Origin of the sequence: Streptomyces sp. WAC07094 (assembly GCF_036320405.1) — a bacterium.
GTDB classification, from domain to species: Bacteria; Actinomycetota; Actinomycetes; order Streptomycetales; family Streptomycetaceae; genus Streptomyces; species Streptomyces lannensis.
In genome coordinates this window covers 6,695,928-6,922,421 of record NZ_JAVMJZ010000001.1, presented here as the reverse complement: position 1 = coordinate 6,922,421, position 226,494 = coordinate 6,695,928, and the positions used below count along the sequence as shown (strand labels likewise).

Annotated in this window: 211 protein-coding genes, 7 tRNA genes and 2 pseudogenes (2 of these 220 running past the window's edge); 55 read left to right on the top strand and 165 right to left on the bottom strand. The window is 71.2% G+C overall.

The genetic code is table 11. The annotated features are described in order from the left end of the window. On the bottom strand, nt 1-868 hold the 5' portion of the coding sequence (locus RCR19_RS30785) for an ROK family transcriptional regulator (RefSeq protein ID WP_331268079.1). The gene continues 374 nt to the left of window position 1, outside the view; the window shows 868 of its 1,242 coding nt (coding positions 1-868); its start codon is at nt 866-868; the stop codon falls past the left edge of the window. 119 nt (nt 869-987) lie between these two features. Between RCR19_RS30785 and RCR19_RS30780 the strand changes: the two genes are divergently transcribed. Next, nucleotides 988-2,205, top strand: coding sequence for an MFS transporter (locus RCR19_RS30780; protein ID WP_331268078.1), 1,218 nt, complete (start codon nt 988-990; stop codon nt 2,203-2,205). Here RCR19_RS30780 and RCR19_RS30775 read toward each other — a convergent pair. Beyond that, the gene (locus RCR19_RS30775; protein WP_331268077.1) at nt 2,165-2,623 is read right to left on the bottom strand and encodes a hotdog domain-containing protein; all 459 of its coding nucleotides are present in this window, start codon (nt 2,621-2,623) and stop codon (nt 2,165-2,167) included. The two genes, RCR19_RS30780 and RCR19_RS30775, sit on opposite strands and share 41 nt — an antisense overlap. Before the next feature lie 98 nt (nt 2,624-2,721). Beyond that, the gene (locus RCR19_RS30770; protein ID WP_331268076.1) at nt 2,722-3,987 is read right to left on the bottom strand and encodes an alginate lyase family protein; all 1,266 of its coding nucleotides are present in this window, start codon (nt 3,985-3,987) and stop codon (nt 2,722-2,724) included. Between the two features lie 122 nt (nt 3,988-4,109). Between RCR19_RS30770 and RCR19_RS30765 the strand changes: the two genes are divergently transcribed. The 3 genes from RCR19_RS30765 to RCR19_RS30755 all read left to right on the top strand — a co-directional run bounded on the left by RCR19_RS30765 (nt 4,110) and on the right by RCR19_RS30755 (nt 7,473). Further along, complete coding sequence (locus RCR19_RS30765; protein ID WP_331268075.1) at nt 4,110-5,543, top strand: solute carrier family 23 protein; 1,434 nt, start codon at nt 4,110-4,112, stop codon at nt 5,541-5,543. 234 nt (nt 5,544-5,777) lie between these two features. Further along, entirely contained in the window at nt 5,778-6,452 is a 675-nt protein-coding gene (locus RCR19_RS30760; RefSeq protein WP_331268074.1) for a DUF5995 family protein, read from the top strand. A gap of 91 nt (nt 6,453-6,543) precedes the next feature. Next, nucleotides 6,544-7,473 (top strand): LLM class F420-dependent oxidoreductase, encoded by a 930-nt coding sequence (locus RCR19_RS30755; RefSeq protein WP_331268073.1) that lies wholly within the window; start codon nt 6,544-6,546, stop codon nt 7,471-7,473. 58 nt (nt 7,474-7,531) lie between these two features. Here the strand turns inward: RCR19_RS30755 and RCR19_RS30750 are convergent, their stop codons facing one another. The 7 genes from RCR19_RS30750 to RCR19_RS30720 all read right to left on the bottom strand — a co-directional run bounded on the left by RCR19_RS30750 (nt 7,532) and on the right by RCR19_RS30720 (nt 16,713). After that, nucleotides 7,532-9,229 carry an NAD(P)/FAD-dependent oxidoreductase gene (locus tag RCR19_RS30750; protein ID WP_331268072.1) on the bottom strand — a complete coding sequence of 566 codons (1,698 nt, stop codon included), beginning with the start codon at nt 9,227-9,229 and terminating at the stop codon, nt 7,532-7,534. Between the two features lie 45 nt (nt 9,230-9,274). Further along, on the bottom strand, nt 9,275-10,063 hold the full coding sequence (locus tag RCR19_RS30745; protein WP_331268071.1) for a carbon-nitrogen hydrolase family protein: 789 nt from the start codon (nt 10,061-10,063) through the stop codon (nt 9,275-9,277). Between the two features lie 847 nt (nt 10,064-10,910). Beyond that, the gene (locus RCR19_RS30740) at nt 10,911-12,416 is read right to left on the bottom strand and encodes an HAD-IA family hydrolase (RefSeq protein ID WP_331268070.1); all 1,506 of its coding nucleotides are present in this window, start codon (nt 12,414-12,416) and stop codon (nt 10,911-10,913) included. 326 nt (nt 12,417-12,742) lie between these two features. Further along, on the bottom strand, nt 12,743-13,834 hold the full coding sequence (locus RCR19_RS30735) for an ABC transporter ATP-binding protein (RefSeq protein WP_331268069.1): 1,092 nt from the start codon (nt 13,832-13,834) through the stop codon (nt 12,743-12,745). Nucleotides 13,835-13,847: 13 nt separating this feature from the next. Continuing rightward, nucleotides 13,848-14,681 (bottom strand): ABC transporter permease subunit, encoded by an 834-nt coding sequence (locus RCR19_RS30730; RefSeq protein WP_331268068.1) that lies wholly within the window; start codon nt 14,679-14,681, stop codon nt 13,848-13,850. Then, on the bottom strand, nt 14,669-15,565 hold the full coding sequence (locus tag RCR19_RS30725) for an ABC transporter permease subunit (RefSeq protein ID WP_059125520.1): 897 nt from the start codon (nt 15,563-15,565) through the stop codon (nt 14,669-14,671). The genes RCR19_RS30730 and RCR19_RS30725 overlap by 13 nt, the downstream gene beginning before the upstream one ends. Further along, nucleotides 15,562-16,713 carry an ABC transporter substrate-binding protein gene (locus RCR19_RS30720; RefSeq protein ID WP_331268067.1) on the bottom strand — a complete coding sequence of 384 codons (1,152 nt, stop codon included), beginning with the start codon at nt 16,711-16,713 and terminating at the stop codon, nt 15,562-15,564. The genes RCR19_RS30725 and RCR19_RS30720 overlap by 4 nt, the downstream gene beginning before the upstream one ends. Before the next feature lie 203 nt (nt 16,714-16,916). On the opposite strand from RCR19_RS30720, the gene RCR19_RS30715 reads away from it, so the two are divergent. Further along, a complete protein-coding gene (locus tag RCR19_RS30715; RefSeq protein ID WP_331268066.1) occupies nt 16,917-17,657 on the top strand; it encodes a GntR family transcriptional regulator in 741 nt (246 codons plus the stop codon). A gap of 22 nt (nt 17,658-17,679) precedes the next feature. On the opposite strand, the gene RCR19_RS30710 is transcribed toward RCR19_RS30715, so the two are convergent. From RCR19_RS30710 to RCR19_RS30685, 6 genes are all read right to left on the bottom strand, one after another. Then, nucleotides 17,680-18,132, bottom strand: a complete 453-nt coding sequence (locus RCR19_RS30710) for an Lrp/AsnC family transcriptional regulator (RefSeq protein WP_331268065.1) — start codon at nt 18,130-18,132, stop codon at nt 17,680-17,682. A 277-nt stretch (nt 18,133-18,409) separates the two neighbouring features. Further along, nucleotides 18,410-19,852: a GuaB1 family IMP dehydrogenase-related protein gene (locus RCR19_RS30705; RefSeq protein WP_331268064.1), complete on the bottom strand. Its 1,443-nt coding sequence runs from the start codon at nt 19,850-19,852 to the stop codon at nt 18,410-18,412. A gap of 107 nt (nt 19,853-19,959) precedes the next feature. Beyond that, on the bottom strand, nt 19,960-20,313 hold the full coding sequence (locus tag RCR19_RS30700) for a barstar family protein (RefSeq protein WP_331269598.1): 354 nt from the start codon (nt 20,311-20,313) through the stop codon (nt 19,960-19,962). Nucleotides 20,314-20,528: 215 nt separating this feature from the next. Further along, nucleotides 20,529-21,572 carry a sugar-binding domain-containing protein gene (locus tag RCR19_RS30695; protein ID WP_331269597.1) on the bottom strand — a complete coding sequence of 348 codons (1,044 nt, stop codon included), beginning with the start codon at nt 21,570-21,572 and terminating at the stop codon, nt 20,529-20,531. A gap of 78 nt (nt 21,573-21,650) precedes the next feature. Next, nucleotides 21,651-22,337, bottom strand: coding sequence for a ribulose-phosphate 3-epimerase (gene rpe, locus RCR19_RS30690; RefSeq protein WP_220294814.1), 687 nt, complete (start codon nt 22,335-22,337; stop codon nt 21,651-21,653). A gap of 149 nt (nt 22,338-22,486) precedes the next feature. Further along, nucleotides 22,487-23,032 (bottom strand): TetR/AcrR family transcriptional regulator, encoded by a 546-nt coding sequence (locus RCR19_RS30685; protein WP_059125526.1) that lies wholly within the window; start codon nt 23,030-23,032, stop codon nt 22,487-22,489. A gap of 171 nt (nt 23,033-23,203) precedes the next feature. Here RCR19_RS30685 and RCR19_RS30680 point away from each other — a divergent pair, with 171 nt between their 5' ends. Together RCR19_RS30680 and RCR19_RS30675 are read left to right on the top strand one after the other, a co-directional pair. After that, nucleotides 23,204-24,046 (top strand): oxidoreductase, encoded by an 843-nt coding sequence (locus tag RCR19_RS30680; protein WP_331268063.1) that lies wholly within the window; start codon nt 23,204-23,206, stop codon nt 24,044-24,046. Nucleotides 24,047-24,255: 209 nt separating this feature from the next. After that, nucleotides 24,256-25,704 (top strand): aldehyde dehydrogenase, encoded by a 1,449-nt coding sequence (locus tag RCR19_RS30675; protein WP_331268062.1) that lies wholly within the window; start codon nt 24,256-24,258, stop codon nt 25,702-25,704. Nucleotides 25,705-25,958: 254 nt separating this feature from the next. Here RCR19_RS30675 and RCR19_RS30670 read toward each other — a convergent pair whose 3' ends face one another. After that, nucleotides 25,959-27,368, bottom strand: coding sequence for a transcription antitermination factor NusB (locus RCR19_RS30670; protein ID WP_331268061.1), 1,410 nt, complete (start codon nt 27,366-27,368; stop codon nt 25,959-25,961). Nucleotides 27,369-27,443: 75 nt separating this feature from the next. Further along, entirely contained in the window at nt 27,444-28,376 is a 933-nt protein-coding gene (fmt, locus tag RCR19_RS30665) for a methionyl-tRNA formyltransferase (protein WP_331268060.1), read from the bottom strand. 299 nt (nt 28,377-28,675) lie between these two features. Here fmt and RCR19_RS30660 point away from each other — a divergent pair, with 299 nt between their 5' ends. Beyond that, on the top strand, nt 28,676-29,209 hold the full coding sequence (locus RCR19_RS30660) for a hypothetical protein (protein WP_331268059.1): 534 nt from the start codon (nt 28,676-28,678) through the stop codon (nt 29,207-29,209). Nucleotides 29,210-29,382: 173 nt separating this feature from the next. Here the strand turns inward: RCR19_RS30660 and RCR19_RS30655 are convergent, their stop codons facing one another. The 14 genes from RCR19_RS30655 to pyrR all read right to left on the bottom strand — a co-directional run bounded on the left by RCR19_RS30655 (nt 29,383) and on the right by pyrR (nt 46,100). Then, nucleotides 29,383-31,548 carry a primosomal protein N' gene (locus RCR19_RS30655; RefSeq protein WP_331268058.1) on the bottom strand — a complete coding sequence of 722 codons (2,166 nt, stop codon included), beginning with the start codon at nt 31,546-31,548 and terminating at the stop codon, nt 29,383-29,385. Between the two features lie 191 nt (nt 31,549-31,739). Then, nucleotides 31,740-32,948 (bottom strand): methionine adenosyltransferase, encoded by a 1,209-nt coding sequence (gene metK / locus RCR19_RS30650; RefSeq protein ID WP_059125533.1) that lies wholly within the window; start codon nt 32,946-32,948, stop codon nt 31,740-31,742. A 239-nt stretch (nt 32,949-33,187) separates the two neighbouring features. Beyond that, nucleotides 33,188-34,390, bottom strand: coding sequence for a bifunctional phosphopantothenoylcysteine decarboxylase/phosphopantothenate--cysteine ligase CoaBC (coaBC, locus tag RCR19_RS30645; RefSeq protein ID WP_331269596.1), 1,203 nt, complete (start codon nt 34,388-34,390; stop codon nt 33,188-33,190). 147 nt (nt 34,391-34,537) lie between these two features. Further along, nucleotides 34,538-34,810, bottom strand: a complete 273-nt coding sequence (rpoZ, locus tag RCR19_RS30640) for a DNA-directed RNA polymerase subunit omega (RefSeq protein WP_005319902.1) — start codon at nt 34,808-34,810, stop codon at nt 34,538-34,540. Nucleotides 34,811-34,861: 51 nt separating this feature from the next. Further along, nucleotides 34,862-35,419, bottom strand: a complete 558-nt coding sequence (gmk, locus tag RCR19_RS30635) for a guanylate kinase (RefSeq protein ID WP_059125535.1) — start codon at nt 35,417-35,419, stop codon at nt 34,862-34,864. Nucleotides 35,420-35,456: 37 nt separating this feature from the next. After that, nucleotides 35,457-35,780, bottom strand: coding sequence for an integration host factor (locus tag RCR19_RS30630; RefSeq protein ID WP_059125536.1), 324 nt, complete (start codon nt 35,778-35,780; stop codon nt 35,457-35,459). Between the two features lie 277 nt (nt 35,781-36,057). Then, nucleotides 36,058-36,960, bottom strand: coding sequence for an orotidine-5'-phosphate decarboxylase (gene pyrF, locus RCR19_RS30625; protein ID WP_331268057.1), 903 nt, complete (start codon nt 36,958-36,960; stop codon nt 36,058-36,060). Then, complete coding sequence (locus RCR19_RS30620; protein WP_331268056.1) at nt 36,957-38,063, bottom strand: quinone-dependent dihydroorotate dehydrogenase; 1,107 nt, start codon at nt 38,061-38,063, stop codon at nt 36,957-36,959. Before RCR19_RS30620 ends, pyrF begins: the two co-directional genes overlap by 4 nt. Before the next feature lie 55 nt (nt 38,064-38,118). Further along, nucleotides 38,119-41,427, bottom strand: coding sequence for a carbamoyl-phosphate synthase large subunit (gene carB, locus RCR19_RS30615; protein ID WP_331268055.1), 3,309 nt, complete (start codon nt 41,425-41,427; stop codon nt 38,119-38,121). Next, entirely contained in the window at nt 41,420-42,562 is a 1,143-nt protein-coding gene (gene carA, locus RCR19_RS30610; RefSeq protein ID WP_331268054.1) for a glutamine-hydrolyzing carbamoyl-phosphate synthase small subunit, read from the bottom strand. The genes carB and carA overlap by 8 nt, the downstream gene beginning before the upstream one ends. Next, on the bottom strand, nt 42,559-43,119 hold the full coding sequence (locus tag RCR19_RS30605) for a hypothetical protein (RefSeq protein ID WP_331268053.1): 561 nt from the start codon (nt 43,117-43,119) through the stop codon (nt 42,559-42,561). The genes carA and RCR19_RS30605 overlap by 4 nt, the downstream gene beginning before the upstream one ends. Further along, nucleotides 43,116-44,402 (bottom strand): dihydroorotase, encoded by a 1,287-nt coding sequence (locus tag RCR19_RS30600; protein WP_331268052.1) that lies wholly within the window; start codon nt 44,400-44,402, stop codon nt 43,116-43,118. Before RCR19_RS30600 ends, RCR19_RS30605 begins: the two co-directional genes overlap by 4 nt. 5 nt (nt 44,403-44,407) lie before the next feature. Next, the gene (locus RCR19_RS30595; RefSeq protein WP_331268051.1) at nt 44,408-45,439 is read right to left on the bottom strand and encodes an aspartate carbamoyltransferase catalytic subunit; all 1,032 of its coding nucleotides are present in this window, start codon (nt 45,437-45,439) and stop codon (nt 44,408-44,410) included. Between the two features lie 88 nt (nt 45,440-45,527). Continuing rightward, a complete protein-coding gene (gene pyrR, locus RCR19_RS30590; RefSeq protein ID WP_331268050.1) occupies nt 45,528-46,100 on the bottom strand; it encodes a bifunctional pyr operon transcriptional regulator/uracil phosphoribosyltransferase PyrR in 573 nt (190 codons plus the stop codon). Between the two features lie 266 nt (nt 46,101-46,366). Between pyrR and bldD the strand changes: the two genes are divergently transcribed. Next, nucleotides 46,367-46,867 (top strand): transcriptional regulator BldD, encoded by a 501-nt coding sequence (gene bldD, locus RCR19_RS30585; protein ID WP_055492879.1) that lies wholly within the window; start codon nt 46,367-46,369, stop codon nt 46,865-46,867. Nucleotides 46,868-47,023: 156 nt separating this feature from the next. Here bldD and nusB read toward each other — a convergent pair whose 3' ends face one another. From nusB to RCR19_RS30495, 18 genes are all read right to left on the bottom strand, one after another. Then, nucleotides 47,024-47,455, bottom strand: a complete 432-nt coding sequence (gene nusB / locus RCR19_RS30580) for a transcription antitermination factor NusB (protein ID WP_059125544.1) — start codon at nt 47,453-47,455, stop codon at nt 47,024-47,026. 2 nt (nt 47,456-47,457) lie between these two features. Beyond that, on the bottom strand, nt 47,458-48,024 hold the full coding sequence (gene efp / locus RCR19_RS30575) for an elongation factor P (RefSeq protein WP_331268049.1): 567 nt from the start codon (nt 48,022-48,024) through the stop codon (nt 47,458-47,460). A 45-nt stretch (nt 48,025-48,069) separates the two neighbouring features. After that, a complete protein-coding gene (locus RCR19_RS30570; RefSeq protein ID WP_331268048.1) occupies nt 48,070-49,176 on the bottom strand; it encodes an aminopeptidase P family protein in 1,107 nt (368 codons plus the stop codon). Between the two features lie 232 nt (nt 49,177-49,408). Further along, complete coding sequence (locus tag RCR19_RS30565; RefSeq protein WP_331268047.1) at nt 49,409-50,281, bottom strand: Pro-rich N-terminal domain-containing protein; 873 nt, start codon at nt 50,279-50,281, stop codon at nt 49,409-49,411. 257 nt (nt 50,282-50,538) lie between these two features. After that, nucleotides 50,539-51,630, bottom strand: coding sequence for a 3-dehydroquinate synthase (aroB, locus tag RCR19_RS30560; RefSeq protein ID WP_220294801.1), 1,092 nt, complete (start codon nt 51,628-51,630; stop codon nt 50,539-50,541). Beyond that, the gene (locus RCR19_RS30555; RefSeq protein ID WP_107116470.1) at nt 51,627-52,142 is read right to left on the bottom strand and encodes a shikimate kinase; all 516 of its coding nucleotides are present in this window, start codon (nt 52,140-52,142) and stop codon (nt 51,627-51,629) included. Before RCR19_RS30555 ends, aroB begins: the two co-directional genes overlap by 4 nt. Beyond that, nucleotides 52,139-53,323 carry a chorismate synthase gene (aroC, locus tag RCR19_RS30550; protein ID WP_331268046.1) on the bottom strand — a complete coding sequence of 395 codons (1,185 nt, stop codon included), beginning with the start codon at nt 53,321-53,323 and terminating at the stop codon, nt 52,139-52,141. The genes RCR19_RS30555 and aroC overlap by 4 nt, the downstream gene beginning before the upstream one ends. A gap of 182 nt (nt 53,324-53,505) precedes the next feature. Further along, nucleotides 53,506-54,348 (bottom strand): shikimate dehydrogenase, encoded by an 843-nt coding sequence (locus tag RCR19_RS30545; RefSeq protein ID WP_331268045.1) that lies wholly within the window; start codon nt 54,346-54,348, stop codon nt 53,506-53,508. Then, complete coding sequence (gene mltG, locus RCR19_RS30540) at nt 54,345-56,156, bottom strand: endolytic transglycosylase MltG (RefSeq protein ID WP_331268044.1); 1,812 nt, start codon at nt 56,154-56,156, stop codon at nt 54,345-54,347. The genes RCR19_RS30545 and mltG overlap by 4 nt, the downstream gene beginning before the upstream one ends. 123 nt (nt 56,157-56,279) lie before the next feature. After that, the gene (ruvX, locus tag RCR19_RS30535; RefSeq protein WP_059125552.1) at nt 56,280-56,744 is read right to left on the bottom strand and encodes a Holliday junction resolvase RuvX; all 465 of its coding nucleotides are present in this window, start codon (nt 56,742-56,744) and stop codon (nt 56,280-56,282) included. A 14-nt stretch (nt 56,745-56,758) separates the two neighbouring features. Then, on the bottom strand, nt 56,759-59,431 hold the full coding sequence (gene alaS, locus RCR19_RS30530; RefSeq protein ID WP_331268043.1) for an alanine--tRNA ligase: 2,673 nt from the start codon (nt 59,429-59,431) through the stop codon (nt 56,759-56,761). After that, nucleotides 59,431-59,778, bottom strand: a complete 348-nt coding sequence (locus tag RCR19_RS30525) for a hypothetical protein (RefSeq protein WP_331268042.1) — start codon at nt 59,776-59,778, stop codon at nt 59,431-59,433. Before RCR19_RS30525 ends, alaS begins: the two co-directional genes overlap by 1 nt. 7 nt (nt 59,779-59,785) lie before the next feature. Next, nucleotides 59,786-60,241, bottom strand: coding sequence for a DUF948 domain-containing protein (locus RCR19_RS30520; protein WP_059125555.1), 456 nt, complete (start codon nt 60,239-60,241; stop codon nt 59,786-59,788). Between the two features lie 187 nt (nt 60,242-60,428). Further along, complete coding sequence (gene rpsD / locus RCR19_RS30515) at nt 60,429-61,043, bottom strand: 30S ribosomal protein S4 (protein ID WP_059125556.1); 615 nt, start codon at nt 61,041-61,043, stop codon at nt 60,429-60,431. A gap of 340 nt (nt 61,044-61,383) precedes the next feature. Beyond that, nucleotides 61,384-62,739 carry a replication-associated recombination protein A gene (locus tag RCR19_RS30510; RefSeq protein ID WP_331268041.1) on the bottom strand — a complete coding sequence of 452 codons (1,356 nt, stop codon included), beginning with the start codon at nt 62,737-62,739 and terminating at the stop codon, nt 61,384-61,386. Nucleotides 62,740-62,818: 79 nt separating this feature from the next. Continuing rightward, nucleotides 62,819-63,475 carry a vitamin K epoxide reductase family protein gene (locus tag RCR19_RS30505; protein WP_115975001.1) on the bottom strand — a complete coding sequence of 219 codons (657 nt, stop codon included), beginning with the start codon at nt 63,473-63,475 and terminating at the stop codon, nt 62,819-62,821. A 423-nt stretch (nt 63,476-63,898) separates the two neighbouring features. Then, on the bottom strand, nt 63,899-65,161 hold the full coding sequence (gene hisS, locus RCR19_RS30500) for a histidine--tRNA ligase (protein ID WP_331268040.1): 1,263 nt from the start codon (nt 65,159-65,161) through the stop codon (nt 63,899-63,901). An 11-nt stretch (nt 65,162-65,172) separates the two neighbouring features. Further along, nucleotides 65,173-65,886, bottom strand: a complete 714-nt coding sequence (locus RCR19_RS30495; protein WP_331268039.1) for an MBL fold metallo-hydrolase — start codon at nt 65,884-65,886, stop codon at nt 65,173-65,175. A 169-nt stretch (nt 65,887-66,055) separates the two neighbouring features. On the opposite strand from RCR19_RS30495, the gene RCR19_RS30490 reads away from it, so the two are divergent. Next, a complete protein-coding gene (locus RCR19_RS30490; RefSeq protein ID WP_331268038.1) occupies nt 66,056-66,877 on the top strand; it encodes a peptidylprolyl isomerase in 822 nt (273 codons plus the stop codon). 134 nt (nt 66,878-67,011) lie between these two features. Then, nucleotides 67,012-68,241 carry a DUF349 domain-containing protein gene (locus RCR19_RS30485; protein ID WP_331268037.1) on the top strand — a complete coding sequence of 410 codons (1,230 nt, stop codon included), beginning with the start codon at nt 67,012-67,014 and terminating at the stop codon, nt 68,239-68,241. A gap of 89 nt (nt 68,242-68,330) precedes the next feature. On the opposite strand, the gene RCR19_RS30480 is transcribed toward RCR19_RS30485, so the two are convergent. From RCR19_RS30480 to pgsA, 15 genes are all read right to left on the bottom strand, one after another. Continuing rightward, nucleotides 68,331-70,850 (bottom strand): RelA/SpoT family protein, encoded by a 2,520-nt coding sequence (locus tag RCR19_RS30480; RefSeq protein ID WP_331268036.1) that lies wholly within the window; start codon nt 70,848-70,850, stop codon nt 68,331-68,333. Between the two features lie 204 nt (nt 70,851-71,054). After that, entirely contained in the window at nt 71,055-71,594 is a 540-nt protein-coding gene (locus RCR19_RS30475) for an adenine phosphoribosyltransferase (protein ID WP_331268035.1), read from the bottom strand. Further along, nucleotides 71,591-72,706: a protein translocase subunit SecF gene (gene secF / locus RCR19_RS30470; protein ID WP_331268034.1), complete on the bottom strand. Its 1,116-nt coding sequence runs from the start codon at nt 72,704-72,706 to the stop codon at nt 71,591-71,593. Before secF ends, RCR19_RS30475 begins: the two co-directional genes overlap by 4 nt. A 3-nt stretch (nt 72,707-72,709) precedes the next feature. Continuing rightward, entirely contained in the window at nt 72,710-74,473 is a 1,764-nt protein-coding gene (gene secD / locus RCR19_RS30465) for a protein translocase subunit SecD (protein ID WP_331268033.1), read from the bottom strand. 133 nt (nt 74,474-74,606) lie between these two features. After that, entirely contained in the window at nt 74,607-75,098 is a 492-nt protein-coding gene (gene yajC / locus RCR19_RS30460) for a preprotein translocase subunit YajC (protein ID WP_331268032.1), read from the bottom strand. Between the two features lie 163 nt (nt 75,099-75,261). Continuing rightward, on the bottom strand, nt 75,262-76,332 hold the full coding sequence (gene ruvB / locus RCR19_RS30455) for a Holliday junction branch migration DNA helicase RuvB (protein ID WP_220294790.1): 1,071 nt from the start codon (nt 76,330-76,332) through the stop codon (nt 75,262-75,264). Between the two features lie 36 nt (nt 76,333-76,368). Beyond that, nucleotides 76,369-76,974: a Holliday junction branch migration protein RuvA gene (ruvA, locus tag RCR19_RS30450; protein WP_331268031.1), complete on the bottom strand. Its 606-nt coding sequence runs from the start codon at nt 76,972-76,974 to the stop codon at nt 76,369-76,371. Continuing rightward, nucleotides 76,971-77,501, bottom strand: a complete 531-nt coding sequence (gene ruvC / locus RCR19_RS30445) for a crossover junction endodeoxyribonuclease RuvC (RefSeq protein WP_059125570.1) — start codon at nt 77,499-77,501, stop codon at nt 76,971-76,973. Before ruvC ends, ruvA begins: the two co-directional genes overlap by 4 nt. Nucleotides 77,502-77,642: 141 nt before the next feature. Beyond that, entirely contained in the window at nt 77,643-78,395 is a 753-nt protein-coding gene (locus RCR19_RS30440) for a YebC/PmpR family DNA-binding transcriptional regulator (RefSeq protein ID WP_331268030.1), read from the bottom strand. 48 nt (nt 78,396-78,443) lie between these two features. Beyond that, nucleotides 78,444-79,052: a pyridoxal 5'-phosphate synthase glutaminase subunit PdxT gene (pdxT, locus tag RCR19_RS30435; protein ID WP_331268029.1), complete on the bottom strand. Its 609-nt coding sequence runs from the start codon at nt 79,050-79,052 to the stop codon at nt 78,444-78,446. Nucleotides 79,053-79,089: 37 nt separating this feature from the next. Beyond that, nucleotides 79,090-80,001, bottom strand: a complete 912-nt coding sequence (gene pdxS / locus RCR19_RS30430) for a pyridoxal 5'-phosphate synthase lyase subunit PdxS (RefSeq protein WP_220294787.1) — start codon at nt 79,999-80,001, stop codon at nt 79,090-79,092. 152 nt (nt 80,002-80,153) lie between these two features. Next, nucleotides 80,154-80,699: a hypothetical protein gene (locus RCR19_RS30425; RefSeq protein ID WP_331268028.1), complete on the bottom strand. Its 546-nt coding sequence runs from the start codon at nt 80,697-80,699 to the stop codon at nt 80,154-80,156. A 524-nt stretch (nt 80,700-81,223) separates the two neighbouring features. Continuing rightward, entirely contained in the window at nt 81,224-82,384 is a 1,161-nt protein-coding gene (locus RCR19_RS30420; protein WP_331268027.1) for a glycosyltransferase family 4 protein, read from the bottom strand. Further along, entirely contained in the window at nt 82,381-83,313 is a 933-nt protein-coding gene (locus RCR19_RS30415) for a phosphatidylinositol mannoside acyltransferase (protein ID WP_331268026.1), read from the bottom strand. The genes RCR19_RS30420 and RCR19_RS30415 overlap by 4 nt, the downstream gene beginning before the upstream one ends. Before the next feature lie 37 nt (nt 83,314-83,350). Next, nucleotides 83,351-84,037 carry a phosphatidylinositol phosphate synthase gene (gene pgsA, locus RCR19_RS30410; protein WP_059125577.1) on the bottom strand — a complete coding sequence of 229 codons (687 nt, stop codon included), beginning with the start codon at nt 84,035-84,037 and terminating at the stop codon, nt 83,351-83,353. Between the two features lie 303 nt (nt 84,038-84,340). On the opposite strand from pgsA, the gene RCR19_RS30405 reads away from it, so the two are divergent. After that, complete coding sequence (locus tag RCR19_RS30405; RefSeq protein ID WP_331268025.1) at nt 84,341-86,539, top strand: elongation factor G-like protein EF-G2; 2,199 nt, start codon at nt 84,341-84,343, stop codon at nt 86,537-86,539. Nucleotides 86,540-86,825: 286 nt separating this feature from the next. Continuing rightward, a complete protein-coding gene (locus tag RCR19_RS30400) occupies nt 86,826-88,484 on the top strand; it encodes a hypothetical protein (protein WP_331268024.1) in 1,659 nt (552 codons plus the stop codon). Between the two features lie 66 nt (nt 88,485-88,550). Here RCR19_RS30400 and RCR19_RS30395 read toward each other — a convergent pair whose 3' ends face one another. Next, entirely contained in the window at nt 88,551-89,129 is a 579-nt protein-coding gene (locus tag RCR19_RS30395) for an HIT domain-containing protein (RefSeq protein WP_220294785.1), read from the bottom strand. A 67-nt stretch (nt 89,130-89,196) separates the two neighbouring features. Between RCR19_RS30395 and RCR19_RS30390 the strand changes: the two genes are divergently transcribed. Next, nucleotides 89,197-89,859: an ion channel gene (locus RCR19_RS30390; RefSeq protein WP_331268023.1), complete on the top strand. Its 663-nt coding sequence runs from the start codon at nt 89,197-89,199 to the stop codon at nt 89,857-89,859. Nucleotides 89,860-89,889: 30 nt separating this feature from the next. Here RCR19_RS30390 and thrS read toward each other — a convergent pair whose 3' ends face one another. The 3 genes from thrS to RCR19_RS30375 form a co-directional block, all read right to left on the bottom strand. Then, the gene (gene thrS, locus RCR19_RS30385; protein WP_331268022.1) at nt 89,890-91,866 is read right to left on the bottom strand and encodes a threonine--tRNA ligase; all 1,977 of its coding nucleotides are present in this window, start codon (nt 91,864-91,866) and stop codon (nt 89,890-89,892) included. Nucleotides 91,867-91,966: 100 nt separating this feature from the next. Continuing rightward, nucleotides 91,967-93,184: a hypothetical protein gene (locus tag RCR19_RS30380; protein WP_331268021.1), complete on the bottom strand. Its 1,218-nt coding sequence runs from the start codon at nt 93,182-93,184 to the stop codon at nt 91,967-91,969. Further along, a complete protein-coding gene (locus RCR19_RS30375; RefSeq protein WP_059125583.1) occupies nt 93,181-93,750 on the bottom strand; it encodes a DUF4365 domain-containing protein in 570 nt (189 codons plus the stop codon). The genes RCR19_RS30380 and RCR19_RS30375 overlap by 4 nt, the downstream gene beginning before the upstream one ends. A 169-nt stretch (nt 93,751-93,919) precedes the next feature. Between RCR19_RS30375 and RCR19_RS30370 the strand changes: the two genes are divergently transcribed. Continuing rightward, nucleotides 93,920-94,645 carry a 3'-5' exonuclease gene (locus tag RCR19_RS30370; RefSeq protein WP_331268020.1) on the top strand — a complete coding sequence of 242 codons (726 nt, stop codon included), beginning with the start codon at nt 93,920-93,922 and terminating at the stop codon, nt 94,643-94,645. Between the two features lie 45 nt (nt 94,646-94,690). On the opposite strand, the gene RCR19_RS30365 is transcribed toward RCR19_RS30370, so the two are convergent. The 4 genes from RCR19_RS30365 to RCR19_RS30350 all read right to left on the bottom strand — a co-directional run bounded on the left by RCR19_RS30365 (nt 94,691) and on the right by RCR19_RS30350 (nt 96,437). Next, a tRNA-Val gene (locus RCR19_RS30365) sits at nt 94,691-94,762 on the bottom strand. Nucleotides 94,763-94,801: 39 nt separating this feature from the next. Continuing rightward, nucleotides 94,802-95,248: an SRPBCC family protein gene (locus RCR19_RS30360; RefSeq protein WP_331268019.1), complete on the bottom strand. Its 447-nt coding sequence runs from the start codon at nt 95,246-95,248 to the stop codon at nt 94,802-94,804. Nucleotides 95,249-95,865: 617 nt separating this feature from the next. Further along, nucleotides 95,866-95,937 (bottom strand) — tRNA-Val (locus RCR19_RS30355). Between the two features lie 65 nt (nt 95,938-96,002). Next, nucleotides 96,003-96,437, bottom strand: coding sequence for a TIGR02611 family protein (locus RCR19_RS30350; RefSeq protein WP_331268018.1), 435 nt, complete (start codon nt 96,435-96,437; stop codon nt 96,003-96,005). A 191-nt stretch (nt 96,438-96,628) separates the two neighbouring features. Between RCR19_RS30350 and RCR19_RS30345 the strand changes: the two genes are divergently transcribed. Together RCR19_RS30345 and RCR19_RS30340 are read left to right on the top strand one after the other, a co-directional pair. Continuing rightward, nucleotides 96,629-97,042 (top strand): SsgA family sporulation/cell division regulator, encoded by a 414-nt coding sequence (locus RCR19_RS30345; RefSeq protein ID WP_003959770.1) that lies wholly within the window; start codon nt 96,629-96,631, stop codon nt 97,040-97,042. Between the two features lie 308 nt (nt 97,043-97,350). Next, complete coding sequence (locus tag RCR19_RS30340; protein ID WP_331268017.1) at nt 97,351-97,908, top strand: CGNR zinc finger domain-containing protein; 558 nt, start codon at nt 97,351-97,353, stop codon at nt 97,906-97,908. Between the two features lie 99 nt (nt 97,909-98,007). On the opposite strand, the gene RCR19_RS30335 is transcribed toward RCR19_RS30340, so the two are convergent. Beyond that, nucleotides 98,008-98,160: a hypothetical protein gene (locus RCR19_RS30335; RefSeq protein ID WP_331268016.1), complete on the bottom strand. Its 153-nt coding sequence runs from the start codon at nt 98,158-98,160 to the stop codon at nt 98,008-98,010. A gap of 188 nt (nt 98,161-98,348) precedes the next feature. Then, on the bottom strand, nt 98,349-98,795 hold the full coding sequence (locus RCR19_RS30330) for a hypothetical protein (protein ID WP_331268015.1): 447 nt from the start codon (nt 98,793-98,795) through the stop codon (nt 98,349-98,351). Between the two features lie 230 nt (nt 98,796-99,025). On the opposite strand from RCR19_RS30330, the gene RCR19_RS30325 reads away from it, so the two are divergent. Continuing rightward, nucleotides 99,026-99,547, top strand: coding sequence for a DsbA family protein (locus RCR19_RS30325; RefSeq protein ID WP_331268014.1), 522 nt, complete (start codon nt 99,026-99,028; stop codon nt 99,545-99,547). A gap of 3 nt (nt 99,548-99,550) precedes the next feature. On the opposite strand, the gene RCR19_RS30320 is transcribed toward RCR19_RS30325, so the two are convergent. From RCR19_RS30320 to RCR19_RS30310, 3 genes are read right to left on the bottom strand one after another with little or no spacing between them, the layout of a single operon-like run. Further along, a complete protein-coding gene (locus RCR19_RS30320; protein ID WP_331268013.1) occupies nt 99,551-100,375 on the bottom strand; it encodes a GNAT family N-acetyltransferase in 825 nt (274 codons plus the stop codon). Between the two features lie 52 nt (nt 100,376-100,427). Next, nucleotides 100,428-101,249 (bottom strand): aminodeoxychorismate lyase, encoded by an 822-nt coding sequence (locus RCR19_RS30315; RefSeq protein WP_331268012.1) that lies wholly within the window; start codon nt 101,247-101,249, stop codon nt 100,428-100,430. Beyond that, complete coding sequence (locus tag RCR19_RS30310; protein WP_331268011.1) at nt 101,246-102,298, bottom strand: chorismate-binding protein; 1,053 nt, start codon at nt 102,296-102,298, stop codon at nt 101,246-101,248. Before RCR19_RS30310 ends, RCR19_RS30315 begins: the two co-directional genes overlap by 4 nt. Before the next feature lie 176 nt (nt 102,299-102,474). Between RCR19_RS30310 and RCR19_RS30305 the strand changes: the two genes are divergently transcribed. From RCR19_RS30305 to RCR19_RS30285, 5 genes are all read left to right on the top strand, one after another. Continuing rightward, nucleotides 102,475-102,547, top strand: a tRNA-Gly gene (locus RCR19_RS30305). Between the two features lie 39 nt (nt 102,548-102,586). After that, nucleotides 102,587-102,660, top strand: a tRNA-Cys gene (locus RCR19_RS30300). A 1-nt stretch (nt 102,661) separates the two neighbouring features. Then, nucleotides 102,662-102,733, top strand: a tRNA-Val gene (locus tag RCR19_RS30295). Nucleotides 102,734-102,752: 19 nt separating this feature from the next. Further along, nucleotides 102,753-102,824, top strand: a tRNA-Val gene (locus RCR19_RS30290). Nucleotides 102,825-102,866: 42 nt separating this feature from the next. Beyond that, a tRNA-Val gene (locus RCR19_RS30285) sits at nt 102,867-102,938 on the top strand. A gap of 129 nt (nt 102,939-103,067) precedes the next feature. On the opposite strand, the gene RCR19_RS30280 is transcribed toward RCR19_RS30285, so the two are convergent. The 4 genes from RCR19_RS30280 to RCR19_RS30265 all read right to left on the bottom strand — a co-directional run bounded on the left by RCR19_RS30280 (nt 103,068) and on the right by RCR19_RS30265 (nt 105,227). Further along, nucleotides 103,068-103,352 (bottom strand): zf-TFIIB domain-containing protein, encoded by a 285-nt coding sequence (locus RCR19_RS30280; RefSeq protein WP_331268010.1) that lies wholly within the window; start codon nt 103,350-103,352, stop codon nt 103,068-103,070. A 98-nt stretch (nt 103,353-103,450) separates the two neighbouring features. Next, nucleotides 103,451-104,368: an aminoglycoside phosphotransferase family protein gene (locus RCR19_RS30275; protein ID WP_331268009.1), complete on the bottom strand. Its 918-nt coding sequence runs from the start codon at nt 104,366-104,368 to the stop codon at nt 103,451-103,453. A gap of 174 nt (nt 104,369-104,542) precedes the next feature. Beyond that, the gene (locus tag RCR19_RS30270) at nt 104,543-104,752 is read right to left on the bottom strand and encodes a hypothetical protein (protein ID WP_331268008.1); all 210 of its coding nucleotides are present in this window, start codon (nt 104,750-104,752) and stop codon (nt 104,543-104,545) included. A 199-nt stretch (nt 104,753-104,951) separates the two neighbouring features. Further along, nucleotides 104,952-105,227 (bottom strand): hypothetical protein, encoded by a 276-nt coding sequence (locus RCR19_RS30265; protein ID WP_059125595.1) that lies wholly within the window; start codon nt 105,225-105,227, stop codon nt 104,952-104,954. A 196-nt stretch (nt 105,228-105,423) separates the two neighbouring features. Between RCR19_RS30265 and RCR19_RS30260 the strand changes: the two genes are divergently transcribed. Next, nucleotides 105,424-106,731 (top strand): serine/threonine-protein kinase, encoded by a 1,308-nt coding sequence (locus tag RCR19_RS30260; protein ID WP_331269595.1) that lies wholly within the window; start codon nt 105,424-105,426, stop codon nt 106,729-106,731. 63 nt (nt 106,732-106,794) lie between these two features. On the opposite strand, the gene RCR19_RS30255 is transcribed toward RCR19_RS30260, so the two are convergent. From RCR19_RS30255 to RCR19_RS30210, 10 genes are all read right to left on the bottom strand, one after another. Continuing rightward, the gene (locus tag RCR19_RS30255; RefSeq protein WP_331268007.1) at nt 106,795-107,187 is read right to left on the bottom strand and encodes an NUDIX hydrolase; all 393 of its coding nucleotides are present in this window, start codon (nt 107,185-107,187) and stop codon (nt 106,795-106,797) included. Between the two features lie 11 nt (nt 107,188-107,198). Continuing rightward, nucleotides 107,199-108,017 (bottom strand): RNA methyltransferase, encoded by an 819-nt coding sequence (locus RCR19_RS30250; protein WP_331268006.1) that lies wholly within the window; start codon nt 108,015-108,017, stop codon nt 107,199-107,201. Between the two features lie 63 nt (nt 108,018-108,080). Then, a complete protein-coding gene (gene cobA, locus RCR19_RS30245) occupies nt 108,081-109,313 on the bottom strand; it encodes a uroporphyrinogen-III C-methyltransferase (protein ID WP_331268005.1) in 1,233 nt (410 codons plus the stop codon). Between the two features lie 176 nt (nt 109,314-109,489). After that, nucleotides 109,490-113,074 (bottom strand): nicotinate-nucleotide--dimethylbenzimidazole phosphoribosyltransferase, encoded by a 3,585-nt coding sequence (cobT, locus tag RCR19_RS30240; protein ID WP_331268004.1) that lies wholly within the window; start codon nt 113,072-113,074, stop codon nt 109,490-109,492. Nucleotides 113,075-113,419: 345 nt separating this feature from the next. Then, the gene (gene cbiE / locus RCR19_RS30235; RefSeq protein ID WP_331268003.1) at nt 113,420-114,631 is read right to left on the bottom strand and encodes a precorrin-6y C5,15-methyltransferase (decarboxylating) subunit CbiE; all 1,212 of its coding nucleotides are present in this window, start codon (nt 114,629-114,631) and stop codon (nt 113,420-113,422) included. Nucleotides 114,632-114,759: 128 nt separating this feature from the next. Continuing rightward, complete coding sequence (locus RCR19_RS30230) at nt 114,760-115,398, bottom strand: GNAT family N-acetyltransferase (RefSeq protein ID WP_059125602.1); 639 nt, start codon at nt 115,396-115,398, stop codon at nt 114,760-114,762. A gap of 154 nt (nt 115,399-115,552) precedes the next feature. Further along, nucleotides 115,553-116,386, bottom strand: a complete 834-nt coding sequence (locus RCR19_RS30225) for a MetQ/NlpA family ABC transporter substrate-binding protein (RefSeq protein ID WP_331268002.1) — start codon at nt 116,384-116,386, stop codon at nt 115,553-115,555. Nucleotides 116,387-116,450: 64 nt separating this feature from the next. Continuing rightward, nucleotides 116,451-117,200 (bottom strand): methionine ABC transporter permease, encoded by a 750-nt coding sequence (locus tag RCR19_RS30220; protein WP_331268001.1) that lies wholly within the window; start codon nt 117,198-117,200, stop codon nt 116,451-116,453. Next, the gene (locus RCR19_RS30215) at nt 117,197-118,240 is read right to left on the bottom strand and encodes an ATP-binding cassette domain-containing protein (RefSeq protein ID WP_331268000.1); all 1,044 of its coding nucleotides are present in this window, start codon (nt 118,238-118,240) and stop codon (nt 117,197-117,199) included. Before RCR19_RS30215 ends, RCR19_RS30220 begins: the two co-directional genes overlap by 4 nt. Before the next feature lie 402 nt (nt 118,241-118,642). Beyond that, nucleotides 118,643-119,293, bottom strand: a complete 651-nt coding sequence (locus tag RCR19_RS30210; RefSeq protein ID WP_331267999.1) for an HAD-IA family hydrolase — start codon at nt 119,291-119,293, stop codon at nt 118,643-118,645. Between the two features lie 70 nt (nt 119,294-119,363). On the opposite strand from RCR19_RS30210, the gene RCR19_RS30205 reads away from it, so the two are divergent. Continuing rightward, nucleotides 119,364-119,723, top strand: a complete 360-nt coding sequence (locus RCR19_RS30205; protein ID WP_331267998.1) for a hypothetical protein — start codon at nt 119,364-119,366, stop codon at nt 119,721-119,723. A gap of 1 nt (nt 119,724) precedes the next feature. Next, nucleotides 119,725-120,165: a hypothetical protein gene (locus RCR19_RS30200; RefSeq protein ID WP_220294765.1), complete on the top strand. Its 441-nt coding sequence runs from the start codon at nt 119,725-119,727 to the stop codon at nt 120,163-120,165. 103 nt (nt 120,166-120,268) lie between these two features. On the opposite strand, the gene RCR19_RS30195 is transcribed toward RCR19_RS30200, so the two are convergent. The 3 genes from RCR19_RS30195 to RCR19_RS30185 all read right to left on the bottom strand — a co-directional run bounded on the left by RCR19_RS30195 (nt 120,269) and on the right by RCR19_RS30185 (nt 122,584). Then, a complete protein-coding gene (locus RCR19_RS30195) occupies nt 120,269-120,772 on the bottom strand; it encodes a GNAT family N-acetyltransferase (protein WP_331267997.1) in 504 nt (167 codons plus the stop codon). A gap of 45 nt (nt 120,773-120,817) precedes the next feature. Next, the gene (locus RCR19_RS30190; RefSeq protein WP_331267996.1) at nt 120,818-121,324 is read right to left on the bottom strand and encodes a sigma-70 family RNA polymerase sigma factor; all 507 of its coding nucleotides are present in this window, start codon (nt 121,322-121,324) and stop codon (nt 120,818-120,820) included. Between the two features lie 99 nt (nt 121,325-121,423). Further along, nucleotides 121,424-122,584, bottom strand: coding sequence for a glycerophosphodiester phosphodiesterase (locus RCR19_RS30185; protein WP_331267995.1), 1,161 nt, complete (start codon nt 122,582-122,584; stop codon nt 121,424-121,426). A 324-nt stretch (nt 122,585-122,908) separates the two neighbouring features. Between RCR19_RS30185 and RCR19_RS30180 the strand changes: the two genes are divergently transcribed. Further along, nucleotides 122,909-123,598: a lysophospholipid acyltransferase family protein gene (locus RCR19_RS30180; protein WP_331267994.1), complete on the top strand. Its 690-nt coding sequence runs from the start codon at nt 122,909-122,911 to the stop codon at nt 123,596-123,598. 84 nt (nt 123,599-123,682) lie between these two features. Here RCR19_RS30180 and RCR19_RS30175 read toward each other — a convergent pair whose 3' ends face one another. The 5 genes from RCR19_RS30175 to RCR19_RS30155 all read right to left on the bottom strand — a co-directional run bounded on the left by RCR19_RS30175 (nt 123,683) and on the right by RCR19_RS30155 (nt 129,674). Then, nucleotides 123,683-125,248: an MFS transporter gene (locus RCR19_RS30175; protein WP_331267993.1), complete on the bottom strand. Its 1,566-nt coding sequence runs from the start codon at nt 125,246-125,248 to the stop codon at nt 123,683-123,685. Beyond that, entirely contained in the window at nt 125,245-125,796 is a 552-nt protein-coding gene (locus tag RCR19_RS30170; RefSeq protein ID WP_220294759.1) for a TetR/AcrR family transcriptional regulator, read from the bottom strand. Before RCR19_RS30170 ends, RCR19_RS30175 begins: the two co-directional genes overlap by 4 nt. A gap of 80 nt (nt 125,797-125,876) precedes the next feature. Further along, complete coding sequence (locus RCR19_RS30165) at nt 125,877-126,848, bottom strand: aldo/keto reductase (protein WP_331267992.1); 972 nt, start codon at nt 126,846-126,848, stop codon at nt 125,877-125,879. A 74-nt stretch (nt 126,849-126,922) separates the two neighbouring features. Next, a complete protein-coding gene (argH, locus tag RCR19_RS30160) occupies nt 126,923-128,356 on the bottom strand; it encodes an argininosuccinate lyase (RefSeq protein ID WP_331267991.1) in 1,434 nt (477 codons plus the stop codon). Nucleotides 128,357-128,471: 115 nt separating this feature from the next. Further along, nucleotides 128,472-129,674, bottom strand: a complete 1,203-nt coding sequence (locus RCR19_RS30155) for an argininosuccinate synthase (protein ID WP_331267990.1) — start codon at nt 129,672-129,674, stop codon at nt 128,472-128,474. 379 nt (nt 129,675-130,053) lie between these two features. On the opposite strand from RCR19_RS30155, the gene RCR19_RS30150 reads away from it, so the two are divergent. Both RCR19_RS30150 and RCR19_RS30145 read left to right on the top strand, forming a co-directional pair. Continuing rightward, nucleotides 130,054-130,641 (top strand): pyridoxamine 5'-phosphate oxidase family protein, encoded by a 588-nt coding sequence (locus tag RCR19_RS30150; RefSeq protein ID WP_331267989.1) that lies wholly within the window; start codon nt 130,054-130,056, stop codon nt 130,639-130,641. 3 nt (nt 130,642-130,644) lie between these two features. Further along, entirely contained in the window at nt 130,645-131,346 is a 702-nt protein-coding gene (locus RCR19_RS30145) for a L,D-transpeptidase family protein (protein WP_331267988.1), read from the top strand. Here the strand turns inward: RCR19_RS30145 and RCR19_RS30140 are convergent. Both RCR19_RS30140 and RCR19_RS30135 read right to left on the bottom strand, forming a co-directional pair. Beyond that, nucleotides 131,343-132,824, bottom strand: coding sequence for a HAMP domain-containing sensor histidine kinase (locus RCR19_RS30140; protein ID WP_331267987.1), 1,482 nt, complete (start codon nt 132,822-132,824; stop codon nt 131,343-131,345). The two genes, RCR19_RS30145 and RCR19_RS30140, sit on opposite strands and share 4 nt — an antisense overlap. Then, nucleotides 132,821-133,561: a response regulator transcription factor gene (locus RCR19_RS30135; protein ID WP_331267986.1), complete on the bottom strand. Its 741-nt coding sequence runs from the start codon at nt 133,559-133,561 to the stop codon at nt 132,821-132,823. Before RCR19_RS30135 ends, RCR19_RS30140 begins: the two co-directional genes overlap by 4 nt. A 204-nt stretch (nt 133,562-133,765) precedes the next feature. Between RCR19_RS30135 and RCR19_RS30130 the strand changes: the two genes are divergently transcribed. The 5 genes and pseudogenes from RCR19_RS30130 to RCR19_RS30110 all read left to right on the top strand — a co-directional run bounded on the left by RCR19_RS30130 (nt 133,766) and on the right by RCR19_RS30110 (nt 138,362). Continuing rightward, nucleotides 133,766-135,115, top strand: coding sequence for a ferredoxin reductase family protein (locus tag RCR19_RS30130; RefSeq protein WP_331267985.1), 1,350 nt, complete (start codon nt 133,766-133,768; stop codon nt 135,113-135,115). Nucleotides 135,116-135,122: 7 nt separating this feature from the next. Then, nucleotides 135,123-135,608, top strand: coding sequence for an FMN-binding protein (locus RCR19_RS30125; protein ID WP_331267984.1), 486 nt, complete (start codon nt 135,123-135,125; stop codon nt 135,606-135,608). Between the two features lie 124 nt (nt 135,609-135,732). Next, complete coding sequence (locus RCR19_RS30120; protein ID WP_331269594.1) at nt 135,733-137,070, top strand: ferredoxin reductase family protein; 1,338 nt, start codon at nt 135,733-135,735, stop codon at nt 137,068-137,070. Between the two features lie 29 nt (nt 137,071-137,099). Then, nucleotides 137,100-137,552 (top strand): annotated as a pseudogene (locus tag RCR19_RS30115) (FMN-binding protein); the annotation flags it as partial. A 72-nt stretch (nt 137,553-137,624) separates the two neighbouring features. Next, nucleotides 137,625-138,362: an FAD:protein FMN transferase gene (locus RCR19_RS30110; protein ID WP_331269593.1), complete on the top strand. Its 738-nt coding sequence runs from the start codon at nt 137,625-137,627 to the stop codon at nt 138,360-138,362. A 54-nt stretch (nt 138,363-138,416) separates the two neighbouring features. Here the strand turns inward: RCR19_RS30110 and RCR19_RS30105 are convergent, their stop codons facing one another. The 7 genes from RCR19_RS30105 to RCR19_RS30075 all read right to left on the bottom strand — a co-directional run bounded on the left by RCR19_RS30105 (nt 138,417) and on the right by RCR19_RS30075 (nt 147,295). After that, nucleotides 138,417-138,953, bottom strand: coding sequence for an arginine repressor (locus RCR19_RS30105; RefSeq protein WP_331267983.1), 537 nt, complete (start codon nt 138,951-138,953; stop codon nt 138,417-138,419). A gap of 7 nt (nt 138,954-138,960) precedes the next feature. Continuing rightward, nucleotides 138,961-140,169 carry an acetylornithine transaminase gene (locus RCR19_RS30100; protein ID WP_331267982.1) on the bottom strand — a complete coding sequence of 403 codons (1,209 nt, stop codon included), beginning with the start codon at nt 140,167-140,169 and terminating at the stop codon, nt 138,961-138,963. After that, on the bottom strand, nt 140,166-141,080 hold the full coding sequence (argB, locus tag RCR19_RS30095; RefSeq protein ID WP_059125625.1) for an acetylglutamate kinase: 915 nt from the start codon (nt 141,078-141,080) through the stop codon (nt 140,166-140,168). Before argB ends, RCR19_RS30100 begins: the two co-directional genes overlap by 4 nt. Next, complete coding sequence (gene argJ / locus RCR19_RS30090) at nt 141,077-142,228, bottom strand: bifunctional glutamate N-acetyltransferase/amino-acid acetyltransferase ArgJ (RefSeq protein WP_331267981.1); 1,152 nt, start codon at nt 142,226-142,228, stop codon at nt 141,077-141,079. The genes argB and argJ overlap by 4 nt, the downstream gene beginning before the upstream one ends. Next, nucleotides 142,225-143,253: an N-acetyl-gamma-glutamyl-phosphate reductase gene (gene argC, locus RCR19_RS30085; protein WP_331267980.1), complete on the bottom strand. Its 1,029-nt coding sequence runs from the start codon at nt 143,251-143,253 to the stop codon at nt 142,225-142,227. Before argC ends, argJ begins: the two co-directional genes overlap by 4 nt. Before the next feature lie 383 nt (nt 143,254-143,636). Next, a complete protein-coding gene (locus tag RCR19_RS30080; protein ID WP_331269592.1) occupies nt 143,637-146,231 on the bottom strand; it encodes a YfhO family protein in 2,595 nt (864 codons plus the stop codon). A 476-nt stretch (nt 146,232-146,707) separates the two neighbouring features. Further along, nucleotides 146,708-147,295: an ABATE domain-containing protein gene (locus RCR19_RS30075; protein WP_331267979.1), complete on the bottom strand. Its 588-nt coding sequence runs from the start codon at nt 147,293-147,295 to the stop codon at nt 146,708-146,710. An 89-nt stretch (nt 147,296-147,384) separates the two neighbouring features. Here RCR19_RS30075 and RCR19_RS30070 point away from each other — a divergent pair, with 89 nt between their 5' ends. The 5 genes and pseudogenes from RCR19_RS30070 (at nt 147,385) to RCR19_RS30050 (ending at nt 150,054) form a co-directional block, all read left to right on the top strand. Then, nucleotides 147,385-148,617, top strand: a complete 1,233-nt coding sequence (locus RCR19_RS30070) for a cysteine desulfurase (protein ID WP_331267978.1) — start codon at nt 147,385-147,387, stop codon at nt 148,615-148,617. A gap of 67 nt (nt 148,618-148,684) precedes the next feature. Further along, nucleotides 148,685-148,840 (top strand): annotated as a pseudogene (locus RCR19_RS30065) (MerR family transcriptional regulator); the annotation flags it as partial. Between the two features lie 12 nt (nt 148,841-148,852). Next, on the top strand, nt 148,853-149,086 hold the full coding sequence (locus RCR19_RS30060) for a MerR family DNA-binding protein (RefSeq protein ID WP_331267977.1): 234 nt from the start codon (nt 148,853-148,855) through the stop codon (nt 149,084-149,086). Further along, nucleotides 149,083-149,523, top strand: a complete 441-nt coding sequence (locus RCR19_RS30055; protein ID WP_331267976.1) for a carboxymuconolactone decarboxylase family protein — start codon at nt 149,083-149,085, stop codon at nt 149,521-149,523. Before RCR19_RS30060 ends, RCR19_RS30055 begins: the two co-directional genes overlap by 4 nt. Nucleotides 149,524-149,577: 54 nt before the next feature. Beyond that, complete coding sequence (locus RCR19_RS30050; RefSeq protein ID WP_331267975.1) at nt 149,578-150,054, top strand: DUF6314 family protein; 477 nt, start codon at nt 149,578-149,580, stop codon at nt 150,052-150,054. Here RCR19_RS30050 and RCR19_RS30045 read toward each other — a convergent pair. From RCR19_RS30045 to RCR19_RS30035, 3 genes are all read right to left on the bottom strand, one after another. After that, the gene (locus RCR19_RS30045; RefSeq protein ID WP_331267974.1) at nt 150,037-150,624 is read right to left on the bottom strand and encodes a histidine phosphatase family protein; all 588 of its coding nucleotides are present in this window, start codon (nt 150,622-150,624) and stop codon (nt 150,037-150,039) included. The genes RCR19_RS30050 and RCR19_RS30045 overlap by 18 nt on opposite strands. Before the next feature lie 45 nt (nt 150,625-150,669). Next, a complete protein-coding gene (locus RCR19_RS30040) occupies nt 150,670-151,155 on the bottom strand; it encodes a GNAT family N-acetyltransferase (protein WP_331267973.1) in 486 nt (161 codons plus the stop codon). An 82-nt stretch (nt 151,156-151,237) separates the two neighbouring features. Beyond that, the gene (locus RCR19_RS30035; RefSeq protein WP_331267972.1) at nt 151,238-152,704 is read right to left on the bottom strand and encodes a PLP-dependent aminotransferase family protein; all 1,467 of its coding nucleotides are present in this window, start codon (nt 152,702-152,704) and stop codon (nt 151,238-151,240) included. Between RCR19_RS30035 and RCR19_RS30030 the strand changes: the two genes are divergently transcribed. Both RCR19_RS30030 and RCR19_RS30025 read left to right on the top strand, forming a co-directional pair. After that, complete coding sequence (locus RCR19_RS30030) at nt 152,703-153,677, top strand: DMT family transporter (protein WP_331267971.1); 975 nt, start codon at nt 152,703-152,705, stop codon at nt 153,675-153,677. The two genes, RCR19_RS30035 and RCR19_RS30030, sit on opposite strands and share 2 nt — an antisense overlap. A gap of 95 nt (nt 153,678-153,772) precedes the next feature. After that, nucleotides 153,773-153,979 (top strand): DUF1918 domain-containing protein, encoded by a 207-nt coding sequence (locus tag RCR19_RS30025; protein ID WP_059125636.1) that lies wholly within the window; start codon nt 153,773-153,775, stop codon nt 153,977-153,979. Nucleotides 153,980-153,992: 13 nt separating this feature from the next. Here the strand turns inward: RCR19_RS30025 and RCR19_RS30020 are convergent, their stop codons facing one another. Then, the gene (locus RCR19_RS30020; RefSeq protein ID WP_331267970.1) at nt 153,993-155,216 is read right to left on the bottom strand and encodes a family 10 glycosylhydrolase; all 1,224 of its coding nucleotides are present in this window, start codon (nt 155,214-155,216) and stop codon (nt 153,993-153,995) included. A 171-nt stretch (nt 155,217-155,387) separates the two neighbouring features. Here RCR19_RS30020 and RCR19_RS30015 point away from each other — a divergent pair, with 171 nt between their 5' ends. Next, a complete protein-coding gene (locus RCR19_RS30015; protein WP_331267969.1) occupies nt 155,388-156,248 on the top strand; it encodes a 3-hydroxybutyryl-CoA dehydrogenase in 861 nt (286 codons plus the stop codon). 217 nt (nt 156,249-156,465) lie between these two features. Then, nucleotides 156,466-156,723 carry a hypothetical protein gene (locus RCR19_RS30010; protein WP_331267968.1) on the top strand — a complete coding sequence of 86 codons (258 nt, stop codon included), beginning with the start codon at nt 156,466-156,468 and terminating at the stop codon, nt 156,721-156,723. A 77-nt stretch (nt 156,724-156,800) separates the two neighbouring features. Here RCR19_RS30010 and RCR19_RS30005 read toward each other — a convergent pair whose 3' ends face one another. The 10 genes from RCR19_RS30005 to infC form a co-directional block, all read right to left on the bottom strand. After that, on the bottom strand, nt 156,801-157,370 hold the full coding sequence (locus RCR19_RS30005) for an NUDIX hydrolase (RefSeq protein WP_331267967.1): 570 nt from the start codon (nt 157,368-157,370) through the stop codon (nt 156,801-156,803). Between the two features lie 151 nt (nt 157,371-157,521). After that, on the bottom strand, nt 157,522-158,862 hold the full coding sequence (locus RCR19_RS30000) for a transcriptional regulator (RefSeq protein WP_331267966.1): 1,341 nt from the start codon (nt 158,860-158,862) through the stop codon (nt 157,522-157,524). Between the two features lie 296 nt (nt 158,863-159,158). Further along, complete coding sequence (locus RCR19_RS29995) at nt 159,159-160,109, bottom strand: PP2C family protein-serine/threonine phosphatase (protein WP_331269591.1); 951 nt, start codon at nt 160,107-160,109, stop codon at nt 159,159-159,161. A gap of 387 nt (nt 160,110-160,496) precedes the next feature. Beyond that, nucleotides 160,497-163,007, bottom strand: coding sequence for a phenylalanine--tRNA ligase subunit beta (gene pheT, locus RCR19_RS29990; RefSeq protein ID WP_331267965.1), 2,511 nt, complete (start codon nt 163,005-163,007; stop codon nt 160,497-160,499). Continuing rightward, nucleotides 163,007-164,131 (bottom strand): phenylalanine--tRNA ligase subunit alpha, encoded by a 1,125-nt coding sequence (gene pheS / locus RCR19_RS29985; protein ID WP_331267964.1) that lies wholly within the window; start codon nt 164,129-164,131, stop codon nt 163,007-163,009. The genes pheT and pheS overlap by 1 nt, the downstream gene beginning before the upstream one ends. 289 nt (nt 164,132-164,420) lie before the next feature. Then, the gene (locus RCR19_RS29980; protein ID WP_331267963.1) at nt 164,421-165,554 is read right to left on the bottom strand and encodes an ATP-binding protein; all 1,134 of its coding nucleotides are present in this window, start codon (nt 165,552-165,554) and stop codon (nt 164,421-164,423) included. 93 nt (nt 165,555-165,647) lie between these two features. Beyond that, on the bottom strand, nt 165,648-166,505 hold the full coding sequence (locus tag RCR19_RS29975) for an RNA methyltransferase (protein WP_331267962.1): 858 nt from the start codon (nt 166,503-166,505) through the stop codon (nt 165,648-165,650). Nucleotides 166,506-166,713: 208 nt separating this feature from the next. Then, nucleotides 166,714-167,097 (bottom strand): 50S ribosomal protein L20, encoded by a 384-nt coding sequence (rplT, locus tag RCR19_RS29970; protein WP_059125646.1) that lies wholly within the window; start codon nt 167,095-167,097, stop codon nt 166,714-166,716. A gap of 111 nt (nt 167,098-167,208) precedes the next feature. Beyond that, on the bottom strand, nt 167,209-167,403 hold the full coding sequence (gene rpmI, locus RCR19_RS29965) for a 50S ribosomal protein L35 (RefSeq protein WP_059125647.1): 195 nt from the start codon (nt 167,401-167,403) through the stop codon (nt 167,209-167,211). Between the two features lie 108 nt (nt 167,404-167,511). Then, nucleotides 167,512-168,159 (bottom strand): translation initiation factor IF-3, encoded by a 648-nt coding sequence (gene infC / locus RCR19_RS29960; protein WP_079050106.1) that lies wholly within the window; start codon nt 168,157-168,159, stop codon nt 167,512-167,514. A gap of 428 nt (nt 168,160-168,587) precedes the next feature. Between infC and RCR19_RS29955 the strand changes: the two genes are divergently transcribed. Continuing rightward, nucleotides 168,588-168,983 (top strand): DUF1844 domain-containing protein, encoded by a 396-nt coding sequence (locus RCR19_RS29955; protein WP_059125649.1) that lies wholly within the window; start codon nt 168,588-168,590, stop codon nt 168,981-168,983. A 46-nt stretch (nt 168,984-169,029) separates the two neighbouring features. On the opposite strand, the gene RCR19_RS29950 is transcribed toward RCR19_RS29955, so the two are convergent. Beyond that, entirely contained in the window at nt 169,030-169,776 is a 747-nt protein-coding gene (locus RCR19_RS29950) for an SseB family protein (protein WP_331267961.1), read from the bottom strand. A 148-nt stretch (nt 169,777-169,924) separates the two neighbouring features. Between RCR19_RS29950 and RCR19_RS29945 the strand changes: the two genes are divergently transcribed. Beyond that, complete coding sequence (locus RCR19_RS29945; RefSeq protein WP_331267960.1) at nt 169,925-170,866, top strand: serine hydrolase; 942 nt, start codon at nt 169,925-169,927, stop codon at nt 170,864-170,866. A 13-nt stretch (nt 170,867-170,879) separates the two neighbouring features. Here RCR19_RS29945 and mycP read toward each other — a convergent pair whose 3' ends face one another. Next, a complete protein-coding gene (gene mycP, locus RCR19_RS29940) occupies nt 170,880-172,058 on the bottom strand; it encodes a type VII secretion-associated serine protease mycosin (RefSeq protein ID WP_331267959.1) in 1,179 nt (392 codons plus the stop codon). Beyond that, nucleotides 172,055-173,329 (bottom strand): hypothetical protein, encoded by a 1,275-nt coding sequence (locus RCR19_RS29935; RefSeq protein ID WP_331267958.1) that lies wholly within the window; start codon nt 173,327-173,329, stop codon nt 172,055-172,057. Before RCR19_RS29935 ends, mycP begins: the two co-directional genes overlap by 4 nt. Before the next feature lie 426 nt (nt 173,330-173,755). Here RCR19_RS29935 and RCR19_RS29930 point away from each other — a divergent pair, with 426 nt between their 5' ends. Then, nucleotides 173,756-174,958 (top strand): amino acid deaminase/aldolase, encoded by a 1,203-nt coding sequence (locus RCR19_RS29930; RefSeq protein WP_331267957.1) that lies wholly within the window; start codon nt 173,756-173,758, stop codon nt 174,956-174,958. 13 nt (nt 174,959-174,971) lie between these two features. Here the strand turns inward: RCR19_RS29930 and RCR19_RS29925 are convergent, their stop codons facing one another. The 5 genes from RCR19_RS29925 to RCR19_RS29905 are packed head-to-tail and all read right to left on the bottom strand — an operon-like array spanning nt 174,972 to nt 180,769. After that, nucleotides 174,972-175,886 carry a DUF2510 domain-containing protein gene (locus RCR19_RS29925; protein ID WP_331267956.1) on the bottom strand — a complete coding sequence of 305 codons (915 nt, stop codon included), beginning with the start codon at nt 175,884-175,886 and terminating at the stop codon, nt 174,972-174,974. A gap of 54 nt (nt 175,887-175,940) precedes the next feature. Next, a complete protein-coding gene (locus RCR19_RS29920; protein ID WP_331267955.1) occupies nt 175,941-177,194 on the bottom strand; it encodes a haloacid dehalogenase-like hydrolase in 1,254 nt (417 codons plus the stop codon). A 25-nt stretch (nt 177,195-177,219) separates the two neighbouring features. Beyond that, the gene (locus tag RCR19_RS29915) at nt 177,220-178,011 is read right to left on the bottom strand and encodes a 3-oxoacyl-ACP reductase (protein ID WP_331267954.1); all 792 of its coding nucleotides are present in this window, start codon (nt 178,009-178,011) and stop codon (nt 177,220-177,222) included. Then, nucleotides 178,008-179,387 (bottom strand): aldehyde dehydrogenase family protein, encoded by a 1,380-nt coding sequence (locus tag RCR19_RS29910; RefSeq protein ID WP_331267953.1) that lies wholly within the window; start codon nt 179,385-179,387, stop codon nt 178,008-178,010. The genes RCR19_RS29915 and RCR19_RS29910 overlap by 4 nt, the downstream gene beginning before the upstream one ends. Before the next feature lie 11 nt (nt 179,388-179,398). After that, nucleotides 179,399-180,769: a glutamine synthetase family protein gene (locus RCR19_RS29905; RefSeq protein WP_331267952.1), complete on the bottom strand. Its 1,371-nt coding sequence runs from the start codon at nt 180,767-180,769 to the stop codon at nt 179,399-179,401. 75 nt (nt 180,770-180,844) lie between these two features. Here RCR19_RS29905 and RCR19_RS29900 point away from each other — a divergent pair, with 75 nt between their 5' ends. After that, the gene (locus RCR19_RS29900) at nt 180,845-181,585 is read left to right on the top strand and encodes an FCD domain-containing protein (RefSeq protein WP_059125658.1); all 741 of its coding nucleotides are present in this window, start codon (nt 180,845-180,847) and stop codon (nt 181,583-181,585) included. A gap of 49 nt (nt 181,586-181,634) precedes the next feature. Then, a complete protein-coding gene (locus RCR19_RS29895; RefSeq protein ID WP_331267951.1) occupies nt 181,635-182,327 on the top strand; it encodes a gamma-glutamyl-gamma-aminobutyrate hydrolase family protein in 693 nt (230 codons plus the stop codon). Between the two features lie 103 nt (nt 182,328-182,430). Here RCR19_RS29895 and RCR19_RS29890 read toward each other — a convergent pair whose 3' ends face one another. Further along, nucleotides 182,431-183,348, bottom strand: coding sequence for a LysR family transcriptional regulator (locus RCR19_RS29890; RefSeq protein WP_331267950.1), 918 nt, complete (start codon nt 183,346-183,348; stop codon nt 182,431-182,433). A 71-nt stretch (nt 183,349-183,419) separates the two neighbouring features. Between RCR19_RS29890 and RCR19_RS29885 the strand changes: the two genes are divergently transcribed. Beyond that, nucleotides 183,420-184,538: a TDT family transporter gene (locus tag RCR19_RS29885; RefSeq protein WP_331267949.1), complete on the top strand. Its 1,119-nt coding sequence runs from the start codon at nt 183,420-183,422 to the stop codon at nt 184,536-184,538. Here the strand turns inward: RCR19_RS29885 and RCR19_RS29880 are convergent. From RCR19_RS29880 to RCR19_RS29865, 4 genes are all read right to left on the bottom strand, one after another. Next, nucleotides 184,507-185,235 (bottom strand): helical backbone metal receptor, encoded by a 729-nt coding sequence (locus tag RCR19_RS29880; RefSeq protein WP_331267948.1) that lies wholly within the window; start codon nt 185,233-185,235, stop codon nt 184,507-184,509. The genes RCR19_RS29885 and RCR19_RS29880 overlap by 32 nt on opposite strands. A 101-nt stretch (nt 185,236-185,336) precedes the next feature. Then, complete coding sequence (locus tag RCR19_RS29875) at nt 185,337-185,912, bottom strand: XRE family transcriptional regulator (RefSeq protein WP_059125663.1); 576 nt, start codon at nt 185,910-185,912, stop codon at nt 185,337-185,339. A gap of 512 nt (nt 185,913-186,424) precedes the next feature. Continuing rightward, entirely contained in the window at nt 186,425-189,040 is a 2,616-nt protein-coding gene (locus RCR19_RS29870; protein ID WP_331267947.1) for an ABC transporter permease/substrate binding protein, read from the bottom strand. Further along, complete coding sequence (locus tag RCR19_RS29865; RefSeq protein WP_331267946.1) at nt 189,033-190,118, bottom strand: betaine/proline/choline family ABC transporter ATP-binding protein; 1,086 nt, start codon at nt 190,116-190,118, stop codon at nt 189,033-189,035. Before RCR19_RS29865 ends, RCR19_RS29870 begins: the two co-directional genes overlap by 8 nt. Before the next feature lie 178 nt (nt 190,119-190,296). Here RCR19_RS29865 and RCR19_RS29860 point away from each other — a divergent pair, with 178 nt between their 5' ends. Further along, on the top strand, nt 190,297-191,241 hold the full coding sequence (locus tag RCR19_RS29860) for a 5'-3' exonuclease (protein ID WP_331269590.1): 945 nt from the start codon (nt 190,297-190,299) through the stop codon (nt 191,239-191,241). Nucleotides 191,242-191,477: 236 nt separating this feature from the next. Then, nucleotides 191,478-192,350: a siderophore-interacting protein gene (locus RCR19_RS29855; RefSeq protein ID WP_331267945.1), complete on the top strand. Its 873-nt coding sequence runs from the start codon at nt 191,478-191,480 to the stop codon at nt 192,348-192,350. 52 nt (nt 192,351-192,402) lie between these two features. Here RCR19_RS29855 and RCR19_RS29850 read toward each other — a convergent pair whose 3' ends face one another. The 4 genes from RCR19_RS29850 to RCR19_RS29835 all read right to left on the bottom strand — a co-directional run bounded on the left by RCR19_RS29850 (nt 192,403) and on the right by RCR19_RS29835 (nt 195,945). Next, complete coding sequence (locus tag RCR19_RS29850) at nt 192,403-193,179, bottom strand: ABC transporter permease (protein WP_331267944.1); 777 nt, start codon at nt 193,177-193,179, stop codon at nt 192,403-192,405. Further along, on the bottom strand, nt 193,176-194,189 hold the full coding sequence (locus tag RCR19_RS29845) for an ATP-binding cassette domain-containing protein (RefSeq protein ID WP_331267943.1): 1,014 nt from the start codon (nt 194,187-194,189) through the stop codon (nt 193,176-193,178). Before RCR19_RS29845 ends, RCR19_RS29850 begins: the two co-directional genes overlap by 4 nt. Before the next feature lie 227 nt (nt 194,190-194,416). After that, nucleotides 194,417-195,067: a PadR family transcriptional regulator gene (locus RCR19_RS29840; RefSeq protein ID WP_331267942.1), complete on the bottom strand. Its 651-nt coding sequence runs from the start codon at nt 195,065-195,067 to the stop codon at nt 194,417-194,419. Nucleotides 195,068-195,363: 296 nt separating this feature from the next. Continuing rightward, a complete protein-coding gene (locus RCR19_RS29835; protein ID WP_331267941.1) occupies nt 195,364-195,945 on the bottom strand; it encodes a GNAT family N-acetyltransferase in 582 nt (193 codons plus the stop codon). Nucleotides 195,946-196,081: 136 nt separating this feature from the next. Here RCR19_RS29835 and RCR19_RS29830 point away from each other — a divergent pair, with 136 nt between their 5' ends. Then, complete coding sequence (locus RCR19_RS29830; protein ID WP_331267940.1) at nt 196,082-197,023, top strand: RluA family pseudouridine synthase; 942 nt, start codon at nt 196,082-196,084, stop codon at nt 197,021-197,023. Between the two features lie 57 nt (nt 197,024-197,080). On the opposite strand, the gene RCR19_RS29825 is transcribed toward RCR19_RS29830, so the two are convergent. From RCR19_RS29825 to RCR19_RS29750, 16 genes are all read right to left on the bottom strand, one after another. Beyond that, a complete protein-coding gene (locus tag RCR19_RS29825) occupies nt 197,081-198,574 on the bottom strand; it encodes a cytochrome P450 (protein WP_331267939.1) in 1,494 nt (497 codons plus the stop codon). A gap of 94 nt (nt 198,575-198,668) precedes the next feature. Then, complete coding sequence (locus tag RCR19_RS29820) at nt 198,669-199,292, bottom strand: ATP/GTP-binding protein (protein ID WP_331267938.1); 624 nt, start codon at nt 199,290-199,292, stop codon at nt 198,669-198,671. After that, nucleotides 199,273-199,692, bottom strand: a complete 420-nt coding sequence (locus RCR19_RS29815; protein ID WP_331267937.1) for a DUF742 domain-containing protein — start codon at nt 199,690-199,692, stop codon at nt 199,273-199,275. The genes RCR19_RS29820 and RCR19_RS29815 overlap by 20 nt, the downstream gene beginning before the upstream one ends. Further along, nucleotides 199,689-200,096: a roadblock/LC7 domain-containing protein gene (locus tag RCR19_RS29810; protein ID WP_331267936.1), complete on the bottom strand. Its 408-nt coding sequence runs from the start codon at nt 200,094-200,096 to the stop codon at nt 199,689-199,691. Before RCR19_RS29810 ends, RCR19_RS29815 begins: the two co-directional genes overlap by 4 nt. Continuing rightward, nucleotides 200,093-201,712, bottom strand: coding sequence for an ATP-binding protein (locus tag RCR19_RS29805; RefSeq protein ID WP_331267935.1), 1,620 nt, complete (start codon nt 201,710-201,712; stop codon nt 200,093-200,095). Before RCR19_RS29805 ends, RCR19_RS29810 begins: the two co-directional genes overlap by 4 nt. A 528-nt stretch (nt 201,713-202,240) precedes the next feature. Then, nucleotides 202,241-205,093 carry a DEAD/DEAH box helicase gene (locus tag RCR19_RS29800; RefSeq protein ID WP_331267934.1) on the bottom strand — a complete coding sequence of 951 codons (2,853 nt, stop codon included), beginning with the start codon at nt 205,091-205,093 and terminating at the stop codon, nt 202,241-202,243. Nucleotides 205,094-205,201: 108 nt separating this feature from the next. Then, nucleotides 205,202-206,146, bottom strand: a complete 945-nt coding sequence (gene tatC, locus RCR19_RS29795) for a twin-arginine translocase subunit TatC (protein WP_331267933.1) — start codon at nt 206,144-206,146, stop codon at nt 205,202-205,204. Between the two features lie 47 nt (nt 206,147-206,193). Beyond that, a complete protein-coding gene (gene tatA, locus RCR19_RS29790; protein ID WP_059125678.1) occupies nt 206,194-206,472 on the bottom strand; it encodes a Sec-independent protein translocase subunit TatA in 279 nt (92 codons plus the stop codon). Between the two features lie 338 nt (nt 206,473-206,810). Beyond that, nucleotides 206,811-207,005 (bottom strand): hypothetical protein, encoded by a 195-nt coding sequence (locus RCR19_RS29785; protein ID WP_331267932.1) that lies wholly within the window; start codon nt 207,003-207,005, stop codon nt 206,811-206,813. Between the two features lie 10 nt (nt 207,006-207,015). Then, nucleotides 207,016-207,276 (bottom strand): hypothetical protein, encoded by a 261-nt coding sequence (locus tag RCR19_RS29780; protein WP_059125859.1) that lies wholly within the window; start codon nt 207,274-207,276, stop codon nt 207,016-207,018. A gap of 80 nt (nt 207,277-207,356) precedes the next feature. After that, entirely contained in the window at nt 207,357-208,385 is a 1,029-nt protein-coding gene (locus RCR19_RS29775; RefSeq protein WP_331267931.1) for a WYL domain-containing protein, read from the bottom strand. Nucleotides 208,386-208,402: 17 nt separating this feature from the next. Then, nucleotides 208,403-209,380 (bottom strand): WYL domain-containing protein, encoded by a 978-nt coding sequence (locus RCR19_RS29770; RefSeq protein WP_331267930.1) that lies wholly within the window; start codon nt 209,378-209,380, stop codon nt 208,403-208,405. 373 nt (nt 209,381-209,753) lie between these two features. Beyond that, nucleotides 209,754-210,125, bottom strand: coding sequence for an FKBP-type peptidyl-prolyl cis-trans isomerase (locus RCR19_RS29765; RefSeq protein ID WP_331267929.1), 372 nt, complete (start codon nt 210,123-210,125; stop codon nt 209,754-209,756). A 70-nt stretch (nt 210,126-210,195) separates the two neighbouring features. After that, a complete protein-coding gene (locus RCR19_RS29760; protein ID WP_059125683.1) occupies nt 210,196-211,200 on the bottom strand; it encodes an FKBP-type peptidyl-prolyl cis-trans isomerase in 1,005 nt (334 codons plus the stop codon). Nucleotides 211,201-211,327: 127 nt separating this feature from the next. Then, complete coding sequence (gene pafA, locus RCR19_RS29755; protein WP_059125684.1) at nt 211,328-212,689, bottom strand: Pup--protein ligase; 1,362 nt, start codon at nt 212,687-212,689, stop codon at nt 211,328-211,330. 9 nt (nt 212,690-212,698) lie between these two features. Then, nucleotides 212,699-213,958, bottom strand: coding sequence for an MFS transporter (locus tag RCR19_RS29750; protein ID WP_331267928.1), 1,260 nt, complete (start codon nt 213,956-213,958; stop codon nt 212,699-212,701). Between the two features lie 129 nt (nt 213,959-214,087). On the opposite strand from RCR19_RS29750, the gene RCR19_RS29745 reads away from it, so the two are divergent. Then, on the top strand, nt 214,088-215,050 hold the full coding sequence (locus RCR19_RS29745) for a LacI family DNA-binding transcriptional regulator (RefSeq protein ID WP_331267927.1): 963 nt from the start codon (nt 214,088-214,090) through the stop codon (nt 215,048-215,050). A 90-nt stretch (nt 215,051-215,140) separates the two neighbouring features. Here RCR19_RS29745 and prcA read toward each other — a convergent pair whose 3' ends face one another. From prcA to arc, 6 genes are all read right to left on the bottom strand, one after another. Beyond that, nucleotides 215,141-215,896: a proteasome subunit alpha gene (gene prcA, locus RCR19_RS29740; RefSeq protein WP_331267926.1), complete on the bottom strand. Its 756-nt coding sequence runs from the start codon at nt 215,894-215,896 to the stop codon at nt 215,141-215,143. A 61-nt stretch (nt 215,897-215,957) separates the two neighbouring features. After that, nucleotides 215,958-216,803, bottom strand: coding sequence for a proteasome subunit beta (gene prcB / locus RCR19_RS29735; protein ID WP_331267925.1), 846 nt, complete (start codon nt 216,801-216,803; stop codon nt 215,958-215,960). Further along, complete coding sequence (locus RCR19_RS29730; RefSeq protein ID WP_331267924.1) at nt 216,755-217,348, bottom strand: endonuclease VII domain-containing protein; 594 nt, start codon at nt 217,346-217,348, stop codon at nt 216,755-216,757. The genes prcB and RCR19_RS29730 overlap by 49 nt, the downstream gene beginning before the upstream one ends. A 42-nt stretch (nt 217,349-217,390) precedes the next feature. Continuing rightward, on the bottom strand, nt 217,391-217,609 hold the full coding sequence (locus tag RCR19_RS29725) for a ubiquitin-like protein Pup (RefSeq protein WP_031108679.1): 219 nt from the start codon (nt 217,607-217,609) through the stop codon (nt 217,391-217,393). A 183-nt stretch (nt 217,610-217,792) separates the two neighbouring features. After that, entirely contained in the window at nt 217,793-219,304 is a 1,512-nt protein-coding gene (dop, locus tag RCR19_RS29720; protein WP_348541439.1) for a depupylase/deamidase Dop, read from the bottom strand. A gap of 233 nt (nt 219,305-219,537) precedes the next feature. Continuing rightward, nucleotides 219,538-221,304: a proteasome ATPase gene (gene arc / locus RCR19_RS29715; protein ID WP_331267923.1), complete on the bottom strand. Its 1,767-nt coding sequence runs from the start codon at nt 221,302-221,304 to the stop codon at nt 219,538-219,540. A gap of 248 nt (nt 221,305-221,552) precedes the next feature. Between arc and RCR19_RS29710 the strand changes: the two genes are divergently transcribed. Beyond that, nucleotides 221,553-221,855, top strand: coding sequence for a ferredoxin (locus RCR19_RS29710; RefSeq protein ID WP_331267922.1), 303 nt, complete (start codon nt 221,553-221,555; stop codon nt 221,853-221,855). Nucleotides 221,856-221,974: 119 nt separating this feature from the next. Here the strand turns inward: RCR19_RS29710 and RCR19_RS29705 are convergent, their stop codons facing one another. The 3 genes from RCR19_RS29705 to RCR19_RS29695 form a co-directional block, all read right to left on the bottom strand. Further along, a complete protein-coding gene (locus RCR19_RS29705) occupies nt 221,975-222,550 on the bottom strand; it encodes a hypothetical protein (protein WP_331267921.1) in 576 nt (191 codons plus the stop codon). A 216-nt stretch (nt 222,551-222,766) separates the two neighbouring features. After that, nucleotides 222,767-223,669, bottom strand: coding sequence for a tRNA (adenine-N1)-methyltransferase (locus RCR19_RS29700; protein ID WP_059125693.1), 903 nt, complete (start codon nt 223,667-223,669; stop codon nt 222,767-222,769). A gap of 90 nt (nt 223,670-223,759) precedes the next feature. After that, a complete protein-coding gene (locus RCR19_RS29695; protein WP_331267920.1) occupies nt 223,760-225,481 on the bottom strand; it encodes a site-2 protease family protein in 1,722 nt (573 codons plus the stop codon). 260 nt (nt 225,482-225,741) lie between these two features. Here RCR19_RS29695 and RCR19_RS29690 point away from each other — a divergent pair, with 260 nt between their 5' ends. Beyond that, nucleotides 225,742-226,494: the 5' portion of a RecB family exonuclease gene (locus RCR19_RS29690; protein WP_331267919.1), read on the top strand. It continues 213 nt past the right edge of the window; only the first 753 of its 966 coding nucleotides appear in the window; the start codon lies at nt 225,742-225,744; the stop codon falls past the right edge of the window.

Sequence of the window (226,494 nt, the reverse complement as noted above, 5' to 3'; positions counted from 1 at the left end):
CCGCCGCCTGCGGCTCAGCCCCCGTGTCCGCGGTGAACAACCCGTGCTCCCCGGCCAGTCGGGTGATGGCCGCCGACCCCGCCAGGGAGTGGAAGCCGCCATCGCAGTCCGTCGCGGACGGCAGCGTCCTGGTGCCGGGGACCGGCAGGAAGCCGATCTCGCCGGTGCCGCCGGAGGCGCCGCGGCGCAGCGCTCCGTCCAGGACCACGGCCGCGCCCGTGCCGAGTCCCAGCCACAGCAGCACAAAGGTGTCCCGGTCGCGCGCCGCGCCCTCGCGCTGCTCGGCCAGGGCGGCGAGGTTGGTCTCGTTCTCCACGATCACGCGCGCGGGCAGCCGGTCGTGGAGCGCGGTGACCAGCCGGCGGTGCCATTCCGGCAGGCCGCTGGAGTCACGGAGTTCGCCGGTGGCGGGGTCGATCAGGCCAGGTGCTCCGATCCCGACCGTGTGGAGCGGCGTGGCACCCGCCTCCTTCGCCGTGCGCTCCACCAGCGCCACGGCCTGCTCGACCGCGGGGCCCGTCCCCATGTCGCCGCCGATCGGCACCGACGCCTCGGCGAGCACCCCGCCGAGCAGATCCGCGACGAGGACGGCGACACCCTCGGTGCGCACGTCGAGGGCCGCGAGGCGGGCGCGGTCGGCGACGATCCCGTACAGCCGGGCGTTCGGACCGCGCCGCTGTTCGCCCGACTCCCCCACCACCGCGACCAGCCCGGCCTCGGTGAGCCGCTCCACGAGGTCGGCGACCGTGGGCCGGGACAGTCCGGTGAGCTGTTTCAACTGCCCTGCGGTCAGGGGGCCTTCCTCCTGCAGCAGCCGCAGGGCCAGCCGGTCGTTGATGGCCCGGGCGGTGCTAGGAGATGCAGGCATGCCGGGATCCTCCCAGATCGGCGGGGCCGGTCACCGGCCCCCTCCCTCCTATCTATCAGGCAGGGTTCCTGATAGTTTACGGCACGCAGCCAGGCGGACACACCCGGGGAGGGGCGAGAATGGGCGCGGTGGAGAGGGTCTACTCAGTACGTGACGTGAAACGGGCGCGGTACGCCGTGGCGGCGGTCTTCGCCGTGCACGGTGCCGTCACCGGCTCGTTCGCGACCCGTGTGCCGTGGATCCAGGACCACGCGTCGGTCAGCGCGGGGCAACTCGGACTGGCGCTCGCGTTCCCCGCGCTCGGTGCGTCCGTGGCGATGCCGCTCGCCGGCAGCATCAGCCATCGGTTCGGCGCCCGCAACGCCCTGCGCGGTCTGATCGCCCTGTGGACGCTCTCCCTGGTTCTGCCGTCCCTCGCGCCCAACCTCCTCACGCTCTGCCCGGCCCTGTTCGTCTACGGCGCCTCGGCGGGCATGGCGGACGTCGCGATGAACGCCCTCGGTGTGGAGGTCGAGGACCGGCTCGGACGGTCGATCATGTCCGGTCTGCACGGCATGTGGAGTGCCGGCGCACTGATCGGCTCGGCCGCCGGCACGCTCGCCGCCCACCTCGGCTCGGACGCCCGGCTGCACCACACCCTGGCGGCCGCGGTCCTGACCGTGCTGGGGCTGGCCGCCTGCACCTGGGTGCTCGACCTCCAGCCCGCCGAGGACGAGGAGCCGCCGCCCCGGTTCGCCCTGCCGCCGAAGTCGGCGCTGCTGATCGGCGCGATCGGGTTCTGCGCGGTGTTCGCGGAGGGCGCGAGCCTGGACTGGTCCGCCGTGTATCTGCGGCAGGAACTGGAGACCTCGGCGGGACTCGCGGCCGCGTGCACCACGGGCTTCACGCTCACCATGGCCGTCGCCCGGATCGCGGGCGACAAGGTGGTGGACCGGTTCGGTTCGGTACGCACCGTACGGGCCGGCGGCGTCCTGGCCGTCCTCGGCGGACTGCTGATCGTCGGTGCCGGTGATCCGGTCGTGGCGATGACCGGCTTCGCACTGATGGGCCTCGGCATCGCCGTCGTCGTGCCGCTGTGCTTCGCCGCGGCCGGCCGCAGCGGTCCGAACCCCAGCCAGGCCATCGCCGGTGTCGCGACGATCACGTACACCTCGGGGCTCGTCGCGCCGAGTGCGATCGGCGGACTGGCCCAGGCGACCAGCCTCGTGGTCTCGTTCGGGCTGGTCACCGTGCTTGCCTGCGGGCTCGCCCTGTTCGCGGGGGTGCTCCGCGCGGGCGACCGGGAGCGGCCGAAGGTCAGTCCGCCGAGCGCATCAGTTCCCGACCCAAGGCCCTGAACCGCTCGCTCCACGAGGTGGGGCGCAGGGTCGCCGCGTCGAGCCGGACCAGGACCCGGGTGCCGTGCGCGTACGTCACCGCTCCGTCGGCCGAGCAGAACCGGAACCCGTAGGTGAGGCCGGTGTTCCCGAGTCGCTCGAGCCACAGGTGCACGGCGTACGCGCCCGGCTTGCTCACCGGGGCCTCGTAGGTGATCCGCAGCTCCTTGACGGCGTTGCAGAAATCCCCCGCCGCCTCCCAGTCGCCCTCGAAGCCGAAGCCCTGCTCGTGCCACAGGACGGTCCAGGCGCGTTCGACCATGACGGGATAGCGGGCGTTGTGCAGCAGGCCGAGCGCGTCGAGGTCGTCGAAGTGGACGACGACGGGGATCAGCCGTCCGTACGACTGGACGGGCGCGGCCTGGGCTTCGGCGGTCACGGGCGGGGCTCCTCGATGTGGCCTGATGAGGCGCTCGCGACACCGCGGCGCTGTTCAGGGCCATGGTAAGCGCTCGCTCAGGATGCCCGGCCCGCGGGTCAGCCCGCGATCGAGTCCAGCTGCTCGGCGGCGGGCCGCAGCGCCCACAGGTCACCGCCGGGAGGCGCCTCCAGCAGCCGCACCGCCTTCCGGGCGCGTGCGTCGCCGGCGTCCGCCGCCGCGTGCACGACATCGCTCGCCGCGTACCGGTGGAACTCCAGCTCGGGGTAGGGCCAGGCCGCGGCACCCGTCGACGCCGGCAGCAGGAAGTCGACCGCCTTGACCAGGCTCTGGCCCTCCGGTCCCCGGTAGGACCACAGGTCCACGCCGACGTGCCGTCCGATGGCCGCGAGCCGCGTGTACGCCACCAGGTCGAAGGTCGAGTAGTGCCAGCTGCGTGTCCGGGCGAGCTCCTGCGGCTGGCTGCCGTCGGCTGCGATCTGCGGGTCGATGCGCCTGGCGCGTGCGTCGAGCACCGTCCGCCGGGCGAGCGCCTCGTCGCCGGTCGCGTACGCCAGGGCGGCGAGCTGCATGTCGTAGAAGGTGCCGTGGTTGTTCTCGGCGGCACCTTCCTCCTTGCCGAACGACCCGTCGGTCAGCCAGGTACGGAAGGCGACGTTCCAGTCGTGCATCCCCGAGCGGTCGGCCTCGGACCAGCCGGGGGCGCCGGTGTTCAGGACGGCGATCGCGTCCAGGACGCCGGTGTACGACTGGGAGAAGTCGATGATCCCGATGGCCCTCCCGTCGTACCTGCACGGGATGAACTGCCCGTGGTCCAGCTCGGGGTTCATCCTGGTCGCCGGATCCAGGAACCATGTGCGCAGCACCTGGGCCGCCTTCTGCGCGTACTGCTTCCTGCCCGTGTAGTACCAGGCCAGCGCGAGGTCGTAGGTGGAGTCGAAGACCTTCTCCACGTCCTGGCGGTCGGTCCCCGTGTCGACCTCGGGGTTGCGCTGTCCGTCGCGCTGCTCGTAGGGGCACCCCCAGGGGTTGTCGGCCGTCCTCGGCTGCGTGGGCCACCAGTACGGGGCCTGGCTGAGGTAGTCGTGCACGTCTCCGCCGGGTGCGGGCCTGGGCTTGTCGACGACCGTCCAGGGACCCTGGTCGAGCCAGGCGTCGGCGCGTGCGGTCAGATCCCCGAGAGCCGCGCGCAGCCGGGGGTCTCCGTGGCCCAGCCGGATCCTGGTCTGCTGCAACCGGGTGCCGTCGAGGACGGCGGTTCTGGGGACCTTCGGTGCCGTGTGGGCCGATGCGCCGGGCACGAGGACGGCCGCGAAGGCGGTCACGGCGGCGAGCAGAACGGCCAGGCGGGGGCGTGCACTCATCAAGGCTCCGATCATAAATGTGAACGCAGTTCATGAGTGGGACCGTGTGAGCGTAGGACCGCCTGATGACCCTGACAATGGTTCGGACAATTCTTCACGTACAGAGAAAGAGAAGCTTCACCATGGATCTCGGCGTGCGCTGGAAGCTGCACGGAGACGGGCACACGCCCGCGCCCGGAGCGGTCGTCCGTCCCGACGAACGGCTCTCCTGGCCCCGCACGATCGGGCTCGGTGCGCAGCACGTCGTGGCGATGTTCGGGGCGAGTTTTGTGGCGCCCGTGCTCATGGGCCTCGACCCCAACCTCGCGATCATGATGTCCGGCGTCGCGACCGTCATCTTCCTGCTGGCGACCCGCGGACGGGTGCCCAGCTACCTCGGCTGCTCGCTCTCCTTCGTGGGCGTCGCCGCCGTGATCAGGGCACAGGGCGGCACCAGCGCGACCGTCACCGGCGCGGTGCTGGTCGTCGGCGCGGTGCTGTTCCTCGTGGGCCTCACGGTCCAGCGGTTCGGGGCGCGGATCATCCATGCCACGATGCCGCCGATCGTGACCGGCGCGGTCGTCATGCTGATCGGGTTCAACCTCGCCCCGGTGACCGCCTCGACGTACTGGCCGCAGGACCAGTGGACCGCGCTGCTGGTCATGCTGTTCACCGGGCTGGCCGTGGTGTGCCTGCGCGGTTTCTGGTCCCGGATCGCGATCTTCCTCGGGCTGGTCTTCGGCTACGGCCTCTCGTGGGTGTGCGACCGGGTCTTCGGGAAGATCCACTCGGTGGACGCGGGCGGGAAGCTCACCGACCACTGGCGCCTCGACCTGTCGGGCGTCGGCAGGGCGGACTGGATCGGCCTGCCCCATTTCCACGGACCGTCCTTCCAGTGGTCCGCGGTGCTGGTCGCCCTGCCCGTGGTGATCGCCCTGGTCGCCGAGAACGCGGGACATGTCAAGGCGGTCGGCGAGATGACGGGCGACCCGCTGGACGACAAGCTGGGCACGGCCATCTCCGCCGACGGCGTCGCGTCCGTGCTCTCGACCGCGGTCGGCGGCCCGCCCAACACGACGTACTCCGAGAACATTGGCGTGATGGCGGCCACCCGCGTCTACTCGACCGCCGCCTACTGGGCCGCCGCCGGCTTCGCCCTGCTCTTCGGTGTCTGCCCCAAGTTCGGGGCCGTCGTGGCCGCGATCCCCGGCGGGGTGCTCGGCGGGATCACCGTCATCCTGTACGGAATGATCGGCCTGCTCGGTGCGCAGATCTGGATCAACTCCAAGGTGGACCTGCGCAATCCGCTGAACCTGGTACCGGCCGCGGCGGGCATCATCATCGGCGTCGGCAACGTCAGCCTGAAGTTCAGCGACAGCTTCTCGCTGAGCGGTATCGCGCTGGGCACGCTGGTCGTCATCACCGGCTATCACGCGCTGCGGGCGATGGCCCCCGCCCACCTCAAGGGGCAGGAGCCGCTGCTGGACTCGGGAACCTCCTCGTACGACGAGGACGGCGCGGAAGGCCGCCGGGACGCCGCCACCACGCGGGACTCGGACGAGCGCGCCGGCTCGTAGTCGCTCCCGGACCCGGAACCCGTGGCTGCGCAGGCGCGCGGCCGGACCCTCCGGGCCGGAGAGCACCGGTCCGGCCGGAGTGACAGGAGGCGCGCGACCCGGTCCGCGGGCGCACCCGGGTGCCACGCGGCCCACGCCCTGTCCCCCACCTGGACCACCGGCGCGTTCCCCCGTTCCGGCGAAGCCCGCGGGCCGTCGGCCCCTGGACCGGGCGGGGCCTGCGACCCTGCCCCCATGGTCCGGTTGGAGCAGTACACGACCTCGGTGGACACGGTCGTCTCACGTATGCGCGCGCTCGACGAGTCATGGCCCGAGCACGACGGCGTCGCGGTCTTCAACCGCGTCTACCTCGCCGTCACCGAGGAGGTCGACCGCCGTCTGGACGCAGGGGACTTCCCCGACGCACGGGCCGCGAGCACGCTGGACGTCCGGTTCGCCGAGCGGTACCTGTCCGTCGCCGAGGAGGGGCCCCGACCGGCCTGCTGGCGGCCGTTGTTCCAGTTCCGGCGCCATCCGGGCGTGCGTCCGGTGCAGTTCGCGCTCGCCGGCATCAACGCGCACATCGGGCACGACCTCGCCCTCGCCCTCGTCGACGCCTGTCACACCCTCGGCTGTGAACCGGGTGATCTCGAGGACGAGTTCGATCGTGTCGGGGTCGTGCTCCTGTCGCTGGAGGAACGCATCCGCGAGGACCTGATGCCCGGCCCCGATCTGCTCCAGGTCGCCGACCCCCTCACCCATCTGCTCGGCGCCTGGAGCCTGGAGCGGGCGCGCGAGGCCGCCTGGTCCGCGGGGCGCGCCCTGTGGGCGCTGCGGGAACTTCCCGACCTGGCGGACGAGTTCGCCGGCCGGCTGGACGCGGCGGTGGGATTCGCCGGCCGGATCCTGCTCACCCCGCTGCCCGGATGATCCGGCCGGTTCTCGCCTGTCGCACGCGCAACCCCCGCACCGCGGTCGTACGTTGAACAAGCTGCACATCCAAGGCGAAGGAGCGACAGGTATGGCGACCCGGCTCGGACTCGGCCTCCCCCAGAACAAGCAGTACGACATCGGGCGCGATGTACCCGACGTGGCACGCACCGCCGAGGAGATGGGCTACGAGAGTCTGTGGGTGTACGAGCGGGCCCTGTTCCCGCTGGACTCCTCCCAGGGCCTGTACGGCGTCGAGGGACTGCCCTGGCCCGAGTCCTACCGCGGCGTGGCCGAGCCGCTGGTGACGCTCACCCTGGCCGCGGCCGCCACCCACCGCGCCCGGCTCGGGACGAGTGTGCTGGTGGCCCCCCTGCACGTGCCCTTCCAGCTCGCGAAGGCGTTCGCCACCCTGGACGCGGCGTCCGGCGGCCGGGTCGTGGCGGGCTTCGGCACGGGCTGGTCCCTGGACGAGTACGCGGCGGCGGCGGTACGCCCCTTCGAACAGCGCGGAAAGGCACTGGACGAGGTGATCGACGTCTGCCGGGCGGTATGGGGGGCGGACCCGGTCTCCTACGAGGGCACGGTCACGAAGCTCTCGTCCGTGGCCGTCGCACCCAAGCCCGCCCGGCCGATCCCGATCCTGCTGGCCGCGAGCAACAGCAGGGCCTTGCGGCGGCTCGTCGACAAGGCCGACGGCTGGCTCCCGGTCTCCGTGGGCGCCGAGCGCATCGCCGCGCAGTGGCGCGAGCTGCAGGACCTGGCCGCCGAGCGGGGCCGGGTCACACCGCTCCAGTCGGTGCTGCGCGTCAACGCCTCGTACTCCGCCAAGGCCTACGACGGCGCGGACCGCGCTCTCTTCCAGGGCGACGTCGACCAGATCGTGGAGGACCTGGTCGCCCATGCGGCGGTCGGCCTGGACGAGATCCTGATCGACCTGCAGACCTCCACGCGGGACGCCGAGGAGCTCAAGGACGTGGCCGCGGCGGTGTACACGGCGGCCCGGGCGGCCGGCGTCTGACCCCGGCGGGCGGCCGGGATCCGGCCGCCTGCCCCTGTGGGCCCGATGCCGGGGCGTCTCAGTCCTCCGGCAGCTCCACCGGCGCGATCTCGTCGTACACGTCACCGGGGCCGGGGTTGGACGGGTCGGTTCCGCCACCGAAGTGGTGCATGACGCCCCACACGGCGTTGAGCGCGGTCTGCACCGCGCCCTCCGCCCAGCCGGCCGTCCAGGAGATGTCGTCGCCGGCGAGGAAGATGCCCCGCTTCCCGTCGGGCAGCCGGTCCTGCATGAAGTGCGTGAACAGGCGCCGCTGGTAGCGGTAGTGACCGGGCAGGTTCGCCTTGAACGCACCCATGAAGTAGGGCTCGTTCTCCCAGGAGACCGTCACCGGGTTGCCGATGATGTGCTTCCTGATGTCGACCTTCGGGTAGATCTCGCCGAGCGACTTCAGCATCACCTCCATCCGCTCGTTCGCGGACAGCGGCAGCCACTTCAGGCTGTCGTCGCACCAGGTGTACGACAGGCAGATCACGGCCGGCCGGTCCGGGCCGTCGTCCAGCAGATAGGTCCCGCGGGTCATCCGGTCGGTGAGTGTCATCGACATCACGTCACGGCCGGTCTCCTCGTCCTTGTCCAGCCAGAACGGCCGGTCCACGGGCACGAAGAGCTTGCTGGACTCCATGTAGTGCGTGCGCTCGATAGCCGTCCAGTGGTCGATCGGGAACAGGGCGTCGTCGCAGGCGATCTTGGACAGCAGCATCCAGGACTGGGCCGTGAAGACCGCCGCCCGGTAGGTGCGAATGTGGCCCTGCGCGTCGGTGACCGTGATCCGGTCCCCTGCGGTGCGGTGCAGCCGGGTCACGGCGGGGCGCGGTTCGCCCCCCTCGTGCAGGGATCGCAGGGACGTCCCGTAGGGCCAGTGCACGATCTTCTGCGGCTCACGCTCCCACAGGCGCAGCGGCAGCTGCTGGGAGCCGCCGACGATCCCGCGGTGGTGGTCGTCGGCCTCGGTGTAGACGACGCGCAGGATCTCCAGGATGGAGTTGGGGAAGTCGGTGTCCCAGCCTCCGGTACCGAAGCCGACCTGCCCGAAGATCTCCCGGTGCCGGAAGGACTTGAAGGCCTCGGAGTCGCAGAGGAAGCCGTAGAAGGTCTGGTTGTCGAGCCTCTCGACGAGCGCGGACCAGATCTCCCGGATGCGCCGCACGTCGCGCTCGCGCATGGCCCGGTTCATGTCGGAGAAGTCGGCGCCCTCTTCCAGGCAGGCGTTCCACGCGTCGGCCACGTCGCGGTACACCTGCGGGAGGTCGTCGAGCGTCTCCGCGTAGTGGCTCTCGCCCTTCAGGTCGACGACGGTCGACGGGGTCGCCTCGGCGAGCGGGTTGGGGAACGGCGCGGTCTCGAGCCCGGCCAGGTCGATGTAGTGCTGCAGGGCCGTGGAGGACGGCGGGAAGCGCATGGCGCCCATCTCCGCGGTCAGCGAGGGGTCGCAGCCTTCGAAGCCGACGGTGCGCAGCCTGCCGCCGATCCGGTCGGCCTCGTACACGACGGGCTTGAGGCCCATCTTCATCAGCTCGTAGGCGGCGACGATGCCGGACAGGCCGCCGCCGATGACCGCCACCTCGGTTCCGTGCTCGGTCGCCGGTATCTGGCCGAGGCCCGCCGGGTGGGCGAGGAAGTCGTCGTACGCGAAGGGGAAGTCCGGGCCGAACATGGTGATCGGCGGCTGCTGCCCGTCGGTGTGCTGGGCGGCGTTGGGCACCGTGGACGTCATGGGGTGGGGACTCCTTGCGCGGAAGGTACTCGGTGGGACCGAGGGTCAGACGAGGGACCCGTAGAGGCCGGGGCGCCGGTCCTCGAGGTAGGGGTTCGCCGCACGGGACTCGGCCACACAGGCGGGGTCGACGTCGGCGAGGACGAGCTCCTCGACGCGGCCGGCGCGGACCCGGGCGATCCCGTCGGGGCCGGCGAGCGTGGAGAGTCCGACGAACTCGAACTCCCCCTCCTGGCCGACGCGGTTGACGTACGCCACGTACATCTGGTTCTCGAAGGCCCGCACCGGGACGAGGGACTCGGCGACGAACTGGAAGGGGTGCATCTGGGCCGTCGGGACCAGGAGGAGGTCGGTGCCGGCCAGAGCGTGGGCGCGGACGTTCTCCGGGAACTCCACGTCGTAGCAGATCATCAGCCCGACCCGCAGGCCGTGCAGCTGGGCCTGGACGACCGGCACGTCGCCCGGCGTGAAGTGGTCGCGCTCGAAGCAGCCGAACAGGTGGGTCTTGCGGTAGTTCGCCAGACGGTCGCCGTCGGCGGACAGCAGCTGGGCGGAGTTGAAGAGGCTCTCGCCGTCGCGCTCGGGGTAGCCGTAGGCGATCGCCAGACCGTGCGTGGAGGCGATCTCCGCGACGGCGTCGGCGGAGTCCCCGTCGGCGGGCTCGGCGAGGCGCACGATGTCGCCGCCGATCGCGTAACCGGTGAGGAACAGCTCCGGCGCGACGAGCAGTCCCGCACCCGCGGCGGCCGCCCGGCCCGCGGCCTCGTCGAGGACCTTGAGGTTCTCGAGGACCGAGCCGGGGCGTCCGGAGCTCTGGAGCAGGGCGGTGCGCATGCGTGGTCTCCACCGGTACCGAAGAGTGTTGGGGGGTCGCATAGACCGTACGGTCGGCTCCCTTGACCGGACAAGGAGGAGCCGTTGCGCGCCGGTGCGCGGATCATTGCGTCCGCAGGGGGCACGGCGGCGATTCGTTGCGCACCCCGCCGGGCGTCTTTCGGAGCGCTGAGGCGCAGGTCACAGCGGTGTTCCTACGGCTCCCACCACCGCTCCGCGATCTCCAGCGGCTCCGTGCCTGCCGCCGGTCCGTTCCGCGACATCCGCCGAGGAGGGATCGATGTGCACCGGGCCCGCTTCCGCCGGGTCACGGAGCCGTACGCGTACGACGGTGCGGGGCGATCCGCGTCCACGGCGAGCTCGGCGACCGGCCGCGCCCCACGGCTGAGGAGGCCGAGCAGACCGTGGACGCACCATCGGCCCCGTCGACCCGTTCGTGTCCTCGTACCGGTGCTCGTCGCTCGCCGGTGGACAGGGGCCCTCCGGGCCGGCGGCCGAACGGAAGGCCGCGTCCGGGTGGCGGCCGATGCGGCGGACGGGCGGCGCCGTCGCGTGGGCGAGCCGCCCGACGCCGGTCTGCGCCGCCCTCGGCACGGGCGGACGGCTGCCGTCGCCGGCCGGGGTGAGAAGGAGCGTCCCCGCCGGGGTACCGAAGAGGCGGGCGTCGTCGGGCAGCACCATCGCCTGCCGCACCTCCCCCGCCTCGCTCCGGGGCCCCACGTCCCCGGCCCGGCGACCGCGACGGCGAGCCACCCTCGTGCTGCCGTGCGGGAACCCGGCACGACGCGACCTCGATGCCGTACCCGGCCGTCGGCCGTTCGACGACGTGGAGCCCCGAGCCGGAGGATCAGTCGCCGTGGGACACGGTGAACGTCGTGATCACCGCCGCGTGGTCGGAGGGCCAGGCGTTGCCGGACACGTCGGGCCAGGGCCGCGGATCGCCGCTGACGAAGGTGCGTGAGTCGAGCACCTCGAGACCCCGGTGCAGGACGTAGTCGATCCGGTCCTGCGGTTCGGGGCGTCCGCTGCCGTCCTCGTGCACCGGGTGGATCGGCGACCAGGTGTGACCGGGGTCGGCGGCCGGGTCCGGACGCGCCTCGCGATAGGAGTCGCCGAAGCCCGCCTCCTCGGCCGCCCTCGTCACCGGCCACGCGACGTCGGGCCAGTCCAGATGGGAGGGGCAGTTGAAGTCGCCCATGAGCACCACCGGCACTCCGTCGTCGGACGACTCCTCGATCCACCGCAGGGCCTCGCGCATCTGCGCGAGTCGAACCTCTTCGTGGGCGACGAGCCGGTCCGCCGGGAGCCCGTCGAAGACGGACTCGTAGGGGCCGTAGGGCGTGTAGTGCAGGTGGGCCGTCCAGATGTCGACCTCCCGACCGGGGGCGATCCGGATCCGGACCCCCGCCGCACCGTAGAAGCCCACGTCCGGGTCGCCGAAGCGGTGGGTGATCGGATGACGGCTGATGATGCCGAGGTTCTCGCCGGCCCGGTGGTGGTACCAGCCGAGGGCGTCGGCGAGCTCCTGGGCCGCGATGCCCCCGGTCTCCTGAAGGCCGACGACGTCCGCGCCGCTCTCCGCGATCGCCTTGAGCTGCTTGGCCCGGTGGTCGTCGACCGGGGTGCCGCCGAGCCAGAGGTTCCAGCTCATCACGGGGAGCACGTGCCCGGTCGTTCGATCGGCCGCCTCCGCGGCGGCCATGGCGCGCAGGTCATCCGGCGTGATCCCGGCGAGGCTCGCCCGCACCGTACGGCCGGGCGCCGCGTCGATCGGAGCGAGCGAGGGCACCGCGAGCACCACGCACCCGGCCGCCTCGGCCGACCAGACGCCGGTGTGGGTGTCCTCCACGGCCACGCAGGCCGCAGGGTCGACGCCGAGGGCGCGGCAGGCCGCGAGATAGGGGGCGGGGTCGGGCTTGGTGCGGTCGGTGTCGTCGGCGGTGACGGAGACCGCGAAGCGCCCGGCGCCGAGCGCCTCGAGCACCGTGTCGGCGACGGTCCGGGGAGAGGCGGTGACCAGCGCGGTGGGCACGCCGTCGCGGGCGAGGGCGTCCAGCAGGTCGAGGGCGCCGGGGCGCGGGACGATGCCGGCCCGGACGCGGCCGACGAACTCCTGGTGCAGCCGCTCGGCGAGCTCGGCGGCCGAGGCGCCCGTGGTCGCGGCGAGCCACTCGGCGGTGTGCTCCACCGGACGGCCGAGCACCTCGGGCTGGTCCGCCTCGGTGAGAGGCCGCTCGGCGACGTGTTCCACCGCCTCCCACCACTGCAGCTCGGTGTCGACGAGCGTGCCGTCCATATCGAACAGGACCGCCTGCAGCGGGGCGCCGGAAACGTGGCCGACAAGGCTCTTCACCAAGACATTCTCTTTCTTCTCACCGGACCCGGACGTACGCGGGCACGGTCATGGATCGGTTGTCACCCCACCGTTCGGCACGTGTGGGGCGGACGGGCGGACGGCCCCACCGAATCGCGGGGTCGTGCGTGCCCTCTCGTTCCCGATCCCGCATTCGGCCGCCGGGCCTACGAGCGGATGGACGATGTGTTCACGGACGGGACGTCAGGAAAACCGGAGGATCACCCACCGGTGCATCTGTGACGACCCGGATTCGGGTGCCGGGCCGAAGGGCCGGCCCGGCACTGGCCGAAGGCCGTCCCGGCCGCAGACGGCCGGGACGGTCCTCACCCCTTGGTGCGCTCCGCCACCACGACCGGCAGCTCGGGCAGCGTGACCGCCACTCGCGCCCCGGCCGGGAAGTCGGCGGCCCGCCGGGTGGGCACGTCGGCCTTGACGTCGTACCCCTCGGGCAGTCGCACGGTGATGCGGGTGGTCGCCCCGAGGAAGGCTCCGGACGTCACCAGTCCGTCGCCCTGGGGATCCGGCGCCAGCTCCACCGCCTCCGGACGGACCAGCACGTCCACGCTCGCGCCCACGGCGGCGGCCCCGCCCGTCACCGGCACCCGGCTTCCCAGCGCCTCGGCGACGTCCGCCGCGGCCATCCGGCCCGGGATCCGGCTCACCGTTCCGACGAACTCGGCGACGAAGGCGGTCGCCGGGCGGGAGTAGAGCTCCGTGGGCGAGGAACACTGCTCGACCCGGCCGGCCCGCATCACGGCGACCCGGTCGGCCATCGACAGGGCCTCTTCCTGATCGTGCGTCACGAACAGGGTGGTGATGCCCAGTTCCTGCTGCAGTCGGCGGATCTCCTCGCGCAGGGTGGTGCGCACCTTGGCGTCCAGCGCCGACAGCGGCTCGTCGAGCAGCAGCACCCGCGGGCGCAGTGCGAGCGCACGGGCCAGCGCGATGCGCTGCTGCTGACCGCCGGAGAGCTGGTGCGGGAAGCGCTCGCCCTTGTCGGCCAGGCCCACCAGGTCGAGCAGCTCCGCGGCCCTGGCGCGCCGCTGAGCGGTGCCGACCTTGCGCATGCGCAGGCCGAAGGCCACGTTGTCGAGGGCGCTGAGGTGCGGGAAGAGGCTGTACGACTGGAAGACCATGCCGGCGTCGCGCCGGTGGGCCGGGACGCCCGAGACGTCCACGCCGTCGACCAGCACCTCCCCGGAATCGGGGTGCTCGAACCCGGCGAGCATGCGCAGCGCGGTGGTCTTGCCGCAGCCGGACGGGCCGAGCAGGGCGAGGAGTTCGCCCGGCCGGACCGTCAGGTCGAGCCCGTCGAGGGCGACCGAGCTCCCGAACTGGCGTCGCAGGCCGCGGAATTCTACGGTGGCGGCGCCGGCCTTGGCTGTCTTCTCGTTCTCTGGGGCGGTGAGGGTCATGGCGGTGTCATCCCTAAGGGGCGGTACGGGAAGGGGTGCGGCGCCCGCCGACGGCGGCGAGGGCGAGCAGCAGCACCCAGGTCACGAGCAGGCTGAGCACGGAGACGGCGACGGACATCTGGGCCTGGGCGCCGGAGATGTCCACGATCCACACCGCGAAGGGCTGGTAGCCCAGCAGATGGGAGACGGTGAACTCACCGAGCACCAGCGCGAGGGTCAGGAACGAGGCGTTCAGCAGGGCCCCGCGCAGGTTCGGCAGCACGGCCCGCACCAGTGCCTGCGGCCAGCTCGCGCCGCAGCTGCGGGCGGCCTCGACGAGGGTGCGCACGTCGACGGCCCGCAGTCCGGCGTCCAGGGCCTGGTAGACGAACGGCAGCGCCATCACGACGTACGCGAGGACGAGGACGAACGGGTAGTTCTCGTTCTGGATCGCCACGATCGTCTGGAAGAGCGGAGTGCGCGATAGGTATTCCGGCCCCCACTTCAGCACCGTGCTGATCCCGGCGACGAACGCGATGGGCGGCACGACGAGCGGCAGCGAGCAGACGACCGCGACGACGGACCTCAGCTTCGGCGCACCGAGTCGCAGCGCGACCATGGCGGGGACCATCAGCAGCAGGACCAGGACGATGGTGGTCACCGCCAGCTCCAGGGAGAGCAGCAGGCTGTCGGTGAAGCCCTCGGTGCCGACGATCTGGCTGTAGGCACCGAACGTGACATGGTCGCCGGAGTCGACCGAGAAGACCACGGACGCGGCCAGCGGGACGAGGAAGTACACCGCGGCCGCGGCCAGGACGAGACCTCGCCCGGGCCGGAAGCGCGTGCGGGAGAAGGTCAGGCGAGCCATCGCGAGCTCCGTCGTTGCAGGGGCAGGTACACGGCCATCACCAGACCTGCGACCACGACCATGTCGAGGCTGAGGGCCAGTGCCACGTTCTCCTGTCCGACGAGAACGTTTCCGGAGAGGGCGTCGGCTATCTGCAGCGTGACCAGCGGGACGGTGCTGCCGACCATCGCGGCCGCGGTGGCGTACGCGGCGAACGCGCTGCCGAAGAGCAGCACGAAACCGCCGAGCAGAGACGGGGTGAGCACCGGCAGCGCGACGTGACGCCAGTACTGTCCGTGGGTGGCGCCGTTGTTCTGCGCGGCCTCCCGCCACTGGGCGCGCAGCCCCTCGAGGGCCGGCGTGATGGTGAGGACCATCAGCGGTACGAGGAAGTACAGGTAGACCAGGGTCAGACCCCAGAAGCTGTACAGGTCGAAGCCCGCGTCCTTCAGGCCCAGGCGCCCGGTGAGGACGCCGGAGTTGCCGAGGGTGGCGACGAAGGCGAAGGCCAGCGGCACACCGCCGAAGTTGGCGAGCACGCCCGAGGCCGTCAGCACCGCCTCACGCAGGAAACGGAAGCGCGAGGTCACCACTGCCTGGGCGAGAAGCAACCCGAACAACGTGGCGATGGCGGCGGACACCGCGGACAGCTTCACGCTGCCGAGCAGTGCCGTCAGATACGCGCCCTGCAAGGAGCTGCTCAGGTTCTCGCCACTGTACGAAGTGGCACCCGTCGCCTGGTCCTTGACGGTGAAGGCGCCGTTCAGCATGGCCAGGGCGGGCAGCCCGAAGGTGATCGCGGTGAAGGCCAGCAGCGGAACGACCGCGAGCCAGCCGGGGGCGCGGCGCCGTCGCTTCGCCGAAGCGACGGGCGCCACGTCCACGCGCGGGAGGGCGGTGGTCATCCGGAGACGGCCTTACCCCAGCCCTGCGCGATGACCGTCTTGGCCTTGTTCTGCTGGTCCTCGGACGGGAAGGAAGGCGTGCCCGTGACCGCGGGCAGCTTGGCCGCGGCGTCCTTGTCCAGCGTGCCGGCCTTGTCCATCGCGGTCATGAGGGCCGGACGGGCGTAACCCTTGAGCCAGAGGTTCTGGCCCTCGGTGCTGTAGAGGTACTCCTGCCACAGGCGGGCGGCCGCCGGGTGCGGGGCGTCCTTGTTGATGGCCTGCGAGTAGTACTGGGCGTACTGGCCGTCGCTCGGGACGGAGACCTTCCAGTCCAGGCCCTTGGACTTGAACTCGTCGGCGTAGCCGGCGTTCAGGTAGTCCCAGTCGATGCTGATCGGGGTCTCACCCTTCTCGACGGTGGCCGGGGTGGACTCGACGGGCGTGTAGTTGCCGTTCTTCTTCAGCTTGGCGAAGAAGTCGAGGCCCGCCTGGACGTCGTCGAAGGAGCCGCCGTTCGCGAGCGCGGCCGCGTAGACACCACCGAAGGCCGAACCGGACTTGGTGGGGTTGCCGTTGAGCGCGACCTGGCCCTTGTACTGCGGCTTCAGCAGGTCGGCGAAGGTGGTCGGGCACGTCTTGACCCGCTTGGCGTCGCAGCCGATGGAGACGTAGCCGCCGTAGTCGTTGTACCAGCGGGCCTGCGGGTCCTTCTGCGCGGACGGGAGGTCACCGAAGGAGGCGACCTTGTACGGCGCGAGCAGCCCCTGCTGGGCGGCGCTCAGGGCGAAGGAGCTGCCGAGGTCGAGGACGTCGGGAGCGCGGTCCTGGCCCTTGCGCGTGGTGACGGCGTTGATCTCGTCCTGGCTGCTGGCGTCCGGGCTCTCGTCCTCGATCTTGATGCCGTACTTCTTCTGGAAGCCGTCGATGAGGGCGCCGTAGTTGGCCCAGTCGCGCGGCAGCGCGATGGCGTGCAGCGTGCCTTCCTTCTTGGCCGCCGCGACCAGGGCGTCCATGCCACCCATGTCGGCGGCGGAGGTGGCGGTCGCGGCGCTCTTGCCGTCGGTGGTGGTCGATGCGTTGTCGGTCGCGGCGCCGCAGGCGCTCAGGGCGAGCGCGGCAACAACGGCGAGGCTGCCGCTGAGGACGGTGGTTCTCGACAGGGACACTGGTTCTCCAGGGGAGGCACGAGGAGTACGGAGCACTTGTCTGAACAAGTTGGCCCCAGTACGCCCGGCGCCGATGTCCTGTCAGTGAACAGAGGCGAAACCCTGAACCTTTGTTGCCTGCACATTCGCGACCGGCGTAGATCACGCTCAGGTCTCGTTTAGTCTGTTCGAGCTGTGCACAGCAGTCGACCAAGAGGGGAAGCATGACGGCCCGACATGAGGAGATCGCGGACGAATTGCGTCGCGCGATCGACCGCGAGGAGTACACCGTCGGCAGTCTGCTGCCCACGGAGACCGACCTCGCGGCCCACTACGGCGTCTCCCGCGGCACGGTCCGCCAGGCCGTCGCGGCCCTCACCGCCGAGGGACTCATCGGGTCACGGCAGGGCGCCCGCCGGGTGGTCCTGGCCAGCCGGCGCAGCCAGAGCTTCGCGGAGCTGCGCAGCTTCGCCGAGTGGGCGCGGGCGATGGGCCGGGAGGCCACCGGGCGCGTCGTGGCGCAGACCTACCGTCCGGCGACCAAGGAGGACGCGGTACGCCTCCACCTGCCCGAGCAGACCCCGGTGCTGCACGTCCTGCGCGTACGCGGACTGGACGGGGAGCCCGTGCTGCTGGAGCGAACCGTGTACGCGGACTGGATCTCCCCGGCGGTCGAGGCCATAGAGCCCGACTGCCCCTCCGTCACCCAGCGCCTCTTCGAGGACCGGGGCCTGGTCTTCGCGTACGGCGAGCACGTCATCGACGCGGTCGCGGCGGGGGCCCAGGACGCCGAACTGCTCGGCATCCGGCGCACCAGCCCGCTGCTGCGGGTCCGCCGCGTCACGACCACACGCGAAGGGCGCCCGGTGGAGTGGTCCGACGACCGCTACCGCTCGGACGCCGTGAGCTTCAGCGTGCACAACTCGATAGGAAACAACGCGCTGGCCCGCAAGACGGCCGAGTGACCCGGCCGCACCCCCGGGGGTGTCAGGTGGGCGAGCCCGAGGAGAACCGGCGCAGCAACGGCGAGAGGACGAGCACCGATTTGGTGCGCTCCACGAAGGGCTCCCCGGCGATCCGCTCCAGCACGCGCTCGAAGTGGCGCATGTCGGCGGCGAAGACCTGGGCGATCGCGTCGGCCTCACCGGTGACGGTGGAGGCGGCCACGACCTCCTGGTAGCGCTCCAGGCCCCGCCGGATGGTCTCCGGTGAGGTGTGGCGCCGGCAGTAGAGCTCGACGAACCCCTCCGTCTCCCAGCCGAGCGCCCTCGGGTCCACCCGGACGGTGAACCCGGTGATGGCGCCGGTCGCGCGCAGTCTGTCCACGCGCCGCTTGACGGCGGGCGCGGACAGGCCGACGAGCTGGCCGATGTCCGCGTAGGAGCGGCGGGCGTCCTCGGCCAGGGCGTGGACGATGCGTTCGTCGAGGTCGTTCAGCAAGGCGGGTGGTTCACTTCTCTGCGGTGAGTGCGGTCGGCGCGGGCTCCACGGCGGCCGACCGGGAACGGCGGTGGCCCTACAGGAAGTAGAACACGAGCCCTAGGGCCGTCCGGCACCCGAAGTCGGCCGGGGCGCGGGCGGTCGCACGGACGCCGTCGGGGCCGCCTGCCCCTTGCACCACGTGCGGCACGCAGGCACCCCGCGGCGGTTCCCGCGGGGAAAGGGCCCCTGACGCCCCGGCGACGGGACAACAGGGGCCGGGCGAAAGCGAGTTGTCTCAGTTCCAGCTGGCGTGCAGCGGCTTGCCCTCCGCATAGCCCGCCGCGCTCTGGATGCCCACGACGGCCCGCTCGGCGAACTCCTCCAGGGAGCCGGCACCCGCGTAGGTGCAGGACGAGCGCACACCCGCGATGATCGAGTCGATCAGGTCCTCGACGCCCGGGCGCGCCGGGTCCAGGAACATGCGGGAGGTCGAGATGCCCTCCTCGAACAGGGTCTTGCGGGCACGGTCGTACGCCGACTCCTCCGACGTGCGGTTGCGTACCGCACGCGACGACGCCATGCCGAAGGACTCCTTGTAGAGGCGTCCGTTGGCGTCCTGCTGCAGGTCGCCCGGGGACTCGTAGGTGCCGGCGAACCAGGAGCCGATCATCACGTTGGACGCGCCGGCGGCCAGCGCCATCGCCACGTCGCGCGGGTGGCGGACGCCGCCGTCGGCCCACACGTGCTTGCCGTACTTCTTCGCCTCGGCGGCGCACTCGAGGACGGCCGAGAACTGCGGCCGGCCGACACCGGTCATCATGCGCGTGGTGCACATGGCGCCCGGGCCGACACCGACCTTGACGATGTCCGCGCCCGCCTCGATCAGATCGCGCACGCCCTCGGCGGCGACGACGTTGCCCGCCACGATCGGCACCTGCGGGTCCAGCGCCCGCACGGTCCTGACGGCGCTGATCATCGACTCCTGGTGGCCGTGCGCGGTGTCGATGACGAGCGTGTCGACGCCCGCGTCGAGCAGCTGCTTGGCCTTGCCCGCGACATCGCCGTTGATGCCCACGGCGGCGGCGATGCGCAGCCTGCCGTCGGCGTCGGTGGCCGGCGTGTACAGCGTGGCGCGCAGGGCGCCCTTGCGGGTCAGGATGCCGGCGAGCCGGCCGTCCTCGTCGACGGCGGGCGCGTAGCGGCGGTTCGCGGCGTCGAGGACGTCGAAGGCCTCGCCCGGGTCGATGCCGGCGTCGACGAGCAGCAGGTCCTTGGACATGACGACTTCGAGCTGGGTGAAGCGGTCCACGCCCGAGAGATCCGCGTCGGTGACGACGCCGATCGGCCGCTGCTCCTCGTCCACGACCACACCGGCGTTGTGCGCCCGCTTCGGCAGCAGCGCGAGGGCGTCGGCGACGGTCTGGTGCGGGGCCAGCACGATCGGGGTGTCGAGCACGAGATGGCGGCTCTTGACCCAGGAGACGACCTCGGTGACCACGTCGATCGGGATGTCCTGCGGGATGACCACCAGACCACCGCGACGGGCCATCGTCTCCGCCATCCGGCGCCCGGCGATCGCCGTCATGTTGGCGACGACCAGCGGGATGGTGGTGCCCGTGCCGTCCGGGGAGGTGAGGTCCACGCCCTGGCGGGAGCCGACCGCGGACCGGCGCGGCACCATGAAGACGTCGTCGTACGTCAGGTCGTACGAGGGCTGGATGTCATTGAGGAAACGCACGTGCTGCACATCCCAGTCGATCAGAGGCGGCCCCCTGCCAGGTCAGTCAGGGGGATGAGCACGTACTTCATTGTCCCATGTCGATGGGTATGCGGTCGTTGGACAGATCATCCAGGCAGGTCAAGAGGCCCTTCGTGCGATCCTCCAAGGGCGAGGGCGACGGTCAGCCCGGGCGTGCGCCGCTCCACCGTGGAGAACACCTCCAGGGCGACGTCCCACTCCTCGGGCCGTGCCGTCGCGTAGCGCCGCCACCCCCGTACGACGAGGAGCAGACCCCTGCCGACGGCGGCCGGCGGCCAGACGGTGCGATCGGTGAGCGAGTCGGCGAGCGCGTCCCAGTTCCGGCCGAACCAGTCGGGCAGGCCGAGGGCCACGGCGATCCGCTCCATGAACGCCGCCTTGTCGTCCACTGTGTCGAGATCCAGCGTGACCACGAGCCGGTCCGCCAGGTCGTCGGTCATTCCGGTACCGCCCTGGTCGAGTTGTGGTGTTCGTCGATACGGCAGCCGTGCGGGCACGGAGCATCATCGTGGCACGGACATGCCAGACTCGGGGCACCGGGATCCGAGGCCGCACGTCCGCCCGCGCCCGACCCGTCCGGCGCACCACCGGCGTCTCGCAACGCCGGCACGGCCCCTCGGCCGACCGCCGGAGTCGGGACCCGGGCGTCCGGTCGTCAGGGCCCGTCGGGGTCCGACCGGTTCAGCGCCGGCTTCGGCGTCGGTCCCGCCGCCATGAGGTAGTCCGCCGCCGACGTGTCCGTCACCAGACTGGTGACGAGCCCGGACCGCAGCACCGCGTCGATCGCCGCCGCCTTTCGCTGTCCACCGGCGATCGCGACCACCTCGGGGATACGGCGCAACTGGTCCGCCTTGACGGTGATGCACCGTTCCCCGAGATCGCGCCCGACCCGGCGGCCGTCGGCGTCGAAGAGATGGGCGGACATCTCGGCGGCGACACCGAGGGACGCGTAGTGCGCACGCTCCTCGTCGCTCAGCATGTCGTGCACCGTCGAGATGCCCGGCTCCCAGGAGCCGATGGAGACACAGGCGACCGTGACCTTGTCGAAGTACTCGAAGGCGCGGGCGATCCCCGTCTGGTTGCGCAGCGCCGCCGCGGTCGCGGCGTCCGGCAGCAGCATCGGCGCGTAGATGGGGTGGGCGTCACCGCCCGAGACCTGCGCGGCACGACGCACGGCCTCCACCGAGCCGCGCTCGGCGGTTCCGGCGTCGTACACGCCCGTCAACTGCACCACCGTGCACGGCGGCAGCCGGTCGAGCGCGGCCGCCATGTGGATGGTGGAGCGGCCCCAGGCAAGACCCAGGACATCTCCCTCGGTCACCAGTTCGCCGAGCAGGTCGGCGGCCACCTCACCGAGGTTCTCGGGGTCGGTCGACTCCTCGGCCTCGACCGGGGACTCGACCACGACGGCATGCCTGAGGCCGTACCGGGCGCGCAGCGCGTCGGAGCGCTCGGCGTCCAGCTCGGCCGGAACTCTGATCTCGATCCGCACGAGATCCCGTTCGAGGGCGGTCTCCAGAACCCGGGCCACCTTGAAGCGGCTGACGCCGAACTCCTCCGCGATCTGGATCTTGGACTTGCCCTCGAGATAGAAGCGACGGGCCATGGCCGCCGCCTGCACCAGCTCAGCGGGTCCCATCCGCATGGCTGACCGGCCCGCCGACATACCCGACACGGCCATCTCCTCACTGCTGTTCACACTCTGCATTCGCCGTTCATCCTTGCAGATCCGGCGTACTTGATCAGCCGGGACGGACGGCGTTCAGGTTCCGTTGTCTCAGTCGTCGCACGCCCAGGACGCACGGGCGGTCGCCCGTTCCGCCTGGGTGCGCAATGCACGTACCGCGGCGGCCGGGTCGGACGCCCCGTACACGGCCGAACCGGCCACGAAGACGTCCGCTCCGGCCTCCGCGCACTGTTCGATGGTGGAGGCCGAGACACCGCCGTCGACCTGCAGCCAGAGCTCGAGGCCGTGCTTGCTGATGAGCTCTCGGGTGCGGCGGATCTTCGGCAGCATGATGTCCAGGAACGCCTGCCCGCCGAAACCGGGCTCGACCGTCATGATCAGCAACATGTCCAGCTCGGGCAGCAGATCCTCGTACGGCTCGATCGGGGTCGCGGGCTTGAGTGCCATGGAGGCGCGGGCGCCCTTGGCCCTGATCTCGCGGGCGAGCCGCACGGGAGCGGCGGCCGCTTCGACGTGGAAGGTGACCGAACCGGCCCCCGCTTCGACGTACTGAGGCGCCCAGCGATCGGCGTCCTCGATCATCAGGTGGCAGTCCAGCGGTGTGTCCGTCGCCCGCGCCAGGGCCTCCACGATCGGCGCGCCGAGCGTGAGGTTGGGGACGAAGTGGTTGTCCATCACGTCGACGTGGAGCCAGTCGGCCCCTTCCACGGCCTTCGCCTCCTCAGCGAGGCGGGCGAAGTCGGCGGACAGGATGCTGGGGTTGATCTGCACGGCCATGACCCAAGCCTGCCATGTCCGGCGCCGCTTGTTGCGGCCGGTCCGCCTGGCGGACCTCCGGCCCCGAGGACGCTCGATCGGACCGTGCGGGCCCGAGTGAGCCGGGAGCGGCACGGGACATCGGGCGGGCCTTGCCGGGCGAAGGCGGCTCAGGAGGCTCCGACACCCCTGAGGAACGTGTCCACGACCAGGTCGGCCGCCTGCGGGGGCTGAAGTTCGGGGAACCGGTGGGCGGCGCTGTCCACCAGCTCGTCGAAGACGGCCCGCGTCCAGCCGAGCGGGACACCGGGGCGCAGGAGGCCTTCGTCGGCCGCACGACGGAGAAAGGCGTCCAGCCGTGCGCTCAGCTCCTGACGCCGGATGTCCGCGTCGGGGTCCTCGCGCATCATGCGGCGCGTGTCGACGGGCCACTCCCGGCTGACCGGGACGATCCCCTCCACATAGCGGTGCAGCGCCACGGCGACGGGGGCCTCGGTGAGCCGCGCCTCGTCGAGGACGTGTTCGGCGGCGTCCAGTTTCGCCTGGAAGACCGCGGCGAGCAGGGCCTCGCGCGTGGCGAAGCGCCGATGCGCGGTGGTGCGGTCGACGCCGGCCTCCTGGGCGATGGCCGACAGCGAGGTGCTCGGATTCTCGGCCAGCAACCGGGCTCCGGTGCGCAGAAGTGCGGCGAGGTTGCGTGCGGCGTCGGCTCTCATGATGCGCCCACCCTATCAACGAGTCGCACTTGAGCCCCTTTCTTCAGCTGGTCCGCTTCCATAGAAATTATTACTGCTACAGTCGTGTTGCAGATAGCCGTAAAGCTTCCACATGAGCTGCGAAACCACTGACTCGGGTCGGCGGGCTCGCAAGGAGAGGAGAGATGGACCATGACACGGACTTGGCTGATCACCGGTGGTTCGCAAGGGCTCGGCAGGGCCTTGGCCGTCGCGGCGCTGGAGGCGGGTGACCGCGTAGTGGTCACCTCCCGCCGTCCGGAGGCGCTGGCCGATCTGTCGACGGCGCACGCCGAACGCGTGCTCGCACTGCCCCTGGACGTGACCTCGCCGTCCTCCGCCCGGGACGTGGTCGCGGCAGCCGTCGACCGCTTCGGGTCGCTGGACGTCGTGGTCAACAACGCGGGATACGCGACCAGCGGTTCGATCGAGGACTTCCCGGAGGACGAGTTCAGGGCGCAGATCGAGGCGAACCTCTTCGGCGTGATCAATGTGACCAGGGCGGCACTGCCCGTCCTGCGCGGCCGGCGCTCCGGACACTTCGTGCAGGTGTCCTCCATCGGCGGGCGCGTGGGCGGCACCCCGGGCCTGAGCGCCTACCAGACCGCGAAGTTCGGCGTCGAGGGCTTCTCCGAGGTCCTGGCCAACGAGGTGGCACCGCTCGGCATCAAGGTGACCATCGTCGAGCCGGGCGGCATCCGGACCGGCTGGGCCGCCGGCGCCGCGCTGGAGTCCGGTCGCGTCGGCGCCGACTACGAGCAGACCGTCGGTCGGTGGCTGAAGCGCTTCGCCGAGTACAGCGGCCACGAGCCCGGTGACCCCGCACGCATGGCCCGGGCCATCGTCGACGTCGTCGGCGCACCCGAGCCCCCGCGCCGGCTGGTCCTGGGCGGCGACGCCCTGGACATCGCCCTGGCCGCCGAGGAAGGACGCTTGTCCGAGGCCCGCGCCTGGGCCCACGTCAGCCGGTCCACCGACCACGCACCGGCTTCCTGACGGTGCTCACTGCATCCGGGCGGCCCGGAGCGGTCCGCCCGGTGCGGCGCCCAGGACCCCGCCGCGACCGCTCACTCACGCAGGCCGCGGCCACCTCGGGGACGGCCCCCTTTCGCCCCTGAAGCCCGCCGGAGCGCGCGACACGGCCGACCGGCCCCGCGTCTCCCCCGTACCCCCCTCCCTTCCACTTCACGAGAAAGAAGCGGCTGATGATGATCCGCGACAAGCTCTACATCGGCGGTTCCTGGGTGGCGCCCAGCAACCCCGACCTGCTGGAGATCCGTTCCCCGCACGACCGGTCCGTCCTCGGGCGTGTGGCCCAGGCGGCCGAGGCGGACGTGGACGCCGCCGTGGCCGCGGCACGCGAGGCGTTCGACCACGGGCCGTGGCCCCGCACCGACCCCAAGGAGCGGCAGAAGGTGGTCCGGCGCCTCAACGCGCTGCGCGAGGCCCGTGCCGACGAGCTCGCCGCCGCCGTCTCCGCCGAGAACGGTTCGGCGCTCTGGTTCACCAAGGCCGGTCAGCCGTTCCTGACCCGCCAGGCAAACGCCTACCTCAAGGCGGCAGAGGAGTTCGGCTGGGAGGAGGTCGTGGAGCCCTCGGACCCGGCGGTGGCCTTCGACACCGTGGTCAGGCGGGAGCCGATCGGTGTCGTCGCCGCGGTCATCCCCTGGAACTCCCCGTTCTCCGCGGCCATGGCGAAGCTGGCGCCTGCCCTGCTGGCGGGCAACACCGTGGTGCTCAAGGTCTCCCCGGAGAACTCGCTCAGCATGATGCTCCTCGCGGACCTGTTCCACGAGGCCGGGCTGCCCGTGGGAACCCTCAGCGTCCTGCCCGCGGACCGGGAGACCAGCGAGTACCTGGTCTCGCATCGGGACGTCGACAAGATCTCCTTCACCGGGTCGACCCGGGCGGGCCGCCGTATCGCCTCGATAGCGGGCGAACAGCTCAAGCGGGTCGGCCTCGAACTCGGCGGCAAGTCCGCCGCGATCCTCCTGGAGGACGCCGACCTCCCCTCCGTGATGCAGGGACTGCGTTTCGGTTCGCTGGGCAACAACGGCGAGGCCTGCATCCTGCAGACCCGCATCCTCGCCCCGCGCGGCCGCTACGACGAGATCGTCGCGGCGCTGAAGGAGATGGTGGAGTCCCTGAAGGTCGGAGACCCCTCCGCGGAGGACACCTTCATCGGTCCCATGATCCGCCCCGACCAGCAGCAGCGCGTGATCGACTACATCCGTCTGGGCATCGAGGAGGGCGCCCGTCTGGTGACGGGAGGTCCGGACGTCCCCGAGGGGCTGGAACAGGGCAACTACGTCACTCCGACACTGTTCGCGGATGTCGACAACAGCATGCGCATCGCCCAGGAGGAGATCTTCGGCCCGGTCCTCGCCGTCATCGCCTACGACGACGAGGACGATGCGGTACGCATCGCCAACGACTCCGACTACGGCCTGTCCGGCGGCGTCTGGTCGGCGGACCCCGAGCGCGCCTTCGCGGTGGCGCGCCGGCTCCGCACCGGAACCGTCACCCTCAACGGCTCACCGATGAGCTTCGACGGGCCGTTCGGTGGCTACAAGGCGAGCGGGCTCGGCCGTGAGTACGGGGCGGTCGGCTTGACCGGGTACGTCGAGCACAAGACCGTCACCCGCAACCGGTAGATCCCATCGACCTGCGGCCGCATGTCCCGGTCGTCGCCTCCACCGCGGCCGGTGCACCCGGCGAGGACGTCGTCACGCTCGCCGGGGTGTCTCCCGCGACCGGTGGTCAGCCGGGCCGCGGCCGGGAGCACGCCCGCCTGCCGGCATCCGGCAGGGGCACGGTCCGACACCGGAACTCGACTGCTTGCGGCGGGTCATGGTGCTCACCTGCGGGCTGCCGCGGAACCGAGCGCTCCCCGGCTCCACCGCACCCGTCAGGCGGTCCGGCGGATGAGCGCGAGATACATGGCGTCGGTGCCGTGGAGATGCGGCCACAGCTGCACGTCGGGACCGTCGCCGAGCGCCGGCACGTCCGCCAGCAGCGGGCGGGCATCGATGAGCTCGGTGTCCCGGTGCTGCTTCAGCACGTCGTCGACCACCGCACGGGTCTCGGCGAGATGGGGAGAACAGGTGGCGTAGCCGACGACGCCGCCGACACGCACGGACTCGAGGGCCGTGGTCAGCAGGGCACGCTGGACCGGCGCGAAGCCGTCCAGGTCTTCGGGGCGGCGCCGCCACCTGGCCTCGGGCCTGCGGCGCAGCGCGCCGAGCCCGGTGCACGGCACGTCCACCAGCACGCGGTCGAAGCTGCCGGCCCGCCACGGCGGGCGGGTCCCGTCGGCTGTGATCACCTGGTACGGGCCGGGGTTGCCGTCCAGCGCCTTCGCCACCAGACCGGCCCGGTGCGGCTGCTTCTCGGACGCCACCAGCAGGGCTCCGCGCTCGGCGGCGAGCGCCGCGAGCAGCGCAGCCTTGCCGCCGGGCCCGGCGCAGCCGTCGAGCCACCTCTTGTCGGGGCCCTCCAGCGGTGCGTTCGCGAGGGCGAGGGCGACAAGCTGGCTGCCCTCGTCCTGAACGCCTGCGCGGCCTTCCCGTACGGCGTCGACGGCACCGGGTTCACCGCCTTCGGTGAGCCGGACCGCGTACGGCGACCAGCGGCCCGGTACCGCCGCCTCTTCGCGCAGCAGCTCCTCGGTGGTGGCGCGGCCGGGACGGGCCACGAGCGTGACCTCGGGGCGCTCGTTGTCGGCTTCGAGGAGGTCCTCGATACCGGCACGGCCGCCGCCGAGGGAGTCCCACAGGGCGGACACGACCCAGCGCGGGTGCGAGTGCACAACCGCGAGATGGTCCTCGGCGTCCTCGTCGTACGGCGGTGCCACCCGCTCGAGCCAGCCGTCGAGGTCGTCCTGGGCCACCTTGCGCAGCACGGCGTTGACAAACTTGGCACGCCCGTCGCCGAGCACGACCCGGGCGAGTTCGACGGTGGCCGACACCGCGGCGTGGCTGGGGATCCGTGTCCCCAGCAGCTGATGGACGCCGAGGCTCAGCACGTCGAGCACGGGCGGATCGACCTCGCGCAGCGGCCGGTCGACGCAGGCCTCGAGGACGGCGTCGTACGTCCCCTGACGGCGCAGCGTCCCGTACACCAACTCCGTGGCGAGGGCCGCGTCCCGGGTGTCGAAGTCGCCCTTCTCGCGTGCCTTGCGCAGCAGTGGCGGCAGCACGAGGTTCGCGTAGGCGTCCCGCTCGTCGACGGCCCGCAGGGCGTCGAAGGCGAGGACGCGGACAGGGTCCTTCTTGGGCCGGCGGTAGGGCTTGCGGGGACGACGGGACTGCTCGCTCACGAAAAAGGTGCTCCGGGTGTGGGATGACGTGCGCATCCCAGCGTACGTCCGTGCGGGTCGGGGCGTTCGCGGAGGTCAGCCGCCGAGGCCCTCGCCGTCGCCGATCCGCGCCCCGCGCGCCCAGTCGGCGGCCCGCATCGGCTTCTTGCCCTGGGCCTGCACCCACAACAGCTCCACGGCGTAGGAGCCGGTGCCCACGAAGACGTCGTTCTTGCCGACGGACAACCGGCCGGGGGCGAGATCCGTCCGCTCCGGCACGGGGGTGACGTGGATGAGCTTCAGCCGCTCGCCCCGGAAGACGGTCCAGGCACCGGGCGCGGGTGTGCAGGCCCGTACCAGCCGGTCCACCCGGAGCGCGGGCGCGGACCAGTCGACGTGTGCGTCCTCGACGTTGATCTTCGGCGCGAGGGTGACCCCCTCGGCGGGCTGCGGCACGGCCTTCAGACTGCCGTCCTCGATGCCGTCCATGGTGGCCGCGAGCAGTCCGGCGCCGGCGAAGGCGAGGCGGGTGAGGAGGTCCCCGCTGGTGTCCGTGGGACGGATCTGCTCGGTGACGGTGCCGTAGACGGGCCCGGAGTCGAGCCCTTCCTCGATGAGGAACGTGGAGGCGCCGGTGATCTCGTCGCCCGCCAGGACGGAGTGCTGCACCGGGGCGGCGCCGCGCCAGGCGGGGAGCAGGGAGAAGTGCAGATTGACCCAGCCGTGGGCGGGGACGTCGAGGGCGACCCGCGGCAGCAGCGCACCGTAGGCGACCACGGGGCAGCAGTCGGGGGCGATCTCCCGCAGGCGGGTGAGGAAGTCCTCGTCCCGGGGCCTGTTCGGCTTGAGTACCTCGATCCCGGCCTCCATGGCCCGCTCGGCGACCGGACTGGCGATCAGCCTGCGCCCGCGTCCCGCCGGTGCGTCGGGCCGTGTGACGACCGCGGCGACCTCGTGCCTCCCGGACGCGAGCAGCGCGTCCAGTGCGGGAACGGCGACCTCGGGGGTACCTGCGAAGACAAGCCTCATAAGGGAGTGACGGCCTCTCGGGCGGGAGCTCTGACGGACCCTCACACGTCCGGCGGTGCCGGAGCGGGTGGTCGGCTCACCAGTCTATGGGGGTGCGGGCCGCGGGGGCGCTTCGACCACCCACGACCACGGCGAACGCGTAATGCAGCGCGCACCACTCCTGGGGGCGTACGCATATGCCCTTACGCCCCCGCCCCGTGACCACAGACCCGTAAACGCGTTGGTCAAGAAAGAGTTGACCACAGCGGGCCACGATGGCGGCCCGACCCTTTTCAACGCCGGTTTCGAGAGGCTTGTTCATGGCCGACCACGCAACCCACGACGCCCAGGCCCGGGCCAGCCTGCACTTGCTGGTGCGGGACATCGAGCGGGTCCGCCGGCAGGTGGACGCACTGCGCACCCTCACCGCTCAGTTGGGCAACGTCTACCGCCCGCGCCGCTCCGGCCCCTCCACGGGCTTCGTCGTCTACGGACGCGCCCCCGCTCCGACCGTCCGCCTCGCCCAGGAGTTGCGGGACAGCGTGGAGACCCTGGTCACGGCGGCCGTGGACTTCGACCGTTCACTCGGTTTCTCGTGGGACGCCGTGGGCTCCGCACTGGGCGTCACCAAGCAGGCGGTGCACCGCCGTTACGGCGCCCGCCGCGCCGCCGCCCAGGCGCCCGCCGAACCCGAACGAGCATCCGACCCTTCCGTCGGCCGCACGCTCAACGTGACCGGTGCCATGCCCACGGTCCCCGCTGCCCGTTCGATGCCGTCCCAGCCGACGGCGGGCGCCCCCGCCTTCCGCGACGAGGTGCGGCCCACGGCCTTCCCCGGCCCGCGCAACGGCTGAGCCCGGCTCTCTTTCCTTCTCCCGCCCCACCGGGAGGCTGCCGCAGGGCACGGCGTCCGCACACCGGCGTGCGGGCGCCGTGCCCTGCGGCAGGCACGTCCGCCGAGTGCCGGCTCGAGGAAGACGGCGCCTGGGCCTCCGCCCTCGGCGGCCAGGGACTCGGCGGCGGCCCGTCACCCGATGTCTGGCGGGTCGATCCGGATGCGGACCGTCTCTCCGCCACCGCCACCGCCCCCGCCTCGCGCCGTGCGGACGGCCAGCGCCGTCTTGAGCGCGGAGGCCAGCGCGGCCCCGCTTCCCGGCGGCACCCGGATGAGCGCCCGCTCCCACCGCTCGCCCGGTGGAGGTCCTCCGGGCCGCCGTGTCCGCCCGGCCTCGGTGACCGGCAGCGGAACGGGTCCCAGCACCTCGGCGTCGGACGGCAGCCGGGCCCCGCCGAGGAAACCGGTCACGGCGTCGGCCGGACCCGATACGGCCGCCATACGTGACACCGGCGGGAAACCCAGCTCGGCCCGCTCGGCGAGCTCCCGGACCGCGTGCCCGACGGGGTCCCATCGGACGAGCGCCTGCACGGGCCTGAGTGTCGGTTCGGCCACGACCACCACCGTACCGCCGGCCGACTGCGGCCGTACCAGCGCACTCGCGCCGATCCAGCGCCGCAACGCCTCCTCGCCGGCCCTCAGATCGGGACGGCCGAGCATGGCCCACCCGTCGAGGAGTAGTGCCGTCGCGTATCCGCCCTCGGCGACCGGCTCGGCCCCCGGCGTGCTGACGACCAGCGCGGGAGTGCCCGGCACCGTGTCCAGCACCTGCTCGCGTCCCGAGGTCCGCACAGCGACGGCCGGAAACGCCCGCCCCAGCTCCTCGGCGGTCCGCCGAGCCCCCACTATCCGGGCCCGCAGCCGGAATCCACCGCACTCCGGACAGTGCCAGTCGGTCTCCTGCCGCCCGCACCAGGCGCACCGCAGCTCTCCCGCGTCCTGCGCGGACAGCGGTCCGGCGCAGTGCCGGCAGCGGGCGGGCGCCCGGCACTGGGCGCAGGCCATGCGGGGCACATAGCCGCGCCGGGGAACCTGTACCAGCACCGGCCCCTGGCGCAGGCCGTCCCGTACGACCTGCCAGGCGAGCGTGGGCAGACGCGCCGCCCTGGCGGCCTCGTCCCGTGCGAGGTCCCCGTCCCCCACGGTCCGTACGAGCGGCGCGAGGGCACGCACCTGCTCGCGGTCGGCGACGAGCGGCGCGGCCCATCCGCTCTCCACGAGCTGGGCGGCCTCCACGGTGCAGCTCCAACTGCCCAGCAGGAAGGCACAGGAGTCGCGCGAGGCGCGAAGCTCCAGCACCTCGCGGACATGCGGATGAGGGGCGTTGTCGTCGCTGTGACTGGCGTCCCCGTCGTCCCACACGACGACCAGCCCGAGATCGTGCACCGGGGCGAACATGGCCGCCCGCGTCCCGACGACGGCGCGCACCGCACCGCGGCGCACGGCGAGCCATTCCCGGTACCGCCGCTCCTGCCCGGCATCGGCGGTCAGCAGCGCATGCCGGCCGTCGCCCATCAGCGCCCTGAGCGCCGCGTCCACCCGAGAGGCGGGCCGCCCGGCCGGTACGACGACCAGCGCGCCCCGGCCGGAGGCGAGCGTGGCCTGCACGGCCCGGGCGATCTCCTCCGCCCACTGCGGGCCGGGCAGAGCCGTCCAGACGGCCCGGGGAGCGCCGCCCGAGGCCAGCGACCGCAGGAACTCCGGGCCCCGTCCGTACCTCCGCCAGGACCCGGGGTCGGGCGCGGGAGGCGGGGCGGGCGGCGCAGCCGTACCGGCGGACTCGGCCCGGGCGTGCCGCGGTGGGACGGCGAGCTGGAGCACATCGGCGAGACTGCCCGCGTACCGGTCGGCGACGGCGCGGGCGAGCCCGAGCAGTTCGGGCGAGAGGACCGGCTCGGGCGACACGACCTGGGCGAGCGCCGCCAGGGGCCCCGTGTAGTCGGTCTCGGCCACGCGCTCGACCAGGAAGCCGTCGATGAGGCCGCCGCCCTCACGCCGTCCTTCGCGCACGCTGCGCCCGCCTGCCCCGAACCGCACCCGCACCCGGACACCGGGCTGGGCCACCGCGTCGAGCTCCTCGGGGACCGCGTAGTCGAAGTACCGGTCCAGATGCAGCACGCCCTTGTCCACGAGCACCCGCGCGACCGGCAGCTCCTTGGCCAGCGCGGCCCCTCGCCACGTCCGCGGTTTGGCCCTGGGCGCCTTGGCCTTCCGCACGGCCTCACGCATCAGCGCAAGCTGCTCGGGCGGCGCGGCCTCCTCCCCGCCCGCCGGCTGCTGCCCGTTCCCGCTGCTCACGCTTGCATTCTTACCAAAAGCCACTGACACCGACGCGGGCCCGGCCGTCCAGCGCTGCGCACACCGGCCGTCCCGACCCGCGCGGGACGGGAGTCACCCGTGCCCGCGATCCGCGATCCGCGATCCGCGATGCGCGGAGGCCCGGCACCCCCGAAAGGGTGCCGGGCCTCGTGGCACGAGTGCGAGGGGGCCTACAGGCCCACCGCCGCCCGCAGGGCGTCGACGCGGTCCGTGCGCTCCCAGGTGAAGTCCGGGAGCTCGCGACCGAAGTGTCCGTACGCCGCGGTCTGGGAGTAGATCGGGCGCAGCAGGTCCAGCGCGCGGATGATCGCGGCCGGGCGGAGGTCGAAGACCTCCTCGATCGCCTTCTCGATCTTCTCGGCGTCGACCTTGGCCGTGCCGAAGGTCTCCACGAACAGACCGACCGGCTCGGCCTTGCCGATCGCGTACGCGACCTGGACCTCACAGCGCGAGGCGAGACCCGCGGCGACCACGTTCTTGGCGACCCAGCGCATCGCGTACGCGGCCGAACGGTCCACCTTGGACGGGTCCTTGCCGGAGAAGGCGCCACCGCCGTGCCGGGCCATGCCGCCGTACGTGTCGATGATGATCTTGCGGCCGGTGAGGCCGGCGTCGCCCATCGGGCCGCCGATCTCGAAGCGGCCGGTGGGGTTGACCAGCAGGCGGTAGCCGTCCGTGTCCAGCTTGATGCCTTCGTCGATCAGCGCCTTCAGCTCCGGCTCGACCACGAACTCGCGGATGTCGGGGGCCAGGAGGGAGTCCAGGTCGATGTCGCTCGCGTGCTGCGAGGACACGACGACCGTGTCGAGGCGGACCGCCTTGTCACCGTCGTACTCGATGGTGACCTGGGTCTTTCCGTCGGGGCGCAGGTACGGGATGGTGCCGTTCTTGCGTACGTCGGACAGCCGCTTGGACAGGCGGTGCGCCAGGAAGATCGGCAGCGGCATCAGCGTCGGCGTCTCGTCCGACGCGTAGCCGAACATCAGGCCCTGGTCGCCGGCGCCCTGCCGGTCCAGCTCGTCCTCGTCGCCCTCGACACGGGACTCGTACGCCGTGTCCACACCCTGCGCGATGTCCGGGGACTGCGCGCCGATCGACACCGAGACACCGCAGGAGGCGCCGTCGAAGCCCTTCTTCGACGAGTCGTAGCCGATCTCGAGGATCTTGTTGCGGACCAGCGTCGCGATGTCGGCGTAGGTCTTGGTGGTGACCTCACCGGCCACGTGCACCAGGCCCGTGGTGATCAGCGTCTCCACGGCGACGCGGGACGTGGGGTCCTCGCGCAGGAGTGCATCGAGAATGGTGTCGCTGATCTGGTCAGCGATCTTGTCGGGGTGGCCCTCGGTCACGGACTCCGAGGTGAACAGACGACGGGACACAACGCTCCCTGTGGTTGCAGCGGCTGCTGGCTGATCATTGGCGGACGGGACGGGGGCTGCGCCCGGCGTCGTCCGGGAACAGTTTATCGGTCGCGCCCTGCCACGGGCCCACGTGTCTCGCCTCTTGGGAGCGCTGTGACCTGCGGCACGGGCATTCTGCCCAATGCCCCGCGCTCTTTTCCAGGGTCGCCACGCACGAATGTCCCGGTCGGCCGGGTGCCGGGACCCGGAGGAGGCGCTCAGGCCAGGCGCGGGACCACAAGATCCCACACGGTGTCGGCCAGTGCTTCCTTGGGTCCGTACGGCACCGGGGTCTCACTGCCGTCGGCGCCCAGCACGACCGCCTCGTTCTCCTCGGAGCCGAAGGTCCGGCGCTCCCCGACCTCGTTCACGACGAGCAGGTCGCAGCCCTTGCGCTCCAGCTTCCTGCGGCCGTTCGCCAGCACGTCGTCCGTCTCCGCGGCGAAGCCGACGACCACCTGCCCGGGACGGGCGCGGTCGGCCGAGATCTCCGCGAGGATGTCCGGATTCCTGACCAGGACGACCGGCTCCGGCTCCTGGTCGTCCCTCTTCTTGATCTTCCCCGAGGCGTAGGTCGCCGGGCGGAAGTCGGCGACCGCCGCCGCCATCACCACGGCATCCGCGTCCGCGGCCGCCTTCAGCACCGCCTCGCGCAGCTGCACCGCCGTGCCGACCTCCACGACGTCGACCCCGGCCGGGTCGGGCAGGCCCGTGTTGGCCGCGACGAGGGTGACACGGGCGCCCCGGGCCGCGGCCGTACGGGCCAGGGCGTAGCCCTGCTTGCCCGAGGAGCGGTTGCCGAGGAAACGGACCGGGTCGAGGGGCTCACGGGTGCCGCCCGCGCTGACCACGACATGGCGCCCCGCGAGGTCGGGCCGCGTCACGCCTCGGGCCAGCACCCGGCGGCACGCCTCGAAGATCTCGACGGGGTCGGGCAGCCGGCCCTTGCCCGTGTCGACGCCGGTCAGCCGGCCGACGGCGGGCTCGAGCACGACGGCGCCGCGGCGCCGCAGTGTCGCCACGTTCTCCTGGGTGGCCGGGTGCTCCCACATCTCCGTGTGCATCGCCGGCGCGAAGACGACCGGACAGCGCGCGGTCAGGAGCGTGTTGGTCAGGAGGTCGTCCGCCAGGCCGTGGGCCGCCTTGGCCAGTACGTCCGCCGTCGCCGGGGCCACCACGACCAGGTCGGCGTGCTGGCCGATGCGGACGTGCGGGACCTCGTGCACATCGTCCCAGACCTCGGTCGCCACGGGGTTGCCGGACAGCGCGGACCAGGTGGCGGCCCCGACGAAGTGCAGCGCCGAGGCGGTCGGCACCACTCGGACGTCATGTCCCGACTCGGTGAATCTGCGCAGCAGCTCGCACGCCTTGTACGCGGCGATGCCGCCGCTGACTCCCAGAACGACCTTCGGCTTGCCCACCGGGCCTCCCGCGCTCGACATCCGTACGCCGCGACTCATGGGCGTACGCCATCCATGACACACCACAGGCCCGGCAGCACTGCTGTCGGGCCTGTGGAAAGAACTGCTGCGGTCCGCCGATGACTGCCGCCGGACGTACTGCGCCGACTACTGCGCGGGGCCCTCGATGGCCTCGGAGGTCAGCAGACCCGCGTTGATCTCGCGCAGGGCGATCGAGAGCGGCTTCTCGTGGACATGGGTGTCGACGAGGGGACCGACGTACTCGAGGAGGCCCTCGCCGAGCTGCGAGTAGTACGCGTTGATCTGGCGGGCACGCTTGGCCGCGTAGATCACGAGGCTGTACTTCGAGTCCGTGGCCTCGAGGAGCTCGTCGATCGGCGGGTTGATGATGCCCTCGGGCGCGGTGATGGAAGAGGACACGCTCTACCTTCCGAAAGATGGGAAAGATCAGACCTGATCACACAACCCTGATCACACAACGTTCATCAAGGCTAGCAGCTCGCGCGCCACATCCTCGACCGAGGTGTTGACCAGGGTGATGTCGAACTCGGGCTCGGCCGCCAGCTCGATCTTGGCCGCCTCCAGGCGGCGCTCGATCACGTCGGGCGACTCGGTGCCCCGTCCGGTGAGCCTGCGCACGAGCTCCTCCCAGGAGGGGGGAGCCAGGAACACGAGCTGGGCCTCGGACATGGACTCACGGACCTGCCGGGCGCCCTGGAGGTCGATCTCCAGCAGCACCGGCACACCGGACTCCAGGTGCTCCAGCACGGCCGCACGGGGCGTGCCGTAGCGGTTGCCCGCGAACTCGGCCCACTCCAGCAGCTCACCGTTGGCGATCAGCTTGTCCATCTCGTCGTCGGTGACGAAGAAGTAGTGGACCCCGTGCCGCTCCCCGGGTCGGGGCCTGCGGGTCGTCGCCGACACCGAGAGCCAGACCTCGGGGTGTTCCTTGCGCATATGAGCGACGACCGTGCTCTTCCCCACCCCGGAGGGGCCGGAGAGCACGGTCAGCCGCGGACGTTCACTCATGCAGCGATTATTCCAGCAATCCCGGAGTGTCCCGGACTCAGCTGGTGGCGCCGCCGAACTCGCGCTCCAGGGAGGCGATCTGGTTGGAGCCGAGGCCGCGCACACGACGACTCTCGGAGATCCCCAGTCGCTCCATGATCTGCTTGGCGCGGACCTTGCCCACGCCGGGCAGCGACTCGAGGAGGGCGGAGACCTTCATCTTGCCGATGACGTCGTTCTCCTGGCCCTGCTTGATGACCTCGTGCAGAGAGGCGCCGGAGTGCTTGAGTCGATTCTTGACCTCGGCCCGCTCCCGGCGAGCCGCGGCGGCCTTTTCGAGCGCGGCTGCGCGCTGTTCAGGGGTAAGGGGCGGAAGAGCCACGCCTACGTCACCTCGGATGTCGAACTGTCGGATACGGACCGGTGAGGAACCTAGTCGCCCCACACCTGACGAGCCACGAGCAACACGCTTGCCCGTTCACTCTCGTCGGAGACTAGCGGTCAAGTGCGCCGGAGTCAGCGAGAACAGCGGAAAAGTCCTGGTCAGCCTCCATCGAGCCCGACTTTTCGGACATATTGCCCCGGATTTGAGGATGTATTCAGACTCAAGCCCGCCTCGAGGTGGCCGCCGGAGGACTCATCCGGCGGCCGCACGGGGTTCAGACGGCCGTCACCGCGGCCCTGATCTCCTCCGCGTAGCGTTGCGCGGCGTCACGCAGCGCGACGACGTCGGGACCGTACCGAAGCACTCCCCGGCTCACGTTCGGGACGACACGGCGCACCGCGGTCCCGAAGACCCTGGGGAGATCTGCCGCGGTGGCCCCCTGGGCGCCGATGCCCGGCGCGAGGAGGGGCCCGTTGATGTCCAGGTCGTACGAGGACAGATCGCCGAGCGTCGCCCCCACGACCGCGCCGAAGGAGCCGAGGGGCTCCTCCCCCGCGTTCTCGGCGGCGAGGTGGGCGAGCATCGTCGCCGCCACGTTCCGGCCGCCGGGCCGCACCGCGTGCTGCACCTCGGCCCCCTCGGGATTGGACGTCAGCGCGAGCACGAAGAGCCCGGCTCCGCTCTCGCGCGCCAGGTCCACCGCCGGCTTCAGCGACCCGTACCCCAGGTAGGGCGAGACCGTGAGCGCGTCGGAGAACAGCGGGGCGTCCTTCCTGAGGAACGACTCGGCGTAGGCGGCCATGGTGGAGCCGATGTCGCCGCGCTTGGCGTCCATGACCACCAGCGCCCCGGCCGCCCGGGCCTCCTCGACCGTCTTCTCCAGGACGGCGACGCCCCGCGAGCCGAAGCGCTCGAAGAACGCGCTCTGCGGCTTGAGAACGGCGATCCGGTCGGCCGTCGCCTCGACGACGGTCCGGCTGAACCGCTCCAGACCGGCGACGTCGTCGTTCAGTCCCCACTCGGCGAGCAGCGCGGCGTGCGGGTCGATCCCCACGCACAGCGGCCCGCGCTCGTCCATGGCACGGCGCAGACGGGCGCCGAAGGGCTCTCCGGAGAGCCGCTGCGGCGCGGAGGGCTCCGTCGAGGAGTCGTGGCCGGGTGTCGGGTGGACGGTCATACGGGCTTCCTCACGTCGGCGCCGACCGCGTCGGCGAGGGTGGCGTGGGGGCTGGTGCGCAACCGTGCGGCGAGCCCCTTGTGGATGGCGCGCCCCCAGAAGGGCCCCTCGTAGATGAAGGCGCTGTAACCCTGCACCAGGGTGGCGCCGGCCAGGATGCGCTGCCAGGCGTCCTCCGCGTCCTGGATGCCGCCCACGCCCACCAGGACGATGCGGTCCCCCACCCGCGCGTACAGGCGGCGCAGCACCTCCAGGGAGCGTGCCCGCAGCGGGGCGCCGGACAGCCCGCCCGCCTCATTCACCAGGGCCGGCTCGGAGGCCAGCCCGAGCCCCTCACGGGCGATGGTGGTGTTCGTGGCGATGATCCCGTCGAGGCCCAGTTCCACGGCGAGGTCGGCGACCGCGTCCACGTCCTCGTCGGCGAGATCCGGGGCGATCTTCACCAGCAGAGGCACGCGGCGGCCGGGCACCGTACGGTCGGCGGCCTCGCGGACGGCGGTCAGCAGCGGGCGCAGGGCCTCGGTCGCCTGGAGGTTGCGCAGGCCGGGGGTGTTCGGGGAGGAGACGTTGACCACCAGATAGTCGGCGTGGGCGGCGAGCCGCTCGGTCGACTTCACGTAGTCCTCGGCGGCCTCGGCCTCCGGGACGACCTTGGTCTTGCCGATGTTGACGCCCACCACCGTCCTGAACACGGGGGTGCGCGTGGCCAGGCGCCGGGCGACCGCCAGCGAGCCGTCGTTGTTGAAGCCCATGCGGTTGATCAGCGCCCGGTCCGGGACGAGGCGGAACAGCCGCTTCTTCGGGTTGCCCGGCTGCGGCTCCCCGGTCACCGTGCCGATCTCGACGTGGTCGAAGCCCAGCATCGACATCCCGTCGATCGCGACAGCGTTCTTGTCGAAGCCGGCGGCCAGCCCGAACGGGCCGTGCATGCGCAGCCCGAAGGCCTCGGTGCGCAGCTCCTTGTGGCGGGGCGCCAGCACGGCGGCGACGAACGTGCGCAGCACGGGCACCCGAACGGCCAGACGGATCCAGCGGAAGGCCAGGTGGTGGGCGCGCTCCGGGTCCATCCGCTGGAAGACGAGTCGGAAGAACAGCTTGTACATCTCTCAGTGTCCTCGTGAAGAGGGGGACACCGTTTCCGGTGTCCCCCTCGGGCTGCTAGTCGCGGGCCGCGGTCAGGTGCCGCGCGTGTTCCTGGAGTGAACTGACACCCACGTCGCCGTGGTTGAGGGCGTCGATGCCCTGGACCGCGGCGGCGAGCGCCTGGACCGTGGTCAGGCAGGGCACGGAACGGGCGACGGCGGCCGTGCGGATGTCGTAGCCGTCGAGGCGGCCGCCGGTGCCGTACGGGGTGTTGACGATGAGGTCGACCTCGCCGTCGTGGATGAGCTGGACGATGGTCCGCTCGCCGTTCGGTCCGATGCCCTCGGACTGCTTGCGCACGATCGTGGCGTGGATGCCGTTGCGCTTGAGCACCTCGGCCGTGCCGGAGGTGGCGAGCAGCTCGAAGCCGTGGGCGACCAGCTCACGCGCCGGGAAGATCATCGACCGCTTGTCGCGGTTGGCGACCGAGATGAAGGCGCGGCCCTTGGTGGGCAGCGGACCGTACGCCCCCGCCTGCGACTTGGCGTAGGCCGTGCCGAAGACGGAGTCGATGCCCATGACCTCGCCGGTGGAGCGCATCTCCGGACCGAGGATCGTGTCCACCCCGCGCCCGTGGATGTCGCGGAACCGCGACCACGGCATGACCGCCTCCTTCACGGAGATCGGCGCGTCGAGCGGCAGTTCGCCGCCGTCGCCGTGCGCGGGCAGCAGCCCTTCGGAGCGCAGCTCCGCGACGGTCGCGCCCAGGGAGATCCGGGCGGCGGCCTTCGCCAGCGGCACCGCGGTCGCCTTCGAGGTGAAGGGCACGGTCCGGGAGGCACGCGGGTTGGCCTCCAGGACGTACAGGATGTCGCCCGCCATCGCGAACTGGATGTTGATCAGTCCGCGGACGCCCACGCCCCGGGCGATGGCCTCCGTGGAGGTGCGCAGCCGCTTGATGTCGAAGCCGCCGAGCGTGATCGGCGGCAGGGCGCACGCCGAGTCGCCGGAGTGGATGCCCGCCTCCTCGATGTGCTCCATCACGCCGCCGAGGTAGAGCTCCTCGCCGTCGTAGAGGGCGTCCACGTCGATCTCGATCGCGTCGTCGAGGAAGCGGTCGACCAGCACCGGACGGGAGGGGCTGATCTCGGTGGACTCGGCGATGTAGGAGGCGAGGCGGGACTCGTCGTAGACGATCTCCATGCCGCGTCCGCCCAGCACGTAGGAGGGCCGGACCAGGACCGGGTAGCCGATCTCGTCCGCGATGGCCTTGGCCTCGTCGAAAGTGGTGGCGGTGCCGTGCTTGGGGGCCGGCAGACCGGCCTCGGCCAGTACGCGCCCGAACGCGCCGCGGTCCTCGGCCGCGTGGATGGCCTCCGGAGAGGTGCCCACGATCGGCACGCCGTTGTCCTTCAGGGCCTGTGCGAGGCCCAGCGGGGTCTGTCCGCCCAGCTGGACGACCACACCCGCGACCGGACCGGCCTGGCGCTCCGCGTGGACGATCTCCAGCACGTCCTCGAGCGTCAGCGGCTCGAAGTACAGGCGGTCGGAGGTGTCGTAGTCGGTCGAGACCGTCTCCGGGTTGCAGTTGACCATCACGGTCTCGTACCCGGCGTCGCTCAGCGCGAAGGAGGCGTGCACGCACGAGTAGTCGAACTCGATGCCCTGCCCGATCCGGTTGGGGCCGGAGCCCAGGATGATCACCGCCGGCTTCTCACGGGGCGCGACCTCGCTCTCCTCGTCGTAGGAGGAGTAGAAGTACGGCGTCCGCGCCGCGAACTCGGCGGCGCAGGTGTCGACCGTCTTGTAGACCGGGCGCACGCCCAGCGCGTGCCGCACCTCGCGCACGACGTCCTCGCGCAGACCGCGGATCTCGGCGATCTGCTGGTCGGAGAACCCGTGCCGCTTGGCGTCGGCGAGCAGTTCGGGGGTCAGCTCGGGCGCCTCCGCGAGCTCGTCCGCGAGCTCCTTGATCAGGAAGAGCTGATCGACGAACCACGGGTCGATCTTCGTGGCGTCGAAGACCTCCTCCTGGGTGGCACCGGCGCGGATGGCCTCCATGACCGTATTGATCCGGCCGTCGGTGGGGCGGCCCGCCGCTTCGAGCAGTTCGGCCTTGTCGCCCGTACCGCCGACGAAGGTGAACTGGCTGCCCTTCCGCTCCAGCGAGCGCAACGCCTTCTGGAACGCCTCGGTGAAGTTGCGGCCGATCGCCATGGCCTCGCCGACCGACTTCATGGTCGTGGTCAGCGTGCTGTCGGCGGAGGGGAACTTCTCGAAGGCGAACCGGGGAGCCTTGACCACGACGTAGTCGAGGGTCGGCTCGAAGGAGGCCGGGGTCTCCTGCGTGATGTCGTTCGGGATCTCGTCGAGCGTGTACCCGACGGCGAGCTTGGCCGCGATCTTGGCGATCGGGAAGCCGGTCGCCTTGGAGGCCAGGGCCGACGAACGCGACACCCGGGGGTTCATCTCGATGACGATCACCCGGCCGTCCTCGGGGTTCACCGCGAACTGGATGTTGCAGCCGCCGGTGTCCACGCCGACCTCGCGGATCACCGCGATGCCGATGTCGCGCAGGATCTGGTACTCGCGGTCGGTCAGGGTCATCGCCGGGGCGACGGTGATCGAGTCACCGGTGTGCACGCCCATCGGGTCGAAGTTCTCGATGGAGCAGACGACCACGACGTTGTCGTGCTTGTCGCGCATCAGCTCCAGCTCGTACTCCTTCCAGCCGAGGATGGACTCCTCCAGGAGCACCTCGGTGGTCGGCGAGAGGGTGAGGCCCTGCCCGGCGATGCGGCGCAGTTCCTCCTCGTCGTGCGCGAAGCCGGAGCCGGCGCCGCCCATGGTGAAGGAGGGCCGGACGACGACCGGGTAGCCGCCGAGCTGCTCGACGCCGGCCAGGACGTCGTCCATGGAGTGGCAGATCACGGACCGGGCGGACTCGCCGTGCCCGATCTTCCTGCGGACCTCCTCCACGACCTCCTTGAACTGGTCGCGGTCCTCGCCCTTGTGGATCGCCGCGACATTGGCGCCGATCAGCTCGACGCCGTACTTCTCCAGAACGCCGTTCTCGTCCAGCTTGATGGCCGTGTTCAGCGCCGTCTGACCGCCCAGGGTGGGCAGCAGCGCGTCGGGGCGCTCCTTGGCGATGATCTTCTCGACGAACTCGGGGGTGATCGGCTCGACATAGGTGGCGTCGGCGATCTCCGGGTCGGTCATGATCGTCGCCGGGTTGGAGTTGACGAGGACGACCCGCAGGCCCTCGGACCTGAGGACGCGGCACGCCTGGGTGCCGGAGTAGTCGAACTCGGCGGCCTGCCCGATGACGATCGGGCCGGAGCCGATGACCAGGACGGACTGGATATCGGTGCGCTTAGGCACGCTGGCCCTCCATCAGGGAAACGAAGCGGTCGAACAGGTAGGCGGCGTCGTGGGGGCCCGCTGCCGCTTCGGGGTGGTACTGGACGCTGAAGGCCGGCCGGTCGAGCAGCTGGAGGCCCTCGACCACGTTGTCGTTGAGGCAGACGTGGGAGACCTCGGCGCGGCCGTAGGGGGTGTCGGACACCTGGTCGAGCGGGGCGTCGACGGCGAAGCCGTGGTTGTGCGCGGTGACCTCGACCTTGCCGGTCGTACGGTCCTGCACCGGCTGGTTGATGCCGCGGTGGCCGTACTTCAGCTTGTAGGTGCCGAACCCGAGCGCCCGGCCCAGGATCTGGTTGCCGAAGCAGATGCCGAACAGGGGCGTTCCGCGCTCGAGTACCGCCTGCATGACGGCGACCGGACGGTCGGCGGTGGCCGGGTCGCCCGGGCCGTTGGAGAAGAACACGCCGTCCGGGTTCACGGCGTACACGTCCTCGACGGTGGCCGTCGCGGGCAGCACGTGCACCTCGATGCCGCGCTCGGCCATGCGGCTGGGGGTCATGCCCTTGATGCCGAGGTCCACCGCGGCGACGGTGAACTTCCTCTCGCCGATCGCGGGCACCACGTAGGGCTCGGTGGTCGCGACCTCCGCGGCGAGGTCCGCGCCCTTCATCTCCGGGGCCTGGCGCACCTCGGCGAGCATCGTGCCCTCGTCGGGCAGCGCGTTGCCGGAGAAGATGCCGACGCGCATGGCGCCGCGCTCGCGCAGGTGGCGGGTCAGTGCCCGGGTGTCGATGCGGCAGATGCCGACGACGCCCTGGTGGCGCAGCTCCTCGTCCAGCGAGCGCTTGGCGCGCCAGTTGGAGGGCACGCGCGCGGGGTCGCGCACGACATAGCCCGCGACCCAGATCCGCTGGGACTCGGGGTCCTCGTCGTTGACGCCGGTGTTGCCGACGTGGGGGGCGGTCATCACGACGACCTGGCGGTGGTACGACGGGTCGGTGAGGGTCTCCTGGTAACCGGTCATGCCGGTGGAGAACACGGCTTCGCCGAAGGTCACCCCCACGGCCCCGTAGGCGCGGCCGCGGAAGACACGGCCGTCCTCCAGGACGAGTACGGCGGGAACCTTGGAGGCTTCCCTGGTGGAGGTCGTCATCGTGCGCCTTCCGTCTTGTTGATCATCTGCTTCAGGGTCTCGACCCAGTCGTTGTGCTCGGCCGCCTGGTCGGAGCGGAACCCGGAGTCGATCAGCCTGTCGCCGAGCTCCCAGGTCACCACCAGCAGTCCGCCCTCGGTGAGCACCTTGCCCGCGATTCCCTTGTCGAGGCGGGCACCGCGCAGCCGGTCGGCGGGGACGAAGAAGTCGCTCGCCCCGGGGCGGACCACGTCCAGGCCCGCGTCGGTCAGCGTGAGCTCGACCCGGCTGCGGGTACCGAGGCCGTGGGCCACGATGCGGTCCAGCCACTGCCCCGCGGTGGTGGAGCCGTGGTAACGGCCGCTCATGCTCAGTCTCGCCGGACCCGGCTCCTCGGGCGCGGTGAACGGCTCGGGCAGGCCGCCCTGGAGGGTGCCGCGCCACTTCCAGCCCTCGCGCATCAGCCAGTAGACGAGCGCGATGAACAGGGCGAGCCCCACCAGCCAGCCGATGCGCGCGGCCCAGTCGGTCACTTCCGCCGATTGCTTCTCTGCGGCGAGCAGGATTTCAGGTGTCACGCGAGCTTCCCGTCGACGAGCGTGGCCTTGCCCCGCAGCCATGTGTGCGTGACACGGCCCGGCAGCTCACGTCCCTCGTACGGGGTGTTGCGGCTGCGCGAGGCGAAGCCCGCGGGGTTCACGGGCCCACGGTATGCCGTGTCCACGAGCGTGAGGTTCGCGGGCTCACCCGCCTCGAGGGGGCGGCCGTGGCCCGTCGCCCGGCCGATCCTCGCGGGCTTGTAGGACATCCGGTCGGCGACGCCCGCCCAGTCGAGCAGGCCGGTGTCGACCATCGTCTCCTGGACGACGGACAGCGCGGTCTCCAGGCCGACCATGCCCATGGCGGCCGCGGCCCACTCGCAGTCCTTGTCCTCGTGCGGGTGCGGGGCGTGGTCGGTGGCGACGATGTCGATCGTGCCGTCGGCGAGCGCCTCGCGCAGGGCCGTCACGTCGCGCTCGGTGCGCAGCGGCGGGTTGACCTTGTAGACCGGGTTGTAGCTGCGCACCAGCTCATCGGTGAGGAGGAGGTGGTGCGGGGTGACCTCCGCGGTGACGTCGATGCCGCGAGACTTGGCCCAGCGGACGATCTCGACGGATCCGGCGGTCGACAGATGGCAGATGTGCACCCGGGAGCCGACGTGCTCGGCGAGCAGGACGTCCCGCGCGATGATCGATTCCTCGGCGACCGCCGGCCAGCCGCCGAGACCCAGCTCGGCGGAGACGACGCCCTCGTTCATCTGGGCGCCCTCGGTCAGCCGCGGCTCCTGGGCGTGCTGGGCGACCACACCGCCGAACGCCTTCACGTACTCCAGGGCGCGGCGCATGATCACGGCGTCGTCGACGCACTTGCCGTCGTCGGAGAAGACGGTGACACCGGCCGCCGACTCGTGCATGGCGCCCAGTTCGGCGAGCTTCTTGCCCTCCAGCCCGACCGTGACGGCGCCGATGGGCCGCACGTCGCAGTAACCGTGCTCCCTGCCGAGCCGCCAGACCTGCTCGACGACGCCCGCGGTGTCGGCGACCGGGAAGGTGTTGGCCATGGCGAACACCGCCGTGTAGCCCCCGCTCGCGGCGGCCCGCGTACCGGTGAGGACGGTCTCGGAGTCCTCGCGGCCGGGCTCGCGCAGATGGGTGTGCAGGTCGACGAGGCCCGGCAGCAGCACCTTGCCTTCGGCCTCCACCACCTCGGCGCCCTCCGCGCTCAGGCCGGTGCCCACGCCGGCGATCGTCTCGCCCTCGATCAGCACGTCCTGCGGCTCGCCGCCGAGCACTTTCGCACCACGGATCAGGATCTTGCTCATCTGTCTTACTTCTCCTCGTCCGTGGAAACGGTGTGCGCGGGGCGCCGGTCGGAAGGCTGCTGGTGGACGGACGGGCGGGCCTGGCCGACGGCTGGCTCGTTCCCTCCCAGCAGCAGGTAGAGGACGGCCATGCGGATGGAGACGCCGTTGGCCACCTGTTCGATGGCGGTGCAGCGGTCGGAGTCCGCGACCTCGGCGGTGATCTCCATGCCGCGGACCATCGGGCCGGGGTGCATCACTATGGCGTCCGCGGGCATCTTGGCCATGCGGTCGGCGTCGAGGCCGTAGCGCCGCGCGTACTCCCGCTCGGTCGGGAAGAAGGCGGCGTTCATGCGCTCGCGCTGGACCCGCAGCATCATCACCGCGTCGGCCTTGGGCAGCGTGCTGTCGAGGTCGTACGACACCTCGCAGGGCCAGGACCCGATGCCCACCGGCAGCAGGGTCGGCGGGGCGACCAGCGTGACCTCGGCGCCCAGGGTGTGCAGCAGGTCGACGTTGGAGCGGGCGACCCGGCTGTGCAGTACGTCGCCGACGATCGTGATGCGCTTGCCGGCCAGGTCGCGGCCGAGCCCCGCGTCCCGGCCGACGAGGCGGCGGCGCATGGTGAAGGCGTCGAGCAGGGCCTGGGTCGGGTGCTGGTGGGTGCCGTCACCCGCGTTGATCACGGCGGCGTCGATCCAGCCGGAGTTGGCCAGGGTGTACGGGGCCCCGGAGGCGCCGTGCCGGATGACGACGGCGTCGACGCCCATGGCCTCCAGGGTCTGTGCGGTGTCCTTCAGGGACTCGCCCTTGGACACGCTTGATCCCTTGGCGGAGAAGTTGATCACGTCCGCGGACAGCCGCTTCTCGGCGGCCTCGAAGGAGATCCGGGTGCGGGTGGAGTCCTCGAAGAAGAGGTTGACCACGGTGCGGCCGCGCAGGGTCGGCAGCTTCTTGATCGGCCGGTCGGCGACCCGGGCCATCTCCTCGGCGGTGTCGAGGATCAGGACGGCGTCGTCGCGGGTGAGGTCGGCGGCCGAGATGAGATGACGCTGCATCTTTCAGGCTCCGTAAAAAAGTTCATTCGGGAGATTTTGGGCAGGCGGGCGCGCGCCGGAGCGCACTCGCGGGATGTACGCCGGAGTGCTAGCGCTGCGCGCCCGGGACGGTCTGCTTCACACCGAGCAGCACGGTGTCGCGACCGTCCTCCTCGGATAGCTGGACCTTGACCGTCTCCCGCAGCGACGTGGGGAGGTTCTTGCCGACGTAGTCGGCGCGGATCGGGAGTTCGCGGTGTCCGCGGTCGACGAGGACCGCGAGCTGGACCGCGCGCGGGCGCCCGATGTCGTTCAGTGCGTCGAGGGCGGCGCGGATGGTGCGGCCGGAGAAGAGCACGTCGTCCACGAGGACGACGAGGCGGCCGTCGACACCGTCACCGGGGATCTCGGTGCGGGCCAGCGCCCTCGGCGGCTGCATGCGCAGGTCGTCGCGGTACATGGTGATGTCGAGGGAGCCGACCGGGATCCTGCGGCCGGTCACCTGCTCCAGCTTGTCGGCGAGCCGCCGGGCGAGGAAGACGCCCCGGGTCGGGATGCCGAGGAGCACCACGTCGTCGGCGCCCTTGGCGCGCTCTACGATCTCGTGGGCGATGCGGGTCAACACCCGCGCGATGTCGGGGCCTTCGAGAACGGGCCGGGCATCGGAATGCTGTGTGTCCATACGAAACGGACCCCCTTCTCCGCCTCACGGGACGGATCTTAAAGGACGTCGGAATTGCGCCATACACGCTACCAGCCTTCCGAAGGGGTGCCGATCACCCCCCTGGGTTCACGCGTCACCCGTTCGGCGGCATCGCAGACCGTCTACCACGGAAGGGTCGGTCCGGACCATTCGGCTTGACGGGGCAGAGTCACGCTGCGTAACCTCACAGTGAGTCACCAGCCGCGCGGCCGAGCCGCACGTCGACACCGTGTCCGGGGAGCTATATGTCCAGCGAATACGCCAAACAGCTCGGGGCCAAGCTCCGGGCGATCCGCACCCAGCAGGGCCTTTCCCTCCACGGTGTGGAGGAGAAGTCCCAGGGACGCTGGAAGGCGGTCGTGGTTGGTTCGTACGAGCGCGGAGACCGCGCCGTCACCGTGCAGCGCCTCGCCGAGCTGGCGGATTTCTACGGGGTCCCGGTGCAGGAGCTGCTGCCTGGCACCACCCCCGGTGGTGCCGCCGAGCCGCCGCCGAAGCTTGTCCTCGATCTTGAGCGGCTGGCCAATGTGCCGGCCGAGAAGGCGGGCCCGCTTCAGCGCTACGCCGCGACCATCCAGTCGCAGCGCGGAGACTACAACGGCAAGGTGCTGTCGATCCGCCAGGACGACCTGCGCACGCTCGCCGTCATCTACGACCAGTCGCCCTCGGTCCTGACCGAGCAGCTGATCAGCTGGGGCGTACTGGACGCGGACGCGCGCCGCGCCGTCTCCCACGAAGAGAGCTGACCTCTCCACCCTTCAGCAGAAACGTGCCGCCGGGCCGGCCGGAACCACATGGCTCCGGACGGGCCGGCGGCTTTTCGACGGTGTCACGGCGCTCTCCACGAACGCCGGAGGGGCCCGCCGCACAGATGCTGCGGGCCCCTCCGGCGTTCGTGTACGTCAGCCCTCGCGGCGCAGGGACGGCTTGAGGTCCTTGAGCCGGCCGAGCAGCCCGTTGACGAACGAGGGCGACTCGTCCGTCGAGAACTCCTTGGCGAGCTGCACCATCTCGTCCAGCACCACGGCGTCGGGGGTCTCGTCGACCCAGATCAGCTCGTAGGCGCCGAGACGCAGGATGTTGCGGTCGACGACCGGCATCCGGTCGAGCGTCCAGCCGACCGCGTACTGCGCGATGAGCTCGTCGATGCGCCTCGCGTGCTCCGCGTAGCCCTCGACCAGCTGCATCGTGTACTCGCTCACCGGCGGCTGCCGGGTGTCGCCGCGCGAGTGCCGGATCCAGTCCGCGAGGACCGTGAGGACGTCGGCCCCACGCTGGTCCCCCTCGAAGAGGATCTGGAAGGCGCGCTTACGGGCCGTGTTACGGGCAGCCACGGTTAGCTGTTCACCCGGCCGAGGTAGTCGCTCGAGCGAGTGTCGACCTTGATCTTCTCACCGGAGGTGATGAAGAGCGGGACCTGGATCTGGTGACCGGTCTCCAGCGTGGCCGGCTTGGTGCCACCGGTGGAGCGGTCGCCCTGGACGCCCGGCTCGGTCTCGGCGACGGTCAGCTCGACGGCGGCCGGCAGCTCCACGAAGAGCACCTCGCCCTCGTGCTGCGCCACAACGGCCGTGAAGCCCTCGATCAGGAAGTTCGCCGTGTCGCCGACGGCCTTCGGGTCGATGTGCAGCTGGTCGTAGGTCTCCATGTCCATGAAGACGAAGTATTCGCCGTCCTTGTACGAGAACTGCATGTCGCGCTTGTCGACAGTGGCCGTCTCGACCTTGACACCGGCGTTGAAGGTCTTGTCGACCACCTTGCCGGAGAGCACGTTCTTGAGCTTGGTGCGCACGAATGCCGGGCCCTTGCCGGGCTTGACGTGCTGGAACTCGACGACGGACCAGAGCTGGCCGCCTTCGAGCTTGAGCACCATGCCGTTCTTGAGGTCGTTCGTGGAAGCCACGGTTGCGGAATCTCCTGGACTGACGTACGACCCCGGGGGCGCGCGCTAGAGCGCGAGCAGCTCCTTGGTCGTGATGGTGAGTAGCTCGGGTCCGCCGTCCGCCTCGGGGCGTACGACGAGCGTGTCATCGATCCGGACACCACCCCGGCCCGGGAGGTGGACCCCCGGTTCGACGGTGACCGGCACGCAAGCGTCCAGTTTACCCATGGCCGCGGGAGCCAACTGCGGGTCCTCGTCGATTTCGAGCCCCACGCCGTGCCCCGTCAGCGCCGGGACGCCGCTCCCGTACCCGGCGGAGTCCAGTACCTGGCGCGCCGCGCGGTCCACGTCCCGGTAGGCGGCTCCGGGCGTCAGCGCCTGCCGTCCGGCTCGCTGGGCTGCGAACACCAGATCATACAGCTCGATCTGCCAGTCGGCCGGAGAGGTGCCGATGACGAACGTACGGCCGATCTCGCAGCGATAGCCGCGGTACGTGGCCCCGAGGCACACGGAGAGGAAGTCACCCTCCTCCACGCGCCGGTCGGTGGGGCGGTGGCTGCGGCGGCCGGAGTTCGGTCCGGTGGCGACGGAGGTGGTGAAGGCGGGTCCGTCGGCACCGTGGTCGACGAGGCGCCGCTCCAGTTCCAGGGCGAGGTGGCGCTCGGTGCGGCCCACCAGGATCGACTCCAAAAGCTCGCTCAGAGCCTGGTCGACGATCTCCGCTCCGATCCGCAGTAGGGCGATCTCCTCCTCGTCCTTCACCACACGCAGTTGCTCGACGGCGCCGCCGAGGTCGCCGAGCCGCAGCCTCGGGGCGACGGAGTTCATGGCCCGGTACCGGCCGACGGTCAGATGGTTCTCCTCGACCGCCAGGGACTCGGCGCCCTGCGCGGACGCGAGGTCGGCCGCGGCCACGGCCGTGTCGCCTGCGGGTACCGGCAGCACCTGCACCCGCACCGCCTCGTCCGGCCGTCCGTCGGCGTACTGGTCGTCCAGCGGTCCGGTGCACACCAGCACGTCCTGGTCCATGCCCAGCAGCAGGACCGCACCCTCGGGCGCGGCGCCCGAGAGGTAGCGGACGTTGGCAGGGCGGGAGATCAGCGCGGTCGCGCTGCCACCCGCGCTGCAGCATTCTCTCAGCCGCTCGCGGCGGGCCGCGTACACCTCTGACATGACCCGAGCCTACGAGCGTCTGCCGGATGTCGCCGGTCCAGAGGTCCGGACGGGCGGCGGGCACCGTCCGATGGAATTCCGCGCGTGTCGGGTCACCGCGCAAAGGCGGACGAAATCCCTTGGGGACCCCTGCCGTGGTGCGTCGGGGAGCGGCCGGCCCCTTCCTGCCGCACGCCGGGCGCGCGACCTGGCCGAAGGCCGCCGCCGCCCGCAGCTCGCCCTCCGCGTCACCTCACCACGTCGGTGGGCTCGCGATCGAGCGCACCAGGACCTCGTCCAGAACCCGGGCCGTGCCCGGCACGTCGAGCTGGGAGTTGTCGATGATCGGCAGCCCCGAGCCGTACCAGCCGGCCATCCGTCCGTGGATGCGGGCGACCTCCTCGTCCGTCAGGCGGCGGTTGCCGGTGCGCTCCGCGTTGCGCTCCAGGACCACCTCCAGACCGGGCAGCAGCACGACCGGCAGCAGACCGGGTCCCACGTGCCGCTTCCAGCCGCCGAGACCGACGACGGGGCGGTCGGGAAAGACGGCGTCGTCGAGGATGCACGAGATGCCGTTGGCCAGGAAGTTGCGGGCCGCGAAGCCGCAGGTACGGCGGGCGAGACGATACTGCGCCTCCGAGTTCTCGTTCCACCCCGACTGTGGGTCGGCGAAGCCCGAGCGCACCCATTCGCGCACGTCGTCGAGGCTGATGTGGGCCGTGGGGACCCGGCGGTGGTCGGCCCAGTACTTCGCCACACTCGTCTTGCCCGCGCCCGCCGGGCCGATCAGCAGCACGGCGAGTGTGGTGGACGAGGGATCGGGCGCCCCGCTGGCCGGCGGGGCGCTCGGTATGCCGACCGGGCCACCGGGCGGAAGCCGGACGTGGCCCGTCGTGTCGGGAGCCGGAGGAACCGGCGGCTGCGGAGGCGGGACGTGGGTGGACGGTGCTCCCGGGGGCATCGGCGCTCCCGCGAAGCCCGGCGCCGATGCGGGCGGGGGCTGCGGAGCGGGTACCGGGTGGCCGCCCGGCTGTCCCGGCTGGTGTGCGTCCGGTGACCAGTCGGTCCCCGGACCCTGCCCCGGCTGGTGGGGCGGCGGCAGCGGAGCTCCCACTGCGTGCTGCATCCGGTGCCACTCCGTCTCGTCGTCTTCGGGGCTCGGCTCGCCTCCGGCTCGCTCGCCGCTGTGGCGATCGCCGCCGGCAGCGGGCTTGACACCCCGCTCCCTACCGAACGGTACCGTCCCCGGCCGCCGTTGTGTGAACGGCCGGGGAGCGTCCGAAGTGCCCGTCGCCGTGGGCAAATCGGGTCAACCGCGCCGAGGGGAACGAGTCGCCCGCCGGACCGACCGGGGGCGCGGCTGCCGCCTGAGGGCAGGCGCCGCTACTGCCCCACTTCGCCGAAGGCGGCGAGCAGGACGGCCGGGTCCGGGCCCTCCAGCACCGTGGGCTTGGCCAGGCCGTCGAGGACGATGAAGCGCAGCAGGTCGCCTCGGGACTTCTTGTCGAGCTTCATCGTCTCCAGAAGCTTGGGCCACTGGTCGTAGCGGTAGTGCAACGGCAGTCCGACGGCCTCGAGGACCGCACGGTGGCGGTCGGCGGTCGCGTCGTCCAACCGGCCCGCCAGTCTGCCGAGTTCGGCGGCGAAGTGCATGCCCACGGCGACGGCCGCGCCATGGCGCCACTTGTACCGCTCGTTCTTCTCGATCGCATGGCCGAGCGTGTGACCGTAGTTGAGGATCTCGCGCAGACCCGACTCCCTCAGGTCCGACGAGACCACCTCGGCCTTGACCTTGATCGAGCGCTCGATCAGCTCCGCGGTGTGCGGGCCCGCCGGGGTACGGGCGGCCTCGGGGTCCGCCTCGATCAGCTCCAGGATCACCGGGTCGGCGATGAAGCCGGCCTTGATGACCTCGGCGAGTCCGGACACGTAGTCGTTGACCGGGAGAGAGTCCAGCGCGGCCAGGTCGCACAGCACGCCCGCGGGCGGGTGGAAGGCGCCCACCAGGTTCTTGCCCTCGGCGGTGTTGATGCCGGTCTTGCCGCCGACCGCCGCGTCGACCATGGCCAGCACCGTGGTCGGGACGGCGATCCAGCGCACCCCGCGCAGCCAGGTCGCGGCGACGAACCCGGCCAGGTCGGTGGTCGCGCCGCCGCCCACGCCGACGATGACGTCGGTGCGGGTGAAGCCCGACTGGCCGAGCGCCTTCCAGCAGTAGGCGGCGACCTCGACGGTCTTCGCCTCCTCGGCGTTCGGGATCTGGATGGCGATCGCCTCGAAGCCCTGCTCGGCGAGGTCGGCGCGCAGCGCCTCACCCGTCTCGGTCAGCGCCTCGGGGTGGATCACCGCGATCCGCTTGGCCCGGTCGCCGATCAGGCCGGCCAGTTCACCGAGGAGCTGACGGCCGACCAGCACCTCGTACGGCTCCGTGCCCGCGGTGCCACCGACCTGGATCCGCGTCACTGCCTCGCTCATGCTTCCTTCAACTCCAGTGCGTCCAGGGCGGCTTGACCGACCTCTTCGGGGCTGCGGCCATCGGTGGCCACCACGGCCGTCGCGACCTCCTCGTAGAGATGGCGGCGGGCCTCCATCAGTTCGCGCCACTGACGGCGCGGGTTGACCGCGAGCAGCGGGCGGGCCACGTTCAGGCCGGTCCGCTTGACCGCCTCCTCGACGTCCATCGACAGATAGACGACGCGGTGCCCGCCCAGCAGGGCACGCGTCTCCTCGTCGAGGATCGCGCCGCCCCCGAGGGCGAGGATCCCGTCGTGCTCGGCCAGCGCCGTGTGCACCGACCGCTTCTCCAGGGCGCGAAAGGCCGACTCCCCCTCGTCCACGAAGATGTCGGCGATCGAGCGGCCCTGCTCGGCGACGATGTCCTCGTCCGTGTCACGGAAACCCACACCGAGCCGCTCCGCGAGGAGTTGCCCTACCGTGGACTTGCCCACGCCCATGGGGCCGACCAGGACCACCAGCGGCGCGCTCACCGGATCGCCAGGCTCTCGAGGTAGGACCGCACGTTGCGGTGGGTCTCGGCCACGCTGTCGCCGCCGAACTTCTCCGCCACGGCATCCGCCAGGACGAGCGCCACCATCGCCTCCGCGACGATGCCGGCCGCCGGGACCGCGCACACGTCGGAGCGCTGGTGGTGCGCCTGCGTCTGCTCACCCGTGGCCACGTCCACGGTCCTCAGCGCGCGCGGGACGGTCGCGATCGGCTTCATCGCGGCCCGTACCCGCAGCAACTCGCCCGTGGACAGGCCGCCCTCGGTGCCGCCGGAGCGGCCCGTGGCGCGCCTGATGCCCTCCGGGCCCGTGACGATCTCGTCGTGCGCCTTCGAGCCCGGCACCCGGGCCAGTTCGAAGCCGTCGCCGACCTCGACGCCCTTGATCGCCTGGATGCCCATCAGCGCAGCCGCCAGCCGCGAGTCCAGCCGCCGGTCCCAGTGCACGTGCGAGCCCAGTCCGACCGGCACCCCGTAGGCCAGTACCTCCACCACACCACCGAGGGTGTCGCCGTCCTTGTGTGCCTGGTCGATCTCCGCGACCATCGCCTTCGACGCGTCCGCGTCCAGGCAGCGCACCGGGTCGGCGTCCAGGCGCTCCACGTCCTCGGGGGTCGGGTGGACGCCGTAGGGCGCCTTCGCCGAGGCCAGCTCGACGACGTGCGAGACGATCTCGATGCCCGCGGTCTCCTTCAGGTACGACCGGGCCACCGCGCCCAGCGCCACCCGGGCCGCGGTCTCCCGGGCCGACGCGCGCTCGAGGATCGGCCGCGCCTCGTCGAACCCGTACTTCTGCATACCGGCCAGGTCGGCGTGTCCGGGGCGCGGCCGGGTCAGCGGAGCGTTGCGGGCGAGGCCGGCCAGCACCTCCGGGTCCACCGGATCGGCCGCCATCACCTGCTCCCACTTGGGCCACTCGGTGTTGCCGACCATGACCGCCACCGGGGAGCCCAGGGTGAGGCCGTGCCGCACCCCGCCCAGGAAGGTGACCTCGTCCCGCTCGAACTTCATCCGGGCACCGCGCCCATAGCCGAGCCGCCGTCGTGCCAGGTGGTCCGCCACCATCTCCGTGGTGATCGGCACGCCGGCGGGAAGACCCTCCAGCGTCGCGACAAGTGCGGGGCCGTGGGACTCCCCCGCGGTCAACCAGCGCAACCTGCTCAACGGTGCTCCTCAGTGCTCGCGCTCTGGTACTGCCCTGCGTACGCACGTCCTCGCGTACGGCGACGGCACGACCGAGTGCGCGGCTCCGGCCGGCCATCTACGATCCTCCCACGTCCGGCGCCGGGAACAGCCCCAGGTCCAGCAGGCGGACGTGCGTGGGCCCTGCGTGGGGCCCGCTTCCGTCACCTTCGGCGGGCCGCCAGGGCGTGCTCCCCCGCCGTGCGCATGGCGTCCGCAGGGGCCGGGGCACAGCCGGTCATCTGCTCGACCTGGAGCACGGCCTGGTGCACCAGCAGGTCCAGGCCGCCGACGACGGCGCCGCCGTACATCGACCAGCGGGCCGCGAGCGCGGTGGGCCAGGGGTCGTACAGCACGTCGAAAAGGGTCGTGGGACGTTCGGGGACGGCCGCGGCCAGCGCGTCCGTCGTACCGGCGGGTGTGGTGGCGACGACGAGCGGGGCGCGCAGCGCCCGGTCGGCCTGCGACCAGTCCGCGGTGCGGACGTCGACCTCGAGCCGCTCGCCCCACTGGCGCATCTCGGCGGCCCGCGCCTCACTGCGGACGTAGGCGACGACCTCGCCGGTGCAGATCCGGGCCAGCGCCGCCAGCGCGGAGGAGGCGGTGGCGCCGGCACCGAGGACGGCGGCGGAGTCGACCTGCTCGATGCCGCGCTCGCGCAGGGCGGCGACCATCCCGGGGATGTCGGTGTTGTCCCCTAGGCGTCGTCCATCCTTCGTGAGTACGACGGTGTTGACCGCCTCCACCGAGGCGGCGGTGTCGCTGATGGAGTCGAGCAGCGGGATGACGGCCCGCTTCAGCGGCATGGTCAGCGACAGACCCGCCCACTCGGGACCGAGCCCCTCAACGAACCCCGGCAGCGCCGCCTCGTCGATCTCGAACCGGTCGTAGGACCAGTCCTTCAGCCCGAGCTCGTCGTACGCGGCGCGGTGCAGCACCGGCGAGAGGGAGTGGGCGATCGGGGAACCGAGGACGGCGGCCCGGCGCCGGTCGGCGGTGTCCGTCATTGACTCTTCTTCTGTGATTTGAAGTACTTGTCGCGGTTGCGGTTCTGCTCCTCGTTCGTCTCGGCGAAGAGGGTCTCGTTCTCGTTGATCGAGACGAAGTAGTACCAGTTGCCCTTCGCCGGCTTGAGGGCGGCCTTGATCGCCACGTCGCCGGGGTTGTCGATCGGTCCGGGCGGCAGTCCCTTGAACTTGTACGTGTTGTAGGGGTTGTTGATCTGCCGCAGCGAGTCGACGGAACCGGTGTCGAGCTTGGACTGGCCACGCAGGTAGTTCACCGTGGAGTCGAAGTCGAGCAGTCCGTAGGTCTCGGTGTTGTCCGGCTTGAGCCGGTTGTAGACGACCGTCGCGACCTTCTCGAAGTCGTGCTTGTACTTGCCCTCGGCCTGGACGAGGCTCGCGACCGTGAGCACCTGGAGCGGATTCTCCAGGTTGAGGCTCTCGGCCTTGGCCTCTATGCCCAGTGCGGCGTACTTCTGCTTGGCCAGGTCGACCATCTGCTTCAGGACGTCCTCGGGCTTCATGCCCTTGGCGACCGGATAGCTGGAGGGATAGAGGAATCCTTCCAGCGGGTCCTGAATGGCCTTGTCGCTGTTGGCCCAGTCGGGAAGGCCGAAGCTCTTCCACTCCTTCTTGGCGACGCCCTCGGTGGTGCCCGCCTTGAGTTTCAGACGCTCGTCGATCGCCGTGTAGATCTTCGTATTGCGCCAGCCCTCGGCGATGATCAGGTTGTTCTTGCTCCTGGGGCTGAGCATCAACTCGACGGCCGCGGCCGCGGACATCTGTTTGTTGAGCGTGTACGTGCCCGCCTGGATGCTCTTCCCCGCGGAGTTCTGCTCCTGCGCGGCCACGAAGGCGTCGACGCTCTTGACGACACCCGCCTTCTTCAGCACCTGTCCGATGACGGAACCGGTGGCGCCCTGCGGGATGGTGACCGCTACCTGCTGGCCGTTCCCCTCGCCCTCGTAGTCGGGCGCCGGACCGAAATGGCTCTGATAGAACTGGTATCCGACATATCCGACACCGCCCACGCCTCCGCCGAGCACCAGCACGACCGCCAGGCAGGCGCACCCGTTGCGGCGTTTCTTGCCCGTGCCCTTGTCGCCGCGCCCCTTGCGGCCGTCGGCCGCCTCGTCATCGGCGTCGTCATCGTCGTCGCCCGCGAAGAAGGCGTGCTCGCCCTGGTCCGGTCCCGGGTCCCAGTCGGTCTCGGGCTCCGGTTCCGCCCGTCGCCGGTTCGGCGGCTCGGGCGGCGGATACGCGTCCGGGGTCTGGTAGAAGTCCGGCTGCTCGGAGCCGTACGGGGCCGACGGACCGTTCGTGTAGGGCGCGCCGGACTGACCGCTCGGGTCCCAGCCGGCGTTGCCGTGACCCTGCTGCGCCTGCCCGGGGTATTGCTGTCCCTGCTGCTGGCCGTACGGCTGTCCCGGCTGCGGGTACTGCTGCTGCCCCGGCTGCGGGTACTGGGGCTGACCGTGCTGCTGCCCGGCCTGCGGATACTGCTGCTGACCGGGCTGCGGGTACTGGGGCTGTCCGCCCTGCGGGTAGTGCGGCTGACCGTGCTGAGGATACTGCTGCTGACCCGGCTGCGGGTACTGCTGGTACCCCTGCTGCCCCTGGTCGTATCCGGCCTGTGGGGCGCCGCCCCAGTCGCCGTAGTGCTGTTGCGGCTGCTCCGGGTGCTGCTGCGGCTGGCCGCCGTAGGGGGGCTGGGGCACCTGGCCCTCATGCCCTCCCCATCCGCCGTCCCCGTACAACGGGTCCTCCGGATCCCACGGTGCGGAGCCTTGGCCCCGGCCATACTCAGTCATCGATCCCCTAGAGCCTCGAAGCGACGGTCGCAGGCTCCGGTGGCCCGGCTTCCGTTCCGCCCCATTGCCGTGCGACGGCTGTTCGAACACCATCGCATCGCGCGGAACGTTACCGTATCGCGATCAGATGACCACTTCGACGCCCTCGCCGGGTGCTTTACCTGACACTCGCTCGGATTCCAGCGCCTGCTGGAGGATGATGACAGCCGCCGCCTGGTCGATCACCGACCGGCCCTTCTTGGACTTCACACCCGAGGCGCGCAGTCCCTGACCGGCGGTCACCGTGGTCATCCGCTCGTCCACGAGCCTGACCGGAACGGGCGTGATCAAACGCGCCAGTTCCTGCGCGAAACCCCGCACCTTCACGGCGGCCGGACCCTCCCCTCCCTTCAGGGAACGGGGCAGGCCGACGACGACCTCGACCGGCTCGTACTCCTCGACGAGCTGCTTCAGCCGGCGCTGGGCCGCCGGGACGTCCCGGCCGGGGACGGTCTCCACCGGGGTGGCCAGGATCCCGTCGGGGTCGCACGAGGCGACCCCGATCCGGGCGTCACCGACGTCGATCGCGAGTCGGCGTCCTCTTCTCATACCGGTGCCGATCCCTACTTGGCGGTCTCGGCGACCAGGCGCTCGACGGCCTCGACGGCCTCGCCGACGGCGCCGGGGTTCTGGCCGCCTCCCTGCGCGACGTCCGGCTTGCCGCCACCGCCGCCACCGAGGGTCTTGGCCGCCGTGCGGACCAGGTCACCGGCCTTGAGGCCGCGGTCGCGGGCGGCGTCGTTCGTGGCGATGACCGTGAGGGGCTTGCCGTTGTTCACGGTGAACAGGGCGACCACGGCGGGCCGTCCCCCCTGGATCCGACCCCGCACGTCCAGCACCAGCTTGCGCAGGTCGTCGGGCGTCGTGCCGTCCGGCACCTGGCCGGTGACCACGGCGACTCCGCGCACGTCCTTGGCGGACCCGGCGAGCCCGGCGGCGGCCTGCAGCACCTTCTCGGCGCGGAACTTCTCGATCTCCTTCTCGGCGTCCTTCAGCTTGCCGAGCATGCTGGAGACCTTGTCGGGCAGGTCCTCGGGGCGGCCCTTGAGCAGCTCGGTCAGCTGGTTGACGACCGTGTGCTCGCGGGCGAGGAAGTTGTAGGCGTCGACGCCGACCAGGGCCTCGATACGGCGCACGCCCGAACCGATCGACGACTCGCCGAGCAGCTTGACCAGACCCAGCTGGGCGGTGTTGTGCACGTGCGTGCCGCCGCACAGCTCCTTGGAGAAGTCGCCGATGGTCACCACGCGCACGCGCTCGCCGTACTTCTCGCCGAACTCGGCGATGGCCCCCTGCTTCTTGGCCTCGTCGATGCCCATGACCTCGGCCTGGACGTCCAGATCGCGGGCGAGCACCTCGTTGATCTTCTGCTCGACGTCGGTCATCACGGTCGTCGGGACGGCCGACGGGGAGCCGAAGTCGAAGCGGAAGCGGCCGGGCTGGTTCTCCGAGCCGGCCTGGGCGGCCGTCGGGCCGAGGGCGTCGCGCAGGGCCTGGTGGGTCAGGTGCGTGGCCGAGTGGGCACGGGCGATGGCCTTGCGGCGGCGGGTGTCGATCGAGGCGTGGGCCTTGGCGCCGACCGTGACCTCGCCGACCTGGACCACGCCCTTGTGGACGTAGACGCCGGGGACCGGCTTCTGCGTGTCACGGATCTCGATCACGGCACCGGAGTCCGCCTTGATGCGGCCGGTGTCGCCGATCTGGCCACCGCCCTCGGCGTAGAACGGGGTGCGGTCCAGGACGATCTCGACCTCGTCGCCCTCCGTGGCGGCCGGGGAGGTGACGCCGTCGACGAGGATGCCGACGATCGTGGACTCGCCCTCGACGTCCGAGTAGCCGATGAAGTCGGTCGCTCCGGCGCTGTCGGCGATCTCGCGGTAGGCACCGAGGTCGGCGTGGCCGGTCTTCTTGGCCTGGGCGTCGGCCTTGGCGCGCTCCCGCTGCTCCTTCATCAGACGGCGGAAGCCGTCCTCGTCGACGCTCAGACCCTGCTCGGCGGCCATCTCGAGGGTGAGATCGATCGGGAAGCCCCAGGTGTCGTGGAGCAGGAACGCCTTGTCGCCGGACAGGATCGTGCCACCGGAGGCCTTGGTCTCCGTGACGGCGGTGTCGAGGATGTTGGTGCCCGCCTTCAGCGTCTTGAGGAAGGCGTTCTCCTCGGCGACGGCGACCTTCTCGATGCGCTCGCGCTCGCTGATCAGCTCGGGGTACTGCCGGCCCATCATCTCGATCACGGTGTCGATCAGGTCCTTGACCACCGGGCCGGTGGCGCCGAGCAGGCGCATGTTGCGGATGGCACGGCGCATGATGCGGCGCAGGACGTAACCACGGCCCTCGTTGCCGGGGGTGACGCCGTCGCCGATCAGCATGGTGGCGGTGCGCATGTGGTCCGTGACCACGCGCAACGAGACGTCCGACGCGTGCGAGTGGCCGTAGGCGACACCGGTGAGCCCGGTGGCCTTGTCGATCACGGCCATGGACGTGTCGATCTCGTACATGTTCTGCACGCCCTGCAGAATCATGGCGAGCCGCTCCAGGCCGAGCCCGGTGTCGATGTTCTTGCTCGGCAGGTCGCCGAGGATCTCGAAGTTCTCCTTGCCGATGCCCTCGCCGCGCTCGTACTGCATGAAGACGAGGTTCCAGATCTCCACGTACCGCTCGTCGTTGACGGCGGGACCGCCCTCGGCGCCGAACTCGGGGCCGCGGTCGTAGTTGATCTCGGAGCAGGGGCCGCACGGTCCGGGCACGCCCATGGACCAGAAGTTGTCCTTCATGCCCAGGCGCTGGATGCGCTCCTTGGGCACACCGACGACCTCGTGCCAGATCTGCTCGGCCTCGTCGTCGTCCTTGTAGACGGTGATCCACAGCCGTTCGGGGTCGAGGCCGTAACCACCCTTGTCCTGGGGCGAAGTGAGCAGCTCCCAGGCGAGTTTGATGGCGCCTTCCTTGAAGTAGTCGCCGAAGGAGAAGTTGCCGCACATCTGGAAGAAGGTGCCGTGCCGGGTGGTCTTGCCGACCTCTTCGATGTCGGGCGTGCGCACGCACTTCTGCACGCTGGTGGCGCGCGCGAACGGCGGCTTGACCTCACCCAGGAAGTAGGGCTTGAAGGGCACCATGCCGGCCGGGACGAGCAGCAGAGTCGGGTCGTCCGCGATGAGCGACGCCGAAGGGACGACGGTGTGACCGCGCTCCTCGAAGAAGCTCAACCAGCGGCGGCGGATTTCAGCCGACTCCATCAGTGGTCCTCATTCCGGTTGTTCGAGTACATCGGGGGCTCGATGTACTTGGGGCTGTTGCGGTTCTCGATGGCGGCGTGCCGCCGGGGTGCCGGGAGTTGGTCGACGGACGCGTTCAGGCCCAGCGCGTCGTCGAGTTCGGCCTCCCGCTGGGCCATGCCGGCGCGGACGTCGGACGCGAAGTCCGCTGCGCGGTCCTTGAACCGGTGCCCCGCCTCCAGCGCCTTGTTCGCGGCCTGAGCGGCCAGGCTCTCGGGCGTCAGCTGCCTCAGCTTGCGGTTGACCTTGGTGGTGGCCCAGACACCGGCGGCGACGCCCGTGGTGAACCAGAACGTACGGCGGAACATCGCTCGGTCAGTCTCTCTTTTCCCGGGTGTTCCGCTTGCCCCGCCGCGGAGACGGGACGGTGCGGCCCACGATCACGGTACGCCGGGGCGCCTTGGCGGGCACGTTCTCACGGCGGCCGACGATCGCCCGGCGCACGCCGTAGCCGAATGCCGCGACCTTGACCAGGGGACCGCCGAAGGTGGACGCGACGGTCGTCGACAGCGCCGACGCGTTCGACGTGACCTCCTGGACGTCCGACGCGATCGCGTCGACCCGGTCGATCTGGGTCTGTGCGGAGCGCACCGCGCTGGAGGCGTCCGACAGCAGCGGAACGGCTTGGTCGGTCACCTCCGACACCAGCTTGGTGGTCGCCCTGAGCGTCTGGGCCAGCCTCGCCAGTGCGACGGCGAGGAAGGAGACCAGGATCGCCCAGAAGACCGCCACGAGGATCCCGGCCACCTCACCACCGGACACCGTGCGCACCCGCTCCCTGGAACGTGCCTGAACATCAAAAAGTCGTCCCCCGAGCCTATCGCGCCGGGGCGGCCGGTCCGTACCGGATTAGGGCTGTCCGTCGCCGGAATGCGACAGCCCGCCGGCTCGCCCGCCCGTGCGGGCGGAGAGACGGCGGGCTGCTGCGTGGGACGTACCCGTGTTCGCCGAGAAGTGATCAGCGGGCGTAGTACTCGACGACGAGCTGCTCGTCGCAGATCACCGGAACTTCCTTGCGGTTCGGCTCGCGGTCCAGGCGGAACGCCAGGGACTTGAGGTTCACCTGCAGGTAGCGCGGGGTCTCACCGTCGGGGGCGAAGCCACCCTCGCGGGCGATCTGGAAGAGCGTCTTGTCACGGCTGCGCTCGCGGACCATCACGACGTCGTCGGGACGGACACGGAACGACGGCTTGTCGACCTTCTGACCGTTGACCTCGATGTGGCCGTGGACGACCATCTGGCGGGCCTGGTAGATCGTGCGGGCGATGCCCGAACGCAGGACCAGCGCGTCGAGGCGACGCTCCAGCTCGACGATCAGGGCCTCACCGGTCTTGCCCTGGATCTTCGACGCACGCTCGTAGGCGCGCACCAGCTGACGCTCGGAGATGTCGTACTGAGCGCGCAGACGCTGCTTCTCCAGCAGACGGACCTTGTAGTCCGAGTTCTGCTTGCGGCCGCGGCCGTGCTCGCCCGGCGGGTAGGGGCGGGCCTCGAAGTACTTGACGGCCTTCGGGGTCAGCGCGATGCCGAGGGCACGCGACTTCTTGACCTTGGGGCGGGACTGGTTCGCCATGAACCAAACACCTCGTGTTTCTCTGTGGAATCGGCTTCACCAGGGTTAGGGGAGGTCGCATCCGCAGCCGGGGAATCCCTGCGGGTCCACATGGGACCTGCCGGGCAGCCGCTCCCCTGGTCTGGGCACATACGTGCAGCACGCGAGTGGCCCACCTACCTGTGATCCCCGGAGTGACCGAAGGAGGTGGTGGGCTGCCCGCGACACCGTTCGACGGTGCGCGACGCTCCTGGATCCCCGCGCCTGACGGCGACGGGGTTCCGGCTGGTTGTCCCGTTCTGGTGGTGTCCGGCCGGGGCCGGACACGGGACTCAGCACTTCAAGGGATTCTACAGGGTGGCTACGGCTGCTTTCGACGCAGGTGCTTACGGGTCCACTCCACGGCGTCCGCGTACCGCGCCTCCGCCCCGTGCCGGGAGGGCGTGTAGTACTCGCGGTCCTCGAGCGCGTCCGGTGCGTACTGCTGGGCGGCGATACCCTCCGGCAGATCGTGCGGATACACATACCCCTGCGCATGGCCCAGCTTGGCAGCGCCCTTGTAGTGCCCGTCACGCAGATGCGGGGGCACGGGGCCGGCCAGCCCCTTGCGCACGTCCTCCATGGCGGCGCCGATCGCCGTGGTCGCCGAATTGGACTTGGGGGCGAGGGCCAGGGCGATCGTGGCGTGGCTGAGGGTGAGCGCGGCCTCCGGGAAGCCGATCATCGCGACGGCCTGGGCTGCCGCTACGGCCGTCGGCAGCGCGTTCGGATCGGCGAGGCCGATGTCCTCGCTCGCGGAGATCATCAGCCGGCGGGCGATGAACCGGGGGTCCTCCCCCGCCTCGATCATCCGGGCCAGGTAGTGGAGCGCCGCATCGACGTCCGAGCCCCGGATGGACTTGATCAGTGCGCTCGCCACGTCGTAGTGCTGGTCGCCGTCGCGGTCGTACTTCACCGCGGCGCGGTCGACGGTCTCCTCCAGGGTCGTCAGAGCGATCTCCGACTCCCCCTTGTCGAGGGCCGCACCGGCGGCGGCCTCCAGAGCGGTCAGGGCCCGGCGGGCGTCGCCGCCGGCGATCCGCAGCAGATGGTCCTCGGTGTCCTCGGGGAGCGCGACGGCGCCGCCCAGTCCGCGCTCGTCGGTCAGCGCGCGGCGCAGCAGGCCGCGCAGATCGTCGTCCGTGAGCGGTTCGAGGGTCAGCAGCAGGGAGCGGGACAGCAGCGGGGAGATGACCGAGAAGTACGGGTTCTCCGTCGTGGCCGCGATCAGGGTGACCCAGCGGTTCTCGACGGCCGGCAGCAGGGAGTCCTGCTGGGCCTTGCTGAAACGGTGGATCTCGTCGAGGAAGAGGACGGTCTCCTTGCCGTAGCCGCCGGTGGCCCGCCGGGCGCCGTCGATGACCGCACGGACCTCCTTCACGCCCGCGGTGATCGCCGACAGCTCGACGAAGCGCTTGTTGGTGGCCTTGGAGACGACATACGCGAGGGTCGTCTTGCCGGTGCCGGGCGGACCCCAGAGGATCACCGAGGAGGGCCCGGCCGGGCCGCCGTTGCCCTCGCCGACCAGTCTGCGCAGCGGAGAGCCGGGCTTCAGCAGATGCTGCTGGCCCACGACCTCGTCGAGGGTGCGAGGGCGCATCCGGACCGCCAGGGGGCTGCCGGTCGGGTCCTTCTCCTGGCGTTCTTCTGCGGCGGCGGTGAACAGGTCGGGCTCCACGCTGAAACCCTATGTCACCCCACTGACAACGCCGCCGCGCCCGTCGCCCGGTCCGGGGCCCGCCGCGCCGTGGAACCGCTCAGGCCCAGAGCTGACTGCCCCAGCGGGTCAGGATCAGCATGGCGATGATGCCGACGTGGGTGAGCGGCAGGACCCAGGTGAACTCGCCGAGGAAGTTCTTCACCGGGCGCGGGGCCCGCAGGAAGTCGTTGCGGACGTTGAACGACGTCACGTACCAGAACATGGTGATCGTGGCCACCCAGGCCAGCGAGCACCACAGGCACAGCGCGTTGATCCGGTACAGGGACTCGAACTGCAGCCAGGTGACGAAGCCGACGCCGAAGAGCGTGCCGAAGTTGAAGGTGAGCCAGTACCAGCGGGGGAAACGCGTACGGGCAAGCAGGCTCATCCCGACGCAGATCACGATGCCGTAGCAGACGAGGCCCAGCATCGGGTTGGGGAACCCGAAGGCCGCGGCCTGCTTGCTCTCCATGACGCTGCCGCAGGAGACGATCGGGTTGATGCTGCAGCTGGGCGTGAACGTCTTGCCGCTCACCTTGCCCTCGAGGATCTTGAACTTGTCGATCGTGATGACCCACGCGGCGAGCAGACCGGCCGCACCGGTGATCACCAGCAGCAGGGCGAACGCGCGACTGCCGCCCACCGTCCGGGGCGCGTCCGCGCGTTCCGACTCGGTCGACTCGGTGGAGACGTCCTTCACTGTCGTCTTGCTCATCACGTCGATTCCGATACTCGAGGGGTGGACCTGCGGTCAGTGGTCATTGTGCCGCACGTGAGCACGTGTCCACCGTTCGATGGACATAAGGAAGTACGGGTGGCCGCCGCCGAGCGTTCGGTTCCGGCCGGGGGTCGTGGCCAGGGCCACACCCGTGGAAGGGCCCGCGTCGAAGGCCCGAGGCCCGCGCCGCCGCGGGGGACCGCGCTGCCCACCGGGAACACGGGCCGGGCCGGCGGTGTCCTGCGCCCCCCGCGCACCGCGTGTGCCGCGCGCCCGAAAACGCATCATCCCGCTGGGTCAATCGGCGTCCGGGGAATTGACGCTCCGCGCGACGGCCCGGACCGTCCGTGTCGCTGCCGCGTCACCCAGCGCGCATGACGAGGGCCCCGGGGATCGTCCCCGGGGCCCTCGTACGGACGCTCAGCCGAGCCTGGTCTCCAGTTCCGCCACGATCTCGTTCACACCGACCGCGGCCTGCTCCCCGGACTCCATGTCCTTAAGCTGGACCACGCCCTCGGCGAGATCCCGCTCGCCCGCCACGATCGTGTAGCGGGCGCCGCTGCGGTTCGCGTTCTTCATCGCGCCCTTGAGGCCCTTGGCGCCGTACGAGAAGTCCGCCGCGATGCCCAGCTTGCGCAGCTCGGTGACCTTGGCGAAGAGGAGCCTGCGGGCCTCCTCGCCCAGCGGGACCGCGAACACGCTGGTGGACGCGGGCAGTTCGAGCTCGACTCCCTCCGCCTCCAGGGCGAGCACCGTGCGGTCGACGCCCAGCGCCCAGCCGACGGACGGCAGCGAGGGTCCGCCGATCATCTCCGACAGACCGTCGTAACGGCCGCCGCCGCCCACGGCGGACTGGGAGCCCAGACCGTCGTGGACGAACTCGAACGTGGTACGCGTGTAGTAGTCCAGGCCCCGCACCAGCTTGGGGTCGTCCTCGAAGGGCACGCCCGCCGCGGTGATCAGCTCGCGGACCTCCTCGTGGTACGTCTTGCAGGCGTCGCACAGGTAGTCGCGCAGCAGCGGGGCGCCGGTCAGCTGCTTCTGTACGGACTCCCGCTTGTCGTCGAGCACCCGCAGCGGGTTGATGTCGACCCGGCGGCGCGTGTCCTCGTCCAGGTCCAGTCCGCGCAGGAAGTCCTGGAGCGCGGCGCGGTAGACCGGACGGCACTCCTTGTCGCCGAGGCTGTTCAGCAGGATGCGGAAGCTCCGCAGCCCGAGCGAACGATAGGCCTGGTCGGCCAGGATGATCAGCTCGGCGTCGAGGAACGGGTCCTCCGCGCCGATCGCCTCCGCGCCGACCTGCGAGAAGTGGCGGTAACGGCCCTTCTGGGGGCGCTCATAGCGGTAGTAGGAGCCGGAGTACCAGAGCTTGACCGGGAGGTTGCCCGTCTTGTGCAGGTTGGCCTCCAGGGCCGCGCGCAGCACGGAGGCGGTGCCCTCGGGGCGCAGGGCCAGCCTGTCGCCGCCCTTCGTCTCGAAGGCGTACATCTCCTTGGTCACGATGTCCGTGGACTCGCCCACGCCGCGTGCGAACAGCTCGACGCTCTCGAAGCCGGGCGTCTCGATGTACCCGTAGCCGGAGTTGCGCAGCGGGGCCGCGATCGCCTCGCGCACGGCGAGGTACTTTGCGGACTCGGGTGGGATCAGGTCGTACGTGCCCTTGGGGGCCTTGAAGGTGCTCACGAAAGGTCTCGTCACATTCCTCGTCGGGGAGCGTCGTCGACGTTCGCTCCCGGGCCGGCGGCCACCTGTCGCAGATACGGATTGGCGGCGCGCTCCCGGCCGATGGTCGTCTGGGGGCCGTGACCGGACAGCACCACGGTCGAGTCGTCGAGCGGCAGGCACACGCGGGCCAGCGAGTCGAGCATCTCGGCCATGTCACCGCCCGGCAGGTCGGTGCGTCCGATGGAGCCGGCGAACAGCAGATCGCCCGAGAAGAGGATCGGCGGGATGTCCGCCGCCTCGGGCACGCCGAAGGTCACCGACCCCTTGGTATGGCCCGGCGCGTGCGCGACGGACAGCTCCAGACCCGCCAGACGCAGCTTCGCGCCGTCGCTCAGCTCCTTGACGTCGTCCGGCTCGCCCACCGCCAGCTCGCCCATCAGCGGCATCCCGATCGAGCGCCCGAGCGCCTTCTCCGGGTCGCTCATCATGTAGCGGTCCTCGGGGTGGATCCAGGCCGGCACGCCGTGCGCGCCGCACACGGGGACGACCGAGGCCACGTGGTCGATGTGCCCATGGGTGAGGACGACGGCGACGGGCTTGAGCCGATGCTTCTCGAGTGCTTCCTCGACTCCCCGGGCGGCCTGGTGGCCTGGGTCGATGATCACGCACTCCTCACCCGCGGCGGGGGCGACCAGGTAACAGTTGGTCCCCCAGGCCCCGGCGGGGAACCCGGCAATGAGCACGATCGTCCTTCGTTGTGTAGTGCGGGGGTGACTGGCTGTGGGTCAGAGCCTACCGGCGCTGCCGATTCCTCAGCGAACCCATATACGGTACGGGGCACACACGCCTGCGGACGGCACACCCGACGCACGCGTAACCGTCGGCGTACGAGACGCATGAGGAGACAACCCCGTGGTCAGCCAGGATCAGCGGCGGCGACAGCTCGCCCGGGAGAAGTTCTTGCGGCAGCAGCAGCGGCGCACGGAGACGCGGCGCAAGGCACAGACCCGCAACGCCGTGATCGCATCGGTCCTCGGCGTGGTCGTCGTGGGCAGCGTGGTGTCGTTCACCACCGGTGTCTTCACCGATGACGACAAGAAGGCGAACGCGAGCGCGGAGGTGACGCCGAGCGCCTCAGCGCCCAGCAAGGCGCCGGACCCGTGCCAGAAGCCCGCCCCGGGCAAGGTCGAGGCGCTGAACTGGAAGAAGGAGCCGGCGATGACCATCGACACGTCGGCCAAGTACACGATGAAGCTGGCGACCACGTGCGGTGACATCGGCATCGCGATGAAGACGGCCGCGGCCCCGCACACCGTCAACTCCTTCGACTTCCTGGCGAAGAAGGGCTTCTTCGACCACACCAAGTGCCACCGGCTCACCACCAACGGCATCTACGTGCTCCAGTGCGGCGACCCGCAGGGCACCGGCGCGGGTGGTCCCGGCTACACCATCCCGGACGAGAACCTCAAGGACACGAGCCTGAAGGGGAACGTCTATCCGGCGGGCACGGTCGCCATGGCGAACACCGGGCAGAAGCACAGCGGAGGCAGCCAGTTCTTCCTCGTCTACCAGGACAGTCAGTTGCCGCCCAGCTACACGCCGTTCGGAACCATCGACGCGGCGGGCATGAGCGTCCTGAAGAAGATCGCCGCCGCCGGTGAGAACACGGGCGCGGGTGACGGAGCGCCGAACGCGACCGTCGTGATCAACAAGGCGTCGGTGACGAAATCCTGACCGTCAACTGCGAAATTTCGGTCGCGCGGGATGCGGACAGCCGCCCCGCCGGTCGCCTATGTTGGCGGTGACGAAACTGTGGACGATGCCGGGGGCGCTGAGGCACCCCGCAGGCATCATGTGGAGGAGGCGCTGTGAGCAGCGACCCGTGGGGCCGCGTCGACGAGACGGGGACCGTGTACGTGCGAACGGCCGACGGCGAGAAGGTCGTCGGCTCCTGGCAGGCCGGCTCCCCCGATGAGGCGCTGGCCTACTTCGAGCGCAAGTACGAGGGCCTGGTGGTCGAGATCGGCCTCCTCGAGAAGCGCGTCCAGACCACCGACCTGTCGGCGAAGGACGCCCAGATCGCGATCGACCACCTGCGTGAGCAGGTCGAGGCGCACCACGCGGTCGGCGATCTGGACGCGCTGCGGGCACGCCTGGACAAGCTCGTGGGGTCGGTCGATGCGCGCCGCGAGGAGCGCAAGGTGCAGCGCGCCAAGCAGTCCGACGAGGCACGGCACTCCAAGGAGGCGCTGGTCGTCGAGGCGGAGGAGCTGGCCCAGTCCGACCAGTGGCGGGCGGCCGGCGAGCGGCTGCGGGCGCTGGTGGACACGTGGAAGGGTCTGCCGCGGCTGGACCGGAAGTCGGACGACGAGTTGTGGCACCGCTTCTCGCACGCCCGCTCGGCGTTCTCCAAGCGTCGTAAGGCGCACTTCGCGCAGCTCGACGCCCAGCGCGAGGACGCCCGCAAGACGAAGGAGCGGCTGGTCTCGGAGGCCGAGGCACTCTCGGGCTCGAGCGACTGGGGCCCCACGGCTGCGCGCTACCGCGATCTGATGGCCGAGTGGAAGGCCGCGGGCCGCGCCCAGCGTGAGCACGAGGACGACCTGTGGAACCGCTTCCGCGGCGCGCAGGACGTGTTCTTCGCGGCCCGCGGCTCGGTCTTCGCGGAGCGTGACGCCGAGCAGTCCGAGAACCTCAAGCTCAAGGAGGAGCTGGCCGAGGAGGCGGAGAAGCTGCTGCCGATCACGGACCTCAAGGCCGCCAGGGCCGCCTTCCGCTCGATCAACGAGCGCTGGGAGGCGATCGGCCATGTGCCGCGCGACGCGCGCCCGCGCGTCGAGGGCCGGATGCACGCGGTCGACCGAGCTCTTCAGGACGCCGAGGAGAACGAGTGGCGCCGTACGAACCCGGAGGCGCGGGCGCGCGCCGAGGGGCTCACGGGGCAGCTTCAGGCGGCCGTCGACAAGCTGCGGGCCCAGATCGAGCAGGCGCGCACCGCCGGCAACAGCTCGAAGGCCGAGAAGCTGGAGAGGGAGCTGGAGGGCCGTCAGGCGCTGCTGGACCAGGCTCTCAAGGGGCTGCAGGAGTTCGGCGGCTGACCGTTTCAGGGCTCGAACGAAAGGGGCTCCCGTACCTCGTGTACGGGAGCCCCTTTCGTGTGCCGGTCGTGTGCCGGGCCGCAGGACGACTACGACGGCCTGCGTGCCGACGTGACCCGGTAGACGTCGTACACGCCCTCCACGCCCCGTACCGCCTTCAGGACGTGCCCCAGATGCTTGGGGTCGCCCATCTCGAAGGTGAAACGGGAGGTTGCGACGCGGTCGCGGGATGTCTGGACCGCGGCCGAGAGGATGTTGACGTGCTGGTCGGACAGGACCCGGGTCACGTCCGAGAGCAGCCGTGAGCGGTCGAGCGCCTCCACCTGGATCGCCACGAGGAAGACCGAGGACTGGGTCGGGGCCCACTCCACCTCGAGGATGCGCTCGGGCTCCCGCGACAGCGACTCCACGTTGACGCAGTCGGTGCGGTGGACCGACACCCCGCTGCCCCGGGTGACGAAGCCGATGATCGGATCGCCGGGGACGGGCGTACAGCACCGAGCCAGCTTGACCCACACGTCCTCGACGCCCTTGACCACGACGCCCGGGTCCTGGTTGCGGCGCCGCTTGCGGCCGCGGCCCCGGGCCGGCGGAACGGCCTCGTCGATCTCCTCGGTGGCGGCCTCCTCGCCGCCGAGCGCCTGCACCAGCTTCTGCACGACGTTCTGCGCGGCCACATGGCCCTCGCCGATCGCCGCGTACAGGGACGAGATGTCCGGATAGCGCATCTCGTGCGCGAGCGTCACAAGGGAGTCACCGGTCAGGATGCGCTGGATCGGGAGGTTCTGCTTGCGCATCGCCCGTGCGATCGCGTCCTTGCCCTGCTCGATCGCCTCCTCGCGCCGCTCCTTGGAGAACCACGCGCGGATCTTGTTGCGGGCACGCGGCGACTTGACGAAACCGAGCCAGTCGCGGGACGGGCCCGCGCCCGGTGCCTTGGAGGTGAAGACCTCCACCAAGTCGCCGTTGTCCAGGGTGGATTCGAGGGGCACCAGACGGCCGTTGACTCTGGCCCCTATCGTCCGGTGGCCGACCTCCGTGTGGACCGCGTACGCGAAGTCCACCGGGGTGGCACCGGCCGGAAGCGCTATGACGTCGCCCTTCGGCGTGAAGACGAAGACCTCGTTGCGGGACAGGTCGAAGCGCAGGGACTCCAGGAACTCGCTCGGGTCCTCGGTCTCCTTCTGCCAGTCCAGCAACTGGCGCAGCCACGCCATGTCGTTGACGGCGTCCTTGTCCTTGGCGTTCGAACGAGGCGCGTCGGTACGGATCTTGGAGGCGCCCGCGACGGCCTCCTGCTTGTACTTCCAGTGCGCGGCGATGCCGTACTCGGCGCGGCGGTGCATGTCGAACGTGCGGATCTGCAGTTCGACGGGCTTGCCGTTGGGCCCGATGACCGTCGTGTGCAGCGACTGGTACATGTTGAACTTGGGCATCGCGATGTAGTCCTTGAACCGCCCCGGAACCGGGTTCCAGCGGGCATGGACGGTGCCCAGTGCCGCGTAGCAGTCGCGGACCGTGTCGACGAGCACGCGGATGCCGACCAGGTCGTAGATCTCCGCGAAGTCACGGCCGCGGACGATCATCTTCTGGTAGACGCTGTAGTAGTGCTTGGGCCGGCCGGTGACGGTCGCCTTGATGCGTGCCGAGCGAAGGTCGGCCTGGACCTCGTCGGTCACTATGGCGAGGTACTCGTCGCGCTTGGGGGCGCGCTCGGCGACCAGGCGCACGATCTCGTCGTACATCTTGGGATAGAGGATCGCGAAGGCGAGGTCCTCGAGCTCCCACTTGATGGTGTTCATGCCCAGCCGGTGGGCGAGCGGCGCGTAGATCTCCAGCGTCTCGCGCGCCTTCTTCTCCTGCTTCTCGCGCTTGAGGTAGCGCATGGTGCGCATGTTGTGCAGGCGGTCGGCGAGCTTGATCACCAGGACGCGCGGGTCCTTGGCCATGGCGACGACCATCTTGCGCACGGTCTCGGCCTGCGCCGCCTCGCCGAACTTCACCTTGTCCAGCTTGGTGACGCCGTCGACGAGGAGCGCGACGGTGTCCCCGAAGTCACGGCGCAGCTGCTCGAGGCCGTACTCGGTGTCCTCGACGGTGTCGTGCAGCAGTCCCGCCATCAGGGTCGCCGGGTCCATGCCCAGCTCGGCGAGGATCGTCGTCACCGCGAGCGGGTGCGTGATGTACGGGTCGCCGCTCTTGCGCTTCTGACCGCGGTGCCAGCGCTCGGCGACCTGGTAGGCGCGCTCGATCTGGCGCAGCGTCGAGTTCTCGATCTTGGGGTCGTTGCTGCGCACTATCCGCAGCAGCGGCTCGAGGACCGGGTTGTACGGGTTGGCACGCTGTACACCGAGCCGGGCGAGGCGGGCCCGCACACGGTTCGAGGAGCCGGAGCGGGCGGGCGGGGCCGGGGTGGGGCGAACCGCCGCGGAGCGCTCGGCGGGGGCCGGCTTGGGGCGCGACTGCTCGGCGGCCTGGCCGACGGGCGCCGACTGGGCATGCTCGACCGGCCCGTGCGGGGCGTCCTTCGCACTCCGTGCGGGCTTCGCCGCGGCCTTCGACGTCGGCTCGGGCTTGGCGGCGGTCAGTGGCTGGGCCTCGTCTGGCAACAGGGCTCCTCTGCGCGTTCCGGGTCCCCCGGGCAGGCCCCGGAGACCCCATGGTAGCGATCCTGGGCTCCGGGCTCGCCTCCAGTGTGTGGGGACGACCTTCGCTCGTACAAACGCACGAGGCGGGCGCCGGATTCCTCCGGGCCCGCCTCACGGTGTCCTGCGGCCTTCCGCACCCTTGCGCTCGGGTTACCGCAGTGGGTCTCAGACCTGAAGCAGCGCCTCCAGCGGTGCCCCGTCGAGGGCCGGCGCCAGGCGGGTGCGCCCGCCCAGGAAGCCCAGTTCCATCAGCACGGACACACCGGCCACCTCTGCGCCCGCCCGGCGGATGAGCCGGAGCGAGGCCTCGGCGGTGCCGCCGGTGGCGAGGACGTCGTCGACGACCATCACGCGGTCCTCGGCGGACAGGTCCTCGGCGTGCACCTCGATCTCGGCGGTGCCGTACTCCAGGTCGTACGCCTGCCTGAGGGTGGCCCCGGGGAGCTTGCCCGCCTTGCGCACGGGGACGAAGCCGACGCCCGCGCGGACGGCGACCGGGGCGCCGAGGATGAAGCCCCGGGCCTCCAGACCGACGATCTTCGTCGCCCCGTACCGCACGGTCAGCTCCGCCAGCGCCTCGGTGAGTGCGGAGAACGCCGCCGGGTCCGCGAGCAGCGGAGTGATGTCCTTGAACATCACGCCCGGCTCCGGGTGGTCCGGGACGTCCCGGATACGGCTGAGGAGCAGGGTGCGTATGTCGGTCATCGGCGCTTTCCGGAGGGTCGGCCGCGACCGCGGGTGCGCGACGCGGGCTGGTGACGCTGACCCACGACGGCGGGCGCGGCGTCATCCGGCTCGAAGTCGTCCGGGTTCCCGGCCGCAGAATCGTCGAGGGGCTCCTCCGCCGCGGCGGCCTGGGCCCGCTTGGCGAGAACGCGCTTCTTGAGGGCCTTCATCTGCGGCTCGCGCTCCTTGAGGTCGGCGACGAGCGGCGTGGCGATGAAGATCGACGAGTACGCACCGGCCGCGAGACCGACGAAGAGCGACAGGGAGATGTCGTTGAGCGTGCCCGCGCCGAGGAAGCCACCACCGATGAACAGCAGACCGGCGACCGGCAGCAGCGCCACCACGGTGGTGTTGATGGAACGCACCAGGGTGCTGTTGATGGAGCGGTTGGCGACGTCGCTGTAGGTCCAGCGGGTCTGCTTGGTGAGGTCCTTCGTCTGCTCCTTGAGGCTGTCGAAGACGACGACCGTGTCGTAGAGCGAGTAACCGAGGATCGTGAGCAGACCGATCACCGTACCGGGGGTGACCTCGAAGCCGACGAGGGCGTAGATACCGGTCGTGATGGTGATGTCGTGGATCAGCGCGACGAGAGCCGCGACGGCCATGCGCCACTCGAAGGCGATCGCCAGGTAGATCACGACGAGGACCATGAAGATCGCCAGGCCCTGCCAGGCCTTGCTGGCGACCTGCTCGCCCCAGCTGGGACCGACCAGGTCCGCGTTGATCTTCTCGGAGTCGACGCTGAGGTCCTTGGCGAGCTGGTCCTTGATCTGGTCGGCCTTGCCGGTGTCGACACCGGCGATCTGGATGCGCAGACCGCCCGTGCCGAGCTTCTGCACGACCGCCTGGTGACCCGCGGAGTCCTCCGCGAACGTCTCGGCCTGCGCGACCGAGACGCTGGTCTTCGGGGTGGTGAAGACGGCACCGCCCTGGAACTCGATGCCCATGTTCAGGCCGCGCACCGTCAGGCCGAGGATGGCCGCGAGGGTGATCAGGATCGAGACGCCGTACCAGATCTTGCGATTGCCGACGAAGTCATAACCGACCTCGCCTCGGTGGAGCCTGGCGCCGAGGTTGCCGAGCTTGGACATCTCTCACGCCTCCTTCGGGTCGACGGGGGCGGAGGGACGACGGGTACGCCGCAGGGGCGGCTTGGCGCCGAGACGCTTGGGGTCGAGGCCGGACCAGGTGTGGCCGCTCGCGAAGAACTTGCGGCGCGCGAGGATCGTCATCAGCGGCTTGGTGAACAGGAAGACGACGACCACGTCGAGAACCGTGGTGAGACCGAGCGTGAAGGCGAAGCCCTGGACCTTGCCGACGGTGACGATGAACAGCACCGCCGCGGCGAGGAACGACACGAAGTCGGAGACCAGGATGGTGCGCCGGGCACGCGGCCAGGCACGCTCGACGGCGGGCCGCAGCGAGCGGCCCTCACGGATCTCGTCCCGGATGCGTTCGAAGAACACGATGAACGAGTCCGCGGTGATACCGATGGCGACGATGGCACCACAGACCGCCGGCAGGTTCAGTGCGAAGCCGATGGTCGGGCCGAGCAGCGACATGATCACGTAGGTGAGGACGGCCGACACCAGCAGCGAGGCGATCGCGATCATCGACAGACCGCGGTAGTAGACCACCAGGTAGATCACGACCAGCGCGAGGCCGATCGCACCGGCGATCAGACCGGCGTGCAGCTGCTCACCGCCGAGCGCGGCGGTGACGGTCGTGACGCTCTGCTCCTCGAAGGAGAGCGGAAGGGCACCGTAGGACAGGACGTTGGCCAGGTCCTTGGCCTCGGTCTGGTCGAAGCTGCCGGTGATCTCGGCGTTGCCGCCCGTCAGCGCCTGCTGGACGTAGGGGTCGGAGACGACCTCACCGTCGAGGACGATGGCGAACTGGTTCTGCGGCGACTGGTTCTGCGCCAGCTTCCCGGTGATGCTCGCGAACTTCTTGGCACCCGCGGACGTGAAGTCCATCGTGACCTTCCAGCCACCGGCGCCCTGGGTGTCGTAGACCGCCTGGGCCTTCTTCACATCCGTACCGGCGACCTCGGCCGGGCCGAGGACGTACTTCTGCCACTGCTTCTGCGAGTTCTGACCACAGGCGACCGTGGGCTCGGTGGGCTTTGCGCCCACACCGGCCTTGGCGCGCACGGCCGGGTCGGCGCAGTTCAGCGCGGCGTACTGGGCCTGGAGCGCGGCGGTCGCGTCGGAGCCGCCGCTGGGCGACGGGGAGGCACTGGGTGCGCTCGAGGAGGCCGGGGCGGAGCCGGACGGCGTCGGCGACGAGGTGGCCTTCAGGGCGTCCGTCACCGGGCGGCCCTGCGAGGTGGCGGTCGCCGACGGCGTGGCTGACCCGGACGGGGTCGGGGAGCCGGACGAGGTCGCCTTGCTGCCGGACTGCGCGGAGGGGCTGCCGGAGGCGCTCGGCGTCGCGCCCGGGGAGGCCGCGGCGCCGCTGACCTCGGTGGCCAGAACGGGGCGGAAGTACAGCTTGGCCGTGGTGCCGACCTGGTCCCGGGCCTGCTTGGAGTTCGTGCCCCGGGGGATGTTCACGATGATGTTGCGATCACCCTGCGTCTGGACCTCGGCCTCCGAGACACCCAGACCGTTGACACGGCGGTTCATGATGTCGACCGCGGTGTCCATGTTGGTCTTGTTGATCGCGGATTCCTGGCCGCTCTTCGCCGCGAGCGTGATGCTCGTGCCACCGGCGAGGTCGATGCCGAGACGCGGAGTGGTGTGTCCGGAGGCGAACATTCCCCCGGTGAGCGCCGCGATGGCGATCAGGATGAGGGCCAGCGAGCGACCCGGCCTGCTCTGGGCGCTCGCGCTCCGGCCCTTCTTCGGTGCTGCCACCTTCTCGTACTCCCTCTCAGGCCGCCGCGCGCGGGGTCAGCGTGCGGGGGGCCATGACATTTTGTCGGGATTCCGCGCGAAAACCGCACAACCCGGGACCGGGGCGCGTCGGCGCTCCGGTCCCGGGACACGGCTACTTCGCGTCGGCCTCGCCGTCGGTCTTCTTGAGCTCTGCTGCGTCGGCCTTCGCCTCGGCCGGCTTGTCGGCGGCGTCCTCGGCCGCGTCCGTCTTGCCGAGGTCCACGGGCTTGTCGTCGGAGGCGTCGGCGGCGGGCTCGTCGGTCTCGGTGAGGGAGGAGGCGTCGTCCGGCACCACACTGCCGTCGGCCTTCAGATCGTGCTCGACGCCGTGCACGATGCGGTTGTACTCGTCGTCGGTGAGGACGGCGCCGATCGCGTTCTTCGCGAAGAGCAGTTCCACGCCCGGGCCCGCGTCAAGAAGGACCGTGTCCTCGTTGACCTCCTTGACCGTCGCGTACATGCCCCCGATCGTGCGGACACCACTGCCGGGCTGCATGTCGTTACGCATGTTTGCGGCCTGCTGCTGCTTGCGCTTGGCCGAACGGGTCATGAGGAACATCGCCGCGATGAGCACGATGAACGGGAGGAGGGTCAAGGTATTCACGGGACGGAGTTTCCTTCGCACGACCGCTGAATCGGCGGCCTGGTGGATGGGGTGGTCGGCACCGCCCCTTAGAGGCGGCATCGGCGGAGTCTAAGCGAGTCCGCACGCATGGAACAACGCTCAGCATGGCACCGGGGTTCCTGGTGGTGCGAGTACCGCGCCGTCACGCCCCGAACAGGTCCTGTTGTCCGTTTCCCCCGGTGGATCCGTGGGGCGCGGTGAGGCCGAGATGGGCCCAGGCCGCCGGGGTCGCCACACGTCCTCGCGGGGTGCGGGCGAGAAGGCCCTCCCGGACCAGAAACGGTTCGGCGACCTCTTCCACGGTCTCACGTTCCTCCCCCACCGCGACGGCCAGCGTGGACAGGCCCACGGGGCCGCCGCCGAACAGCTTGAGCAGCGCCTGGAGGACCGCACGGTCGAGCCGGTCGAGGCCGCGGGCGTCCACCTCGTAGACGCCGAGCGCCGCGCCCGCGATCTCACGGGTGATCACGCCGTCGGCCTTGACCTGCGCATAGTCCCGGACACGGCGCAGCAGACGGTTGGCGATACGGGGGGTGCCACGCGACCGCCCGGCGATCTCCGCCGCCCCGTCGGTGTCGATCTCGACGTCGAGGAGGCTCGCCGAGCGGTGGATGACCCGCTCCAGCTCCACGGGCTCGTAGAACTCCATGTGCGCGGTGAAGCCGAAGCGGTCGCGCAGCGGGGGTGGCAGCAGCCCGGCCCGGGTGGTGGCGCCGACCAGGGTGAACGGCGGCAGCTCCAGGGGGATGGCGGTCGCGCCCGGTCCCTTGCCGACGATCACGTCGACGCGGAAGTCCTCCATCGCCATGTAGAGCATCTCCTCGGCGGGCCGGGACATGCGGTGGATCTCGTCGAGGAAGAGGACCTCGCCCTCCTGCAGGGAGGAGAGGATCGCCGCGAGGTCGCCGGCGTGCTGGATGGCGGGGCCGCTGGTGATGCGGATGGGAGCGCCCATCTCCGCCGCGATGATCATCGACAGCGTCGTCTTGCCGAGGCCGGGGGCGCCGGACAGGAGCACATGGTCGGCGGTGGCGCCCCGGGCGCGGGCGGCGCGCAGCACGAGGTCGAGCTGCTCGCGCACCTTCTCCTGGCCGATGAACTCGTCCAGGTCCTTGGGGCGCAGCGCGGCCTCGACGGCCTGGTCCTCTCGGTCGGCGGACGCGCCGACGAGCCGCTCGGCGGCGGGGGTGTCGGACGTGTCGTCCCAGTTCATGTGGTGTGCCTCGGGGTGTGGTGTCGGGCCGACGGGTCAGCGGGCTCGGTTCAGGGTCTGCAGGGCCGCCTTGAGGAGGACACCGACCTGCGGTGCGCCCTCGACGCCCTCCGCCTGCGGGGCGACCGCGGCAACGGCGTCGTCCGCCTCGCGGGTGGCATACCCGAGGCCGATGAGGGCCGCGTGCAGCTGGTCGCGCCAGCCGGAGGTCACCGGCCTGCCGACCGCGGGAGCGCCGATGGGCTCGCCGAGGCGGTCCTTCAGCTCCAGGAGCAGCTTCTGAGCCCCCTTCTTGCCGATGCCGGGGACCGCGACGAGCGCCTTCTCGTCACCGGTCGCCACGGCACGCCGCAGGGCGTCCGGGCTGTGCACCGCCAGCATCGACTGGGCCAGGCGCGGACCGACCCCGCTCGCGGTCTGCAGCAGCTCGAAGACCTGGCGCTCGTCGTCGTCCGCGAAGCCGTACAGGGTCAGCGAGTCCTCCCGCACGACCAGGGAGGTGGCGAGCTTGGCCTGCCGGCCGACCCTGAGCCCGGAGAGGGTGTTCGGCGTGCACTGGACGGCGAAGCCCACGCCGCCGACCTCGACCACCGCGGAGTCCGGGGCGACGGCGGCGACCGGGCCGCTGACGAAGGCGATCATGAGGAGCGGCCTTTCGATGCGTGCAGGGCGACGGCCTGCTGGAGTCGGTTCTGTGCGGGGGCGCGCCAGATGTGGCAGATGGCGAGGGCCAGGGCGTCGGCGGCGTCGGCGGGCTTGGGCGGGGCGTCGAGCCGGAGCAGCCGGGTGACCATGGCACCGACCTGTGCCTTGTCGGCACGTCCCGCGCCGGTGACGGCGGCCTTGACCTCGCTGGGGGTGTGCAGGGCGACGGGGATGCCGCGCCGGGCGGCGCAGAGCATGGCGACGGCACTGGCCTGGGCGGTGCCCATCACCGTCCGTACGTTGTGTTGGCTGAACACCCGCTCCACGGCGACGAATTCGGGCCGGTGCTCGTCCAGCCACTGCTCGATGCCCTGCTCGACGGCGACGAGGCGGTGCCCGAGATCGGCGTCCACGGGGGTACGGACGACGCCCACGCCGAGCATGGTCAACGGCCGCCCGGGAACGCCCTCGACGACCCCGACACCGCATCGGGTCAGTCCGGGGTCCACCCCAAGTACGCGCACGCGCCCCTCCCTTCGATCTCGCCGGGCCGTCGACGAGCGGTTTCCCCGGTTCGTGCAGGCTATCGGGTGCCACCGACAACCATCGGCAAAGCGACGGGCCGACGGGTGATGTCCCGTCGGCCCGGTCGGTTCGCGGCGGCGTTACGCCTCGACCTTCTCCATGATCTCGTCGCTGACGTCGAAGTTCGCGAAGACGTTCTGCACGTCGTCGCTGTCCTCGAGCGCGTCGATCAGCCTGAAGATCTTCACGGCGCCTTCCTCGTCCAGCTCGACCTGTACGGAGGGCACGAAGTTGGCCTCGGCGGAGTCGTAGTCGATCCCGCCCTGCTGGAGTGCGGTGCGGACCGCGATCAGGTCGGTCGCCTCGCTGATCACCTCGAAGGACTCGCCGAGGTCGTTGACCTCCTCGGCGCCCGCGTCGAGCACGGCACCCAGCACGTCGTCCTCGGTCAGCCCGCCCTTGGGGACGATCACGACACCCTTGCGGGTGAACATGTACGACACGGAGCCCGGGTCGGCCATGGAGCCGCCGTTGCGGGTCATGGCGACGCGGACGTCGGAGGCGGCGCGGTTGCGGTTGTCGGTGAGGCACTCGATGAGCACCGCGACACCGTTCGGGCCGTAACCCTCGTACATGATGGTCTCGTAGTCGGCACCGCCGGCCTCGAGGCCCGCGCCGCGCTTGACCGCGGAGTCGATGTTCTTGTTCGGGACCGACTGCTTCTTCGCCTTCTGGATGGCGTCGTAGAGGGTCGGGTTGCCGTCCGGGTCCGACCCGCCCGTGCGGGCGGCGACCTCGATGTTCTTGATCAGCTTCGCGAAGAGCTTGCCGCGCTTGGCGTCGATCACGGCCTTCTTGTGCTTCGTCGTGGCCCATTTAGAGTGGCCGGACATCTGCCTGTCTCCTTCGCGTAACCCATCTCTGTGTGAACGCCAGAGATCCTACAAGGACTCCGCCGTCCGTTCGGCTCGCACCATGTCGACGAACAGGGCGTGCACGCGGTGGTCCCCGGTCAGTTCCGGATGGAACGACGTGGCGAGCGCGTTGCCCTGGCGAACGGCGACGATGTGGCCGTCGTGCTCCGCGAGCACCTCGGCCCCCGCTCCTACGGACTCGACCCAGGGGGCGCGGATGAAGACGCCCTCTACAGGATCTCCCTCGACACCGTCGACGTCGACCGCCGCCTCGAACGACTCGTTCTGACGTCCGAACGCGTTGCGGCGCACGATCATGTCGATGCCGCCGACGGTCTCCTGGCCCGACCGCGGGTCGAGGATCTTGTCGGCGAGCATGATCATGCCCGCACAGGTGCCGTAGACGGGCATCCCGTCCCGCACGCGTGCGCGGAGGGGCTCCATCACTCCGAACAGGACGGCCAGCTTGGAGATGGTGGTGGACTCGCCGCCGGGGAGGACGAGGCCGTCGACCTCGGCGAGCTCTTCGGGGCGCCGCACCGGCCTGGCCACGGCGTCTGCCGCGGCCAGGGCGATGAGGTGCTCCCGTACGTCGCCCTGAAGGGCCAGGACGCCGATCACGGGTGCGTCGGTCATGTACGTGGTGTCCTCTGTGATGTGGTGCCGGCCCGGTCTACCAGCCGCGGTTGGCGTAGCGCTCGCTCTCGGGGAGAACGTCGCAGTTGATGCCGACCATGGCCTCGCCGAGGTTGCGGGAGGCATCCGCGATGATCTTCGGGTCGTCGTAGAAGGTGGTCGCCTTCACGATGGCGGCGGCACGCTTGGCCGGGTCGCCCGACTTGAAGATGCCGGAGCCAACGAAGACGCCCTCGGCTCCGAGCTGGCGCATCAGCGCGGCGTCGGCGGGGGTCGCGACACCACCGGCGGAGAACAGCACGACCGGGAGCTTGCCCAGCTCGGCGACCTCCTTGACCAGCTCGTACGGGGCCCGCAGCTCCTTGGCGGCGGCGTACAGCTCGTGGTTGTCGTAGCCGCGCAGGCGGGCGATCTCGTTCTTGATCTGACGCAGGTGGCGCACCGCCTCCACGACGTTGCCGGTGCCGGCCTCGCCCTTGGAGCGGATCATGGCCGCGCCCTCGGCGATACGGCGCAGGGCCTCGCCCAGGTTGGTGGCGCCGCAGACGAACGGCGTGGTGAAGGCCCACTTGTCGGAGTGGTTGACCTCGTCGGCCGGGGTGAGCACCTCGGACTCGTCGATGTAGTCGACGCCGAGGGACTGCAGGACCTGGGCCTCGACGAAGTGGCCGATCCGGGACTTGGCCATGACCGGGATCGAGACGGCCTCGATGATGCCCTCGATCATGTCCGGGTCGGACATACGGGCCACTCCGCCGTCCTTGCGGATGTCGGCCGGGACCCGCTCCAGAGCCATGACGGCGACGGCGCCCGCGTCCTCGGCGATCTTCGCCTGCTCCGGCGTGACGACGTCCATGATCACGCCGCCCTTGAGCTGCTCGGCCATGCCGCGCTTGACGCGGGCGGTGCCGGTCTCGGGGTTCTGGGGGGTGGAGAGCGTGCTGGACACGGGTGGGACCTCACTCTGCGAAAGAGGAAATTCTGCTCGACGAGAGGAAACGTGAGGTGAACAGGCCACGGCAAGGGCCAATGGTGAGCCGGTGGATCGTTTTGCCCCGACAGGGGGTGCCACCGGCGGGTTTCACCCCGTCTCGCGGGCGGTCACAGGGTCGAACGGCCCATGAGCGCGGTCGGTGGCTCGTCGTCCATTTCGAACGCCATCGGGAAGGGCGCGTGGCCGGCGAGACGGAACAGGCGCACCTTGCGGTGGCGCCGCAGAGCCCGCGCGGCGCGCACCGCGTCGTTGTGGAAGCGCCGGGCCATCGGCACCTTGCGCACGGCCTCGGTCAGCTCCCGGGCCGCCTCCTCGCCGCCCGGCGCCTGCTGCACCGCCCGCACCTGCGGGGCCTCCTCGAAGACGGCCCGCAACGCCTGGCTCAACTCGCTCTCCGCGACCTCGCGCTGATCCTCCTCCGCCTGGCGGGCGGCGTGCGCCGCCTCGTACAGCACGATCGAGGCGGCCGGGTCGAGTACGCCGGAGGTCGCCAGCTCCTGGGTGATCGACGCACGCCGCAGCAACTGCGCGTCGAGCGCGGCACGCGCCGCGTCGATCCGGGCGTGCAGTCGGTCGAGGCGCCCCGCGGTCCAGCTCAGATAGAGGCCGATCGCGACGAGGACGACGAGGATCCAGATGAGGGTTGGGCTCACGGGCCGCAAGGCTACCGGGCCACTCGCGCACGCCCCTCGCGTCCCACCCGGCCACGGGGCGGCCAACCGCTTTCATGCGGGGGACGGACGGCGCCCGGGGACCCACGAGGCGCCGTATGCCGTGGGCACCGGACGGTCTGGACCGGCGGGGTGGCGTATGCCGTCGCCGACGGTCGCAGGGAGGGAGCGACCCAGGGAGGCGACCCGCAGCGGGGCCGCCCACGTCGGCCGCCGACCGTATGCGCGGCCCTCGGAGGGGCACGTCCCGGACAAGCACGCGACCACGCCGGAGATAGCCCCTGCACACGTACACGGCGCCCGACCCCGGTCCGGCGCGCCGACCCCACCGGGCTCTCGGCCTCGTCCACGGCCACGGTGCCCGCGCCGCCCTCCGTAGCCGACTCGCAGACCGGCCGGACCCCGCCGACCGGCACACGCCGCAGTCTCCCGGACCGACCGCGCCGGACGCCCGCCCGACGGCACGTGGACGCGCACGCGTCCATGCCGGAAGACGGCGACCGGGCTCAGTCCCGCGCCAGACCCAGTCGTGCCCGCAGGCTCGTCCGCTCGTCCGCGGCCACGGCGGCCGCGCCCTCCGTCACCGTCTCGTAGACCGACAGGATCTCCGCACCCACCGTCGACCAGTCGAAGCGCCGTACATGGGCGCTGCCCCGCCGCCGCAGCTCCTCGCGCCGCTGCGGGTTCTCCAGCAGCCGCACGGCGGCGTCGGCGAGTGCGTCGGCGTCCTCGTTCGCGAACAGTTCGCCGGCCGCGCCCCGGTCGAGGACCTGGGCGAAGGCATCGAGGTCGGAGGCGAGCACGGCCGCATGTGCGGACATCGCCTCCACCAGGATGATCCCGAAGCTCTCACCGCCGGTGTTGGGCGCCACGTACAGGTCGACGCTGCGCAGGAAGCGGGCCTTCTCCTCGTCGCTGATCATCCCGAGGAACTCCACACGCGGGCGCAGGTCCTCGGGAAGTGTCTCGACCGCCTCCTTCTCGTCGCCCCGTCCGGCGACCAGGAGCCGCGTCTGCGGCCGGGCGGCGAGGATCTTCGGCAGGGCCCGCATGAGAACGGGCAGTCCCTTGCGCGGTTCGTCGATGCGCCCGATGAAGCCGATCGTGTCGCCCTGCCATTCCGGCTTGGGCTTGGCCTTGGCGAAGAAGTCGACGTCCACGCCGTTCGGGATGACCACCGCGTCGCCGCCCAGGTGCTCCACGAGCGTGCGCCGGGCGTACTCGCTGACGGCGATCCGGGCGCTGATCTTCTCCAGAGCAGCCTGGAGGATCGCGTAGGCGGCGATCATCGCACGGGAGCGCGGGTTCGACGTGTGGAAGGTGGCCACGATGGGGCCCTGCGCCGCCCAGCAGGCCAGCAGGCCCAGCGACGGCGAGGCCGGCTCATGGATGTGGATCACGTCGAACCGGCCTTCGTGCAACCACCGCCGCACCCGCGCGGCGCTGAGGAAGCCGAAGTTCAGCCGGGCCACCGAGCCGTTGTACGGCACCGGCACCGCGCGGCCCGCCGAGACGACGTACGGCGGCAGGGGGGTGTCGTCGTCCGCCGGGGCGAGCACGGAGACCTCGTGCCCGAGGCGGATGAAGTACTCGGCCAGATCACGGATGTGGAACTGGACGCCACCCGGCACGTCCCAGGAGTACGGGCAGACGATGCCGATCCTCACGGGGTCCCCTTCTCGGGCCGCGAGGGGGCCCTGGCCGGGTCCAGGTCGGCGAGCCACAAGCGCTGCAGCATGTGCCAGTCCTCCGGATGCTCGGCGATCCCCGTGGCGAAGGCGTCGGCCAGCGCCTGTGTCATGACAGACGTCTTCTCGGCACGGGTACCTGTCCCGGGTACCTCGACGGGGGGATGCAGGCGGCCCTGCATGACGGGTGACTCGTCGTACCAGAGGGTCACGGGGACCAACTGCGCACCGGTCTGCTGGGCGAGCAGCGCCGGTCCCGCTGGCATGCGGGCAGTCTCACCGAAGAAGGACACCTCGGTGCCGGAGGCGGACAGGTCCCGGTCGGCGACCAGACAGACCAGGCCACCGTCGCGCAGCCGCCGGGCCAGGGTGCCGAAGGCGGAGCCGCCGCTGTGCGGGAGCACCTCCATGCCGAGTCCCTCGCGGTAGGCGACGAAACGGTCGTAGAGCGTCTCGGGCTTGAGCCGTTCGGCCACCGTCGTGAACGGTATCCCCAGCTTGGTGGTCACCCAGGCGCCGGCCAGGTCCCAGTTGGCGAGGTGCGGCAGAGCCAGGACGACGCCCCGGCCCTCGGCCAGTGCGTCGGTCAGGTGGTGCAGGTCCTTCGGGTCGAAGCCGTCCCTGACGCGCTCGGCGCTCCATGCGGGGAGCCGGAAGGACTCCATCCAGTACCGCAGGTATGAGCGCATGCCCGCCCGGCTCAGTTCGGCGAGCCGCTGCGGACTCGCGCCGGGCACCACGCGCGCGTAGTTGCTCTCGAGGCGCTGCACGCTCGTGCCGCGCCGCTTCCAGGCGAGGTCCGCGATTCCGCGGCCCAGCCGGACCGCGACGGGCTCGGGCAGCGTCTTGACGGCGCTCCAGCCGAGGCCGTAGAGCCCGTCCGTCAGCCGCTCCTGGAAGCTGGTCACGTCGGCGCCCCGCTCTTCTGCAGGTTCCGCCCGCGGATCATTTCGCCGCCCCGCTCCCGTGCCCGGCGTTCTCGCCCTTTTCCGCTGCCGCGGCGGCGTCCGCCTCGGCCGATTCCCGGCGCACCGTGACCACGCGCTGGATCAGTGTGACCAGGCTGCCGACGGCGACGATCCACAGTGCGATCGGCAGCAGCACCTGGATACCGGGCACACCGAACTTGTGCAGTCCGGCGAAGCCGGCCGCCACCAGCGAGATGACCAGCCGCTCCGCGCGCTCCACGAGCCCGTTGACCGCCACGGGCAGGCCGATCGACTCGCCCCGGGCCTTGGTGTACGACACCACCTGTCCGCTGGCCAGGCAGAAGAGCGACACCGCGCACAGGAGGTCGTTGTCCCCCTTGCCCGCGTACCACAGGGCGAAACCGCCGAAGATCGCGCCGTCCGCGACCCGGTCCAGCGTGGAGTCGAGGAAGGCGCCCCAGCGGCTGGAGCGGCCCAGCTGGCGGGCCATGTTGCCGTCGACGAGGTCCGAGAAAACGAACAGCGTGATGACGACCGTGCCCCAGAAGAACTCGCCCCGGGGGTAGAAGACCAACGCGCCCGCGATCACACCTGCGGTACCGATCAGTGTGACCGTGTCGGGGCTGACGCCCCGGCGGATCAGAAACGCGGCGAACGGTGTGAGGACACGCGTGAAGAATGCACGCGCGTACTTGTTCAGCATGGCCTTCCCGACGGTCGGTGAGCCGCGCGGTCCTGGTGGCCGCCGGCTGGCCCATCGTAGCCACGCACGGGAGCGGGCGACGGCCGGGCACCCACACACTGTGTCACGTGCCCGTGGCATCACGATCACGAACGGGCAGCCCGCGCAAGCCTCGGTCGAAGGGCGGGATCGCGTCCTTCGTATGGACGCACCGTGACGCGAGTGCAAAGCTCGAATTCACCGCGGGCGTCACGGAGCCGCCATCGCACGCGGATCCGCATGTCCGCGCCCCCAGTGACCTCACCGTGCACGGGAGGCAGGATCATGGGCGACAAGGCGAATGCACACACCGGAGCCGCCGGCAGGGCTACGGCGGCCGACCACCCCGCGTCCGTACGGAATGTGGTGCTGGTCGGCCACAGCGGATCGGGCAAGACGACTCTGGTCGAGGCTCTCGCACTGACAGCGGGAGCGGTGAACCGGGCGGGCCGCGTGGAGGACGGCGGCACCGTCTCGGACTACGACGAGATCGAGCACCGGCAGCACCGCTCGGTGCAGCTCTCCCTGGTCCCCGTCGACTGGGACGGGGTCAAGATCAATCTTTTGGACACCCCTGGATACGCCGACTTCGTCGGGGAGCTCCGGGCCGGTCTGCGCGCCGCGGACGCGGCCCTTTTTGTGGTCTCCGCCACGGACGGGGTGGACGGCTCGACCCGCATGGTGTGGGACGAGTGCGCCGCCGTCGGCATGCCGCGCGCCCTCGTGATCACGCACCTGGACGGCTCCCGGGCGGACTTCGACGAGATGACCCGGGTCTGCGCCGACGCGTTCGGCGGGGACGACCCCGACGCCGTACTGCCGCTGTATCTGCCGTTGCACGTCGCACACGGATCGGACGGGCACACGCCCGTGACCGGGCTGACCGGGCTGCTCACTCAGAAGCTGTTCGACTACTCCTCCGGCGAGCGCAAGGAGTCCGAGCCGGGGCCCGACCAGCAGCCGCTCATCGACGAGGCCCGCAACCGGCTCATCGAGGGGATCATCGCGGAGAGCGAGGACGAGACCCTCATGGACCGCTATCTGGGCGGCGAGGAGATCGAACTCGGCACCCTGATCAAGGATCTGGAGCGAGCCGTCGCACGCGGGACGTTCTTCCCGGTCCTGGCCGCGGCACCGGCCACCGACGGCGGCCGCCAGGGACTGGGCACGGTCGAACTGCTTGAGCTGGTCAAGGGCGGCTTCCCGACCCCGCTGGAGCGGGCGGCGCTCGCGGTCACCACGCCCGACGGCAAGCCGCGCGAGCTCGCGCTGTGCGACCCGAACGGACCGCTCGTGGCGGAGGTCGTCAAGACGTCCTCCGACCCGTACGTGGGCCGCGTCTCGCTGGTGCGGGTGTTCTCGGGCACCCTGCACCCCGACGACACGGTGCACGTGTCCGGGCACGGGCTGGCCGACCGGGGGCACGAGGACCACGACGTCGACGAGCGCATCGGGGCGCTGTCCGCACCGTTCGGCAAGCAGCAGCGCTCCCTGAGCCATTGCATCGCGGGCGACCTGGCGTCCGTGGCGAAGCTGAACCGGGCCGAGACCGGGGACACGCTCTCGGCCAAGGACGATCCGCTGCTCATGCAGCCCTGGGAGATGCCCGACCCGCTGCTGCCGCTCGCCATCCAGGCGCACAGCAAGGCCGACGAGGACAAGCTCAGCCAGGGACTCGCGCGGCTGGTCGCCGAGGACCCGACCATGCGCCTCGAGCAGAACCAGGACACCCACCAGGTCGTGCTCTGGTGCCTCGGCGAGGCACACGCGGACGTGGCCCTCGAGCGGCTGCGCAGTCGCTACGGCGTCCAGGTCGACGTGGTCCCGTACAAGGTCTCCCTCCGCGAGACGTTCGCGGGCAGGTCCGCCGGGCGCGGCCGCCATGTGAAGCAGTCCGGCGGGCACGGCCAGTACGCGATCTGCGAGATCGAGGTCGAACCGCTGCCCGGCGGCTCGGGCATCGAGTTCGTGGACAAGGTGGTCGGCGGAGCCGTCCCGCGGCAGTTCATCCCCTCCGTCGAGAAGGGCGTGCGGGCCCAGGCCGCCAGGGGTGTGGCCCTGGGCCATCCGATCGTCGACATCCGGATCACGCTCCTGGACGGAAAGGCGCACTCGGTGGACTCCTCCGACGCCGCCTTCCAGACGGCCGGCGCGCTGGCTCTGCGCGAGGCGGCGGCCGGCACCACGATCCACCTCCTGGAACCCGTGGCCGAGGTGAGTGTGCTCGTCGGTGACGACTACGTGGGCGCGGTGATGAGCGACCTTTCCGGGCGCCGCGGCCGGGTGCTCGGCACCGAGCAGACGAGCGGCGGCCGCACCCTGGTGCGGGCCGAGGTGCCGGAGATCGAGATCGGCCGCTACGCAGTCGATCTGCGCTCCCTCTCGCACGGCACCGCCCGCTTCAGCCGCTCCTACGCGCGGCACGAGCCGATGCCGCCGCAGCTTGCGGCGAAGGTTCGTCAACAGGCGCAGGAGGCCTCGTAGTCGGACCCCGCTCCCCCGGCTCACGTGCACGGCACGAGCGAGCCGGGGGCGCCGGTACCGGGGGACCGGACGGTCTCCACGCGACCGGGCGGGCGCGCGCCGAGGGCGAACGCACGCCCGCGCACCCGGACTTGTGGGCCGTCCGCCGACGAACGCCGCCGTGTGCGGATACGCTGATCACCTGATCACGCAGGGATGCGATCGGCGCGATGGCCTGTTCAACAGGTGTGCGGAGCAAGGAAGTCGGGAAGGCCGCAGGAGCGGGTTCGGCGGCGAGGGGGCGGCAGTGACGGACGGGTTCGATTTCAGCCCCGGGGCGCAGGTGCCCCTCTCGGGCTCCGCGGGCCAGACGGCGGCGACGTATGCCCTGGCGTCTGCGGCCTACCGGGACGCGAAGGTCGAGACGATCCTCGACGCCAACAACGAATGGCACGAGTCGACCGTCAGCACCGGCCGTCCCTGGGCGAAGATCTTCCGGCCCAACCTCGGCGAGGCGTTCTCGCTCGCGGTGCGGGACCGCATGCTGGGGGCCAATCGCAAGGCGCTCATCCAGTCCTTCGGTACCGAGCCCCAGGTGGTCGTGGAGCACTGCCTGGCCGCCCACCGCATCCGCCGGGAGCGGGACAACTGGCTCTCGGCGGTGACGGTGCTCTGCGGAGTGCTGTTCCTGCCGGGGATGCTGGTGTGGCTGCTGGTCTTCCAGATCCGCGCCTCGGTGGCCAAGCGCGACGACAAACGCGCCTCCGCGCTCGGTACGGCGCTGCTGTTCGGTGTCGGCGCCCTTGCGGTGATCTTCCTGATCCGTATGCCCTTCACGGGTTTCTGGGCGTGGTACGCACGCGCCTCGGTCGTCATGCCGGTCGTCGGCTGGTTGTGGGCGAAGCAGATCTGCGAGCGGACCGCGAAGGATCTGCGGGACCGCTGGGAGAGCATGCTCGCCGGTGGCGGCCTCGGCGCCAAGATCCCCGAGGCGGTGCCCGGAAGCCCCGGCGAGACCTCGGCCGAGCGGCTGCGCCAGGCGCTCGCCCGGCTCGGCGCCGAACAGCAGTCCAACTCCGTCTTCTACGCCGGGCCCAAGGGCATCCTGGGCATGGGCACCCGCTGGGGCAGCTGGCAGTTGGCCGAGGACCTGGTGCCGCGCGAGAAGGACAAGGAGATCCACCCCTTCCGCAGCTGGGACGTGATCAAGGCCATCCACGACCAGTTGGGGATGCTGGTGCGCGGCCCGCTCAACACGGGCGGCTTCCCCACCCCGTCGATCCGGCACTGGATCGTCAGTCCCATCGGGGAGAAGGCCAAGGAGGTCTCGCGTCCCAAGGGAACGGACGTGGACGCGTACCAGATCAAGACCCACGCCATACAGGAGATCTGCAACAAGCAGCAGTTCGGTGGCGGTGAGCGGCACTACCTGGGGGTCCAGTGGACGCTCTGGGACGGCCAGTTGATCATCACCATGCTGATCACGGTGACGGTGCTGCACGAGACGCTCCGCATCGAGGTGACCGGGCATGCTCTCGGACCGGTGAACGCGCTGTTCACGACCAAGCCCTCGGCACCGACCAAGAAGGTGCAGAAGCAGGTCAGGTTCTGGGAGACGCGGGAGGTGAAGCTTCCGCTGGTGGACACGGACGAAGTGGTGCGCCTCTCGGTCCGCGCCCCGTTCACCTGGTACCCGCCCCTGCTGAACTGGCTCGGCGGCTCGCTGACGCTGCCCGAGCCGTTCGGACTGCGGCATGCCTGGGCGGACCAGCCGTGGCGGCACCGCTTCATGGCGGACGACGCGCTGCGCGCGGCCACGCCGGTGCTGCGGGTGGTGCACGCGGCGGCGATCAGGGTGCTGGAGGAGAACGGCGTGGACACGGAGAAGTTCGGCACGCGGTCGGCGTTCCTCAGCACGCAGGTGCAGGACGTGTCACCGCGTAAGGCCGACGTCTACGACGCGTAGCGCCCGCGCCGACCGGACGGGCGGGGCGGACGCCCTCGGTGGCCCGCGCCCCGATGCGCCCCGCCCTTACTCCCCGGACGGGCCGCTCTGCGCGGGCCAGGCCTCCGCCAGCATCTTGCGGGTGTCCGCGAGCAACTGCGGCAGCACCTTCGTGTGACCTATGACCGGCATGAAGTTCGTGTCACCGCCCCAGCGCGGGACGATGTGCTGGTGCAGATGGGCGGCGATGCCCGCACCCGCGACCGTGCCCTGGTTCATGCCGATGTTGAAGCCGTGGGCGCCCGAGGCCGTGCGCAGGGCGGTCATGGCCTGCTTGGTCAGCTCGGCGAGTTCCACGGTCTCCGGCCGGGTGAGGTCCGTGTAGTCGGCGACGTGGCGGTAGGGCACGACCATCAGATGGCCGCCGTTGTACGGGTACAGATTGAGCACCGCGTACACCTGCTCACCGCGTTTGACGATCAGCCCGTCCTCATCGGACTTGGCCGGAATCGCGCAGAACGGGCAGCCGTCACCGGCCCCCGGACCGGTCGGCTTGTTCTCGCCCTGGATGTAGGCCATCCGGTGGGGCGTCCACAGACGCTGGAACGCGTCCTGCGTCCCTACTCCGATCTGCTGCTCCGGCTCACTGGTCATGCAGTGCAGCATATGGCTTCGCCCGTTCGCGGCGTGTCGGCGGGGCTCGGCGAAAACCGTCCCGAGCCGAGCTGGCCCGATGGACGACGACAGCCGTACGAGCCGCTGGGAGCGACGGATGGGGGTCCCGCTCGGGATCGCCTCACTGCTGTATCTCGCCTCGTTCGCGGTACGGGTCCTCGGGCGCGGGCTGCCCGGTCCGGTGCGTGATCTGTGTCTGGCGGTGACCTGCGCCAGCTGGGCCCTGTTCGTCGTCGACTACGCGGTGCGCTGGCGTCGTAGCTCTCTGGGCGCCCGCTTCGTCCACCGGCACTGGCTAGACTGGGTGGTCGTACTGCTCTCCCTGCTGCGGCCGGTTCGCGTCATGCGGGTCTATGACGCCGTGCAGAAGCGCCAGGGACATCCTCCCCGGTTGTCCCTCCAGGGGAGGGTGATGCTGTACGCGGGCACATCGGCCACCCTGCTCGGTCTCATCGCCCCTCTCACGGTCTACGACCTGGAGCGGGACGCCCCACGTTCGACGATCCACACCTTCGGCGACTCCCTGTGGTGGGCCGTGTCCACTCTGTCCACAGTGGGCTACGGCGACGCCGTCCCCGTGACACCGCCGGGGCGGCTGGTCGCGGCCGCCCTGATGGGCTGCGGACTCGCGCTCCTGGGCGCGGTGGCGGGCTCCTTCTCCCCGTGGCTGATGCAGGAGTTCTCGCGCAGGGAGAACGGCCAAGGGCCCCCGGGGAGCTGAACGTCCCGGGGGCCCTCCGTCACGTACGTGTCAGACCTGCGCCCGCTCCTCGACGACGTTCGCGATCTTCGCGATGGCCTCGTCGAACGGGATGCCGTTCTCCTGCGAGCCGTCCCGGAAGCGGAACGAGACCGAGCCGGCCGCCATGTCCTCGTCACCCGCGATGACCATGAAGGGCACCTTCTGCTTCTGGGCGTTGCGGATCTTCTTCTGCATCCGGTCCGAGGAGGAGTCCACCTCGACGCGCAGCCCCTTCTTGCGGGCCGCGGCGGCGAATCGCTCCAGGTACTCCACGTGCGCGTCGCCGATCGGGATGCCGACCGCCTGCACCGGGGCCAGCCACGCCGGGAACGCGCCCGCGTAGTGCTCGAGCAGCACCGCGAAGAACCGCTCGATCGACCCGAACAGGGCTCGGTGGATCATCACCGGGCGCTGCTTCGCTCCGTCCGGTCCTGTGTACTCGAGGTCGAAGCGCTCGGGCAGGTTGAAGTCCAGCTGGACCGTCGACATCTGCCAGGTGCGGCCGATCGCGTCCTTGGCCTGGACGGAGATCTTCGGACCGTAGAAAGCCGCGCCGCCCGGGTCCGGGACCAGCGGGAGACCCTGCTTCTCGGCGACCTGGCGCAGCGTCTCGGTGGCCTCCTCCCAGGCCTCGTCCGAGCCCACGAACTTCTCCGGGTCCTTGGTGGACAGTTCCAGGTAGAAGTCCGTGAGGCCGTAGTCGCGCAGCAGGTTCAGCACGAAGGTGAGCGTCTTGTCGAGCTCCTCGGCCATCTGCTCACGCGTGCAGTAGATGTGCGCGTCGTCCTGGGTGAAGCCGCGGGCCCGGGTCAGGCCGTGCACGACGCCCGACTTCTCGTACCGGTACACGGTCCCGAACTCGAAGAGGCGCAGCGGCAGTTCACGGTACGAGCGGCCGCGCGCGTCGAAGATCAGGTTGTGCATCGGGCAGTTCATGGGCTTGAGGTAGTAGTCCACGCCCTCGTCGAGCTGCATGGGCGGGTACATGCCGTCGGCGTACCAGTCCAGGTGGCCCGAGGTCTCGAAGAGCTTCCCCTTCGTCGCGTGCGGGGTGTAGACGAACTCGTAGCCCTCCTCCTCGTGGCGGCGGCGCGAGTAGTCCTCCATCACCCGGCGCACGATGCCGCCCTTGGGGTGGAAGACCGCGAGGCCCGAGCCGATCTGCTCGGGGATGGAGAACAGGTCGAGTTCGGAGCCCAGTTTGCGGTGGTCGCGCTTCTCGGCCTCGGCGAGGAAGTCCAGGTGCGCCTTCAGCTCGTCCTTGGACGGCCAGGCGGTGCCGTAGATGCGCTGCAGCATGGGGTTCTTCTCGCTGCCGCGCCAGTAGGCGGCCGCGTTGCGCATCAGCTTGAACGCCGGGATGTTCCGGGTGGAGGGCAGGTGGGGACCGCGGCAGAGGTCCTTCCAGCACAGCTCGCCGGTCTTGGCGTCCAGGTTGTCGTAGATCGTCAGCTCACCGGCACCGACCTCGACGTCCGCGCCGTCCTCGCTGGACGCCGAACCCTTGAGGCCGATCAGCTCCAGCTTGTAAGGCTCGTCCGCCAGTTCCTCGCGGGCGGCCTCGTCGGTGACGACGCGGCGGGAGAAGCGCTGGCCGCGCTTCTGGATCTCCTGCATCTTCTTCTCGACGGCCTTGAGGTCCTCGGGCGTGAACGGCTTCTCGACGTCGAAGTCGTAGTAGAAACCGTCCTTGACCGGCGGGCCGATGCCCAGCTTGGCCTCGGGGAAGAGTTCCTGCACGGCCTGGGCCATGACGTGGGCGGTGGAGTGCCGCAGGATGTTCAGGCCGTCCTCGGAGGAGATCTCGACGCCCTCGACCGTCTCGCCGTCCTGGACCTCGTAGCCGAGGTCCTTCAGCTCACCGCCGACCCGCGCCGCGATGATCGAGCGCTCGCCGGCGAAGAGGTCGGCGGCCGTGGTGCCCGTCGTCACCGTGCGCTCTTCCCGCTCGGAATCGCGTTGGATGATCACACGGACGTCTGACACCGGTCTCTCCTGACTGCTGGCGGATGCGGCGCCATACCTGGAGCGCGCGCATGACTGGGATCGTACCGACCCGGCGCGGCCCTCCGCGAAACGGTCGCCGTCAGTCCCCGCCGCAGGCCTCCTCGAAGAAGTCCAGGTTCTCCTGGAGGGACTTCATGAGCCGGTCCCGCTCCGCCTCGTCGACCTGTACCGGGGACACACCGGACGCGGCGACCAGGCGCCGGAAACCGCCCCGGCTCTCCAGCCGTCCGTGCACCCGCACCGGCAGCCCGACGAGATGGGCGTGGCCCGCGATCCGGTAGGACTCCTCGTCCAGCGTCATCCGTACGTGGGGGACCTCGGCCCCGGCGATGACCCGCAGCCGTACCGTGCCCTCACCGCGCGGGCCCGACCGGCGCAGCCGCACGACGGCCCCGGTGATCCGCACCGGCATGGACGGCTCCTCCCGCTGGTAGCGGGCCGAGGCCTCGCGCAGCACGGGCAGGTCGCCGGGTGAGAACTCGACCGGTTCGCTGGGCGCGGCGCACCCCTCGGGAACGCCGGCCGCGGGCGCCCACTCGACGGCGATCCGGGCGCCCTCGGAGCCGCGCACGAGGGCGACCAGCGCCTCGGTCAGCTCATGGCTCACGCCCGCCTCCACGGCGGCGTCGAAGGCGTCCATGCCGCCGGTGGCCCGCTTGTAGTCGATGGCCTCCCTGGCCGCGTTCAGGGCCTGGTGCAGGCGTACGGCGAGCGGCCTGCCGGTGGTGACGGGCGTGAAGGCGGTGAGCCGGCGGCCCCCGGCGGCCGCGCCGACCAGCACGTGTTCCAGGGACGCCGCGGCGGGCCTGCGGTGCCGGGCGCCGTAGTAGCCGGCACGCGCGCGGGTGGCCAGCGCGCCCGCCATCAGCATCTGGCGGGCGGCCGAACGCAACTGGTCCTCGACGGCCCAGGGCGCCGCGCCCGCGGGGCCGGCGGGGACGTCCCGATACCAGTGGATCTCGTCGCTCGGCACGGCGAGCCCGAGCAGCACGTCCCGGGCCGCGGGCGAGCCGCTGCGGGAGAGCGCGACGAGGGCCTCGCCTATCAGGTCGTCGCTGTCGGGGAAGGCACGGCTCTCCGGCACCAGCAGACTCGTACGGCCGCCGCCGGGGCCCGGTGGGGTCCACCGGCCGTAACGCCCGGCGGCCCCGCCCCGGCGCTGCCAGCCATGGCGGTCGAGCAGGGCGCCGAGCACGGCGGGATCGACCTGGTCGGACGCGGGCGGCTGGTTCCACAGCGGCTCGGCCGGGTGCGGCCGCACGGCGCGGGCCGACTCGTCGAGGGGACGGTGTGTCACGGTCTGCCTCCCGTTCCGACCCGGGTCATGATCTCGCACAGGGCTCGGTCGTCGAATATGCGTGCGGTGGGGACGCGTACGGTGGTGCGGCGCCGGCCCGTGATCGGGTGTCCGGCCAGATTGACCCAGTAGCAGCAGTGCCGCAGGTCGAGCCGGTCGTGTCCGGCCCGCAGCCATTGCTCCTGGGACCGCGGAACGATCATCACGACCAGGATCTTGTGCACCGACACCGGCGTGCGGGCGAGCTTCGCCAGGTGGTCGTTGTCGAGCGTGAAGGAGAAGAACCGGCCGGGCGGGTTCGGCGGGATCTGGTACGTGCACTTCAGCTGCACCTTGATGGTGACCTCGTCGTCGACCGTGTGCCCGGGCGCGCTGTGACTGACGTGCCAGTCGATGCCGTTGTCCGGAAAGGGCTGCGACAGTGAGCAGCCGGCCGCGGCGGCGACGGCGTGCAGATAACCCACCTGCAAGGTCTCCATGCAGGCGGTGGTGGCGAGTGTGCCGCGGTGATGGGGTGCCGTCCGCTCGGGCAGCAGCCCGCCCCGTTCGGGCTGCGCTATCGCCATGACCAAAAAGCCTTCCCAGCTGAGAGAGTCCCCGTGACGGGCCCGTGAACTGCAAAGACCCGTACTCCTGTTGTGTCCTTCCGGCGTACGACGCAAACAGCCCGGGTATCACCAAACGGGCAGAAGACGGTGCGTCAGCTGCCAAGGGTGAACGAGGAGTTGTGTAGGCATGGCGTGCTGGTATGAAGGGCCTCTGGCCGCATTCGACACGGAGACCACGGGCGTGGACGTCGAGACCGACCGGATCGTGTCGGCCGCCGTCGTCGTCCAGGACGCCCCGGGCACCCGGCCGCGGGTGAGCCGTTGGCTGGTGAACCCGGGCGTGCCGGTGCCCGCGGAGGCGACGGCGGTGCACGGGCTGACGGAGGAGCATCTGCAGCGCGAGGGCCGCTGGCCGTCGCCGGTGATGGAGGAGATAGCCAAGCAGTTGGGCGAGCACGCCGCCCGCGGCCGGCCGCTGGTGGTGATGAACGCGCCGTTCGATCTGACGCTGCTGGACCGGGAGTTGCGCCGTCATCGCGCGTCATCGCTCGACGGCTGGTTCGCCTCGGCGCCACTGCGTGTGCTGGACCCGCGGGTCCTCGACAAGCATCTGGACCGCTACCGCAAGGGCCGCCGCACGCTCACCGACCTGTGCGCGCACTACGGGGTCGTCCTGGACGGCGCGCACGACGCGGCGGCGGACGCGGTGGCCGCGATGGATGTCGTACGGGCGGTGGGGCGCCGTTTCGCCACCCGCCTCGACCGGTTGACGCCGGCCGAACTGCACGTCCTGCAGACGGGGTGGCACGCGGCGCAGGCACGCGGGTTGCAGGCGTGGTTCGCGCGCAGCGGCACGGAGGAGTCGGTGGATCCCGCGTGGCCGCTGCGGCCGGAACTGCCTGCAGCAGCCTGAGCAGACGAAAAACCGGCCCGCCATGACGGACCGGTCTTCTCCGGGTGGGCGATACTGGGTTCGAACCAGTGACCTCTTCGGTGTGAACGAAGCGCTCTCCCACTGAGCTAATCGCCCGGGAACGCACTGAACAATACAGGTCCCGGCCGGGTTCCTTCAAACCGCTTGGAGACGGGCGAGAAGTCCCCGCCGTCCGGCCCGCATCATCAGCCAGTGGTTGGCACGGAAGACGGGCCGCCCCGGCACGGCGAGCCGGCTGAGCAGAGGCTTGTTCACGTCGACCACCTGGTCGTAGCGGGCGAGGGAGCCCGACGGGGTCGCGGTGACCGTCCAGCGCGCCCAGCCCTGGAGGTCGCCGGACAGCGCGGCCTCCAGGACCCCGGCCGACGGGTCGCGCCGTACCTCACGCACCGTGAAGCTCAGGTCATACGGCAGGAACGAGCGGATCCGGACCACACCGGTCGTGTCGTCGAGCCGGGTCACGTCCCGCACCTGGCGCCACCACGCCGGATACTCCTCGGCCCGCTCCAGCGCCCCGTACACGGCGGCGGGCGGGACGGGCAGGGACCACAGGGTGCGGAAGCGGTAGTGCGTCCAGTCCATGGACAGAGTCTGCCCCGCGACCGGCGCAGCGCGATTGAGTACCCGTACTCATGCGGTACGGAGAGCCGCGGACCCAGAATGCGGCTGCGAGCGCCGCCGCCCGTGCGGCGGCGCTCCCCCGAGAGCGCCGTGCTCCGCCGTCATCGGGCACTCCGGGACGTCCCGCGCGGCGGTCGCAGCCGTTCGACGCCACTCCGCCGGATCTCCCGGCCCGAAGTCCCCGTCGTTCTCCGGGAGCTGGCCCGGCTTCACATTCCGGATGTACGCGGGCACTTGAAACCGAGCAGAACACGCCTTTTGTCGTACTTCCGCAGAAATACCTCGGCGTTCCGGAATAGGGTGACGCATTTCTGTCCGCGGCCCATTCCCCGAGTGCGCCGCACCTCGATCTTCTTGGTCCACGGACAGTTCTTTTCGAAGAACACGACGGGCCGTCCGGCCCTTTTCCCGGACCCTCGACCGCTCGCCGGAAGTCACGGAACGTGACCGACCGGTTCCTCGGTCGGGCTCGTTGTGTGAATCGTTCCATCCGGGATACCCGCCGCCGGGCCGGAGCGGACATACGACGAGGGCGGCGTGACCCACGGAGTCCGTGGGTCACGCCGCCCTCGATCCTGTGGGCGATACTGGGTTCGAACCAGTGACCTCTTCGGTGTGAACGAAGCGCTCTCCCGCTGAGCTAATCGCCCGGGCGCACGGAGAACATTACCGCATGTCAGGTGCGTCTCCGACCATGCGCCGGCGGCAGCGGCGGCTACTCCTCGATGTTCCAGGGCATGGCCGCACCGAACCGCCAGACGTAGACGCCGGCGAGCACGGCCACGATCGTCACGCCGACGGTGGTCAGCACGATGTTGCGCCGGCGCACCCTGGGGTCGAGCGCGCGCTGTGCGGCCTCGGTGACCTTGCGCTTCGTCCAGCGCAGCACCAACTGCGCCCAGACGAACTCGGTCGCCCAGAGCGCAAGGCCGGCGAAGATCACCAGCCAGCCCGGACCGGGCAGCGGAAGCAGGACCACACCCACGGCCACGACGGCGAGTCCGGCCACGAAGACGCCCACCTGCCAGCTCAGGTGCAGCGCCTTCCGGGTCTTGATGAATTCCGGCGCCCGGGAACCGAGCTCCCGCTCCGCCTTCGCCTCGCTCGCGGCCACGGCGATCTCGCCCGGCTCGTCACTCGCCGTATTCATACGAACAAAGCCTACCGGAGAGAAACCGGTCACCAGAATGGGCGTACCACGCAAACACCATCTCGGCCGGATGAGCTACGCATAGACAGGCAAAACACTCAGAGGGGTTTACAACGGCACCGTAGGTGGCATGTCGATTTCGCCGACGTGCGAATCCCCGAGCGCACACTGAGCGAAAGGCCCTGGCGCTTATGAACACCACGGTCAGCTGCGAGCTGCACCTGCGCCTCGTTGTGTCGAGCGAGTCCTCACTGCCTGTACCCGCGGGACTGCGGTATGACACGGCCGATCCCTACGCCGTGCACGCCACTTTCCACACCGGAGCCGAGGAAACCGTCGAGTGGGTGTTCGCCCGCGACCTCCTCGCAGAGGGCCTGCACCGGCCCACAGGGACGGGCGACGTCCGCGTCTGGCCGTCCCGCAGCCACGGTCAGGGCGTCGTATGCATCGCCCTGAGCTCCCCGGAGGGTGAGGCCCTGCTCGAGGCCCCGGCGCGGGCCCTCGAGTCGTTCCTGAAGCGTACCGACGCCGCCGTGCCACCCGGCACGGAGCATCGTCATTTCGATCTCGACACGGAGCTCTCCCACATCCTGGCCGAGAGCTGAAGCGACACCTCGAACCGCCCGACGCCGTCCACTCGGGGAGACGGCTCGGGCCAGGACAACCGCATACGGCACACCCAGGGCGCCGTCGCCGCGAACCTTCGTGGTGACGGCGTTCGAGGTGCACACGCACGGTCACGAAGTTGTCCCGGGTCGTGACGGAGGGGCCCGCACGCGGGGCCCGGAGCCGTCCCGTCCGCGCGGCGGCGGACTGCCCGCCCGGCCTGCGCCCGTCCACGACGGCGAGCGAGCCGCTAGGCTCGGCCAGCATCGGCGGGCGTCCGCCCGACCTCCAGGCCAGGGAGCGACACGTGCTGATCACCCACGACACCCGGTGCGCGCTCGACCTCGTGGTGGATCTGGTGAACACCGCACCCGAGGGCGACGGGACGGACGCGCTCCCGGACGTCGCCGCCCTCGACGACTTCGCGCGCAACCACGATCTGAGCGATGTCGGCGTCCTGTCGGAGTTCGATCTCTCGGCCGTGCGGAAGATCCGCGGCCGGTTCGCCGCGGTCTTCGCCGCCCAGGACGCCAGGACCGCGGCCGGGCTGATCAACGAGCTGGTCGCCGCTGCGGGAACGACTCCGCGGCTCACCGACCACGACGGCTACGACTGGCACGTGCACTACTTCGCACCCGGCGCCTCGGCCGCCGATCACATCGCTGCGGACTGCGGTATGGCCCTGGCGTTCTTCGTGGTCGCCGGGGAGCAGGAGCGACTGCGCCGCTGCGAGGCGCCCGACTGCCGGCGTGCCTTCGTCGACCTCTCGCGCAACCGCTCGAGGCGCTACTGCGACAGCCGCACCTGTGGAAACCGCCTGCATGTGGCCGCCTACCGGGCGCGCCGCAAGGAGGCGGCGGGCTGAGCGGGCCGTTGCCGGACGTTCACGTCGTGCGTTCCCCCTCGCGCGGGGCGGGGGCTGACGGAGCCCTCGGCGGGTGGCGCCAGGGGCTCCGCATACGGCTCAGAGCATCAGCAGATCGTGCAGTGATGCCATGAGCAGCAGGCAGCCGACAACCGCAAGGAAGATCATCAGCGGTGGCTGGGAAAGCGCGAAGAGACAACCCCGGCGTTCCTCGGGAGGAACAGCGGTGTCGCTCTGGGTTCTGTCCAGCATCTCGCGGCGATGATGACGCAGCCCGCACCCGCTACGCGATCAACACGCTCGGAATGACGGGGAGTTCTCCCATATCCGTGATCTACGGAACGAAGCTGATCCCGGCGTGTGCAACCTTGATCATCCGACGGCGTCGCGCGACCGTTGTGTCGTTTCAAAACGGCGCTCACGCCGGGCGGCGCGCCTCCTCAGATACCGTGCTTCTTGAGGATGGCCTCGATGTCGCTGAAGTCGTCCGAGGAGTCCCCCGCGCGGGGGGTGGCCTTGGCGCGGGTCGCCGGAGGGCGGGAGGCGCCGAGCGCCGGTGCGGCGGCCGCCGGGGCCACCGGCTCCCGCTCGGCGGTCCGGGCCGCTCTGCGTTCCTTGCGGGTACCGCCGCCGCGTCGGCGCTCCACGGCCCGTGTGGTCGCGAACAGCAGCCAGGCGACGGCGAGCACACAGAAGCCCGCCCAGGCCGTCAGGCTGAACGCCGTGTCGGCCAGCCAGCCCACGACACCCGTCATCACCAGGCCGACCGGCACCAGCGCGTAGGCCGCGATACGGGCCGCGGCCAGGAAGCGCTTGCGCCAGGCCGTGACCGCGGCGATCCCCAGACCGGCCGCGGAGACGGCGGAACAGACTGTCTCGGCAATCATCCGGACCTCCAGGGCGGTGATCGGTCGGGCAGGGTCGGTTCGTCCCTTCCATCCTGCACCGCCGCACACCCCGCGGGCCACGGTCCAAGCGGACCTCAGGGAGATCTCCGGGTCGGCTCCTCCTCAGGGCGCGGCCCCCTCTGCACCCCGCGCACCACAGTCACCGCCGACGCCCCCCGCCGGTCAGGTCCGGTTGGGGAGGCGTCCGCGGTCCTGGGAGACTGTCGCCCATGAGCGATTCCTCCTCCGCCCGTGCCGCCGCCCCCGTCCTGGACGTCTGGTGCGAGCTCCAGTGCCCCGACTGCCGCACCTCCCTCGAGGACCTGCGAGCGCTGCGCGAGCGCTACGGCGACCGGCTGGAGCTGCGGCTGCGGCACTTCCCGCTGGAGAAGCACCAGCACGCGTTCGCCGCGGCGCAGGCCGCCGAGGAGGCACTGGCGCAGGGACAGGGCTGGCCGTACGTGGAGGCCGTGCTGGCCCGGGTCGACGAGCTGAGCCGCCGGGGCGAGGCGCTCCTCGTCGAGGTGGCCGGCGAACTCGGCCTGGACGCCGAGGAGTTCGACACCGCCCTGATCGACGGCCGGCACATCCTGATCGTCGACGCCGACCAGGCCGAGGGCAAGGCGATCGGTGTGACCGGCACCCCCACCTATGTGATCGACGGACTGCGTCTCGACGGCGGCAAGAGCCAGGAAGGCCTGCGGGAGCGCATCGAGGAGATCGCGGACCGGCTCCTGGCCGAGGGGGCCTGAGCCTCAGGCGAGGTCCTTGTAGAAGTTGTACGAGGTGGTCTCGTACCCCAGCGAGATGTAGAGGCGTTCGGCCGGGTCATTGCCCGCGAATACGTGAAGGGCGATGCGGTCCTTGCCGCCCTCGGCCGCCTGCGCCTCGGCGAGCCGCATCAGCGTGCGCCCATGACCGCGGCCCCGGTGCTCGGCGTGGACCTCCACGTCCAGGACGAACGCGCTGTCCGGCCACAGCCCGAGCCACAGGACGCCGACCGGGTCCCCGTCGCTCTCCAGGACGCTGATCACCGTGTTCGCGCTGGCGAGGCCGTCCGGCAGGAATCGGACGTCGCTCTGCTCGGCCTTGTCGTAAGCCTCGTCGGTGGACGCTCCCCGCTCGATCAGGCTGCGCGCGAAGCCCTCCCGCGCCTGTGCCCGCCACGGGCCGTACTCGGCCTCGGTCATAGGACGGGCCACGAGGCCGGCGGGCAGCCGGGGCACGTCGGGCCCCAGCCGCTTCTCCATGTTCCGGCTGCGCAGTACGTACCCGAGTGTCGTCGCCAGCCGGCGGGCCGCCTCGGCGTCACCGGGCACGGAACCCTCGATGCGCTTGCAGCCCCAGCCGCGCGCCACCTCCTCGGCGGCCAGCGCGGCGACCGTGCCCCTGCCCCTTCCGCGGTCCGGCTCCTCGATACGCAGCTCCGCGAGGCAGGCCACGGTCGGCCCGTACTCGGGGTGCGTGGACAGGTGTATCCCACCGATCGGACGGCCGTTCACACACACCTGATAGCGCTGTGAACGCGTTCCGTCCGGGTCGTGGCGAAGCGGCTCGGTCGGCCGCAGGGTCGTGGTCATCACAGGTGTTCTACCCGGTACCGCGCCGCGGGGCAGCCGAATTTCGCCCGGCTCAGGGGTCGAGGTCGTTCCCCGCCCGCTCGTCGAAGATCCGCATCGCCTTGGCGGTCACCGGACCCGGCGCACCCGGCAGTTCCCGGCCGTCGACCCGGCGCACCGCCTGCACGTCCCGCAGCGTGGAGGTGAGGAAGACCTCGTCGGCGCGCTCCAGGACGTCCAGCGTCAGATCGGTCTCCTTGGCGCCCGTCCAATCGACGGTGAGCGCACGGGTGATGCCCGCGAGACAGCCGGAGGCGACCGGCGGGGTGTGGATCTCGCCGTCGAGGACCACGAAGACGTTCGACCCGGTGCCTTCGCAGAGCTGCCCGACCGTGTTGGCGAACAGCGCCTCGGAGGCGCCCTGTTGGGAGGCGCGGGCCAGGGCGACGACGTTCTCGGCGTACGACGTGGTCTTCAGGCCGGCCAGCGCACCACGTTCGTTGCGGGTCCACGGCACGGTGATCACTGCCGTGGCGTCGGGTCGACGCTTCGTCGCGCCGACGGCGACCACGAGCGTCGGGCCCTGGTCGCCGCGGTCGGAACCGAGCGGGCCGTAGCCGCCGGTGTACGTGATGCGCAGCCGGCCGAGCGGCACCGGCTCCGCCTCCAGCACGGCGGCGCAGGCCCGCCGGACCTCGTCCAGGTCGGGGTCGGGCAGCCCGAGACCGCGCGCCGAGCGAGTGAGCCGGTCGAGGTGACGGGTCAGCGCGAACGGCCGTCCGTCGACCGCCTTGACGGTCTCGAAGATGCCGTCGCCGACGGTCAGTCCGTGATCGAGGACGGATACGCGGGCGGACTCGAGGTCCTGCAGCCCGCCGTCCAGCCAGATCTTCACGTGAGGGTCCCTCCACTCGCCTCGTACGCCCCCGACGCTACCGTGAGCAGTCGGGCGGCCTTCAGTTCGGTCTCCTGCCACTCCCCCTCCGGGTCGGAACCCCAGGTGATGCCCGCCCCCGCGCCGAAGCGCAGCACGGCGGCGTCGCCCGGAGTCCGGTCGATCCAGAACGTACGGATGCCGACCGCCAGCTCCCCCACCCCCCGGTCCGCGTCGACCCAGCCGACACCGCCGCAGTAGGGGCCGCGGGGTGCGGTCTCCAGGGCGTCGATGATCCGCAGGGCGCTGGACTTGGGCGCACCGGTGATCGAGCCGGCCGGGAAGGTGGCATCGAGCAGATCCGGCCAGCCCACGTCCGCGCGCAGCTCGCCGCGGACCGTGGAGACGAGGTGCACCAGACCGGGATGCTTCTCGACGGCACACAGGTCGGGCACGGACACACTGCCGGAGGTGCAGACACGGCCGAGGTCGTTGCGGACCAGGTCCACGATCATCACGTTCTCGGCGTAGTCCTTCTCCAGAAGGTCCTCCTCGGTGCGTCCGGTGCCCTTGATCGGGCCGGACTCGACGCTCCGGCCGTCGCGGCGCAGGAAGAGCTCGGGGGAGGCGGTGGCGACCTCCACCCCGTGCCCGGGAAGGCGGATCGTTCCTGCGTAGGGAGCGGGGTTGCCGCGCGCCAGCACGGCGGTCAGCGCGTCCACGTCCGCGTCGGCCGTCACCGGGGCGGAGAGCACCCGGCAGAGGTTCACCTGGTAGACCTCGCCGGTCGCGATGTGCTCGCGGATCCTGCGCACCCCCGCCGTGTACGCGTCGCGCTCGAGCGACGACCTCCAGTCACCGGTCGACGGGCCCCGCCATCGGCCGGGCACCGGTGCGGGCACGGGCTCCTCCCGTACGTCCTGGAAGCGGGCGCAGGTCAGACGCCCCTCGTAGTCCGCGCAGACCGCCCAGAAGCCGGTGGAGTCGAGGGCGGCGGGATCGTCGGTGACATCGAGGAGACCCGTGGCCACGCGGTCACCGAAACGTGCGAGAGGAGGGAGGTGGAGCACACAGTCGAGTCTATGGCCGTGTCGCGCCGGTGGCCCGGACATGTCCCCGTGGGGCCCTGACCATGACCTTGACCAGGTGCAGGGCAGCACGCTGCACAAACGCGTTTTTGTACTGGCTCCGGAATCCGCTAGAGTTCAACTCGTCGCCGGGACGCGGGAGCGTACCGAAACGACAGGCGGACGTAGCTCAGTTGGTAGAGCGCAACCTTGCCAAGGTTGAGGTCGCGAGTTCGAGCCTCGTCGTCCGCTCGAAGGAATCAGGGGGTCTTCCCGACCCCCTGAGCTCCGGGTGGAGTGGCCGAGAGGCGAGGCAACGGCCTGCAAAGCCGTCTACACGGGTTCAAATCCCGTCTCCACCTCCAAGGACGATTAGCTCAGCGGGAGAGCGCTTCCCTGACACGGAAGAGGTCACTGGTTCAATCCCAGTATCGTCCACTGGTCCGCGAGGATCCCCGCGCGATTAGCTCAGCGGGAGAGCGCTTCCCTGACACGGAAGAGGTCACTGGTTCAATCCCAGTATCGCGCACGCAGCAACCACGGTCGTCTCTGTCGAGCGGCCATGGCCCGAGGACGATTAGCTCAGCGGGAGAGCGCTTCCCTGACACGGAAGAGGTCACTGGTTCAATCCCAGTATCGTCCACCGGATCGAGGGTGGCTCGTGCCGTGCGAAGAGCACGGCCGGGCCACCCTCGTCGTTTTCCCTTGTCTCGAGGCGCGTTGCGGGACGACAAGGCCCCCCGGCCCTGCGGGCGGGGGGCCTCTGCGTGCCTCAGCTGGAGAACAGCATGTGGCCGAAGCTCTTGTGGCGCTGGTGGCCGTAGTGCCCGTGCCCCCCGTGGCCGCCGTGCGGTGCGCCCCAGGCGGGAGCGGCAGGGTAGGCCTGCGGGGCGGACGGGGGCGGCGGAGCGGGCTGCGTCCACTGGGACTCCAGGCGGGTCAGCGCCTCGAGCTCCCCGTAGTCCAGGAAGATGCCGCGGCAACCGCTGCACTGCTCGATCTGGACGCCGTTGCGGTTGTACGTGTGCATCGGCGCATGACACTTCGGACACTGCATGGTCGGCTCAACTCCTCGCCGGTCGGTGGTGCTTCGCCAGGTAGGGACTCACTTCCGTGCTGGCCGGTTGCAGCCTACGTCCTTCACCCTCGCGCCAACTACGGCACTTCGGCACTCATTCGAACACACGCTTGAACGACGGCCTGCTCCACCTCGTCCAGGGGACCGTCCGCTGTGACCGACTTGGCGACGGCCAACGCCGCGGTCTGCACGGTGAGGGCGCGGGCGGGGACGTCGAGCGCGGGCCAGGGGTCACCGTCGAACGGGACGGCCGGTCCGCCCTCCTGCCGGTAGGCGGTGAGGAACCGGGACCACTCCTCGGGCGGAAGCAGCCCGCAGGCGTACCACGCGGCCGGCCGGGCCAGGTCCCAGGCCGGGTCGCCCGCACCGAGGTCGTCGACGTCGATGAGGAGCCAGGAGCCGGCGTCCGGGGGGTGGCGCACGAGCTGGCCGAGGTGGAGGTCACCGTGGCACAGAGCGCGCGGGGGCGGCGGGTCCGCCTCGTCGCGGGCCCAGGCCGGGAGGGCCGCCCAGGCCTTGAGTACGGGCTCGGCGGCAGGGTGCGGGCCGGCCGCACCCATGCGCCGGATCGCACGGGCGGCCTTGGCCGGCCCGCGCATGGGCGGCAGGCCTGCGGGCACGGGGGCCCGGTGCAGCCGGGCGAGGAGGCGCGCGGCCGCCTCCCAGGGGGCGGCCTCAGGGCGGTCGGGGTCGACCGGGGCGCCGTAGGGCCAGAAGGTCACGAGGCGGCCGTGGAGGGTGACCGGCGTGGCGTCGAGCGGGGCGAGCAGGGTGCCGCCGAGGCGGGTGGCCGCTGCGAGGCGGAGCGAGAGCTCGGCGGCGTCGGTGCCCTGTGCATGGGCCTTGGCGACGGTGGCGCCGTGGCGGACGACGGCGGCGGTGTCGCTGCGCTCTGCGAGGACCGCGTCCGAGGTCGTGCACCTGCACTCCGCATCGGGGTTCGAGTGCACCGTGGCACGTGCTCGTGCGGTGAGTGCGGGCAGGAGTGCGTTCATGGGCCCTCGGAGTGTACGTACGGCTGTGCGGGGAGCGTACGCCGCGAACAGGACAACGCCCGCGCAGCTCCCCAGCTGCGCGGGCGTTTGTGCCGTCCGCCGCACCCCCGTCCCCACGGGGTCTTATGGGTGGATGTCCCCGCCCGGACCGCTCTTCCGGGCCTGGGGCGCCGCTCAGCGCCCCAGCATCACGCCCACGGACGACGCTTGTGTGACCACTGCATCCCAGCCGCCGAAGGCGTATACGAGCAGGGCCGCCAGGGGAAGGACCATCGCTGTCGCCACCAGCGGGTGGCGGCGGCTCGGACGGCCGGTGCCGAACGCGGCGCCGTATGCCTTGCGTCCCTGCATGCGGATCAGCGTCCGCGGTGCCGTCTGGGCCATGGTCCCTCTCCTGACCTTTGTGCAGTTGTCCTTGGCAGCGGCGGGTGTCTGACCTCGGGGGACGAGTGCTGCACCCGCCGCTTGACCTCAAATCTAGGTGCCGGGCCGACGGGGGGCGTCATGCCCTCGTACCGATTGCCTGGCCTCCCGGAGGATGACCGATGACCTGCGGTGTACTCCCCTGGGTGGAGACGAGGTCCTAGGTCTCGGGGTCTTCCCCGAGGGGACGCCCCGAACGTCCCCCGTGTTCCGACGCGTCCTCCCGCGGGACCGGCTGCTCCACGAGCGCCAGCACCCGGTTCGCCATGAAGCGGGCGGTGCGCACGACGGAGCCGTTCCTGGTGACTTCGCTCACTTCCACCACTCCCCTGCGCACCGCCGTCTCCACCCGGCGGCCCGCCCTGCTCGCCACGACCTCGTAGGTGCGCGTCGTGTCCCCGGCGTCCACGACTATCTCCACACGATCACCCTTCACGGGCTCAATCCCCCTTCCGCCGCGGGAGGTTGGGATCACAGGCAGCACAAGGCCGGCCTGCTCGCGCCTCCCCTGACCACCCCTCAAGTCTCGCACCCGGCAGTGACAATCGATCGGGGCGAGAGGGCGCGGCCTCTGCGCGCACCCGGCCGCGGAAACGTAAGCTGTGGCTCGTCAGACGGACCGGGCAGCGGGGATGGACATGGCGATGATGCGCCTGAGGCGTGAGGACCCGCGTGTCGTCGGCTCGTTCAGGCTCCACCGGCGGCTCGGCGCGGGCGGGATGGGCGTCGTCTACCTCGGTTCCGACAAACGGGGCCAGCGGGTGGCACTGAAGGTGATCCGGCCGGACCTGGCGGAGGATCAGGAGTTCCGGTCGCGGTTCGCGCGCGAGGTCTCGGCGGCACGGCGGATCCGGGGCGGATGCACGGCGCGGCTCGTGGCCGCCGACCTGGAGGCGGACCGTCCGTGGTTCGCCACACAGTACGTGCCCGGCCCCTCCCTGCACGACAAGGTGGCCGAGGAGGGCGCTCTGTCGGCCGCCGACGTGGCCGCGGTGGGCGCCGCACTGTCCGAGGGCCTCGTCGCGGTGCACGAGGCCGGCGTCGTCCACCGCGACCTGAAGCCGTCCAACATCCTGCTGTCCCCGAAGGGACCGCGGATCATCGACTTCGGCATCGCCTGGGCGACCGGCGCCTCGACGCTCACGCATGTCGGCACGGCCGTCGGATCACCCGGTTTCCTCGCTCCCGAGCAGGTCCGCGGTGCGGCCGTCACGCCGGCCACGGACGTGTTCTCGCTGGGCGCCACCCTGGCGTACGCGGCGACCGGTGACTCGCCCTTCGGACACGGCAGTTCCGAGGTCATGCTCTACCGGGTCGTGCACGAGGACCCGCAGCTGCACGGCGTGCCCGACGCCCTGGCCCCGCTCGTCCGCGCCTGCCTGGCGAAGGACCCCGAGGAGCGGCCGAGCACCCTCCAACTCTCGCTCCGCCTCAAGGAGATCGCGACCCGGGAGGCCCAGGGACTCGTGGACGCGCGGCCGACCGCGCAGTCCGGTGGACCTGACCGGCCGACAGGCCGGCTGGCGGAGCAGTACGCCGACCAGCGCACCGTACGGCGCCCCCCGGGGCCGGGCACGCCCCCGCCCCGCAGCAACGGCTCACGGCCGGGGTCGCGCCCGACGCCGGTCCAGCGCACCGCGCCCCGCTCCGGCGGCCGTCCCGCACCGCGCAGTGGGGCCGGACGTCCCGCGCCGCGGACCACCGGGACAGGCAGGCGGCCGGCCAACCCACGACTGCTGCGCCAGCGGCTGTTCGTCTTCGTGGTGGTGACGCTGCTGGTGGCGCTCGGCATCGCGGCGGCCCAGGGCTGTCAGGGCCCGGCCCGTGGCCTGGACCGCGGGGACACACGCCGGGAGGTGGGCCAGGAGCGGTTGTACGCCCCTGCCACGGGTGAGGCGATGGCCGAGCGGCACGCGGGCGGGCCGAGCGCGGCGGGCTGACGGGCGATCAGCACGAGGCGTCCGCGGTCGTCCCGGCGACCGCGTCCGTGACCTCGGCGGCCGTCACAGCCCCGGAAGGATCCGTTCGAAGAACTCACGGTCGCCGTCGAAGATCGGATCCATCGCCAGGTACTCCTCGACGGTGACCCAGCGGGCCTCGGCCACCTCCCCGGGGTCGGCGACCACCTCGTCCGTGCCCACCGCCGCGGTCCACCAGTGGAGGCGGAAGACGCCGTCGTCGGTCTCGGACTCCCAGACCTTCGCCAGCGGTGCGACGGTCAGACCGACCTCCTCGTGGACCTCCCTGACCAGGGCCTCCTCCTGGGTCTCCCCGGGCTCGAGCTTGCCGCTGAGCGGCGCCCAGTAGCCGGAGCGACGTGCCTCGGGCCCGCGTTTGACGACGAGTACCCGGTCACCGCGCCGCAGCACGGCGACGATCGCCTCCCGCGGGGCCATCGGACTCCTCCTCAGGGCCGGGGGCGATCGGTGGCCACCGCGTAGAAGGCGACGGCCGCCGCCGCTCCCACATTGAGTGAGTCGACCCCGTGCGCCATGGGGATGCGCACCCATTCGTCCGCGGCGACCAGCGCCTGCGTGGACAGACCGTCGCCCTCCGCGCCGAGCATCAGCGCGACCCGCTCCATCTTGTGCGGCGCGGTCTCGTCGAGGGTCTTGGCCTTCTCGTCGGGGGTGAGGGCGAGCAGCGCGAATCCGGCCTCGCGCACCGACTCCAGGCCCTTGGGCCAGGTCTCGAGGCGTGCGTACGGCACCGAGAAGACCGCGCCCATGGAGACCTTCACGCTGCGGCGGTAGAGCGGGTCGGCGCAGTCGGGCGACAGCAGGACCGCATCCATCCCGAGGGCCGCGGCGGAGCGGAAGATGGCGCCGATATTGGTGTGGTCGTTCACGGATTCCATGACCACCACACGACGGGCGGTGGACAGGAGCTCGTCCGCCGTCGGCAGTGGTCTGCGCTGCATCGAGGCGAGCGCGCCACGGTGGACGTGGTAGCCGGTGACCTGCTCGGCGAGTTCCGGGCTGACGGCGTACACCGGCGCCGGGAGCTCGTCGATGACGTCCCGCATGACGTCGACCCACTTGGCGGAGAGCAGCATGGAGCGCATCTCGTAGCCGGCGTCCTTGGCGCGTCTGATGACCTTCTCGCCCTCGGCGATGAACAGGCCCTCGGCGGGTTCGCGCTTGCGGCGCAACTCCACATCGGTCAGACCCGTGTAGTCGCCGAGGCGCGGGTCGTCGGGGTCCTCAACGGTGATGAGATCGGCCACAGGGTGATACTGCCTTGTCCTGGGAGTGGTGCCAACGGCTGGAACGGGCCGGGTTACCCCGGGTTACTCGACGGGCCGCGGAGCCGCCTTCACGACCTCGCCGATGACGATGACGGCCGGCGGCTTCACGCCCTCGGCCCGCACGGTTGCGGCGACCGTCGCGAGGGTGGCGTCGACGCGGCGCTGGGCCGCCGTCGTGCCTTCCTGGACCAGGGCGACCGGGGTGTCGGCATCCTTGCCGTGGGCGACGAGCGTCTCGGCGATCTTCCCGATCTTGTCGACGCCCATGAGGATCACCAGCGTGCCGGTGAGCCGGGCGAGGGAGGGCCAGTCCACCAGGGAGCGCTCGTCGTCCGGAGCGACATGGCCGCTGACCACCGTGAACTCGTGTGCGACACCCCGATGGGTGACCGGGATGCCGGCCGCGCCCGGCACCGAGATCGAACTGGAGATGCCGGGAACCACCGTGCAGGGGATGCCCGCCTCGGCGAGCGCCTGTACCTCCTCCATGCCGCGGCCGAAGACGAACGGGTCCCCGCCCTTGAGCCGCACGACCGACTTGCCCTGCCGGGCGTGCTCGATCAGGGCGTCGTTGATGGCCTCCTGGGCCATGGCACGGCCGTACGGGATCTTCGCCGCGTCGATCACCTCGACGTGCGGGGGGAGTTCGGCGAGGAGATCACGGGGGCCGAGGCGGTCCGCGATGACCACGTCGGCCTCGGCGAGCAGGCGGCGGCCGCGGACGGTGATCAGGTCGGGGTCGCCGGGGCCGCCCCCGACCAGCGCGACACCGGGGGTGCGGGTGCGGTGGTGCGGTGCGACGAGCGTGCCGTCGCGCAGGCCCTCGACGACGGCGTCGCGGATGGCCGCGGTGTGCCGCGGGTCGCGGCCCTTCGCGGCGGTGGTGAGGACGGCGACGGTGACGCCTTCGCTGTGACCGGTCGCCGGGGTCCACGCGGTGGCCGCGTCGGCGTCGTCGGAGCGCACGCACCACACACGGTGGCGCTCGGCCTCGGCGGAGGCGGCGGCGTTCGCCTCGGGATCACTGCCGGCGATCAGGGCGTACCAGGCCCCCTCAAGATCGCCGGGCCGGAACGGGCGCCTCAGCCAGGTGATCTCTCCCGCGTCCGCCATGGCCTCGACCGAGGGTGTCGCCTCAGGTGACACGAGCAGTACGTCGGCGCCCGCCGCGATCAAGGCCGGAAGGCGGCGCTGGGCGACCTGGCCGCCGCCGAGAACGACCACACGACGGCCGGAGAGACGAAGCCCTACGGGGTAAGGGGGGTGTTCGGCCATGGCGGTACGGCTCCTCGTCCAGGCGGTGCGGAAGACGGCCCCTACGCCTTTGGAGCGGCCCTGACGTGGGAATTTTACGTTCGGCCCGGCCGGATGGCGCAGGTGGGTGCGCCCGGTGGACAGGACCGGGACGGATCGCGGGGAACCCGGGCCCGGCGCCCGGGTTCCGTCCCCGGCTACTTCTCGGTCACTCCCGCCGAGTCGAACGTCGCCACCTCGTGCATCGCCCGCGCCGAGCTCTGCACGAGCGGCAGCGCGAGGAGCGCTCCCGTCCCCTCGCCCAGACGCAGGTCCAGGTCGACCAGAGGACGCAGACCCAGCTTGTTGAGGGCGGCGACATGACCGGGCTCCGCGCTGCGGTGGCCCGCGATGCACGCCGCGAGGACCTCGGGCGCGATCGCTCGCGCCACCAGAGCGGCGGCTCCCGCGCTGACACCGTCGAGGATCACCGGTGTGCGCAGGGACGCGCCGCCGAGCAGCAGCCCCACCATCGCCGCGTGTTCCAGACCGCCGAACGCGGCGAGCACGCCGATCGGATCGGCCGGGTCGGGCTGGTGCAGTTCGATGGCGCGACGCACGACCTCGGTCTTGCGGGCCAGCGTCTCGTCGTTGATGCCCGTCCCGCGGCCGGTCACCTCGGAGGGGTCGGTGTCCGTGAAGACCGCGATCAGGGCGGCCGAGGCCGTCGTGTTCGCGATGCCCATCTCACCCGTCAGCAGCGCCTTGTTGCCGGCCGCCACGAGGTCGCGGGCCGTCTCGATGCCGACCTCGATAGCCTGCTTGACCTCCTCGCGGGTGAGCGCGGGGCCGGTCGTCATGTCCGCCGTACCCGCGCGGACCTTGCGCGGCAGAAGACCCGGGGTCGCCGGCAGGTCGGAGGCCACGCCCACGTCGACGATGCAGACCTCGGCGCCCACCTGGTTGGCGAAGGCGTTGCAGACCGCGCCACCGCCGAGGAAGTTGGCCACCATCTGACCGGTGACCTCCTGCGGCCAGGGGGTGACGCCCTGGGCGTGCACCCCGTGGTCACCTGCGAAGATCGCGACGGCCGCGGGCTCCGGGATCGGCGGCGGGCACTGCCGGGACAGGCCGGACAGCTGTGCGGAGATGATCTCCAGCATGCCGAGCGCGCCCGCAGGCTTGGTCATGCGCTTCTGCCGCTCCCAGGCCTCGCCGAGGGCCTTGGCGTCCAGCGGACGGATACCCGCCACGGTCTCGGCGAGCAGGTCGTGCGGCTCCTCGCCGGGCAGTGCCCGGCGGCCGTACGTCTCCTCGTGCACGACCCAGGACAGGGGACGGCGCTTGGACCAGCCCGCCTGCATCAGCTCGGGCTCCTCGGGGAACTCGTCGACGTATCCCACGCACAGATAGGCGACGATCTCCAGGTGCTCGGGCAGTCCGAGGGCGCGGACCATCTCACGCTCGTCGAAGAAGCTGACCCAGCCGACACCGAGGCCCTCGGCACGGGCGGCGAGCCAGAGGTTCTCGACGGCGAGCGCGGAGGAGTACGGGGCCATCTGCGGCTGGGTGTGCCGGCCGAGCGTGTGGCGGCCGCCCCGCGTCGGGTCGGCGGTGACGACGATGTTCACCGGCGTGTCGAGGATGGCCTCGATCTTCAGTTCCTTGAACTGCTTCGCCCGGCCCTTGGGCAGCGACTTGGCATAGGCCTCACGCTGACGCTGTGCCAGTTCGTGCATGGTGCGGCGGGTTTCGGCCGAGCGGATGACGACGAAGTCCCACGGCTGGGAGTGCCCCACCGAAGGCGCCGTGTGGGCGGCCTCCAGCACGCGCAGCAGCACCTCGTGCGGGATGGGGTCGCTGCGGAAGCCGTTGCGGATGTCACGGCGTTCGCGCATCACGCGCAGCACCGCCTCACGCTCGGCGTCGTCGTATCCGGGCGCCGCCGGGCCGGTGGACTCCTGTACGTCTTCCACTACGGCCGTGCTCTCTTCCTGCTCGGCGGCCCTGGTGTCCAGGTCCTCCGCCTGTTGTGCTGCTACGGGCCCCGATTCCGCGGCCGGCGGCTCCGGGACGGCCGACTCGCCCTCACGCGGAGCGGGGACGACGAGGATCTGTTCCTCCGGCGCCGGGGCGGCGGCCTGCTCCTCCTGCTCGGCCGCAGCCGGAGCGGGGTCCTCGGCGGCCGGCTGCTCCTGGTCCGGCAGCGGAGGCACGCTCAGCCCGTGCGGCGGGGTCGGGGCCAGGTGCGGCGTGGTCGGCACGATGCCGTCGACGGGCACGAACTGGCCCAGTGAGTGGTCCGCTCCGAGCTCCGCCGCGACGCCGTGCTCGCCGACCGGCTCACCGGTCGCGTGCTGCCCGGTGGGTGTCCGCTCACCGTGCGCCTGTTCGCCGGGCGACGGCTCGCCGTACGCCTGGACGGCGACGGCACCGGGCGCCACGGCCTCGACGGACACGCCGACCGGAACGGCCCGGACGGACCCGGCGAACGCGGGCTGGGCCTCTTCGGCGCCGTGCGGCTCGGGCGGCGCGAACTGCGCCCCGGCGTCCGGCAGCACCGGCGCCTCCTCGGCCGCGGGGGCCTGCTGCCCGGACGCCGGTGCGTGCGCGGCGAGGCCCTGGGCGGGGGTGTGCTGTGCCGCGGCCCGGACGTGCGCGGGCGGCACCATGACGCCGGACGCGGGGGTGTGCGCGTCGGCGGGGGTCAGGAGCGCCCCGGTCCCGGTCACGGGCGCGGGTGTGCCGTCGTACGGGGTGCCGGCCGTGGGCTGCACGGGTGCGGCGGCGGAGAGATGCGGGGCCGGCGTGAAGTCCGCCGCGGGCTCAGCTTCCCGGGCGGCGCCCGGGGCGATCGGCCCGTCCGGCGCCGGGGCACCGATGTGCGGGGTGCCGTGGGCGGGCGTGCCATGAGCCGGCGTCCCCTGAGCAGGCGTGCCATGAGCAGGCGTGCCATGAGCAGGCGTGCCATGAGCAGGCGTGCCGTCGGCGGCGAGCCCGGTCACGGGCATCGGGACGATGGGCGGGGTGTCCGGAACCTGATGGACGGACGGCGCGGCCGCCTGCGCCCCCCAGGGGTCGTGCGGTGCGTCCGCGGAGTACTGCGCCTCGGCTCCGAGGGGCGTCGCGGGTGCCTCGAACGCCGGGGAACCGGCCGGGTTCCCCGTTCCGTGGAGCGTGCCGGAGCCCTCGGCGACCCCGGGCACGGCGTCGGGGGCGACCGGTGCGGGGAACTGCTCGGGGGCCGCCGGGGGAACGACCGTTTCTTCAGCCGTCCCCTCGGGAACGGCCGGCGGCACGGTCTGGGTCTGCGTCGAGGAGTCCCACGGTGCTGCGCCCTGCGGGGAGTTCTCGAGCTGGGACACGTCCAGGTACTCGGGGCCGGTCGTCGGCGGCCCGGAGGCGCGCATGGGCACGCCCGCCGGTCCACGGTCGGCGAGCGAACGCACCAGGCTCGAGGAGGCGTCCGGGGTGGGCGGACCGAGGTGCAGCGGACGGCGCTGCGGCGCGGGCGCGGCAGCCGCCGCGCGGACCGCGCCGAGGTCGATCGAGCCGCTGTCCCGGCCGGCCGTCTCGTGCGGGCCGGGCTCGTGCGGGAAGGGAGCCGGCGCCGGGGCCGGCTGCGCCATCTCGTTGCCCCACGCGCCCTGCTGGCCGGGCATCAGGAGCAGGTCGTCCTCTTCGGCGGGGGTGTCGGAGTGGTCGAGGTAGGTGTACGCGCCCGGCGCGAGGACGCCTGGCTGTTCCACCATGCCTGCGTTCTCCGGCAGTCCCTCGCCCGGGACCTGGCCGGTGTCGGTCATGCGTATCCCTCGCCCATCGGTTTAGTGCTCCTACGACCAGCTCGCCCGGAAGGACTCGCCGACCGCCCGCAATGAAGAACGAGCGTCCGCGCCCAGCGGCACGAACGACCCGCCAACAATGACGACAAAGCCATTGAACGGCATTCTTCCGGTCACCCGTCCGTCGCGTCAGCCTGATCCACGACGGCCCGCTGTGGACTGCGCCACGTTGCGCGCCCTCCGGTACCGCCGTACCACACATGCCCCAAAAGGGATGCGCTTTCCGGACATTGGCTGACGATGTCCCGGATCACCCAAGTGCGGTACAACGATCGGCCAGCCTACCGCGCCGGTAGGACAACAGGATCACGGGGCGCGTTCGGGCAATCGCCCGCTGAGCAGGAACGCGACGCTCCGTTCCTTCTCCGTCCAGGCCCGCGTGTCGAGTTCGACGGCCTGCAGCAGGGCGCACTCGACCTCGTAGCCGTGCTCCGACAGGTCCCTGCCGATCAGCTCGGCCTCGTCGCGGGTGGCGGCGTGCGCGACGATGCACTGCGGGCGGCGGTCCGCCACGGCCGAGACCACCGGGGCTCCCCCGCCGCCGACGCGTACGACGTCCGGTTCGGGCAGGTTCTCCAGGATGTGCGGGGCCGTGCCCTGGACGACCTGGAGCTGCACCCCGAAGGTGCGCGCGGCGGCGGTCGTGCGGGCGCAGGCGTCCGGGTCGAGTTCGACGGCGATGACGGCGGCCCCGCAGCGGGCGGCCTCCACGGCGAACGCCCCGCTGCCGCTGCCGATGTCCCACACCAGGTCACCCACCCGCGGGCCCAGCCGGGCCAGTTGGGCGGCACGCAGCAGATCCGTTTCGCCTTCGCCGAGCACTCCGCCGTACGCCTCGGCGGGCAGCGCCCAGCCGCGCGGCTCGGCGCCCGGGTCACGGCCGGCGATCCAGCCGCCCCCTTCGACCGCGGTCACGGGTCCGCCGATGACGATGACGACATTGGGGTCGCGCCAGGTGTGGTCGGCCGCCTTGTCCGAGGTCACGACCGTGACCTGCTCGCGGTGGGTGCCGAGCTCCTCGCAGATGACAAAGGTGCGGTGGACCCCTTCGAGCAGCAGGCCCAGCTCGGCCGGTCCGGCACCCGGTGAGGTGAGGACCGCGACTTTGGTGTGGGCCCTGCACACGTTCACCGCGCGTCGCAGGGTGCGGGGGTGTGCGACGACCACCTGTGCGTCGTCCCACGGCATACCGGCGCGTGCGAAGGCGGCGGCCACTGCGGAGACGGCCGGCACGACTTCGACCTCGAGGCCGAACTCGGGAGCGCGCAGGGTGCGTACGACGCCGAAGAAGCCGGGGTCACCGTCGGCCAGTACGACGGCGGTGCCTCGGTGGGCTGCGATACGGCGGGCGGCGAGGCCGAGGCTGCCCAGCCGGATGCGTTCGGCCGTCGCAGGCACCTCGGGGAGTGCGAGGTGGTGCGCCGCGCCGGCCACGAGCGTGGCGGCTCCGAGGGCGGAGCGCGCCGCAGCCGTCAGCGGCGAGCCGTCCCAGCCGATCACCGTGACGCGGTCGGCCATCGTCGTCAGTCTCCAGGAGGTTCTACGCGGGTCGTCAGGGACAGCCCGCACGGCGGGCTCCGTGAGACTACCCGGTGCGGCCGGGTGTGCCCGTCACGGGTCCGACCGGTGGGAAAAGTCCCTCGAGGTCAGTTCCAGTCCGAGAACGATGTGAAACCACCCGTGTCGGCCAGTTCCTCGCTGACCCCGTCCAGGTCCTCGGGCAGCAGGCTCCACACGATGAAATCGGTCCGTACGTCCGTCCAGGTGCCGTCCTCGATGCGGACGTGCGCTATGCAGGCGTTGCGCAGGACGCCCTCGCTGATGCAGCCGATCTTCTGGGCGACCTGCTGGGAGGCGGTGTTGTCGGCGGCCGTGCGCAGTTCGATCCGCTCGAATCCCTGGTTCCCGAAGAGCCATTGGGCGGTGGCGAGCGCGGCCTCGGAGGCGTAGCCCTCGCCGCGCGCCCACGGGGCGACGATGTACGACAGCTCGGTGGACCGGATGTGCCAGTTCGTCTTGGTCAGCTGGACGAGGCCGACCAGACGCTGGGTGATGAACTCGGTGACCGCGAAGTCGAGGCCGCGGCCCGCCTCCCGCTGCGCCGGCGCGTACTCGGTGATCCAGGTGCGGGCGCCCTGCTCCGTGAACGGCTGGGGCACGTCGGTCCAGGCGCCGACCAGCTCGTCGTTCATCATCTCGGTCAGCGCCTGGAGGTCGTCCTCGTCGAGAGGGCGCAGTACCAACCGCTCCGTACTGATGGAGACGTTGGGGAAGGTGCTCGTCATTGCGCCGCTCCGTAACCTTCGGAAACCGTCATGGCCTGCTGAGCTGCCCAGCATGCAACATGGAAGCACCGAACCGCACCACGGGGTCCGCTCCGTGCGGAACGGACCCCGTGCGCGGCGCCGCCGTTTCCCGGTGCCGGCCGTGCGGGCCGGATCAGAAGGACGGCACGACCGAGCCCTGGTACTTGTCCTCGATGAACTTCTTCACCTCGGGCGAGGTGAGGAGCTTGGCGAGCTTCTTCACGCGCGGGTCCTTCTCGTTGCCCTTCTTGACCGCGAGGAAGTTGCCGTACGGGTTGTTCTCGGAGGACTCGAGGACGAGAGCGTCCTTCGCGGGCTTGAGACCCGAGGAGATGGCGTAGTTGCCGTTGATCACCGCGGCGTCCACGTCGTCGAGGGAGCGCGGGGTCTGGGCCGCCTCCAGCTCCTTGAACTTCAGGTTCCTCGGGTTCGCGGTGATGTCCCGGGGGGTCGCCTCGCTGCCCACGCCGCTCTTGAGCTTGATCAGTCCGTTGGCGTCGAGCAGCTTGAGCGCCCGCGCCTCGTTGACCGTGTCGTTCGGAACGGCCACGGTCGCACCGCTCTTCAGCTCATCGACCTTGCCGACCTTGTGGGAGTACAGGCCGAGCGGCTCCAGATGGACCGTGACGACCGGCACGATGTGGGTGCCGTTCTTCTTGTTGAAGTCGTCGAGGTACGGCTGGTTCTGGAAGTAGTTGGCACCGACGGAGCCGTCCTCGGTGGCCGTGTTCGGCGTGACGTAGTCCGTGAACTCCTTGACCTCCAGGTCGAGGCCCGCCTTCTTCGCCAGGTTCGTCTTGACGAAGTCGAGGATCTCGGCGTGCGGGGTGGGGCTGGCGGCGACGACCAGCGGACCGCTGTAGTCGGAGGAGGCGGAGGAGCTGTCGCCGGAGCCGCAGGCGGTGAGCCCGAGGCTGAGGGCTCCGGCGGCGAGGACGGCTGTGGTGATCTTGGCGGTGTTACGCACGAAAAGTGCCTTTCCTTATGGGTGGTGCGACCCCGTCGTCGGTGCGAGCGGGGAGATGGGGGGTTCAGGCGGCCCTGTTCACATCGGAGGCGACGGCCTCGGCGGCGGGCGTCCTGTTCTTCAGCAGCCGCAGCCGGGGCGCGACGGACGAGTGGCCGCCACGGCGGTGGAGCGCGCGGGCCGCGTAGTCGCCCGCGAACTGGATGAGCGAGATGACGACGGCGAGGATCGCCACGGTGATCCACATCAGCTGTGTCTCGAAGCGCTGATAGCCGTAACGGATGGCGATGTCGCCGAGACCGCCCGCGCCGACCGTGCCCGCCATCGCCGAATAGCCGATGAGGGCGACGACCGTGGTGGTGGCGGACGAGATCAGCGAGGGCAGGGCCTCGGGCACGAGGACTTTGCGCACCACGGTCCAGGTGTTGCCGCCCATCGCCTGCACGGCTTCGACCAGTCCGCCGTCCACTTCCCGGACGGCCGTCTCGACCAGGCGGGCGAAGAACGGGATGGCGCCGATGGCCAGCGGCACGATGGCGGCCTCGCGGCCGATCGTGGTCCCCGTGATCGTCCGGGTGAAGCTCATCAGCGCGACCATGAGGATGATGAAGGGCATCGACCGGGCGATGTTCACGACCTGCCCGATCACCTTGTTGGCGGCGAGGTTCTGGAGCAGTCCGCCCCGGTCGGTCAGTACGAGCAGGACGCCGAGCGGGAGGCCGCCGACCACCGCGATGACCGTCGACCAGCCGACCATGTACAGGGTGTCGCCGGAGGCCTCGGAGAGCAACGGCTGCATCTCGGACCAGGTCACTCGGCACCGTCCTTCACCAGCGCGGCCTGCGGTTCCGGACGGTCGAGGACGTCGATCTGCAGGCCCTGTTCGCGCAGGAAGCCGATGGGCACCACGTTCTCCTCGTAGCGGCCCGGCAGTTCGATGCGCATCCGGCCGACCTGCTTGCCGCCGACGGTGTCCATCGCGGCGCCGAGGATCGATATGTCGATGTTGTAGGTGCGCGCGAGCTGGGAGACGACCGGCTGGGTGGCCGCGTCGCCGTGGAAGGTGACGTCGACGACGGTGCGGTCGTCGCCGGACGCGTCGCCGCCCACCGGGAAGAGCGCGGCGGCCAGTTCGGAGCCGGGGGTGGCGAGCAGTTCGCTGACCGTCCCGGACTCGACGATGCGGCCCCTGTCCATGAGGGCGGCCGAGTCGCAGATGGTCTTGACGACGTCCATCTCATGGGTGATGAGCAGAACGGTCAGGCCGAGCTGCCGGTTGAGGTCGCGGAGCAACTGGAGGATGGACCGCGTGGTCTCCGGGTCGAGGGCACTGGTCGCCTCGTCGGAGAGCAGGACCTTGGGGTCGCCCGCGAGTGCGCGGGCGATCCCCACACGCTGCTTCTGACCCCCGGAGAGCTGGGCCGGGTAGACGCCCGCCTTGTCGGCGAGACCGACGAGGTCCAGGAGTTCCAGGGCCTTGCGGGAACGTTCCTTCCCGGACTTGCCGAGGATTTCGAGCGGCAGCTCGACGTTGTCCTGGACGGTGCGCGAGGACAGCAGGTTGAAGTGCTGGAAGACCATGCCGATTCGGCTGCGTGCCTGCCGCAGTTCCCTGCCGGCGCGCGGTCCGCGGCCGGCGAGCGCGGTGAGGTCCTGCCCGGCCACGGTGACCGTGCCGGAGGTGGGGCGTTCCAGGAGGTTGACGCAGCGGATGAGCGAGGACTTCCCGGCGCCGGACTGGCCGATGACGCCGTACACCTCGCCTTCGCGTACGTGCAGGTCGACGCCGTCTAGGGCGGTCACCTCGCGGCCGCGCGAGCGGTAGACCTTGGTCAGGCCCGATGTGGTGATCACTGGGGATTCCGTCACTGTCGAGTGCAGGGCGTGGATGTGCGCCGGCACGGGTGCATGCGTGGGAACGCGGCACGGTTCTCGCCAAGGCGATGGAAACCGGGGAGGGGAGAACGTGTGCGCGGGGTGTGGTCCCCCAGGCCCGTCAGGCGGTGGGGGCGGCCGGGTCACGTACGACACGGGCGTACGGACATGCCACGGGGGGCTCGCTTCGGGGCGCGAGACTCTGGGTCGTGCAGGGGCCCTCTAGCAGGCGCACATTCGACACATACAACGAGCACCGGGCGTCATGGTCGCCTCGGTCGCAAGGGTGCGGCAGCTCGTCGTGGTCATGGGCCCAAGTAAATCAGACGGGCGGCGGGGAGATGCCACGGCTGTCCGGATGACGGACAGCCGTGGACGGCGTCAGCCGCGTACGGAGATCTCCACCGCGTGGTCGGTGACCAGTGCGGACAAGGCCGAGAGGTCCTTCACCACCAGATCGGCGTCCAGTTCGTGGGAGCGGTGCGTTGTGGCCAACGCCACGGTGGTCATCCCGGCGGCGCGACCCGCCGCCAGTCCCGCCGGGGCGTCCTCGAAGACCACGCAGCGGGACGGTTCGACGCCCAGCTCACGGGCGGCGAGGAGATAGGGCTCGGGATCCGGCTTGCCGCGGGTGACGTCCTCCGCGGTGACCAGGGTCTTCGGCCGGATGCCGACGGCTTCGAGCCGGGCTTCGGCGAGGCGGCGCGTGGCGGAGGTGACCACGGCCCAGCGGTCGGCCGGCAGCACGTCCAGGAACTCCCGGGTGCCCGGCAGCAGCTGCACTCCCCCGTTCGGCACGTCCTCGACCTCCAGCAGCTCGATGCGTGCGACGGCCTCGGGGACGACGTCGGCGGGCAGCAGGTCGGCGGCTATCTCCACGGCCGTACGGCCATGGAGCGCGATGCTCCCGAAGGCCTCCGCGGTGATCCCGTACTCCTGCACCCATCGCGTCCAGCACCGCGTGACCGACTCGAGGGACGAGACGAGCGTCCCATCGTTGTCGAACAGCAGCGCGTCAGCATGGATCTTCATGCCCTCGACCCTACGCAGGCAGGACGGGGGCGAGCGCATCGGGTCTTTTGGACCGTAATAGGGTCGCGGCATGCTTGATGCCCTGACGCCGGTGACCGGCGTCGCCGCGCTGCTGCTCGCCGCCTGGTGCGGCTGGGCGGCCCACCGCGACCAGCCCACGAAGGACTGGCACTTCATCGGCATGGCCGTGGTGACGCTGCTGGCCTTGATCCAGCTGATCGTCGGCATCGTGCAGTTGGCGCGCGGCGAGAAGCCGGAGCAGGGCACGACGATCTTCGTCGCGTATCTGCTCGGGGCGTTCGCCTGCATCCCCGCGGCGGGGTTCATGTCCCTCACCGAGCGGTCGCGGTGGGGTTCGGTGACGGTGGCGGCCGGCGGTGTGGTCCTCGCCGTGCTCGAGGTGCGGCTCTATGACATCTGGGGAGGCTGAGATGGCGGCCACGCAGGAGAAGCCGGCGAAGACCCGGCTCATCGCGGGACCGGGCATGCTGCTGGTCTGGCTGTACGGCGTGATGGTCGTCGGCGCGGTGTCGCGCTCGGTGGTCCAGATCTCCACGCAGTTCGACGAGGCCCCGCTGGCGTATTCGCTGTCCGCGGTCGCCGGGGTCGTCTACGGCTTCATCACCTACTCGCTGGTCCGCGGTGGTGAGACGGCCCGCAGGGCGGCGTTCGTGTGCTGCGCCGCCGAACTGGTGGGGGTGCTGACGGTCGGCACCTGGACATTGGTGGACCCGTCGGCCTTCCCGGACGCGACCGTGTGGTCGGACTACGGCATGGGGTACATCTTCATCCCCGTGCTGCTGCCGCTCTCGGCGATGTACTGGCTCCGCAAGGCGCGTGCGGAGCAGGCACCGGCGGCCGCGCGCGGCTAGGACCTGTCGTTCGGATCGGGTCGACCGAGAGTGACTGCGGCTTTCGGCCGACCCGACCGGGGTGTGGTGCGTGAAGCTGCAAGGCGGTGGAGGGGACGGGCCTCTAGGCCGTCGTGGCGTACGAGCCCGCCCCCACCTGCTTCTCCAGGACGATCATCGGAACGCCGTCGTCGCCCTGGGAGGTGCCGACCCGCTCGTAGCCGACGCGGCGGTACAGACGGAGGCTGACCTCGCTGCGGTGGCCGGTGCTGAGGCGGAACTTCTTCGCGCCCCGCTCCTCCGCCAGCGCCTCCTCCGCGACGCGCAGCAGCCGGGCGCCGATGCCGTGGCCCTGGAGCCGGGGGTGCACACAGAGCTTGCCGATGGAGGCCGCGCCGTCCTCCGTCACGCTGCCCCGGACCGAGCCGACCACCTCGTCGCCCAGCCGCGCCACGAAGACGCAGTCCGAGACGACCTCCTCACGGACCGAGTCGAGGCTCTGGACGAGCGGGTCGATGCGGTAGTTGCCGTAGAGCGCGGCCTCGCTCTGGAAGCACAGGTACTGCAACCTGAAGATCTGCTCGGCATCCCGCTCGGTCGCCACAGAGATGGTCACGCTCATGCCCATGTGCGCACGCCTCCCGCTCACCTGATCGCCGTATGTTCCTCACTCCTATCCCCGCCGTTCGCCGGCCGCAACCTCCGCCGCAAGCAATCGCCTTAGACATCCCAGGCATTTGGAGCGTTCCGGGCCGAGACTGCCCTGTGAGATACCCAACTCCCCCGCGATTTCCCGATAGGTCGGGTCCTGCGAGGACAGCAGCGCCGCCACGAGCCGGGGGCACCGGCCGGGAAGCCGGCCCACCGCCGCGTGCAGCGCCCGTCGGCCCGCCTCCATGAGCGCCTGTTGCTCCGGACCGGGGTGGCGGTCGTCGGCGGGCTCGGCGCGGTACGGCAGTTCGAGACGGGCCGTTCGGCGCCCGCGGCGTGCCTCGGACCGAACGGCCCGGCGCAGCCAGCCCGTTGGGTCCGCGGGCGGGCCGTCCGCCGCCAGCCGCTCCAGAAGCCGAAGCCACACCGCCTGTTCCAGGTCGCCGGGCTCCATCCCGCACGCGTGGGCCTCGGCAACGGCCTCGGCGGCGAGCAGGGGCCGCAGGGCCGTGAGCATCTCGGGGGTCATGTGCGGCGTGACGCGGCCGCCCCGGCAACGGGTTGCCGGGGCGGCCGAGAGTCACCCCAACCGGGGTGCGCTGATCATGTGTTGACGTTTCGGCGCCGCTCAGCGGCGCAGGAAGTCCTCGCGAGCGAGCAGTCCGGTGTCGGCGTTGTCGGTGAAGACGCCGTCGATGCCGGTCGCGAAGTACGCCTTGAAGGCCCCGAAGGCGTCACCGTAGGCCGTCGGGTCCGTGCCCCGGGCGAAGTTCGCCGGCAGGAAGGTGTTCTCGTTGCGCATGGTGTACGGGTGCAGGATCACGCCCGCGGCGTGCGCGTCGGCGACGAGCGTGGACGGCTTGGTGAGGTTGCCGCTCGCGTCCTTCGGGATGACCAGGTCGAGCGTCGGGCCGATGCCCTGCGCGTACGACGCGATCTCCTTGAGGCCCTTGGGCGTGACGAGGTCGGCGACGGTGCGCGGGTCGCCCGCGTCGACGAAGTCCCAGGGACGGGTGTTCGCGGCCGACAGCAGCACGACGAGCGGGTTGTCGACGAGCTTGTTCAGTCGCTGGATGCTGGTCGGCTCGAACGACTGGACGATGACCGGTGCGTTCCTGCCGTCCTTGCGGTGCCGGCGCAGGATCGTCGCGAGCCGCTCCTCGAGACCGAGGCCCAGCTTGCGGAAGTAGGTGGGGTGCTTGGTCTCGGGGTAGATCCACACCTGCTTGCCGCGCTTGCGGGTCTGCTCGTCCTGCCAGCGGAGCACCTCCTCGAAGGTGGGGATCTCCCAGCGGCCGTTGTAGAGCGTGTTGCGCTGGCGGGTGGCGGGGATGCGCTCGATCGCGCGCAGGGTCTTCAGCTCCGCGAGCGTGAAGTCCTCGGTGAACCAGCCGGTGGTGGGGACGCCGTCCAGCACCTTGGTGGTCTTGCGGCCGGCGAACTCCGGGTGGTCGGCGACGTCGGTGGTTCCGCCGATCTCCGGCTCGTGCCGGCACACTAGGTGCCCGTCCTTGGTCGGCACCAGGTCACCGGCCTCCACGATGTCCGCGCCCATGTCGAGGGCCAGCTGGTAGGAGCCGAAGGTGTGCTCCGGCCGGTAGCCGCTGGCCCCGCGGTGACCGATGATCGTGGGCACGGGCAGACCCTTCAGTCCGCCGCCGTGGCGGCTGTCCGCGCTCGCGGCACCCGGCAGCCCGAGGACCGCCCCGCCCGCCCCGAGCACCGCGGCGCCGAGCAGCGCCCGCCGTCCCGTCCCTCGTCCCTGCTCGTACGACTCCTGCGTCCCCATCAGTACCCTCCCGGCGCATCCGTCGAAGCGGGTAGATCGTAGGTGTGCGGCCGTGACGGCCGGGCGACGTCCGCACAAACGCGCGGCGGACGGGTGCCGTCCTGCCGGATGCATGGGAAACGCCCTGGGGGGGAACCCGACATGACGCCCCGTCATTCGCCGGCGCGAGGTTCGTCACACCCGTACGGCGGATGACGAACGTGCAACACGACGCCACCGCAGGTAAACAGTCGTCGACGACGCGTATCCTCCGCGTGACCCGATGTGCTGCATGGCGGGCATCGCGAGTATCGTCCTCACCTGCACAGACTCCAACCGAATCCCTTGACACCGGAGGGCCCGTTGTCCCGCTTCGCGCTCATCAAGGCAGTGCTCGGACCGATCATGCGCCTGATGTTCCGCCCACAGGTGGAGGGCGCGGAGCGCATCCCGGGTGACGGCCCGGTCATCCTGGCCGGCAACCACGTGACGTTCATCGACTCGATGATCCTTCCGCTGGTCTGCGACCGTCAGGTCTTCTTCATCGGCAAGGACGAGTACGTCACCGGCAAGGGCCTCAAGGGCCGGCTGATGGCCTGGTTCTTCACCGGCGTCGGCATGATCCCGGTCGACCGCGACGGCGGCAAGGGCGGTGTCGCGGCGCTGATGACCGGCCGCCGGATCCTGGAGGAGGGCAGGGTCTTCGGCATCTACCCGGAGGGCACGCGTTCCCCCGACGGCCGCCTGTACCGGGGGCGCACCGGCATCGCCCGGCTGACGCTGATGACGGGCGCGCCCGTGGTCCCCTTCGCCATGATCGGCACCGACAAGATCCAGCCCGGCGGCGCGGGCATGCCCCGGCCCAGCAAGGTGACCGTGCGCTTCGGTGAGCCGCTGGAGTTCTCCCGCTACGAGGGGATGGACCGGGACCGCTATGTGCTGCGGGCCGTGACCGACTCCGTGATGACCGAGGTCATGCGGCTGTCCGGGCAGGAGTACGTCGACATGTACGCCACGAAGGCGAAGGCCGCTTAGCACCGGCCGCCGCCGGGCAGCCGTCCGGCGGCGCAGCCGCACCCCGTGCTCGCACCGCACCCCCGTCGGGGCGCGTGGCCGTGGTCACGAGGAGCCCTCCAGCCGCTGTCCGCGCAGCAGGAACCACGCCGCAACCGCCGTGGCCAGCAGCACCGCGGCACCGACCCCCGTCGCGAGCGCCAGACCGCCCACGAACGCCTCCCGGGCCGAGGCGAGGAGTTCCCGGCCGGTGCCCGACGGCATCCGCGACGCCACTTCGACCGCACCGCCCAGCGACTCGTGCGCCGCCGCCGGAGTGCCCGCGGGCCCGGTGAACCCGCGGTAGACGCCTGTCACGATCGACCCGAGCAGGGCGATGCCCAGGGCGGCGCCGAGCTCGTACGCCGTTTCCGAGACGGCGGAGGCGGCGCCCGCCTGGTCCTTGGGCACGCTGGAGAGGATGACGTCCGCGGTCACGGTGAACGACAGGCCCGCGCCGACCCCCACCACGAGCAGCGCGGCGCCGATGAGCGGATAACCGGTGCTCCGGTCGACCACGGTGAGGGCGGCCAGCGCCAGCCCCACCGCGGCCAGCCCGCCCGCGACGACGGCCCGCACCGAGAAGCGTCTGGCCGCCGTGCCCGCGACCAGGCCCGCCGCGACCGCGCCGACGGCGGCCGGGAGTTCGGCGAGGCCTGCCTCGAACGGGTGCCGGCCCTGCACAAGTTGCAGGAACTGGGACAGGAAGAAGACCAGCCCGGACATCCCGAGGACGGTCAGCAGGTCGGCGAGCACGGCGCCGCTGAACCCGCGGCGGCGGAACAGCCTCATGTCCAGCAGCGGCGCCGGCAGGGTCAGCTGGCGGCGCACGAAGCCGTGCAGTGCGAGTGCACCGAGCGCGCCCGCGGCCGCGCCGGGCCAGGTGAACCCCTCGGCCGCCGCCTCCTTCACGGCGTACACGACGCCGATCATGCCGACGAGCGACATCACGACGCTCGCCAGGTCCCACGGACCGGGGCGCGGATTGCGGGACTCGGGCAGGGTCCTGATGCCGACGAGGACGAGGACCACCATCACGGGCACGTTGATCAGGAAGACGGAGCCCCACCAGAAGTGCTCGAGCAGGAAACCGCCCACGATCGGGCCGATCGCCGTGCCTGCCGAGGCGGTGGCGCCCCAGATGCCGACGGCGAGGCTGCGCTCGCGCGGTTCGTGGAAGATGTTGCGGATCAGGGCGAGCGTGGCCGGCATCAGGGTCGCTCCCGCGACACCCAGCAGCGCACGCGCCAGGATCATCATGCTCGGCGTCGCGGCATAGGCGTTGAGCACGGAGACCAGCCCGAAGGCGATGGCGCCCCCGAGCAGGATCCGCTTGCGTCCGATGCGGTCGCCCAGGCTGCCCATGGAGACGAGCAGACCCGCGATGACGAAGGAGTAGACGTCACCGATCCAGAGGAGCTGGGTGCCGGAGGGCTTCAGATCCTCGCTGATGTAGGGGGTGGCCAGGCCGAGCACGGTCGCGTCGACGGCGACCAGGAGCACGGCGAGGACGAGGACCGCGAGCGCGAGCCACCGGCCCGGACGTCCCTCGGCCGGTGATGCGATCCGTCCCGGGCCGGTGGCCTCTCCCCCGCTGCGGGGGGCACCCTCGTGCCGCAGGGTGCTGGTCATGGTTCCTCTCTCCGTAGTGCGCCGCCGAGCAACAGCTCGACGATCATGTAGGTGAAGTCCTTGGGGGCGAGTCGCCCCTCGGCCACGGCCCAGGCGCCGGAGGCCATCAGCCCGTACAGGGCCTCGGTGAGCCACGCGGGGGTGAGGTCGATGCGGAACTCACCGCTTGTCTGCCCGCGCCGGAACAGTGCGGCGATCCGGGCGTCGATCCGGGACCAGCCCTCGTTCTGCGCCTCGCCCTCGAAGAGCTGGTTCTCGGTGTAGAGGAAGGCGAGGAGCCCCGCGGCGGACTCGATCTCGGTCACGAACCGGCGCAGGGCCTCCCTGGCCGGACCGTCGTCGAGCCGGGCGGCGTCCAGCGCGGCCTCGCACTCCTCGATGCCGAGCGCCTCCAGCGCCCGTACGAGTGCGTCGCGTCCGGCGAAGTGGCGGTGCAGCGTGGCCCGGCTGATCCCGGCAGCCCTGGCGACCTCGTCCATGGTCGCGGTGGACTTGCGGGTGAGCAGGGCGGCCGCACTGCGCAGCACATGGTCTCGGTCGACAGCCATGAGACAACGATAACTCAGATGAGACGCATATGTCTCACGAGAAGCATGTGCGTCTCATCGAGTCCCCGCTCGGGCGGATCTCAGTGCCAGGGCAGCTGCCCGCGCCGCTCCCAATACGCGCCCGGGTCCTCGGCGAGGGTCTCCAGGCGCGCGAGCTGTTCCTCGTCGAGGTCGGGGACGGTGGCGTGCAGGTTGGAGGCGAGCTGATCGACCGTGGCCGCTCCGGAGAGGACCACCCCGGCCCAGGGCCGGCGCAGGATGACGGCCAGGGCGATCGCGTCGCAGCCGAGGGAGGCCTCCGCGGCCACCGCCCTCAGCGCCTGCGGCGCTCGCTCGCCGGCCAGCCGCCCGTTGGCCATGCCCTCCTTGACGAGCACCGTGAGCCCGGCGTCGTGGGCCTCTGCCAGCGCGGGGGCGGCCGAGGTCTCCAGCAGGTTGTACGTGGACTGGACGGTACGGAAGAGGGGTTCGCCGTCGACGGTCACGGCGAGCGCGGCGCGGATCGTGTCGGCCTGCCCCGGGCCGCTGGTGGAGAAGCCGATCGTGACGCCTCCGGCCGCGGCCTCGGCGAGCCTTGCGTGCAGTTCCTTGTCGGTGAGAGCCGGGCTTTCGGGGGTCAGCGAGTGGATCTGGTAGAGATCGAGCCGGTCGCCGAGCAGGGCCGCGGTCTCGGCGTGCTGCCGTTCGAAGGTGGCGACACTGTGGTCCTTCACCTCGTGCTGCGCGGCGTCGGTGCTCCAGTCGGCGGTGTAGGTGTAGCCCCACTTGCTGCCGACGACGATGTCGTCGACGGCGGGCCGGGCGTGCAGCCAGTCGGCGAGGAACTCCTCCGCGCGGCCGTAGGAGCGGGCGGCGTCGAAGTAGCGGACGCCCTGGGCGTAGGCGGCGTCCAGCAGTTCATGGGTGCGCCCGCGCAGCGCCTCGACACTGCGTACGGGCGGCAGGTCCTGATCCCGGCCGAGGTTGATGTAGCCCGGGCGGCCGACGGCGGCCAGGCCGAGGCCGATGTGGCAGGTGGGAGTCGTCGCTGAGGCGAGGCGTGCGAAGGGCATCGCGGGCTCCGTTCGGTCGGCTCCGTGCGGCTCGGACCAACCTAACCCGCGACGCCCTCCGTGCAGGCGACCGGTTACTTCCCGCGCTTCGCGGCGGCCCACGCGTGCTGGGCCGCCAGGTCCGCCTTCACCTCGGCCAGCTGGACGGCGACCGCCTCGGGGGCCGTGCCTCCTCGGCCGTTGCGGGAGGCGAGGGCGCCGGGGACGCTGAGGACGCTCCGCACCTCGGGGGTCAGATGCGCGGAGATCTTCGCGAACTGCTCGTCCGTGAGCTCGTCCAGCTCCTTGCCCTCCGCCTCGGCCGCCTTCACGCACTCACCCGCGACCTCGTGTGCGACCCGGAACGGCACACCCTGCTTGACCAGCCACTCGGCGATGTCGGTGGCGAGCGAGAAACCGGCCGGCGCCAGCTCCGCCATCCGCTCACGGTGCACGGTCAGCGTCGCCATCATGCCGGTGAAGGCGGGGAGCAGGACCTCCAGCTGGTCGATGGAGTCGAAGACCGGCTCCTTGTCCTCCTGGAGGTCGCGGTTGTAGGCGAGGGGAAGCCCCTTCAACGTCGCCATGAGACCGGTCAGATTGCCGATGAGGCGGCCGCTCTTGCCGCGCGCCAGCTCCGCGATGTCCGGGTTCTTCTTCTGCGGCATGATCGAGGAGCCGGTGGAGAAGGCGTCGTGCAGGGTGACGAAGGAGAACTCCTTCGTGGTCCAGATGATGACCTCCTCGGCGACGCGGGAGAGGTTCACCCCGATCATCGCGGTGACGAAGGCGAACTCCGCGGCGAAGTCGCGGGAGGCCGTGCCGTCGATGGAGTTGGCCGAGCTGCCGTGCTCGAAGCCAAGGTCCTCGGCGACCGCCTCCGGGTCGAGACCCAGGGAGGATCCCGCGAGCGCGCCCGAGCCGTACGGGGACACGGCCGTGCGCTCGTCCCACTGGCGCAGCCGCTCGGCGTCCCGGGACAGGGCCTGTGCATGCGCGAGGACGTGGTGCGCGAAGAGCACGGGCTGGGCGTGCTGCAGATGCGTACGGCCGGGCATCGCCGCGTCGGGGTGCGCCTCGGCGAGACCGACCAGTGCGTCCTGGAGCTCGGCGATCAGCCCGCCGATGACCCGGGCGTGGTCACGCAGATACATCCGGAAGAGGGTGGCGACCTGGTCGTTGCGGGAGCGGCCCGCGCGGAGCTTGCCGCCGAGATCGGGGCCGAGACGCTCCAGGAGGCCGCGCTCCAGGGCGGTGTGGACGTCCTCGTCGGCTACGGTGCCGGTGAACTCGCCCGAGGCCACGTCGGCCTCGAGCCGGTCGAGTCCGTCGAGCATGCGCGTCAGTTCGTCGTCCGTCAGGAGCCCCGCCTTGCGCAGGACGCGCGCGTGGGCACGGGAACCGGCGATGTCGTACGGCGCGAGGCGCCAGTCGAAGTGGACGGAAGCGGACAGCTTCGCCAGGGCTTCGGCGGGACCGTCGGCGAAACGGCCGCCCCAGAGCCGGACGTCACCGCTGTTGCTGCTCACTGCGTTGCTCCTCGAAGGTGGCGATGTGCGACCGCCTCCCCACTGTCGGCAAGTGAGGAGGCGGCTGTCAGGCTAGTGCGTGCGGGGGTGGCCCGGCGGTCGCGCCGGACCGGCGTCAGGCTCCACCCGCGAGATCACGCCGTGCGGCGATCTTCGACGACAGGCTGTAGATGTCGATGAAGCCCCTGGCGGCGGACTGGTCGAAGGTGTCACCCGTGTCGTACGTCGCGAGGTTGAAGTCGTACAGCGACTCCTGGGAGCGCCGGCCGGTGACCACCGCGCGGCCGCCGTGCAGGGTCAGGCGGACGTCACCCGAGACGTGCTGGTTGGCCTCGTTGATGAAACCGTCGAGGGCGCGCTTGAGCGGGGAGAACCACTGGCCGTCGTAGACCAGTTCGCCCCAGCGCTGCTCGACCTGGCGCTTGTAGCGGGCCAGTTCACGCTCGACGGTGACGTTCTCCAGCTCCTGGTGGGCGGTGATCAACGCGATCGCCCCCGGAGCCTCGTACACCTCACGGGACTTGATGCCGACCAGCCGGTCCTCGACCATGTCGATCCGGCCGACGCCCTGGGCGCCGGCGCGCTCGTTGAGCTGCTGGACGGCCTGCAGGACCGAGACGGGCTTGCCGTCGATGGCGACCGGGACACCCTCCTTGAAGGTGATGATCACCTCGTCGGCCTCGCGGGCCTCGGCCGGGTTGGAGGTGTACTCGTAGATGTCCTCGATGGGGGCGTTCCAGATGTCCTCCAGGAAGCCCGTCTCGACCGCACGCCCGAAGACGTTCTGGTCGATGGAGTACGGGGACTTCTTGGTGGTGGCGATCGGGAGCTGCTTGTCCTCGCAGAAGGCGATCGCCTTGTCCCGGGTCATCGCGTAGTCGCGGACCGGGGCGATGCACTTGAGGTCGGGCGCGAGGGCGACGATGCCCGCCTCGAAGCGGACCTGGTCGTTGCCCTTGCCGGTGCAGCCGTGCGCGACCGTGGTGGCACCGTGCTTCTTGGCCGCGGCGACGAGGTGCTTGACGATCGTCGGCCGGGACAGCGCGGAGACCAGCGGGTAGCGGTCCATGTAGAGGGCGTTGGCCTTGATCGCCGGGAGGCAGTACTCGTCGGCGAACTCGTCCTTGGCGTCGGCGACCTCGGCCTCGACGGCTCCGCACGCGAGCGCGCGCTTGCGGATCACGTCCAGGTCCTCGCCGCCCTGGCCGACGTCGACCGCAACGGCGATGACCTCGGCGCCCGTCTCCTCGGCGATCCAGCCGATGGCGACGGAGGTGTCCAGACCGCCGGAGTAGGCGAGTACGACGCGCTCGGTCACGGGTTTCTCCCTCACAGTGCATTCGCTGGTATGCATGAGTATGCAGGAGGTTGCATGGTTCGTCAATCCTGGAGGTCACCCCGGCGTGGCCGGGCAGAGCACGGCGCCGCGCCCGGAGGAACTCCCCGGTCTCCTGAACGCCCGGAATCGCCTTCTCGTACCCGGGGCCGGACACGGCGCCGGCCCATCGGGCGGTCACTCCCGACCCGCCCGGAACAGCGGCCCTCCGGCGGCCGGCACGCTCATCGCGTGTCGTGACGGGCTCCGTGGCCGCCCCGCGCGCCGGCCGGGGCGGCCACGGACGTGCGGCGGGCGCCGGACACGACCGGACGGCGCAATTCCTTAGACAGTCGAAGGAATTTCCCGCATCATCGAGGCCATGGGAAAGACCTATGAACGCATCGACGGCAGGCTGCGTACGTTCATCGAAGCGCAGCCCCTCTTCTTCACCGCCACCGCCCCGCTGTCGGGGGACGGCACGGTCAATCTCTCCCCCAAGGGCCTCAAGGGTTCGTTCGCCGTCGTCGACGAGCGGACCGTCGCCTATCTGGACTTCGCCGGAAGCAACGCCGAGACCATCGCCCACCTGCGGGAGAACGGCAGGATCACCCTCATGTGGTGCGCCTTCCAGGGACCGCCGAACATCGTGCGGGTGCACGGCAGCGGTGAGCCGGTCTTCCGCGACGACCCCCGTTTCAAGGAACTCCTCACCCACTTCCCCGACATCGACCCGACCCCGCACGGGCTGCGGGCGATCGTCGTCGTGACGGCCAGGCTCATCCGGGACACCTGTGGCTACGCGGTGCCCTTCATGGCGTACGAGGACGACCGCGAACTGCACGGCAGGCGGTTCGCGCGCGAGGACGACACCTCCCTGAACGACTACTTTCGAAGGAAGGAGCACATCGAATCCAGCCTGGACGGCCTGCCGGGCCTGCCGTTGCCGCTGCCGCCGTCTACGTTCTGAACCATGCGCCCCGGTGTCGTCACCCTCGCCTCCACCGCTGTCCTGCTGCTCGCCGCCGCGCCCGGCGCCGCCGAGGAGGTGCCGCTGCCGGAACGGATGGCGGACACGGGCGGCGGCACACAGTTGATCACTGCGGAGGCGCCCACGGCCGACGCGACGTCAGGCACCGTCACCTGGTGGGACCGCCGGGGCGGGCGCTGGAGCAAGGCCGGCTCGGCGACGGCGCGCTTCGGCGCGAACGGGCTCGTCGAAGGCGTCATCCGGAAACAGGGCACGAACACGACGCCGGCGGGTCTGTACGGACTGCCCTACGCGTTCGGCATCAAGGCCGCGCCGGCGGGCACGAGAGCGCTGTACCGCCCGGTCCACCAGGGCTCGTGGTGGTGTCAGGACGACGCGTCCGCCTCCTACAACCGCTGGACGGAGCCCCTCCCGGCCGACTGCCGCGCCTCGGAGTCGGAGCATCTGATCACCTTCGACCCCCAGTACGCCTACGCCTTGGTGATCGGATTCAACTACGACAAGCCGGTGCGCGGACGCGGCGCCGGCATCTTCCTGCACGTCAACGGCAAGGGCGCCACGGCGGGTTGTGTGTCGGTGCCGCTGGACGCGATGCGCCGGATCCTTCAGTGGGCCGATCCGGCACACAGTCCGCACATCGCCATCGGGACCTCCAGCGGAGCGACGGGCATCACACGCTACTAACCGACGGGCAGCCGCACGGTGAACGTCGTCGATCCCGCGCCGCCGGTCAGTTCCACGCTCCCTCCGTGCGCCTGCGTCACCGCCGCCACGATCGACAGGCCGAGGCCCGCGCCACCGCCCAGGTTGTCCGGACGACGGCGGTGGTCGGCCCGCGTGAACCGTTCGAAGACACCCGGCCGGATGGCGTCGGGGACGCCGGGTCCGTCGTCGTGGACCGCGAGGACCGCCGTCGCCGCGTCGGTCCCGAGCGAGACGGTCACCTGAGTGCCCTCGGGCGTGTGCAGACGCGCGTTGGCCAGCAGATTGGCGAGCACCTGATGCAGGCGATGCGCGTCGCCCTGCACGGTCAACGGCTCCTCGGCCAGTTCCAACGTCCAGCGGTGGCCGGGACCGGCCGCGCGTGCGTCGCTCACCGCGTCCAGCACCAGGCGGGTCAGGTCGACCGGACGCCGCTCCAGGGGCCGGCCCGCGTCCAGCCGGGCCAGCAGCAGCAGGTCGTCCACCATCTCGCCCATGCGCGCCGCCTCGGCGGCGATCCGTTCGAGGGCGCGGACCACCTCCGCCGGCACCGGACCCGGGTGCAGCAGTGCCAGCTCCGCATGGCCGCGGACCGAGGCGACCGGTGTGCGCAGTTCGTGGCTGGCGTCGGCGGCGAAGACGCGCAGCCGCTCCTCACTGGCGTGGCGCTTGGTCAGCGCGTCCTCGACATGGCCGAGCATGCGGTTGACGGCGGTGGCGACCCGGCCCACCTCGCCGCGCGGCTCGTTCTCGGGCACCCGCGGCGGCAGCGCGACCTCGCCGCTGGCGAGCGGGAGCTCGCTGACCCGGGTGGCGGTCGCGGCCACCCGGCTCAGCGGCCGCAGCGACCAGCGCACCCAGACGGCTCCCGCGACACCGGTGGCCGCGAGGGCCGCGCCGAAGACCGCGGCGGCGACCGACTCCAGCCGGTGCACCGCGGACTCCACCGGTTCCAGGGGGAGTCCGGTGACGAGGACGTCGCCGTCCATGCCCTTGACCGCCATCAGGCGGTATCCGCCGAGTGACGACAGCCGCACGCTGTGCCCCGTGCCGTCCGCGGGGACCGCCGCGAGGGAGCGCTTGTCCCGGGTGTCCAGCGGGGCGGTCAGACCGGCGGTGTCGCTGCCGGGGCGGACGACCGCCGCGTTGGTGACCGACGCTCCGAGCAGGCGGGCGCCGAAGGTGCCCGCGGACTGCTTGCGGGTGTCCCCGTACTCGTCGCCGTCGTGGTCGGAGGGTCTGCCGGGACCATGCTCCAGACTCGCGGGGAAACGCGGGCCGAGGTCCCGCAGCTGCTGGTCGAGCCGGCCGGTGAGAAATCCGTTGAGCTCGACCACCGCCGCCACCCCGACCGCGGCACAGCTGAGTGCCAGCAGCACGACGAGCCCGGTGGTCAGCCTGGCCCGCAGTGTGCGCGGCCACGGCAGGCACCGCAGCACGGCCCGCAACACGCGGCTCATCGTGCAACCGGCTTGAGCACGTACCCGGCCCCGCGCACCGTATGGATCATGGGGTCACGGCCCGCGTCCACCTTCTTGCGCAGATACGAGATGTACAGCTCCACCACATGGGCCTGGCCTCCGAAGTCGTAGGACCACACCCGGTCGAGGATCTGCGCCTTGCTCAGCACTCGCCGCGGGTTGCGCATCAGGAAACGCAGCAGTTCGAACTCGGTGGGCGACAGTTCGACCAGCTCGCCGGACCGGGTCACCTCACGGGCCTCCTCGTCCATCACGAGGTCGCCGACGCACAGCCGGGGCCCCTCCTCCAGCTGCCGGGCCATACCGGCACGCCGCAGCAGCCCGCGCAGCCGGGCGACGACCTCCTCCAGGCTGAAGGGCTTGGTCACATAGTCGTCGCCGCCCGCCGTGATACCGGCGATACGGTCCTCGACGGCGTCCCGCGCGGTCAGGAAGAGCACGCACACATCGGGTTTCACGGTGTGCAACGAGCGCAGCACACCGAACCCGTCGGTGTCCGGGAGCATCACGTCCAGGACGACCGCGTCGGGCATGAGGTCCCGGGCCTCCGTGACGGCCGTGGCCCCGTCGCCGGCCGTACGCACCTGCCAGCCCTCGTAGCGCAGGGCCCCGGACAGCACCTCGGCGAGGTCCGGATCGTCGTCGACGACGAGGACGCGCAGGGCTGTGCCGTCCGGGCGGGCGAGGGCGGGGCGGCCGGTGCGGGGTGTGGTCATGGCGCCTTCCAGCATCCCTCTTCCGGGGAGCGGCCGGAGGTGCCGAGCCCTCTGAGTTCGCTATGAGTGCCCGGTCACATCCGCCCGGACCTCCCCCGCCGACGTCGTTTCCCAGGTTTTTTCAGGGCGGGCTCAGGGTCCTCAGAGCCGTCTCAGAAGTTCCGCCTGCACAGTTGCGTCCTCGATGCCGGAAAGGAACCGACCATGACCACGGTGTACCAGCAGCGGACGCCGCTCGTGCCGCCGGTCGTCCGGCGATCCCCGGCGGGCCCGGTGCTGGCCTCCCTGTGGACCGGGGCGGCCGCCGTGGTCGCCCTGTGGTGGCAGGACACCGGCTCCGTGGTGGGGACGGCCGGCTGGCTCCTCGGGGCCGGGCGGATCGCCGGGCTGCTGTGCGGCTACTCCTGCGCGGTCCTGGTCGCGCTGATGGCCCGCGTGCCGCTCCTGGAACGGCGCATCGGGTCGGACCGGGTGACGCGCTGGCACGCGATGGCCGGGCGGTACACGGTCTGTCTGCTGGTCGCGCACGTCGTGCTGGTCCTCCTCGGGTACGCCGCCCAGGACCGGGCCTCGATCGTGCACGAGACGGTCACGGTGGTGCTGCACTACCCGGAGATGCTCAAGGCGACCCTCGGCACGCTTGTGCTGTGTGCCGTGGGCATCACCTCCGTGCGTGCCGTGCGCCGCCGGGTCGGCCACGAGTTCTGGTACTACGTGCACCTGCTGACGTACGGGGCGGTCTTCCTCGCCTTCGGTCACCAGCTGGCGCTGGGCGGGCAGTTCGTCGGGAACGCACCGGCCCGGGCCGCCTGGTACGCGCTGTATCTGAGCGCGGCGGCCCTGGTCGGGTGGTTTCGGGTGCTCACGCCGGTGCGGCTGAACCTTCGCCACCGGCTGCGGGTGGCGGCGGTGCACCGGGAAGCGCCGGGCGTGTGGTCCGTCGTCATACGGGGGCGGCGCCTGGACGACCTGGGCGCCCGGCCCGGTCAGTTCTTCCGGTGGCGCTTCCTCGCCCAGGGCCTGCGCTGGACGCCGACGCCGTACTCCCTGTCGGCGCCGCCGCGCCGGACCGAGCTGCGCATCACCGTCAAGGCGCTGGGCGACCACAGCGCGTCGGTGGCACTGCTGCGGCCCGGCACCCGGGTGTGGGCGGAGGGCCCGTACGGATCGCTCACTGCGGAACGGAGCTCCACGGGCAGGACGCTGCTGATCGCGGGAGGCGTCGGAGTCACCCCGCTGCGGGCCCTGTTCGAGACACTCCCGGGTGAGGTGACTCTCCTGTACCGGGCGCGCTCGGTACAGGACCTGGCGCTGGGCGCCGAGCTGGAGGCCATCGGCCGGTGGCGCGGTGCACAAGTGCTGTACGCCCTCAACGGGGAGGACGGCGCGCGCCCGCGGCTGACGCCGGGCGCCCTCCTGGCGGCGGTGCCGGGCCTCGCCGATCACGACGTCTATCTGTGCGGGCCGCCCGGATTCGCCGGGGACATGTACGAGGCGCTGTGCGCCGCCGGCGTCCCCGACCGCCGTATCCACCACGAGTCGTTCGAGCTGTGAGGCCACCATGCACACGCTGAGGAGAAGGAGCCCACTGCGGCGGATCGTGCTCGCGAGTGCCGCCACCGTCACGGGGACGGTGCTGCTGCTGTCGATGAAGCCGCACACCACGCCCCACATCGTCACGGCCGCTCCCGCCCCGTCCGCCAGCGCGAGCGTCCCGGCCGGATCCGGTGGCTCGGGTGCGGACCGGTCCGGCGGGTCCGCCGCGACGGGTACGAAGACCGTCACCGGGGATTCGGCCCCGACCCGTTACGGCCCCGTCCAGGTCCGGATCACCGTGAGGAACGGCAAGCTCACCGATGTGACGGCCGTGACGTATCCGCAGGAGAACCCGAGGGACCAGGAGATCAACGGTTATGCCGTCCCGCAGTTGCGCCGGGAGGCGCTGGCGGCGCAGAGCGCGGACATCGACGTCGTCTCCGGGGCCACGTACACGAGCCAGGGTTACCAGCAGTCGCTCCAGTCGGCGCTGGACTCGATGGGCGGTTGAACGCACGGACGTTCCCTCACGTACCTGTGGGCCAAGGGGGCCACTGGCCTCACCCGTCCCACGCAGGAACACGGAGGAGACCGTGTCCACGATCGCCGGTGGCCGCGCCGCGCGGCGCCAGACGATGCGCGCCATCCGCCCACGCCGCTCCCCTGCCGTCCCGCTGCTGGTCGCCCTCTGGGCGGGGGCGGCGGGCGTCATCTGGATGTGGTGGACGAACACCCCGTCCATCGCCGACAACTCCGGCCGGATCCTGAACGCGGGGCGCATCACCGGCTTGCTTGCCGGGTATCTGATGGCGCTGGTCGTACTGCAGATGGCACGCGTGCCCGCGCTGGAGCGCCGGGTCGGTTCCGACCGGGTCGCCCGCTGGCACGCGATGACCGGCCGGTACACCATCTGCCTCGTCCTCGCCCATCTGTTCCTGACGATGTGGGGCTACGCCCTTCAGGCCGGGACCGGGCTCGGCGGGATCGTCCGGCAGACCGTCGACTCGGTGCAGCAACTGCCGGACGTGGGCAAGGCCGCCATCGGCACGGGTCTGCTGCTCCTCATCGGCCTGATCTCGATCGGCCCGATCCGCCGCAGGCTCTCCTACGACCTCTGGTACCACGTCCATCTGCTCACCTACGCCGCCACCTACCTGTCGTTCTGGCACCAGCTGTCGACCGGCAACGAGTTCGTCGCGCAGGCGTGGGCGCGGACGGCCTGGTACGTGCTGTACGGGTCGGTGACCACGCTGGTGATCTGGTACCGGATCATCACGCCGATCCGGCTCAACATGCGCCACCGGCTGCGGGTCGAGGCCGTCGTCGAGGAGACGCCCGGCATCGTCTCGGTCCTGATGACCGGCCGGAAGCTGCACCGCATGGGGGCGGCCGCCGGGCAGTTCTTCCGCTGGCGCTTCCTCGCTCCCGGCATGCGCCTCAGCTCGCATCCCTACTCGCTGTCGGCGGCGCCGCGCCCCAACATGCTGCGCATCACGGTCAAGGCGATCGGCGACCACAGCTCCGCGCTGCGCGATCTGCGACCCGGCACCCGGGTGTGGGCGGAGGGCCCCTACGGGGCGCTCACCGCCGACCGGCGCAGCCGCGGCAAGGTGCTGCTGGTGGCGGGCGGCGTGGGCATCACCCCGATGCGGGCGCTGTTCGAGACGCTGCCCGGCGCCGCGGGCGACCTGACACTGCTCTACCGGGCCAACAGCACCCAGGACCTGGCCCTGTGGGACGAGCTGGCGCAGATCGCCGAGGAACGCGGCGCCCGGCTGATGTACGCGGTCAACAGCCCGGAGGGGGAACGCCCCGACATCTCCGCGGACACCCTGCGCCGCAAACTGCCCGACATCGATCGGCACGACGTCTTCATGTGCGGGCCGCCCGGCTTCGCACAGCAGGTGTACGAGGCACTGCGCGGCGCGGGGGTCCCTGCCCGCCGTATCCATCACGAGTCGTTCGAGATGTGAGCGACGGGGAGTCAGGAGCTTTGGGAGCGATGAGGAAGAGTCACCCCGTCCGGCGTACGGTACTCGCCGGCGCCGCGACGGTCTCGGGCATCGTGTTGCTGCTGGCGCTCAAGCCGGCCTCCGACCCGGCATCGGCCCAGGCGGCGGGCGGTGTCACCGCGCAGCGGAGCGCCGCGGCCCAGGAGTCGCCGCAGGGCGGCAGCGGGCAGCAGACGGGCGCACGGACCGTCACCGGCGATGTGGCCACGACGCAGTACGGCAACGTCCAGGTCCGCCTGACGGTGAGCGGTGGCAGGATCACCGCGGCCGAGGCCGTACAGGCGCCGAAGGGCGGGGTCAGCGACCAGAAGACCGCCCTGGCCGTACCCCGGCTGAACCAGGCGGCCGTCGCCGCGCAGAGCGCGGACATCGACGCGGTCTCCGGGGCGACCTACACCAGCACGGGGTACAGGCAGTCGTTGCAGTCGGCGCTGGACAAGGCCGGTGGCTGAGTGGTCGACCAGGTGACCGACCCCGCGGGGGTGCCGTCCGCGCTGCGCCACGCGGAAGAGGTGATGGGCACCGTCGTCTCCTTCGACGTGCGCGGTGGTGAGCCCGGGGCCGTGCGGACCGCGCTGGAGGAGGCGATCGCCGGGCTGCACCGTGTGGACGAGGTGTTCAGCACCTACCGGGCGGACAGCCAGGTCTCGCGACTGGGCCGGGGCGAGGTGACCCTCGAGCAGTGCGATCCGGAGGTCGCCGAGGTGCTCGCGTCGGGCGCCGAGGCGGAGCGGCTCAGCGACGGCTGGTTCAGCACACGGTACGAGGGACGGATCGACCCTACCGGGATCGTGAAGGGCTGGGCCGTCGAACGCGCGGCGCGGCACCTGGCGGCGAGCGGGGCCGACGGGGTGAGTGTCAACGGCGGCGGTGATGTGCAGATGTACGGGGTGCCCGGGCCGCACCGGCCCTGGCGGGTCGGGATCGCGGATCCGCTGCGCCCCGGCGGGCTCGCGGCGGTGGTCTCCGCCGCCGGCGCCGCCGAACTCGCCGTGGCCACCTCGGGAACAGCGGAGCGCGGCGCCCACATCGTGGATCCGCGCACGGGCAGGGCGGCCGTCACCGACCTGGTGGCCGTGACCGTGGTGGGTCCCCGGCTGATCTGGGCGGACGCCTGGGCGACGGCGGCCTTCGCGATGGGTTCGCGGCAGGCCCTGGACTGGCTGGAGTCGCTGCCGGACGTGGAGGCCCTGCTCATCACGGCGGGTGACGAGGTGCGGTGCACGGGTGGGCTGGCGGCGCGTCTGGGCTGAACCGGGCAGGCAGCTGGGTTGAGGGCACACCGTCCGGTGTGCCCCCTCTCCCGCTCAGTGGTGGTTCTGCGCCAGCCTCAGCAGATGGTCCGCCAGTGCCTGGCCGCCGCTCGGCTCGCGGCTGATCAGCAGCAGCGTGTCGTCGCCCGCGATGGTGCCGAGGATGTCGTGCAGTTCCGCCTGGTCGATGGCCGAGGCGAGGAACTGGGCCGCGCCGGGCGGCGTACGCAGGACCACGAGGTTGGCGGAGGCCTCCGCGGAGATCAGCAGTTCCTGGGACAGGCGCCTCATCCGCTCCTCCTTGGCCGACTCACCGAGCGGCGCGCGCGGGGTGCGGAAGCCGCCCTCGCTGGGGACCGCGTAGATGAGGTCGCCGTCGGTGTTGCGGATCTTCACCGCGTTCAGCTCGTCCAGGTCCCGGGAGAGCGTCGCCTGGGTGACGTTCAGCCCGTCGTCGGCGAGGAGCTTCGCCAACTGGCTCTGGGATCGCACCGGTTGCCGGTTGAGGATGTCCACGATCCGGCGGTGGCGTGCGGTGCGGGTCTGCGGCACGGATGGCCCCGCCGCGTCGTGGTCCTGCGCCTGGCTCATCGTCGTCTCATTCCCCGGATCGTCCGTCCCCGTTGCCTGCGTCGAGGACGCCGGGGAGCGCCCGGAGGAACACCTCCACCTCGTCGTCGCCGATGTTCAGCGGCGGCATCAGCCGTACGACGTTCGGGGCGGGCGCGTTCACCAGGAGACCGGCGTCCTGAGCCGCCTGCTGCGTCTGCTGCGCCAGCGGCTCGGTGAGCACGATACCCAGGAGCAGGCCCGAGCCCCGGACATGGCCGACGAGCGGGTGGCCGAGCGACTCGATCCCGTCCCGCAGCCGCTCGCTCTGACGCTTCACGTTCTCCAGCAGTCCCTCGGCCTCGATGGTGTCGAGAACGGCGAGGCCGGCAGCGCACGCGACGGGATTGCCACCGAAGGTCGTGCCGTGCTGTCCGGGCTGGAGCAGTCCGGCGGCCCTGCCGAAGGCCACGGTGGCGCCGAGCGGGAGCCCGCCGCCGAGGCCCTTGGCGAGGGTGACCACGTCGGGCAGGACACCCTCATGGGCCTGGTACTCGAACCAGTGCCCGGTGCGGCCGACACCCGTCTGCACCTCGTCCAGGACGAGCAGCGCCCCGGTGGCGGCGGTGATCGCCCGGGCCGCCTTCAGATACCCGGCGGGCGGGACGACCACCCCGTTCTCGCCCTGGATCGGCTCGATGATCACCAAAGCGGTGTCCTCGGTGACCGCGGCGGCCAGGGCCTGGGCGTCGCCGTAGGGGACGTGCGTGACCTCTCCGGGCAGCGGCAGGAAGGGTTCCTGCTTGCCGGGCTGGCCGGTGAGCGCGAGGGCGCCCATGGTGCGGCCGTGGAAGCCGCCCTCGGTGGCGACCATATGGGTGCGCCCGGTCAGTCGGCCGATCTTGAAGGCACCCTCGTTGGCCTCGGCGCCGGAGTTGCAGAAGAACACCTTGCCGTCCCGGCCGAAGAGCTGGAGCAGACGCTCGGCGAGAACGACGGGCGGTTCGGCGATGAACAGGTTCGAGACGTGGCCGAGCGAGGCGATCTGTGTGCTGACGGCCTCGACGACCGCGGGGTGGGCGTGACCGAGCGCGTTCACCGCGATGCCGCCGACGAAGTCGAGGTACTCCGTGCCCTCGGCGTCCCACAGTCTTGCGCCCTCGCCGCGGACGAGGGGGAGCCGCGGCGTGCCGTAGTTGTTCATGAGCGCGCCCTGCCAGCGCCGGGTGAACTCCTCGTTGGCCGTCGTTCCCGTCATGCGTCGTCCCCCTCGTGCTTGTCGGGCAGCACCATCGTGCCGATGCCCTCGTCGGTGAAGATCTCCAGCAGGATCGAGTGCTGGACCCGGCCGTCGATGACACGGGCGGTGTTGACGCCGTTGCGCACGGCGTGCAGGCAGCCCTCCATCTTCGGCACCATGCCGGAGGACAGGTCCGGCAGCAGCTTCTCCAGCTGGGAGGCCGTGAGGCGGCTGATCACCTCGTCGCTGTGGGGCCAGTCCTCGTAGAGACCCTCGACGTCCGTGAGGACCATGAGGGTTTCGGCGCCCAGTGCCGCAGCGAGTGCCGAAGCCGCCGTATCAGCATTGACGTTGTAGACATGTCCGTCGTCCTGACTCCGGGCGATCGACGAGACGACCGGGATACGGCCGTCGGCGAGCAGCGCCTCGATCGCGCCCGTGTCGATCGCGGTGATCTCGCCCACCCGCCCGATGTCGACCAGTTCGCCGTCGATCCGCGGATGGTGCTTGGTGGCGGTGATGGTGTGCGCGTCCTCGCCGGTCAGGCCGACGGCGAGCGGGCCGTGCTGGTTGAGCAGCCCGACCAGCTCGCGCTGCACCTGCCCGGCCAGCACCATGCGCACGACGTCCATGGCCTCCTCGGTGGTGACGCGCAGACCCGCCTTGAACTCGCTGACGATGCCGTGCCGGTCGAGGGCAGCGCTGATCTGCGGGCCGCCCCCGTGCACGACGACGGGCTTGAGGCCGGCGTGCCGCAGGAACACGACGTCCTGGGCGAAGGCGGCCTTCAGCTCCTCGTTCACCATGGCGTTTCCGCCGAACTTGATGACGATCGTCTTGCCGTGGTGCCGGGTCAGCCAGGGCAGCGCCTCGATGAGGATCTGGGCCTTGGGCAGCGCGGTGTGCTTACGGGTCGTTCCGTTGCTCATGAGGAGTACGCGCTGTTCTCGTGGACGTAGTCGGCGGTGAGGTCGTTGGTCCAGATGGTGGCGGTCTCGGCGCCCGCGGCGAGGTCGGCGACGATGTGCACCTCTCGGTAGCGCATGTCGACGAGCTCGCGGTCCTCGCCCACGGAGCCGTTCCTGCATACCCAGACGCCGTTGATGGCCACGTTGAGCCGGTCGGGCTCGAAGGCGGCCTTCGTGGTGCCGATCGCCGACAGGACGCGGCCCCAGTTGGGGTCCTCGCCGTGGATCGCGCACTTGAGGAGGTTGTTGCGGGCGATGGAGCGGCCCACCTCGACGGCGTCGTCCTCGGAGGCGGCGCCCACCACCTCGACCTTGATGTCCTTGCTGGCGCCCTCGGCGTCACCGATGAGCTGCCGCCCGAGGTCGGCACAGACCTCCCGTACGGCCTCGGCGAAGTCCCCGAACTCCGGGGCGATGCCGGAGGAGCCGGAGGCGAGCAGCAGCACGGTGTCGTTGGTGGACATGCAGCCGTCGGAGTCGACGCGGTCGAAGGTCACCCTGCAGGCCGCCCGCAGGGCCTCGTCCAGGGTCTCCGGCTCGAGGTCGGCGTCCGTGGTGAGCACGACGAGCATGGTGGCCAGGCCCGGTGCGAGCATGCCCGCCCCCTTGGCCATGCCGCCCACGGTCCAGCCGTCGCCGGTCACCACGGACGTCTTGTGGACGGTGTCGGTGGTCTTGATGGCGATGGCGGCCTTCTCACCGCCGTGCTCGGACAGCTGGGCCGCGGCCTTCTCGACCCCCGGCAGGAGCACGTCCATCGGGAGCGGGACGCCGATGAGTCCGGTGGAGCAGACGGCGACCTCGATGGCTCCGCGGCCGAGGACGTCCGCGACCTTCTCGGCCGTGGCGTGCGCGTCCTGGAAGCCCTTGGGCCCCGTGCAGGCGTTGGCACCGCCGGAGTTGAGCACGACCGCGGAGACCTGGCCGGCCTTGATCACCTGCTCCGACCACAGCACCGGAGCGGCCTTGACGCGGTTGGAGGTGAAGACGCCCGCGGCGGCACGGCGGGGACCGTTGTTGACCACGAGGGCCAGGTCCGGGTTGCCGCTCACCTTGATGCCTGCGGCGATGCCCGAGGCGGTGAACCCCTGGGCGGCGGTGACGCTCACGGTGCGACTCCGATCGTGGAAAGCCCGGTGGTCTCGTCGAGGCCGAGGGCGATGTTCATGCTCTGGACGGCACCGCCCGCGGTGCCCTTGGTCAGGTTGTCCATGGCGCTGATCGCGATGATGCGGTGCACGGCGGCGTCGTATGCGACCTGCAGCTGAACGGCGTTGGAACCGTGGACGGACGCGGTGGCGGGCCACTGCCCCTGCGGCAGGAGATGGACGAAGGGCTCGTCGGCGAACGCCTTCTCGTAGGCGGCGCGGACCGACTCCGCCGTGACACCCGGCTTCGCCCTGGCGGTGCAGGTGGCGAGGATGCCGCGCGGCATCGGGGCGAGCGTCGGTGTGAAGGAGACGGCCACGGCACCGCCCGCGGCCGCGCCGAGGTTCTGGACGATCTCGGGGGTGTGCCGATGCACCCCGCCGACGCCGTACGGCGACATCGACCCCATGACCTCGCTGCCGAGCAGATGCGGTTTGGGCGCCTTGCCGGCTCCCGAGGTGCCGGAGGCGGCGACGATCACGGCCTCGTTCTCGGCGAGTCCCGCGGCGTAGGCGGGGAAGAGCGCGAGCGAGACGGCGCTCGGGTAGCAACCGGGTACCGCGATGCGCTTGGACCCCTCCAGCGCAGCGCGGGCACCCGGCAGTTCGGGGAGGCCGTAGGGCCAGGTCCCGGCGTGCGGGCTGCCGTAGAACCTCTCCCAGTCGGCCGCGTCCTTCAGCCGGAAGTCGGCACCCATGTCGATCACGAGCACGTCCGGACCGAGCTGCTCGGCGACGGCCGCCGACTGCCCGTGGGGCAGTGCGAGGAAGACGACGTCATGTCCGGCGAGCGCCTCGGGCGTGGTCTCCTCCAGCATGCGATCGGCCAGGGGCAGCAGATGCGGCTGGAGCGCGCCGAGCCGCTGCCCGGCGTTGGAGTTCCCGGTCAGGGCGCCGATCTCGATCCCGGGATGCGCCAGAAGCAGACGCAGCAACTCCCCACCCGCGTAGCCGCTGGCTCCGGCCACCGCCGCACGTACCGTCATGAACCCTCCTCCTGGATGGCATGACTATACGTTGCGTTGCACGTTTATGCAATTCCGGCGATGGGGTCCGGTCGTGCGCCGCGGGGCGGGCAACGGCTTCTCAAGCCTGCGAAAGACGGGAGTCACCGGGGGTGCGGCCTGGTCGGGGGCGGTGGCGTGGAATTGACGCCACCGCGGCCGCTCCCCCGGATGGACCCCGCGTTCAGGAAAACAGATCCGGCCCCAACGGAGGACGGAGGCCTGCCGAGAAACAGGTCAACAAAAAGGGAACACCGAACAAAGCCATGGACGTGGAACGAGATCGATGGCCCCTACCGCCGAGAAGTCGGGAAACCGTCCCGGAACCGGCCACGCATTCACGGCGCACACAAGGAAGGAACGCGTCAATTCGTGGTGACCGCCGCACGTCGTCGGCGGACGGCGGGGAGAGCGGTGAGCGCGACCAGGGTCAAGAGCGTCACACCGCCGACGGCCGAGCCCAGCCGCAGGCCCGGCGGGTGGAACGTACATGTGAGGCTGGTCGAGGAACCGTCGAGGGGGACGGCGATCAGCCCGTGGTACTCCCCTGCCGGGGTGGCGGGACCGTCACCGGTCGCACAACGCCACCCCGCGATCCGGGGGGCCGCCACGACCGCCGTCCCGGTGGTGCCGGCCGGCAGTTCGGCCCGGACGGTGCCGTCGGAGACGGTCAGCCGGCGGGCACCGGTGGCCTTGAGCCGCTGGACGACCCCGTCCAGCGCCGTGGTGTCCAGGCATCCGACCGCGCCGTCCGGCACAAGGCTCGTCCGGTCGGGAGACAGCTCGATCCGGAGGTGCCCGGATGCCGGGACCCGCCCGAGGCGCTCCATGGCGGCGATCTTGGTGACTCCGTGGTCGGACCGGAACCGCCCGGTCAGTGCGGGGGCCTGAGTGCCGCCGAGCCGTGCGGTTCCCGAGAAGTCCGGGGCCCACAGATAGACCTCGCTGCCGGCCCGGCAGTCGGCCGTGACCGTCGGCCTCGGCACGGCGTTCCCGGCGGGCACCGCGTCGAGGCGCAGACCCCGGCGCTCGGCCGCTCTTCGGTCCAGCGGCTCGCCGGCGGCGTCGCGCACCGTGATGCGGGGCACCGCGTAGACCCGGGCGCCCAGCAGCAGTTCCTGGTTGCGGTAGGGCGACGGTCCGAACGAGGACGTGTCCGTGCGTGTGCCGGCGGGCACCGACGGCCGCACCGTGACCAGGGGCGGCACGTCCTGGCGGGTCACGTACACATGGCTCCCGTCCTGCGGGAACCAGTTCTGATGCGGGTCGGGCGGGGAGTGCACCCGCGCGCCGACGGAGAAGATCACGTCCGTGACGGCGTTGTCGATGCTCTGCAGATTGCGCCCCCGCGAGGTCCAGCCGCCCCCGAGCTCCGTGATCAGGGTGCTGAGGACGTCGGAGGTGTGGCTGCTGTAGTACTGGGCACCCTGGCCGCCCAGCAGCATCGGGTCGTTGCCGACCGTCTGCTCCCGGCCCGGGTCTGTGCGGTACCGGGGCCAGCCGTCGGCCTTCTCGATCGCCTCCGACTGCTCCTGCTGGCGCGCCCCCCAGGGGGCGTAGTCGTCCATGCGCGAGAGCCGCATCCGGGTGGCCGCGGCGGTGGTGGCCGTGGTCTCCCCGAGTTGCGTGCAGACGAGCAGCGCCACGGCGCAGCCGACGAGCAGGGCGCGGTGCCCGCCCGTGGCGAGTCGCCCGCGTTGTGTCCCGGCGTAGAGGGCCAGTCCGGCAAGCGTGCCCGCGGCGGCGAGCGCGAGCACCGGCCACGCGAAGGAACGGACCAGGCCGCTGCGGCTCGCGAGAGCCGTGATCAGTGCCAGCAGCACGCTCGCGGCGATCAGGGCGCGCCGGTCGGGCGGCCCGTACGAGAGGGCGTACCAGGCGGCGATGACGAGCAGCGCGCACAGCACGAAGGCCTCGCGGTACGGACTGCCCTGCGGGGTGGTGAAGGCGTGCCAGAACAGATGGGTCGGCGTCCACTGCATCGACAGCGTCACCGCGATCACCGACACCGTCCATCCGGCGCGCACCCGCCAGGGCACCGCCCGGTGGAACGGCAGGGCGAGGGCGAGCACCAGTGCCGTGATGCCCACGTACACGGCCGGTGTACCGAAGCTGTACGTCGTCGGCAGCAGCCGGGCCAGCAGGTCCTGGCCCGCCACGGGTTCGAACCCGGTGAACCTGCCGGGCGAGGCGTGCTTGGTCCCGAAGTACACCACCGTCACCAGCGGCGCGGCCAGGCCCATGCCGAGGGCGAAGGTGAGGGCGGCCCGGCCCGCTGCGGCCAGCGCCTGCCGGCGGGTGAGTCCGGCGAGGAGCAGCCGGACCAGTAGCACCACAGCGGCGCCGATGGTGGCCATGTATCCCGTGTAGAAGTTGGCGATCCACACGAGGGCGACCAGGAGCACACCGGGGAGCCGGCGCCGCCCGTTCAGCGCCCACTCGCCGACCAGGCACAACAGGGGCAGGCCGATGAGGCCGTCGAGCCACATCGGGTTGTACGACGCGTCCGCCACGCTCCAGCCGCACAGGGCGTAGGAGGCGCCCAGCAGTCCCGCGGCCCACCAGCGGCCGGACCGCAGACGGAGCAGCAGCCAGGCCATGACGGCGCCGGCCGTCGCCGTTTTGAGCACGGTGATCACGTACACCGCGAGGTCGATCCCGTCCCGCGGGAACACGGCGACCAGCAGGGCGAAGGGGCTGGTCAGATAGGTGCCGAGGTCGGGCAGGAAACTGGCGCCGAAACCGGACTGCCAGTTGACGAGGATTCCGCCGTCGGCCCTTCCGTGCAGCAGGTCCCACAGATGGGCGTGGTAGGGCACGTACTGGTTGCCCATGTCGTTGATGCTGCGGGTGCGGGGCCCGAAGGGGAAGCTGCGGGCGACGGCGCCGGCCGCGCAGAACACCGTGACGGTGAGGGCAGCGGCCAGCAGGGCGGCGGACTGCCTCGGCCCGGTCGGCAGCCGGAGCCGCCAAGGGCGTCCGGTCGTCGAGGCGGGCTCGCTGGGCCGGCGTTGCGCGGGCACGGACGGCGCCTTGTCACCGTGCACGGTCCCGGTCCTCGGCTCCGGCCGGGTTGTCGGTTTCACATCCAGTTCCTGTCCGGACGTCGCGGCGAGGTCCCGTGATGCGTGCCACTCGGCGCCGGGGGCGACGCCGGTACGGCGGCCGTGGGCAGGGTCGAGCGATGCATTTCTTGGCGAGCCCCCTGAAAGCGTGGGACGCAGGGCGTCCCGGTCCGGGGGCGTGCCTCCCCCGCGTGTCTCATTTCGCCAGCTGAGACGGGCGTTGATTCCGAAAGGTTGTGCCGCCTCCGGAAAGTGGTGGGACAAATTCCGAAAGCGCTCGCCCGAGCCGATGCACACCCTCACCGCAAGGAAAAGGAAAGTCGCTCCACACATGAATTGCGGGTGAATGAAATCCGACCGCCGGGGATTGGTCAGCGCGCCTTGCGCGCCGCGTAGGCCCGTGCCGCCCGTACCCGGTTGCCGCACTTCGTCGTGCACCAGCGCCGCGCTCCGTGCGAGCGCAGGAACCAGCGGGCACAGCCCTGCGCGGCGCACTCGGTGAGCTGGTCGGCCTCGGAGCCGGTGAGCAGTTCGGTGGCGTCCTCCGCCAGCACGGACAGCGCGGCGGCCGCCGGGTTGCCGGCGTCCGGCTCGTCGCAGCGGTGCGGGCCGTCGGCCGTCCACGCCAGCCGGGGGGTGGCGGGCGCCGCCGCCAGGGCGGCGTTCAGGGTCGCGAGGTCCTGCGCCGAGGGGATCCCGTGGGCCTCGCGGGCCTGGAACAGCGCGCGCAGCGCCTCGCGCAGGCCCAGCAGCCGTCCGGACTGCCTGCCGTTCAGCGCGACCCTGTCCGGCAGCAGCCCGTGCCGGACGAGCCACAGATGCGCGGCCTCCGTGCCGTCGAGCAGGTCGACAGGGCCGTGGCTGATGGTGAAACGCGTGTTGACCAGCGCCAGGGAGGCATAACGCTCCTCCCCGGGGACCGGGAGCTGGTGCAGGTAGACAGGGCTGTCGTGATCCACGCCCTCATGTTAATGCTTGCGATTCTCCGTGAGGAGACCTAGCGTTTCTCACGGAGAATCGCAACAGACAGCGTGAGAGGTGAGAGGCCGTGACCTTCGACGTGGACGCCCTGCGCAAGGACTTCCCGATCCTGGAACGGACGGTCGAGGGCGGTGCCCGCCTCGTCTACCTGGACTCCGGTGCCACCACACAGAAGCCCCTCCAGGTCCTGGACGCCGAGCGGGACTTCTACCTCCGGCACAACGCCGCCGTGCACCGCGGCGCGCACCAGCTGGCGGGAGAGGCGACGGACGCGTACGAGAACGCCCGGCAGACCGTCGCCCGGTTCATCGGAGCCGCCGACGACGAGGTGGTCTTCACCAAGAACACCACCGAGGGCATCAACCTCGTCGCGTACGCCCTGGGCAACGACCGCAGGCTCGGACCGGGCGACCGGATCGTGGTGACGGAGATGGAGCACCACGCCAACCTGGTGCCCTGGCAGCAGCTCGCCGAGCGCACCGGGGCGACGCTGGACTGGTTCGGTCTCACCGACGACGGGCGTCTCGACCTCTCCCGGGTCGACGAACTCCTGGACGAGCGCACCAAGGTGCTCGCCCTCGCGCACCAGTCCAACGTCCTCGGCACCATCAACCCCGTACGGGCGCTCGCCGACCGGGCTCACGCGTTCGGTGCGCTCGTCGTGGTCGACGGGGCCCAGTCGGTGCCCCACCGGCCGGTCGACGTGGGTGAACTGGGTGCCGACTTCCTCGCCTTCTCGGGGCACAAGATGCTGGGCCCGAGCGGCGTCGGCGTGCTGTGGGGCCGGCGCGAGCTCCTCGCCGCCCTCCCGCCCTTCCTGACCGGCGGGTCGATGATCGAGATCGTCGAGATGGATCGCACCACCTTCCTGCCGCCGCCCCAGCGCTTCGAGGCGGGTGTGCCGATGACGGCTCAGGCGGTCGGCCTCGCGGCAGCGGTGGACTACCTCCGAGCGCTGGGCATGGACGCGGTGGCCGCGCACGAGGACCGCCTCACCGCCCGCGCCCTGGACCTGCTGGGCGAGATCCCGGGCGTAGGCATCGTCGGCCCCCGGGACCTCACCGACCGAGGATCGGCCGTGTCGTTCACGGTCGACGGCATCCACCCCCACGACGTCGGCCAGGTCCTGGACGAACGGGGTGTCGCGGTCCGCGTGGGTCACCACTGCGCCCGCCCGATCGTGCGCCGCTACGGAATCCCGGCGACGACCCGGGCGACCTTCTACGTGTACAACACGCCCGATGAGGTGGATGCCCTGGTCGAGGGAGTCCGCGCAGCTCAGGCCTACTTCGGGGGATGACGGACGGGAGCACTTGACCTGGAGCGCGCTCCAGGTCCTACGGTCTTGTCCATGACCAGCGCGGAGCCTGCCACCCCCGACGGGGAGCCGACCCTCACCATCGCCCAGGTCGCCGAGCGCACCGGCCTCACACACGACACGCTACTACGAGAAGGCCGGCCTGATCGAGCGGGTCGGCCGGACCGGCGGCAACCAGCGGCGTTACGCGGCCGCCGATCTCGCCTGGCTGGAGTTCGTGCTGAGGCTGCGCGAGACGGGGATGCCGATCGCCGAGATGCAACGCTTCGCCGGACTGCGCGCCCGGGGCGAGGCCACGGTCGCCGACCGGCTGGCGATGCTCCGGGAGCACCGTGCCGGGGTGGCGCGGCGGATCCGAGCCCTGCGCCGCAACGCGGCCGCGCTGGACGACAAGATCGACCACTATGAACGGCTGCTCGAAGGGCAGCCGGGGACGGATGGACCGGCATGAACGCGAGCACCTCTCGTGAAGAACGTTTCGCCCATGGGCTGGAGGTCCTGAAGCTGGTCGACGGCCGAGCCGGACAGCGGGTCGTGGACGCGCTCGCCGACGTCAGCCCGGAGCTCGGCCACCAGATCGTCGCCTGGGCCTTCGGGGACGTCTACGACCGGCCGGAGCTCGCCCCGCGCGACCGCCAGTTGGTGACGCTGGGCATGCTGACCGCGCTCGGCGGCTGCGAGGCCCAGCTGGACGTGCACGTCAACGCGGCACTCAACGTGGGTCTCACGCCTGAGCAGATCGTGGAGGCCCTGCTCCACTCGGCGGTCTACTGCGGCATGCCCAGGGCGCTGAACGCGACATTCGCCGCGAAGCAGGTCTTCGCCGAGCGCGGGCTGCTGCCGCTCGGAGGCCGGTCCCCGCAGGAGCCGGCCGCTCCCTCCGTCTGATGGGAGGGCCGGCTCCGTGCCGGGCACGGCGGTGCGGGACGTAGGGTCGAACGCATGGTGGATCGTGAGTTCTGGCCCGTGCGGGACCTGCTGGCCCATCTCGCCGGGCGCTGGCGCGTGGAGCGCACCGTGCGGGACCTCGCGAGCGGCGAGGAGGGCCGCTTCGACGGGACCACCCTGTTCTCGCCTCCGAAGGACGGCGGGGACGGGCTGCTGCACCACGAGTCGGGCACGTTCGTGTGGCAGGGCACCCCGCGTCCGGCCGAGCGGACGCTGTGGTTCCTGCCCGGGCCTTCAGCGGGTGCCTCTCAGGTGCGGTTCGCCGACGGCCGCCCGTTCCACGACCTCGACCTCACGAGCGGCCGCCATGTCGCCGAGCATCCGTGCGCCGCGGACCTCTACCGGGGCGAGTTCACGGTCCACGACGAGGACCGCTGGCGGACGGTCTGGCGGGTCGGCGGGCCCGCGAAGTCCCTCGTCCTGACCACCGACTACACGCGCGAGCGGCTGGAGTCAGCCCCGTCCCTGTGACGGAGCCTCCAGCCGGAGGTTCCAGCGTCCGTTGCGGCCCGCGAGCGTGACCGTCGACAGGGGGCGCACATCGATGTTCCAGTACGCCGACGGCTGTGCCCGCAACGCGTAGACGAGCGCCGCCCGCACCACCGACGGCTCCGTCACGGCGACGATACGGCTGCCGTCCTCGACCGGACGGGTCTCCAGCCAGCCGCCCACCCGGGAGATGAAGGACATCAGGGGCTCTCCGCCGTGCGGCGCGGAGCGGGGATCGGCGAGCCAGGCGTCCACCGCCGCCGGCTCCCGGGCCATCGCCTCGCCCAGCGTGAGTCCGCGCCAGCGGCCCATGCTGCAGTCCCGCAGCGCCGGCTGCACCAGTGGGGCGTATCCGAGCGCGTCCCCGGTCGCCCGGCTCCGCGGGGTCGGCGAGCAGTAGCGCAGCTCGGCAGCCGCCAGCGGCACCAGGTCCCCGGCTGCACGCTGCACTTCGTCCCAGCCGGCCTGGTCCAGCGGCCGGTCGTCCTCGAAGCGCTCCGCGAGCAGCGAGGAGCTGCGCGCCGCGGCGACGAACGTGACCCGAAGATGCATGCGGCGATCGTGTGCCGCCCAAGTGGGCAGGTCAAGGGACGTTACTCAGGAGTGACCAAAGGTGTCGAGACCTTGACGTGCGCCCCGGCCCGAGCGGTCGAGCCAGAGCACCATCCACTGGTCCGGCCTGTCGAGCGGCTCGAAACCGTGCTGGGCGTAGACGCCGTGCGCGTCCTCCGTGGCGAGCAGGACGCGGCGCAGCCCGAACGGTGCGAGGTGCTCGCGCACCGCGCCGACCAGGGCGGTGCCGATGCCCTTGCCGCGCGCCTGACGGTCGACGTAAACATCGCAGAGCCAGGCGAACAGCGCCTCGTCGGTCACCACGCGTGCGTAGGCCACCTGGGCTCCGGAAGCGGCCTCGTACACCCCGAAGTTGAGGGATTTCGCGACCGCGCGCTCATGCTGTTCACGGGGCCGGTCGAGCGCCCAGTACGCGTCGGTCGACAGCCAGCGATGCGTGCGGTCGACGTCGATACGGGCGGGATCGGCGGAGAACTCGTACCCGTCGGGAAGGCGCGGCGCGTCGGTCATGGCGCGAGAATCGCAGGCCACACGGGTGCTGTCGAGCGGTTTTCGGGCTCGTGCGCCGAAGCCCCGGACGGCGCACGACGCGTCATCCCGCTGCGCTCGTTCCGCCGGCGCGGTGCGGAAGTACCTCGTCGCAGGCGCTCCGCAGACGCCGCACCCCCTCCGCGATCTCCCCGGCGCCCGCCACCGCCGCGAAGCTCAACCGGAGGTGGGCCGCCGGAGGTTCGGCACTGAAGTAGGGGCGCCCGGGGGTGACCGCCACTCCCGCACGCAGGGCGCCCGCGACGAGGGCGGGCTCGTCGGCGCCGTCGGGCAGTCGCACCCAGAGGTGGTAGCCGCCCGACGGGACGTGCGGCAGCGCCAGTTCGGGCAGACGCAGGCCCAGCGCGGCGGTCATCGCGTCCCGGCGGCTCCTCAACTCCGCGGAGACGGCCCGCAGATGCCGCGGCCAGGCGGGCGAGCCGACGAGTTCGAGTGCCGCCTCCTGCAGCGGACGCGGCACGAAGAACGTGTCGACGATCTGGATGGCACGCAGCCGCTCGAGGACCGGACCGCGGGCGGCGAGGGCACCGACCCGGAAGCTCGGCGAGGTCGCCTTGGTGAGCGAGCTGACGTGCACGACGACGCCCTCGGGATCCTCGGCGGAGAGCGGCGGCGGCAGGGGCCCCGCGTCCTCGTGCACCAGGCGGCGCACGAAGTCGTCCTCGATCACGAACGCGCCGGCGTCCCGCGCGATGCGCAGCACCTCGCGGCGGCGCTCCGGCGCGAGGACGGCACCGGTCGGGTTCTGGAACAGCGGCTGGCAGACGAAGACCCGGGCGCCGCTCGCCCGGAACGCGTCCGCAAGCAGGGCCGGTTTCACCCCGTCCGCGTCGACCGGGACGGGCACCGGCCGGAGCCCGGCCGCGCGTGCGATCGCGAGCATTCCGGGGTATGTGGGCGATTCGACCAGAACCGGCGCGCCCGGTGGCGCCAGCGCCCGCAGCGCGGTGGTGAGCGCGGACTGGCCGCCCGCCGAGATCAGCACGTCCGCCGTGGTGACCGCACCGCCTATGCTCCGTGCGAACCACTCGCGCAGCTCCGCGATCCCCTCCATGGGCGGCCGGGCCCAGGCACCCGGCCGGCGGCCGGCCCGCGACAGAGCCGCGCCCATGGCGCGTTCTGGCTGGAGCACGGGATGCAGATAGCCGCCGTTGAACTCGACGACCCCGGCGGGCGGGGCGGCCAGCGAGGTCAGCACCCCCGAGGCGTCGACGCTGCGCGGCACGAGTTCGGCGGAGGCGTCCGCGCTGAGGGCGACCTCCTGCCAGGAGGTGTCCCCGACCTCCCGGGCGACGGCCCGGGGCTCGGCCCGGAACGCGCCGGCCCCGGGCCGCGTCACCACGATCCCCTCGGCGGTCAGCTGGGCAAGCGCGCGCGACACGGTCACCGGGCTCACCCGGAACCGCTCGACGAGCGCACGGCTCGACGGCAGCTTCTCACCCGGAGAGTAGCGCTTCACCTCGGTTCGCAGATGTTCCGCGAGTTCACCCACACTGCTACGCTCATGCATGAAAGCAGAGGATAGCGCTACCGCGTACACGTCGATAGCGGCCGAGTCGGGCCCCGGCATCGCGCCCCCCGCCGCCCGCACCCCGGCCCGTACCGGACCGGGCGAACGGTCCCCCCGCCGGCGGGCCGGCGTGCTCCAGGCGGGACTCGGGGTCCTCGCCTTCTCGCTCACCTTCCCCGCCACCGCCTGGGGGCTCGAGGGCTTCGGGCCGTGGACGCTCATCGGTCTGCGCAGCGTGCTGGCCGCGATCATCGCGGGCGGATGTCTGCTCGCGCTGCGCGTCCCGCTTCCCGCACGGCAGCACCGGGCGGGGCTAGCCGTGGTCGCGGCCGGTGTCGTGCTCGGTTTCCCGCTGCTGACCACCCTCGCCCTCGAGACCTCGACCACCGCGCACGCCGCCGTGGTCGTGGGGCTGCTCCCCCTGACCACCGCCCTGTTCTCCGCGCTGCGCGTCGGCAACCGGCCGTCCCGGACGTTCTGGCTCGCGGCGCTGGCCGGCGCCGCCGCCGTCATCGGCTTCACCGTGCAGCAGAGCGGCGGCACTCTGACGGGGGCGGACGCCTACCTCTTCGGCGCGCTCCTCGTCTGCGCCGCCGGTTACACCGAGGGCGGCCGGCTGGCCCGGGTCATGCCCGGCTGGCAGGTCATCGGCTGGGCGCTGGTGCTCTGCCTGCCGCTCACGCTGCCGGGTGCGATCGTGGCCCTGGCGTACGAGCCGGTCCACCTCACCGTGCACGGCCTGGCGGGGCTGCTGTGGGTGGCGGCGGGTTCGCAGTTCCTGGGGCTGGTCGTCTGGTACCGGGGCATGGCCGCGATCGGTATACCCAAGGCCAGCCAGTTGCAGCTGGCGCAGCCGCTGCTCACACTGGTGTGGTCGGTACTGCTCCTCGGCGAGCATCTCACTCCGGCCGCGCCGCTCACGGCGGCCGCGGTGCTGATCTGTATCGCGGTCACCCAGAGGGCGCGTGACTGACCGGGTGGGGTGCACGGACAGGGTCGGCCGGCGCAACCAGGCCGTGGACCCACGGCCACGGACCGATACTCCCGCACGTGACGAGGAGGCCCCAGATGCGCGCAACTGTGGGCGACAAGCTTGTGCAGCACGGCAGGATCGTCGGGCAGCACGACAAGATCGGCGAGATCGTCGAGGTGATGGGGACGAACGGCAACCCGCCGTACCGCGTCCGCTTCCAGGACGGGCACGAAGGTGTGTGCTCGCCCGGCCCCGACACCGAGATCCGCCACAGGGAACTGGAACAGCCGATCGGTCAATGATGAGGGCGGGGAGTCACCGTGGTGGCTTCGCCGGCTGCCGGTAGTGGTCGGCCGTCACCCTCGACATCGCCCCGATCGGATCCTCCGCGACTTCCTTGGCGGCGAAGAAGACGTGCCCGCCCACCTGCGGGTACCGCTTGGCCAGGGTGAGGTGCCGGGAGAGTTCCGCCGGGCTCCGCCAGGCGGCGGGCTGGGCCGGGTCACCGGCCTTGTACAGCGCCTCACCCAGGTACAGCCCCACGGACGTGCCCGCGGCGACCCCTGCCCACCAGCGGACGAGCTCCGCGTAGTCGGCGGGGCTGTAGTCGATGTTCCAGTACAGCTGGGGGCAGATGTAGTCGAGCCAGCCCGAGCGCACCCATGTCCTGGTGTCCGCGTACAGGTCGTCGTACGTCTGCACACCTGCCCGCGTCGCCGAACCACGGGAGTCGGTCGCGGCATTGCGCCACACACCGAAGGGACTGACCCCGAAACGGGCGGCGGGCCGGATCTGCCGTACGCGGGCCGCGGTCTCCCGCACCAGGAGGTCGATGTTGTGGCGGCGCCAGGCGGCCCGGCTGGTGAAGCCGCCGCCGTAGGCCGCGAACGCCGCGGCGTCCCCGAACGTCTGGCCGGCGACCGGATACGGGTAGAAGTAGTCGTCGAAGTGGACGCCGTCGACCGGATAGCGGCGCACGGCGTCGAGGATCGCGTTCTCGACGAAGGCGCGGACAGCGGGCAGCCCGGGGTTGTAGTAGAGCTGACCGCCGTACGCCACGGTCCACTCGGGGTGCCTGCGTGCGGGATGCGACGCGGCGAGCCGGGACCGGTCGGTGTGGGTGGCGACCCGGTAGGGGTTGAACCAGGCGTGCAGCTCGAGCCCGCGGGCGTGCGCCTCCTGGACGGCCGTGCCCAGCGGGTCCCAGCCGGGATCCCTGCCCTGCGTCCCGGTGAGGTACTGGGACCAGGGCTCGTACGGCGAGGGCCACATCGCGTCGGCCGTGGGGCGGACCTGGAAGAAGACGGTGTTCAGCCCGCGCCGTACCGCCGCGTCCAGGCGCTCGCGCAGCTGGGCCCGCTGGACGGACGCCGACAGCCCGGGACGCGCCGGCCAGTCTCTGTTGAACACGGTCGCCAGCCACATTCCCCGCATCTCGACGCTCGCCCGCGGGTACCGTGGGGCGGCCGCCGCCCCGGTGGACAGGACCGACAGGGACAGCGCCGCCCCCGTGAAAGCCCGCCGTGACAACCGCCCCATTGCACATCCTCGTACGCTGCGGATCCGCGCCCTCACGGATCGTCTCCGCGGCACAGCATGCACCCACCCCGGCGATCGATCATCGATACTTGGGAGTAACGTGCACGAATGGAGCAGGCGACCGGGACCCGAACGGACCTGCCACAGCCGTAGATCAGCGAAAGGGACGATGTGACCGACATCGAACGCGTCGGAGTGGTGGGCTGCGGCCAGATGGGAGCGGGGATCGCCGAGGTCTGCGCCCGCTCGGGACTGGACGTAAAGGTCGCCGAGACCACCGGCGAAGCCCTGGAGTTCGGCCGGACCCGTCTGTTCACTTCCCTGACCAAGGCGGCCGAGCGCGGCAAGATCTCCGAGGAGGAGCGGGACGCGACACAGGCGCGCCTGACCTTCACCACCGACCTCGGCGAGTTCGCGGACCGTGACCTGGTGATCGAGGCGGTCGTCGAGAACGAGCAGGTGAAGACGGAGATCTTCCAGGTGCTCGACCAGGTGGTGACCCGCCCGGACGCCATCCTCGCCTCCAACACGTCCTCGATCCCGCTGGTGAAGCTCGCGGTCGCCACCTCGCGTCCCGACCATGTGATCGGCATCCACTTCTTCAACCCGGCGCCGGTGCAGAAGCTCGTCGAGCTGATCCCGGCGCTCACCACGTCCGAAGGCACCATCGGCCGGGCCCAGTTGTTCGCCGAGAAGCTCCTCGGCAAGCACGCGATCCGCGCCCAGGACCGCTCCGGATTCGTGGTCAACGCGCTGCTCGTGCCCTATCTGCTGTCCGCCATCCGCATGTTCGAGTCCGGCATCGCGGGCCGCGAGGACATCGACAACGGCATGGAGATGGGCTGCGCCCACCCGATGGGCCCGCTGAAGCTCTCCGATCTGATCGGCCTGGACACCATCGTCTCGATCGCCAACTCGATGTACGAGGAGTACAAGGAGCCGCTGTACGCCGCACCCCCGCTGCTGCAGCGCATGGTGGAGGCGGGCCGGCTGGGGCGCAAGAGCGGCTCCGGCTTCTACTCCTACTCCTGATCCGTTCCCGACGGTCGCGGCCCCTCGGTCACGGACCGTCGCACACGGTCCCGTGCGGGCCCGGCACCGTTCGCGGTGCCGGGCCCGTGTCATTCACACACCGTGTGCGCACCGGACCCGCATATGCCGCGCGCACACTCTCCCGCCGCGCCCACCAGGCGAGTTGACTCTCCATGCACATGCAAGGGATGTGACGACTACGGAAAGGAGCGGACACGTGACCGCCGACCCCGAGCATCCCGTGGTCCAAGGAGAAGTCGCAGAGTTACGCCGCCGCCTCGATGTGGCACACGCCCGGGTCGAGGGAGGGCTGGCCCTGCTCAGTCATCGCGCCGAGGAGACCGCGAAGGACCTGGACGACCTGAGCACGAGGGTCGTCGCGCTGGAGCACACGCGCTGGCCCCTGCCCGCAGTGGCCGCACTGACGGCCGTGGGCGCCCTCCTCGTGACGATCTGGCAGGCGTGGGCCCACTAGGGCCCGTCGTCCGGACCGTGTCGGCGTCGATCGAACGGCACGGTCTCTCCCAGCCGACCATGTCCGGACGACAGACCCTAGCCCGCCGGGCCGCGGGACGGTGAGGGCCATACGTCCTGGCCGAGCCTGAGGTGGTGCAGGAGGAGGAGCGCGGCCGCCATGTTCGCGGCCGGGACCTCTCCGCGGGCGACCATGTCGGGGACGAGCTTGAGGGGAACCCATTCCCGACGGTCCGACTCGAAGTCGTCCACGGGGTGCCCGACGTACTCGCCCTCGTCGGCCCAGTAGATGTGGTGCCGGGCGTCGGTGAGGCCGTTGGAGGGCTCCACGCTCATGAGATGGTGCAGGGGTCCCGGCCGCCAGCCGGTCTCCTCCTCGAGCTCGCGGGCCGCCGCGTCGGCGATGTCCTCGCCGTCCTCGACGACGCCGGCCGCGAGCTCCCACCCCCAGCTGTCGGTGATGAAGCGGTGCCGCCACAGCAGCAGCACCTCGTTGGCCTCGTTGACGATCGTGGCCACGGCGACAGGCCGCAGCCGTATCAGGAAGTGGTCGAGATGCCTGCCGTCCGGCAGCTCGACATCAGCGAGATTGACGCTGAACCAGCGGTTTTCATACACAGTTTGTTCGTTCCGCTTCGTCCACTGCACGGTTCTGCCACCTTCCGTCGAGTAAGTGGCAATATCGCAGCAGGAGCGTCAACTCAGCAGGCTCACAGTGACGCACACCCGGCGCAGCGGCGGGCGCAGTCGGCCGCACCGGCGGGAGAGCCGGACTCCCCGGCAGTGCGCGCGGCGATGTCTACAGCGGTACGCGCAGGGCCCCGTCGATCAGTTCGGCCGCCTCGGCCGTCCCGGCACAGCCGCTGCGTACGAGGTGTTCGCGCACCGCCCGGAGTCTGTCGCGCAGGCGCATGGACTCCATCCCCCGGGCCTGCTCGGCCATCTCGACCGCCGTGGCCACCGCCTTGTCGGCGTTGCCCTGGCGCAGTTCGATCTGGCTGAGCATCGCGAGCCGGTGCACCCTGCCCCGGTCGTGCGCCGGTGTGTCGACGGCGGCGGCGGCGTGCTCCCCCGCGGCCACGAGGTCCCCGAGGCTGAGCAGCGCCTCCGCGACCTGGACGTTGACAAGACCGGGCTGGACGTAACCGGTCTCGTCCGGCTCGTGACCGCGCCGGATGCGCTCGGCCGCCGACTCGGCCCGCCGGATGCAGGACAGCGCGCTCGTGGCGTCGCCGAGGTGCGCGTACGCCTTGGCCTGCATCGCGTACAGATCGGAGGCGAGCGCCGGGGTGATCTGCCTGCCGGCGGCACGCAGCGCGGCTTCGGCGAACGCGACGGCCTGGCGGTACTCCTTCATGAACAGCGACTGGTTGACCAGCAGCGCTATCACGTACGCGCCGAGCCCACGGTCCCCGCTCGCCTTCGCCAGACGCAAGGCCTGGTGGAAGTAGCGCTGGGCGAGCCCGTGTGCGTCCGAGTCGTAGGCGCAGATGCCCGCGACGGCCACAAGGCCGCCGGTGGCGCGGTGCAGTTGGCGGCCCATGGCGTCGGTGTAGCTGCCGCGGAGCAGCGGCGCGGTCTCGGCGTTGAGGAAGCCGACGATACGACTGCGGGTCGCCACTCCCCCGGCCTTGCGGTACATCTGCTCGTAGTGGGCACGGGCGGCGCGCAGCATGTCGACGTCCGCCGGGGTGACCCGGTGCCTGCCGCCGCGCGAGACGTCCACGTCCTCCGGCGGGTTCTCCCACTCCCACACGGGCATCACCGCAGGGGTGCCCGTGACGGCGGCGGCGCCCAGGATGTGCGGCCGCTGCTGCTCGTCTGACCGCCACAGCGCCGTGGCCCGTTCCACAAAGCCGGACAGGCCGGAACCGTGCGCGGCGGCCGGTTCGCCGGGCACCCCGAGACCGATGTCGTCCAGGGTCACCGGACGGTGCAGGCGGGCGGCGAGCACCTCGCAGATCAGGTCGGGCACCTGACCACGGGGACGTTGCCCCTTCAACCACCGTGCCACGGCGGTGTGTTCGTATCTGAGCGAGAGACCGCGCGCCCGGCCCGCCTGGTTGACGTGCGCGGCGAGTCCCGCGTGGGATATCCCTGCCTCGTCGAGGATCGCGTCGAGCAGAGTGTTGGGCTGCATCCGTGCCCCCCGGTGACTCGGTCTCGACAGCGTAGTGCGTTCGCCTTCACACGGGGTGTGAACAGAGTGCGCGAATCCGGGCTGTGCGCGCGCTGTTGCGGAGAGTTTCCGCCCGCTTGACTGAAAACCCTCGTAAGAGGCCGGCCGGGCCGCCGGCTCCCCCTCGTACAGTGCGGCGGTCCGAATCCGCGCCGTCCGCCCGGCTGCCTGCCCGACACTCCGTAGCGGGGCGGACGGCGCGGCCGTGTGGACACGCTCCGGCGGAAAGGCGGGGACAGCCGGAGCGGCGCCGGGAGTCAGGAGCGCTGGGTCGGACGCGGGTTCGTCGGCAGAGGACGCGCCCATGCGGTGGACCCGCACGCGTCACGGTCCGGCGGCTCCGCGGCGGCGGCCCGGGACAGACGGTCGTTGCGCACCACCAGCAGGGCGACGTCGTCCCGGAGCCGGCCGCCGGTGTGGCGGAGCAGACCGGTGAAGACGTTCCGCAGCAGCGCCTGGGGGTGCGGAGGCCGGGCGCGGACGGCCTCGCCGAGCAGAGTGGGCAGGGGAAAGAATCGGCCACGGCCGTCCCGGGCGTCTTCCGCGCCGTCGGTGTACAGGAACAGCGCCTGTCCCGGCGCCAGGCGGCCGCAGTCGGTCGGAGGCAGGTCCGCGGGAAGGGGGAACGGTCCGAGCGGAGGCAGCGGATCGTCGCCGGACAGAGCCGCGAGCCTCCCGGGCTCGAGCAGATACGGCCAGGGATGCCCGCAGTTCAGCCCGCGCACCTCGCCGTCGTGGCCGATCTCCAGGAGCAGCAGGGTCACGAACTCCTCGGCCACCGGGGTGTCGGGTACGGAGCCGACCGAGGGGTGTTCGGCCCGCGCCCGCTCGCGCAGATGGCGGGCGAGCGACCGGTCCAACCGGCGCAGCACGCCCGCCAGTTCGGGCTCGTCGTGCACGGCCTCCCGGAAGCTGCCGAGGACGGCCGCGACGGTGGCGAGGGCGGTGAGACCGTGGCCGCGCACGTCGCCCATCACGATCCGGACGCCGTGCTCGGTGGCGATCACCTCGTACAGGTCACCCCCGACGGTGGCCCCGCACTCTGCGGAGAGCCGGGCGGCGGCGACCTCCAGCCCGGCGACGCGCGGCGGGAGCGGCCGCAGCACCACGCTCTGGGCGGCCCCCGCGACCTTGCGGGCCTGCCGTAGCTCCCGGAGAAGGGCGCGTCTGACGTAAAGAAGCAGTCCGGTACTCATGACGACGGCCATCGCGCCGCCCGCGGTCCGTGCGCGGCCACCGCCCTGCCGGGCGAGCGACGATGCCGACGGCCGGTGGATGCGCGCGGCAACGCTGAGCCATGACCCACGAACGGGCCGGGCCTTGATACGGGTCATGCCGGCCCCCCAAGAGTCCTGGGTGCACGGAAGCGGCCCGCAGGGTCCGTCCTCGCACCCCCCGAGCCGGTCCGATTCTGTCGGCAGCCCACCCGGAACAGTCCGGATCCCGCGGATCAGCCACCCGAACGAGTGAGGTGATCGACAGCGGTACGGAGGCTCGCGCCCCACGACGGAGCGAGGAAGAGAACCGCGCGACCGGCCACGGATGACCGTGGCCGGTCGACGACCCGCTGTTCCCCGCTCCGCCGGCGCGGGCGACTAGCTCCGCAGCGTGGCTCCCGTGCGTTCGGCGGCGAGCGCGACCGCCGTGTCGCGGGCCGCGGAGGCCTCGTCGACGGTCAGGGTGCGGTCGGGCGCCCGGAAGCGCAGCGCGTACGCGAGCGACTTCTTGCCCTCGCCGAGCTGCTCGCTCTCGTAGACGTCGAACAGCCGGATGGACTCGAGCAGTTGACCGGCCCCCTCGCGCAACGCGGCCTCGACCTCCGCGTGCGGGACGGCCGAGTCCACGACCAGCGCGACGTCCTGGGTGGCGACCGGGAAGCTCGAGATCCGGGGACCCTTCACGGGCCCGGTGCCCGCCCGCTCCAGCACGTCCAGGTCGAGCTCCATCGCGCATGTGCGCCCGGGCAGCCCCAGGGTCTTCAGGACACCGGGGTGCAACTCGCCTGCGTAGCCGATGACCTGCTCGTTCCCGTCCACCACCACGGCCAGTTCGGCACAGCGGCCGGGGTGCCACGGGCCGTACTGGCCCTTGCGGACGACGAGGTCCGCACCCGCCTCCCGGGCGATGGTGCGTGCCGCCTCGATGGCGTCGGCCCAGTCGGCCGGGCGGCCCTTGCCCCACCAGCCGACCTGCTCGCGGGCGCCCGCGAGGACCACCGCGGCATGCCGGGGCTGCTCGGGCAGCGCCGCCGTGAGCGACGCGATCTCCTCGTCGGAGGGCCGGCGGTCGACGGTCAGACGCGTGGCGATGCGCTGCTCCTCGCGCGGGTGGAAGACCAGACCGGTCTCGAAGAGCGCCAGGTCGTGGGAGCCCCGGCCGTCGTTGCGGCGCAGCGCGGCCAGCAGGCCCGGCAGCAGCGTCGTACGGAGGGCGGGCTCCTCGTCGGAGAGCGGGTTGACCAGCTTGACGACCCGGCGGTTCGAGTCGTCGGCGGCCAGGCCGAACTGGTCGAAGATCTGCTCGCCGATGAACGGGTAGTTCGGCGCCTCGACGAATCCGGCGCCGGCCAGTGCGCGCCCGATCCGGCGGTGCAGCCGCTGCCGGTCGGTCAGACCGCGGCCCGCCGGGGGCTTGGGCAGCGTGGAGGGCAGGTTCTCGTAGCCCTCGAGCCGGATGACCTCCTCGGCGAGGTCGTTCGGGTCCGTGAGGTCGGGCCGCCAGGACGGGACGGTGACGATCAGCTCGTCCTGCCCGTAGACGTCGCAGCCGACCTGCTGGAGGCGGCGCACCACGGTCTCACGGCCGTACTCGACACCCGCCACCTTGTCCGGGTGGTTCGCCGGGATGGTGATGGTGTGCGGCGCCGAGGGCGCGATGACCTCGGTGACACCGGCGTCCGCGGTGCCGCCCCCGAGCAGGACCAGCAGGTCCACCGTGCGCTGTGCTGCGGCGGACGCGGCCAGCGGGTCGACGCCCCGTTCGAAGCGGCGGGACGCCTCGGATGCCAGCTTGTGGCGGCGGGCCGTACGCGCGATCGAGATCGCGTCGAAGTGGGCCGCCTCGATCACCACATCGGTGGTGCCGCCGTTCTCGTGGGCGTGGTCGGCGATCTCCGTGTTGGCACCGCCCATGACGCCGGCGAGGCCGATCGGGCCGCGGTCGTCAGTGATCACCAGGTCCTCGGCGTCCAGCGTGCGCGTCACACCGTCGAGGGTGGTCAGCTTCTCGCCCGCCTCGGCCCGGCGCACACCGATCGCGCCCTGGATCAGCGAGCGGTCGTAGGCGTGCAGGGGCTGGCCCAGCTCCAGCATCACGTAGTTGGTGATGTCCACGGCCAGCGAGACGGGGCGCATGCCCGCCTTCTGCAGCCTGCGCTGCAGCCAGATCGGGGACCGCGCCTCGGGCTCGATGCCGGTCACCGTGCGGGCGGTGAACCGGTCGCAGCCCATCGGCTCGGAGATCTTCACCGGGTGGCCGAACGCGTTCGGTGCCGGGACGTCGATCAGCGCCGGGTCGCGCAGCGGCAGACCGTATGCGACGGCGGCCTCGCGGGCGATGCCGCGCAGGGAGAGGGCATAGCCGCGGTCGGGGGTGACCGCGATGTCGAGCACCTCGTCGACGAGCTCGAGCAGCTCGACGGCGTCGATGCCGACCTCGGTCTCCTGCGGCAGGACGATGATGCCCTTGCTGCCGTCATCGCCCATGCCCAGCTCGTCGCCGGAGCAGATCATGCCGTGCGAGACCCTGCCGTACGTCTTGCGCGCGGCGATCGAGAAACCGCCGGGCAGCACGGCGCCCGGCAGGACCACGACGACCTTGTCGCCGACGGAGAAGTTGCGGGCACCGCAGACGATCTCCTGCGGCTCACCCGTGCCGTTGGCCTGGCCGACGTCGACCGTGCAGAACCGGATGGGCTTCTTGAAGCCCTCCAGCTCCTCGATGGACAGCACCTGGCCGACCACCAGAGGTCCCTTGAGGTCGGCGCCGAGCTGCTCGACGGTCTCGACCTCGAGACCGACCGAGATGAGCTTGGCCTGGACGTCGCGCCCGGTCTGAGTCGCCGGCAGGTCGACGTACTCCCGCAGCCAAGAAAGCGGGACCCGCATCAGATCTCCATCCCGAACGGCCGGGTGAACCGGACGTCACCCTCGACCATGTCTCGCATGTCTTCGACGTTGTGGCGGAACATCAGCATCCGCTCGATGCCGAACCCGAAGGCGAATCCGCTGTACTTCTCGGGGTCCACGCCGCAGGCGACCAGCACCCTCGGGTTGACCATGCCGCAGCCGCCGAGCTCGATCCAGCCCTCGCTGGAGCAGGTGCGGCAGGGCCGGTCCGGGTTGCCGACGGACTCGCCCTTGCAGACGTAGCAGAGCATGTCCATCTCGGCGGACGGCTCGGTGAAGGGGAAGTAGTTCGGGCGCAGCCGGGTCTTCATGTCCGCGCCGAAGAGCGACTGGACCATGTGGTCCATCGTGCCCTTGAGGTCGGCCATGGTCAGGCCCTCGTCGACGGCCAGCAGCTCGATCTGGTGGAAGACCGGGGTGTGCGTGGCGTCCAGTTCGTCCGTGCGGTACACCCGGCCGGGGCACACGATGTAGACGGGCGGCTCGCGGTCGAGCAGCGAGCGGGCCTGTACGGGGGAGGTGTGCGTGCGCAGCACGACACCCGACTCGCCACGGTCGCCCTCGGGACCCTCGACGAAGAAGGTGTCCTGCATCTGCCGCGCCGGGTGGTCGGGCGTGAAGTTCAAGGCGTCGAAGTTGAACCACTCCGCCTCGACCTCGGGGCCCTCGGCGATCTCGTATCCCATGGACACGAAGACGTCCGCGACCCGCTCCATGAACGTGGTCAGCGGGTGGCGGGCTCCGGCGGGCACGCGGTCGTGGGGCAGCGTGACGTCCACCGCCTCCTCGACCAGCACACGGGTGTCCCGCTCGGCCTCCAGCTCGCGCTGGCGCGCGGCGAGGGCCTTGTTCACCGCGCCGCGGGCCATGCCGACCCGCTTTCCGGCGTCGGCCTTGGCGTGCGGGGGCAGGGCGCCGATCTCGCGGTTGGCGAGGGCCAGCGGCGAGGCGGGGCCGGTGTGGGCGACCTTGGCCTCGTGGAGGGCGTCGAGGGAGTCCGCGGCGGCGAAGGCGGCGAGCGCCTCGTCCCGCATGCGCTCGATCTCTTCCGGTTTCAAGGCCTCGACCTCGACAGGGTCGTACGACTTATTGGGTGCCGACATCTCTTCCCGTGCTTCCGATTGGCTGGCTGAAGGTCCCCGTCACTGGTCCTGGCACTGGTCCGATGACGCATCGTCGCCGACTTCGGGACACAAAGGTGCCAAAGGCCGAGTCTAACGGGGTGGGAGCGGCTACCGGACCGCACGTCCATGAGGCGGCCCGGCCCGGGGCCCGTCGTCGTCCGCGCACCGTCCACCCGAGGGGTGGGCCGGAGCGGCGCCGGTGCGCGAGTACGACAGCGGGATCCGGGGCTCCCGGGGAATGCGGAGGAGCCCGTGGGACCCGGCGCTTCTACAGGAGATACGCCGGTGTGCCCACGGGCAACGTAAATCGGAACTCCGCGCCGCCGCCGCGGGCGCGGCCGACCGTGATGGTGCCGCCGTGGGCCTCGACGATGCCCTTGACGATGTACAGCCCGAGGCCCGTGCCGCCACGCTTGCTGCCCCGCCAGAAGCGGGTGAAGACGCGGTTCATGGACTCCTCCGGGATGCCGGGCCCCTCGTCGCCCACCGTGACCGACGTGTCGGCGTCCTCCCCTTCGCGCGGGGACGCCGAGGGCGTGATCTCGATGGTGACGGTTCCCTCGCCGTGGCGCACGGCATTTTCCAGGAGGTTGCTCAGCACCTGGTCGATCTTGTCGGGGTCGGCCCACAGGGCGGGCAGCGGATGCTCCAGGCGCAGCAGGAAGCGGTCGGCGGGCTGGCCCGCGGCGACATAGGCCTGGATGTGCCGGCCCACCGCCGCCCCTATGTCGACGGGCTGGCGCCGCACCTCCAGCCGCCCGGAGTCGATGCGTGAGATGTCCAGCAGCTCGGCGATCAGCCGCGTCACCCGGTTCGCGTCGGCGTCGACGGTCTCCAGCATCAGCCGCTTCTGGTCGTCGGTGAAGCGTTCCCACTTGGCGAGCAGGGTGGCCGTGAACCCTTTGACGGACGTGAGGGGCGAGCGAAGCTCGTGGGCCACCGTGGCGATCAGTTCGGCATGGCTGCGCTCGGTACGGCGCCGGGCCTCGGTGTCGCGCAGACAGACCACGACGTGGCGTACGGGACCGGTGGGACGGTCCCGTACATAGCGCGCGGAGACGAGCACCTCCCGCCCTCCCGGCAGCAGCAGATTCCGCTCGGGCTGCCGTACCCGGATGGCGAGACCTCCGTAGGGATCGGTCAGCTGCCACCAGCGCCGCCCCTCCAGGTCTTCCAGGGGCAGGGCCCGGTCCAGGCGGCCGCCGAGCGCCTCGGCGGCGGGCGTGGCGGTGATCCGGGCGGCGGCGGCGTTGAAGCAGATCACCCGGCCGTTCTCGTCGGCGATCACGAGGCCGTCGGGGAGGTCGTCCGGGTCGATGCCGAGCTCGGCGAGATCACCGCGCCGGGACGCGGGCGCACGGTCCGCGTCACGTGCTCCCGGTGCCCTGCTCGTGCCGATCATCCCCGTACCCCACCTCTCATCCGGTGTGGGGGGTTCCTCCCTGCTCGAGGCAAGCCGAGAGCTGGGGGAGGGGCCCCCGAGCCCGCCACCCTACTAGCCGGGGGTGACGGAACGGCACCCTCCGGCGGCGCGCTGTGCACGGGCGGATGCGTAGAGACATACGGCGGCGGCGGTCGCGAGGTTCAGACTTTCGGCCTTTCCGTGGATCGGCACGCGCACGACGGCATCGGCCAGCGCCCGGGTCTCCTCCGGAAGCCCCCAGGCCTCGTTGCCGAACACCCAGGCGGTGGGCCCGCCCATGGTGCCCTCGTCCAACTCGTCGTCGAGGTCGCGGTCCCCCGCCCCGTCGGCGGCCAGGATCCGCACGCCGGCCTTCTTCAGCCCGGACACGGCGTGCTCTACGGGGACGCCGACGGCCACGGGCAGATGGAACAGGGAGCCCACGGAGGCCCGGACGGCCTTCGGGTTGTAGAGGTCGACCGAGGCGTCGGTGAGGACGACGGCGTCGGCCCCTGCGGCGTCGGCGCAGCGCAGGACGGTCCCGGCGTTGCCGGGGTCCCGCACATGGGCGAGCACGGCGACGAGCCGCGGGCGCGCGCTCAGGACCGCGTCGAAGTCGGTGTCGAGGAACCGGCAGACCCCCACGAGGCCCTGGGGCGTGACCGTGGTGGACACGTCGGCGATGACCTCTTCGGCCGCCAGGTGCACCCGGGCTCCGGCGTCGCGGGCCGCCCCGACGATGTCGGGATACCGCTCCGCGGCCTCGGGTGTGGCGAAGAGCTCGACGAGGGTGGACCTGCCGTCGGCCCGGTGCCCGGCGGCCTCCCGCACGGCCTGCGGTCCCTCCGCGAGGAACAACTGCTCCTTGCCCCGGAAGCTCCGCCTGCCGAGCCGCCGGGCGGCGGTGACGCGGGGAGAGCGGGGGGAGATCAGCTCGAGGGCCGGGGGCATGCGGTCCACCTTCGATGGGTCAGGGTCTGTTGTCCGCCGCGACGCGAGCGCCGCCGGGGGCGGCGGGTCCGGTGCCTCGTACCGTGCAGGCGGTGAGGGGAGGCCGGAGCGGCTGCCTGCGTCGCGGAACGCAGTCGGACCCGCAGGCTGCGTAGCCTGCGGGTCCGTACGATCACGTCGGCCCGGCCGACGTGGCGCCGTCGTGTGCTTACGCCGCCTTGGGCGCGTTCACGTCCGCCGGCAGCGCCTTCTGGGCGACCTCGACGAGCGCGGCGAACGCGCGGGCGTCGTTGACGGCCAGCTCGGCGAGGATCTTGCGGTCGACCTCGACGTTGGCGGCCTTCAGACCCTGGATGAAGCGGTTGTACGTGATGCCGTTGGCGCGGGCAGCGGCGTTGATGCGCTGGATCCACAGCTGACGGAAGTCGCCCTTGCGCTTCTTGCGGTCGTTGTAGTTGTAGACCAGCGAGTGGGTGACCTGCTCCTTGGCCTTGCGGTACAGGCGCGAACGCTGACCGCGGTAGCCGGAGGCCTGCTCGAGGATCGCCCGGCGCTTCTTGTGGGCGTTGACTGCCCGCTTGACGCGTGCCACTTGTTTGACTCCTTGTAGCGGGGCCGCGGTGGTACTCACGCGGCCCGGGTTCGATTGGGTCCCGGTCCTGACGTACGGCGCGCTCAGATCGGACGATCAGGCGCCGTCACGTCACTTGCCGAGAAGCTTCTTGATCTTCTTGGCGTCGGCCGGGGCCATCTCGGCGTTGCCGGTGAGGCGACGCGTCAGACGGGACGACTTGTGCTCGAGCAGGTGGCGCTTGCCGGCACGCTCACGGAGCACCTTGCCGGAGCCGGTGATCTTGAAGCGCTTGCTGGCACCGCTGTGCGACTTGTTCTTCGGCATAGCGCCGTTCTCTCCTCGTCGGTGGCGCCCCGGTGCCCGGTCGATGAAACCGGGCACGTCGGAGCGTCGCTCTAGTATCGGTTGGTCCTGGGACTGACGTCCCGGGGGTCACGCCTCGGCGGAAGCCTCGGCCGGGGCCTCGGTGGACTCGGCCTCGGCGGCGTTCTGCGAGCGGCCCGGGTGGGCCTTCGCCTCGGCCTTGCGGGCCTCCTGCGCCTGACGAGCCTCGGCCATGGCCTCGGTCTTCTTCTTGTGCGGACCGAGAACCATGATCATGTTCCGGCCGTCCTGCTTCGGGTTCGACTCCACGAAGCCGAGGTCCTGGACGTCCTCCGCGAGACGCTGCAGCAGCCGGTAGCCCAGTTCGGGCCGGGACTGCTCGCGACCGCGGAACATGATCGTGATCTTGACCTTGTCGCCCTGCTTGAGGAACCGGACGACGTGACCCTTCTTGGTGTCATAGTCGTGCGGGTCGATCTTCGGCCGGAGCTTCATCTCCTTGATGACCGTGTGCGCCTGGTTCTTGCGCGCCTCACGGGCCTTCATGGCCGACTCGTACTTGAACTTCCCGTAGTCCATGAGCTTGCAGACGGGCGGACGGGCGTTCGCCGCGACCTCGACCAGGTCCAGGTCGTACTCCTGCGCAAGCTCCAGGGCCTTGGCAAGCGGCACGATGCCCACCTGCTCGCCGCTGGGACCGACAAGTCGCACCTCGGGAACGCGAATCCGGTCGTTGATGCGGGGCTCGGTGCTGATGGATCCTCCTCGGTAGCACCATCACGACCGTCTGGCGGACAGCCGCGTATGTCTGGTTGACATGGGACCCAACCATCGCGGCACACGAAAAATGCCCCGAACGGTACACAGGCGGGGCTCCAAAGCATCCGGAGCACCGCCGCGGGTGTACCGCGGGGCGCGCATTCGGGCGACTCCACCGTCCGTACGGAACGGTGGTGGCCGCCTGACCGGTGACCCGCCGTCCCGGAGGACGGTCAGGTGGGAGATCGGAGCCTCCACTTGTGGGCCGGGCACTGCCATGTCCGGCCGGTCGTCACACAAGGTTAGCAGCTCCCCGTGAGTGGTGCGAACCGGCGTGCACCCGGCATCCGGCACCCCGCCCACGGTCCGCGCCCGGCCCCCTCCCGAGGGCGGCGGGCACCGGGCCTGGGCCTATCGTGTGGGGCATGAGTGACACCTCCCCCGAGGGATCCCCGGCTTCCGCAGAGTCCCCGGCCGCCGCCGGGAGTCCCGACTTCGACGACATGACCCGTGACATCGCGGAGGTCCCCGCCGTCGAGGTGCTCGTGACGGTCGCCGTCAACCTGATGAGCGCCGCCGCCGTGAAGCTCGGTCTGACCGAGGAGGGCGACAAGTACAAGGACCTGGACGAGGCCCGCAAGCTGGTGCACGCCCTGGCCGGTCTGCTCGACGCCAGCGCGACGGAGATCAGTTCCTTCCACGCGGCCCCGCTGCGCGACGGCCTGAAGTCGCTCCAGCTCGCGTTCCGTGAGGCCTCGGTCGTCCCCGACGAGCCGGGCCAGGGACCGGGCGAGAAGTACACCGGTCCGGTCTACGGCTAGTCGGAGGTACGCCGGACCGGTTCCTCGTCCGGCGACCGCGACCCGCTCACCCGCGGACGAACAGGGGCTCGCCCGGAGGCGCCGCCTCGGCCGGCAGTACCGCCAGGTCGAGGCCCCGCACCAGGCGGGCCCTCAGTGTCTCGTCGGCCGCCATGCGCCGCGCCACGGCGCCGGCGGCCTCGGCCGGCGCCGCGCCGGGTGCCAGGACGAGCGCCAGGATGCCGTCGGCCTGTCCGGGGCCGAGGTAGGCGCGCAGCACGTCGGGCTCACCCGCCACGGCGGCCCGTACGGCGTCGGTCACGGCGGGGTCGGCGAGCGGATCCGTCGTCGTGCGGCCCTCCGCGAGCGCCAGCAGGGTGGGGCCGGACAGCTCGAAGGGCACCGGGCCCGACATGTCCAGCACGATCGTGTCGGCCTTCTCGTGCACGGCGGCCTGCAGCGCCTGGTGCACGGGGACCGCGACGGGGCGGGCCTGCGGGTCCCAGCGGGCCAGCGACTCGGTGGACGTGAAGGCGGGCAGGGCCGTGCGGCCGCCGGCCTTCAGGGTGGGCACGGCCATCTCACTGCTCTTCTCGCGGCGCAGTACGCCCCCGTGGCCCTCGTGGGCGACCTCCTCCACCTCGCCGAGGAGGGCGACCACGGGAACGAGGAGCCGCGCACTCCTCAGGGCCTCCAGCACGGGCCCCACGGCGGTTCGGTCCTCGGCCCACGCGGCGAGCGCCGCGCTCAGCCGGGGGTCGGCGGAGCCGTCGTCGTCGGAGAAGCCGGAGTCGGGAATGTTCTTGTTCGCCACGGACCGACCCTATCGAGGGGTCTCCGCCGGGCGCGTGCCGGCCCAGGACCCCGGCGGGCGGCCGCCTCACGGATTTCTCAGCGATTACTGACACGGCTCTCATGCCCGTCCCAAGCCGCGCACAGGACCGCTTTCGAGCATCGCGGGCATGGAGTCCCACAGAGTCACCCGTCGCCGCGCCCGATCCTCCCGGAGCCGCGCGGTTCTCTCCACGGTGCTGGCGTCTGCCGTCGTCGTCGGCGGCACCGTGGCGGGGACGGTGTACGTGAGGGCGCACGCCGACGCGGGCGCCGTATCGTCGCAGTCGTCGGTGACGCCCTCGGCGTCGGCCTCGGCGAGCCGGGAGGCATCGGTGGAACCTGCGGCGGAACCCTCGGACGACCGGGACGCGCTGCTGGAGAAGGCCATGAGGGCGGTGGCCGTCGAGGACGGCGCCGACGTGGCCGTGGCGGTGCTCGACGTGGACTCCGGTGACAGCGCCCGCTACGGCGACGGCGCCTTCGACACGGCGAGCATCGTGAAGGTCGACATCCTGGCGGCGCTGCTGCTGCAGGCGCAGGACGCGGACCGGCGGCTGACCGCGCAGGAGAAGGCGTACGCCACCGCGATGATCGAGGACAGCGACAACGACTCCGCCTCCGCGCTGTGGACCGCGATCGGACGGGCGGACGGGCTCGCCCGTGCGAACAAGCGCCTCGGCCTGACGGACACCACGGGTGGCGACGGTCCCCTGTGGGGTCTGACGCAGACGACCGCGGGCGATCAGCTCGCTCTGCTCCAGCAGGTGTTCGGTGACGGCTCCGAGCTGAGCGACGCCTCCCGGACGTATCTGCAGGGGCTCATGGGCAACATCGCGGCGGACCAGCGCTGGGGCGTGTCGGCGGCCGCGGACGGTGCCGGGTGGGCGCTGAAGAACGGCTGGCTGGCGCGCAGCGCGACCGGGCTGTGGGACGTCAACAGCATCGGGCGGATCACGGCCGGCGGCCGCACCTACCTGGTGGCGACGCTGTCGAACGGCAGCTCCACCAAGGAGAAGGGGATCTCACTGGTGGAGGCGGCGGCCCGGGCGGCGGTCTCGGCGTTCGCCTGATGACGGCGCCCCGTCAACGCCAACGGCCCCACGGCCCGGTCCGGTTGCGCCACAGCATCACCGACGCAACCAGCAGCGCCACGCCCAGGCCTCCCGCCAGCGGACCGGCCCAGCCCGGGGAGTTCGACATGACTCCGGACGTGTCGGGACCCGGGCCGAAGTACTTGCCGTCGTACGCCGCCGCGTGCAGGCCCTGGGGTTTCAGGTGCGCCGCCGCCTTGATGGCCGCCGCGGGGTCGATGAAGCCGAAGCCCCGGGAGTCGTCGCGCCCGCCCTTGGGTGCGTTGCGTGCCGTCTTCTCCAGCAACTGCTTGACCTGGGCCGGGGACAGGCCCGGATGGGCTGCCTTGACCAGTGCCACGGCGCCCGAGACGAATGCGGACGCCGCGCTGGTGCCCCAGCCCTCGTAGTACTTGCGGTCGGGGTCGGCGATGACGACGTCGACCCCGGGCGCGCTGACGGTGGCGTACCAGCGGCGGGTGGAGAACGATGCGCGGGTGCCGTAGCGGTCCACGGCGGTCGCCGCGATGACGCCCGGATAGGCCGCCGGGTAGGAGATGTGGTCGCCCTTCTCGCCGCCGTTGCCGGCCGAGGCGACGACGACGGCGCCCTTCTTCAGGGCGTACTGCACCGCCTCGTCCTCGGCCGCCTCGGGGTGCGCGGACTTGGAGTCGTCGCCGAGGGAGAGGTTGATGACGTCCGCGCCGTGGTCGGCGGCCCACCGAATGCCCTCGGCAAGGGCGTTGCCGCGCGTGTTGCGGGCCTTGGTGCGGCCGGGGTCGCCGTCCTCGAGGATGACCCGGACGGGAAGGATCCTGGCCTCGGGTGCGATGCCGACGACGCCGTCGGCGTCCCCGGCACCATGGCCGTGACCGGCGATGATGCCGGCCATGGCGGTGCCGTGCCGGGCCCAGGAACGATCGCCGCGCTCGGCGCCGAAGCCGACCAGGTCCTTGCCCGTCAGGACGTTGCCGGCCAGGTCGGGATGGGTGGAGTCGACGCCGGTGTCGAGGACGGCGACGGTGATCCCCTTGCCCTTGGTCGTCTGCCAGGCCTGCTGGGCGTGCAGCGCCTCGAGGGCCCACTCCTGGGCGCGTATCCCGTCGGCGTACGCCGCGGTGGAGGGCAGCACCACGAAGGAGCCGGCGAGAAGCAGGGTGAGGAACCGGGCGCCGACCCCGCGGACACTCATGACGGCTTCTCCGTGGCCGAGGTGACGGTCTTTCGGAGGGCGGACCCGACGCGGTCGGCGAGTCCGGCCGAATCGAAGCCGAGGCCCGCCTGGGCGGGGGCCGTGGTGGCCCCGGTCGCCGTGGCCTGCGCGGAGGGCTGCGGCTCGGTGACCGTGCGGCCGTCGGCGAATCCGGAGACGGAGTAGACGACGACGGGGGCGTCGGTGCGGACCGAGATCGTCCAGGAGGCGCGCTGGGCGTCGCCGAACCTCTCGGCGGCCGTGCCCTTCGCGGCGTAGGGGCGGGGCATCAGATCGGTGCGCCGGTCCAGCCCTTCCTTCCTGAAGCGGCTGTTCAGGGCGGTCATGGCGGCGGCGTCGGCCCGGGTGAAGAGCAGGCCCACCGTGGTGACATGGCTGCCGGTCGCGTCCGCGTAGGTGGCGCGCAGCAGCCGCAGACAGCCGACCGGGGCGAGGGCCTTGCGCAGCAGGGGGTCGAAGGCGGCCTTGCAGGTGCCGTCCGGGGCGACGGCGACCCTGGTCCAGGTGCGGTCGGCACCGCCGGGGCCCGCGCCCGGACCCTGGACGGTGGGCGGGAACAGCTGGTCGACCGGGACGCTGTGCCACAGGCCCCCGGCGACGGCGAAGGCGTCCCGGGCCCCCTCCCCCGAGCCGTCCCCGGTGAGCCAGGTCCCGGTCACGGCACCGCCGATGAGCCCGAGGCCGAGGACCAGGCACGCCGCCGCCGCGGCGATCCGGGGGTGCACCCGCCCGCCGAGGAAGGGACGGCGCCGGGTGCCGGCCGCGGATGTGTCCGGCTGGGCAAGGGTGGTGACGAACGGGCGCGGGGCGGCGGGACCGCTCCCGTCCCGCTGGAACCCGAGGCGCACCGTCGTCTCCACGATGCCCTCGGCGGGCAGGGAGGCCCGCGGCGGCGGCACCGCCTGCGCGTCCACGCCGCGCGGCACGGCACCGGCGGCCGGAGGCTCGTCGGGCAAGCGCGAGGAAGCCGTGGGCGGGGGCGGGCCGTACGGCTGGGCACCGCGGTCGAGACGCAGGTTCGGGAACCGGAGGGACTCCGGCGCGCGGCGCGGCGGCCCACCCCGCGCCTCCGACGAGGGGGCGTCCGTCAGGCCGCGGCTTCCCGCCCTGTCGGCCTGCTCGGGCAGCGGTGGCGGCGGGAACGAGGTCGCGCCGGCGGACGGCACCCGGGGCGCGTCGGCACGGTGTCCCGCGGGCGGGTGCTCGGGCCGCGGCGGTACGGATCCGGGGGTGCCCTCGTGCCACGCCATCCGGGGCGGCTCCTGCGGGGCCGGCGGCGTAGGGTCCGGGTGTGCGGGGGCCTCGTCCGGCGCGGTCGGCGGACGGGGCGGTGTCGTGGGGCGCGGAGGAATGGAGGCGCGGTGCGCTTCCGTGCTCATGCACCCCCCGTTTCCTCGTGGCCGGCCCGCCCCGGCGTCGCCGGGGTGTTCGACCGCCCACGGGGAGCGGCCGGTCCTGCGGGGTGCGGGACCGCCACCCCGTCCTGGGCAGGCATACCCGCGCGGACGGACACCCATCCCGGACGTGCGCGCCCGGGCGGATCCGACACGGTCCACCCCGCGTGCGCGTCACTCTACGGGTTGAACGCCCTCGAACGGGAACCAGTCCGCGGCACCGGGGCATCTGCCCGGATCGTCCCCCTACCCTGCGGTAATCGCATCTGGCAGGCTGCGTTCATGACTGCCCGCGCCGCAGACAGGGCCCGGTACGACCGGGCCACCGCCGACCTCGACGCGCCCCTCGCGATCGTGGATCTGGACGCGTTCGACACGAACGCCGAGGACGTCCTGCGCAGGGCCGGCGGCAAGCCGGTCCGTGTCGCCAGCAAGTCCGTCCGCTGCCGCGCTCTGCTCGAACGCGTGCTGGCCCGGGAGGGCTTCGCGGGCGTCATGTCCTTCACCCTGGCCGAGTCCTTGTGGCTGGCCAGGTCCGGTTTCGACGACGTCCTGCTCGCCTATCCGTCGTCCGACCGGCGGGGCTTCGCCGAGTTGGCCGGCGATCCCAAGCTCGCCGCCGCGGTGACGGTGATGATCGACGACCCGGCGCAGCTGCACCTCATCGACGGCGCCCGCCAGGGCGGCACCGAGGAGGTGCGCGTCTGCCTGGAGCTGGACACCTCGCTGAAGCTGCTCGGCGGGCGCGTACGCGTCGGAGCGCGGCGCTCGCCCCTCCACTCCCCCGACCGGATGGCCGAGATGGCCCGTACGGTGGCGCGCACGCCCGGTTTCCGGCTGGTGGGGATCATGGCGTACGAGGGCCACATAGCCGGCGTCGGCGACGCGGTGGCCGGGCGGCCGGTGCGCTCGCGCGCCATCCGGCTGATGCAGGCCGCGGCGCGCAGGGAGCTCGCCGGACGGCGGGCGGAGGCGGTGCGCGCCGTCCGTTCCGTGGTGCCGGACCTGGAGTTCGTCAACGGCGGCGGCACGGGCAGCGTCCAGTACACGGCCGCCGAGGACGCGGTGACGGAGATCGCGGCGGGCTCGGGGCTGTACGTGCCGCGGTTGTTCGACAACTACACCTCGTTCCGCGGGCGTCCGGCCGCGCTGTTCGCGCAGCCGGTCGTGCGCAGGCCGGGGGTCGGGGTGGTGACGGTGCTCGGCGGCGGCTATCCCGCGTCGGGTGTCGCGGGCCCCGACCGGCTGCCCGTCCCGTATCTGCCGGAAGGCCTGAGGTACGACCCGCAGGAGGGTCCCGGCGAGGTGCAGACTCCGCTGCTCGGCGCACCCGCCGACGACCTGCTCATCGGCGACAAGGTGTGGTTCCGGCACGCCAAGGCCGGGGAGCTGTGCGAACGGTTCGCCGAACTCCACCTGGTGGAGGGCGACAGGGTCACGGCGACGGTGCCGACCTACCGCGGTGAGGGGCACACCTTCCTCTGAGGCCGGCCGGGTGTCAGTGCCCGGGACCGATGCTGCTGCCCACCCCTCCGCTCGCCGCCGCGTCGCCGACCGGTCTGATCCCCTTGGTGATCCTGTCCATGTCGGACAGCGGCGGACCGTCCGGGCCCGCGTCGAAGGCGAAGCGGACGACGACCGGCGTCTGCGAGCCCGCGCTGGAGGGGAACGCCAGGGACTCGACACAACCGCCGGGCCCCTTCGCCGTGTTGACGCGCCAGCGTACGAAGTACCCGGCCCGGCCCGCGACCGCGATCTGGCCGGACCCGAGCAGCCGGTGGGAGGTGACACCGCCGTAGGGGCGGTTGCCGATCGGATCGCGGTCGTACTCCTCGTCCGCGGCGTCGGCGATGTCGCCCTTGGCGATCGACTCCGGGGACGCCCCGGGCGCGGACGTGGCGGTGCGCGACAGGACCCGGCCGCGGCGGCAGAAGCCGGGGTCGCCCGGGCAGTCGTACACACCCGGTGTGGTCAGCACGACGTCGTCCTCGGCGACGTTCTCGGCTCTTGCCCACCCCTTCGGCACGGGGAAGGTGATGCCGTTGAGGTCGTCGAGGACGACGTTCTGATCGCCGGTCGCCGAGGGCGCCGCGGCGGTCGGCGACCCGTCGCTCGCCGGGGCCGAAGTCGGCGCCGTGGCGGAGGACTCGGCCCGCGCCGCCCCGTCGCCGTCGTGCCCGAGGACGACGACGCCGGTGACGACAGCGGCGACGAGCACGGCCCCGGCCGTCGTGAGCGCGATCGCCCCGGCCCGCCTGGGCTCCCGGCCGTCGGCCGGCTCCGGCGGCGCCACCGGCGGCACGGGCGCATCGGGTTGCCGCCGGTGGTCGGTCCAGGCGGCCCCGTCCCACCAGCGTTCGGTGAGCGGGTACGACGGATCCCGATACCAGCCGGGCGGGGGCGCACTGCTCATCCCGGCACTGTAGGCCGTGCCGTGAACCGCCACACGGGGCCGGCGGCAACTCGCTCAGAACACCGTGTCCTGCTGGTCCGGGACGACCGAGCCGTCGCGCCTCAGGACCGGACCACGGCCGCCGTCCGGCCTGTTGTAGGCGGTCGTCGAGCACGGATAGAGGTCGGGCCTGCGCGGCAGCGGCTCGATGAACATGGGGTTGATCAGCCAGCGCCCGTCGGCGTCGTCGTACGCCCTGCACATCAGTTCGTCCTTGTTCCGGTTGATCACCAGATGGACGCCGGTGGCGTCGCCGACGAACGTGACATCGGTGTCGGCGTCGCCCGCCGCGAGCACCGGGCGGTGTTCCGCGCGCTGCCGGTGCCATGCCGCCGCACCCCGGACGCCGTAGATCTCCTGGTTGATCCAGCAACGCTTGCCGTCGATGTACGGGATGACCTCGCCCCGGCTCGCCGGGACTCCGCCGCACCCCCGGGTCAGGGTGGTGATGCGGCCGCGGCGGTCGAGGACCGAGCGGATCGCGACGGTGTGCGCGGGGTCGACGCCGACGCCGCGCGACCACACCTCGGTGACGGGTTCGAAGCCGGCGGAGACGATGTAGACGTCGAACCCGGCCTGGTGCAGCGTGCGGATCAGGTCGCGCTGCTGCGCGTAGTAGCGGACGTACGCCGGGACCGTGTGCGTGCCGAGGACCCGGGTCGCGCCGACGGGTGCGGCGAGGTCCCTGGCGCGTGCGCTGCGGGCGTACGCGGAGACGTCGGCGAGGGTGTGGCCCGCGAAGAGCTGCGGGATCCAGGCGTACTGCGGGACCGTGCGCCGGTGGTTCCAGCGGCCGGCGAAGGCGGCGGCGCCGCTCATGGTCCTGCCGTCCCCGTAGATCTCGAGGATCTCGTCGGTGCAGCGGGGTTCGGTGGACGTCGGCAGCGGCGACCCGACCGGGGTGCCGGTCCCGCACGCCTCGGTGAGGGCCCGGTCGGCCTCGTCGGTGAGCCACCGGCTGGTGTGCTTCCAGCGGGCCGGGCGCAGGATCTTGTCGTGTCCGAGTGCCCAGTAGAGGGTGGCGTCGGTGACGTCGTTCTTGGTCACCGTGTTGTCCCAGTCGAAGACGGCCACCGGACCCCGGGCGGACTCGGAGCAGGTGCCCCGCTCGTCGATCAGCTGCTGCAGGCGCTCCCGGTTGTCGCCGTACCAGTTTTCCTTCAGGCGGGGGCACTTCGTGGGAGGGGCGGTCGCGGCGGCCGGCGAAGGCGTCGCGGCCGCCGCGAGGACGGCGGCCGCGACGAGGGTCCACGCGTAGAGGTGTCTCATATGGCGTGGACCATACCCTTTGCCCCTAAAGGGGCGTGACGTACGCGCCCGAGATTCCGCCGTCCACAAGGAAATCGGTGGCGTTCACGAAGGAGGAGTCGTCGCTGGCGAGGAACGCGACCGCCGCGGCGATCTCCTCGGCCCGCGCGAACCGGCCGACCGGGATGTGCACCAGGCGGCGCGCGGCACGCTCCGGGTCCTTGGCGAACAGCTCTTGCAGGAGCGGGGTGTTGACGGGCCCGGGGCACAGGGCGTTGACCCGGATGCCCTCGCGGGCGAACTGCACGCCGAGTTCCCGGGACATGGCGAGCACCCCGCCCTTGGACGCCGTGTAGGAGATCTGCGAGGTGGCCGCCCCCATCCGGGCGACGAACGACGCCGTGTTGATGATGGAGCCCCTGCCCTGGCGCCGCATGTACGGGATGGCGGCCTTGCAGCACAGGTAGACGGACGTCAGGTTGACCTCCTGGACCCGCTTCCACGCCTCGAGGCCGGTGTCCAGGATGGAGTCGTCGTCCGGCGGCGAGATGCCCGCGTTGTTGAACGCGATGTCGACACTGCCGTAGGTGTCGTGGGCCGCCCTGAAGAGCGCCTCCACCTGCTCGGGGTCGGTGACGTCGACCTTCACGAACAGCCCGCCGACCTCCTCGGCGGCCGCCTTGCCGCGGGTCTCGTCGATGTCCCCGCACACCACATGGGCCCCCTCGGAGGCGAGCCGTCGCGCGGTGGCGAGACCGATGCCGCTGCCGGCACCGGTGATGACGGCGGCACGGCCCACCAGTCGGCGGCAGATGGTGTCCGATGTCTGAGCTGTCACTGTGCGGGGCCCTCCGTGCTGATGAAGACGTTCTTGGTCTCGGTGAAGGCGGTCAGGGCGTCCGGGCCGAGTTCGCGGCCGATCCCCGACTGCTTGAAGCCGCCGAAGGGGGTCCAGTAGCGGACGCTGGAGTGGGAGTTGACGGACAGGTTGCCCGCCCGGACGGCCTGGGAGACGCGCAGCGCCCGGCCGACGTCCCGCGTCCAGATGGAGCCGGAGAGGCCGTACACGGTGTCGTTGGCGAGACGGATCGCGTCGGCCTCGTCCTCGAAGGGCAGGACCACGGCGACCGGTCCGAAGACCTCCTCGACGGCCACCGGGGCCTGCGGGCCGACCTCGGTGAGGACGGTGGGCGGGAACCAGAAGCCGGGGCCCTCGGGCGCCTTGCCGCGGATGCCGGGCGCATCCGCGGCCACGTACGAACGCACCCTGTCCAGCTGCGCCCTGGAGATCAGCGGGCCCATCTGGGTGCTCTCGTCGGCCGGATCGCCGACCCGGACCGACTCGACCGCGGGGGCGAGGAGGCCGAGGAAGCGGTCGTACACCGAGCGCTGGACGAGGATGCGGGTGCGGGCGCAGCAGTCCTGGCCGGAGTTGTCGAGGAACGACATCGGCGCGGCGGCCGCCGCGGCGTCCAGATCGGCGTCCGCGAACACGATGTTGGGGCTCTTGCCGCCGAGTTCCAGGGTGACGCGCTTGAGGTGGGCGGAGCCCTTCGCCAGCACCTGCGTGCCCACGGCCGTGGACCCGGTGAACACGATCTTGGCCACACCCGGGTGCTCGACGAGCGCGTTGCCCGCGACGGGGCCGTGGCCCGGCAGTACCTGGAACAGATCCTCGGGCAGACCGGCCACCAGGGCGAGTTCGGCCAGGCGCAGGGCGGTGAGCGGGGTCGTCTCGGCGGGTTTGAGGATCACCGCGTTGCCCGCCGCGAGCGCCGGTGCCGTGCCCCATGCGGCGATCGGCATCGGGAAGTTCCAGGGGGCGATCACACCGACCACACCCAGCGGCTCGAGGACGGTGATGTCGAGGCCGCCGGGCACCGGGATCTGCCGGCCGGTCAGGCGCTCCACTCCCCCTGCCGCGTAGTCGAGCAGGTCGCGGACGTTGCCCGCCTCCCAGCGGGCGTTGCCGACCGTGTGACCGGCCTCGCGGACCTCCAGCCGGGCCAGCTCCTCGAGGTGGTCGTCGACCGCCCCGGCGAACCGGCGCAGCAGCCGGGCACGGTCACCCGGAGGAAGCGCGGCCCACCGCGACTGCGCCCGCGCGGCCCGTCCGACGGCCGCGTCCACGTCGGCCGCGGTGGCGGCCGGGACGGTGGCGACGACCTCCTCGGTGGCCGGATTGAGTACCTGCAGATCGAGCTCGTTCGGCACGAAAGGACCTTTCACATGCGTTCGAAGGAGCGGCGCAGCTCCCAGTCGGTCACCGCGGCGTCGAAGGCGGCCAGTTCCACGCGGGCCATGTTGTGGTAGTGGGCGACCACCTCGTCACCGAAGGCGGCCTTGGCGACGGGGCTGTTCTCCCAGAGCTCGGCGGCCTCGCGCAGCGTGGTGGGCACGTGCTCGTGCTCGGCGGTGTACGCGTTGCCCGCGCACGGCTCGGGGAGCTCCAGCTCCTGCTCGACGCCGTACAGCCCGGCCGCGATCATCCCGGCGACCGCGAGGTGCGGATTGACGTCACCGCCGGGCAGGCGGTTCTCGAAACGCAGTGAGCGGCCGTGGCCGACGACCCGCAGGGCGCAGGTGCGGTTGTCGTAGCCCCAGGCGACGGCGGTCGGGGCGAAGGACCCGGCCTGGAACCGCTTGTAGGAGTTGATGCCCGGCGCGTAGAGGAGCGAGAAGTCCCGGAGCGCGGCGAGCTGCCCGGCCAGGAAGTGCCGCATGGTCTGCGACATCCCGCCGGGGGCGCCGGACGAACCGGCCATGACGTTGTGGCCGTCCGCGTCGGCGAGCGAGAGATGGATGTGGCAGGAGTTGCCCTCGCGCTCGTTGTACTTGGCCATGAAGGTGATCGAGACGCCCTCCTGGGCCGCGATCTCCTTCGCACCGGTCTTGTAGATCGCGTGCTGGTCGCAGGTGACCAGGGCCTCGGCGTACCGGAACGCGATCTCGTGCTGGCCCGGGTTGCACTCGCCCTTGGCGGACTCCACGGTCAGGCCCGCGCCCGCCATCTCGTTGCGGACCCGGCGCAGCAGGGGCTCGATCCGCCCCGTGCCGAGCACCGAGTAGTCGATGTTGTACTGGTTGGCCGGCGTCAGACCTCGGTAGTTGGCGTCCCAGGCCTGCTCGTAGGTGTCCTTGAAGACGATGAACTCCAGCTCCGTGCCGACCTGGGCCGTGAGTCCGAGGGCGGCGAGGCGCTCCGTCTGGCGGCGGAGGATCTGGCGGGGGGCGGCCACCACGGGAGAGCCGTCGTTCCAGGCGAGATCGGCGATGACCATGGCCGTGCCCTCGTTCCAGGGCACCCGGCGCAGTGTGTCCAGGTCCGGCCGGAGGGCGAAGTCGCCGTAGCCGCGGTCCCAGGAGGACATCTCGTAGCCGTCGACCGTGTTCATCTCGGTGTCGACGGCGAGGAGGTAGTTGCAGCCCTCCGTGCCGTGCTCCAGGACCTCGTCGAGGAAGAACCGCGCGGCGAACCGCTTGCCCTGGAGCCGTCCCTGCATGTCGGGAAAGGCCAGCACGACGGTGTCGATCTCGCCGCCCGCGACGAGGGCGTGCAGCTCCTCGACGCCGAGCGGGGGTGTGCGGTGTGCCACGGGAGGTCTCCTTCGGTCCGCCGAGAGCCATAAGGTATTTCCGAGAACCATTTCTTGGGAAGGGGGCACGGCCGGATGTCGCAGGCGGAACCCGGGAGCGGCTCCGTGCAGGACCGGCTGACGCCGGTGCTGCGGACCGTGCGGGCCGGCAACGGCTTCGAGGAGGCGCTGGAGCAGATCCTCCAGGTCGTCCGGCTCGGACTGGTGCCCGCCGGTGAACGACTGCCCGCGGAGCGGGAGCTGGCGGAGCGGCTGGGCATCAGCAGGGTGACGCTGCGCGAGGTGCTGAAGGTGCTCCAGGACCAGGGACTCGTGGAGTCGCGGCGGGGGCGGTACGGCGGAACGTTCGTGCTGCCGCGCCTCGACGCGGGCGGCCAGGACGAACTGCGCCGGCGTATCGAGCAGGTCGACATCGAGGACGTGCTGCGGTTCCGCGAGGTACTGGAGGTGGGGGCGGCGGGACTGTGCGCGGCGCACGGCCTCACGGCGGAGCAGGCCGGCCGTCTGCGGGAGGCGCTCGCCCGCACGCAGGACGCCCCGCTCTCCGAGTACCGGCGGCTGGACACGCTGCTGCACCTGACCCTGGCCGGGCTCGGCGGCTCGCCGTCGCTCACCGCACAGTACGCGGCGGTGCGGGCGACGGTGAACGACTTGCTGGACTGCATCCCCCTGCTGGTGCGCAACCTCGAGCACTCCCAGCGGCAGCACGAGGCGCTGGTGGAGGCGGTCCTCGACGGGGACGCGGACGGGGCGCGGGAGATGATGCGGGAGCACTGCGCGGGCACGGCGGCGCTGCTGCGGGGTTTCTTGGCATAGCCACCGCGCAAAGGTATGAAAGCGTTCCATTGAACCCCGGGAGGTCCGCGTGGCGGCACGACCGCTGATCGGTGTGAGTACGTATCTGGAGGCCGGCGCGCGCTGGGGTGTGTGGGAGCTGGAGGCGGCACTGCTGCCCGTGGGCTATCCGCGCCTGGTGCAGCGGGCCGGCGGGCTCGCCGTGATGCTCCCGCCGGACGGTCCCGTGCACGCGGCGGCGACGGTGGCCCGGCTGGACGGCCTGGTGATCGCGGGCGGCCCGGACGTCGACCCGGCCCGCTACGACGCGGAGCGCTCCGCGCGGACCGGCCCTCCCGCGCCCGAGCGGGACGCTTGGGAACTGGCCCTGATCGAGGCGGCCTTGGCGTCCGGCACGCCGCTGCTCGGCATCTGCCGGGGGATGCAGCTGCTGAACGTCGCTCTCGGCGGCACGCTCGTCCAGCACATCGACGGACATGTCACGCAGGTCGGGGTGTTCGGCCGGCACGCGGTGGATCCGGTGCCCGGAACCCGGTACGCGGAGGCTGCGCCGGAGCCGGCCTCGGTGCCGACGTACCACCATCAGGCGGTGGACCGGCTGGGCGACGGCCTGGTGGTCTCGGCGTACGCGGTGGACGGCACGGTGGAGGCGGTGGAACTGCCCGGTGCCGGCTGGGTGCTGGGCGTCCAGTGGCATCCGGAGATGGACGAGGACCTGCGGGTGATGCGGGCGCTGGTACGGGCGGCGTCCGCCGCCCCGTGACGCCGGCGTGACCCGGACGACGGGCCCCGGGGTCTGTCGTCCGGATCAGTTCGGCCGGCGGCGACCGCGCCTTTCGACGCCGGCGTGATCCGGACGACAGACCCTAGACCCGGGTCAGGGCCAGCAGGTCGCGGCCGGGCCCCGCCGGCCGGTGGCCGGTGCGCCACACCGCGCGCAGGTCCCGGTCCAGCCGCACGTCCTCGACCGGGACGCTCACCAGCCGGCGGGCCGCGAGTTCCTCGCCCACGGCCAACTCGCTCAGGACCGCAGGACCGGCCCCGCTGACCGCGGAGGCCTTGACCGCCGTCGTCGAGGACAGCTCCAGGAGCGGCCGGGCCAGACCACCGAGCGCCGCGTCCAGCACCTGGCGGGTGCCCGAGCCCTCCTCACGGAGGATGAGAGGTGTCGAGGCCAGCTCCGCGGCCGACAGCGGGCGCCGGCGGCGCGCCCATGGATGCCCGGGCGCCGTCACCACGATCAGCCGGTCGTGTGCGATCACCGTCTCGTCCAGACCCGCCGGGACGGACAGGCCCTCGACGAAGCCCAGATCGGCCTCGTCCGCGAGCAGCCGCTCCACGACCGCCGCCGAGTTCCCGGCCAGCAGCGACACCGCCGTGTCCGGCCGCCGGCCACGCAGTGCGATCAGCCAGCCCGGCAGCAGGTACTCCGCGATCGTCATGCTCGCCGCCACCCGCAGCCGCGAGTCCCGCCGGCCCCGCAGCGCCTGCGCCCCGGCGTCGAACGCCTCGGCAGCCTCCACGATCCGCCGCGCCCAGTCCGTGACGAGCGCTCCGGCGTCGGTCAGCCGTGAGCCCGAAGGGGAACGGTCCACCAGCGCCACGCCCAGTTGCCGCTCCATCGACCGGATCCGGCTGCTCGCCGCGGGCTGGGTGATGCCCAGCTCCCGCGCCGCCCGCCCCAGGCTGCCCAGCCGGGCCACCGCGAGCAGAAGCTCGAGCGCCCCCAGCTCCGGCACCCGGTGCGCGAGTCCGGCCACGGAATGCCCAACGTCCTCCCTCATAAACTCACCTTATGCCCCCATAGAGAAGCAGCCCCTGGTCAGGGGCCCGTTTCGACGCCACCGTGAGGGACATGGTCTTCGCAGCCCGGTCCCTCGCCCTGCCCGCACCGCGTCGGCGCGCCACCGCCGTCCGGCACCTCGGCCCGAACTGGTACGCCGTCGTGATGGGAACGGCGATCGTGGCGACGGCGGGCGCGGGACTGCCGGGGTCCGCGCAGGAGGCCGGGCTGCGCACGGTCTGCGCGGCCGTCTGGGCGCTGTCGTCCGCCCTGCTGCTCGCCCTCCTCGGCGCTCGCGCGCTGCACTGGACCCACCACCGCGACCAGGCGCACGCCCATCTGCTCGACCCCGCCATGGCGCCCTTCTACGGTTGTCTGGCCATGGCCCTGCTGGCCGTGGGCGGTGCCACCCTGGTCGTCGGCCGGGACTGGATCGGTGCGGGCCCCGCCCTCGCCGTGGACACCGTGCTCTTCACCGCCGGTACGGCCGTCGGTCTTGTCGTCGCCGTCGCCGTGCCGTACCTGATGGTCGCCCGGCACCGCACGGAGCCGGGCCAGGCCTCCCCGGTCTGGCTGCTGGCCGTGGTCGCCCCCATGGTCTCGGCGGCCCAGGGCCCGCTGCTGGTCCCCCATCTTCCGGCCGGTCAGCCCCGGGAGACGCTGCTGCTCGCCTGCTTCGCGATGTTCGGGCTGAGTCTGCTGGCCACCCTGGCGCTGCTGCCGGCGATCCTCGCCCGCCTCATCACCGCGGGCCCGCCGCCGCTCCCCCAGACCCCGACCCTGTTCCTGGTGCTCGGCCCGCTGGGCCAGTCGGCGACGGCGGTCGCCGCGGCCGCGAACGCGGCGACGGGCGTCGTCCCGGCCCCCTACGACCGGGGATTCGGCGTGTTCGCCCTGCTCTACGGTGTCCCGGTGCTGGGCTTCGCCCTGCTGTGGCTGGGGCTCTCCGCCGCGCTGGTGCTGCGGGCCCGCCGCCACGGCATGGGTTTCGGGATGACCTGGTGGGCGTTCACCTTCCCGGTCGGCACCTGCGTCACGGGCGCGGAGGCGCTCGCCCGGCGCACCGGCCTCGTGGCTCTGGACGGGCTCGCGATCGGCCTGTACCTGCTGCTCGTGGCCGCCTGGGCGGTCACCGCCCTCCGCACGGGCCGGGGGGTCGTCAGCGGACGGCTGCTCGCAGCGCCTCGGTGACGACCTGCGGCGCCCGGGCCAGCGACGGCCCGTACCAGGTGAGGTGGCGCCCGCTGACGAGCGCGCAACGAACACCCTCGAAGGCCTCGGGGCCGTCGTCCGCCGTGAAGCGGTACGGCTCGTCGGGCAGGACCACGAGGTCGGGCGCCGCCTCCCGCAGTTCCGGCAGGGGGATGCGCGGATAGCGTTCCGGGTGGGTCGCGTACAGGTTGTCCACGCCCAGCCTGGCCAGGACGTCCCCGGCGAAGGTGTCCCGGCCCAGCACCATCCAGGGCCGCCGCCACACCGGGACGACGGCGGTCCTCCGCGTCGCCGGCTCCGCGAGCCCCGACCAGGCCCCCCTGGCCTGCGCAAGCCAGCGCGGCGGGGCGGCCGCCCCGCAGGCGGTGACGACCCGCTCCAGCTCGTCGAAGGCCTGGGGGACGCTGCGCACCTCGGTGACCAGGACCTCGAGGCCCGCCGCACGCAGGGCGGCCAGGTCCGGCTCCCGGTTCTCCTCCTCGTTGGCGACCACCAGATCGGGGGCCAGCCGGACGATCCGCTCGACGTCCGGGTTCTTGGTTCCCCCGATCCGGGTGACGTCGAGACCGGCCGGATGGCTGCACCAGTCCGTGGCGCCCACCAGGGCGCCCGGCACGGTGGCGGCCACGGCCTCGGTCAGCGACGGCACGAGGGAGACGACACGCACGTCGGGCATGACGGTGAGTATTGCAGCGGGGCGCACCCCCGCGCGCCGGCAGAACGGGCCGGGACGGCGTTCGGGCGGCGCCGTCGGGTGTCAGGGGCCTCCGGGCCGTGTCAGCGCCGCCTGGAGGCGTCCTCGATGGCCTCGATATGGTCGGCGACCGCGACCACGACCACGCGGGTCTCCGGCTCCGTCGCCCGCCAGCGGTGACGCACCCCGCCGCTCAGGTAGAGCGTGTCCCCGCGCCCGAGCCGGTGCGCCCGGCCCTCCGCCTCCACCTCGACGGCGCCGTCGACCACGTACATCAACTCGTCGTTGCGGTGCTGGAACTCCCGGCCCTCGTCGTGGTCGCCGATGAACTCCATCGCGTGCAGCTGGTGGTGGCCGCGCACCAGGGCGCGCATGCGCGCCGCTCCCGGCGCGACCTCTTCGTCGTCGGCACGCAGCACGTCCACGCTGCACGCCGGGTCGGCCGCCGCGAGCAGTTCGACGGCGGTGGTGCCCAGGGCGTCGGCGATGCGCTCCAGTGACGGACGGCTCGGGCGCGCCCGCTCGTTCTCGACCTGGCTGAGGAACGGGACCGACAGACCGCTGCGCTCGGCCACGACGGCAAGGGTGAGCTCCAGCGTCCGGCGCCGTCGCCGAACGGCGGCGCCCACCCGAAGGGGCTGTTCTTTGCGGTCGCCCATCGCTCCGGCTCCCTCCCTCGCTCGTCGGTCCGCTGCTCTGCCCGGCGGGCGTGTCGCCGCCGCCCGATGGTTCACCGGTCATTGCTTCTGTTGAGTTGTCTGCACCCTACGCATGTTCGGCAAACCGTTTCATGCGCCCGTCACATCGCTGTCACATACAAGAGTGGTGAAGGCAACGATTCGCGCCACCGGGTGAGCCGTCCCGCCGACCGGCGCGCGCCTCCCGTGTACGAGGGTGAAATCCCTGACCAGACGGGTGGAACAGGCCTCGGGACCCGTTTCGCCACCAGGGCGGGCGATGTGATGCCGAAGGCCGTGGACGGCGCGAAGCCCGGCGGATCCGGACAACCCCGACGGGACCGCCGGCCCCGGGAGCAGCACAACAGGAACGAGGGGCGCCGAAACGGTGTTCGGCGCCCCTCGTCGGAGGGACTGTGCGGTCCGTGCGGCCATGGACCCGTCGGGGTTGTCCGGATCCTTCCCGTACGGCAGTACGAAGCGGTCCGCGGCGACTACTGCGGCGTCATCCGCTCCACCATGTCCGGGTGCTGCTTCAGCCAGGTGGCCACCGCGTCCTCCTCATGACCCTGGCCGCCGCGCTTGATCTCGCTCTCCAGGCTGCCCAGCTCGGCCTCGCTCATCCTGAAGTTCTTGATCCACTTCGTGAGCTGCGGGTACTGCTCCGGGAACGACCGGCCGGAGATGGTCCGGATCGTGTTGCCCTCGCCGAACAGCTTCTTGCCGTCCTGGAGCTTGGTCAGCTTGTACTCGCTGTAGGCCCAGTGCGGCGACCAGAGGACCACCGCGACCGGCTCCTTCTTGGCGTAGGCGCGCTTGAGCTCCGCGAGCATCGCGGGTGTGGAGCCGTCGACGACCTTGTACTCCTTGTCGAGGCCGTAGCCGGGCAGCACCTTCGTCTTGAGCAGGTTCATCTCGCCGGTGCCCGGCTCGATGCCGATGATCCTGCCGCCGAAGGTCTTCGCCTTGCCCTTGAGGTCCTCGAGGGACTTGACGTCCTTCACGTACGAGGGAACGGCGATCTCCAGCGAGGTCGGCCGGTACCAGGTGCCGAGGTCTCTGAGGTCGTCCTTGCTCTTGTCCCAGTAGTTCTTCTGGGCGTAGGGCAGCCACGCGTCGAAGTTGAGGTCGAGGTCGCCCGAGGCCAGTCCGGTGTAGACCGGGCCAACGTCCATCTGCTTGAGGTTCAGCCGGTAGCCGCGCCGCTCGAGGACGTTCTTCCACAGGTAGGTGACGGCCACGTCCTCGTCCCAGGGGAACCAGGCGACGTTCAGCGCGCGCTTCGCCTCGGCCGGGGTGCCGGTGGCGGACTTCTGGACGGGGGCCAGTTTGTCGACGATGCCGGGGTTCTTCTTCAGCCAGGCGCGCACCGCGTCCTGCTGCTTGCCCTGGCCCGACCGGTTGATCTCCGCCTCCAGGCTGGTGAGCTGCTTCTCGTCCATCCTGAAGTTCTTCAGCCAGTTGCCTACGACCGGGTTTTCCTTCGCGAAGCCCTTGCGGGAGAGGGTGTGCACGGCGTCACCCTTGCCCCAGGCGCCCTTCGGATCCTTGAGCTTCTTCAGGTCGTAGTCGTCGTACGCCCAGTGCGGTGACCACAGCGTGACGACGATGGGCTCCTTCTTGGCGTAGGCGCGCTTGAGCTCCGCGAGCATCGCGGGCGTGGAGCTGTCTACGACCTTGTACTCCTTGTCGAGGCCGTACTGCTTGAGGACGGTGCTCTTGAGCAGGCTCATCTCGCCGGCGCTCGACTCGATGCCGGTGATCTTGCCGCCGAACGTGGCGGCCTTGCCCTTGAGGTCCTCCAGCGAGTCGATGCCCTTCATGTACGAGGGCACGGTCAGCTCGAGCGAGGTGGGGCTGTACCAGGAGCCCACGTCGTCGAGCCGGCTGCCGTACTTCTTCCAGTACTGCTCGTGCGTGGTCGGCAGCCAGGAGTCGGTCTCGAAGTCGATGTCTCCCTGGGCGAGGGAGGTGTAGAGCGGTCCGGCGTCGAACTGTTTGACGTCGACCTGGAACCCCCGCTGCTCGAGGATCTCCTTCCACAGGAACGTGGAGGCGACTCCCTCGTCCCACGGTATGTACCCGATGCTGACCTTCTTGCCCTGGCCGACGTTCTGCGCGTCGGACGCGTCGGCGGCCTTGTCCCCGCCGCCGAAGATGCCCATGCCTCCGGCGACGAGCGCCAGGACGACCACTCCGATCACGGCCACGGCGGGCCGGGGACGGTAGTTCCAGATCTGCAGCCCTCGCGCGGCCCGCAGCCGGGCGGCGGCGCGCCGGCCCAGCGGGGAGACCTGGGTGCCGAGCGCGCTGGTCATCCGGTCCAGGTAGATCGCCAGGATGACGATGGCGACACCGGCCTCGGAGCCGAGACCCACGTTGAGCTGACCGATGGCCTCGTTCACGTCGCCGCCGAGGCCGCCGGTGCCGACCATGCCCGCGATCGCCGCCATGGACAGGCCCAGCATGATCACCTGGTTGACGCCGGCCATGACGGTGGGCAGGGCGAGCGGCAGCTGCACACGCAGCAGCGTGCTGCGCGGGGTGGTGCCGAAGGCGTCGGCGGCCTCCACCAGCTCCTTGTCCACCTGGCGGATGCCCAGCTCGGTCATGCGGACGCCGGGTGCGAGGGCGAAGATCAAGGTGGCCACGATGCCCGCGGGGGCACCGGTGCCGAAGAACAGGATCGCCGGGATGAGGTAGATCATCGCCGGCAGCGTCTGCATGAAGTCCAGCACCGGCCGCACCAGCCCGCCGACCCGGCTGGAGCGGGCCGCCCAGATGCCCACGGGCACGGACACGACGAGCGCGATGAGGGTCGCCACCAGGACGAGCGACAGGGTCACCATCGCGTCCTCCCACAGCTCCAGGGAGTCGATGAAGGCGAAACCCACGAAGGTGAGGAGGCCGGCGGAGGTACCCCGCAGCCAGAGGGCGATCACGGCGAAGATCGCCGCGAGTAGAAGCGGCTCGGGAGCCTGGAGGACGGCGTTGATGCCCTCGAAGGCGCCCTGGAAGACGGTCTTGCAGAAGTCGAACAGCCACGCCATGTGGTTCAGCAGCCAGTCGACCACGGAGTTGACCCAGTCGCCGAACGGGATCCTAGGCACGAGCGATCACCTTCCCGCCCTGGTCGTGCCGGGAGGCACAGGGCGTGGGCTCGTCCTCCCGGTCTCCGAGGAAGCCCACCAGCCGCTGCCGCGGTACGACGCCCACGAGCCCCTCGCTCGGGTCGAGCACCGCGACCGGGTGCGTGAGGCGCGCGCTGATGGCGCACAGCTCCACGAACGGGGTGTCGGGTGTCGCGGTCTCACAGTCGCAGTCGGCCTCGTCGCCGCGGACCGAGGTGTCCATGACGGCGCCCGCGGTGAGCACACGGGAACGGTCGACGTCCTTGGTGAAGGAGGCGACGTAGTCGTCCGCCGGGCGCACCAGGATGTCCTCCGCGGTGCCGATCTGCACGATGCGGCCGTCCCGCATGACGGCGATGCGGTCGCCGAGACGCATGGCCTCGTTGAGGTCGTGGGTGATGAAGACGATGGTCTTCTTCAGGGTCTTCTGCAGCTCCAGGAGCTGGTCCTGCATATCGCGGCGGATCAGCGGGTCGAGCGCGCTGAACGACTCGTCCATGAGCAGCAGGTCGGCGTCCGTGGCGAGCGCGCGGGCCAGGCCCACACGCTGCTGCATGCCGCCGGACAGCTCGTCGGGCCAGGACTTCTCCCAGCCGGCCAGGCCACACAGGGCGAGCGCCTCGTCGGCACGCGCGGCGCGCTCGGCGCGGGGCACGCCCTGCACTTCCAGGCCGTAGGCGGCGTTCTCACGAACGCTGCGGTGCGGGAAGAGCGCAAAATGCTGGAAGACCATGCTGATCTTCCGTGAACGGACCTCGCGCAGCTCGCGGGGACCGAGTGCGGTGAGGTCCTGGCCGTCGAAGAGCACCTGGCCCGCGGTGGGCTCCAGCAGTCCGTTGAGCATGCGCAGCAGGGTGGACTTGCCGGAGCCGGACAGCCCCATGACCACGAAGATCTGGCCCGGGTCCACGGTGAAGGAGGCATCGATGACGGCAGCCGTCGTGCCGTCGGCACGCAGCTCTTCGCGGTCCGCTCCCTGCCGGAGCCGCTCCACCGCCTCGTCCGGTCGTCTGCCGAACACCTTGTACAGGTGCTCGGCTTCAAGCCTGGATGACACAGGTACCTCTCGTCTCGTGAACTCCGAGCCGCTGCAAACGATTGAATGTGCAACGGGCATCGCTCCGAGGCCGCGCCTGCCCGGGCTTTTATCCGGCAAACACAGGAGTGATCCTCTTCACACCGCGTTCACAGATGTCATCCCCGCCCCGATGTCCGTCGCCCGAGGGTCGCTGTCGGTGGCGTACGGCATGATGCGGAAGGTGACCCGACGCCTGATGCTCCTCGACACCGCCTCGCTCTACTTCCGGGCCTACTTCGGCGTCCCGGAATCCGTGAAGGCCCCGGACGGCACGCCCGTGAACGCGGTGCGCGGACTGCTGGAATTCATCGACCGCCTGGTCCGCGACCACCGTCCGGACGACCTGGTGGCCTGCATGGACGCCGACTGGCGCCCGCAGTGGCGGGTGGAGCTGATCCCCTCGTACAAGGCGCACCGGGTGGCGGAGGAGCACGAGGCCGGCCCGGACGAGGAGGAGGTGCCGGACACCCTCTCGCCCCAGGTTCCCGTCATCGAGGACGTCCTGGACGCACTGGGCATCGCGCGCGTGGGCGTCGAGGGGTACGAGGCGGACGACGTGATCGGCACGTTCACCGCGCGTGCGAAGGGCCCGGTCGACATCGTCACCGGCGACCGCGATCTCTACCAGCTGGTCGACGACGCCCGCGGTGTGCGCGTGCTGTATCCGCTCAAGGGCGTCGGCACGCTCCAGCTGACCGACGAGGCGTTCCTCCGCGGCAAGTACGGGGTCGACGGCCCCGGTTACGCGGATCTGGCACTGCTGCGCGGCGACCCCAGCGACGGGCTCCCGGGGGTGCCGGGCATCGGCGAGAAGACGGCCGCGAAGCTGCTCGCCGAGTTCGGCGACCTGGCCGGAATCATGGCCGCGGTGGACGACACGACGTCGAAGCTCACCCCGGCACAGCGCAAGCGGCTCGACGAGGCGCGGCCGTACGTCGCCCTCGCGCCCGAGGTCGTACGGGTCGCGGCCGATGTACCGCTCCCCGATGTGGACCCCGCCCTCCCGCGTACCCCGCGCGACCCGGCCGCGCTCGACGGCCTGGCGACCCGCTGGGGGCTCGGCGGCTCACTGCAGCGCCTGCTCACCACGCTCGGGGCGTGACACGGCCCCGCCGAGCGACGGGCCCGGCAGTACCCCGGCCCGAAACCCCCTCGCGCGCCTCGCACGTCCCCATCAGGTACTCGGCGGCCGGGCCGGCCCTGCGGTGCACATCGCGCGCCCGGCTCCGGACGTGAGGGTTCCGACGAGATGTGGTCATCAAGGCTTCATGGGAGAGGTGTTAACTGCCCGGAGATGCTAGGTTAGGTAAACCTAAGCACGTGAACTGGGAGGCCGTCATGGCAGAGCGCCCGGCAGCCAGGGCCCGCAAGGCCCACTCCGCGCAGGTCATCCGCACGGAGAGGCTGACCCCGCACATGCAGCGAGTGGTGCTCGGTGGCGAGGGTCTCGCCGATTTCACGGTCGGCGACTGCACGGACCACTATGTGAAGCTGCTCTTCCCTGCCGAGGGCGTCACCTATCCCGAACCCTTCGACATGCAGCGCATCCGCGAGGACTTCCCCCGCGACCAGTGGCCCGTGACAAGGACGTACACCGTGCGGGCGTGGGACCCCGAACACCGCGAGCTCACGCTGGACTTCGTGATCCACGGCGACGAGGGTCTCGCCGGCCCCTGGGCGGTGCGCGTCCAGCCGGGCGAGACCGTGCGCTTCATGGGCCCCGGCGGCGCCTACGCCCCGGACGCGGGCGCCGACTGGCATCTGCTCGCCGGGGACGAGAGCGCACTGCCCGCCATCTCCGCCGCCCTGGAGGCGCTGCCGCCCGGTGCGGCGGCGCATGCCTTCGTCGAGGTCACGGGCCCGCAGGAGGAGCAGAAGATCGACTCCGCGGTGGACGTGGTCTGGCTGCACCGCGGGGACCGGCCCGTCGGCGCCGCCCTGGTGGAGGCGGTCCGCGCACTGCGGTTCCCGGAGGGCCGGATGCACGCGTTCGTGCACGGTGAGGCCAGTTTCGTGAAGGAGCTGCGCCGGCTCCTTCGGGTGGAACTGGAGATCCCGCGCGAGCACATGTCCATCTCCGGTTACTGGCGCCTCGGCCACAACGAGGACGGCTGGCAGGCGTCGAAGCGGGAGTGGAACGCCCGCATCGAGGCGGAGCAGGAGAGCGCGGAGCAGGAGGGCGCGGGGCGGGAGAGCGCCTCCGCCGCCTGACCGACCGCGAGCGGCGGCACCGTGCCGGTGCCGCCGCGGTGTCGTGCGGTGCTCACACGGAGCGCTGGTACGACCGGAAGGTACGGATCGACAGCCACACGGCGACCGTCGCGAGCCCGAGCAGCGCTCCGCCCCGGCCGGCCACGGCACCCCAGTCCGGCTGCTCCGACATCGCCGAACGTCCGGCAACCATCGCCCAGTTGAGCGGATTGAAGTCGGCGATGTGCCGCATCCACGAGGGCATCTGGGACGGCGCCATGAAGGCCGTGGACAGGAATGTGAGCGGCAGCAGCAGGAAGGTGTTGATCCCGATGATGGACTCCCGCTCCTGCACCAGCATGCCCAGCGCGTTGGACAGCGCCCCGAAGATCGTGCCGAGCAGCACGGCGGCGAGGACGAGGATCGCGACCCCGCCGACGCCGCCCGGGCAGTGGGCGCCGCCGAGCAGCCCGAGCAGGACGATGATCACCGACTGAAGGGCGGTCACCAGTCCGTTGTGGACGACGTTGCCGTTCATCAGCGCGGCCCGGCTGACCGGGGTCGTCAGGAACCGGTTGAGTGTTCCGCGCTGGATCTCCTCCAGGGTGCCCATGCCCGCCCACATGTTGGAGCTGAGCGCGCTCATCACGACCACGCCCGGCACGAGGTAGTCCAGATAGGAGACCGTGCCGAAACCGCCCAGTTCCACGACCTTCCTGAAGAGGCTGCCGAACAGGAACAGCCAGATCACCGGCTGGATCAGGGTGATGACCGCGTATGCGGGCTGCCGTGCGAACACCATGAGCTGACGCTGCGTCATGTACCAGGTCTGGGCCACCGCCGTGCTCATCGCGCACCTCCCGCGAGGGCGAGGTGGCCGGCCGCCTCGGCTTCGACGTCGGAGTAACGGCGCCCGGCGTAGCGGAGGTAGACGTCGTCCAGCGAGGGGCGGGCGACGGTCGCGGCGGCGACCCCGACACCGGCCCGTTCCAGTGCCCCCAGCAGTGCGGGCATCGCCGCGGCCCCGTCGTCGGCGCGGACGCTGACGCGGCTCGCGTCGAGGTGCGTCTCGTTGATGCCCGGCAGTGCGGCGAGGGCGCCCCTGAGCAGGGTGCTGCCGGCCTCGCCGAGAGGTTCGCGCAGTTCCACGTGGACGGCGTCACCGCGGAGTTCGCCCTTGAGCGAGTCCGGGGTGCCCTCCACCACGATCCGGCCCCGGTCGACGATCGCCACCCGCCCGGCGAGCCGGTCGGCCTCTTCGAGGTGGTGCGTGGTGAGCAGGATGGTCAGGCCCTCTTCGCCGGCCAGACGGCCGATCTCGTCCCACATGGCGGTGCGGGCCTCCGGGTCGAGACCGGTGGTGGGCTCGTCCAGGAAGAGCACCTCGGGCCGGTGCACCAGCCCGAGCGCAACGTCGAGACGCCGGCGCATGCCGCCGGAGTAGCCCTTGACCTGACGCCCGGCGGCGTCGGTGAGCGAGAAGCGCTCGAGGAGCGCGGCGACGCGCTCGTTCAGTGCCCGGCCCGTCAAGCCGTGGAGCCGGCCCTGGAGTCGGAGGTTCTCACGGCCGGTGGCGACCGGGTCGGCGCCGGAGTTCTGGGCGACCACACCGATGACGCGCCGCACCCGGTCGGGGTGGCGCAGCACATCATGGCCGGCGACGGCGGCCGAGCCCGAGTCGGGGCGGGCCAGGGTGGTGAGGATCTTGACCGTGGTGGACTTCCCGGCGCCGTTCGGGCCGAGGAGCCCGAGGACGGTTCCGGGCTCGACGGTGATGTCCATGCCGTTCAAGGCCGTGACATCACCGGGGTAGGCCTTGATCAGCTGACGCGCCTCGACTGCGGGCGCACGGGTGGTCATGCCGACTGCTCTCCTGTGGTCAGCGGACGGCGACGGGTCCGCGGTGCCGCGGACGGGCCGCCCTCCTGATGAGGGATGACTGCTGATCCACGTGAGGAGTGCCGGGCTATCCTGGGTGTGCCGCACCTCGATCGCCTGGATGTGCCTCACGGCGGATTCAGCTCGGGGTTCGAGACCCTGGCGGGACTGCTGCAACAGCCCTGCCGGGGTTTTTACTTGTTCAGCGGCTACGGTCCGCCGGCATCGCCGCCTTCCGGCTTCGGATACCCCTCGGGGAACTCCCCCGTCTCGTGGAAGGCCCGCCACTCCTTGACGCCGGGCAGCGTGCCCGACTTGATCTCCGCGAGGAAGCCGCGCACCCACGCGGCTTCCGCCTCGACCATGTGGAGCTTGTACTCGGTCTCCACGAGGAAGAGCCGCGGAAGCGTCTCGTACAGCTTCTCCAGCCCGCCGCGCGCGCTGGCGGCCTGCACCACCAGCGTGTCCAGCCGCTCCTCGAGCAGCCGGGCCACCTCGTCGGGGTGGAGCACTGCCATCAGTGAGAGCGCCGACTCGAAGATGGGGTACTCCTGCACGGGGACGGCGAGCAGGTCCGACAGCCACTCGGTGGCCTCGTCGCGTCCGGCGTCCGTGATGCCGTAGAGCGTGCGCTCAGGACGGTTGCCCTGGCGCTGCACGTCGGCGACCTCCACGAAACCGTGCTTCTCCAGATTCTGGACGACGGTGTAGAGCGAGCCGTAGTTGATCTTCAGGCTGGTGTCCTTGCCGCGACGGCGCAGCGTCTGGGCGATCTCGTACGGATGCATCGGCCGCTCGGTGAGCAGCACCATGACCGCGAGCGCCAGGGGGTTGCCGAGCTTGCGGCGCTTCGTCGCCATGGGTGTCACCTCGATTGCACCTCTCCACCGAATATCCGTCACCGAACATATCGCGACCGTGAGACGCCGGTCAAGAGACACGATGTATCGCGTACAAGGTGCGGTTCTCAAGGTCTCCGGGCGGTTCGCAAGATGAGGGAGCGCCCCGACGCACCTTCCCCGCCGTACCGCAGCGGCGTGCGGACGGTGGGCCGTCGAAGCCGCACGTGGGCGGAGAGGGAGGCGACGCGGAGCGGCGACAACGCGGCGTACGGGTGCCACGCCCCGCGACGCCTGCACCGTCCGCACGACGGGCTCTAGGCCGGATGACCCTCGACCCGCGCGTGCAGGTGCATGTCGTGCCAGCCGTCCGGGTGCAGCAGGGCGCTGCGCTTGGTGCCTTCCAGGGCGAAGCCCGTCTTCGTGGCGACGCGGCAGGACGCCTCGTTGCGGACGGAGTGCGTCAACTCGAGGCGGTGGAAGCCGACGCCGAAGGCCCAGTGCGCGAGCGCGGTCACCCCCCGCGGTGCGACACCCCGGCCCCGGGCGGCGGCGACCGTCCAGTACGCCACCTCGGCCGCGCCGTCACCGAGCAGCATGTTGCGCAGGGCCACGCGGCCCAGCAGCGCACCGGTACCGGGATCCACCACCGCCCACTGGGCCTGCCGCTCCCCCCTCCACGACCTCACCCACTCGGCTATCCAGCCGCGCACCTCGTCCTCGGAGTCGGCGCCGCGGATGTGCCATTGCCGCAAGGCGGGGTCCTGGAACGCCTCGTACACGGCGGGCGCGTCCGCGGCCCTCCAGGGACGCAGGACCAGGCCGTCACCGGTGATGGTGGGCTGTGCGGTGCGGGCGAGGGCTCCGGGCGGCAGAACGCCACTGATCAGGTAGGGCATGCCCGACATCCTGCCAACCGCCCGGCACCGCATCCGGCGGATTCCGGTCGTCCGCCCGTGGCACCGGGCCGGTCGCGGCCGTCGGCGCCCGATCCCGTTCCGCCGGTGCCCGCGGCCCCTCGTACGCTGGGCGGTGATGCGACGCAAGCCCCCGCCCCCGCCCTCTCCCCTGCCGCAGCGCGACGGGATCGATCCCGTGCGGGTACGGCTGCCCTTCGACGGGGCGTGGGACACCGTGCGGGATCATCTCGTGGCGCGGCTGGCCCCCGGGGCCGGGGTGATCGACGGCATGCTCGACGCGGGTCTGATCGTCGGGGTGGACGGACGGCCCGTCACACGTGACACGGCGTACGTGCCGGGCATGTACGTGTGGTTCCACCGCGCGCTGCCCGACGAGGTGCGGGTGCCCTTCCCGGTGGAGGTGGTGTACCGGGACGAGCACATCGTGGTCGCCGACAAGCCGCACTTCCTCGCCACGACCCCGCGCGGCAGCCATGTCACCGAGACCGCCCTGGCCCGGCTGCGGCGCGACCTCGGCATCCCCGCGCTGTCCGCGGCGCACCGGCTGGACCGGCTCACCGCGGGGCTCGTCCTGTTCACCGTGCGGCCCGAGGAACGCGGCAGGTACCAGACGCTGTTCCGCGACCGCAGGGTCACCAAGGAGTACGAGGCCGTGGCGCCCTACGCCCCCGGGGTGTCCCTGCCGCGCACCGTGCGCAGCCGGATCGTCAAGGAGCGCGGGGTGCTGACGGCCCTCGAGGTGGTGGGCGAGCCCAACGCGGTGAGCCGGATCGAGCTGCTGGAGCACCGCGCCGGGCGCGGTCGCTACCGCCTGCTGCCGCGCACCGGGCAGACCCATCAGCTGCGCGTCCACATGAACGCGTTGGGGCTGCCCGTCCTCGGCGATCCGCTCTACCCGGTGGTGGCCGACCCCGGGCCGGCCGGCGACTTCCGGCGCCCGCTCCAACTGCTCGCACGGGTACTGGAGTTCACCGATCCGGTCACGGGGCACGCGCATCGCTTCGTCAGTGCGAGGATGCTCGAGGCCTGGACGGCGTACGAGTCATGGGCCCGTTAGGCGCCGTCCACCCCTGCGCGGGACCGGCGCCCGGCCGTGACGACACCGGTCCCCGGCTCATTCGCCCCGCCACCACCGCACCAGGCGCTGCCACACTCCGGGACGTCCCGGCGGCGCCGGGGCAGCGGAGGGCACCGGCGGGACCGGCGGAGCGGCCTCCGGGACCGGATCGGTGGCCGCCGACCCGGGCGTCGTGACCAGCCATCCGGGACGCTGATGCGGCATGGCGTGCAGCGACGGCCGTTGGGTCGTGTCCTGCGGCGGCCTCGGCTCGAACCGCACCGGCAGCTCCACCAGATGCCGCGACGCGATGGACCCGGTCCACCGCAGTGCGTCCTCCTCGCAGTCGAGCCGGATGTCCGGCAGACGCATCAGCAGTGCGTCGATCCCGGTGTCGGCGATGGCACGGCCGATGTCCTGGCCCGGGCACTCGTGCGGGCCGCCGCCGAAGGCGAGGTGGGAGCGGTTGCCCTGCATGTTGGCGGAGAGGTCGGGCCGCACCCGGGGGTCGACGTTGCCGGGCGCGATGCCCAGCAGGAGTCCGTCGCCCTTGCGGATGCGCCGGCCGCCCAGCTCGGTGTCCTGCTTGGCGTAGTAGCCGAGAATGCTGCTGAAGGGCGGCTCGTCCCACAGGGACTGCTCCACCGCCTCGGGCACCGTCATCTGCCCGCCGTTGAGCTGGGCCCTGAAGCGCGGATCGGTGAGGATCACGCGCAGCACGTTGGCGAGGAGATTCGCCGTGGCCTCGTAGGCGGCGATCAGGACGACCCGCAGATGCTCCCGGATCTCACCGTCGGTGAGCGCGGCCGGGTGGTTGACGAGGTGGCTGGTGAAGTCGTCCTCGGGCTGCGCGCGGCGCCGGGCGGTGAGCCGGGTCAGCGCCTCCACGATGTACTGGTTGCTGGCGATCGCGGTCTCGGTGCCCTTGAGCATGTCGCGGGCGGCGTGCACGATCCGGTCGTTGTACTCGTCCGCCATTCCGAGGACCTCGCACATCACCGCCATCGGCAGGTGGTCGGCGAACTGGCCGACCAGATCGGCGCGGCCCGTCTCGCAGAAGCGGTTGACCAGCATCTGCGTAGCGCGGTTGATGTAGCGGCGCAGACCCCGGTAGTCGATGGTCGAGACGGCGCCGGTGACGGCGCCGCGCAGCCTGAGGTGCTCGTCGCCCTCGACGTGCGAGCAGATGGGCTGCCAGGCGAAGTGCGGGCTCAGCGGGTGGTCGGGCTTTACCTCGCCCGACATCAGCGGCGCCCACACACGGCTGTCCCGCGTGAACTGTGCGGGTGACCGCACCATGTGCAGATTTTCGCCGTGGCCGAGCACCACCCAGATCGGGACGTCGTCGTGGAGCAGCGCGGGCGCCACGGCGCCGTGTTCGGCACGCATCTTCTCGTACAGGGCCCCCAGGTCCTCCGCCTCCGGACCGTACAGCCGGTGCGCGCCACCGGGGCCGCGGCCGTGGGCCGGGCAGCCTGGCGGAGGCGTGGGGGTCGAGTCGTCCGTACCGGTGAGGTCCCTGCCGGTCAGGGAGTGGGATTCAGGCGTCACGATGGTCGCTCCGAAGCTGAGGTGGATCCGGTGTCGGGGGTGGGGACGGGACGTGCGGACGGGTGCGGCGGGGTGCGGGCGAGGGACGCCGCGATCAGAGGGGCGCGCGGGCCGTCGTCGGCGAGTGCAGGAAGCGCATCAGCGTCATCAGGACGTCGCGGCCGGAGGCCCGGCGCCGCGCGTCGCACTCCACGATCGGGATCTCGTCGGACAGGTCGAGCGCGGCGCGCAGCTCCTTCATCGGATGACGGGGCGCGTCCGGGAAGGAGTTGACGGCGACCACAAATGGCACGCCGCGCTCCTCGAGCCGGCCGATGACGTCGAAGCTGACCTCAAGACGGCGGGTGTCGAGCAGTACCACCGCGCCGAGGGCCCCCTCGAACAGGCCGTTCCACAGGAACCAGAAGCGTTCCTGGCCCGGGGTGCCGAACAGGTACAGCACCAGTTGCTCGGTGATGCTGATCCGGCCGAAGTCCATCGCCACGGTGGTGGCCGTCTTGCTGTCGGAACCGAAGTTGTCGTCGACCCCGATGCCCGCCTGCGTCATGGTCTCCTCCGTCGTCAGCGGTCTGATCTCGCTGACGGAACCGACCATGGTCGTCTTGCCGACCCCGAAGCCGCCCACGATCACGATCTTGACCGCTGCCCGTGCCGTGTGCGGCAGATGGTCCTCGGTCCGTGGCCCGGGGACGACCGGGTCAGAGCTTTTCCAGTCCATGCATCACCGCTTCGAGAAGGGAACGGTCGGGCGTCGCCTTCCGGACGACGGGGGCGCGTGCCTGGACCAGTTCGGCCGCCAGCAGGTCGGTGAGCAGAAGGGTCACGACGCTGAACGGCAGGCTGAGGTAGGCCGAGATCTCGGCCACGGACAGGGGTGACCGGCACAGCCGGAGCAGCGCCGACTGCTCCGGCGTGGCCGTGGGCTGCGGGTCGGCGCACGTCACGATCAGGGTGACCAGGTCGATGGAGGCCCGCTCGCCCCCGTCGGTGGCGCCGGTGAGGATGTACAACCGCTCGGGTTGCCTCTGCTCACCCTCCTTTCCGCCGGGGCCCGCCGGGGCCGGCTCCGGCGGCGGCTGTTGCTCGGGGTCGCGCCGACGGCGTCGCGGAGGAGTCATACGGTCTGCCCGTTGCGCCGCGGCGGGCTGGTGAGATGGGAGCCGATGCGGACCACGAGGTCCCGCATACGATTGCTCATCAGCCCGGCCTCGGCGACCGTGTCGGCCAGCACCGCGAGGTAGGCGTTGGGGCCGGCCGCCATCATGTAGAAGTAACCGCCGTCGATCTCGATGATGACCATGCGCATCCGGCCGTCGCTGTCCGGGATCTCGGCCGCGACCGCCCCCGCGAGGCTCTGCAGTCCGGCACAGGCCGCGGCGACACGGTCGGCCGCGTCGGGGTCACCGCCGTAGCGGGCGATGCGCAGACCGTCGGCGGAGAGCACCACGACCTGGTGAACGCCCGGTACGCCGTCGGCGAGTTCCTTCAGCAACCAGTCGAAGTTTCCTCGCTGCTGGATCACTTGAGGTCCCCCTCGTCGTCGGCCCGGGCCGGGGCCGGCTCGTCGTTGGTGGATGCGTACGGGGCGTCGGCCGGAGGGCCGGCGGAGAAGGCGTTCGGGTCCGGGTCGGCCTTGAGCCCGTTCATGAAGGCTTCGACCCACAGGCCGGGGGCGGGCTCCTCCTTCTCCGGCTCGGGCTCGGGCGTCCACGGGGCGTGTGTCGAGGCCTCCACGGCGGCGGCCGCCGCTTCGGCCGCGGCGGCCTCCGCCATCCGCCGGCTCAACGGGATCTTGACGCGGCTGCGGCGCTGCGGCAGACCGCCCGGTGTCCACTCGGTGACGACGGGGACGTCGTCCTCCGTCGCCAGGTGCTGCGGGGTCCGGGGGCCGGTGGTGGGCCGGCGCTTCTTGGACTTGCGATCGGGACCCTTCACCCCCTCGTTGTCCAGGGTCGGCACGGAGGTGGCGCCGATGCCGTGGGCGAACCCGGGGGCGGGGTCGGTGGTCAGCATGTCGTTGGGGACGACGAGGACGGCGCGGACTCCGCCGTACGCGGACTGCCGCAGCGAGACATGCATGTTGAACATCGACGACAGGCGTCCGACGACGGCGAGGCCGAGACGCGGTGCCTCGCCCAGTTCCTGGACGTCCACGCCGGCCTGGGCCTCGGCGAGCATCCTCTCGACCTTGGCCCGGTTCTCCTCGCCGAGGCTGATGCCGCCGTCCTCGATCTCCACGGCGATGCCGGTCTGCACCTCGGTGGCGGTGACGTGCACCTTGGTCTGCGGCGGGGAGTAGCGCGTGGCGTTGTCGAGCAGTTCGGCGGCGGCGTGGATGATCGGCTCGACCGAGATGCCCTTGATGTTGACCTTGGCGATGGAGTGCAGCTCGATACGGCGGTACTCCAGGATGCGGGACATCGCGCCGCGCAGCACGCTGTACAGCGGGACGGGCTGGGGCCACTGCCGGCCGGGGCGGCCGCCGCCGATGACGGCGATGGAGTCGGCGAGGCGGCCGATCAGCGCGGTGCCGTGGTCGATGCGCAGCAGGTCGTCGAAGACCTCGGGGTTGCGGCCGTGGTCCTCCTCCATCTCCCTGAGTTCCTTGGCCTGCTGGTGGACGATGGCCTGGACACGGCGGGCGATGTTGACGAAGGCGCGCTGCGAGGAGTCCCGCATCGCGATCTCCCGGTCGACGATCTGGAGCAGGGTGCGCAGCAACTGTCGCTGTGGTCGAGGCAGTTCGCGGAACCGGGGATGGGCGTCGACGACCGTGCGGATGACCTCCGCGGGGGAGACGCCGCCGCGCAGGCTGCTGAGCGTCCGGGGCAGCACCTCGGCGCGGAAGTACTCGATGTCCTCGTCCTGGGAGGCGATGCGCTGCTCCAGGTACGCGTTGCGCCGGGCGAAGTCGGCGCGCAGGGCACGGAGGGTACGGCCGCGGCGGGCCGCCACGGCCGCGACGGCGGTCACCAGGACGGTGGCGACGGCTCCGCACCAGCCGACGGCGATCCGGAACTGGTCCGGCACCACCGCGGCGGCGGCCCCGGTCACCGCCGCCGTAAGCACGGCGGGCACCAACAGCTCGCGCGTGTAGAGAAGTTCACGGCCACCGGGAGGCGATTGAACACTCACCATGTATGCCCTCTGAGACGAATCGGCTGGTTCGCGGATGCTGGGGAGGAGAGGCGGGATGGTCGCCGGATCAAATCCGAACAAAACCGACTCTTCATGACGCTTAAGAACAAGCGCACGAACGCATCTCAAGTCGGTGCGCCGCGGGCGAGCCTAATCCGGGCGGATCATCGCCGTGTCATCTTCGGCAAGCACCTGAAATGCCCATGGGCCAGGAGTACGCTCGGCTGATTTACACGCTGCGGCACCGTTCGAACACAGTGCGTCATGGCGCACTGGCGTCCGAAACAAGTCGCACCGGCGGGTGAAGTCCCAGGCCGTGCAGGCGACTTGAGGAGCCGTCGGTCATCTGCCGGAACACCCGCCGGACCGGCCGGACAACGCGCTCGGACTTCGCATCGGCAGGGGCGATCCCTGGGACCGCCTCCGTCGCCGAGGGAGGCGGCGCCGCAGCGTCGGTACGGTAGGCCCGGCAGCCCACGGGAGCCGCCGAGCCGTCCGCCGCCGCGGGCGCTCAGGTCTGTGCGAGCGTCACCCCACCGACGAGTACGCCACGACGCCCCTCAGCAGCCCGTCCACGGCCCTGCGCGCGTTCCTGGCAAGGGTCGAGCTCTCGGCGGGGGCGGCCGCCGCGATCTGGCCGAGGACGTCGATGACCTGCTTGCACCAGCGGACGAAGTCGCCGGCCGGCATCTCGGCCTCGCGCAGTACCTCGTCCAGACCCTTGCCGCTGGCCCACATGTACGCGGCCCAGGCGAAGCCCAGGTCCGGCTCGCGCTGGCCGACACCCTCGGTCTGGGTGATCCGGAACTCCTCCTCCAGGCCGTCGAGCCGCCCCCAGATGCGCACCATCTCGGCGAGCGCGGCCTTGGCCCTGCCCGACGGCAGCTTCGGCGCCATCGCGTCGTCGGCCATCCGGGACTCGTAGACCAGGGCCGAAGCACACGCGGCCAGTTCGGCCGGGGCGAGCCCCTCCCAGACGCCCTCCCGCAGGCATTCGCTCGCCAGCAGGTCCAGTTCGCCGTAGAGCCGCGCCAGGCGCTTTCCGTGTTCGGTCACCTCGTCGCCGCGCAGGTAGTCCATCTCGGTCAGCAGCGCGACGATACGGTCGAAGGTGCGGGCGATGGTGTTCGTACGGCCCTCGATACGGCGCTCGAGCTGGGAGGTGTCGCGCATCAACCGGTGGTACCGCTCGGCCCAACGAGCGTGGTCCTCACGATCGTTGCAGCCGTGGCAGGGGTGGGCGCGCAGAGCCGTGCGCAGCCGGGCGATCTCGCGGTCGTCTGCGGCCGCGGCGCGCCTCTTGCGGTGCCGCTCGGGCGGGATGTGCCCGGCCTTGCTGCGCAGGGCGGAGGCCAGGTCGCGACGGGACTGCGGCGAGCGCGGGTTGAACGACTTGGGGATGCGCATCCGCTCCAGCGGCTCGACGGGCACCGGGAAGTCCATGGCCGCCAGCCGTTTGACCTGCCGTTCGACGGTCAGCACCAAAGGACGCGGGCCGTCGTGCTGTTCGAAGCCGCGGTGGCCGTTGGAGCGGCCGGCGGGCAGGCCGGGGTCGAGGACGAGGGCGAGACCGGCGTACTTGCCGGTGGGGACGTGGATGACGTCACCGGGCCTGAGCTTCTCCAGGGCCACGGCGGCCTCCGCACGGCGCTCCACCGCGCCCTGCCGCGCCAGCTCCGTCTCGCGGTCCTTGAGCTCGCGGCGCAACCGGGCGTACTCCTCGAAGTCTCCGAGGTGGCAGGTCATCGACTCCTGATAACCCGCGAGTCCTTCCTCGTTGCGCTGGACCTGACGGGAGATGCCCACGACCGACTTGTCGGCCTGGAACTGCGCGAAGGACGTCTCGAGGAGTTCGCGCGAGCGGTGCCGGCCGAACTGCTCGACCAGGTTCACGGCCATGTTGTACGACGGCTTGAAGCTGGAGCGCAGCGGGTAGGTGCGCGTGCCCGCGAGGCCCGCGAGGTGCTCGGGGTTCATGCCGCGCTGCCACAGCACCACCGCGTGGCCCTCGATGTCGATGCCGCGCCGGCCCGCACGGCCGGTCAACTGGGTGTACTCACCGGGGGTGATGTCGGCGTGCTGCTCGCCGTTCCACTTGACGAGCTTCTCCAGCACCACCGAGCGCGCCGGCATGTTGATGCCGAGCGCCAGGGTCTCGGTGGCGAACACGGCCTTCACCAGGCCGCGGACGAAGAGTTCCTCGACGACCTCCTTGAACGTCGGGAGCATGCCCGCGTGGTGGGCGGCGATGCCGCGCTCCAGGCCCTCCAGCCATTCGTAGTAGCCGAGGACGTGCAGGTCCTCGGGCGGGATCGAGGCGGTGCGCTCCTCGACCAGGGCGCGCACCTGCTCGCGCTCCTCCTCGTTGTTGAGCCGCAGTCCCGCGTACAGGCACTGCTCGACGGCGGCCTGGCAGGCGGCCCGGCTGAAGATGAAGGTGATGGCGGGCAGCAGGCCCTCGGAGTCGAGGCGCTCGATGACCTCGGGTCTGCCCGGAGTCCACACCCGGGCGCGCTGTCTGCGCTCCCGCTCACGGTCGGCCTCGCGCATGGCACGGCCGCGTCTGCGGTCCGTGTAGGACGGGCGGGTGGCCTCCGTGCGGGCGAGGCGCGCCAGATCGGGGTTGACGGCCTTCTTGTGGCCCTCCCCCTCCTCGAACAGGTCGTACATCCGGCGGCCGGCCAGCACATGCTGGAACAGCGGTACGGGCCGGTGCTCGGAGACGATCACCTCGGTGTCCCCGCGGACGGTGTCGAGCCAGTCGCCGAACTCCTCGGCGTTGGACACGGTCGCCGACAGGGACACCAGGGTCACCGACGCGGGCAGGTGGATGATCACTTCCTCCCAGACGGCGCCGCGGAAACGGTCGGAGAGGTAGTGCACCTCGTCCATGACCACATGACCGAGGCCGAGGAGGGTCTGCGAGCCCGCGTAGAGCATGTTCCGCAGGACCTCGGTGGTCATGACGACGATCGGGGCGTCCGCGTTGACGCTGTTGTCGCCGGTCAGGAGGCCGACCTTGGCCGCGCCGTAGCGGCGGCTCAGATCGGAGTACTTCTGGTTCGACAGCGCCTTGATGGGTGTCGTGTAGAAGCACTTCTTGCCCTGCTTCAGGGCGAGGTGGACGGCGAACTCGCCGACGATCGTCTTGCCGGAGCCGGTGGGTGCGGCCACCAGTACGCCCTTGCCGGCCTCGAGTGCCTGACAGGCCTCGATCTGGAAGGGGTCGAGACCGAAGTCGTACATCTCGCGGAAGGAGGCGAGGGCGGTGGCCTGCTCGGCAGCCCGCTGGCGGGCTGCGGCGTAGCGCTCGGCCGGTGAGAGGTCCTCTGTCATCGTACTTTCGAGCGTACCGGGCGTCGCTGACAACAGGACGATCATTATCCGGAACAAGGCCCATGGCCGTGACGCCGACGGCGACGGGCCCCACCGTTGTGCTCGGTGGGGCCCGTGGGACGGTCCGTCAAGGCGCCCGGGGCGCCGGTCGGATCAGGTGACGTCGTCGTAGCCGTTGACCCGGTCCGTACCCGGCTCCGTCGGTGCGCCGCCTGCCGACACCGACTCGGCCTCGCCGATGTCCTCGGGGGTCAGGTCCAGGTCGGAGGCCTCGTCGTCGTCCGGTCCCGAGGAGTCGCGCAGCCGCCTGCGCCGGTCGTTGATCAGCGAGAAGGCGACCGCGGCGAAGTACAGCACCCAGATCGGGCCGGCCAGCGCGAGCATCGACAGCGGGTCGGTGCTCGGGGTGGCGACGGCCGCGAAGACCGTGATGCCCAGGATCATGGCGCGCCACCAGCCGAGCATGCGCCTACCGGTGATCATCCCGGTCATGTTGAGCATGATCAGCAGCAGGGGCAGCTCGAAGGACAGACCGAAGACGACCACCATGCGCGTGACGAGCTGGAGCAGGTCGTCCAGCGGCAGCAGGTTGTCGACCCCGCCCGGGGTGAAGTCGATGAGCACCTTGGCGGTGGTGGGCAGCACCCGGTACGCGAAGTAGGCGCCGCCGAGGAACAGCGGGACGCCGGTCCCCACGAAGCCGTAGGCGTACTTCCGCTCGTGCCGGTGCAGCCCGGGCGCCACGAACGCCCACAGCTGGTACAGCCAGACCGGCGAGGCGAACACGATGCCCGCCGTCAGCGAGACCTGGAGGGCGAGCGTGAAGGGAGCGAGCAGGCCGTTGATCGTGATCCGCGCGCAGGGCTGTGCGTGTTCGGTCGACCTCGCCAGTTCCTCGAACGTCTTGCCGCAGCCGACCGAGTCGAGGATCGGCTTGGTGAGGTAGTTGATGATGTCGTTGTAGAAGAAGGCGGCGACGACCGTGACCAGGATGATGGCCAGCATCGCCTTCGCGAGCCGGTTGCGAAGCTCACGAAGGTGTTCCGCAAGGGGCATCCGCCCCTCGGGGTCCTTCTCCTTGCGGGCAGGCTTGAGCAACCCACGTCCTCATCTCATGCGGCGGGCCGGAGGCATCCGGCCCTGCGTCAGCGCTGGGTCGTGTCCGTCGGCTCGGTGACCGGGCGGGAGCTGGTCACATCGCCGGGAGCGGCCTGGATGGTGCGCTGCGCGGAGGCCTCGTCGTTCGGCGGACCGGCCGGCGCGGACGGCTTGCCGTCGTCCTTCATCGCCTTGGCCTCGCTCTTCAGAATGCGCGCGGACTTGCCGAGGGACCGGGCCATGTCCGGAAGCTTCTTCGCGCCGAACAGCAGGATGATGACGACGAGGATGAGAATGATCTCGGGAGCTCCGAGCCGTCCGAACATAAGTCTTTACCTTCTCACCGAGGCGGCATGGGGTGGGGTTGCTGTCCGATCAGTCGGACATGCGTCCGACCATCGTCCAGCGATCGTAACGCTCAGGGGTGAACGTGGAGCAATCCCTGGGCGTACTCCCGGTCTGCGGACCGCGCCTCATTCTCGGGCCCGCGATCAGAGAGTACCTGTCCCGGGTGGTAAGTAGACAGGCTGTGGTGACTCATTGCGCGGCCGTGGGGCTGCTCCGTTCGCATCGCGGAGCAGCCGGTGAGCGGCCCGAGCGGCCCGGATGTCCGTCCGCACGGCGCCCGGGCGGCGCCGGGGACCGTGCACGGCTCACACCTGTTTCATATCCGGTCGGCGGCCCGTGCGGCGCCGGCGGCGGCCGTCTCGAGGTCCTCCGCGGCATGGTTGATCCGGCGTGCGGACTCCGAGACCTGCCGTCCGAGACGCTCCGCCTCCACGAAGACGCGGACGGCGAACACACTCAGAACGGCGAGCCCGAGGAACCCCAGGGCGATCGCCAGCATCGGCCAGAACATGACGCCGAGCCTAGAGGGTCGAGTGCAGCCGCAGGGTCCGCACCCCGCCCCCGGTGAGCAGCTCGACAACACGCTCCCCCGCCGGCTTGCGGACCAGGGCGCCGCACTCGGGGCAGGTGAAGGAGTAGAAGGTGGTCTTGCTGCTGGCGCCGATGGCCAGCCGCAGCGCGCCCGCCCCCAGTTCGAAGCGGCCCCTGCAGTCCGGGCAGCCGGCCCTGAACACCACGTCGGCCACCCGCCGCATGCCGGCGAACGCCGTGCGCACCGACATCTCCGGCTCATCGGGCGTCTGCGGCACACCGCCCGACGCGTTCGACTGCTCCGACGCACCACCGGACGTCGCCGACGTGCTCACAGCCCCTGCTCCTGCCTGTCGTACAGCCCGTCCTGGACCGTGTCCGGCCCGTCGTACGCCGCGAGCGCCTCGGCTGCCGCCCGGCGGGCGTTGTCCGCGAGGTCCTGCGGCGACACGATCCGGCCGTCGCGCCCGAGCCGCAGCGCCAGCCGTCGCAGCGACGCCGGGTCCGGGGTCCGCAAGGTGATACGCAGCCCGCCGTCGGCAAGCTCATCCGCGCGGTCGTGCGGGTAGTACTCGGCCACCCAGCGACCCGCCGGGCCGACCTCGACGACCACCTCGGGGTCCTCGGCGGCGGGCTGGACGAGCCCCTCGGAGAGGTCACGGAGCTCGACCTCCGGCGGTGCCGACGGCTCGTCGAGGATCCTGATCTCGGCGACCCGGTCGAGCCGGAAGGTGCGGCGCGCCTCCGAGCGGCGGCACCACGCCTCCACATACGTGTGGCCCACGCTGACGAGGCGGATCGGGTCGATCTCGCGCTCGGTGAGCTCGTCACGGGCGGGCGAGTAGTAGCGGATCCACAGTCGGCGCCGCTCCGAGATGGCCCGGTCGACGTCGGCGAAGACGCCGCCCTCGGACTCGAAGGTGACCGAGAGCCGGGAGCTGGCACCCGCGGCCTCCCCTGCGGCGGTCTCCACCTTCGCGGTGGCGCGCAGCAGGGCCTGGCGGTCGCTCTCCCGCAGACCCGGCAGGGTGGCGACGGCCCGGGCGGCGACCAGCAGTGCGGTCGCCTCGTCGGCCGCCAGCCGCAGCGGCTCGGCGGCGTCCGCCCCGAGGGCGGCCGGATTGTGCCACCAGATGCGCTCGCCGTCGGTGTCGATGTCGAGCAGATCGCCGCCGCGGAAACTGGTCCCGCACATCGGCAGCACATCGAGGTCCGAGACGAGCTCGTCCTCGGTGATCCCGAAGGCCCGGGCGACGTCCTCGATGCGGGCGCCGGGACGCTCCCGCAGATAGGTCACCAGCGACAGCATCCGCCGGGTCTGGTCGATGGCGTTCGCCGTTCTGGCCGGTTTGCCTGCCACGTTCGTGCCCCTCCCCCTCAGCCCTTGGCCACGGCGCGCAGTCGGTCCACCACGTCGGCCCTCAGCTCCGCCGGCTCCAGGACCACGACATCGGGTCCGAACTCCACCAGCCAGGCGTCGAGGCCGTGCCCGTACGGAATCTCCAACTCGTCCCAACCGTCACCGAGTTCCCGCACTGCGGTGGCCTTGGCCCGAAGGGGGTACCCCGCACCCGTGCGCAGCCGGATCAGGGCCGAACGGTCGGCGGTCTCCCCCGCCCAGCTGGCGACGGTCTCACGGACGGTGACGACGTCCGGCACCTCGGCGGTGAAGGCGCCGCCGCGGCTGCGGACCTTGCCCGTGATCCGGGAGAGCCGGAAGACGCGCTCGGCACCACGGTCGCGGTCCCATCCGGCCATGTACCAGTGGCCGCGCCAGCACTCCAGCGCCCAGGGCTCGACATGACGCGTCTCCGGACGCGCCGCGGTGGCCTTGCGGTAGTCGAAGACGACCGGGCGGCGGTCGCGGCAGGCGAGCATCAACGGCTCGAAGGCGGCCTCGTGCACGGGGATGCGCGGCTCCAGCGCCCCGTGCGCCTCGTACGGGTCCACGTCCTCGGGCAGGCCGGCGGCACGCAGCTTCTGCAGCGCACCGCTCGCGGCACCCGCGAGCCGCGCCTGCTGCCACACCTTGGCGGCCAGTCCCAGCGCGGCGGCCTCCTCCGCGTCGAGCGTGATGGGCGGAAGACGGTTGCTGTCGCGGCGGGCGAGATAGCCGACCTCGCCGTCCAGGTTCTCGACGGTCTCGATGACCAGGCCGAGTTCGCGCAGATCGTCCTTGTCACGCTCGAACATGCGGTTGAAGGAGTCGTCGGAGCCCGCCGACGTCTTCTCCGGCCCGAAGGACTCGACATAGGCCTCGATGGATTCGCGCAGCTCCCGCTTGCTGAGCGGCCGCCGCGTCCCGAGCAGACACAGCGCCAGGTTCATCAGTCGCTCTGCCTTGGCAATGGCCATCGACGCCCTTCGCCTCCCCATGATGCCTACGACCGACGACCGTACCTCTCGCAGGTGCCCCGGCAAAAGCGGAGGGCCCATGCCCGTACAGGCATGGGCCCCAGGTGATCGTTTCCGGTCGGATCCGGTATCGCCCCCGGTCCGGGCCCGTCCCGCGTCGGAGGCGGGTCGCGGGCCGGTACCGGCGGCGCCGATGCGCCTCCCGGACCGGTGGTGCCGGGGTCCGTGCCCGCACCCGGTCCTGCGGTGTCGCGTCCGCCCTTGCACCCGGGCGGGAGAGCGCCGCAGCGTTCGGACCGCCACCGCGCGTGCCGGGCCTCCCGGGCGTCCGGCGACGGCGCCGGTGACCCGGCCTCCGCTCAGCGGGTCCCGATCAGACCGCGACCAGGTCGCAGACGAAGATCAGCGTCTCGCCGGGCTTGATCCGGCCACCCGCGCCACGGTCGCCGTAGGCGAGGTGCGGAGGAATGGTCAACTGGCGGCGGCCGCCGACCTTCATGCCCTGCACGCCCTTGTCCCAGCCCTGGATGACCTGCCCCACGCCGAGCTGGAACTTCAGCGGCGTGCCACGGTTCCAGGAGGCGTCGAACTCCTCACCGCTGGAGAAGGCCACTCCCACGTAGTGGACGGAGACGGTGTCGCCCGCCTTGGCCTCCGGGCCGTCACCCTCCCAGATGTCCTTGATCTCGAGGTCCGCCGGGGGCTCGCCGCCCGGGAAGTCGATCTCGGGCTTCTCGATGCTCACGTCAAAAACTCCTGCTCATTGGTGTTGAGGCCATTGCGGCACCTCCGACACTCTCATATCCCCGCGGGCGTTACATCTTCGCCAGGATGTCCACCGAGAACACCAGCGTGGAGTCCTTCTTGATGCTGCTGCCCGCGGGCGGGTTGTCGCCGTATCCCAGCTTGGGCGGGATCACGACGAGCACACGGCTGCCCACCTTCTTGCCCGTCAGACCCTGTGCCCAGCCCTTGACGACCTGCTGCAGCGAGAACGAGGCGAGCTGACCGCGGCTGTACGTCGAGTCGAACTCCTTGCCGTCCTCCCACAGCACGCCCTTGTACTGCACGAGCACGCTGCTGTCCGCGGCCACCGCCTCGCCGTCGCCCTCGATCACGTAGTTCGCCACCAGGTCCGCCGGCGCCTTCACCTTGGGCACGTCGATGGACGGGGCCTTGCCGTCGGTGTTGGTGCCCACCTTCGGCAGGTTGGCGTCGTTCTGCGCGACGACCTTGCCCTTCGCCGAGCTCTTGCCGCTGAACGTGTTCTGGAGGTCCACCACGAACACCAGGGTGTCGGTGCCCTTGATGCCCGCCTGGGTGTTGCCCTGCGGGCCGTAGCCCCAGGTCGGGGGCACGGACATCTCGACCCGGCTGCCCACCTTCTTGCCCTGCAGGGCATAGCGCCAGCCGTCGATGATGCCGCCCTGGGCGAGCTGGATCACCAGCGGCGTCTTGCGGTCGTAGGAGTTGTCGAAGACCTTCGCCGTGTCCCAGATCTGGCCCAGGTAGTGCACCTGGACGTAGTCGTTCTCCGCGACCGTCTGGCCCGTGCCCGGAATCGCCGTCCTCACCGCCAGGTCCTTCGACGGCGCGCCCGGGCCCTTGGCCACCGTCGGCTTCTCGCCGAACTTGGTACCCGCCGTGATGGCAGGCAGCGGTCCGTCGACGATCTTGGGCGATGGGGCGGCCGACGGGGCCGTGGCCGTGGGGGACGGGCTTGCACTCGCCTGGCCCGAGCCGGACTTTCCGTCGCCGCATCCGGCGAGCGTGACCAGTCCTGCGGGCAGAGCGGCGAGGATGAGTGAGCGTCGGCGCACGATGGGGCCTCGTAATCGGTCGATCTTGATTGATGGCGTGCGCGCAACTCTACGGTGTGACGAGGGCGCCGTACGGCAAACGTACGGCGCCCGCGTTGCGTTACGGCGACAGGTGCGAACCCCGCGTTCACATCCCGGCGATCAGCTTCTCCACCCGGTCGTCCACGGAACGGAACGGGTCCTTGCACAACACGGTGCGCTGCGCCTGGTCGTTGAGCTTGAGATGCACCCAGTCCACCGTGAAATCACGTCGCTGTTCCTGAGCCCTGCGGATGAAGTCGCCGCGCAGCCGGGCCCGAGTGGTCTGCGGCGGAACCGACTTCCCCTCGAAGATCTTCAAGTCGTTGCAGATCCGAGTGGCTTGACCCTTCTTCTCCAGCAGGTAGTACAGGCCGCGACGACGGTGGATGTCGTGGTAGGCGAGGTCTATCTGGGCGACCCGCGGATGCGACATCGTCATGTTGTGCTTGGCGCGGTACCGCTCGATGAGCTTGTACTTCATCACCCAGTCGATCTCGGTACCGATCCGGTCCAGGTCCTCGGACTCGATCGCGTCCAGGGTGCGGCCCCACAGCTCCAGGACCTGCTCCACCGTGCCCGTGCGGATCCCGCGGCGCTCGCAGAAGTCCACGGCCTTCTCGTAGTACTCGCGCTGCACCTCCAGGGCGGAGGCCTCCCGGCCGCTCGCCAGACGCACCTTGCGACGGCCCGTGATGTCGTGGCTGACCTCGCGGATCGCCCGGATCGGGTTCTCCAGGGTGAGGTCACGCATCACCGTGCCCGCCTCGATCATGCGCAGCACCAGGTCCGTGGCCCCGACCTTGAGCAGCATGGTCGTCTCGGACATGTTCGAATCGCCGACGATCACATGCAGACGGCGGTAGCGCTCGGCGTCCGCGTGCGGCTCGTCCCGTGTGTTGATGATCGGCCGGGAGCGCGTGGTCGCCGAGCTGACGCCCTCCCAGATGTGCTCGGCACGCTGGCTCACGCAGTACACGGCCCCGCGCGGGGTCTGCAGCACCTTCCCGGCCCCGCACAGCAGCTGCCGTGTGACCAGGAACGGGATCAGGATGTCCGCGAGCCGCGAGAACTCTCCGTGCCGCGCCACCAGATAGTTCTCGTGACAGCCGTAGGAGTTACCGGCCGAGTCGGTGTTGTTCTTGAAGAGGTAGACGTCGCCCGCGATTCCCTCCTCGTGCAGACGACGTTCGGCATCGACCAGCAATCCCTCGAGAATGCGCTCGCCGGCCTTGTCGTGGGTGACCAGTTCGATCACGTTGTCACATTCGGGTGTCGCGTATTCCGGATGTGAGCCCACGTCGAGATACAGGCGGGCGCCGTTCCGCAGAAAGACATTGCTGCTACGGCCCCATGACACGACACGGCGGAAGAGGTACCGCGCCACCTCGTCAGGCGACAGACGGCGCTGTCCCCTGAACGTGCACGTGACGCCGTACTCGTTCTCCAGCCCGAAAATGCGGCGGTCCATGAGTGAACATTACGCCCGATCCCCCGAGCTGAAACGGGGTTCGACGGCACGGTTTGGATCATTTTCCGGTGAAGGCGCAACCACCGCACCCCCGGCAGGAGCTGCGAGGACCCCTCCCGTCGCCAGGAGGACCAGCAGGGACACGGCCCCGGCGGCACCCGGCACCGCGAACCCCCACAGGGCGCCACCCGCCTGCACGACCGGTCCCGCGAGGCCCGTCCCGACCGACGCCCCCACCGTGAACGTCGTGACAAGCCAGGAGAACGCCTCGGTGACCGTGCCGCCCGGTGCGTGCCGGTCGACGATGATGAACGCGCAGGCGATGCACGGCGCCAGGAAGACCCCGGCGAGCACCGTGAGCAGCACCATGGCGACCGCCCCCGGCATCAGCATCAGGGGCAGGTAACACACCGCCAGAAGCCCCACGAGCACACGCAGTCGCCGCTCCGGCGCACCGGGCCACTGCCGCACCCCGTACGCCGTCCCGCCGACCAGGGCGCCCAGCCCCAGGGCGGCCATCAGCCAGCCGTACACCCCGTCACCGCCGTGACCGTCCGCGTACGACACCGCCGCCACCGTGATGGAGCCCAGCGCGATGCCCACGAACAGGAACGCGCCGAGCAGCGCCAGCAGCCCCGGCGAGCGCAGGGCACCGAGCCAGTGCGCCTCGCGCGGCCCCGAACGCCACGCCCGCGAGGGCGGCGACACGACCACGGAGAGTGCCCCCAGCACCCCGATGACGTTGATCACGACGAGCGCCACCCGGGCGGACCACAGCGCCACGCAGGCGGTCACCAGCAGCGGGCCCACGGTGAACATCACCTCCTGGGCGACGGCGTCCAGCGCGTATGCCGTGGGCACCTGAGCGTCACGGCGCAGCACCACCGGCCACAGCGCCCGCAGTCCGCCCTCCAGGGGCGGTGTGAACAGCCCCGCGACGATCATGGCCGCGTACGCCAGTACGGGTGACGCGACACCCGCCAGGGCGAACCCGGCCATCGCGAGGCCCGAGACGATCGCGGCCGGCAGCTGCACACGCGGCTGACCGTGCAGATCGACCAGTCGGCCCAACAGCGGCTGGCCCACGGCGTTCGCCACCCCGTACACCGCCGCGAGCGCGCCGGCGAAGCTGTAGGTGCCGCCCTCGGCCCGCACGAACAGCACCACGGCGATCGCCGCGGTCGCGTTCGGGAGCCGGCCCACCAGTGTTCCGGTGAGCAGACGCACGGCGTGCCTCGCCCTGAGGATCTCCAGGTATCCCGCGGCCATGCCCCGTCCCTTCTTGTGCGCCTCGTCGCCGTCGGCCAGTCGGCCACTGGGGAGGTTGTACGTATAACGTCGTCCGCCATACGTACCATGTGCGCTGTCCAGGAGTCCAGACGAAAGAGCAGGCCCACGGTGGCACCAGGTAGCACGCGCCCCACCAGCCGCGATGTCGCCCAGGTCGCCGGAGTCTCCCAGGCCGCCGTCTCCCTCGTCCTCGGCGGCAAATGGCGCGGGCGCGTCTCCGAGACCACCGCCGAACGGGTCCGCGAAGCCGCGCGCGAACTCGGCTACCGCCCCAACCTCGCCGCCCGCAACCTCCGGCTCGGCCGCACCCGCACCGTCCTGCTCGTCGTCCCGGCGCTCACCACTGAATTCTTCGCCGGCGTCTACACGGGCGCCGCCCGCGTCGCCGCCGAACACGGATTCGGCATGGTCCTCTACCCCTCACCCGAAGGCGTCGGCCCCGCCAAGGACCCCTTCCACTCCGCGCAGGCCGCCCTCGACGGTGTCATCGCCTCCTCCATGGCCCCGGAAGCCCTCAACGCCATCCGGGGCGACCAGCTCCCCCTCGTCATGCTCGACAGCGACCCCCGGGGAAGCCTCGGCGCCGCAACCGTCAACCTCGACATCGCCGACGGCCTGCGCCAAGTGGCCGAACACCTGCTCGCACTCGGCCACCGGCGCTTCCTCCACCTCGCCGCCGGCATCCCCTCCTGGACCTTCGACACCCGCGCCCGCTCCCTCGCCACACGCCTCGCCCAGGCACCCGGCACAAGCCTCGGCAGCACCCGGGCGCCCATCTCCATCGAAGACGCCCTCACAGCCACCGAATCCGCCCTGGCCGCAGGCGCCTACAAGGCCGCCCGGCGCCTCGGCCTGCGCATCCCCGACGACCTCTCCATCACCGGAGTCGACGACCTCGCACTCGCCACCGCCATCGACCCCGAGCTGACCACCGTCCGCCTCGACGCCGAACTCTTCGGCGAACGCGGCATGCAGGCCCTCCTCGCCGTCCTGGAGGGCCGCACACCCGCCCAGGACGCCATCCCCGTCGAACTCGTCGTCCGCGGCTCCACGGCGCCACCGGGCCCCTGACCACGAACGCCGTGTGCCCCGACCCTCTTCCGGGCCGGGACACACGGCGTCGAAACCAGGCGCCGACCCCTCACGGAGCGGCGCCGGCGATCACTCCTCGTCCTCGGCGCCCTCGACGTCCTCGGCCTCCGCGGCGGTGGCCGCACCGTTCGCCTCCAGCAGCCGCGCCAGCTGACGGCCCACGATCCGCCTGAACTTCCGCTTCTGCGGACGCGTACGGTCCAGAAGCGCGACCTCCAGGCGCTCCGCGGGAATCTCCCGCTCACTGCCGTTCGTGTCACGCGACAGCGCCTGAACGGCCAGCTTCAACGCCTCCGCCAGCGTCATGCCCTCACGGTGACGCTGATCCAGGAAACTGCTGATCTGCTCCGCGTTACCGCCCACCGCGACCGAGCCGTGCTCGTCCACGATCGACCCGTCGTGCGGCAGACGGTAGATCTGGTCGCCCTCCGGGGTCTCCCCCACCTCGGCGACCACCAACTCCACCTCGTACGGCTTCTCCGCCGCACTCGAGAAGATCGTGCCCAGCGTCTGCGCATAGACGTTGGCAAGACCGCGGGCCGTCACATCGTCACGGTCGTACGTGTAACCCCGCAGGTCCGCATACCGGACCCCGCCGATACGCAGATTCTCGTACTCGTTGTACTTGCCGGCGGCCGCAAAACCGATCCGGTCATAGATCTCGCTGAACTTGTGCAATGCCCGGGACGGGTTCTCACCGACGAACACGATGCCGTCGGCGTACTGCATCACGACCAGACTGCGGCCGCGCGCGATGCCCTTACGGGCGTACTCCGCCCGGTCGGCCATGGCCTGCTGGGGGGAGACATAGAACGGCGTCGACACCGGTTATCCGTCCCTTCCTGTCGAAGTCACTCGATCACCTTGGAAACCACCGGGTCAGGCGTCAGAGCAGAGCGGCCCTGGGGCCGTCCGGCTGCTCCAGACGACGCTGCAGCACCGCCCGGGCGATCTCACCCGCCTCGTCCTCGGTGAGCCTGCGGAAACCGTCCTCGGTGATCACAGTGACGACCGGATAGATCCGGCGGGCGACATCGGGACCACCGGTCGCCGAGTCGTCGTCTGCCGCGTCGTACAAAGCCTGAACAACCAGGGTGGTCGCCTGCTCCTCGTTCAGATCATCACGGAAAAGCTTCTTCATGGCGCCGCGCGCGAAGATCGAGCCGGAGCCCGTCGCCGCGAACCCGTGCTCCTCCGAGCGGCCGCCCGTCACGTCGTACGAGAAAATACGGCCCTTCTCCCGGTCCACGTCATAACCGGCGAAGAGCGGCACCACGGCCAGGCCCTGCATGGCCATGCCGAGGTTGGAACGGATCATGGTCGACAGGCGGTTCGCCTTGCCCTCCAGGGAGAGCTGGGCACCCTCGACCTTCTCGAAATGCTCCAGCTCCAGCTGGAACAGCTTCACCATCTCCACGGCGAGACCCGCCGTACCGGCGATGCCCACCGCCGAGTACTCGTCCGCCGGGAACACCTTCTCGATGTCCCGCTGCGCGATCACATTGCCCATGGTCGCCCTGCGGTCACCGGCGAGCACCACACCGCCGGGGAACGCGACGGCCACGATCGTCGTCCCGTGCGGGGCCTCGATCACGCCCTGGGTGGGGGGCAGCTGCCGCTTGCCGGGCAGCATCTCCGGCTGGTGGTCCGACAGGAAGTCCATGAAGGACGACGACCCGGGCGTCAGGAAGGCAGCTGGTAGACGCCCGGTGCTACGAGGGTTGGCTTCCACGAAGTTCCTTCCAGATAGGCGGCAGCCCGACGAACTGCGTCGGGATCATCTCCCAACTTGCCGATGGCCGAATTGCAGTTGAAGCACAGTACGCCACGGACCTTACCCGTCTCGTGGCAGTGATCCACATGGACAGCCGGAGCTTTCAGGCAGATCACGCAGAGTCCTCTTTGAGACGCGACCATCTCGTCACGCTCGGCCTGGGTCAATCCGTAGTGGCGCTTCAGATGACCCACGCGCCCCTGGACCGCTCGACACGCCTTGCAGCGCGTGGACAGACCATCGGACGCGGTCGCATTGCGATGCCACTCGCTGTGAGGCTTGATCTCCCCGCAGGTCCGGCAGTACTTGTGCCCCTCGGGCGCGTCCACCCGCGGTCGGATGTTGCGCCCTTTGGCCACCTGCCGCTGCTGGTGGTACGCAGCCACGCACTCCCTGCAGTAGGCCTGCAATCCGTCACGCATGGCCTTATTGCGCGCGAACGCTGCTCGCGGCTTGTGCTGCCGACACCGCGAGCAGCGCTTCACGCCCTCGTCTCCAGACAACGTCAGCCCCCCACTTACCTTCGATTCGAAGGAAAAATGAGCTCACTGCCCGCCTTTTTGCACGAAGGAGCGCACGAAGTCCTCGGCATTCTCCTCCAGGACGTCGTCGATCTCGTCCAGAACCGAGTCCACGTCGTCGCTCAGCTTCTCCTGTCGCTCCTTGAGGTCCTCGGAGCCCTGCGCGTCCTGCGCCTGCTCCTCGACCTCCTCCGTGGAGCGCGTGGCCTTCTGCTGCCCGCCGCCGGTGTCCTTGGTCGCCATAACCCTCACCCCGCTCAGTTCGCCCGACATGGTCGGCATTTCTGCCGATCGGTGATGATCAGACCCTACAAGCCCGGTCTGACATCGGCCCCGCAGTTACTCCAACGTACGGGGGCCACCTCGATGATTCCCTTCCATGGGGTTCTCCACCCCGTCCGACCGGTACCGTCCGGGGGTACCCGGTCAGCTCCCGGACAGGACCCTGACCAGGTCCTCGGCCGTGCGGCATCGGTCAAGGAGTTCCTTGACGTGATTACGCGTTCCGCGAAGCGGTTCCAGGGTTGGCACCCGCTGTAGCGAGTCCCTGCCCGGCAGGTCGAAGATCACCGAGTCCCAGGACGCGGCGGCGACGTCGTCCGCGTACTGCTCGAGGCACCGGCCGCGGAAGTAGGCCCGGGTGTCCTCCGGCGGCTTCGTACGGGCCCGCTCGACGTCGTCCTCGCCCAGGAGGCGCTTCATGCGTCCCCGGGCCACCAGACGGTTGTAGAGGCCCTTCTCGGCGCGTACGTCCGCGTACTGGAGGTCGACCAGGTGGAGCCTCGCGGCGTCCCAGTCGAGGCTGTCGCGGCGCCGGTAGCCCTCCATGAGCTCCCGCTTGGCGACCCAGTCGAGTTCGCCGGCGAGACTCATGGGGTCCCTCTCCAGCCGGTTCAGGGTGTCCTCCCAACGGGTGAGGACGTCCCTGGTCTGTTCGTCGGCGTCGCCGCCGAACCGCTCCTCCACGTACTTGCGCGACAGCTCGTAGTACTCCATCTGGAGCTGGACGGCGGTGAGTGTCCGGCCGCTGCGGAGAGTGACGAGGTGCTTGAGCGTGGGGTCGTGGGAGACCTGGTGCAGGGTGCGAACCGGCTGGTCGACCGCCAGGTCCACGGCGATGAAGCCGTCCTCGATCATCGACAGGACCAGCGCGGTGGTACCGAGCTTGAGGTAGGTCGAGATCTCGGAGAGGTTCGCGTCGCCGATGATCACGTGCAGACGGCGGTATTTCTCCGCGTCGGCGTGGGGTTCGTCCCGGGTGTTGATGATGGGGCGTTTCAGCGTCGTCTCGAGGCCCACTTCGACCTCGAAGTAGTCGGCGCGCTGACTGAGCTGGAACCCGTGCTCGTGTCCGTCCTGGCCGATGCCGACGCGGCCCGCACCGGCGAAGACCTGGCGGGAGACGAAGAACGGCGTGAGGTGGCGCACGATGTCCGAGAAGGGGGTCTCCCGCTTCATCAGGTAGTTCTCGTGCGTGCCGTAGGAGGCGCCCTTGTTGTCGGTGTTGTTCTTGTAGAGGTGGATCGGCTGGGCTCCGGGGAGCTGGGCGGCCCGTTCGGCCGCCTCGGCCATGATCCGCTCGCCGGCCTTGTCCCAGAGGACGGCGTCCCGGGGATTGGTCACCTCGGGCGCGCTGTACTCGGGGTGTGCGTGGTCGACGTAGAGCCGTGCGCCGTTGGTGAGGATCACGTTGGCGAGGCCGATGTCCTCGTCGGTGAGCTGGCTGGCGTCGGCGGCCTCGCGCGCGAGGTCGAAGCCTCGCGCGTCCCGCAGCGGGTTCTCCTCCTCGAAGTCCCAGCGGGCCCGGCGGGCCCGGTGCATCGCCGCCGCGTAGGCGTTGACGATCTGGGACGAGGTGAGCATGGCATTGGCGTTGGGGTGCCCGGGGACGGAGATGCCGTACTCCGTCTCGATGCCCATTACTCGCCGTACGGTCATGCGGCCCTCCTTGCCCGGCGGCGCCCTCGGTCGGGGGCGGCGCTCAGATACCGCTGGTGCTCCGGTGCGCGTGCGGTGCCCGTCCCCGCACGGCGCGACGCGGCGGTACGAAGAGCCTAGAACGCCTTTGCGCTGGTGGGGAGATCATTTGCGTCATTGCCTTGCTCCAGCCGTGCCGGAAAAGCAGTCGGCTGCGGGCACCCGGTGAGGGCACCCGCAGCCGCCCCGGCCTTTTACAGGTACTGGCCGGTGTTCGCCACCGTGTCGATGGAGCGTCCGGTGTCCGCGCCCTGCTTTCCGGTGATGAGGGTACGGATGTAGACGATCCGTTCGCCCTTCTTTCCGGAGATCCGGGCCCAGTCGTCGGGGTTGGTGGTGTTGGGAAGGTCCTCGTTCTCCTTGAACTCGTCCACACACGCCTGGAGGAGGTGGGAGACGCGCAGGCCCTTCTGGTTGTGTTCCAGGAAGTCCTTGATCGCCATCTTCTTGGCGCGGCCGACGATGTTCTCGATCATGGCGCCGGAATTGAAGTCCTTGAAGTAGAGGACTTCCTTGTCGCCGTTGGCGTAGGTCACCTCGAGGAAGCGGTTCTCGTCCGATTCGGCGTACATCTGCTCCACGGCGGTCTGGATCATGCCGTGGACGGTGGCCGACTTGTCGCCTCCGTGCTCGCCGACGTCCTCGCCGTGCAGCGGAAGCCTCTCGGTGAGGTACTTCCCGAAGATGTCCTTGGCCGCTTCGGCGTCCGGACGTTCGATCTTGATCTTCACATCGAGGCGGCCGGGCCGCAGGATGGCGGGGTCGATCATGTCCTCGCGGTTGGAGGCGCCGATGACCACCACGTTCTGCAGGCCTTCCACACCGTCGATCTCGGCGAGCAGCTGAGGGACGATGGTGTTCTCCACGTCCGAGCTGACACCGGAGCCACGGGTACGGAAGAGGGACTCCATCTCGTCGAAGAAGACGATGACGGGGGTGCCCTCGCTGGCCTTCTCACGGGCGCGCTGGAAGACGAGGCGGATCTGCCGTTCGGTCTCGCCGACGTACTTGTTCAGCAGCTCGGGACCCTTGATGTTGAGGAAGAAGCTCTTGCCCGCCGCCTGGCCGGTGACTTCGGCGACCTTCTTGGCCAGTGAGTTGGCCACGGCCTTGGCGATGAGCGTCTTTCCGCATCCGGGAGGCCCGTACAGCAGGACGCCCTTGGGCGGCCGCAGTTCGTGCTCCTTGAACAGGTCGGGGTAGAGGTACGGGAGCTCGACCGCGTCGCGGATGGCCTCGATCTGGCCGGCCAGACCGCCGATCTGCTCGTAGCCGATGTCGGGTACCTCTTCGAGGACGAGTTCCTCGACCTCGCTCTTGGGCACGACCTCGTAGACATAGCCCGAGCGCGGTTCGAGCAGCAGGGCGTCGCCGGGACGGATGGTGACGTCCAGCAGCGGCTCGGCGAGCCGTACCACCCGCTCCTCGTCGGTGTGCCCGAGCACCAGGGCGCGCTCGCCGTCCTCGAGGATTTCCTTGAGGGTGACGATGTCCCCGACCCGCTCGTATTCCATGGCCTCGACCACGTTGAGCGCTTCGTTGAGCATCACTTCCTGGCCGCGGCGGAGCTCGTCGAGCTCCACGCTGGGGCTGACGTTCACGCGGAGCTTGCGGCCGCCGGTGAAGATGTCGGCCGTGCCGTCCTCGATCGCCTGCAGGAACACACCGAAGCCGGCCGGTGGCTGTGCGAGCCGGTCGACCTCCTCCTTGAGGGCCACGATCTGGTCGCGGGCCTCACGGAGCGTGTTGGCGAGTCGCTCGTTCTGTGCGGACACGCCGGCCAGGTTGGTCTGCAGTTCGACGATCCGCTCTTCGAGAATCCTCGTGTGTCGCGGAGAGTCGGCGAGCTTGCGTCGCAGGACGGCGATCTCCTGCTCAAGGTAGGCGATCTGCCCGGCCGGGTCGTCGGACCCTCGTCCCGGGCGGATGCCGCGGTTCATGTCGTCGTCGTGGGCTGCCACGGTCCTCACCTCCTCCAAGGGGAGCTGGACGCTTCCAGACCCTACCTGGGTGGGTGTCGATTGAAACCCCTAGATCACAAAGACTGTCGAGGTGTGTCCGATCTTCACCCTTGCGCTCTCCCTCACGCCAGGGGAATACCCACCGAACATGATTGGGAAGCCGCCGAAGGTAGGCTCACGGTGTTCAACACCCGTCAGAGCCTGCCGGATTCCCGCGGCCGGGCTCTGCGCAGGAAACGGCAGGGGAGATGACCGTGGAGCAGGCCGCAGTGGACGGCGAGGCGCTGGAGGTCTGGATCGACCAGGATCTGTGTACCGGCGACGGTATCTGCGCCCAGTACGCTCCGGAGGTCTTCGAGCTGGACATCGACGGTCTGGCCTATGTGAAGGGCCCGGACGACGAGCTTTTGCAGGCCAGAGGGGCCACAACGCCCGTACCGCTGCCACTTCTCACGGATGTGGTGGACTCGGCGCGGGAGTGCCCGGGCGACTGCATCCATGTACGTCGAATTTCGGACAGCGTGGAGATCTACGGACCTGACGCGGAGTGATCCCACGGCCACCCCGCGTCATCCGCTGTCTCATTCCTCACATCGGGTTCGCCGTACCGACGCCTGCGCGCCGCCGGGCGCTCACACGGCGGTGAGCGCCGGCGGTGAGGTGCGCGACGTCACACGCTCCGTGCGCCGGAGGGCGTGGACCGGACGAACGCGCCGCCCTTCCACTGCCAATGGGCGGGGGTCTTCACGTCGGGGCAGCAACTCGGTACGTCGGGCGAGGAGTAGCCGAGGAGGGTCGCCGTGACCGCCGCGTCACGGACGGCGAAGTCGGTGACGGTCGATCGGTCCTTGGGGTCGACCAGGGTGGCGACCACCCGGGGTTCGGTGGTGCCCGCGGCCTGGGTGAGGACGTAGACGCCGTCGGGCGGGGTCCCCATGCTCGCGTCGCAGTGGGCCACCACGACGGTTTCGGGGCGGCCGTCGCCGTCGAGGTCGCCGGTGGCCTTCTTCACGACGACGAGCTTGACCGGGCCGCAGTCGAGCGGGATGTCGGCCTTGGCGGGGTCCGGTGCTGCCGCGGTGGCCTGTGCCGCCTTGGTCCCTCCCGGGGGCTGGGCCGCCGTCGCGGAGCCGGGGTGCAGCATGGATGACAGGGCGATCACGCCGGAGACGGCGGTGGCCGTGGCGACCCAGTGGATGGGCCGTGGGGTGGTGTGAGCGAGTTCCGGAACGGCGGGGTGCTGCACGCGAGAAGTTTCTCCTGTGAGAGCTGTGCCGGTGGGGGTGGACCGCATCGTGCCACACGTCACATCGAGGCGGAACGGCGGGGGCGGTACTTCTGGCGTCCCGTCAACTCCCGGTGTACTGCGGGGCCTCAACGGACGAGCGCCGTGGCCCGTTTCCGCGATGTCTGCGGGAACTGGGCCACGGCGCTCGTCCGTTGGCTGCGGCGGGAGTGCGGGTCAGTGACCGGCGCCTCCGTCGGCGTTGGGGCCTGCGTAGTCCTCGCCGTAGGCGCCCTTGGCGGGCCGGCGGCGGCGCATGGGCGGCTCGACGCCGTCGGCGAGCCGGCGGGCGGTGAGGAGGAAACCGGTGTGGCCGATCATCCGGTGGTCGGGGCGCACGGCCAGGCCTTCGATGTGCCAGTTGCGGATCATCGTCTCCCATGAGGTCGGCTCGTTGAAGCAGCCGATCTCGCGGATGGACTCGACGGTCCGGGCGAGCTGGGTGGTGGTGGCCACGTAGCAGCACAGGATGCCGCCGGGGACGAGCGCCTTGGAGACGGCTTCCAGGCACTCCCAGGGGGCGAGCATGTCGAGGATGACGCGGTCGACGTCGGTGTCGCTGAGGTTGTCCTGGAGGTCGCCGACGGTGAGCTGCCAGGCGGGGTGCGGGCCGCCGAAGTAGCGTTCCACGTTCTGCTGGGCGATCTCGGCGAAGTCCGCGCGGCGCTCGTAGCTGTGCAGCATGCCCTGGTCGCCGATGGCGCGCAGCAGGAAGCTGCTGAGGGAGCCGGAGCCGACGCCCGCCTCCACGACGCGCGCGCCGGGGAAGATGTCGGCGAAGGCGAGGATCTGCCCCGCGTCCTTGGGATAGACGACTGCCGCCCCGCGGGGCATGGACAGGACGTAGTCGGGGAGCAGGGGGCGCAGCGCGAGGTAGGCGACGTTCCCGGTGGTGCGGACAACGCTGCCCTCGGGAGCACCGATCAGCTCGTCGTGCGGGAAGGAACCCTTGTGGGTGTGGAAGTTCTTCCCCGCTTCGAGCGTGAACGTGTAGTGGCGGCCCTTGGGGTCGGTCAGCTGTACCTGGTCCCCGACCTTGAAGGGCCCGCGACGGCGGGCGGCACCGGTCGGTTCGGACATGTGACCAGCCTACCGGTCACCGGGGAGGCCGCCGACCACGTGCGGGTGGGCCCGGGACCCGCCGGTGAGGGGCCTTGGGCGGAGAAGGGGTCAGTTGGGCCGGGCCATCGCCTTGACGAAGGCGCGCTCGACGTCGGCGGCGGACAGGACGCCGTAGATCTCGCCGGTGTCCTCGACGACCAGGTATTCGGTGGCGGGGGTGGCGCGCAGCACGTCCAGGAGGGCCTCGCCGGCGAGTTCCGCGGAGACGCGCATGCCGTCGTTCAGCTCCTGGGCGAGGCCGCTGACCGGGACCCAGGGACGGCGGTGCTCGGGTACGCCGACGATGGCCGCCTCCCGTACGAGGGAGAGGGGACGGCCGTGGGCGTCGACGACGACCAGGGCCCGGGCTCCTACCTCGTTCGCACGGCGCAGGGCCTCGGACAGAGGGGTGTCGCCCTGGACGGGCACCGCGCGGCGGGTGAGTGAGCGTGCGCGCAGTTCGGGGAGGTGCTCGCGCAGTCGCGCCATGCGCAGGCTGTTTCCGGCTCCGGTCCAGATGATCGCGGCGAGGATGGCGGCGAGCAGGGCGTCGGTGACGGTGTCCATGCCGACGTTGTCCTCCGCCCTCGAGCCGAGGGCGCCGGACTGGGTGAGCAGCGGCAGTCCGATGAGCACGGCGATGGCGAGGGCGCGGCCGACCCAGGCGGCGGCGACGGTGCCGCTCATGGGCCTGCCGGTGATTTTCCAGACGACGGCGCGCAGCATGCGGCCGCCGTCGAGGGGCAGACCGGGCAGCAGGTTGAAGACGGCCACGATGAGGTTGGAGATCATGAGGCCGGCCAGCAGGACGCCGGGGACCGTGCCGGGCCGGACGGGCAGCATGGCCAGGTAGAAGACGCCGGCCAGGACGAGGGAGAGCAGCGGTCCGACGAAGGCGAGGACGAACTCGCGGCCGGGGGTCTCGGCCTCCTTCTCGATCTCGGAGACACCTCCGAAGAACTGGAGCTGGATGCGCCGCACCGGCAGTTTGAAGCGCAGGGCCGCCACGGTGTGGGCCAGTTCGTGGATGAGGACGGAGGCGTAGAAGGCGACGGCGAAGAACAGCGAGACCAGGTAGCGGGCGGCGCCGAGTTGGGGCAGTACGCGGTCGAGCTGGCCGCCGAACACCCAGGTGATCAGGGCGGCGACGAGGAACCAGCTGGGGGCGACGTAGACGGGGACGCCGAAGGGCCGGCCCATGAGGATGCCGCCGCCCGGTTCCTTGGGCCGCTGCGGCGGCCTTCCCGGTCCGTCGGGTGCCGAGTGGGCGAGGCTGCGGCCCGGACCGTGCGTCGTGGGGTGTCCGGTCGGCGGGGTGTCGGCGGGGTCGCGGGGCCGCGCAGAACCTTCGGGCGGGGACGTCGGGCCGCTCTCGGTGGGCTGTCCCTGGTCGGGGGTGTGCGCGGGGCCGTCCGGGGCCGGGTGGTCGCCGGCGGGCGGGGTGTCCCCGCGGTCGCCGTGCGGCCCGGGTGTTCCTGGACCGTCGGAGTGGTCCGGGGACCGGTGGAGCACCGCGGGCCCGTCCGGGTACGGCCGGGTGTGGTCGCCCGCTCCGGCCGGGGTGCGGTGCTCGTTCTCCCCCTGGGGCGCGGACGGTTCCTGCGGCCGCCCGTGGGACGAGGACGCCGCGGCGGTCTGCTCGCGCGGGTCCCCCGGGGCCGGGCTGTGGATGCCGTCCCGGTCGTGTTCGGGGCGTGCGGGGTCGGCGGTGCGCGCCGCGGGGGCCGCCTCGCGGTCGTTCGCCCCTTCGTTGCCGGGGCGCGGGTGTCCGCTCCCGCCGCTCTCGTCCACGATGTCCCCTCGATCGAAGCGTTTCCCGGCCCCGGTCGTGCCGGGTGGGAGGGCCTGTGGTCGATGGTATGCGGCTGTCGCTCGGTGTTCTGCCCCGGCACCCCCTCAGTTGCCCCCGTCGTCGCGTGGATACACCCCCGTCACAGGAAGGGGTCCGGCCGGTCCTCGAGGCGGCGGGCGGCCGGGGGACGCCGGTACGGTGCGGGCGCCGCCCGGCACGGCTGTGTCACTGTCGGTGGCGGGCCATATGGTCTGTCGTCATGGAAACCAGCACCGACGGCACCGCCGAGCCGTCCGCCGAGGCCGCAGTGCCCCCGGGGTCGCTGTCGCCCTCGCGTGCCAGTGATTTCATGCAGTGCCCGCTGCTCTACCGGTTCCGGGTGATCGACAGGCTGCCGGAGAAGCCGAGCGAGGCGGCGACCCGGGGGACGCTGGTGCATGCGGTCCTGGAGAGGCTCTTCGACGTACCGGCCGGAGAGCGGACCGCTCCTCGCGCCAAGTCGCTGGTGCCCGGCCAGTGGGACCGGCTGCGGGAGAGCCGGCCGGAGGTGCTGGAGCTGTTCGCCGACGATCCGGACGGGGAGCGGCTGGCACGCTGGCTCGGTGAGGCGGAGCAGCTCGTCGAGCGCTGGTTCGCGCTGGAGGACCCGACCCGGCTGGAGCCCGCCGAGCGGGAGCTGTTCGTCGAGGCGGAGCTCGATTCCGGGCTCAAGCTGCGGGGGATCATCGACCGTGTGGACGTGGCGCCCACCGGCGAGGTGCGGATCGTCGACTACAAGACGGGCAAGGCGCCCCGGCCCGAGTACGCCGAGGGCGCGCTGTTCCAGATGAAGTTCTACGCCCTGGTGGTGTGGCGGCTGAAGGGGCTCGTCCCGCGCCGGCTGCAGCTCGTATATCTGGGCAGCGGCGATGTGATGACGTACGACCCCGTGCTCGCGGACCTGGAGCGTGTCGAGCGGAAGCTGCTGGCGCTGTGGGAGGCGATCCGCCGGGCCACGGATTCGGGTGACTGG

Excerpts from the sequence above, each read along its gene's own strand:
- cobT (WP_331268004.1), bottom strand. The coding sequence starts at position 113,074 with ATGACCGACACCGGCCAGGTCCCGGGCGAGGGACTGCCGGAGAACGCA.
- RCR19_RS30760 (WP_331268074.1), top strand. The coding sequence starts at position 5,778 with ATGGTCCGGTTGGAGCAGTACACGACCTCGGTGGACACGGTCGTCTCA.
- pheT (WP_331267965.1), bottom strand. The coding sequence starts at position 163,007 with ATGCGGGTCCCGCTTTCTTGGCTGCGGGAGTACGTCGACCTGCCGGCG.
- RCR19_RS30045 (WP_331267974.1), bottom strand. The coding sequence starts at position 150,624 with ATGCATCTTCGGGTCACGTTCGTCGCCGCGGCGCGCAGCTCCTCGCTG.
- RCR19_RS30320 (WP_331268013.1), bottom strand. The coding sequence starts at position 100,375 with ATGACCACGACCCTGCGGCCGACCGAGCCGCTTCGCCACGACCCGGAC.
- RCR19_RS29840 (WP_331267942.1), bottom strand. The coding sequence starts at position 195,067 with ATGGCGACGAAGCGCCGCAAGCTCGGCAACCCCCTGGCGCTCGCGGTC.
- RCR19_RS30055 (WP_331267976.1), top strand. The coding sequence starts at position 149,083 with ATGAACGCGAGCACCTCTCGTGAAGAACGTTTCGCCCATGGGCTGGAG.
- RCR19_RS29800 (WP_331267934.1), bottom strand. The coding sequence starts at position 205,093 with ATGATCGTCCTGTTGTCAGCGACGCCCGGTACGCTCGAAAGTACGATG.
- aroB (WP_220294801.1), bottom strand. The coding sequence starts at position 51,630 with ATGAGCGAGGCAGTGACGCGGATCCAGGTCGGTGGCACCGCGGGCACG.
- RCR19_RS29975 (WP_331267962.1), bottom strand. The coding sequence starts at position 166,505 with ATGCCCCCGGCCCTCGAGCTGATCTCCCCCCGCTCTCCCCGCGTCACC.
- RCR19_RS30715 (WP_331268066.1), top strand. The coding sequence starts at position 16,917 with ATGACGGCCCGACATGAGGAGATCGCGGACGAATTGCGTCGCGCGATC.
- cobA (WP_331268005.1), bottom strand. The coding sequence starts at position 109,313 with ATGGCCGAACACCCCCCTTACCCCGTAGGGCTTCGTCTCTCCGGCCGT.
- RCR19_RS30750 (WP_331268072.1), bottom strand. The coding sequence starts at position 9,229 with ATGACGTCCACGGTGCCCAACGCCGCCCAGCACACCGACGGGCAGCAG.
- RCR19_RS30255 (WP_331268007.1), bottom strand. The coding sequence starts at position 107,187 with ATGGCCCCGCGGGAGGCGATCGTCGCCGTGCTGCGGCGCGGTGACCGG.
- RCR19_RS29815 (WP_331267937.1), bottom strand. The coding sequence starts at position 199,692 with ATGACTCCTCCGCGACGCCGTCGGCGCGACCCCGAGCAACAGCCGCCG.
- RCR19_RS29850 (WP_331267944.1), bottom strand. The coding sequence starts at position 193,179 with ATGAGCACGGCGGTGGCCCAGACCTGGTACATGACGCAGCGTCAGCTC.
- RCR19_RS30545 (WP_331268045.1), bottom strand. The coding sequence starts at position 54,348 with ATGACGGACACCGCCGACCGGCGCCGGGCCGCCGTCCTCGGTTCCCCG.
- RCR19_RS30210 (WP_331267999.1), bottom strand. The coding sequence starts at position 119,293 with ATGAAGATCCATGCTGACGCGCTGCTGTTCGACAACGATGGGACGCTC.
- RCR19_RS29725 (WP_031108679.1), bottom strand. The coding sequence starts at position 217,609 with ATGGCGACCAAGGACACCGGCGGCGGGCAGCAGAAGGCCACGCGCTCC.
- RCR19_RS30170 (WP_220294759.1), bottom strand. The coding sequence starts at position 125,796 with ATGGCTGTCGACCGAGACCATGTGCTGCGCAGTGCGGCCGCCCTGCTC.
- RCR19_RS30350 (WP_331268018.1), bottom strand. The coding sequence starts at position 96,437 with ATGAATACGGCGAGTGACGAGCCGGGCGAGATCGCCGTGGCCGCGAGC.
- RCR19_RS30280 (WP_331268010.1), bottom strand. The coding sequence starts at position 103,352 with ATGCAGTGTCCGAAGTGTCATGCGCCGATGCACACGTACAACCGCAAC.
- RCR19_RS29830 (WP_331267940.1), top strand. The coding sequence starts at position 196,082 with ATGCGACGCAAGCCCCCGCCCCCGCCCTCTCCCCTGCCGCAGCGCGAC.
- ruvA (WP_331268031.1), bottom strand. The coding sequence starts at position 76,974 with ATGATCGCCTTCGTCAGCGGCCCGGTCGCCGCCGTCGCCCCGGACTCC.
- RCR19_RS30130 (WP_331267985.1), top strand. The coding sequence starts at position 133,766 with ATGACCACGGTGTACCAGCAGCGGACGCCGCTCGTGCCGCCGGTCGTC.
- RCR19_RS29780 (WP_059125859.1), bottom strand. The coding sequence starts at position 207,276 with ATGTCGGTGCGCACGGCGTTCGCCGGCATGCGGCGGGTGGCCGACGTG.
- RCR19_RS30390 (WP_331268023.1), top strand. The coding sequence starts at position 89,197 with ATGGACGACGACAGCCGTACGAGCCGCTGGGAGCGACGGATGGGGGTC.
- argC (WP_331267980.1), bottom strand. The coding sequence starts at position 143,253 with ATGACGGTACGTGCGGCGGTGGCCGGAGCCAGCGGCTACGCGGGTGGG.
- pheS (WP_331267964.1), bottom strand. The coding sequence starts at position 164,131 with ATGTCGGCACCCAATAAGTCGTACGACCCTGTCGAGGTCGAGGCCTTG.
- RCR19_RS30135 (WP_331267986.1), bottom strand. The coding sequence starts at position 133,561 with ATGACCACACCCCGCACCGGCCGCCCCGCCCTCGCCCGCCCGGACGGC.
- mltG (WP_331268044.1), bottom strand. The coding sequence starts at position 56,156 with ATGACTGAGTATGGCCGGGGCCAAGGCTCCGCACCGTGGGATCCGGAG.
- RCR19_RS30200 (WP_220294765.1), top strand. The coding sequence starts at position 119,725 with ATGGCGGCCACGCAGGAGAAGCCGGCGAAGACCCGGCTCATCGCGGGA.
- RCR19_RS30730 (WP_331268068.1), bottom strand. The coding sequence starts at position 14,681 with ATGGCTCGCCTGACCTTCTCCCGCACGCGCTTCCGGCCCGGGCGAGGT.
- RCR19_RS29875 (WP_059125663.1), bottom strand. The coding sequence starts at position 185,912 with ATGGGCGACCGCAAAGAACAGCCCCTTCGGGTGGGCGCCGCCGTTCGG.
- RCR19_RS30745 (WP_331268071.1), bottom strand. The coding sequence starts at position 10,063 with ATGCGCACCGCCCTGCTCCAGAGCTCCGGACGCCCCGGCTCGGTCCTC.
- rpsD (WP_059125556.1), bottom strand. The coding sequence starts at position 61,043 with ATGGCGAACCAGTCCCGCCCCAAGGTCAAGAAGTCGCGTGCCCTCGGC.
- fmt (WP_331268060.1), bottom strand. The coding sequence starts at position 28,376 with ATGAGGCTTGTCTTCGCAGGTACCCCCGAGGTCGCCGTTCCCGCACTG.
- RCR19_RS30050 (WP_331267975.1), top strand. The coding sequence starts at position 149,578 with ATGGTGGATCGTGAGTTCTGGCCCGTGCGGGACCTGCTGGCCCATCTC.
- RCR19_RS29980 (WP_331267963.1), bottom strand. The coding sequence starts at position 165,554 with ATGATCGGCACGAGCAGGGCACCGGGAGCACGTGACGCGGACCGTGCG.
- pdxT (WP_331268029.1), bottom strand. The coding sequence starts at position 79,052 with ATGACCGACGCACCCGTGATCGGCGTCCTGGCCCTTCAGGGCGACGTA.
- RCR19_RS29900 (WP_059125658.1), top strand. The coding sequence starts at position 180,845 with ATGTCGCAGGCGGAACCCGGGAGCGGCTCCGTGCAGGACCGGCTGACG.
- RCR19_RS30165 (WP_331267992.1), bottom strand. The coding sequence starts at position 126,848 with ATGCCCTTCGCACGCCTCGCCTCAGCGACGACTCCCACCTGCCACATC.
- RCR19_RS29785 (WP_331267932.1), bottom strand. The coding sequence starts at position 207,005 with ATGTTCTGGCCGATGCTGGCGATCGCCCTGGGGTTCCTCGGGCTCGCC.
- pafA (WP_059125684.1), bottom strand. The coding sequence starts at position 212,689 with ATGGACCGCCGCATTTTCGGGCTGGAGAACGAGTACGGCGTCACGTGC.
- RCR19_RS30195 (WP_331267997.1), bottom strand. The coding sequence starts at position 120,772 with ATGGGCATGAGCGTGACCATCTCTGTGGCGACCGAGCGGGATGCCGAG.
- RCR19_RS30105 (WP_331267983.1), bottom strand. The coding sequence starts at position 138,953 with ATGAGCCAGGCGCAGGACCACGACGCGGCGGGGCCATCCGTGCCGCAG.
- pyrF (WP_331268057.1), bottom strand. The coding sequence starts at position 36,960 with ATGACCGTCCACCCGACACCCGGCCACGACTCCTCGACGGAGCCCTCC.
- RCR19_RS30230 (WP_059125602.1), bottom strand. The coding sequence starts at position 115,398 with ATGACGAGCACCTTCCCCAACGTCTCCATCAGTACGGAGCGGTTGGTA.
- RCR19_RS29750 (WP_331267928.1), bottom strand. The coding sequence starts at position 213,958 with ATGGCCGCGGGATACCTGGAGATCCTCAGGGCGAGGCACGCCGTGCGT.
- RCR19_RS30395 (WP_220294785.1), bottom strand. The coding sequence starts at position 89,129 with ATGCTGCACTGCATGACCAGTGAGCCGGAGCAGCAGATCGGAGTAGGG.
- RCR19_RS30140 (WP_331267987.1), bottom strand. The coding sequence starts at position 132,824 with ATGAGCCGCGTGTTGCGGGCCGTGCTGCGGTGCCTGCCGTGGCCGCGC.
- rpe (WP_220294814.1), bottom strand. The coding sequence starts at position 22,337 with ATGGCCGTGCAGATCAACCCCAGCATCCTGTCCGCCGACTTCGCCCGC.
- RCR19_RS30275 (WP_331268009.1), bottom strand. The coding sequence starts at position 104,368 with ATGAACGCACTCCTGCCCGCACTCACCGCACGAGCACGTGCCACGGTG.
- RCR19_RS29935 (WP_331267958.1), bottom strand. The coding sequence starts at position 173,329 with ATGGCGTGGCACGAGGGCACCCCCGGATCCGTACCGCCGCGGCCCGAG.
- RCR19_RS30020 (WP_331267970.1), bottom strand. The coding sequence starts at position 155,216 with ATGGGGCGGTTGTCACGGCGGGCTTTCACGGGGGCGGCGCTGTCCCTG.
- RCR19_RS30100 (WP_331267982.1), bottom strand. The coding sequence starts at position 140,169 with ATGACGGGAACGACGGCCAACGAGGAGTTCACCCGGCGCTGGCAGGGC.
- RCR19_RS30325 (WP_331268014.1), top strand. The coding sequence starts at position 99,026 with ATGAGCGATTCCTCCTCCGCCCGTGCCGCCGCCCCCGTCCTGGACGTC.
- RCR19_RS30110 (WP_331269593.1), top strand. The coding sequence starts at position 137,625 with ATGGGCACCGTCGTCTCCTTCGACGTGCGCGGTGGTGAGCCCGGGGCC.
- RCR19_RS30565 (WP_331268047.1), bottom strand. The coding sequence starts at position 50,281 with ATGCAGCACGCAGTGGGAGCTCCGCTGCCGCCGCCCCACCAGCCGGGG.
- ruvB (WP_220294790.1), bottom strand. The coding sequence starts at position 76,332 with ATGAACTGGGACGACACGTCCGACACCCCCGCCGCCGAGCGGCTCGTC.
- RCR19_RS30700 (WP_331269598.1), bottom strand. The coding sequence starts at position 20,313 with ATGACCGACGACCTGGCGGACCGGCTCGTGGTCACGCTGGATCTCGAC.
- RCR19_RS30145 (WP_331267988.1), top strand. The coding sequence starts at position 130,645 with ATGCGCCCCGGTGTCGTCACCCTCGCCTCCACCGCTGTCCTGCTGCTC.
- RCR19_RS30405 (WP_331268025.1), top strand. The coding sequence starts at position 84,341 with ATGGGCGACAAGGCGAATGCACACACCGGAGCCGCCGGCAGGGCTACG.
- rpmI (WP_059125647.1), bottom strand. The coding sequence starts at position 167,403 with ATGCCGAAGAACAAGTCGCACAGCGGTGCCAGCAAGCGCTTCAAGATC.
- RCR19_RS30035 (WP_331267972.1), bottom strand. The coding sequence starts at position 152,704 with ATGCATGAGCGTAGCAGTGTGGGTGAACTCGCGGAACATCTGCGAACC.
- cbiE (WP_331268003.1), bottom strand. The coding sequence starts at position 114,631 with ATGGCCGACCGCGTCACGGTGATCGGCTGGGACGGCTCGCCGCTGACG.
- RCR19_RS30685 (WP_059125526.1), bottom strand. The coding sequence starts at position 23,032 with ATGAGAGCCGACGCCGCACGCAACCTCGCCGCACTTCTGCGCACCGGA.
- RCR19_RS30595 (WP_331268051.1), bottom strand. The coding sequence starts at position 45,439 with ATGCAGCGTCATCTCATCTCGGCCGCCGACCTCACCCGCGACGACGCC.
- RCR19_RS29710 (WP_331267922.1), top strand. The coding sequence starts at position 221,553 with ATGACCGTGGAGCAGGCCGCAGTGGACGGCGAGGCGCTGGAGGTCTGG.
- RCR19_RS30040 (WP_331267973.1), bottom strand. The coding sequence starts at position 151,155 with ATGACCGACGCGCCGCGCCTTCCCGACGGGTACGAGTTCTCCGCCGAT.
- RCR19_RS30660 (WP_331268059.1), top strand. The coding sequence starts at position 28,676 with ATGGCCGACCACGCAACCCACGACGCCCAGGCCCGGGCCAGCCTGCAC.
- RCR19_RS29855 (WP_331267945.1), top strand. The coding sequence starts at position 191,478 with ATGGCAGAGCGCCCGGCAGCCAGGGCCCGCAAGGCCCACTCCGCGCAG.
- RCR19_RS30025 (WP_059125636.1), top strand. The coding sequence starts at position 153,773 with ATGCGCGCAACTGTGGGCGACAAGCTTGTGCAGCACGGCAGGATCGTC.
- argB (WP_059125625.1), bottom strand. The coding sequence starts at position 141,080 with ATGAGCAACGGAACGACCCGTAAGCACACCGCGCTGCCCAAGGCCCAG.
- RCR19_RS29845 (WP_331267943.1), bottom strand. The coding sequence starts at position 194,189 with ATGACCACCCGTGCGCCCGCAGTCGAGGCGCGTCAGCTGATCAAGGCC.
- RCR19_RS30570 (WP_331268048.1), bottom strand. The coding sequence starts at position 49,176 with ATGTCAGAGGTGTACGCGGCCCGCCGCGAGCGGCTGAGAGAATGCTGC.
- RCR19_RS30335 (WP_331268016.1), bottom strand. The coding sequence starts at position 98,160 with ATGCTGGACAGAACCCAGAGCGACACCGCTGTTCCTCCCGAGGAACGC.
- RCR19_RS30780 (WP_331268078.1), top strand. The coding sequence starts at position 988 with ATGGGCGCGGTGGAGAGGGTCTACTCAGTACGTGACGTGAAACGGGCG.
- RCR19_RS29805 (WP_331267935.1), bottom strand. The coding sequence starts at position 201,712 with ATGGTGAGTGTTCAATCGCCTCCCGGTGGCCGTGAACTTCTCTACACG.
- RCR19_RS30185 (WP_331267995.1), bottom strand. The coding sequence starts at position 122,584 with ATGGGGACGCAGGAGTCGTACGAGCAGGGACGAGGGACGGGACGGCGG.
- RCR19_RS30360 (WP_331268019.1), bottom strand. The coding sequence starts at position 95,248 with ATGGACTGGACGCACTACCGCTTCCGCACCCTGTGGTCCCTGCCCGTC.
- pyrR (WP_331268050.1), bottom strand. The coding sequence starts at position 46,100 with ATGGACACACAGCATTCCGATGCCCGGCCCGTTCTCGAAGGCCCCGAC.
- RCR19_RS30260 (WP_331269595.1), top strand. The coding sequence starts at position 105,424 with ATGGACATGGCGATGATGCGCCTGAGGCGTGAGGACCCGCGTGTCGTC.
- RCR19_RS29995 (WP_331269591.1), bottom strand. The coding sequence starts at position 160,109 with ATGGCCGTCGTCATGAGTACCGGACTGCTTCTTTACGTCAGACGCGCC.
- RCR19_RS29955 (WP_059125649.1), top strand. The coding sequence starts at position 168,588 with ATGAGTGACACCTCCCCCGAGGGATCCCCGGCTTCCGCAGAGTCCCCG.
- RCR19_RS30725 (WP_059125520.1), bottom strand. The coding sequence starts at position 15,565 with ATGACCACCGCCCTCCCGCGCGTGGACGTGGCGCCCGTCGCTTCGGCG.
- tatA (WP_059125678.1), bottom strand. The coding sequence starts at position 206,472 with ATGTTCGGACGGCTCGGAGCTCCCGAGATCATTCTCATCCTCGTCGTC.
- RCR19_RS29930 (WP_331267957.1), top strand. The coding sequence starts at position 173,756 with ATGACTGCCCGCGCCGCAGACAGGGCCCGGTACGACCGGGCCACCGCC.
- bldD (WP_055492879.1), top strand. The coding sequence starts at position 46,367 with ATGTCCAGCGAATACGCCAAACAGCTCGGGGCCAAGCTCCGGGCGATC.
- RCR19_RS30525 (WP_331268042.1), bottom strand. The coding sequence starts at position 59,778 with ATGTTCCGCCGTACGTTCTGGTTCACCACGGGCGTCGCCGCCGGTGTC.
- RCR19_RS30440 (WP_331268030.1), bottom strand. The coding sequence starts at position 78,395 with ATGTCCGGCCACTCTAAATGGGCCACGACGAAGCACAAGAAGGCCGTG.
- RCR19_RS29770 (WP_331267930.1), bottom strand. The coding sequence starts at position 209,380 with ATGGCCATTGCCAAGGCAGAGCGACTGATGAACCTGGCGCTGTGTCTG.
- RCR19_RS29890 (WP_331267950.1), bottom strand. The coding sequence starts at position 183,348 with ATGAGGGAGGACGTTGGGCATTCCGTGGCCGGACTCGCGCACCGGGTG.
- RCR19_RS30370 (WP_331268020.1), top strand. The coding sequence starts at position 93,920 with ATGGCGTGCTGGTATGAAGGGCCTCTGGCCGCATTCGACACGGAGACC.
- RCR19_RS29835 (WP_331267941.1), bottom strand. The coding sequence starts at position 195,945 with ATGCCCTACCTGATCAGTGGCGTTCTGCCGCCCGGAGCCCTCGCCCGC.
- carA (WP_331268054.1), bottom strand. The coding sequence starts at position 42,562 with ATGACGACCTCCACCAGGGAAGCCTCCAAGGTTCCCGCCGTACTCGTC.
- RCR19_RS30190 (WP_331267996.1), bottom strand. The coding sequence starts at position 121,324 with ATGACCCCCGAGATGCTCACGGCCCTGCGGCCCCTGCTCGCCGCCGAG.
- RCR19_RS29700 (WP_059125693.1), bottom strand. The coding sequence starts at position 223,669 with ATGTCCGAACCGACCGGTGCCGCCCGCCGTCGCGGGCCCTTCAAGGTC.
- RCR19_RS30765 (WP_331268075.1), top strand. The coding sequence starts at position 4,110 with ATGGATCTCGGCGTGCGCTGGAAGCTGCACGGAGACGGGCACACGCCC.
- RCR19_RS29920 (WP_331267955.1), bottom strand. The coding sequence starts at position 177,194 with ATGAGACACCTCTACGCGTGGACCCTCGTCGCGGCCGCCGTCCTCGCG.
- RCR19_RS30755 (WP_331268073.1), top strand. The coding sequence starts at position 6,544 with ATGGCGACCCGGCTCGGACTCGGCCTCCCCCAGAACAAGCAGTACGAC.
- RCR19_RS30125 (WP_331267984.1), top strand. The coding sequence starts at position 135,123 with ATGCACACGCTGAGGAGAAGGAGCCCACTGCGGCGGATCGTGCTCGCG.
- RCR19_RS29880 (WP_331267948.1), bottom strand. The coding sequence starts at position 185,235 with ATGCCCGACGTGCGTGTCGTCTCCCTCGTGCCGTCGCTGACCGAGGCC.
- mycP (WP_331267959.1), bottom strand. The coding sequence starts at position 172,058 with ATGAGTGTCCGCGGGGTCGGCGCCCGGTTCCTCACCCTGCTTCTCGCC.
- RCR19_RS30345 (WP_003959770.1), top strand. The coding sequence starts at position 96,629 with ATGAACACCACGGTCAGCTGCGAGCTGCACCTGCGCCTCGTTGTGTCG.
- ruvX (WP_059125552.1), bottom strand. The coding sequence starts at position 56,744 with ATGAGAAGAGGACGCCGACTCGCGATCGACGTCGGTGACGCCCGGATC.
- RCR19_RS30000 (WP_331267966.1), bottom strand. The coding sequence starts at position 158,862 with ATGCAGCCCAACACTCTGCTCGACGCGATCCTCGACGAGGCAGGGATA.
- gmk (WP_059125535.1), bottom strand. The coding sequence starts at position 35,419 with ATGAGTGAACGTCCGCGGCTGACCGTGCTCTCCGGCCCCTCCGGGGTG.
- RCR19_RS30150 (WP_331267989.1), top strand. The coding sequence starts at position 130,054 with ATGGGAAAGACCTATGAACGCATCGACGGCAGGCTGCGTACGTTCATC.
- RCR19_RS30475 (WP_331268035.1), bottom strand. The coding sequence starts at position 71,594 with ATGACCGACATACGCACCCTGCTCCTCAGCCGTATCCGGGACGTCCCG.
- RCR19_RS30680 (WP_331268063.1), top strand. The coding sequence starts at position 23,204 with ATGACACGGACTTGGCTGATCACCGGTGGTTCGCAAGGGCTCGGCAGG.
- RCR19_RS30205 (WP_331267998.1), top strand. The coding sequence starts at position 119,364 with ATGCTTGATGCCCTGACGCCGGTGACCGGCGTCGCCGCGCTGCTGCTC.
- RCR19_RS30505 (WP_115975001.1), bottom strand. The coding sequence starts at position 63,475 with ATGAGCAAGACGACAGTGAAGGACGTCTCCACCGAGTCGACCGAGTCG.
- RCR19_RS30620 (WP_331268056.1), bottom strand. The coding sequence starts at position 38,063 with ATGTACAAGCTGTTCTTCCGACTCGTCTTCCAGCGGATGGACCCGGAG.
- RCR19_RS30330 (WP_331268015.1), bottom strand. The coding sequence starts at position 98,795 with ATGATTGCCGAGACAGTCTGTTCCGCCGTCTCCGCGGCCGGTCTGGGG.
- RCR19_RS30600 (WP_331268052.1), bottom strand. The coding sequence starts at position 44,402 with ATGAGCAAGATCCTGATCCGTGGTGCGAAAGTGCTCGGCGGCGAGCCG.
- RCR19_RS29945 (WP_331267960.1), top strand. The coding sequence starts at position 169,925 with ATGGAGTCCCACAGAGTCACCCGTCGCCGCGCCCGATCCTCCCGGAGC.
- RCR19_RS30175 (WP_331267993.1), bottom strand. The coding sequence starts at position 125,248 with ATGACCAGCACCCTGCGGCACGAGGGTGCCCCCCGCAGCGGGGGAGAG.
- pgsA (WP_059125577.1), bottom strand. The coding sequence starts at position 84,037 with ATGCTGAACAAGTACGCGCGTGCATTCTTCACGCGTGTCCTCACACCG.
- RCR19_RS29925 (WP_331267956.1), bottom strand. The coding sequence starts at position 175,886 with ATGAGCAGTGCGCCCCCGCCCGGCTGGTATCGGGATCCGTCGTACCCG.
- RCR19_RS30030 (WP_331267971.1), top strand. The coding sequence starts at position 152,703 with ATGAAAGCAGAGGATAGCGCTACCGCGTACACGTCGATAGCGGCCGAG.
- RCR19_RS30770 (WP_331268076.1), bottom strand. The coding sequence starts at position 3,987 with ATGAGTGCACGCCCCCGCCTGGCCGTTCTGCTCGCCGCCGTGACCGCC.
- secF (WP_331268034.1), bottom strand. The coding sequence starts at position 72,706 with ATGTCCAAGCTCGGCAACCTCGGCGCCAGGCTCCACCGAGGCGAGGTC.
- RCR19_RS30675 (WP_331268062.1), top strand. The coding sequence starts at position 24,256 with ATGATGATCCGCGACAAGCTCTACATCGGCGGTTCCTGGGTGGCGCCC.
- RCR19_RS30735 (WP_331268069.1), bottom strand. The coding sequence starts at position 13,834 with ATGACCCTCACCGCCCCAGAGAACGAGAAGACAGCCAAGGCCGGCGCC.
- RCR19_RS29820 (WP_331267938.1), bottom strand. The coding sequence starts at position 199,292 with ATGGACTGGAAAAGCTCTGACCCGGTCGTCCCCGGGCCACGGACCGAG.
- RCR19_RS30375 (WP_059125583.1), bottom strand. The coding sequence starts at position 93,750 with ATGGCGATAGCGCAGCCCGAACGGGGCGGGCTGCTGCCCGAGCGGACG.
- RCR19_RS30270 (WP_331268008.1), bottom strand. The coding sequence starts at position 104,752 with ATGGCCCAGACGGCACCGCGGACGCTGATCCGCATGCAGGGACGCAAG.
- alaS (WP_331268043.1), bottom strand. The coding sequence starts at position 59,431 with ATGGAGTCGGCTGAAATCCGCCGCCGCTGGTTGAGCTTCTTCGAGGAG.
- RCR19_RS29885 (WP_331267949.1), top strand. The coding sequence starts at position 183,420 with ATGGTCTTCGCAGCCCGGTCCCTCGCCCTGCCCGCACCGCGTCGGCGC.
- dop (WP_348541439.1), bottom strand. The coding sequence starts at position 219,304 with ATGACCGTACGGCGAGTAATGGGCATCGAGACGGAGTACGGCATCTCC.
- RCR19_RS30120 (WP_331269594.1), top strand. The coding sequence starts at position 135,733 with ATGCGCGCCATCCGCCCACGCCGCTCCCCTGCCGTCCCGCTGCTGGTC.